Source organism: Leptothrix sp. (in: b-proteobacteria), assembly GCF_965250675.1.
Taxonomy (GTDB): Bacteria; Pseudomonadota; Gammaproteobacteria; order Burkholderiales; family Burkholderiaceae_C; genus Sphaerotilus.
Genome location: NZ_CBDFPH010000002.1, coordinates 1 through 228422, shown reverse-complemented (window position 1 = coordinate 228422; position 228422 = coordinate 1). Strand labels below are relative to the sequence as shown.

The 228422-nt window shown below is 66.2% G+C and carries 204 protein-coding genes, 1 tRNA gene, 1 other RNA gene and 2 pseudogenes (1 of these 208 running past the window's edge); 154 read left to right on the top strand and 54 right to left on the bottom strand.

Annotation, left to right across the window (positions count from 1 at the left end; all coding sequences use genetic code 11):
• The 7 genes from AC5IG3_RS05180 to pbpG all read left to right on the top strand — a co-directional run.
• On the top strand, positions 1-206 hold the 3' end of the coding sequence (locus AC5IG3_RS05180; RefSeq protein ID WP_491905236.1) for an acetolactate synthase 3 catalytic subunit. The gene continues 1576 nt to the left of window position 1, outside the view; the window shows 206 of its 1782 coding nt (coding positions 1577-1782); its start codon lies beyond the left edge, outside the window; it ends in the stop codon at positions 204-206.
• Positions 207-371: 165 nt separating this feature from the next.
• Positions 372-863 carry an acetolactate synthase small subunit gene (gene ilvN / locus AC5IG3_RS05175; RefSeq protein ID WP_491905235.1) on the top strand — a complete coding sequence of 164 codons (492 nt, stop codon included), beginning with the start codon at positions 372-374 and terminating at the stop codon, positions 861-863.
• Positions 864-876: 13 nt separating this feature from the next.
• Positions 877-1929 (top strand): ketol-acid reductoisomerase, encoded by a 1053-nt coding sequence (gene ilvC / locus AC5IG3_RS05170; RefSeq protein WP_491905289.1) that lies wholly within the window; start codon positions 877-879, stop codon positions 1927-1929.
• 150 nt (positions 1930-2079) lie between these two features.
• On the top strand, positions 2080-2949 hold the full coding sequence (gene pssA / locus AC5IG3_RS05165; RefSeq protein WP_491905234.1) for a CDP-diacylglycerol--serine O-phosphatidyltransferase: 870 nt from the start codon (positions 2080-2082) through the stop codon (positions 2947-2949).
• Positions 2950-3131: 182 nt separating this feature from the next.
• Entirely contained in the window at positions 3132-4847 is a 1716-nt protein-coding gene (gene leuA / locus AC5IG3_RS05160) for a 2-isopropylmalate synthase (RefSeq protein ID WP_491905288.1), read from the top strand.
• Between the two features lie 10 nt (positions 4848-4857).
• Entirely contained in the window at positions 4858-6399 is a 1542-nt protein-coding gene (locus AC5IG3_RS05155) for a 2-isopropylmalate synthase (protein WP_491905233.1), read from the top strand.
• Between the two features lie 149 nt (positions 6400-6548).
• On the top strand, positions 6549-7625 hold the full coding sequence (gene pbpG / locus AC5IG3_RS05150; RefSeq protein WP_491905232.1) for a D-alanyl-D-alanine endopeptidase: 1077 nt from the start codon (positions 6549-6551) through the stop codon (positions 7623-7625).
• A gap of 37 nt (positions 7626-7662) precedes the next feature.
• Here pbpG and AC5IG3_RS05145 read toward each other — a convergent pair whose 3' ends face one another.
• A complete protein-coding gene (locus AC5IG3_RS05145) occupies positions 7663-8433 on the bottom strand; it encodes an IclR family transcriptional regulator (RefSeq protein WP_491905231.1) in 771 nt (256 codons plus the stop codon).
• A 314-nt stretch (positions 8434-8747) separates the two neighbouring features.
• Here AC5IG3_RS05145 and AC5IG3_RS05140 point away from each other — a divergent pair, with 314 nt between their 5' ends.
• The 4 genes from AC5IG3_RS05140 to zapE all read left to right on the top strand — a co-directional run bounded on the left by AC5IG3_RS05140 (position 8748) and on the right by zapE (position 15662).
• A complete protein-coding gene (locus tag AC5IG3_RS05140; protein ID WP_491905230.1) occupies positions 8748-11606 on the top strand; it encodes a 2-oxoglutarate dehydrogenase E1 component in 2859 nt (952 codons plus the stop codon).
• A 114-nt stretch (positions 11607-11720) separates the two neighbouring features.
• Positions 11721-12986, top strand: a complete 1266-nt coding sequence (odhB, locus tag AC5IG3_RS05135; RefSeq protein ID WP_491905229.1) for a 2-oxoglutarate dehydrogenase complex dihydrolipoyllysine-residue succinyltransferase — start codon at positions 11721-11723, stop codon at positions 12984-12986.
• Positions 12987-13053: 67 nt separating this feature from the next.
• Positions 13054-14481, top strand: a complete 1428-nt coding sequence (gene lpdA / locus AC5IG3_RS05130) for a dihydrolipoyl dehydrogenase (RefSeq protein ID WP_491905228.1) — start codon at positions 13054-13056, stop codon at positions 14479-14481.
• Between the two features lie 80 nt (positions 14482-14561).
• On the top strand, positions 14562-15662 hold the full coding sequence (gene zapE / locus AC5IG3_RS05125; RefSeq protein ID WP_491905227.1) for a cell division protein ZapE: 1101 nt from the start codon (positions 14562-14564) through the stop codon (positions 15660-15662).
• 19 nt (positions 15663-15681) lie between these two features.
• Here zapE and AC5IG3_RS05120 read toward each other — a convergent pair whose 3' ends face one another.
• Positions 15682-16449 (bottom strand): PP2C family protein-serine/threonine phosphatase, encoded by a 768-nt coding sequence (locus AC5IG3_RS05120; RefSeq protein ID WP_491905226.1) that lies wholly within the window; start codon positions 16447-16449, stop codon positions 15682-15684.
• Between the two features lie 54 nt (positions 16450-16503).
• On the opposite strand from AC5IG3_RS05120, the gene AC5IG3_RS05115 reads away from it, so the two are divergent.
• Positions 16504-16707 (top strand): YdcH family protein, encoded by a 204-nt coding sequence (locus AC5IG3_RS05115; RefSeq protein WP_491905225.1) that lies wholly within the window; start codon positions 16504-16506, stop codon positions 16705-16707.
• The gene (yoaA, locus tag AC5IG3_RS05110) at positions 16704-18695 is read left to right on the top strand and encodes a DNA repair helicase YoaA (RefSeq protein ID WP_491905224.1); all 1992 of its coding nucleotides are present in this window, start codon (positions 16704-16706) and stop codon (positions 18693-18695) included. Before AC5IG3_RS05115 ends, yoaA begins: the two co-directional genes overlap by 4 nt.
• A 32-nt stretch (positions 18696-18727) precedes the next feature.
• On the opposite strand, the gene AC5IG3_RS05105 is transcribed toward yoaA, so the two are convergent.
• Positions 18728-19594, bottom strand: coding sequence for an outer membrane protein assembly factor BamD (locus tag AC5IG3_RS05105; RefSeq protein WP_491905223.1), 867 nt, complete (start codon positions 19592-19594; stop codon positions 18728-18730).
• Positions 19595-19660: 66 nt separating this feature from the next.
• On the opposite strand from AC5IG3_RS05105, the gene AC5IG3_RS05100 reads away from it, so the two are divergent.
• From AC5IG3_RS05100 to AC5IG3_RS05005, 20 genes are all read left to right on the top strand, one after another.
• Positions 19661-20764 carry an RluA family pseudouridine synthase gene (locus AC5IG3_RS05100; protein WP_491905222.1) on the top strand — a complete coding sequence of 368 codons (1104 nt, stop codon included), beginning with the start codon at positions 19661-19663 and terminating at the stop codon, positions 20762-20764.
• Positions 20765-21062: 298 nt separating this feature from the next.
• Positions 21063-21665 carry an SMC-Scp complex subunit ScpB gene (gene scpB, locus AC5IG3_RS05095; protein ID WP_491905221.1) on the top strand — a complete coding sequence of 201 codons (603 nt, stop codon included), beginning with the start codon at positions 21063-21065 and terminating at the stop codon, positions 21663-21665.
• Positions 21666-21675: 10 nt separating this feature from the next.
• Entirely contained in the window at positions 21676-23769 is a 2094-nt protein-coding gene (locus AC5IG3_RS05090) for a pseudouridine synthase (protein WP_491905220.1), read from the top strand.
• Positions 23770-23920: 151 nt separating this feature from the next.
• The gene (gene ndk / locus AC5IG3_RS05085; protein WP_491905219.1) at positions 23921-24346 is read left to right on the top strand and encodes a nucleoside-diphosphate kinase; all 426 of its coding nucleotides are present in this window, start codon (positions 23921-23923) and stop codon (positions 24344-24346) included.
• 73 nt (positions 24347-24419) lie between these two features.
• Positions 24420-25571, top strand: coding sequence for a dual-specificity RNA methyltransferase RlmN (gene rlmN / locus AC5IG3_RS05080; protein WP_491905218.1), 1152 nt, complete (start codon positions 24420-24422; stop codon positions 25569-25571).
• Positions 25572-25582: 11 nt separating this feature from the next.
• Positions 25583-26467, top strand: a complete 885-nt coding sequence (gene pilW, locus AC5IG3_RS05075; protein ID WP_491905217.1) for a type IV pilus biogenesis/stability protein PilW — start codon at positions 25583-25585, stop codon at positions 26465-26467.
• The gene (locus AC5IG3_RS05070; protein WP_491905216.1) at positions 26460-27383 is read left to right on the top strand and encodes a helix-turn-helix domain-containing protein; all 924 of its coding nucleotides are present in this window, start codon (positions 26460-26462) and stop codon (positions 27381-27383) included. Before pilW ends, AC5IG3_RS05070 begins: the two co-directional genes overlap by 8 nt.
• Positions 27384-27391: 8 nt before the next feature.
• Positions 27392-28681, top strand: a complete 1290-nt coding sequence (gene ispG / locus AC5IG3_RS05065) for a flavodoxin-dependent (E)-4-hydroxy-3-methylbut-2-enyl-diphosphate synthase (RefSeq protein WP_491905215.1) — start codon at positions 27392-27394, stop codon at positions 28679-28681.
• Between the two features lie 75 nt (positions 28682-28756).
• A complete protein-coding gene (gene hisS / locus AC5IG3_RS05060) occupies positions 28757-30058 on the top strand; it encodes a histidine--tRNA ligase (RefSeq protein ID WP_491905214.1) in 1302 nt (433 codons plus the stop codon).
• A 36-nt stretch (positions 30059-30094) separates the two neighbouring features.
• Positions 30095-30781 (top strand): YfgM family protein, encoded by a 687-nt coding sequence (locus AC5IG3_RS05055; protein WP_491905213.1) that lies wholly within the window; start codon positions 30095-30097, stop codon positions 30779-30781.
• A complete protein-coding gene (gene bamB / locus AC5IG3_RS05050) occupies positions 30778-31896 on the top strand; it encodes an outer membrane protein assembly factor BamB (RefSeq protein ID WP_491905212.1) in 1119 nt (372 codons plus the stop codon). The genes AC5IG3_RS05055 and bamB overlap by 4 nt, the downstream gene beginning before the upstream one ends.
• Before the next feature lie 61 nt (positions 31897-31957).
• Positions 31958-33292, top strand: coding sequence for a ribosome biogenesis GTPase Der (gene der / locus AC5IG3_RS05045; protein ID WP_491905211.1), 1335 nt, complete (start codon positions 31958-31960; stop codon positions 33290-33292).
• Between the two features lie 74 nt (positions 33293-33366).
• Positions 33367-33609: an RNA chaperone Hfq gene (hfq, locus tag AC5IG3_RS05040; RefSeq protein WP_491905210.1), complete on the top strand. Its 243-nt coding sequence runs from the start codon at positions 33367-33369 to the stop codon at positions 33607-33609.
• A 76-nt stretch (positions 33610-33685) separates the two neighbouring features.
• Positions 33686-34912 (top strand): GTPase HflX, encoded by a 1227-nt coding sequence (hflX, locus tag AC5IG3_RS05035; protein ID WP_491905209.1) that lies wholly within the window; start codon positions 33686-33688, stop codon positions 34910-34912.
• A 28-nt stretch (positions 34913-34940) separates the two neighbouring features.
• Positions 34941-36263, top strand: a complete 1323-nt coding sequence (gene hflK / locus AC5IG3_RS05030; protein ID WP_491905208.1) for an FtsH protease activity modulator HflK — start codon at positions 34941-34943, stop codon at positions 36261-36263.
• 18 nt (positions 36264-36281) lie between these two features.
• Positions 36282-37181, top strand: a complete 900-nt coding sequence (gene hflC, locus AC5IG3_RS05025; RefSeq protein ID WP_491905207.1) for a protease modulator HflC — start codon at positions 36282-36284, stop codon at positions 37179-37181.
• 27 nt (positions 37182-37208) lie between these two features.
• A complete protein-coding gene (locus tag AC5IG3_RS05020; protein WP_491905206.1) occupies positions 37209-37397 on the top strand; it encodes a DUF2065 domain-containing protein in 189 nt (62 codons plus the stop codon).
• Between the two features lie 81 nt (positions 37398-37478).
• Positions 37479-38642: an ATP phosphoribosyltransferase regulatory subunit gene (locus AC5IG3_RS05015; protein ID WP_491905205.1), complete on the top strand. Its 1164-nt coding sequence runs from the start codon at positions 37479-37481 to the stop codon at positions 38640-38642.
• A gap of 51 nt (positions 38643-38693) precedes the next feature.
• Complete coding sequence (locus AC5IG3_RS05010) at positions 38694-40031, top strand: adenylosuccinate synthase (RefSeq protein WP_491905204.1); 1338 nt, start codon at positions 38694-38696, stop codon at positions 40029-40031.
• A 22-nt stretch (positions 40032-40053) separates the two neighbouring features.
• A complete protein-coding gene (locus AC5IG3_RS05005) occupies positions 40054-40575 on the top strand; it encodes a phosphoribosyltransferase (RefSeq protein ID WP_491905203.1) in 522 nt (173 codons plus the stop codon).
• 172 nt (positions 40576-40747) lie between these two features.
• On the opposite strand, the gene AC5IG3_RS05000 is transcribed toward AC5IG3_RS05005, so the two are convergent.
• A tRNA-Leu gene (locus AC5IG3_RS05000) sits at positions 40748-40832 on the bottom strand.
• A gap of 114 nt (positions 40833-40946) precedes the next feature.
• Between AC5IG3_RS05000 and rnr the strand changes: the two genes are divergently transcribed.
• Positions 40947-43217, top strand: a complete 2271-nt coding sequence (rnr, locus tag AC5IG3_RS04995) for a ribonuclease R (protein ID WP_491905202.1) — start codon at positions 40947-40949, stop codon at positions 43215-43217.
• 22 nt (positions 43218-43239) lie between these two features.
• Here rnr and AC5IG3_RS04990 read toward each other — a convergent pair whose 3' ends face one another.
• From AC5IG3_RS04990 to AC5IG3_RS04980, 3 genes are read right to left on the bottom strand one after another with little or no spacing between them, the layout of a single operon-like run.
• Positions 43240-44820, bottom strand: a complete 1581-nt coding sequence (locus tag AC5IG3_RS04990; RefSeq protein WP_491905201.1) for an NAD(P)H-hydrate dehydratase — start codon at positions 44818-44820, stop codon at positions 43240-43242.
• Between the two features lie 9 nt (positions 44821-44829).
• Positions 44830-45285, bottom strand: coding sequence for a PIN domain-containing protein (locus tag AC5IG3_RS04985; protein WP_491905200.1), 456 nt, complete (start codon positions 45283-45285; stop codon positions 44830-44832).
• Positions 45286-45297: 12 nt separating this feature from the next.
• Entirely contained in the window at positions 45298-46638 is a 1341-nt protein-coding gene (locus tag AC5IG3_RS04980; protein WP_491905199.1) for an FAD-dependent oxidoreductase, read from the bottom strand.
• Positions 46639-46857: 219 nt separating this feature from the next.
• Here AC5IG3_RS04980 and rpsB point away from each other — a divergent pair, with 219 nt between their 5' ends.
• From rpsB to AC5IG3_RS04885, 19 genes and pseudogenes are all read left to right on the top strand, one after another.
• The gene (gene rpsB / locus AC5IG3_RS04975; protein ID WP_491905198.1) at positions 46858-47604 is read left to right on the top strand and encodes a 30S ribosomal protein S2; all 747 of its coding nucleotides are present in this window, start codon (positions 46858-46860) and stop codon (positions 47602-47604) included.
• Between the two features lie 108 nt (positions 47605-47712).
• Entirely contained in the window at positions 47713-48633 is a 921-nt protein-coding gene (gene tsf, locus AC5IG3_RS04970) for a translation elongation factor Ts (RefSeq protein WP_491905197.1), read from the top strand.
• A gap of 89 nt (positions 48634-48722) precedes the next feature.
• Positions 48723-49433 (top strand): UMP kinase, encoded by a 711-nt coding sequence (gene pyrH / locus AC5IG3_RS04965; protein ID WP_491905196.1) that lies wholly within the window; start codon positions 48723-48725, stop codon positions 49431-49433.
• A 39-nt stretch (positions 49434-49472) separates the two neighbouring features.
• Complete coding sequence (gene frr, locus AC5IG3_RS04960) at positions 49473-50033, top strand: ribosome recycling factor (RefSeq protein WP_491905195.1); 561 nt, start codon at positions 49473-49475, stop codon at positions 50031-50033.
• Positions 50034-50057: 24 nt separating this feature from the next.
• Entirely contained in the window at positions 50058-50828 is a 771-nt protein-coding gene (gene uppS / locus AC5IG3_RS04955) for a polyprenyl diphosphate synthase (protein WP_491905194.1), read from the top strand.
• Between the two features lie 6 nt (positions 50829-50834).
• Positions 50835-51671, top strand: a complete 837-nt coding sequence (locus AC5IG3_RS04950; protein ID WP_491905193.1) for a phosphatidate cytidylyltransferase — start codon at positions 50835-50837, stop codon at positions 51669-51671.
• A gap of 32 nt (positions 51672-51703) precedes the next feature.
• A complete protein-coding gene (gene ispC / locus AC5IG3_RS04945; protein WP_491905192.1) occupies positions 51704-52897 on the top strand; it encodes a 1-deoxy-D-xylulose-5-phosphate reductoisomerase in 1194 nt (397 codons plus the stop codon).
• A 23-nt stretch (positions 52898-52920) separates the two neighbouring features.
• Positions 52921-54318, top strand: coding sequence for an RIP metalloprotease RseP (gene rseP, locus AC5IG3_RS04940; protein ID WP_491905191.1), 1398 nt, complete (start codon positions 52921-52923; stop codon positions 54316-54318).
• Positions 54319-54322: 4 nt separating this feature from the next.
• The gene (gene bamA, locus AC5IG3_RS04935) at positions 54323-55438 is read left to right on the top strand and encodes an outer membrane protein assembly factor BamA (protein ID WP_491905190.1); all 1116 of its coding nucleotides are present in this window, start codon (positions 54323-54325) and stop codon (positions 55436-55438) included.
• Entirely contained in the window at positions 55398-55859 is a 462-nt protein-coding gene (locus AC5IG3_RS04930) for a POTRA domain-containing protein (protein WP_491905189.1), read from the top strand. Before bamA ends, AC5IG3_RS04930 begins: the two co-directional genes overlap by 41 nt.
• Positions 55860-56119: 260 nt before the next feature.
• A pseudogene (locus AC5IG3_RS04925) lies at positions 56120-56482 on the top strand (BamA/TamA family outer membrane protein); the annotation flags it as partial.
• Positions 56483-56541: 59 nt separating this feature from the next.
• Complete coding sequence (locus tag AC5IG3_RS04920) at positions 56542-56661, top strand: BamA/TamA family outer membrane protein (RefSeq protein ID WP_491905287.1); 120 nt, start codon at positions 56542-56544, stop codon at positions 56659-56661.
• Positions 56606-57178, top strand: a complete 573-nt coding sequence (locus AC5IG3_RS04915) for an OmpH/Skp family outer membrane protein (protein WP_491905286.1) — start codon at positions 56606-56608, stop codon at positions 57176-57178. The genes AC5IG3_RS04920 and AC5IG3_RS04915 overlap by 56 nt, the downstream gene beginning before the upstream one ends.
• Complete coding sequence (gene lpxD, locus AC5IG3_RS04910; RefSeq protein ID WP_491905188.1) at positions 57175-58230, top strand: UDP-3-O-(3-hydroxymyristoyl)glucosamine N-acyltransferase; 1056 nt, start codon at positions 57175-57177, stop codon at positions 58228-58230. The genes AC5IG3_RS04915 and lpxD overlap by 4 nt, the downstream gene beginning before the upstream one ends.
• Positions 58227-58673, top strand: coding sequence for a 3-hydroxyacyl-ACP dehydratase FabZ (gene fabZ, locus AC5IG3_RS04905; RefSeq protein ID WP_491905187.1), 447 nt, complete (start codon positions 58227-58229; stop codon positions 58671-58673). The genes lpxD and fabZ overlap by 4 nt, the downstream gene beginning before the upstream one ends.
• Before the next feature lie 11 nt (positions 58674-58684).
• Entirely contained in the window at positions 58685-59473 is a 789-nt protein-coding gene (lpxA, locus tag AC5IG3_RS04900) for an acyl-ACP--UDP-N-acetylglucosamine O-acyltransferase (RefSeq protein WP_491905186.1), read from the top strand.
• 42 nt (positions 59474-59515) lie between these two features.
• Positions 59516-60661, top strand: coding sequence for a lipid-A-disaccharide synthase (lpxB, locus tag AC5IG3_RS04895; protein ID WP_491905185.1), 1146 nt, complete (start codon positions 59516-59518; stop codon positions 60659-60661).
• Positions 60633-61328, top strand: coding sequence for a ribonuclease HII (gene rnhB / locus AC5IG3_RS04890; protein ID WP_491905184.1), 696 nt, complete (start codon positions 60633-60635; stop codon positions 61326-61328). Before lpxB ends, rnhB begins: the two co-directional genes overlap by 29 nt.
• A 13-nt stretch (positions 61329-61341) precedes the next feature.
• The gene (locus AC5IG3_RS04885; protein ID WP_491905183.1) at positions 61342-62148 is read left to right on the top strand and encodes a TrmH family RNA methyltransferase; all 807 of its coding nucleotides are present in this window, start codon (positions 61342-61344) and stop codon (positions 62146-62148) included.
• A gap of 27 nt (positions 62149-62175) precedes the next feature.
• Here AC5IG3_RS04885 and AC5IG3_RS04880 read toward each other — a convergent pair whose 3' ends face one another.
• Entirely contained in the window at positions 62176-62973 is a 798-nt protein-coding gene (locus AC5IG3_RS04880; RefSeq protein ID WP_491905182.1) for an SDR family NAD(P)-dependent oxidoreductase, read from the bottom strand.
• A gap of 101 nt (positions 62974-63074) precedes the next feature.
• Here AC5IG3_RS04880 and AC5IG3_RS04875 point away from each other — a divergent pair, with 101 nt between their 5' ends.
• On the top strand, positions 63075-63953 hold the full coding sequence (locus AC5IG3_RS04875; protein WP_491905181.1) for a LysR family transcriptional regulator: 879 nt from the start codon (positions 63075-63077) through the stop codon (positions 63951-63953).
• A 10-nt stretch (positions 63954-63963) separates the two neighbouring features.
• Here the strand turns inward: AC5IG3_RS04875 and AC5IG3_RS04870 are convergent, their stop codons facing one another.
• On the bottom strand, positions 63964-64821 hold the full coding sequence (locus AC5IG3_RS04870) for an IclR family transcriptional regulator (protein ID WP_491905180.1): 858 nt from the start codon (positions 64819-64821) through the stop codon (positions 63964-63966).
• 189 nt (positions 64822-65010) lie between these two features.
• On the opposite strand from AC5IG3_RS04870, the gene AC5IG3_RS04865 reads away from it, so the two are divergent.
• From AC5IG3_RS04865 to AC5IG3_RS04850, 4 genes are all read left to right on the top strand, one after another.
• Positions 65011-66177 carry an acetyl-CoA acetyltransferase gene (locus tag AC5IG3_RS04865; RefSeq protein WP_491905179.1) on the top strand — a complete coding sequence of 389 codons (1167 nt, stop codon included), beginning with the start codon at positions 65011-65013 and terminating at the stop codon, positions 66175-66177.
• Positions 66174-67769, top strand: coding sequence for an acyl-CoA synthetase (locus AC5IG3_RS04860; protein WP_491905178.1), 1596 nt, complete (start codon positions 66174-66176; stop codon positions 67767-67769). Before AC5IG3_RS04865 ends, AC5IG3_RS04860 begins: the two co-directional genes overlap by 4 nt.
• A gap of 100 nt (positions 67770-67869) precedes the next feature.
• Entirely contained in the window at positions 67870-68886 is a 1017-nt protein-coding gene (locus AC5IG3_RS04855; RefSeq protein ID WP_491905177.1) for a TRAP transporter substrate-binding protein, read from the top strand.
• 25 nt (positions 68887-68911) lie between these two features.
• Entirely contained in the window at positions 68912-70780 is a 1869-nt protein-coding gene (locus AC5IG3_RS04850) for a TRAP transporter large permease (RefSeq protein WP_491905176.1), read from the top strand.
• A 4-nt stretch (positions 70781-70784) separates the two neighbouring features.
• Here the strand turns inward: AC5IG3_RS04850 and AC5IG3_RS04845 are convergent, their stop codons facing one another.
• Together AC5IG3_RS04845 and ppsR are read right to left on the bottom strand one after the other, a co-directional pair.
• Positions 70785-71663 carry a PCC domain-containing protein gene (locus tag AC5IG3_RS04845; protein ID WP_491905175.1) on the bottom strand — a complete coding sequence of 293 codons (879 nt, stop codon included), beginning with the start codon at positions 71661-71663 and terminating at the stop codon, positions 70785-70787.
• Positions 71664-71700: 37 nt separating this feature from the next.
• Positions 71701-72522 (bottom strand): posphoenolpyruvate synthetase regulatory kinase/phosphorylase PpsR, encoded by an 822-nt coding sequence (gene ppsR, locus AC5IG3_RS04840; protein ID WP_491905174.1) that lies wholly within the window; start codon positions 72520-72522, stop codon positions 71701-71703.
• Positions 72523-72763: 241 nt separating this feature from the next.
• Between ppsR and ppsA the strand changes: the two genes are divergently transcribed.
• The 12 genes from ppsA to AC5IG3_RS04780 all read left to right on the top strand — a co-directional run bounded on the left by ppsA (position 72764) and on the right by AC5IG3_RS04780 (position 86563).
• Complete coding sequence (gene ppsA, locus AC5IG3_RS04835) at positions 72764-75160, top strand: phosphoenolpyruvate synthase (protein WP_491905173.1); 2397 nt, start codon at positions 72764-72766, stop codon at positions 75158-75160.
• Between the two features lie 133 nt (positions 75161-75293).
• Complete coding sequence (locus AC5IG3_RS04830) at positions 75294-75650, top strand: DUF4212 domain-containing protein (RefSeq protein ID WP_491905172.1); 357 nt, start codon at positions 75294-75296, stop codon at positions 75648-75650.
• Complete coding sequence (locus tag AC5IG3_RS04825) at positions 75643-77766, top strand: VC_2705 family sodium/solute symporter (RefSeq protein ID WP_491905171.1); 2124 nt, start codon at positions 75643-75645, stop codon at positions 77764-77766. Before AC5IG3_RS04830 ends, AC5IG3_RS04825 begins: the two co-directional genes overlap by 8 nt.
• A 105-nt stretch (positions 77767-77871) precedes the next feature.
• On the top strand, positions 77872-78237 hold the full coding sequence (gene rpsF / locus AC5IG3_RS04820) for a 30S ribosomal protein S6 (protein WP_491905170.1): 366 nt from the start codon (positions 77872-77874) through the stop codon (positions 78235-78237).
• Positions 78238-78281: 44 nt separating this feature from the next.
• The gene (gene priB / locus AC5IG3_RS04815; RefSeq protein ID WP_491905169.1) at positions 78282-78572 is read left to right on the top strand and encodes a primosomal replication protein N; all 291 of its coding nucleotides are present in this window, start codon (positions 78282-78284) and stop codon (positions 78570-78572) included.
• Between the two features lie 28 nt (positions 78573-78600).
• Positions 78601-78885, top strand: coding sequence for a 30S ribosomal protein S18 (rpsR, locus tag AC5IG3_RS04810; RefSeq protein WP_491905285.1), 285 nt, complete (start codon positions 78601-78603; stop codon positions 78883-78885).
• Between the two features lie 11 nt (positions 78886-78896).
• A complete protein-coding gene (gene rplI, locus AC5IG3_RS04805; protein WP_491905168.1) occupies positions 78897-79349 on the top strand; it encodes a 50S ribosomal protein L9 in 453 nt (150 codons plus the stop codon).
• A 115-nt stretch (positions 79350-79464) separates the two neighbouring features.
• Positions 79465-80889, top strand: a complete 1425-nt coding sequence (gene dnaB, locus AC5IG3_RS04800; protein WP_491905167.1) for a replicative DNA helicase — start codon at positions 79465-79467, stop codon at positions 80887-80889.
• A 171-nt stretch (positions 80890-81060) separates the two neighbouring features.
• A complete protein-coding gene (gene carA / locus AC5IG3_RS04795) occupies positions 81061-82245 on the top strand; it encodes a glutamine-hydrolyzing carbamoyl-phosphate synthase small subunit (RefSeq protein ID WP_491905166.1) in 1185 nt (394 codons plus the stop codon).
• Positions 82238-85516 carry a carbamoyl-phosphate synthase large subunit gene (gene carB, locus AC5IG3_RS04790; protein ID WP_491905165.1) on the top strand — a complete coding sequence of 1093 codons (3279 nt, stop codon included), beginning with the start codon at positions 82238-82240 and terminating at the stop codon, positions 85514-85516. The genes carA and carB overlap by 8 nt, the downstream gene beginning before the upstream one ends.
• 104 nt (positions 85517-85620) lie before the next feature.
• Positions 85621-86097, top strand: coding sequence for a transcription elongation factor GreA (gene greA / locus AC5IG3_RS04785; RefSeq protein WP_491905164.1), 477 nt, complete (start codon positions 85621-85623; stop codon positions 86095-86097).
• 10 nt (positions 86098-86107) lie between these two features.
• Positions 86108-86563 carry a DUF4149 domain-containing protein gene (locus AC5IG3_RS04780; RefSeq protein WP_491905163.1) on the top strand — a complete coding sequence of 152 codons (456 nt, stop codon included), beginning with the start codon at positions 86108-86110 and terminating at the stop codon, positions 86561-86563.
• A 50-nt stretch (positions 86564-86613) separates the two neighbouring features.
• Here AC5IG3_RS04780 and AC5IG3_RS04775 read toward each other — a convergent pair whose 3' ends face one another.
• The gene (locus AC5IG3_RS04775; protein ID WP_491905162.1) at positions 86614-87090 is read right to left on the bottom strand and encodes a YhbY family RNA-binding protein; all 477 of its coding nucleotides are present in this window, start codon (positions 87088-87090) and stop codon (positions 86614-86616) included.
• Positions 87091-87110: 20 nt separating this feature from the next.
• On the opposite strand from AC5IG3_RS04775, the gene AC5IG3_RS04770 reads away from it, so the two are divergent.
• From AC5IG3_RS04770 to phoR, 11 genes are all read left to right on the top strand, one after another.
• The gene (locus AC5IG3_RS04770) at positions 87111-87791 is read left to right on the top strand and encodes an RlmE family RNA methyltransferase (RefSeq protein WP_491905161.1); all 681 of its coding nucleotides are present in this window, start codon (positions 87111-87113) and stop codon (positions 87789-87791) included.
• A 180-nt stretch (positions 87792-87971) separates the two neighbouring features.
• A complete protein-coding gene (ftsH, locus tag AC5IG3_RS04765) occupies positions 87972-89879 on the top strand; it encodes an ATP-dependent zinc metalloprotease FtsH (RefSeq protein WP_491905160.1) in 1908 nt (635 codons plus the stop codon).
• A 65-nt stretch (positions 89880-89944) separates the two neighbouring features.
• Complete coding sequence (gene folP, locus AC5IG3_RS04760) at positions 89945-90778, top strand: dihydropteroate synthase (protein ID WP_491905159.1); 834 nt, start codon at positions 89945-89947, stop codon at positions 90776-90778.
• Positions 90779-90843: 65 nt separating this feature from the next.
• Complete coding sequence (gene glmM, locus AC5IG3_RS04755; RefSeq protein WP_491905158.1) at positions 90844-92178, top strand: phosphoglucosamine mutase; 1335 nt, start codon at positions 90844-90846, stop codon at positions 92176-92178.
• Positions 92179-92312: 134 nt separating this feature from the next.
• A complete protein-coding gene (pstS, locus tag AC5IG3_RS04750; RefSeq protein WP_491905157.1) occupies positions 92313-93353 on the top strand; it encodes a phosphate ABC transporter substrate-binding protein PstS in 1041 nt (346 codons plus the stop codon).
• Between the two features lie 154 nt (positions 93354-93507).
• On the top strand, positions 93508-94431 hold the full coding sequence (gene pstC / locus AC5IG3_RS04745; protein ID WP_491905284.1) for a phosphate ABC transporter permease subunit PstC: 924 nt from the start codon (positions 93508-93510) through the stop codon (positions 94429-94431).
• Positions 94431-95297, top strand: a complete 867-nt coding sequence (pstA, locus tag AC5IG3_RS04740; RefSeq protein ID WP_491905156.1) for a phosphate ABC transporter permease PstA — start codon at positions 94431-94433, stop codon at positions 95295-95297. Before pstC ends, pstA begins: the two co-directional genes overlap by 1 nt.
• A gap of 17 nt (positions 95298-95314) precedes the next feature.
• Positions 95315-96100, top strand: a complete 786-nt coding sequence (gene pstB, locus AC5IG3_RS04735; RefSeq protein ID WP_491905155.1) for a phosphate ABC transporter ATP-binding protein PstB — start codon at positions 95315-95317, stop codon at positions 96098-96100.
• 42 nt (positions 96101-96142) lie between these two features.
• On the top strand, positions 96143-96850 hold the full coding sequence (gene phoU, locus AC5IG3_RS04730; RefSeq protein ID WP_491905283.1) for a phosphate signaling complex protein PhoU: 708 nt from the start codon (positions 96143-96145) through the stop codon (positions 96848-96850).
• A complete protein-coding gene (gene phoB, locus AC5IG3_RS04725) occupies positions 96847-97554 on the top strand; it encodes a phosphate regulon transcriptional regulator PhoB (protein WP_491905154.1) in 708 nt (235 codons plus the stop codon). Before phoU ends, phoB begins: the two co-directional genes overlap by 4 nt.
• Before the next feature lie 10 nt (positions 97555-97564).
• On the top strand, positions 97565-98974 hold the full coding sequence (phoR, locus tag AC5IG3_RS04720; protein ID WP_491905153.1) for a phosphate regulon sensor histidine kinase PhoR: 1410 nt from the start codon (positions 97565-97567) through the stop codon (positions 98972-98974).
• Here the strand turns inward: phoR and AC5IG3_RS04715 are convergent.
• The 4 genes from AC5IG3_RS04715 to trxA all read right to left on the bottom strand — a co-directional run bounded on the left by AC5IG3_RS04715 (position 98883) and on the right by trxA (position 102851).
• Positions 98883-100559 (bottom strand): glycosyltransferase family protein, encoded by a 1677-nt coding sequence (locus AC5IG3_RS04715; RefSeq protein ID WP_491905152.1) that lies wholly within the window; start codon positions 100557-100559, stop codon positions 98883-98885. The two genes, phoR and AC5IG3_RS04715, sit on opposite strands and share 92 nt — an antisense overlap.
• A 74-nt stretch (positions 100560-100633) precedes the next feature.
• Entirely contained in the window at positions 100634-100900 is a 267-nt protein-coding gene (locus AC5IG3_RS04710) for a type B 50S ribosomal protein L31 (RefSeq protein WP_491905151.1), read from the bottom strand.
• 95 nt (positions 100901-100995) lie between these two features.
• Positions 100996-102258: a transcription termination factor Rho gene (gene rho, locus AC5IG3_RS04705; protein WP_491905150.1), complete on the bottom strand. Its 1263-nt coding sequence runs from the start codon at positions 102256-102258 to the stop codon at positions 100996-100998.
• A 263-nt stretch (positions 102259-102521) separates the two neighbouring features.
• Positions 102522-102851 (bottom strand): thioredoxin TrxA, encoded by a 330-nt coding sequence (gene trxA, locus AC5IG3_RS04700; protein ID WP_491905149.1) that lies wholly within the window; start codon positions 102849-102851, stop codon positions 102522-102524.
• A 170-nt stretch (positions 102852-103021) separates the two neighbouring features.
• On the opposite strand from trxA, the gene AC5IG3_RS04695 reads away from it, so the two are divergent.
• The gene (locus AC5IG3_RS04695) at positions 103022-104779 is read left to right on the top strand and encodes an HDOD domain-containing protein (RefSeq protein ID WP_491905148.1); all 1758 of its coding nucleotides are present in this window, start codon (positions 103022-103024) and stop codon (positions 104777-104779) included.
• Between the two features lie 30 nt (positions 104780-104809).
• Here the strand turns inward: AC5IG3_RS04695 and ffs are convergent.
• Positions 104810-104908, bottom strand: an RNA gene (ffs, locus tag AC5IG3_RS04690) — signal recognition particle sRNA small type.
• 184 nt (positions 104909-105092) lie between these two features.
• On the opposite strand from ffs, the gene AC5IG3_RS04685 reads away from it, so the two are divergent.
• Complete coding sequence (locus tag AC5IG3_RS04685) at positions 105093-105371, top strand: H-NS family nucleoid-associated regulatory protein (RefSeq protein ID WP_491905147.1); 279 nt, start codon at positions 105093-105095, stop codon at positions 105369-105371.
• Positions 105372-105390: 19 nt separating this feature from the next.
• Here the strand turns inward: AC5IG3_RS04685 and AC5IG3_RS04680 are convergent, their stop codons facing one another.
• Positions 105391-105714, bottom strand: a complete 324-nt coding sequence (locus AC5IG3_RS04680; protein ID WP_491905146.1) for a hypothetical protein — start codon at positions 105712-105714, stop codon at positions 105391-105393.
• Complete coding sequence (locus AC5IG3_RS04675) at positions 105674-106804, bottom strand: hypothetical protein (RefSeq protein WP_491905145.1); 1131 nt, start codon at positions 106802-106804, stop codon at positions 105674-105676. Before AC5IG3_RS04675 ends, AC5IG3_RS04680 begins: the two co-directional genes overlap by 41 nt.
• 249 nt (positions 106805-107053) lie before the next feature.
• Between AC5IG3_RS04675 and AC5IG3_RS04670 the strand changes: the two genes are divergently transcribed.
• From AC5IG3_RS04670 to recD, 4 genes are read left to right on the top strand one after another with little or no spacing between them, the layout of a single operon-like run.
• The gene (locus AC5IG3_RS04670; protein WP_491905144.1) at positions 107054-108037 is read left to right on the top strand and encodes a helix-turn-helix transcriptional regulator; all 984 of its coding nucleotides are present in this window, start codon (positions 107054-107056) and stop codon (positions 108035-108037) included.
• A 14-nt stretch (positions 108038-108051) separates the two neighbouring features.
• On the top strand, positions 108052-111699 hold the full coding sequence (recC, locus tag AC5IG3_RS04665; RefSeq protein WP_491905143.1) for an exodeoxyribonuclease V subunit gamma: 3648 nt from the start codon (positions 108052-108054) through the stop codon (positions 111697-111699).
• Positions 111696-115496: an exodeoxyribonuclease V subunit beta gene (gene recB / locus AC5IG3_RS04660; RefSeq protein WP_491905142.1), complete on the top strand. Its 3801-nt coding sequence runs from the start codon at positions 111696-111698 to the stop codon at positions 115494-115496. Before recC ends, recB begins: the two co-directional genes overlap by 4 nt.
• Positions 115493-117541, top strand: coding sequence for an exodeoxyribonuclease V subunit alpha (gene recD, locus AC5IG3_RS04655; RefSeq protein WP_491905141.1), 2049 nt, complete (start codon positions 115493-115495; stop codon positions 117539-117541). The genes recB and recD overlap by 4 nt, the downstream gene beginning before the upstream one ends.
• Positions 117542-117585: 44 nt before the next feature.
• Here the strand turns inward: recD and AC5IG3_RS04650 are convergent, their stop codons facing one another.
• Together AC5IG3_RS04650 and mnmC1 are read right to left on the bottom strand one after the other, a co-directional pair.
• Positions 117586-119829, bottom strand: coding sequence for a helicase-related protein (locus tag AC5IG3_RS04650; RefSeq protein ID WP_491905140.1), 2244 nt, complete (start codon positions 119827-119829; stop codon positions 117586-117588).
• A 46-nt stretch (positions 119830-119875) separates the two neighbouring features.
• Complete coding sequence (gene mnmC1, locus AC5IG3_RS04645) at positions 119876-121729, bottom strand: FAD-dependent 5-carboxymethylaminomethyl-2-thiouridine(34) oxidoreductase MnmC1 (RefSeq protein ID WP_491905139.1); 1854 nt, start codon at positions 121727-121729, stop codon at positions 119876-119878.
• Between the two features lie 46 nt (positions 121730-121775).
• On the opposite strand from mnmC1, the gene rimO reads away from it, so the two are divergent.
• Genes rimO through AC5IG3_RS04630 form a run of 3 tightly spaced genes read left to right on the top strand, consistent with a single transcriptional unit; the run spans position 121776 to position 125502 of the window.
• Positions 121776-123182, top strand: a complete 1407-nt coding sequence (gene rimO, locus AC5IG3_RS04640) for a 30S ribosomal protein S12 methylthiotransferase RimO (RefSeq protein ID WP_491905138.1) — start codon at positions 121776-121778, stop codon at positions 123180-123182.
• Positions 123183-123198: 16 nt separating this feature from the next.
• On the top strand, positions 123199-124395 hold the full coding sequence (locus AC5IG3_RS04635) for a PLP-dependent transferase (protein WP_491905137.1): 1197 nt from the start codon (positions 123199-123201) through the stop codon (positions 124393-124395).
• A gap of 9 nt (positions 124396-124404) precedes the next feature.
• Positions 124405-125502 (top strand): acyltransferase family protein, encoded by a 1098-nt coding sequence (locus AC5IG3_RS04630; protein ID WP_491905136.1) that lies wholly within the window; start codon positions 124405-124407, stop codon positions 125500-125502.
• A gap of 5 nt (positions 125503-125507) precedes the next feature.
• On the opposite strand, the gene smpB is transcribed toward AC5IG3_RS04630, so the two are convergent.
• A complete protein-coding gene (gene smpB / locus AC5IG3_RS04625) occupies positions 125508-125966 on the bottom strand; it encodes an SsrA-binding protein SmpB (protein ID WP_491905135.1) in 459 nt (152 codons plus the stop codon).
• Positions 125967-126021: 55 nt separating this feature from the next.
• Here smpB and AC5IG3_RS04620 point away from each other — a divergent pair, with 55 nt between their 5' ends.
• From AC5IG3_RS04620 to AC5IG3_RS04595, 6 genes are all read left to right on the top strand, one after another.
• Complete coding sequence (locus AC5IG3_RS04620) at positions 126022-126489, top strand: type II toxin-antitoxin system RatA family toxin (protein ID WP_491905134.1); 468 nt, start codon at positions 126022-126024, stop codon at positions 126487-126489.
• A complete protein-coding gene (locus AC5IG3_RS04615; protein WP_491905133.1) occupies positions 126489-126824 on the top strand; it encodes an RnfH family protein in 336 nt (111 codons plus the stop codon). Before AC5IG3_RS04620 ends, AC5IG3_RS04615 begins: the two co-directional genes overlap by 1 nt.
• A 63-nt stretch (positions 126825-126887) precedes the next feature.
• On the top strand, positions 126888-128357 hold the full coding sequence (gene guaB, locus AC5IG3_RS04610; RefSeq protein ID WP_491905132.1) for an IMP dehydrogenase: 1470 nt from the start codon (positions 126888-126890) through the stop codon (positions 128355-128357).
• Entirely contained in the window at positions 128357-129631 is a 1275-nt protein-coding gene (locus AC5IG3_RS04605) for a TCR/Tet family MFS transporter (RefSeq protein ID WP_491905131.1), read from the top strand. Before guaB ends, AC5IG3_RS04605 begins: the two co-directional genes overlap by 1 nt.
• A 1-nt stretch (position 129632) precedes the next feature.
• A complete protein-coding gene (guaA, locus tag AC5IG3_RS04600; RefSeq protein WP_491905130.1) occupies positions 129633-131231 on the top strand; it encodes a glutamine-hydrolyzing GMP synthase in 1599 nt (532 codons plus the stop codon).
• A 343-nt stretch (positions 131232-131574) separates the two neighbouring features.
• The gene (locus tag AC5IG3_RS04595) at positions 131575-132303 is read left to right on the top strand and encodes a PEP-CTERM sorting domain-containing protein (protein WP_491905129.1); all 729 of its coding nucleotides are present in this window, start codon (positions 131575-131577) and stop codon (positions 132301-132303) included.
• Between the two features lie 92 nt (positions 132304-132395).
• Here AC5IG3_RS04595 and AC5IG3_RS04590 read toward each other — a convergent pair whose 3' ends face one another.
• From AC5IG3_RS04590 to AC5IG3_RS04575, 4 genes are all read right to left on the bottom strand, one after another.
• Positions 132396-133100: a hypothetical protein gene (locus tag AC5IG3_RS04590; RefSeq protein WP_491905128.1), complete on the bottom strand. Its 705-nt coding sequence runs from the start codon at positions 133098-133100 to the stop codon at positions 132396-132398.
• A 90-nt stretch (positions 133101-133190) separates the two neighbouring features.
• Entirely contained in the window at positions 133191-134723 is a 1533-nt protein-coding gene (locus AC5IG3_RS04585) for a tyrosine-protein phosphatase (protein WP_491905127.1), read from the bottom strand.
• Between the two features lie 15 nt (positions 134724-134738).
• Complete coding sequence (locus tag AC5IG3_RS04580; RefSeq protein WP_491905126.1) at positions 134739-137042, bottom strand: GumC family protein; 2304 nt, start codon at positions 137040-137042, stop codon at positions 134739-134741.
• Between the two features lie 5 nt (positions 137043-137047).
• Entirely contained in the window at positions 137048-138529 is a 1482-nt protein-coding gene (locus tag AC5IG3_RS04575) for an O-antigen ligase family protein (protein WP_491905125.1), read from the bottom strand.
• A gap of 44 nt (positions 138530-138573) precedes the next feature.
• On the opposite strand from AC5IG3_RS04575, the gene AC5IG3_RS04570 reads away from it, so the two are divergent.
• Entirely contained in the window at positions 138574-138807 is a 234-nt protein-coding gene (locus AC5IG3_RS04570) for a hypothetical protein (RefSeq protein ID WP_491905124.1), read from the top strand.
• Positions 138808-138836: 29 nt separating this feature from the next.
• Here the strand turns inward: AC5IG3_RS04570 and AC5IG3_RS04565 are convergent, their stop codons facing one another.
• Positions 138837-140198, bottom strand: coding sequence for a glycosyltransferase WbuB (locus AC5IG3_RS04565; RefSeq protein WP_491905123.1), 1362 nt, complete (start codon positions 140196-140198; stop codon positions 138837-138839).
• A gap of 446 nt (positions 140199-140644) precedes the next feature.
• On the opposite strand from AC5IG3_RS04565, the gene AC5IG3_RS04560 reads away from it, so the two are divergent.
• The 10 genes and pseudogenes from AC5IG3_RS04560 to AC5IG3_RS04515 all read left to right on the top strand — a co-directional run bounded on the left by AC5IG3_RS04560 (position 140645) and on the right by AC5IG3_RS04515 (position 151850).
• Positions 140645-141601, top strand: a complete 957-nt coding sequence (locus AC5IG3_RS04560; protein WP_491905122.1) for a GDP-L-fucose synthase family protein — start codon at positions 140645-140647, stop codon at positions 141599-141601.
• Positions 141602-141633: 32 nt separating this feature from the next.
• Positions 141634-142755: a GDP-mannose 4,6-dehydratase gene (gene gmd / locus AC5IG3_RS04555; RefSeq protein ID WP_491905121.1), complete on the top strand. Its 1122-nt coding sequence runs from the start codon at positions 141634-141636 to the stop codon at positions 142753-142755.
• A gap of 63 nt (positions 142756-142818) precedes the next feature.
• Positions 142819-143581, top strand: a pseudogene (locus AC5IG3_RS04550) (NAD-dependent epimerase/dehydratase family protein).
• Positions 143582-143602: 21 nt separating this feature from the next.
• A complete protein-coding gene (locus tag AC5IG3_RS04545; RefSeq protein WP_491905120.1) occupies positions 143603-144481 on the top strand; it encodes a hypothetical protein in 879 nt (292 codons plus the stop codon).
• 4 nt (positions 144482-144485) lie between these two features.
• Positions 144486-145667, top strand: coding sequence for a hypothetical protein (locus AC5IG3_RS04540; protein ID WP_491905119.1), 1182 nt, complete (start codon positions 144486-144488; stop codon positions 145665-145667).
• A gap of 56 nt (positions 145668-145723) precedes the next feature.
• Positions 145724-146944, top strand: coding sequence for a hypothetical protein (locus tag AC5IG3_RS04535; RefSeq protein ID WP_491905118.1), 1221 nt, complete (start codon positions 145724-145726; stop codon positions 146942-146944).
• Complete coding sequence (locus tag AC5IG3_RS04530) at positions 146941-148059, top strand: glycosyltransferase family 4 protein (protein WP_491905117.1); 1119 nt, start codon at positions 146941-146943, stop codon at positions 148057-148059. Before AC5IG3_RS04535 ends, AC5IG3_RS04530 begins: the two co-directional genes overlap by 4 nt.
• 4 nt (positions 148060-148063) lie before the next feature.
• Entirely contained in the window at positions 148064-148729 is a 666-nt protein-coding gene (locus AC5IG3_RS04525) for an acyltransferase (RefSeq protein WP_491905116.1), read from the top strand.
• An 8-nt stretch (positions 148730-148737) separates the two neighbouring features.
• Complete coding sequence (locus tag AC5IG3_RS04520; RefSeq protein ID WP_491905115.1) at positions 148738-149901, top strand: acyltransferase family protein; 1164 nt, start codon at positions 148738-148740, stop codon at positions 149899-149901.
• Positions 149902-150392: 491 nt separating this feature from the next.
• Positions 150393-151850, top strand: a complete 1458-nt coding sequence (locus tag AC5IG3_RS04515; protein WP_491905114.1) for an undecaprenyl-phosphate glucose phosphotransferase — start codon at positions 150393-150395, stop codon at positions 151848-151850.
• 86 nt (positions 151851-151936) lie between these two features.
• Here the strand turns inward: AC5IG3_RS04515 and AC5IG3_RS04510 are convergent, their stop codons facing one another.
• Entirely contained in the window at positions 151937-152593 is a 657-nt protein-coding gene (locus AC5IG3_RS04510) for a hypothetical protein (protein WP_491905113.1), read from the bottom strand.
• A gap of 228 nt (positions 152594-152821) precedes the next feature.
• Complete coding sequence (locus AC5IG3_RS04505; RefSeq protein WP_491905112.1) at positions 152822-153061, bottom strand: DUF1653 domain-containing protein; 240 nt, start codon at positions 153059-153061, stop codon at positions 152822-152824.
• A gap of 117 nt (positions 153062-153178) precedes the next feature.
• Between AC5IG3_RS04505 and eptB the strand changes: the two genes are divergently transcribed.
• A complete protein-coding gene (gene eptB, locus AC5IG3_RS04500; RefSeq protein ID WP_491905111.1) occupies positions 153179-154879 on the top strand; it encodes a kdo(2)-lipid A phosphoethanolamine 7''-transferase in 1701 nt (566 codons plus the stop codon).
• A 63-nt stretch (positions 154880-154942) separates the two neighbouring features.
• Here eptB and acnB read toward each other — a convergent pair whose 3' ends face one another.
• The 4 genes from acnB to AC5IG3_RS04480 all read right to left on the bottom strand — a co-directional run bounded on the left by acnB (position 154943) and on the right by AC5IG3_RS04480 (position 160465).
• Positions 154943-157534, bottom strand: coding sequence for a bifunctional aconitate hydratase 2/2-methylisocitrate dehydratase (gene acnB, locus AC5IG3_RS04495; protein ID WP_491905110.1), 2592 nt, complete (start codon positions 157532-157534; stop codon positions 154943-154945).
• Between the two features lie 205 nt (positions 157535-157739).
• Positions 157740-158174 carry a hypothetical protein gene (locus AC5IG3_RS04490; RefSeq protein ID WP_491905109.1) on the bottom strand — a complete coding sequence of 145 codons (435 nt, stop codon included), beginning with the start codon at positions 158172-158174 and terminating at the stop codon, positions 157740-157742.
• Between the two features lie 199 nt (positions 158175-158373).
• Complete coding sequence (locus tag AC5IG3_RS04485; RefSeq protein ID WP_491905108.1) at positions 158374-159402, bottom strand: HpcH/HpaI aldolase/citrate lyase family protein; 1029 nt, start codon at positions 159400-159402, stop codon at positions 158374-158376.
• 76 nt (positions 159403-159478) lie between these two features.
• A complete protein-coding gene (locus AC5IG3_RS04480) occupies positions 159479-160465 on the bottom strand; it encodes a malate dehydrogenase (RefSeq protein ID WP_491905107.1) in 987 nt (328 codons plus the stop codon).
• A 210-nt stretch (positions 160466-160675) separates the two neighbouring features.
• Between AC5IG3_RS04480 and AC5IG3_RS04475 the strand changes: the two genes are divergently transcribed.
• The 7 genes from AC5IG3_RS04475 to AC5IG3_RS04445 all read left to right on the top strand — a co-directional run bounded on the left by AC5IG3_RS04475 (position 160676) and on the right by AC5IG3_RS04445 (position 166610).
• Positions 160676-161452, top strand: a complete 777-nt coding sequence (locus AC5IG3_RS04475) for a GntR family transcriptional regulator (protein ID WP_491905106.1) — start codon at positions 160676-160678, stop codon at positions 161450-161452.
• 93 nt (positions 161453-161545) lie between these two features.
• Entirely contained in the window at positions 161546-161977 is a 432-nt protein-coding gene (gene sdhC, locus AC5IG3_RS04470) for a succinate dehydrogenase, cytochrome b556 subunit (RefSeq protein ID WP_491905105.1), read from the top strand.
• Positions 161978-162032: 55 nt separating this feature from the next.
• Positions 162033-162395, top strand: coding sequence for a succinate dehydrogenase, hydrophobic membrane anchor protein (gene sdhD, locus AC5IG3_RS04465; protein WP_491905104.1), 363 nt, complete (start codon positions 162033-162035; stop codon positions 162393-162395).
• Positions 162395-164203, top strand: a complete 1809-nt coding sequence (gene sdhA, locus AC5IG3_RS04460; RefSeq protein ID WP_491905103.1) for a succinate dehydrogenase flavoprotein subunit — start codon at positions 162395-162397, stop codon at positions 164201-164203. Before sdhD ends, sdhA begins: the two co-directional genes overlap by 1 nt.
• Positions 164204-164226: 23 nt before the next feature.
• Positions 164227-164934 (top strand): succinate dehydrogenase iron-sulfur subunit, encoded by a 708-nt coding sequence (locus AC5IG3_RS04455; protein WP_491905102.1) that lies wholly within the window; start codon positions 164227-164229, stop codon positions 164932-164934.
• Positions 164935-164964: 30 nt separating this feature from the next.
• Entirely contained in the window at positions 164965-165255 is a 291-nt protein-coding gene (locus AC5IG3_RS04450; protein WP_491905101.1) for an FAD assembly factor SdhE, read from the top strand.
• A gap of 44 nt (positions 165256-165299) precedes the next feature.
• Positions 165300-166610 (top strand): citrate synthase, encoded by a 1311-nt coding sequence (locus tag AC5IG3_RS04445; RefSeq protein ID WP_491905282.1) that lies wholly within the window; start codon positions 165300-165302, stop codon positions 166608-166610.
• A gap of 90 nt (positions 166611-166700) precedes the next feature.
• Here the strand turns inward: AC5IG3_RS04445 and sucD are convergent, their stop codons facing one another.
• The 3 genes from sucD to AC5IG3_RS04430 form a co-directional block, all read right to left on the bottom strand.
• Positions 166701-167594, bottom strand: a complete 894-nt coding sequence (sucD, locus tag AC5IG3_RS04440) for a succinate--CoA ligase subunit alpha (RefSeq protein ID WP_491897036.1) — start codon at positions 167592-167594, stop codon at positions 166701-166703.
• Between the two features lie 17 nt (positions 167595-167611).
• Positions 167612-168772 carry an ADP-forming succinate--CoA ligase subunit beta gene (gene sucC / locus AC5IG3_RS04435; RefSeq protein WP_491897037.1) on the bottom strand — a complete coding sequence of 387 codons (1161 nt, stop codon included), beginning with the start codon at positions 168770-168772 and terminating at the stop codon, positions 167612-167614.
• Positions 168773-168890: 118 nt separating this feature from the next.
• Entirely contained in the window at positions 168891-169550 is a 660-nt protein-coding gene (locus tag AC5IG3_RS04430; RefSeq protein ID WP_491905100.1) for a GntR family transcriptional regulator, read from the bottom strand.
• Positions 169551-169629: 79 nt separating this feature from the next.
• On the opposite strand from AC5IG3_RS04430, the gene scpA reads away from it, so the two are divergent.
• From scpA to AC5IG3_RS04385, 9 genes are all read left to right on the top strand, one after another.
• Positions 169630-171789 carry a methylmalonyl-CoA mutase gene (scpA, locus tag AC5IG3_RS04425; protein ID WP_491905099.1) on the top strand — a complete coding sequence of 720 codons (2160 nt, stop codon included), beginning with the start codon at positions 169630-169632 and terminating at the stop codon, positions 171787-171789.
• Between the two features lie 31 nt (positions 171790-171820).
• Positions 171821-172300, top strand: a complete 480-nt coding sequence (locus AC5IG3_RS04420; protein WP_491905098.1) for a GNAT family N-acetyltransferase — start codon at positions 171821-171823, stop codon at positions 172298-172300.
• 65 nt (positions 172301-172365) lie between these two features.
• A complete protein-coding gene (gene meaB, locus AC5IG3_RS04415; RefSeq protein WP_491905281.1) occupies positions 172366-173397 on the top strand; it encodes a methylmalonyl Co-A mutase-associated GTPase MeaB in 1032 nt (343 codons plus the stop codon).
• Positions 173398-173456: 59 nt separating this feature from the next.
• The gene (locus AC5IG3_RS04410) at positions 173457-174989 is read left to right on the top strand and encodes an acyl-CoA carboxylase subunit beta (protein ID WP_491905097.1); all 1533 of its coding nucleotides are present in this window, start codon (positions 173457-173459) and stop codon (positions 174987-174989) included.
• 22 nt (positions 174990-175011) lie between these two features.
• Positions 175012-177087 (top strand): acetyl-CoA carboxylase biotin carboxylase subunit, encoded by a 2076-nt coding sequence (locus tag AC5IG3_RS04405; RefSeq protein ID WP_491905096.1) that lies wholly within the window; start codon positions 175012-175014, stop codon positions 177085-177087.
• A 10-nt stretch (positions 177088-177097) separates the two neighbouring features.
• The gene (locus AC5IG3_RS04400) at positions 177098-177562 is read left to right on the top strand and encodes a VOC family protein (protein WP_491905095.1); all 465 of its coding nucleotides are present in this window, start codon (positions 177098-177100) and stop codon (positions 177560-177562) included.
• 134 nt (positions 177563-177696) lie between these two features.
• Positions 177697-179595: a propionate--CoA ligase gene (locus AC5IG3_RS04395; RefSeq protein ID WP_491905094.1), complete on the top strand. Its 1899-nt coding sequence runs from the start codon at positions 177697-177699 to the stop codon at positions 179593-179595.
• Between the two features lie 88 nt (positions 179596-179683).
• Positions 179684-180064 carry a CidA/LrgA family protein gene (locus AC5IG3_RS04390; protein WP_491905093.1) on the top strand — a complete coding sequence of 127 codons (381 nt, stop codon included), beginning with the start codon at positions 179684-179686 and terminating at the stop codon, positions 180062-180064.
• Positions 180057-180782, top strand: a complete 726-nt coding sequence (locus AC5IG3_RS04385; protein WP_491905092.1) for an LrgB family protein — start codon at positions 180057-180059, stop codon at positions 180780-180782. The genes AC5IG3_RS04390 and AC5IG3_RS04385 overlap by 8 nt, the downstream gene beginning before the upstream one ends.
• 28 nt (positions 180783-180810) lie before the next feature.
• On the opposite strand, the gene AC5IG3_RS04380 is transcribed toward AC5IG3_RS04385, so the two are convergent.
• The 6 genes from AC5IG3_RS04380 to AC5IG3_RS04355 are packed head-to-tail and all read right to left on the bottom strand — an operon-like array spanning position 180811 to position 185882.
• Entirely contained in the window at positions 180811-181542 is a 732-nt protein-coding gene (locus tag AC5IG3_RS04380) for an ABC transporter ATP-binding protein (protein ID WP_491905091.1), read from the bottom strand.
• Positions 181539-182327, bottom strand: coding sequence for an ABC transporter ATP-binding protein (locus tag AC5IG3_RS04375; protein WP_491905090.1), 789 nt, complete (start codon positions 182325-182327; stop codon positions 181539-181541). Before AC5IG3_RS04375 ends, AC5IG3_RS04380 begins: the two co-directional genes overlap by 4 nt.
• 2 nt (positions 182328-182329) lie before the next feature.
• Complete coding sequence (locus tag AC5IG3_RS04370) at positions 182330-183202, bottom strand: branched-chain amino acid ABC transporter permease (RefSeq protein WP_491905089.1); 873 nt, start codon at positions 183200-183202, stop codon at positions 182330-182332.
• A gap of 4 nt (positions 183203-183206) precedes the next feature.
• Entirely contained in the window at positions 183207-184088 is an 882-nt protein-coding gene (locus tag AC5IG3_RS04365; protein WP_491905088.1) for a branched-chain amino acid ABC transporter permease, read from the bottom strand.
• A 15-nt stretch (positions 184089-184103) separates the two neighbouring features.
• Positions 184104-185261, bottom strand: a complete 1158-nt coding sequence (locus tag AC5IG3_RS04360; protein WP_491905087.1) for an ABC transporter substrate-binding protein — start codon at positions 185259-185261, stop codon at positions 184104-184106.
• 36 nt (positions 185262-185297) lie between these two features.
• A complete protein-coding gene (locus AC5IG3_RS04355; protein WP_491905086.1) occupies positions 185298-185882 on the bottom strand; it encodes a hypothetical protein in 585 nt (194 codons plus the stop codon).
• Between the two features lie 118 nt (positions 185883-186000).
• Here AC5IG3_RS04355 and AC5IG3_RS04350 point away from each other — a divergent pair, with 118 nt between their 5' ends.
• From AC5IG3_RS04350 to AC5IG3_RS04295, 12 genes are all read left to right on the top strand, one after another.
• The gene (locus tag AC5IG3_RS04350; protein ID WP_491905085.1) at positions 186001-186789 is read left to right on the top strand and encodes a ParB N-terminal domain-containing protein; all 789 of its coding nucleotides are present in this window, start codon (positions 186001-186003) and stop codon (positions 186787-186789) included.
• A gap of 13 nt (positions 186790-186802) precedes the next feature.
• Positions 186803-187807, top strand: coding sequence for a tRNA dihydrouridine synthase (locus tag AC5IG3_RS04345; RefSeq protein WP_491905084.1), 1005 nt, complete (start codon positions 186803-186805; stop codon positions 187805-187807).
• A gap of 39 nt (positions 187808-187846) precedes the next feature.
• A complete protein-coding gene (locus tag AC5IG3_RS04340; RefSeq protein WP_491905083.1) occupies positions 187847-188671 on the top strand; it encodes a TatD family hydrolase in 825 nt (274 codons plus the stop codon).
• On the top strand, positions 188668-189189 hold the full coding sequence (locus AC5IG3_RS04335) for a DNA-deoxyinosine glycosylase (RefSeq protein WP_491905082.1): 522 nt from the start codon (positions 188668-188670) through the stop codon (positions 189187-189189). Before AC5IG3_RS04340 ends, AC5IG3_RS04335 begins: the two co-directional genes overlap by 4 nt.
• Positions 189186-190121 (top strand): class I SAM-dependent methyltransferase, encoded by a 936-nt coding sequence (locus AC5IG3_RS04330; protein WP_491905081.1) that lies wholly within the window; start codon positions 189186-189188, stop codon positions 190119-190121. The genes AC5IG3_RS04335 and AC5IG3_RS04330 overlap by 4 nt, the downstream gene beginning before the upstream one ends.
• Positions 190122-190136: 15 nt before the next feature.
• Positions 190137-191993, top strand: coding sequence for a GspE/PulE family protein (locus AC5IG3_RS04325; protein ID WP_491905080.1), 1857 nt, complete (start codon positions 190137-190139; stop codon positions 191991-191993).
• A gap of 102 nt (positions 191994-192095) precedes the next feature.
• Positions 192096-192638: an FxDxF family PEP-CTERM protein gene (locus AC5IG3_RS04320; protein ID WP_491905079.1), complete on the top strand. Its 543-nt coding sequence runs from the start codon at positions 192096-192098 to the stop codon at positions 192636-192638.
• A gap of 92 nt (positions 192639-192730) precedes the next feature.
• The gene (locus tag AC5IG3_RS04315; RefSeq protein ID WP_491905078.1) at positions 192731-193195 is read left to right on the top strand and encodes a tripartite tricarboxylate transporter TctB family protein; all 465 of its coding nucleotides are present in this window, start codon (positions 192731-192733) and stop codon (positions 193193-193195) included.
• Between the two features lie 10 nt (positions 193196-193205).
• Complete coding sequence (locus AC5IG3_RS04310) at positions 193206-194720, top strand: tripartite tricarboxylate transporter permease (protein WP_491905077.1); 1515 nt, start codon at positions 193206-193208, stop codon at positions 194718-194720.
• Between the two features lie 138 nt (positions 194721-194858).
• Complete coding sequence (locus AC5IG3_RS04305; protein ID WP_491905076.1) at positions 194859-196460, top strand: MFS transporter; 1602 nt, start codon at positions 194859-194861, stop codon at positions 196458-196460.
• Positions 196461-196494: 34 nt separating this feature from the next.
• Positions 196495-197787, top strand: coding sequence for a DUF3422 family protein (locus AC5IG3_RS04300; RefSeq protein WP_491905075.1), 1293 nt, complete (start codon positions 196495-196497; stop codon positions 197785-197787).
• Positions 197788-197805: 18 nt separating this feature from the next.
• Positions 197806-199425 (top strand): gamma-glutamyltransferase family protein, encoded by a 1620-nt coding sequence (locus AC5IG3_RS04295; protein WP_491905074.1) that lies wholly within the window; start codon positions 197806-197808, stop codon positions 199423-199425.
• A gap of 14 nt (positions 199426-199439) precedes the next feature.
• Here the strand turns inward: AC5IG3_RS04295 and AC5IG3_RS04290 are convergent, their stop codons facing one another.
• From AC5IG3_RS04290 to pedF, 6 genes are all read right to left on the bottom strand, one after another.
• Positions 199440-199790, bottom strand: coding sequence for a protein tyrosine phosphatase family protein (locus AC5IG3_RS04290; protein WP_491905073.1), 351 nt, complete (start codon positions 199788-199790; stop codon positions 199440-199442).
• Between the two features lie 40 nt (positions 199791-199830).
• On the bottom strand, positions 199831-200277 hold the full coding sequence (locus tag AC5IG3_RS04285; RefSeq protein ID WP_491905072.1) for a GatB/YqeY domain-containing protein: 447 nt from the start codon (positions 200275-200277) through the stop codon (positions 199831-199833).
• Between the two features lie 120 nt (positions 200278-200397).
• Positions 200398-200610, bottom strand: coding sequence for a 30S ribosomal protein S21 (gene rpsU, locus AC5IG3_RS04280; RefSeq protein ID WP_007833691.1), 213 nt, complete (start codon positions 200608-200610; stop codon positions 200398-200400).
• A gap of 137 nt (positions 200611-200747) precedes the next feature.
• Complete coding sequence (locus AC5IG3_RS04275) at positions 200748-201971, bottom strand: BaiN/RdsA family NAD(P)/FAD-dependent oxidoreductase (protein WP_491905071.1); 1224 nt, start codon at positions 201969-201971, stop codon at positions 200748-200750.
• Positions 201972-202025: 54 nt separating this feature from the next.
• The gene (locus AC5IG3_RS04270; protein WP_491905070.1) at positions 202026-202958 is read right to left on the bottom strand and encodes a substrate-binding periplasmic protein; all 933 of its coding nucleotides are present in this window, start codon (positions 202956-202958) and stop codon (positions 202026-202028) included.
• 14 nt (positions 202959-202972) lie between these two features.
• On the bottom strand, positions 202973-203446 hold the full coding sequence (pedF, locus tag AC5IG3_RS04265) for a cytochrome c-550 PedF (protein ID WP_491905069.1): 474 nt from the start codon (positions 203444-203446) through the stop codon (positions 202973-202975).
• A gap of 340 nt (positions 203447-203786) precedes the next feature.
• Between pedF and AC5IG3_RS04260 the strand changes: the two genes are divergently transcribed.
• Positions 203787-205979: a sigma-54-dependent Fis family transcriptional regulator gene (locus tag AC5IG3_RS04260; protein WP_491905068.1), complete on the top strand. Its 2193-nt coding sequence runs from the start codon at positions 203787-203789 to the stop codon at positions 205977-205979.
• Between the two features lie 7 nt (positions 205980-205986).
• Here the strand turns inward: AC5IG3_RS04260 and AC5IG3_RS04255 are convergent, their stop codons facing one another.
• Positions 205987-206892 carry an MBL fold metallo-hydrolase gene (locus AC5IG3_RS04255; RefSeq protein WP_491905067.1) on the bottom strand — a complete coding sequence of 302 codons (906 nt, stop codon included), beginning with the start codon at positions 206890-206892 and terminating at the stop codon, positions 205987-205989.
• A 277-nt stretch (positions 206893-207169) separates the two neighbouring features.
• Here AC5IG3_RS04255 and AC5IG3_RS04250 point away from each other — a divergent pair, with 277 nt between their 5' ends.
• The 16 genes from AC5IG3_RS04250 to AC5IG3_RS04175 all read left to right on the top strand — a co-directional run bounded on the left by AC5IG3_RS04250 (position 207170) and on the right by AC5IG3_RS04175 (position 222509).
• Positions 207170-208012, top strand: a complete 843-nt coding sequence (locus tag AC5IG3_RS04250) for an MBL fold metallo-hydrolase (RefSeq protein ID WP_491905066.1) — start codon at positions 207170-207172, stop codon at positions 208010-208012.
• A 110-nt stretch (positions 208013-208122) separates the two neighbouring features.
• A complete protein-coding gene (locus tag AC5IG3_RS04245) occupies positions 208123-208836 on the top strand; it encodes an ATP-binding cassette domain-containing protein (protein WP_491905065.1) in 714 nt (237 codons plus the stop codon).
• 37 nt (positions 208837-208873) lie between these two features.
• On the top strand, positions 208874-209845 hold the full coding sequence (locus AC5IG3_RS04240; protein WP_491905064.1) for a PQQ-dependent catabolism-associated beta-propeller protein: 972 nt from the start codon (positions 208874-208876) through the stop codon (positions 209843-209845).
• Complete coding sequence (locus tag AC5IG3_RS04235) at positions 209845-211026, top strand: ABC transporter substrate-binding protein (protein WP_491905063.1); 1182 nt, start codon at positions 209845-209847, stop codon at positions 211024-211026. Before AC5IG3_RS04240 ends, AC5IG3_RS04235 begins: the two co-directional genes overlap by 1 nt.
• Positions 211023-211853: an ABC transporter permease gene (locus AC5IG3_RS04230; RefSeq protein WP_491905062.1), complete on the top strand. Its 831-nt coding sequence runs from the start codon at positions 211023-211025 to the stop codon at positions 211851-211853. The genes AC5IG3_RS04235 and AC5IG3_RS04230 overlap by 4 nt, the downstream gene beginning before the upstream one ends.
• Positions 211850-212572, top strand: coding sequence for a hypothetical protein (locus AC5IG3_RS04225; RefSeq protein WP_491905061.1), 723 nt, complete (start codon positions 211850-211852; stop codon positions 212570-212572). The genes AC5IG3_RS04230 and AC5IG3_RS04225 overlap by 4 nt, the downstream gene beginning before the upstream one ends.
• Before the next feature lies 1 nt (position 212573).
• On the top strand, positions 212574-213185 hold the full coding sequence (locus AC5IG3_RS04220; RefSeq protein ID WP_491905060.1) for a hypothetical protein: 612 nt from the start codon (positions 212574-212576) through the stop codon (positions 213183-213185).
• Positions 213186-213209: 24 nt separating this feature from the next.
• The gene (locus AC5IG3_RS04215) at positions 213210-213704 is read left to right on the top strand and encodes a hypothetical protein (RefSeq protein WP_491905059.1); all 495 of its coding nucleotides are present in this window, start codon (positions 213210-213212) and stop codon (positions 213702-213704) included.
• Complete coding sequence (locus tag AC5IG3_RS04210; RefSeq protein WP_491905058.1) at positions 213701-214411, top strand: cupin domain-containing protein; 711 nt, start codon at positions 213701-213703, stop codon at positions 214409-214411. Before AC5IG3_RS04215 ends, AC5IG3_RS04210 begins: the two co-directional genes overlap by 4 nt.
• Complete coding sequence (locus AC5IG3_RS04205; RefSeq protein WP_491905057.1) at positions 214402-215394, top strand: tripartite tricarboxylate transporter substrate binding protein; 993 nt, start codon at positions 214402-214404, stop codon at positions 215392-215394. Before AC5IG3_RS04210 ends, AC5IG3_RS04205 begins: the two co-directional genes overlap by 10 nt.
• 160 nt (positions 215395-215554) lie before the next feature.
• A complete protein-coding gene (locus AC5IG3_RS04200) occupies positions 215555-217819 on the top strand; it encodes an EAL domain-containing response regulator (RefSeq protein ID WP_491905056.1) in 2265 nt (754 codons plus the stop codon).
• Positions 217820-217835: 16 nt separating this feature from the next.
• Positions 217836-218519: a hypothetical protein gene (locus AC5IG3_RS04195; protein WP_491905055.1), complete on the top strand. Its 684-nt coding sequence runs from the start codon at positions 217836-217838 to the stop codon at positions 218517-218519.
• Positions 218440-219522, top strand: coding sequence for an ATP-binding protein (locus tag AC5IG3_RS04190; RefSeq protein ID WP_491905054.1), 1083 nt, complete (start codon positions 218440-218442; stop codon positions 219520-219522). The genes AC5IG3_RS04195 and AC5IG3_RS04190 overlap by 80 nt, the downstream gene beginning before the upstream one ends.
• Positions 219519-220781: a hypothetical protein gene (locus tag AC5IG3_RS04185; protein ID WP_491905053.1), complete on the top strand. Its 1263-nt coding sequence runs from the start codon at positions 219519-219521 to the stop codon at positions 220779-220781. The genes AC5IG3_RS04190 and AC5IG3_RS04185 overlap by 4 nt, the downstream gene beginning before the upstream one ends.
• A gap of 1 nt (position 220782) precedes the next feature.
• Positions 220783-221259: a hypothetical protein gene (locus AC5IG3_RS04180; RefSeq protein ID WP_491905052.1), complete on the top strand. Its 477-nt coding sequence runs from the start codon at positions 220783-220785 to the stop codon at positions 221257-221259.
• Positions 221260-221264: 5 nt separating this feature from the next.
• Positions 221265-222509, top strand: a complete 1245-nt coding sequence (locus AC5IG3_RS04175) for a hypothetical protein (RefSeq protein ID WP_491905051.1) — start codon at positions 221265-221267, stop codon at positions 222507-222509.
• Positions 222510-222539: 30 nt separating this feature from the next.
• Here the strand turns inward: AC5IG3_RS04175 and AC5IG3_RS04170 are convergent, their stop codons facing one another.
• From AC5IG3_RS04170 to AC5IG3_RS04155, 4 genes are read right to left on the bottom strand one after another with little or no spacing between them, the layout of a single operon-like run.
• Positions 222540-222854, bottom strand: coding sequence for an EthD family reductase (locus AC5IG3_RS04170; protein ID WP_491905050.1), 315 nt, complete (start codon positions 222852-222854; stop codon positions 222540-222542).
• A gap of 44 nt (positions 222855-222898) precedes the next feature.
• Complete coding sequence (locus AC5IG3_RS04165) at positions 222899-223837, bottom strand: substrate-binding periplasmic protein (protein ID WP_491905049.1); 939 nt, start codon at positions 223835-223837, stop codon at positions 222899-222901.
• A 1-nt stretch (position 223838) separates the two neighbouring features.
• Positions 223839-224207 carry a c-type cytochrome gene (locus AC5IG3_RS04160; protein WP_491905048.1) on the bottom strand — a complete coding sequence of 123 codons (369 nt, stop codon included), beginning with the start codon at positions 224205-224207 and terminating at the stop codon, positions 223839-223841.
• Positions 224208-224218: 11 nt separating this feature from the next.
• On the bottom strand, positions 224219-225886 hold the full coding sequence (locus AC5IG3_RS04155; protein ID WP_491905047.1) for a PQQ-dependent dehydrogenase, methanol/ethanol family: 1668 nt from the start codon (positions 225884-225886) through the stop codon (positions 224219-224221).
• Between the two features lie 196 nt (positions 225887-226082).
• Between AC5IG3_RS04155 and AC5IG3_RS04150 the strand changes: the two genes are divergently transcribed.
• Positions 226083-227267, top strand: coding sequence for a helix-turn-helix domain-containing protein (locus AC5IG3_RS04150; protein WP_491905046.1), 1185 nt, complete (start codon positions 226083-226085; stop codon positions 227265-227267).
• 92 nt (positions 227268-227359) lie between these two features.
• Here the strand turns inward: AC5IG3_RS04150 and AC5IG3_RS04145 are convergent.
• On the bottom strand, positions 227360-228422 hold a 1063-nt coding region (locus AC5IG3_RS04145; protein ID WP_491905045.1), incomplete at its 5' end, for an outer membrane protein assembly factor BamB family protein.

Sequence of the window (228422 nt, the reverse complement as noted above, 5' to 3'; positions counted from 1 at the left end):
TCGTGAAGCTCGCCGAGGCCTACGGCCACATCGGCATCAAGATCGAGAAGCCCTCCGAGGTCGAGCCGGCGCTCAAGGAGATGATCCGCCTGAAAGACCGCACCGTCTTCCTCGACGTGCGCACCGACCAGACCGAAAACGTCTGGCCGATGGTGCAGGCGGGCAAGGGCATCTCCGAGATGCTGCTGGGCTCCGAAGACCTGTGACGCGTCGGGCCGGCGCGGGAAGACGGGCTTACCGGCCCGTCGGACACGCCGGCAGATGCTTCACGGCAAACGGATCTGACGACTGATTTCCCGTTCACGCACGGCCTGCAGGCCCGCCCCTCCGGTTACCGCTGGAGGCCAGGAAATGCAGGTCAAGGAACCGACATGAAACACATCATTGCTCTGCTGCTCGAGAACGAGGCTGGCGCGCTGTCGCGCGTGGTGGGCCTGTTCTCGGCCCGTGGCTACAACATCGAGAGCCTGACCGTGGCGCCGACGGAAGACTCGTCGCTGTCGCGCATGACCATCGTCACGACCGGCTCGGACGACGTCATCGAGCAGATCACCAAGCACCTCAACCGCCTGATCGAGGTGGTCAAGGTGGTCGACCTGACCGAAGGCAGCTTCACCGCCCGTGAGCTGATGCTCATCAAGGTGCGCGCTGTCGGCAAGGAGCGCGAGGAAATGACACGCCTGGCGGACATCTTCCGCGGCCGCATCATCGACGTGACCGACAAGACCTACACCATCGAGCTGACGGGCGACTCGTCCAAGCTCGACGCCTTCATCGAAGCCGTGGATCGCACCGCGATCCTCGAAACCGTGCGCACCGGCACCAGCGGCATCGGCCGCGGCGAACGCATCCTGCGGGTCTGAAGACCCTTTATCCCTGGCGACCCGCCGATTTTTCCAAAGAGAGAAGACCATGAAGGTTTACTACGACAAAGACGCTGACCTGAGCCTGATCAAGGGCAAGAACGTCACCATCATCGGCTACGGCTCGCAAGGCCATGCCCACGCCCAGAACCTGAACGACTCCGGCGTCAAGGTCACGGTCGGCCTGCGCAAGGGTGGCGCTTCATGGGCCAAGGTCGAGAAGGCCGGCCTGAAGGTTGCGGAAGTCGCTGAAGCGGTCAAGAGCGCCGACGTGGTGATGATGTTGTTGCCTGACGAGCAGATCGCTGCCGTCTACAACGCCGAAGTCGCCCCCAACATGAAGGAAGGCGCTTCGCTGGCCTTCGCGCACGGCTTCAACGTCCACTACGGCCAGGTCGTGCCGCGCGAAGACGTCGACGTCTGGATGGTCGCTCCGAAGGCTCCGGGCCACACCGTGCGCGGCACCTACACCCAGGGTGGCGGCGTGCCGCACCTGATCGCCGTCCACGCCGACAAGACCGGCAAGGCGCGCGATCTGGCACTGTCCTACGCTGCAGCCAACGGCGGCGGCAAGGCCGGCATCATCGAGACCAACTTCCGCGAAGAAACCGAAACCGACCTGTTCGGCGAGCAGGCTGTTCTGTGCGGCGGTGCCGTCGAGCTGATCAAGGCGGGTTTCGAGACGCTGACCGAAGCCGGCTACGCGCCCGAGATGGCCTACTTCGAGTGCCTGCACGAACTGAAGCTGATCGTCGACCTGATCTATGAAGGCGGCATCGCCAACATGAACTACTCGATCAGCAACAACGCCGAGTACGGCGAGTACGTGACCGGCCCGAAGGTGGTGACCTCTGCCACCAAGGACGCGATGCGCCAGTGCCTGAAGGACATCCAGACCGGCGAGTACGCCAAGTCCTTCATCCTCGAGAACAAGGCCGGTGCACCGACCCTGATCTCGCGCCGTCGCCTGACGGAAGAGCACCAGATCGAAGTCGTCGGCGAAAAACTGCGCGCGATGATGCCCTGGATCAAGGCCAACAAGCTGGTCGACAAGAGCCGCAACTGATGCGGCTGACGGCGGAGCGACGCCTCGCGCTGCCGCTCACATTCTGAAAGGCCGCCGTGAGGCGGCCTTTTTTCATGGAGCGCTGCGCTATGCTCGCCCACCAAGTTCCCTCGCGGCCATGAGCCAGCGTCAACCCAACCGAATTGCGACATGACCGAGCCTGAGCGCCCGATTTCCTCTCCCGCCGTGGCCCCCGCTGCAGCCCAAGATCTCGACGACGATTTCGAGCCGCCGGCTGGCCAGCGTCCGCGCCGCAAGGGTATCTACATCCTGCCGAACCTGTTCACGCTGGCGGCGCTGTTCGGTGGTTTCTACGCCATCGTGATGGCCATGAACGGCCGCTTCGACAACGCAGCAGTGGGCATCTTCTGCGCCATGGTGCTCGACAGCCTCGATGGCCGCGTGGCGCGCATGACCAACACGCAGAGCGCGTTCGGCGAGCAGATGGACAGCCTGTCCGACATGGTGAGCTTTGGCGCCGCGCCGGCGCTGATCGTCTACGAATGGGCACTCAAGGGCATGGGCAAGGTCGGCTGGATCGCGGCCTTTGTGTACTGCGCTGCGGCGGCCCTGCGGCTGGCGCGCTTCAACACCAACATCGCCGTGGTTGACAAGCGCTTCTTCCAGGGCCTGCCCAGTCCGGCGGCGGCGGCGCTGGTGATCGGTTTCATCTGGGTCATGGATGACGCCGGCTTCAAGGACGCGCGAGGCACCGACTGGCTGACCTGGCTGACTTGCGGCCTGACGCTGTATTCCGGCCTGACCATGGTGACCAACGTGCCGTTCTACAGCTTCAAGGACGTGAGCTTCAAGCGAACCGTGCCATTCATCGTCATCGTGGCGATTGCGCTGGGGATTGCCGTCATCAACCTGCATCCGCCGATCGTGCTGTTCGGCATCTTCATGGTCTACGGGTTTTCGGGCTATGTGGTGTACGCGGTACAAAGGGCGCGCGGCAAGCCGGTGAGCGTCATTGCCACCTCGACACAAGAGCCGGATGAAGAAGGCCTGCATCGCTGATGCACAGGGCTGCGTGCTATAGTTTTCCGATGATGTTCAGCCAAGCTCTATCGCTAAGCCTGCTAGGAGTGCCCCGGGCGCGCTGACCAGTCACATCTGAATTTTTCCTGGATCGACGGCCCGCCATGCGCATCAACGCAGCGGGCCGTTTTTCTTTTGTCCCTAGGAGTCCATCCATGAGCATGCTCAAGAACCCAGCCGTCAAGTACCGTCCCGCCGCGACAGTGCGCCTGCCGGACCGTCGCTGGCCCGATGTGGTGATCAGCCGCGCGCCGATGTGGCTGAGCACCGACCTGCGGGATGGCAACCAGGCGCTGATCGAGCCGATGGATGTGCAGCGCAAGCTGCGCCTGTTCGAGACGCTGGTCCGGGTGGGACTCAAGGAGATCGAGGTCGGATTTCCGTCGGCCTCGCAGGCGGATTTCGACTTCGTGCGCACGCTCATCGACGAGCAGCTGATCCCCGATGACGTGACGATCCAGGTGCTGACGCCGGCGCGTGCGCACCTGATCGAGCGCACGTTCGAGTCGGTGCGCGGCGCGCGGCAGGTGATCGTGCACCTCTACAACGCCACCGCGCCCATCATGCGCGAGGTGGTGCTGGGCCTGGATGTTGCCGGCATCACCGAGCTGGCCACCCGCCACGCCCAGCTGCTCAATGAGCACGCGGCGCAGCAGCCTGAGACGCGCTGGACCTTCCAGTACTCACCCGAGATGTTCTCGGACACCGAGCTGGAGGTCTCGCTGCAGGTGGTCGACGCCGTCACCGCCGTCTGGCAGGCGCGCCCCGAGCAGCGCTGCATCATCAACCTGCCGTCCACCGTCGAGCACTGCACCGCCAACGTTTTTGCCGACATGGTCGAGTGGATGCACCGCCACATCGCCCGCCGTGACGGCGTGATCCTGTGCGTGCACCCGCACAACGACCGGGGCACGGGTACGGCCGCGGCCGAACTGGCGATCATGGCCGGTGCTGACCGCATCGAAGGCTGCCTGTTCGGCAACGGCGAGCGCACCGGCAATCTCGACCTGGTCAACGTCGCGCTCAACCTCTACACCCAGGGCGTGGCGCCGGGGCTGGATTTCTCGGACATCGACGCCATCCGCCGCACGGTCGAATACTGCAACCAGCTGCCGGTGCACCCGCGCCACCCGTATGTGGGCGACCTGGTCTACACCTCGTTCTCGGGCTCGCACCAGGACGCCATCAAGAAGGCTTTCGCGGCGCGCCGGGACGGTGACATCTGGGACATGCCCTATCTGCCGATCGACCCCAAGGACCTGGGCCGCAGCTACGAGGCGGTGATTCGCGTCAACAGCCAGTCGGGCAAGGGCGGCATCAGCTATCTGCTGGAGGCGGAATACGGCCTGGAGTTGCCGCGCCGGCTGCAGATCGAGTTCAGCCAGATCGTGCAGGCGGTGATGGACGACGCCGGCAAGGAGCTGGCCGCTGCCGACATCTGGGCCATCTTCGGCCGCGAATACGGCTTCGAGCTGGCCGATCGCCAACTGGTCCAGCCGCCGCAGATCGAGGAACACGCCGATGGCCGCGTGCGCTTGCAGGCGCGTTTGCAGGCGAGTCTGAACGGCGTGGCGGGCGAGGCCGGGCTGTCGCTCGACGGCAGTGGCAACGGCCCGGTCGATGCCTTCGTGCAGGCGCTGGCCACGGCCACCGGGCAGAGCATCCAGGTGCTTGACTACCATGAGCATTCGATCGGCGCAGGTGCCCAGGCGCGTGCGGCGGCCTACTTCGAGTTGCGCGTGGGCCAGGGCCCGACGCTGTTCGGGGTCGGCATTGATGCCAACATCGTCACCGCCTCGATCAAGGCCGTGCTGTCGGGCTGGCAGCGCGCCAGCCGCCAGCATCACGCCACCGAAGTCCAGCAAACAACCGCCTGAGGAGACCGCCATGACCGACAAACTCATCATTTTCGACACCACCTTGCGCGACGGCGAGCAGTCGCCCGGCGCCTCGATGACGCGCGACGAGAAGCTGCGCATCGCCCGCCAGCTGGAGCGCCTGAAGGTCGACGTGATCGAGGCCGGTTTTGCCGCCTCTTCCAACGGTGACTTCGAGGCCGTCAAGGCGATTGCCGACGCGATCAAGGACTCGACCATCTGCTCGCTGGCGCGCGCCAACGACCGCGACATCGCCCGCGCGGCCGAGGCCTTGCGCGGCGCCAACTCGGCGCGCATCCACACCTTCATCGCCACCAGTGCGCTGCACATGGAGAAGAAGCTGCGCATGTCGCCCGAGCAGGTGTTCGAGCAGGCCAAGCTGTCGGTGCGATTCGCGCGCAACCTGTGCGCGGACGTGGAGTTCTCGCCCGAGGATGGCTATCGTTCTGATCCGGACTTCCTCTGCCGCGTGCTGGAAGCCGTGATCAACGAAGGCGCCACCACGCTCAACATTCCCGACACCGTAGGCTACGCGGTGCCCGAGCTGTACGGCAACTTCATCAAGAACCTGCGCGAGCGCATCCCCAACTCCGACAAGGCGATCTGGTCGGTGCACTGCCATAACGATCTGGGCATGGCGGTAGCCAACTCGCTGGCCGGCGTCAAGATCGGCGGCGCACGGCAGGTCGAATGCACCATCAACGGCCTGGGTGAGCGCGCGGGCAACTGCTCGCTCGAAGAAGTCGTGATGGCGGTCAAGACGCGGCGCGACTACTTCGGCCTGGACATCGGCCTGGACATCAGCCAGATCGTGCCGGCCTCGCGCATGGTGGCGCAGACCACTGGCTTCGTCGTGCAGCCTAACAAGGCGGTGGTGGGCGCCAACGCGTTCGCGCATGCCTCGGGCATCCATCAGGACGGCGTGCTCAAGGCGCGCGACACCTACGAAATCATGCGTGCCGAGGACGTGGGCTGGGCCGCCAACAAGATCGTGCTCGGCAAGCTGTCGGGCCGCAACGCTTTCAAGCAGCGCCTGCAGGACCTGGGCATCGAGCTGGAATCCGAAGCCGACATCAACACCGCGTTCATGAAGTTCAAGGACCTGGCCGACCGCAAGAGCGAAATCTTCGACGAGGACATTCTGGCCTTGGTCAACGACGACGTCGTGGGCCAGGCGCAGGAGCATTACCGCCTGCTGGCCTTGTCGCAGCGCTCTGAAATGGGTGAGCGGCCGCACGCCAGCGTCGCGTTTGCTGCGGGTGATGTCGAGCATCACGCCGAGTCCGACGGCAACGGCCCGGTCGACGCCAGCCTGAAGGCGATCGAGTCCAAGCTTGCCACGGGGGCAGAGATGTTGCTGTACTCGGTCAACGCCATCACCTCGGGCAGCACCGAGTCGCAAGGCGAGGTCACCGTGCGCCTGCAACTCGGTGGCCGGGTGGTCAACGGCGTCGGCGCCGACCCGGACATCGTCGTGGCTTCGGCCAAGGCGTATCTGGCGGCGCTCAACAAGCTGCACAGCAAGTCCGAGCGTGTGGCCGCCCAGGGCTGAGCTACGCCCTGAACGGGGGTGCTGATCCGTGGAATAGCACTCCTAAACTGAAAATCTTCGGTGAATCAAGACGTTGCGTGCGATTCTTGATTCACCTAGACTGATTTCAGTCTGTATCGAGTGTGAGCCTTAGCGGCCATATTGAAACCATGTTCAAGAATTCACGCCCCGGCCTCAAACTCGTTATTGCCCTGATCAGCGTTGTGTTCTCACTGGGGCAAGCCGCGACGGTCGAAGCCGCAACGCGTGCTGACAAGAACCGCCGCGCCAAGGCGACGAAGGTCACCAAGATCGTCAAGTCACCCGTGCGTGCCAAGGTCAAGGTGGCACCGCTTCGGGCCAAGGCCAAGACGACACTGCTGCGCTCCGAGGCCGCTGAAGCTCGTCCGTCCTTCGGCAAAGCGTTCGGTTTGCATGCCACGCAGGATGATCTGGACCTCAAGTCCAGTGTGGCTCTGGTGGTGGATCAGGATACGTCCGAGGTGCTGTTCAGCAAGAACTCGCAGGCGGTGCTGCCCATCGCATCCCTCACCAAGTTGATGACCGGCCTGGTCGTGGTCGATGCCCAATTGCCGCTGGACGAGGTGCTGGAAGTGACCGCAGCCGATGTGGACACCGAAAAAGGCAGCCGCTCCCGCCTTTCGGTCGGCGCACGGCTGACACGCGGTGAAATGCTTCACCTGGCACTGATGTCGTCGGAGAACCGCGCCGCCCACGCGCTTGGCCGCCACTACCCCGGAGGACTGAATGCCTTCGTCTCCGCCATGAACCGCAAGGCTCAGGCGCTGGGCATGAGCGACACGCGCTATGTGGAGCCCACGGGTCTGTCGAGTCATAACCAGTCCTCGGCTCCCGATCTGGCGCGTCTGGTGCAAACCGCCTATGGCTATGCACTGTTGCGCGAACTGTCGACGTCGCCAGAGCACGCGGTCGATGTGGGCAACCGCACGCTTCAGTACCGCAATACCAACGGGCTGATCAGCAACCCGAGCTGGGACATCGGCCTGCAGAAAACAGGCTATATCTCCGAGGCCGGCCGTTGCCTGGTGATGCAGACCAAGCTCGCAGGCCGCAAGCTGATCATGATCTTCCTGGATTCGACGGGGAAGTACTCCCGCCTGGGTGATGCCGAGCGCGTCAGGCGCTGGCTTGAGAGCGATGCGCCTCGGGGCATTCGGCCGTCTGCACCGATCTCCGGTCGCGCGGAACCGTCCCCGCTGTCTTGACGACGTCGGATCGCGCCACCCTGGGCTCGCCGCGTGTTCAGCTGGGCCGATAGCCCAGCGACGTCGAAATCTGGTCGGCCGCCTCGCGCAGCCGCTCACTCCACGCTTCTTCGAGCCGGTCTGCAGGGGCTGAAATCGACAGGCCTGCCACCAGCCTGCCCTGATCATCGTGAATGCCGGCGGCCAGGCAGCGCACACCCAGCTCCAGTTCTTCGTTGTCACGCGCCACCTCGGTCTGACGCACGCGCGCCAGTTCGCGCTCCAGTTGCGTCAGGTCCGTGATGCTGTTGCGGGTGTGGCCGGCCAAGCCGGTGCGCGTGGCATAGGCCCGCACGCGGTGTGGCTCGTCGTGGGCCAGGAAGAGCTTGCCCACGGATGTCAGGTGCAGCGGCGCACGCCCACCGACTGCTCGCACCACCTGCATGCCGGACCGCTCGGAGTACGAGCGTTCGATGTAGACGATCTCATCCCCCTGGCGCACCGACAGGTTGACGGGCTGGTGCGTGAGCTTGTGCAGCTCGCGCATGGGCGCCAGCGCCGCATCGCGCACATCCAGCCGCGCCTTGACGAGGTTGCCCAGCTCCAGCAGGCGCATGCCGAGCCGGTAGCTGCCGGCTTCGGGGCGGTCCACGAAGCGACCTGCGGCCAGATCGTTCAGGATGCGGTGCGCGGTGGACGGGTGCAGCCCCGTCATCTCGCTGATCTGCTTGAGCGACACAGGGTCCTGGTGCTCGGCCAGCACGTCCAGCAGCTTGAACATGCGCGCGATCACCTGAATGGTCGGGGTCGACGGTTCCTTCTTGGTCATGGGAAGTCGTAATGCATGTAAAAGCGTATTTTGCATGGCGAAAATTGGTTTCGCAAAATCACGTCGATAGGCGTGGTCGCCTGTCGATCCAGGACACATTCCTGTGATGGGTTTCAGTGCATGAATGCACTCGATTTGTCAGCCGGCGTCAGGGCAGGGTGGTACATTGCGGCGCCTGATAGTTCAGTCCCTTCCCGTCCCCTTTCCTGGCAACAGTCAAGGCGGGTCGCTAGTCCGCCAACCGGTATAGCCGTGTCGCGGAAGGTTTTTCAACCCACTCAGCCCCGGATACCGGATGCAAAGGTGAGCGAAATATGATGCAGCAGTACAGATCCAATTCCTATCTCTTCGGGGGCAACGCGCCCTATGTCGAAGAGATGTACGAGGCCTACCTCGATAACCCGGGCTCGGTCCCCGACAACTGGCGCGCCTACTTCGACGCGCTGCAGCATGTCCCGGCGACCGACGGCACCGACAGCCGCGACGTGGCCCATGCGCCCGTCGTCGAGTCCTTCGCGCAGCGTGCCAAGGCCAACGCCTTCGCCCTCAAGGCCAGCGAAGCCGACCTGGCCGTTGCCCGTAAGCAGGTGCACGTGCAGTCGCTGATCGCGGCCTACCGCTTCCTGGGTTCGCGCTGGGCCGACCTCGATCCGCTCAAGCGCACCGAGCGCCCCAAGATTCCCGAACTCGAGCCGGCGTTCTACGACCTGAGCGAGTCCGACATGGACATCACGTTCAGCGCCGCGAACACGTATTTCAGCAAGGCCGAGAACCTCAGCCTGCGCGACATCCTGCAGGCGCTGCGTGAAACCTACTGCGGCACCATCGGCGCCGAGTACATGCACATCACGGACCCGACCGAGAAGCGCTGGTGGCAGGAGCGCCTGGAGTCGCGCCGCAGCAAGCCCAACTTCACGGTCGAAGAGAAGAAGCACATCCTTGAGCGCCTGACCGCCTCGGAAGGTCTGGAGCGTTTCCTCCATACCAAGTACGTCGGCCAGAAACGCTTCTCGCTCGAAGGCGGCGAGAGCTTCATCGCCTCGATGGACGAGCTGGTCCAGCGCGCTGGCCAGACCGGCGTGCAGGAAATCGTCATCGGCATGGCCCACCGCGGCCGCCTGAACGTGCTGGTCAACACCCTGGGCAAGATGCCCAAGGACCTGTTCGCCGAGTTCGACCACACCGCCCCTGAAGACCTGCCCTCCGGTGACGTCAAGTACCACCAGGGCTTCTCCAGCGACATCTCGACGCGTGGCGGCCCGGTGCACCTGAGCCTGGCGTTCAACCCGTCGCATCTGGAAATCGTCAACCCGGTGGTCGAAGGCTCCGTCAAGGCCCGCATGGACCGCCGTGGCGACAAGACCGGCGCGCAAGTGCTGCCGGTGCTGGTGCACGGCGACGCGGCCTTTGCCGGCCAGGGCGTCGTGATGGAAACGCTGGCGCTGGCGCAGACGCGCGGCTACTTCACCGGCGGCACGGTGCATCTGGTGATCAACAACCAGATCGGCTTCACCACCTCCGATCCGCGCGACAGCCGCTCGACGCTGTACTGCACCGACATCGTCAAGATGATCGAAGCCCCCGTGCTGCACGTGAATGGCGACGATCCGGAAGCGGTCGTGCTGGCCACGCAGCTGGCCATGGACTACCGCCAGGAGTTCAAGAAGGACGTCGTCGTTGACATCGTCTGCTTCCGCAAGCTGGGCCACAACGAGCAGGACACGCCGTCGCTCACCCAGCCGCTGATGTACAAGAAGATCGCGTCGCACCCTGGCACGCGTCGCCTGTACGGCGACAAGCTGGTGGCGCAGAACGTGCTGCCGGCCGATGGTCCGGACCAGATGGTCAAGGACTTCCGCGCCGCCATGGACGCCGGCAAGCACACGGTCGACCCGGTGCTGACCAACTTCAAGAGCAAGTACGCCGTCGACTGGGCACCGTACCTGGGCAAGAAGTGGACGGACGCTGCTGACACCGCGCTGCCGCTGACCGAAATCAAGCGCCTGTCGGAGAAGATCACCTCGGTGCCGGCCAACTTCAAGGTCCACCCGCTGGTCGAGAAGGTCCTGGCGGACCGCGCTGCGATGGGCCGCGGCGACATCAACGTCGACTGGGGCATGGGCGAGACCCTGGCCTACGCGTCGCTGGTGGCTTCGGGCTACGCCGTGCGCCTGTCGGGCGAGGACTGCGGTCGCGGCACCTTCGTGCACCGCCATGCCGTGCTGCACGACCAGAACCGTGAGAAGTGGGACGTCGGCACCTATGTGCCGCTCGAAAACATCGCCGAGAACCAGGCGCCGTTCGTCGTCATCGACTCGATCCTGTCGGAAGAAGCCGTGCTCGGCTTCGAATACGGCTACGCCGCCGCCGAGCCGAACACGCTGACCATCTGGGAAGGCCAGTTCGGCGACTTCGTCAACGGTGCGCAGGTCGTGATCGACCAGTTCATCGCTTCGGGCGAAGTGAAGTGGGGCCGCTCCAACGGTCTGACGCTGATGTTGCCGCACGGCTACGAAGGCCAGGGCCCGGAGCACAGCTCGGCGCGCCTGGAGCGCTTCATGCAGCTGGCAGCGGACACCAACATGCAGATCGTGCAGCCGACCACGGCCAGCCAGATCTTCCACCTGCTGCGCCGCCAGATGGTGCGCCCGTTCCGCAAGCCGCTGGTCATCATGACGCCGAAGTCGCTGCTGCGGAACAAGGACGCGACCTCGCCGCTGACCGAGTTCAGCAAGGGCGAGTTCCGCACCGTGATCGGTGAGCGCGATGCCAACATCGATGCGGCCAAGGTCAAGCGCGTGATCGCCTGCTCGGGCAAGGTCTATTACGACCTGATCAAGAAGCGTGAAGAGAAGAAGAGCACCGACACGGCCATCATCCGCGTCGAGCAGCTCTACCCCTTCCCGCACAAGGCGTTCGCCAACGAGCTGAAGAAGTACCCCAACCTGGCGGATCTGGTGTGGTGCCAGGACGAGCCGCAGAACCAGGGTTCCTGGTTCTTCGTGCAGCACTACATCCACGAGAACATGCAAGAAGGCCAGAAGCTGGGCTACGCGGGTCGCCCCGCCTCCGCCTCGCCGGCCGTGGGTTACGCCCACCTGCACCAGGAGCAGCAGAAGGCGCTGCTGGACCAGGCGTTCGGCAAGCTCAAGGGCTTCGTGCTCACCAAGTGATGTTCCGCGGTGGTGGAGGCGGGCGCCGCGCGCTGTCTCCACCGTCCGTTCACGGCCGCATCAGACGGTCTGCTGACGCGCTGCGCTCTACCTAAAGCGAACAAGAGAATCAAGATGGCTATCGTTGAAGTCAAAGTCCCCCAGTTGTCCGAGTCCGTGGCCGAAGCCACCATGCTGCAGTGGAAGAAGAAGCCCGGCGACGCCGTGGCAATCGATGAAATCCTGATCGAGATCGAGACCGACAAGGTCGTGCTCGAAGTGCCGGCGCCCGCCGCCGGCGTGCTGACCGCGCTGATCGTCGGCGACGGCGGCACCGTGGTCAGCGACCAGCTGATCGCCCAGATCGACACCGAAGCCAAGGCCGGCGCTGCCGCGCCTGCCGCTGCAGCCCCCGCGCCTGCCGCTGCCGCCGTGGCCGCCGCACCGGTGGCCGGCAACAAGGGCGATGTGGCCATGCCCGCCGCCGCCAAGCTGCTGGCCGACAACAACCTGTCGGTCAGCGCTGTCGCTGGCACCGGCAAGGATGGCCGCGTCACCAAGGGTGATGTGCTGGCGGCCGTGGCCGCCACACCTGCTGCGGTTGCTACCGTGGTCGCTGCCCCGATCAAGGTCGCTGCCGCTCCGGCGGTGGCCAAGGCGCTGCCCGCCGTGGCCGCCCCGGCTGCGCAGAACCTGGGCGACCGCCCGGAACAGCGCGTGCCGATGTCGCGCCTGCGCGCCCGCGTCGCCGAGCGTCTGCTGCAGTCGCAAGCCACCAACGCCATCCTGACCACGTTCAACGAAGTGAACATGGCGCCGGTGATGGAAATGCGCAAGAAGTTCCAGGACAAGTTCGAGAAAGAGCACGGCGTCAAGCTCGGCTTCATGAGCTTCTTCGTCAAGGCGGCGGTGGCAGCCCTGAAGAAGTACCCGGTCCTGAACGCGTCGGTCGACGGCAGCGACATCGTCTACCACGGCTATTTCGACATCGGTATCGCTGTCGGCTCGCCCCGTGGCCTGGTGGTGCCGGTGATCCGCAATGCCGACCAGATGAGCTTTGCCGACATCGAGAAGAAGATTGCTGAATTCGGCCAGAAGGCCAAGGAAGGCAAGATCTCGATGGACGACCTGACCGGCGGCACGTTCTCGATCTCCAACGGCGGCACCTTCGGCTCGATGCTGTCGACCCCGATCATCAACCCGCCGCAATCGGCCATCCTGGGCGTGCACGCGACCAAGGACCGCGCCGTGGTCGAAAACGGCCAGGTGGTGGTGCGCCCGATCAACTATCTGGCCATGTCCTACGACCACCGCATCATCGACGGCCGCGAAGCCGTGCTGGGTCTGGTGACGATGAAGGAAGCGCTGGAAGATCCGTCGCGCCTGCTGTTCGACATCTGATCGCGTCAGATCGTGTTTTTCAAGCGCCCCTTCGGGGGCGTTTTGCCAAGACCCTCAGGAATACACCATGTCCAAGCAATTTGATGTCGTCGTGATCGGCGGCGGCCCCGGCGGCTACATCGCGGCGATCCGCGCAGCGCAACTCGGTTTCAACGTCGCCTGCATCGACGAGTGGAAGAACGCCGCTGGCGGCCCCGCGCCGGGCGGCACCTGCACCAACGTCGGCTGCATCCCGTCGAAGGCGCTGCTGCAGTCGTCCGAGCACTATGAGCAGGCCGCCCACCACTTCGGCGACCACGGCATCACGCTGAGCGACCTGAAGATGGACGTGTCCAAGATGGTCGGCCGCAAGGACACCGTCGTGAAGCAGAACAACGACGGCATCCTCTACCTGTTCAAGAAGAACAAGGTCAGCTTCTTCCACGGTCGCGGCTCGTTCGCCAAGGCGGTGGACGGTGGCTACGAGATCAACGTCGCCGGCGCCACGCCCGAAGTGCTGACGGCCAAGCAGGTGGTGATCGCCACCGGCTCCAACGCCCGTGCGCTGCCCGGTGCGGCCTTCGACGAGGTCAAGGTGCTGTCCAACGACGGCGCGCTGCGCATTGGCGCCGTACCGGCCAAGCTGGGCGTGATCGGCTCGGGCGTGATCGGCCTGGAAATGGGCTCGGTCTGGCGCCGTCTGGGTGCGGAAGTCACCATCCTGGAAGCCATGCCCGGTTTCCTGGGCGCTGCCGACGAAGGCGTGGCCAAGGAAGCGCTCAAGGCCTTCAAGAAGCAGGGCCTGAAGTTCGAGTTCAGCGCCAAGATCTCCAATGTGGATACCTCGGGCGACGGCGTGGTCGTGACGTACGCCAACGCCAAGGGCGAAGAGCAGACGCTGGCGGTGGACAAGCTGATCGTGTCGATCGGCCGCGTCGCCAACACCATCGGCCTGAACCCTGAGGCCGTGGGCCTGCAACTCGACGAGCGCGGCGCCATCGTCGTCGACGGTGAATGCAAGACCAACCTGCCTGGCGTGTGGGCGGTCGGTGACGTGGTGCGTGGCCCGATGCTGGCGCACAAGGCCGAGGAAGAGGGCGTGGCGGTGGCCGAGCGCATGGCGGGCCAGCACGGTCACGTCAACTTCAACACCATCCCCTGGGTGATCTACACCAGCCCCGAAATCTCGTGGGTCGGCCGCACCGAGCAGCAGCTCAAGGCCGATGGCGTGGCCTACAAGGCGGGCCAGTTCCCGTTCGCGGCCAACGGCCGGGCGCGGGCGCTGGGTGACACCACCGGCTTCGTCAAGTTCCTGGCCGATGCCACGACCGACGAGATCCTGGGCGTGCACATCGTGGGGCCCTTTGCCAGCGAGCTGATCGCTGAAGCGGTGGTGGCGATGGAGTTCAAGGCATCGGCCGAGGACATCGCCCGCATCTGCCACGCACACCCGTCGCTGTCCGAGGCGACCAAGGAAGCCGCGCTGGCGGTCGACAAGCGCACGCTGAACTTCTGATCCTCGCCGGGTCGAAGTCAGACGGGGCGGCGCGAGTCGCCCCTTTTTCGTTCCGAACCTGAACCTGATTACTGCCCATCATGCCCACCGTCACCGAGCTTTATCACCAGACCCTGGCCGAGCGCGGCTACCAGGCCGATCCGGCTCAGCTGCGCGCGGTCGTGGCGCTGCAGCGCTGCCAGGACGAATGGGCGGCCTACAAGGCGCGGCGCGGCAATGCGCTGACCAAGGCGCTGGTGCGTCCGCCGATTCCGGTGGGCGTCTACATGTACGGCGGGGTGGGGCGGGGCAAGAGCTTCCTGATGGATGCGTTCTTCCAGGCCGTGCCGCTGCAGCGCAAGACGCGCCTGCACTTCCACGAGTTCATGCGCGAGGTGCACCGCGAGCTGCAGGACCTGAAAGGCATCCAGAACCCGCTGGAGGAGCTGGGCAAGCGCATCGCGCGGCGTTTCCGGCTGATCTGCTTCGATGAGTTCCACGTCGCCGACGTGACGGACGCGATGATCCTGCACCGGCTGCTGGATGCGCTGTTCCGCAACCGCGTCAGCATCATCACGACCTCGAACTTCCATCCCGACGGGCTGTACCCGAACGGGCTGCACCGCGACCGCATCCTGCCGGCGATTGAGCTGCTCAAGGCCAAGATGGAGATCATCAACGTCGACAACGGCACCGACTACCGGCGCCGTACGCTGGAACATGTCCAGCTGTATCACACGCCGCTGGGGCCGCAGGCCGATGAGGCGATGACGGCGGCCTTCGATGAGCTGGCCGAGGTGCGCGACGAGGAGCCGGCGCTGCACATCGAGCACCGCGAGCTGCGCGCCCGCCGCCGCGCCGGCGGCGTGGTGTGGTTCGACTTCAAGACGCTGTGCGGCGGCCCGCGCTCGCAGAACGATTACCTGGAAATCTCCACCCAGTTCCACACCGTGCTGCTGTCGGGCGTGCCGCTGATGCCGCCCAAGCTGGCGTCGGAGGCGCGGCGCTTCACCTGGCTGGTCGACGTGCTGTACGACCGGCGCGTCAAGCTGATCCTGTCGGCCGCTGTGCCGCCCGAGCAGCTCTACACCGAAGGGCCGATGTCGCACGAGTTCCCGCGCACGATCTCGCGCCTGCACGAGATGCAGTCGGCCGAATTCCTGGCGCTGGAGCACCGCGACGTCGATACCTCGCTGACCTGAGCGTGTCAGCGAGCTGCGCTCAACTCAGCGGCTCGACCTTCACCAGCGCCAGCGACAGGTTGTCGCCGCCGCCGCGCGCGCGCTGGCGCGCCTTGCTGATGAGCATCTTGCTGGCGTCGCGCGTACGCAGAGCGTTGGTGATGGTGCCCAGCTCGCGCGGCGTGTAGTAGTGCCACAGGCCGTCGCTGCACAGCAGCACCGAGTCGCCGATCTCCAGCCGGTCGGTGCGGCCCTGAGTCAGCGGCGGGTCTTCCTCGGCGCCCAGGCAGCCGATCAGCAGGTTGGAGTGCGGGTGATCGTTGGCCTGTTCCTCGGTTAGCTCACCCTGGTCGACCATGCGCTGCACCAGCGAGTGGTCGTAGGTGCGGGTGAGCATGCGCGCACCCCGGAAGACGTAGACGCGCGAGTCGCCGGCGTGGATCACGTGGCATTCGCGGTTGGGCAGGATCAGCGCGGCGGCGATGGTGCTGTGCGGCTCCTGCTCGGAGGTGATGGCCGTCAGCTTGATCATCAGGTGCGACTCCATCAGCAGCTTGCGCAGCAGTTCAGGGCCGTCGTCCTTCGAGGGCGCGAAGCGCTCGAACAGCTGCTTGGCGATCAGCAGCACCTGGTCAGCGGCCTTGCGCCCGCCGCTTTTGCCGCCCATGCCGTCGGCCAGCACGGCCAGCAGGCAGCCCGGGACGCGCGGATGGGGGAAGACCTCGACTTGATCTTGCTGATAGAGCCGGTCGCCGCGGTCGATGCCGGTGGCTGCCGAAAGTCGGTAGCCCTGGGTGCTTGTTGTCATGGGCGAAAACTATAATCGGTGCTGCTGGTGTTGAGAGGCCTAGACGGCAACAGAATGGACGACAACCTGCACTCCCCCCAGCGACGTTTGATCGAATTGCGCATTGAGCACGGAGATCTCGACGACATCATCGACCGCCTTGCGCATTCGCAACCCGTCGATGAGCTGCAACTGCGACGCCTCAAGAAGCGCCGGCTCGCCTTGCGCGACCAGATTGCCCGCCTGGATTCCACCCTGACCCCGCCCGAGCCCGCATGAGCGCATCCAGCGCGCTCGGCAACGTCAGTGCGTTGCGGCTCGAAGTCGCGGCTGCTTTTGCGCCCGATGGCCTGCTTGCACAAGCCGGCCAGCAGTTCCAGCCGCGCGCCGTGCAGACCGGCATGGCGGACGCCGTCGCCCAGGCCCTGGAGCAGCGCAGCGTGCTGGTCGCCGAAGCCGGCACCGGCGTCGGCAAGACCTACGCCTATCTGGTGCCGCTGCTGCTGTCGGGCCGGCTGGCGCTGGTCAGCACTGCGACCAAGAGCCTGCAGGATCAGCTGTTTCTGCGCGATCTGCCGCGCCTGTGCCGCACGCTGGGCCTGCCGGTGCAGGTGGCGCTGCTGAAGGGGCGCGGCTCCTACCTGTGCCAGCACCGGCTTGATCAGGCGCGCCAGGTGGCCGAGCTGCCGGACCGCTATGCCGTGCGGCTGCTGGCCCGCGTCGAGGAATGGGCGCTGACCACGCGCAGCGGCGATCTGGCCGAACTCGACGTGCTGGATGAGCGCTCGTCGCTGCTGCCCTGGATCACCTCCAGCCGCGACAACTGCCTGGGCAGCGAGTGCCCCAAGTTCCGCACCTGCCACGTCCTGCAGGCCCGGCGCGAGGCGCTGCAGGCCGATGTGGTGGTGGTCAACCACCACCTGTTCTTTGCCGATGTGGCCTTGCGCGACACCGGCATGGCCGAGTTGCTGCCGACGGTGGACGCGGTGATCTTCGACGAGGCGCACCAGCTCAACGAGGCCGGCGTGAGCTTTCTGGGTCGGCATCTGGGCAGCGGCCAGCTGCTGGATTTCAGCCGCGACCTGCTCGCCGCCGGCCTGGCCCACGCGCGCGGCCTGCAGTCCTGGCAGGAACTGGCCGGCGCCTGCGAGATGGCCGCGCGCCAGCTGCGGCTGGCCTGCGCGGCGGCCTTGCGGGGGGCGGTGAGGCTGCGTTGGGAAGAACGTGCTGATCAGCCCGAGTTTGTTCACGCGCTGGAGCAGGCCCGCAAGGCCTGCGTGGCCTGCAGCGATGCCTTGCGCGCGGTGGAGGGCGCCGCGCCTGACTTCGCCAAGCTGCAGGAGCGCATCCAGACCCTGGCTGCCGGCCTGACCGCCTTTGCCGGCCCGACCGAGCCGGGCCATGTGCGCTGGATCGACGTCAGCCTGACGCAGGCGCGGCTGGCCGAGTCACCGCTGGACGTGCGCGAGAGCTTGCGCGAGCAGATCGAATCGGGCAGCCGTGCGTGGATCTTCACCTCGGCCACGCTGGGCGACGACGAGCGCCTGAGCTGGTTCACGCGCAGCGCGGGCATCGAGGACGCGCACACGCTGCGCGCCGGCAGCCCGTTCGACTACGCCCGCAACGCGCGGCTGTACGTGCCGTCGCGCTTCCCGCGCCCCAACGACGTGGGTCATCCGGGTGCGGTCAGCCAGCTGGCGGCGCGCTGTGCGCGCACGCTGGGCGGGCGCACCTTTGTGCTCACGACCACGCTGCGGGCGCTGCAGGCCATCGGCGCCGACCTGCGCGAGCGCATCGGCCAGGGCGCGGCGGCCATCGAGGTACTGGTGCAGGGCGAAGGGCCCAAGCGCGCGCTGCTGGCACGCTTTCTGGCCAGCCCGCGCGCGGTGCTGGTGGGGTCACACAGCTTTTGGGAGGGTATCGACGTGCCCGGCGCGGCGCTGCAGTGCGTGCTGATCGACAAGCTGCCGTTCCCACCGCCGAGTGATCCACTGGCCGAGGCACGCTGCCGCAGCATCGAGGCCGAGGGTGGCCAGCCCTTCAACGACTACTTCATCCCCGAGGCGGCGGTGGCGCTCAAGCAGGGCGCGGGCCGATTGATCCGCAGCGAAACCGATCGCGGCCTGCTGGTGATTGCCGACACCCGGCTGCTGACCATGAACTACGGCCGCCGCCTGCTGGCCGCGCTGCCGCCAATGCCGTTGCTGGGCGATGAAGTCCAGGTGCAGGACTGGCTGGCCGAACTGGCACAGCCATCACCCGCCTGAGCGTTCACCAGAAGCCGTTCACCAAGGGCTGTTCACCAGAAACGCCACCAGGGCTTGTCACTGCCGGTCAGCAGGCCCTTGCGGGTCTTGCTCTCGTCCACGCCGAGCCAGGTGCTTTGCGGAAAGTTGGTCTTCAGCACGCGCAGCGCGTCATCGCGCAGTGGCGTGAGGCCCAGGCGGTCGTAGCTGCTGGCCATCAGGTAGAGCGCTTCCTCGGACGCCGGGGCGCCGCGGAAATCCTGCAGCGCGTTCTGGGCGCGGTTGGCCGCGGCGACGTAGGCGCCACGTTCGAAGTAGTAGCGCGCCACATGCACCTCGTAAGCGGCCAGTGCGTTGATGATGTAGTTCATGCGCACCTGGGCGTCGGGCGCGTACTTCGATTCCGGGAAGCGGTCGACCAGTTGCTTGAAGCTCTGGTAGGCGTCGCGCGAGGCCTGCTGGTCGCGCTCGGACAGGTCGGTGCGCATGAGGCTGCCGAACAGGCCGAGGTCGTCGTTGAAGTTGATCACGCCCTGCAGGTAGTAGGCGTAGTCTGCGGCGGGGCTGGTCGGGTGCAGTTTCAGGAAGCGTTCGATGATCGCCAGCGCCCGTGCTTTCTCCTGCTGCTTGTAGAGCAGATAGGCCTGTTCCAATTGCGCCTGCTGGCCCAGCAGGGTGCCTGCAGCCAGTCCTTCAAGGCGTTCGTAGATCTTCACGGCGCGGTCAGGCGTGCCGCTGGCGGCCTCTTCGCGGGCCTCTTCATACAATTTGGCCACGTTCTGGTTTTCGGGCAGCGCCTTGGGGTCGCTGGCGCAGCCCCCGAGCACGCCGGTCAACAGGACGGCCACCACGCAGGCAGCCACACCGGAAATCACACCCGGCCGAATGGCCGGCTGAACAGTCGCAACGAGCTTGAACATGGTTGGAAGCTTGGAATGCCCGCGCCCTGTGGCGCCGGCAGAGATCAACATCGAGACATCAATTATATGAACCGACCCCTGGTCAGCCCTTCACAAGACGCCGCGCACGGCCACACCGAAGACGACGGCGACGATGTCTGGCCCGCCGAAGCGCCTGCGGGCGACAGTGCGCCGCTGCTGGCTGCCGAAGAAATCGAGTCCCGCCACGCCACGGTCGACGTGGCCGGCCACGGCCTGCGGCTCGACAAATGGCTGGTGCAGATGGCGCCGGAGTTCTCGCGCAGCCACCTGCAGGGCCTTATCGACGCCGGCCACGTGCGCTGTGGCGAGCAGACGCTGCGCCTGCCCGCCAAGAAGCTGTCGGCCGGCCAGCGCATCACGGTCGACCTGATGCCCACAGCCCAGAGCACGGCCTTCCGCGCCGAGGCGATGGCCATCGACATCGTCTTCGAGGACGAGCACCTGATGGTCATCAACAAGCCCGCCGGGCTGGTGGTGCACCCCGCGGCGGGCCACTGGAGCGGCACGCTGCTCAACGGCCTGCTGGCGCATCACGCCGGGGCCATGCAGCTGCCGCGCGCGGGCATCGTGCACCGGCTCGACAAGGACACCTCCGGCCTGATGGTGGTGGCCAAGACGCTGCAGGCGCAGACCGCGCTGGTGCGCGCCATCGCCGCGCGTGAGGTGCGGCGCGAGTACGTCGCGCTGGTGCGCGGCGAGGTGCCGCCGACGCTGGAGTCGATCGACGCCCCGATCGGCCGCGATCCGTCCGTGCGCGTGCGCATGGCGGTGGTCAGCAGCGGCAAGCCTTCGCGCACCGACGTGCAGCGGCTGGCGGTGTGGCGTGCGGCGCCGGGCGTGGCCTCGGGGCAGGCGATCGCCTCGGCCATCACGGCAGTGCTGTGCCGGCTGCACAGCGGCCGCACGCACCAGATCCGCGTCCACCTCTCCAGCCGTGGCCATCCCTTGGTGGGCGATGTGCTGTACGGCGGCCAGCCCCAGCTGGGTGTACAGCGGCAGGCGCTGCATGCGGTGCGGCTGGCGCTGCAGCATCCGCTGGACGGCCACTGGCTGGAGTGGCGCGCGCCCTTGCCGGCCGATCTGGTCGACGCCTGGGTGCAGGTCACGGGCCGCGAAAAGATAGAGCTCGCGCCGACTGGCTACAATTGAGAAAAATACAGCTTGTTGCGACAGCGCTGTATTCGCAGTGCAGCAAGTGGATGTTGTAAATCAGTCCACTCGCCAAGGCTGGAAAATGCCGGCCTGCAGCAGAAATGCAAAACCCAAAATACAAACACAAGCGTAAACGCAGCAATGCAAGGAAAAAGCTGACCGGCTTTTTCCTTTGATGGTCAGAGATTCGTTGAAACGAAACATCGGCCGCTGCAGCACCTCGTCAGGCCTGACCGGCCTGCAACCCTAAAGACTGGTTTGCCGGGATGGCGACCGAGGCGGTTGACTGAAAGACATGAACACACGGGATGCAAAGCGCGTCCTTGAGACAGCGCTCATCTGCAGGCAGGAGCCGATGCCGCTGCGCGAGATGCGCGCCTTGTTTGAAGGCACGCTGAGCGCAGACGCCTTGCACTTGCTGCTCGAAGAGCTGGCGCTCGACTGGCAGGGCCGCGGCGTCGAACTGGTGTCGCTGGCCAGCGGCTGGCGCTTCCAGAGCCGCCCCGAGATGCGCGCCTACCTGGAGCGCCTGTCCCCCGAGAAACCGCCGCGCTATACCCGCGCCACGATGGAGACGCTGGCCATCATCGCCTACCGTCAGCCCGTCACGCGCGGCGACATCGAAAGCATCCGCGGCGTGACCGTCGGCAGCCAGATGATCCGGCAGCTCGAAGAGCGCGGCTGGATCGACGTCATCGGCCACCGCGAAGCCCCTGGCCGGCCAGCGCTCTACGCCACCACGCGCCAGTTTCTTGATGACCTGGGGCTGAAGTCGCTGGCGCAGCTGCCCCCCATCGACACCGTGACTGCGGCCCTGCCGGCGATCACGGAACCCGTTTCTGATCCCTCCTCCGCGGCCGAGGCGGCCGCCCTGATTTCGAACTCTTTCCAGGCCTGAGGCCGCAAGCATGAACAACAGCCAAGACAACCCGGGCGACGACCCGACCATCGACCCGGCCGCCGCCGCTCCTGAAACCAAGCGCCGCCGCACCCGCAAGGCCGAGCCGGACGCCGTGGCGCCCGCCGCGCCGGAAGCCGATGTGCCGGTCGCCGCTGCGCCCAAAAAGCGCCGCGCACCGGCCAAGGCCGTGGAAGCGGAGGCCGTGCAGGCCGATGCCGCGCCGGCTGAGACCGAAGTTGCAGCGGCTGAAGAGCCGGCTCCGGTTGCCCGCAAGCCGCGTGCGCGCAAGCCCGTGGCGGTTGTCGAGGCGGTGGAGGCTGCGCCTGTGGCGTCGGCTGAAGTCGAATCGGCTGCTGCACCGACCGCCGCCGAGTCCGTGACGGCCGAGCCCGTGGCCTCTGAACCCGCTGCAGATGCTGCTGTCAGCGCTGAGCGTCCCGAAGGCCAGGAGCGTGGCGAGCGCAAGCGCCGTGACCGCAAGCGCCGGGGAGATCGTGCCCCGTCGGATGACGCGGGTGCCGCATCCAGCGCCATGCCGCCTGCCGGCGTGTTCACGCTCGGGGATGCAGACGATGCCGATGAGGCCACTCAACCCCCGCGTGAAACGCCCAACGCCACCGTGCTGTTCGCCGACGTGATCTCCGGACACTACGACGAAGACGTCACTGTCGAGACGCTCACCGCCGACGCGGATGAGACCGCCGAGCCTGGCAAGCGCGTGCTGCGCCCCGAGCCCGAGGCGCCCAAGCTGCACAAGGTGCTGGCGCAGTCCGGCATCGGCTCGCGCCGTGACATGGAACAGCTCATCGAGGACGGCCAGGTCACCGTCAACGGCGAGGTTGCCCATATCGGCATGCGCATCGCCCAGGGCGACCAGATCCGCATCGCCGGCCGGCCCATCAAGGTGCGCATTGCGCCGCCGCCGCCGCGCGTGCTGGCCTATCACAAGCAGGTTGGCGAAGTGGTCACGCACCATGACCCGGAAGGCCGCCCCACCGTGTTCCGTCGCCTGCCGCGCCTGAACAACGGCAAGTGGCTGTCGGTTGGCCGGTTGGACATCAACACCGAAGGCCTGCTGCTGTTCACCAACTCGGGTGACCTGGCCAACCAGCTGATGCACCCGCGCTTCGGCGTCGAGCGCGAGTACGCCGTGCGCGTGCTGGGTGCGCTGGACATGAATGCGCGTGCGCGCCTGCTCGAAGGCGTGACGATCGAGGGCCAGAAGGCCGCGTTCAAGTCGATCGAGGACGGCGGTGGCGAAGGTGCCAACCACTGGTACCGCGTCGTCATCACCGAAGGCCGCAACCGCGAGGTGCGCAAGCTGTTCGATGCCGTGGGTCTGGCCGTCAGCCGTCTGATCCGCATCCGTTACGGCACCGTGGTGCTGCCGCGCGGCTTGAAGCGCGGCGTCTGCGTCGAGCTGGACGAGGGCGATGTCGGCACGATCCTGCGCCTGGCCAATCCGCGTGCGGCCGAGCCGCGCCAGAACGACCGTCCGAGCAATCGCCAGAACGCCCGCCAGGAAGAGCCTCGTCAGGCTGAAGGCCAGGAGGGTGGCTTCCAGGGTGGCCGTGATGGGGGGCGCGAAGGTGGCCGTGGCCCGCGTGGCCGTGGCGCACCGCAAGGCGCGCCGATGGGGCAAGGCCAGGGCGCGCAGCAAGGCGCACCGGGCCGTGGCAACCCACAGCAGCCGCGTGGCGCCAAGGGCGGCCGTCCGATGGGCGCACCGCAACAGGACCGTGGGCCGCGCCAGGGTCGCAATGACGGTCCGCGTCCTGAAGGCCGTTTCGACAACCGCAATGAGTCGCGTGTCGACGGCAATCGCGAAAGCCGCGCACCGCGTGAGGACGATGGCGATCCGTTGCACATCCCCAACCCGCTGGAGCAGACCTTTGACCGGCGCTTTGCCACCGGTTCCAAGCGCATCAGCGCCGGTTTCGGCCGACCGACCGAACTGCCTTCCGACGGCGACCGCAAGAAGGGCGCGCCGCGCGAACCCGATCCGCTGCAGACCTCGGTGGGCTACATCGGCGCCGACGCCTACTTCACCCGCCCGGGTGGCGGCAACAAGGGCCGGGGCGGCGGTGGCCGCCGTCGTTGAGGCGTCGCCAGCACCGTTGATGACACGTTGTCATCGCCACGGCATGTGGCGGTGGCTAAAATCGTGGGCTTTGCCCGAAATGCCACCCGCAATGGTGGCGTTTCATATTCCGAATTTCCCTGATTTTTCAACTGAATCCTAGGAGCACTCCATGGCCATCGAACGCACCCTCTCCATCATCAAGCCCGACGCCGTTGCCAAGAACGTCATCGGCCAGATCTACTCGCGTTTTGAAGGCGCGGGCCTGAAGATCGCCGCCGCCAAGCTGGTGCAGCTGTCGCGTGCCGACGCTGAGGCCTTCTACGGCGTGCACAAGGCACGTCCCTTCTTCAACGACCTGGTGAACTTCATGATCTCCGGCCCGGTGATGATCCAGGCGCTGGAAGGCGAGAACGCCATCCTGAAGAACCGCGAACTGATGGGCGCGACCGACCCGAAGAAGGCTGACGCCGGCACCATCCGCGCCGACTTCGCCGACAGCATCGACGCCAACGCCGTGCACGGCTCCGACGCTGCGGAAACCGCTGCCGTCGAAATCGCGTTCTTCTTCCCCGGCATGAACGTCTACAGCCGCTGAAATACTTCTTCCTTCTCGCTGCGGGTGTGGCGCCTGCGGGCGCTAAAGTCCGCGCTACACACCCGGGCCTGAAATGAACACGGTCAACCTGCTCGATTTCGACCTCGATGCGCTGGCCGCATATTGCGAACAGCTCGGCGAGAAGCGCTTCCGCGCCGTCCAGCTGTTTCGCTGGATCCACCAGCGCGGCGCGCGGGACTTCGACCAGATGAGCGATCTGGCCAAGTCGCTGCGAGCCAAGCTCGCCGGCCTGGCCGAAGTGAAGCTGCTGCCGGTGATCTCCGAGCAGCGCTCCACCGACGGCACCATCAAATGGCTGTTCGACGTCGGCGCAGGCGACGCGGTCGAAGCCGTCTACATCCCCGAAAACGATCGCGGCACGCTGTGCGTGTCGTCGCAGGCGGGCTGTGCGGTCGGCTGCCGTTTCTGCTCGACCGGGCATCAGGGCTTTTCCCGCAACCTGAGCACCGGCGAAATCCTGGCGCAACTCTGGTTTGCCGAACACACGCTGCGGCGCGAGCAGGCCGCACGTGGCGTCCAGCCGCAGGCCGGCGCCGGCCATGAGCGCGTCATCACCAACGTCGTGATGATGGGCATGGGCGAGCCGCTGCAGAACTACAGCGCGCTGGTTCCCGCGCTGCGCGTGATGCTCGACGACCACGCCTACGGCCTGTCGCGTCGCCGCGTCACGGTGTCGACCTCGGGCGTGGTGCCGATGATGGACCGCCTGCGCACCGATCTGCCGGTGGCGCTGGCCGTCTCGCTGCACGCACCCGACGATGCGCTGCGCAATGAACTCGTGCCCCTGAATCGCAAGTACCCGCTGGCCGAGCTGCTGGCGACGTGCCAGCGATACCTCGACACCGCGCCACGCGACTTCATCACCTTCGAATACTGCATGCTCGACGGTGTCAACGACACCGAAGCCCACGCCCACGCCCTGCTGGCGCTGGTCAGCCCGCGCGGCCCGGTCGGCCACGTGCCGTGCAAGATCAACCTGATTCCGTTCAACCCCTTCCCGCAATCGGGCCTCAAGCGCTCGGCCAACGAGCGCGTGCAGGCCTTCGCGCAGATCCTGCTGGCCGGAGGGCTGGTGACCACCGTGCGCAAGACGCGCGGCGACGACATCGATGCCGCCTGTGGCCAGCTCGCCGGCGAGGTGCAGGACCGCACCCGCGTCGAGCAGCGCATGACCCGCATGCCGATCCCGCTGGTGCGCTCATGAGCCTGGCGTGGATGTCATCGACGCGCGGCCTGCTGCTGGCCCTGAGCCTGCTCATCGGCGTGGCGGGTTGCACCACGACCACCACCACGCGCGTGGTCAGCGGCTCCGACAACGAACAGGCTGTGTCCAGCCCGACGCCGGCGCCTGTTGCGGCGCCCAACAGCATCAACACCGTCAACGGCAGCCGCGCCGACCTGGTCACCGCGTCCGATGAAACCGACACGGCCAAGCGCGCGCGCATCCGGCTGGAGCTGGCCTCGGCCTACTTCGGCCAGGGCCAGACCGGCACTGCGCTCGACGAGGTCAAGCGCGCGCTGGTGGCCGACCCCAACAGCGCGCAGGCCTACAACCTGCGCGGGCTGATCTACGCCAGCCTGTCCGAGCACGCGCTGGCCGAGGACAGCTTCCGCCGCGCGCTGGCCCTCAAGGCCGACGACGCCGACACCCTGCACAACTACGGCTGGTACCTGTGCCGCCAGCAGCGCTACGACGAGGCCCGCCAGCAGTTCGAGGCCGCTGCCCGCGTGCCGCAGTACCGCGAGCAGAGCAAGACCCTGCTGGCACAAGGCGTGTGCGAGGCGCGCGCCGGCAATCTGGCCGCTGCCGAGCGCCTGCTGCAGCGCAGCTTCGAGATCGACACCGGCAACCCCACCACGACCATCAATCTGGCCGAGGTGCTGCTGCGCCGGGGCGACCTGGAACGCGCTCGCTTCTACGTGCAGCGCGTCAACCAGGTCACCGAACTGACGAGCGCCGAGACGCTCTGGCTGGCGGCGCGCATCGAGCGCCGTCGCGGCAACCCGCAAGGGGCTGACGATCTGGGTCAGCAGTTGCGCAGCCGCTTCCCGTCCTCTCGCGAGGCGGCCGCTTTCGACCAAGGAAAGTTTGATGAGTGATTCCAAGTCCTCACCCGCTGTGGCCTCTGCTGCGTCGGCAACGGCTGCTGCAGACACCAGCCCGGCGCAAAAGCTCACGGCAGGCGCCATGCTGAGCGCGGCCCGTCAGCAGCAAGGCCTGGCGCTGGAGCAGCTCGCATCGCTGCTGAAGGTGCCGGTGCGCAAGCTCGAAGCGCTGGAAGCCGATCGCATCCATGAACTGCCCGGCCTGGCATTCGTGCGCGGCCTGGCGACCGCTGTGGCGCGCCAGCTCGGCCTGGACGTGCCCACCGTGCTGGAGGCCTTGCCGCAGCTGGAGCAGGCACCGCAGGCGCTGGAGAACGTCACGCGCGGGCTGGCCACGCCGTACCGCGAGCCGATGGGCCGCATCATGTCCGCCAACTGGCCGGAATGGCTGCGGCCTTCGGTGGTGGTGCCGGCCGTCCTGCTGCTGCTGGCGCTGGTGATGTGGCTGGCGCCGAGCCTGCGCGGTGTGCTGGGCGGTGGGGGCGATGTGGCGCCGCTGGCCTCCAAGGCCGCCAGCGTGGCGGGCGAGCTGCTCAAGCCGGTCACGCCGCTGGGATCGAGCACGCCGGCAGTGGTCGACGCTGATGGCGTGTCTGCCGGCAGCGCCAGCGCGGTGATCGAGACCGTGCATTCCTCTCCGGCCGATGAAGCCCCCGCCGCCAGCGGCGCCGCTGCCGGGCCGGTGGTGCTGCGCATCAACGCCGAATCGTGGATCGAGGCCCGCGACGCCACCGGCGCCGTGCTGCTGTCGCGCATGCTGCTGCCGGGCGAGGTGCTCGGTTTGGAAGGCACGCTGCCGATCAAGCTCAAGATCGGCAACGCCGACGGCACCCGCGTGAGCCTGCGTGGCGCATCGATCGATCTGACCCCCTACACGCGCGACAACGTGGCGCGCGTCGAACTCAAGTGAGCTTCAAGATGGCTGATTCTTTCTCCGCTCCGGATTGCACTCCCATTGCCGTGGGCCAGACCGGCGCACGCCGCAGCCTGCAGGCGCGCGTGTCCTGGGGCGACCATGTGGTCACCATCGGCGGCGATGCGCCGGTGCGCATTCAATCGATGACCAACACCGACACGGTCGACGTCATCGGCACGGCGATCCAGGTCAAGGAGCTGGCGATTGCCGGCTCCGAGCTGGTGCGCATCACCGTCAACACGCCCGAGGCGGCGATGGCTGTGCCTCACATCCGTGAGCAGCTCGACCGCATGGGCATCCACGTGCCGCTGGTGGGCGACTTCCACTACAACGGCCACCGCCTGTTGACCGAGTTCCCCGAGATGGCGCAAACGCTGTCCAAATACCGCATCAACCCCGGCAACGTCGGCAAGGGCGACAAGAAGGACCGTCAGTTCGCGATGATGGTCGAGGCGGCCGTCAAGTACGACAAGGCCATCCGCATCGGCGTCAACTGGGGCAGCCTGGATCAGGACCTGCTCGCGCGCCTGATGGACGAAAACCACGCCCGTGCCCAGCCCTGGGACGCGCGCCAGGTGATGTACGAGGCACTGATCCAGTCGGCGCTTGACTCGGCGGCGTATGCGGTCGAACTCGGCATGAAGCCGGCGCAGATCATCCCGAGCTGCAAGGTCAGCGGCGTGCAGGACCTGATCGCCGTCTACCAGGCGCTGCGCCAGCGCTGCGACTACCCGCTGCACCTGGGCCTGACCGAGGCCGGCATGGGCACCAAGGGCACGGTGGCGTCTGCGGCGGCGCTGGCCGTGCTGCTGCAACAGGGCATCGGCGACACCATTCGCGTCAGCCTGACGCCGCAGCCCGGCGAGGCGCGCACGCAGGAGGTGGTGGTGGCCGCCGAGATCCTGCAGTCCCTGGGCCTGCGCGCCTTCGTGCCCAGCGTCACCGCCTGCCCGGGGTGCGGGCGCACCACCAGCACGACCTTCCAGGAACTCGCCAAGCAGATCGACGACTTCCTGCGCGCGCAGATGCCGGTCTGGCGTGCCAAGTATCCGGGCGTCGAGGCGATGAAGGTGGCCGTGATGGGCTGCATCGTCAACGGCCCGGGCGAGAGCAAGCATGCCGACATCGGCATCAGCCTGCCGGGCACGGGTGAAGCACCGGCCGCGCCGGTCTTCATCGATGGCGAGAAGGCGCTGACGCTGCGTGGCGAGGGCATCGCCACCGAGTTCCAGGCGCTGGTCGAGCAGTACATCGAGCGCCGCTACGGTGCCGATTCGACCACCACCGCCTGACACGCACGTCTTCAAAGGCCCGGCCCACCTGGTGCGGTGGCCGGCCTTGTCATTTTGGGAAACAGGAAAAGTCTCATGGCTGAATCGCTGAAGGCCGTCAAAGGCATGAACGACCTGCTGCCGGGTGAATCGGCACGCTGGGAAGGGTTCGAGGACAAGGTTCGCGCGCTGATGCGCCGCTACGGCTACCAGAACATCCGCACGCCCATCGTCGAGCCGACGCCGCTGTTCGTGCGCGGCCTGGGCGAGGTGACCGACATCGTCGAGAAGGAGATGTACTCCTTCGAGGACAAGATGAACGGCGACCTGCTGACGCTGCGCCCCGAAGGCACTGCCGGCGTGGTGCGTGCGGTGGCCGAGCACAACCTGCTGTACGAGGGCGGCAAGCGCCTGTTCTACATCGGCCCGATGTTCCGCCACGAGCGGCCGCAGCGCGGGCGCTATCGCCAGTTCCATCAGGTCGGTGTAGAGGCGCTCGGTTTTGCCGGGCCGGACGTGGATGCCGAAGTCATCCTGATGGCGCGCAGCCTCTGGCGCGACCTGGGCCTGACCGACGTGCGCCTGGAGCTCAACAGCCTCGGCCAGGCCGAGGAGCGCGCTGCACACCGCGCCGCGCTGATCGCCTATTTCGAGGCTCATGCCGACCAGCTCGACGCCGAGGCCAACCGCCGCCTCTACGCCAACCCGCTGCGCATCCTCGACACCAAGAACCCGGCCATGCAGGCGCTGGTGGAAGCGGCTCCGAAGTTGATGGACTTTCTGGGCGAGGCCTCGTTGGCGCACTTGGATGCGGTCAAGGCGCAGCTGGACGCCGTGGGCCAGCCCTACCGCATCAACCCGCGCCTGGTGCGCGGCATGGACTACTACAACCTGACGGTGTTCGAGTGGGTCACCGACCGCCTCGGCTCGCAGGGCACGGTCTGCGGCGGTGGGCGCTATGACGGCCTGATCGAGCAGATCGGCGGCAAGCCGGCCCCGGCAGTGGGCTGGGGTCTGGGCATCGAGCGCGTGATCGAGCTGCTCAAGGAATCCGGCGTGGCCGCACCCAGCGTCGCGCCGCACGCCTACGCCGTGGTGCCGGATGCCGAATCGCTGCCCGTGGCAGTGGCCTGCATCGAGGCGCTGCGCGCCGCTGGCGTAGCCGTGCAACTGCACGCCGGCGGCAAGGATGGCCGCGGCAGCATGAAGGCGCAGTTCAAGAAAGCCGACGCCAGCGGCGCGGCTTACGCACTGGTGTTTGGCGGCAACGAACTCGCCGCGGGCCAGGTGGCGGTCAAGCCGCTGCGCGCGGGTGGCGGCGAGCAGGCGCTGCGCCCGCTCGCCGATGCCGCTGCCTGGGCGCCCAGCTTGCTGGCGACTCCCGCCGTCCCCGCATAATCGCGCGCTCTGCGCATCACCCGAATCGAATCAGTCATGGCCACGCATCTCGACCTCGAAGAACAAGAACAGCTCGACCAGATCAAGCACTTCTGGAAACGCTACGGCAACGCCATCACCTGGGTGCTGGTGCTGGCCCTCGGCGGCTACGCCGCCTGGAACGGCTGGAACTGGTGGCAGCGCGACCAGGCCGGCAAGGCCGGCGGCATGTATGACGAGCTGGAGCGCGTGGCCGCTGCCGGCGACGCCGATCGCACGGGCAAGATCTTTGCCGACCTGCAATCGCGCTATCCGTCGACGACCTACGCCGAGCAGGGCGGCCTGCTGGCTGCACGCACGCAGTTCGAAAAAGGTCAGATCGATGCCGCCAAAGGTACGCTGACCTGGGTGGCCGAGAACGCCAAGGAAGACGAATACAAGGCACTGGCCCGCCTGCGCCTGGCCGGCGTGCTGCTCGAAGCCAAGCAGCCCGACGAGGCGCTCAAGCAAGTCAGCGGCACCTTCCCCAAGGCGTTCGAGGCGCTGGCCGCCGATCGCCGTGGCGACATCCTGCTCTCGCAGGGCAAGAAGGACGAGGCCAAGACCGCTTACCAGGCGGCCTGGGCCGGGCTGGAGGCCGGGCTGGACTATCGCCGTCTGGTCGAAGCCAAGCTGACCGCGCTGGGCGCTGCGCCTGAAGTGGCGGCGGTGGCTGGAGCCGCCTCGGCGGGAGCTGCGAAATGAAGATCAACGCGCTGTGGCGGCTGGGTGCCGTCTGCGGCCTGCTGAGCCTGGCGGCCTGTTCGTCGCTGGACCAGCCCAAGCCGGCGCCGCTGGAGGCCGTGACGCCGCGTCTGGCGCTCAAGCAGGCCTGGTCGGCCAAGCTGGGCACGCCGCTGGCAGGCCTGTCGGTGGCGGTGCTGCCGGACCGCTTCGTGCTGGCCAACCGGGACGGCCAGGTCGTGACGCTAGACGCCGACAGCGGTGCCGAGCGCAGCCGCGTCGCCGTGGGCAGCAAGCTCAGCGCCGGCGTGGGCAGCGACGGCCGCTTCAGCGCCGTGGTGACCGAAGCCAACGAACTGGTCGTGATCGACGGCACCAAGGAGCGCTGGCGTGCACGCCTGCCGGCCCGGGTGGTGACGGCGCCGCTGGTGGCGGGCGAGCGGGTCTTCATCCAGGCGGTGGATCGCACTGTGCAGGCGTACGACGCGCTCGACGGCCGCAAGCTCTGGAGCCTGAGTCGCAGCGGCGAAGCGCTCGCGCTGGCGCAGCCCGGCGTGCTTCTGGCGGTCAAGGACATGCTGGTGGTCGGGCTGGGCTCGCGCCTGGTCGCCATCGACCCGCTGCTGGGCAATGTACGCAACGAAATGGCGCTGGCCAATCCGCGCGGCACGAATGAAGTCGAGCGGCTGGCCGATCTGGTCGGCCCGGCCGCGCGTCTGGGCGACAGTGTCTGCGCCCGCGCCTTTCAGGCGGCGGTGACGTGCGCCGATGTCGAGCGCAACCGCACCGCCTGGAGCCGCAATCTGGGCGGCTACCAGGGCGTGGCAGGCGATGCCGATCAGGTCTACGCCGCCGACGCGAGCGACCGCATCACCGCCTGGCGCCGCAACAGCGGCGACGTGGCCTGGACCTCCGAGCGCCTGCGCAACCGCACCCTGAGCACGCCGGTGGCGCTGCCGGCGGCGGTGGTGTTTGGCGACTTCGAGGGCTGGCTGCATTTCCTGTCACGCGAACGCGGCGACACCCTGCTGCGCCTGCCCACCGACGGCAGTGCCGTGGCGGCGCTGGTGCGCTCGGGCACCACGCTGCTGGCGGTCAGCCGCAATGGTGGCGTCTACGCCTACCGCCCGCAGTGACTTTCACCTTGCCGTTCGCGGCAGGTTCATAACAAGACAGACTTGAGATCGGATTCGACCCATGAAACCTGTAATTGCCCTGGTCGGCCGGCCCAACGTCGGCAAGTCCACCCTGTTCAACCGCCTGACGGGTCGCCGTGACGCGATCGTGGCCGACTATGCCGGCCTGACGCGCGACCGCCACTACGGTGACGGCAAGCTCGCCGGCCATGACTTCATCGTCATCGACACCGGCGGCTTCGAGCCGACCGCCGAGAGTGGCATCTACAAGGAGATGGCCAAGCAGACCCGCCAGGCGGTGGCCGAGGCCGACGCGGTGGTGTTCGTCGTCGACGTGCGCGCCGGCCTGTCGGCGCAGGACCATGACATCGCCAGCTATCTGCGCACCGCCAACAAGCGCGTGCTGCTGGCCGCGAACAAGGCCGAAGGCATGCAGGACGGCGTGCACCTGTCGGAGTTCTATGAGCTCGGCATGGGCGACCCGATCGCGATCTCGTCCGCGCACGGCCAGGGCATCCGCAGCCTGGTCGAGATGGCGCTGGAAGGCCTGTTCCCCGAAGAAGACGAAGAACTCGACGCCGACGCCGCCGACCGCCCGACCCGGCTCGCCATTGCCGGCCGGCCCAACGTGGGCAAGTCGACGCTGATCAATACCTGGCTGGGTGAAGAGCGGCTGGTGGCCTTCGACATGCCGGGCACCACGCGCGACGCCATCCACGTGCCCTTCGAGCGCGACGACAAGAAGTACGAGCTGATCGACACCGCCGGCCTGCGCCGCAAGGGCCGTGTGTTCGAGGCGATCGAGAAGTTCTCGGTGGTCAAGACCCTGCAGGCGATTGCCGACGCCAACGTGGTCGTGCTGTTGATCGACGCGCTCGAAGGCGTGTCCGATCAGGATGCGCACATCGCCGGCTACGCGCTTGATGCGGGCCGCGCCATCGTCGTGGCCATCAACAAGTGGGACGCGGTCGACAGTTACCAGCGCGAGCGCCTGCAGCGCTCGATCGAGCAGCGGCTGGCCTTCCTGCGCTTCGCCCAGGTCGTCAACATCTCGGCCAAGAAGCGCCAGGGCCTGGGGCCGCTGTGGAAAGCGATCGACGACGCCTGGTCGTCGGCCACGCGCAAGCTGCCCACGCCGCAGTTGACGCGCGTGCTGCAGGAGGCGGTCGCCTACCAGCAGCCCAAGCTCATGGGCGCCTACCGGCCCAAGCTGCGCTACGCCCACCAGGGCGGCCAGAACCCGCCGCTGATCGTGATCCATGGCAACGCGGTCGAACAGATCGACGAAACCTACAAGCGTTTCCTGGAGGCGCGCTTCCGCGAGCACTTCAAGCTGGTCGGCACGCCGATGCGCATTGAGTTGCGCGGCTCGCACAACCCATTCGTCGACAAGTAAACCTGCCCGGGCGCTCCTGCTGAGCGCCTGTGATAAGGTGCGTTTTCCTGAACTTTTCCAACACGGAGAATATCGTGAGCAACAAAGGGCAACTGCTACAAGACCCCTTCCTGAACCTTTTGCGCAAAGAGCATGTGCCGGTGTCGATTTACCTCGTCAACGGCATCAAGCTCCAAGGCCACATCGAATCTTTCGACCAATATGTGGTTCTGCTGCGCAACACCGTGACCCAGATGGTCTACAAGCACGCGATCTCCACCGTCGTGCCGGGCCGTCCGGTGAATTTCCACGCCGCCGAAACGCCGGACGCGGTCTGATCCCGCTTCCTGTGATCTGGCGAACAAATCCCTGCACAACTTGACTTCAACGGTGCTCAATCAACGGCCACGAGCCGTGTTGGTGGGGGTGGACTTCGGCGCCAGCTCATCCTTTGATGCTTCTCTGGACGAACTGGCGCTCCTGACCGAATCTGCTGGCGACGAGCCGGTCGTGCGTCTTGTCGCGCGTCGCAAGGCACCCGACCCGGCGCTGTTTGTCGGCTCCGGCAAGGCCGACGAGATCAAGGAATTGGTCACGCTGCATCAGGCGCATTGTGTGATCTTCGATCAGGCGCTGGGCCCCGCGCAGCAGCGCAACCTGGAACGCCATCTGGGCGTCGAGGTGCTGGACCGCGTTGGCCTGATCCTCGAAATTTTCGCGGCGCGCGCGCGCAGCCACGAGGGCAAGCTGCAGGTCGAGCTCGCCCGCCTCAAATACCTGTCGACCCGTCTGGTGCGTCGCTGGAGCCACCTGGAGCGCCAGCGCGGCGGCGTCGGCCTGCGCGGCGGCCCGGGCGAGACCCAGATCGAGCTCGACCGGCGCATGATCGATGTGCGCATCAAGGGCGTGAAAGAACGCCTTGAGAAGGTCAAGCGCCAGCGCGGCACGCAGCGCAAGTCGCGTGAACGCCAAGGCACCTTCCGCGTCTCGCTGGTGGGCTATACCAACGCGGGCAAGAGCACGCTCTTCAATGCGCTGGTCAAGGCGCAGGCCTATGCAGCCGACCAGCTTTTCGCCACGCTCGATACCACCACGCGCCAGATGTACCTGGAAGATGCTCAGCGCAGCGTGTCGCTTTCAGACACGGTGGGCTTCATCCGCGACCTGCCGCACACGCTGGTCGATGCCTTTCAGGCCACGCTGCAGGAAGCGATCGACGCCGACCTGCTGCTGCATGTGGTTGACGCAGCCAGCCCGACCTGGCTGGAACAGATCCGCGAAGTCCAACTCGTGCTGCGCGAGATCGGCGCGGATACCGTGCCGCAACTGCTGGTCTTCAACAAGTGTGATCTGCTGGAAGACAGCGCCCAGCCGCGCCTGACGCAAGACCACTACGAATTGGAACCCGGCCGTCTGGTGCCGCGCCTTTTCATCAGCGCAGCCAGCGGGCTGGGACTGGATGCCTTGCGCAGCTTCATCGCGCAGGCTTCGCTGCAGGCGCAAAGCGCTGCGCCCGCAGCCATCGATGAACGCTTCATGGATGATGATGTCGATGCACCTGAATCCTCTGCGTCGTCTGACGATGAAGATTCAGCGTCGGCAAACTTCTCAAAGATCTCACAGACGCCCGATGCGGCGTGAAATCCTCGCAAAGTTCCCCAACACGATGATGAACCCGACTGATACCTCCGTGATGATGCGGCGCCCCTGGACAGAACTGGCCTCTGCCGCGCGGGCCTTGTGTGCCGGTGCGCTGTTGCGCGCCACGCGGGATCGCCGCAATGCGCTGACCCCGGCCGGCGCCGACCTGCACGCCAGTTCGGGGCGCAATGACGGTCCCCCCGATCTTGAAGAGCTTTGGCGCGATTTCAACCAGAAGCTCGGCGGCCTGTTTTCCGGCAAGAGCGGTACGCCCAATGGTGCTGGTGGCAGCAGCGGTGGTGGCGGTCCCTCGGACCGTCGTGTGGCGGGCATCGGTGGCGGCCTGATCGCCGGCATCGTCGCGCTGCTGTGGGTGGGCAGCGGTTTCTTCATCGTGCAGGAAGGTCAGCAGGCGGTCGTGCTGACCTTTGGCAAGTTCAGCCGCACGGTGGACGCCGGCTTCCAGTTCCGCTGGCCGTTTCCGTTTCAGGCGCACGAGACCGTGAACGTGACGCAGACCCGCTCCACCGAGGTGGGCCGCAACAACGTCATCCAGGCCACCGGCCTGCGTGATTCGTCGATGCTGACGCTGGACGAAAACATCGTCGACATCCGCTTCACGGTGCAGTGGCGCCTGAAAGAGGCCAAGGACTTCCTGTTCGAGAACCGCAACGTCGAAGAAGCGGTGTCGCAGGCGGCTGAAACGGCCATCCGCGAGATCGTGGGCCGCAGCACGATGGATTCGGTGCTCTACGAGCAGCGCGATGCCATTGCGGTGGACCTGGTCAAGTCGATCCAGGCGCAGCTCGATCGGCTGCGTGCCGGCATCCTGATCACCAACGTCAACGTCCAGAGCGTGCAGGCGCCCGAGCAGGTGCAGGCGGCCTTCGACGACGCCTTCAAGGCAGGCGCCGATCGCGAGCGCCTCAAGAACGAAGGCCAGGCTTACGCCAACGACGTGGTGCCCAAGGCGCGCGGCACGGCGGCACGGCTTTTTGAAGAGGCTGACGGCTACCGCTCGCGCGTTACCGCGCAGGCTGAAGGTGATGCGCAGCGTTTCCGCTCGGTGTTGACCGAGTACCAGAAGGCGCCGGCCGTGACGCGTGACCGTCTCTACATCGACACCATGACGCAGGTCTACTCCAACGTCAGCAAGGTGATGGTGGATTCGCGTTCGGGCAGCAATCTGCTCTATCTGCCGCTCGACAAGCTGATGCAGGCTTCCGGCGGTACGCCGTCGGCGCTGCCGGCACCGGCACCCGCTGCAGCGGGTGCCGAGACATCGGGTACCAGCATTCCGGATCCCCGCTCACGCGAAGGCGTGCGTGGCCGTGACCGTGAATCTCGCTGAACGCAGGGAGAAAAAATAATGAATCGCATAGGTTTGATCGTTGTTGGCGCCGTTCTGGTGTTCATGACTTTTATGTCGACGGTGTTTGTCGTCGACCAGCGCAACTTTGCCGTGGTCTATTCGCTGGGCGAGATCAAGGAAGTGATCTCCGAGCCGGGTCTGAAGTTCAAGTTGCCGCCGCCGCTGCAGAACGTGATCTTCATTGACCGCCGCACCCAAACGCTCGACAGCCCCGAGACACGCCCGATCTTCACGGCCGAGAAGCAGAGCCTGGTGATCGACTGGCTGGTGAAATGGCGCGTGACGGAAGCCCGCCAGTTCATCCGCAACACCGGCATCGACCTGCGCAATGCCGAGGCGCGCCTGTCGCCCATCGTGCAAGCGGCATTGAACGAGGAAGTCACCAAGCGCAGCGTGCGCGCCATGATGTCGACCGAGCGTGACAGCGTCATGCAGGGCGTGCTCAAGCGCCTAAGCGATGACGCCAAGAACTTCGGCATCGAGATCGTCGACGTGCGCATCAAGCGGGTTGATTTCGCAGCGGCCATCACCGAGTCGGTCTATCGCCGCATGGAGTCCGAGCGCAAGCGCGTGGCCAATGAACTGCGTTCGCAGGGCTCGGCCGAGGGCGAGAAGATCCGCGCTGACGCCGATCGCCAGCGCGAAGTGATCCTGGCTGAAGCCTATCGTGACGCGCAGAAGGTCAAAGGCGAGGGGGACGCCACGGCTTCAGCGCTCTATGCAGAGGCTTTCGGTCGCGATCCGCAGTTTGCGCAGTTCTATCGCAGTCTGGAGGCCTACCGCTCCAGTTTCCGCAACAAGACGGACGTGATGGTGCTCGATCCTTCCAGTGACTTTTTCAAGGTCATGCGCAACGGTGCATCGGGCGGGTCCGCTCCGGCTCCGGCACGCAAGTGAGCGTGAACTCACGCACGCCAGGGTCTGATGGGTGACATCTTTCTGGCCGCGCTGGCCCTGATGCTGGTGTTTGAGGGGCTGATGCCCTTCATCAGCCCGGCACGCTGGCGCAGCACTTTCGAGCAGTTGTTGCAGTTGAGCGATGGCCAGATCCGCTTCATCGGTCTGGTCAGCATGGCGGTGGGGCTGTTGCTTATGTTGGTGTTCTCCACCTGAACGCAGCGGCCCGCGTGAGCGGATCGCCAGTCCTGTCGACCCAGCCCGCTAGAATCGCGGGTTTTGATCTTTCGTACCGATATGTCCTCAGCTTGGCTATTGCCCGAGCACATCGCTGACGTCCTGCCTCATGAGGCGCGGCGCATCGAAGAGCTGCGCCGCTTCATGCTGGACGCGGCCCGTGCCTGCGGCTACGAACTTGTCATGCCGCCCCTGCTGGAGCACCTGGAATCGCTGTTGTCCGGCACCGGGCATGAACTGGACCTGAAGACGTTCAAGCTCGTCGATCAGCTGAGCGGCCGCACCCTGGGCGTGCGTGCCGACACCACGCCGCAGGTGGCACGTATTGACGCCCACCTGCTCAACCGTGTGGGCCTGACGCGCCTGTGCTACTGCGGCCCGGTGCTGCACACGCGGCCCACGGGCTTGCATGGCAGCCGTGAGCCGCTGCAGTTTGGTGCTGAAACCTACGGTCATGCCGGCCTTGAGGCCGATCTTGAGATTCAGGAACTGGCGATCGATTGCCTGAGCCGTGCCGGTGTGCAGGGCCTGGTGGTCGATCTGTCGGATGCGCGTCTGCTGCGCGGTCTGGTCGAGTCGCTCAAGCTGTCGGCGGCGGATCTCGAGGCGCTGCAACTCAGCTTGGCGATGAAAGACCGGTCGGCGCTGGAGTCGCTCAGCCTGAACTGGCCTGACGCGGCGCGGCAGGGTCTGCTGGCGCTGCTCGATCTCTATGGCGACAGCGGCGTGCTGACCAAGGCGCGCAAGGTGCTGCCTGCGCACGCCCTCATCACGGCGGCGCTGGACGATCTGACTTGGCTGGCCCAGCATCTGGCGGCGTCGCACCCTGGCGTGCGCGTGGGCTTCGATCTGGCGGATCTGTCGGGCCACGCTTACTACAGCGGTGCGCGTTTTGCGATCTTCGGGCAAGGCTCGACCGATGTGCTGGCGCGCGGCGGGCGGTACGACGATGTGGGCGCGGTCTTCGGCCGCGCGCGCGCGGCGGTGGGCTTCAGTCTCGACTTGAAGACGGTGGCGCATCTGGTGCGCCTGGATGGTCGCCACTCGGCGATCCGTGCGCCGTGGAGTGAAAACCCCGCACTGCGCGCCGAAGTGCGCCGCCTGCGCGAAGCGGGCGATGCGGTGGTCTACGTGCTGCCGGGCCATGAGCACGACGCCGATGAATTTGACTGCGACCGCGAGTTGGTTGCCGTCGATGGCCAGTGGCTGGTGCGCCCGCGCTGAATTTCAGCCGCAAGGCTCACTGATACGTTTTTTCTGCGATCGGATATTGAGATGGAAACACGCAGTGTTGCGCCGGGGCGCAATGTGGTAGTGGTCGGCACCCAATGGGGTGACGAAGGCAAGGGCAAAGTCGTCGACTGGTTGACCGACCATGCCGCCGCCGTGGTGCGCTTTCAGGGCGGCCACAACGCCGGCCACACCCTGGTGATCAATGGCAAGAAGACGGCGCTGCAGCTGATTCCTTCGGGCGTCATGCGGCCGGAAGTGGCCTGCTTCATCGGCAATGGCGTGGTGGTGGATCCGGCCCATCTGATGCTGGAAATCGAGCGCCTGGAGGCCATGGGCCTCGAAGTGCGCTCGCGCCTGTTCATCAGCGAGTCCTGCCCGCTGATCCTGCCGTTCCACGTGGCGGTCGACAAGGCGCGCGAGTTGCTGCGCGAGTCGAGCGGCGCCGGCAAGATCGGCACCACCGGCAAGGGCATCGGTCCAGCCTACGAAGACAAGGTCGCCCGCCGCGCTCTGCGCGTGCAGGATCTGAAGCACCCGGAGCGTTTCGCCACCAAGCTGCGTGAGTTGCTGGCACTGCACAACTTCGCGCTGAGCGGCTACCTGAACGGCGAGCCGCTGGAATTTCAGCCGATCTTCGACCAGGCCATGCTGCTGGCCGAGCAGATCAAGCCGATGCTGGCAGACGTGGGTGTGCGCATCCACGCCATCAACCAGCAAGGCGGCAAGGTGCTGTTCGAAGGCGCGCAGGGCACGCTGCTCGACATCGACCACGGCACTTATCCGTATGTGACGTCCAGCAACTGCGTGGCTGGCAACGCTGCCGCCGGTTCGGGCGTCGGCCCGGACAAGCTGCACTACATCCTGGGCATCACCAAGGCCTACACCACGCGCGTGGGCAGCGGCCCGTTCCCGACCGAATTGCCGATGGAAGAGGCCGGCACCGTCGGCTACCACCTGTCGACGGTCGGTCAGGAGCGTGGCACGGTCACGGGCCGCATGCGCCGCTGCGGCTGGCTGGATGCGGGTGCGCTCAAGCGCTCAATCCTGATCAACGGCATCTCGGGTCTGTGCCTGACCAAGCTCGACGTGCTCGACGGTCTGGACGAGATCAAGATGGGCGTGGGCTACGAGTTGCGCGGTGAGCGCATCGACATCCTGCCGCTCGATGCCGATGACATCATCGCCTGCCAGCCGATCTACGAAACCTTCCCGGGCTGGACCGAGACGACGTTTGGTGTGACCGACTGGAACGCGCTGCCGCTGAATGCGCGCCGCTATCTCGAGCGCATCCAGGCCTTCATCGGCGCGCCCATCGACATGGTGTCCACCGGCCCGGACCGGGACCACACCATCCTGTTGCGTCACCCGTATCAGGCCTGACCTGCTGCCTCTAGGAACTCACATGTTGACCGATGACGGCAAACACCTCTACGTCTCCTGGGACGAGTACCACCTGCTGATCGAGCGACTGGCGATCAAGGTGCACCAGTCGGGCTGGGAGTTCGACCAGATCCTGTGTCTGGCGCGCGGCGGCATGCGACCGGGCGACGTGATCTCACGGGTGTTCGACAAGCCGCTGGCCATCATGTCGACCAGTTCGTACCGGGCGGATGCCGGCACGATCCAGGGTCGGCTCGACATGGCCAAGTACATCACCATGCCCAAGGGCGAACTCGCCGGACGCGTGCTGCTGGTTGATGACTTGGCCGATTCCGGCGTGACGTTGCAAGCGGTGGTTGAGCGCCTGCGTGGTATGCCGGCCATCAGCGAACTGCGCTCGGCGGTGCTGTGGGTCAAGGGCGTGTCCTGCTACGTGCCGGACTACTTTGTGGACATGCTACCCACCAGCCCCTGGATTCATCAGCCGTTCGAAGAGTACGACGCGTTGCGTCCTGAAGGACTGATCAACAAGCTGTCGGTCTGAGTCTTCGATAGATTCGGTGCGCAAAATAAAACGGCCACTGCATTGCTGCAGTGGCCGTTTTTCATGTCGATCCCCTTTCAGTTGCCTGGCGGACAAGGACTGAGAGAAAGACTCGAAGCAAGAATCTGCTTCGGAAAGTGAAAAAGGTCAGCATTTCTGCTGACCTTTTCGTTGGTGCCCAGAAGAGGACTCGAACCTCCACGATGTTACTCGCTAGTACCTGAAACTAGTGCGTCTACCAATTCCGCCATCTGGGCTTTAAGCTGTCATCTGATTTCTCAGATTTGTTTTGGTCCGGATTTGTTTTGCAGCTCTGAACCAAGAATTAGAGTGTAGCATTGGCTGAAACACAAATGCAAGAGGTTTTTTGATTGAATGCCACATTGACGAATGAAGTCGACGGAACGGTCCAGGGCCACCGTGATGGGCACGGCTTTGTCATCTGCGCAGATGGCTCGCCTGACATCTATCTGGCACCCCAGGAGATGCGCGCGGTACTGCATCGGGATCGTGTCAAGGTGCGCGTGGTTCGCCAGGATCGCAAGGGCCGACCAGAGGGGCGGGTGCTGGAGATCATTGAGCGCAGACGTTCTCCCATCATTGGCCGGCTGCTCAACGAGAGCGGTGTCTGGCTGGTGGCGCCTGAAGACAAGCGCTACGGCCAGGACATCCTGATTCCCAAGAACGCCACCGCCAACGCCGAGGCAGGACAAGTCGTGGCCGTGGAGTTGACCGAGCCGCCTTCGCTGCACACCCAGCCGGTGGGTCGTGTCACCGAAGTGCTGGGCGACATCGACGACCCCGGCATGGAGATCGAGATTGCGGTGCGCAAGTACGAAGTGCCGCACAGTTTCTCGCCCGAAACCCTGGCGCAGACCGGCAAGCTGTCCGAGCGCCTGCGCGCGGCCGACTGCAAGCAGCGCATCGACCTGCGCGATGTGGCGCTCGTCACCATCGACGGCGAAGACGCACGCGACTTTGACGACGCCGTCTACGCCGAGCCGGCCAAAGTGGGTCGCGGCAAGGGCTGGCGGCTGCTGGTGGCCATTGCCGATGTCAGCCATTACGTCAAACCAGGCGAGCCGCTGGACGACGATGCCTACGAGCGCGCCACCTCGGTCTATTTCCCGCGCCGCGTCATTCCGATGCTGCCGGAGAAGCTCTCCAACGGACTGTGCTCGCTCAAGCCCGATGAAGACCGCCTGTCGATGGTGTGCGACATGCTGGTCAACGCGGCTGGCGAGGTGCACGCCTACCAGTTCTATCCGGCCTTGATTCGCTCGCACGCCCGCTTCACCTATACCGAAGTGGCAGCGGTGCTGGTCAACACGCGTGGGCCGGAGGCGCAGCGCCACGCGGAACTCGTGCCGCATCTGCTGCACCTGCACGAGGTCTATCGCGCCCTGCTCAAGCAGCGTGCCGAGCGGGGCGCGGTGGATTTCGAGACCACCGAGACCCAGATCATCTGCGACGACAACGGCCGCATCGAGAAGATCGTGCCGCGCACGCGTACCGAGGCGCACCGCCTGATCGAAGAGGCCATGCTCGCGGCCAACGTCTGCGCAGCCGACTTCATTCAGGGCGGCAAGCATCCGTCGCTGTTCCGTGTTCATGAGGGGCCGACGCCCGAGAAGCGCACCACGCTGCAGAACTACCTGCGCAGCCTGGGCCTGGGCTACAGCCTGAGCGAGGAGCCGACGCCGGCCGAGATCCAGGCCATTGCGCACCACACCCGCGAGCGTCCAGATGCCGCGCAGATCCACACCATGCTGCTGCGCTCCATGCAGCAAGCCACCTACACGCCGACCAACAACGGCCATTTCGGCTTGGCGTACGCGGCCTACACCCACTTCACCAGTCCGATCCGGCGTTACCCGGACTTGCTGGTGCACCGCGTCATCAAGGCGCTGCTGGGGCGCCAGCGTTATCACCTGCAGGTGCCGGCCTTGGCGCAGCCTGCGCCGGCCGAGCGTTTCAAGCGCGGCAAGCCGGCGGCACCCGTACCCAAAGAGCTGGAGACCTGGGTGGTGGCGGGCGCGCATTGCAGCGCCAACGAGCGGCGTGCGGATGAGGCGTCGAAGGACGTCGAGGCCTGGCTCAAGTGCAAGTTCATGCGCGAGCGCCTGGGCGAGGAGTACGCCGGCACCATCAGCGCCGTCACCAGCTTCGGCCTGTTCGTGAAGCTCGACGAGCTGTATGTCGAAGGCCTGGTGCACATCACCGAGCTGGGTGGCGAGTACTACCGCCACGATGAAGCGCGCCAGGAACTGCGCGGCGAGCGCACCGGTGTGCGCTACGCCGTGGGTGGACGCCTGCGGGTGCAGGTCAGCCGGGTCGATCTGGACGGGCGCCGCATTGACTTCCGTCCGGTGCGCGAAGGTGAGCCGGCGCCGGCGGCGGCCAAAAATGGCGCAAAAGGCGGCAGGCAACGCCGTGCCACTGAGCCCCAGGCTGCGCAGCAGCAACTGGCTGCCGTGCAGGAGGCCGACCGCGAGGTGCGTCGCTCTGCCCGCAAGGCTGCCACAGGCACGGTGCGCCGGGCCAAGAAGACGTTGGCGGCCTCGTCAGAGGCGGCCTTGCCTGTCAAGAAGGCCGCCAAGACAGCCAAAGCCGCCAAGGCGCGCAAGACGCCACGGCGCTGATCAGCCTGTTTGCTGGGTGCCATCACCGTGACGGCGCGCCTTGCCACTGCTCCAGCCCGTCAGCCAGTGCGGTGGCGAGGCTGGCCGCGGGCAAGGCCTCGCCGTGCGGGTGGCGCGACTGCGCCACCCAGCCGTGCAGATAGCAGGCGGCACGTGCAGCCTGTTGAGCCTTGATCAAGTCGCTGGCTCCTGTGCGCGCCCAGAGTGCGCCGAGGCAGCCTGCCAGCACATCGCCGCTGCCCGGCGTCGCCAGCGCAGAATTGCCGCTGCTGTTGATGGACGGCGTCACGCCTGGTGCCGCGACGACGCTGCCTGAGCCCTTGAGCACCACGGCCGCCCCGTAACGGTCTGCCAACGCCTGCGCTGCGCCGAGGCGATCCGCCTGAATCGTCGCTGTGCTGCGGCCCAGCAGGCGTGCGGCTTCCAGTGGATGCGGCGTCAGCACGGTGGGTCGGCCTTGCCGGCTGCGCTCGATCAGCACGGTGGCCAACGCGGTATCCGCAGCGATGGCGTTGAGCGCATCGGCGTCCAGCACCAGTCGGCCGCTGTGGTTCAGCAGCGTGGGCAGCACGTCCGCGATGGCGTGTCCACCACCGCAGCCCGCCACGACGGTTGCCTGCGCCAGGGCTTCAGGCGCGGGCAGGGCGGTGGCCCACATCAGCTCCGGTTGCGTGACGTCGAGCCGCAGCGCCTGCAGGTCGAGCGGGCAGACATAGACGCGTCCCGCGCCGCTGTGCAGTGCGGCGCGCCCGGCCAGCAGCGCCGCGCCACCCATTCCGGCAGCACCGCCGACGACCCAGACATCGCCAAAACTGCCCTTGTGCTGCGCATGGCGGCGCGGCGCTGCGGCCTGCGCCAGCGCTGCGCCTCGCTCAAGCCAGGCATCCGGTGTCATCGTCAACGGTGAGGTGCCCAGATCGTCCCACCACACCTCGCCCGTGTGATCGCGGCCCTGCGCGGTGAACAGCCCGGGCGCCAGGCTGAGCAGCGCCAGCGTCCAGCGGGCTGACACGCAGGCAGCGCCGGCTTCCAGCGCGCCGCTGTCGGCGGGCAGGCCCGAGGGCAAGTCCACCGCCAGCACCGGCGCCCGCGCTTGCTGCATCGCCGTGATCCAGGCGGCCATCACGCCGGTGGTGGCGCTGCGCAGGCCGCGTCCCAGCAAGGCGTCGATCAACAGCGTGTCTTCGCGTTGCCAGGGCGATAGGTCCGCAGGCAACGTGTTGGTGTGTTCGATCTGCACGCCCGCTGCCACGGCGCGCAGGCGCGCGGCGGCGGCATCCGCTGGCTGACGCGCTGCATCGCCCGTCCACCACAGCCGTACCGGCTTGCCCCAGCGGTGCAGGTGCAGCCCAGCCTCGAAGCCATCGCCGCCGTTGTTGCCGGGGCCGGCAATCACCTCGATCCGGCGTGCGTGCGGGGCCACGGCCAGCGCCAGTTGTGCCACCGCGAGGCCTGCGCGCTGCATCAAGGTGTGCGGTGGCAGCGTGGCGGCGCTTTGCGCTTCCAGCTGCCGGGCTGCTGCACTGCAGTGCAGCGGTAGGTCGGCCGCCCCATGGAGCTGGGCGTGTCGGACGTCGAGACGGGTCAGGCGGAGGTCGGGCATGCCCGCATGCTAGACCTCCGTGAGTTGCCGCCAGCGCTCGGGCGTGCAGACTGTCACGCCCCAGGGCTTGGCGGGGCGCGCCAGCCGGAGCAGGGCGCGGTCACGCGTCAGCAGCCAGGGCGTGGCGGTGGCGACGGCCAAGTCGATGAAGCACTGATCGTCCGGATCGGTGCAGCGCAGTTGCCGCGCGGGCGGCAGCGGTGCCGGTGTGGGCACCGCCACGCTCCAGCGTTGGGCGGCGGTCATGGCCGCGTCGTACGCGCCGCGCCAGCGCTGCAGCGGCGGGTGGGTGTGCAGGCGGCCGAGCACGTCGACCAGTTCCTCGCGCATCTCCGGCGTGGAGATCCAGCGCCGTCGTCCGGTCATGATGTCCTCGCCGAGCGGCAGGGCCGGCGGGTGCTGGAACACCAGCCAGTCGAGCACGACGTTGGTGTCGAGGATGACGTCAGTCGATGCGGGGTTCATGCACTCGGTTCTTCAATTCTTGAGCCAGCGCTGCCCGGACAGCGGCACTGGGTCGATGGGGCAGGGGCGGTCGGCCATCTGTTCGGCCAGTTGGCGCGCGCTGCCGCAGGCCAGCGTCCAGCCGTGCGCGCCGTGGCCGAGGTTGAGCCAGACGCCCGCTTGCGGTGCCGCGCCGACGATGGGCGGCCCTTCGGGCAGCATGGGGCGGGCGCCGCGCCAGATCTGCGCGCTCTGGCGCTCGACGGCATACGGAAACCAGCGGTCGACTGCGTCGTAGAGCGGCGCCAGCGTGGCCTCGCGCTCGGTGCTGTGGGCGGTGGTGGGTAATCGGGCCTGGCCCAGTTCGAAGCCGCCCGTGACGCGCAGGCGCCGGCCCAGCCGCGTCAGCGTGACGCCGGCGCTGGCGTCCACCACGGCCGAGCGCAGCGCGGCGCCGTCCTCGCGCAGGGCGAACGTGACGGCGTGTCCCCAGACCGGCCGCAACGGCAGGCGCATGCCGGCCTGCGCGGCCAGCGTGGGTGCGGCCGCGCCGGTGCATATCACCACGGCGTTGAAAGGCTGCTCGGTGTGATCGGGCAGCAACTCGGTCGCGGCGAAGTCGTCGGGCGCCGCATGGGCGCTGCGCGATCGGCGGCCTGACGCCAGCGTGTCCAGCTCAAGGCCATCCGGGCCGGATTGCAGGCGCCGCACCGTGACGCCGAAGCGAAAGCGCACCCCATGGCGTCGCACGGCGATGTCGCGCAGCTGATGGGCGAATTCGCGGCAGTTGCCCACGCCGTCATCGGCCAGATGCAGACCGCCGACCAGCGCGGCCTGGCGGCCCAGGCCGGGCTCGATCTCCTGGCAGCGCCCGGTGCTGATTTCCTCGACCGCATGGCCCAGTTCGCGCAGCAGTTGCGCGTGCTGGTGGGCGGCCTTGAGTTCTTCGTCGCTGCGCAGCAGCACCAGCACGCCACGGCATTGCTCGTGGTTGAGCCCCAGTTCACGCACCAGCGTGGCCTGGCGCCGCTGGCTCAGTTGTGCCAGAGTCGACATGACGCGCACATCATCGGTCTGTGGCTTCTGGCTGGCGCGCCACCAGCGCCACAGCCATTCATATTGACTCCAGTCGGTCGACAGATTCCAGCGCAGAGCCGCTTCATGACGCCAGAGTCCGCGAAACAGCCAGCGGCGCAGGCCAGGTGCGGCAGCGGGTGACACCAGCCCGGCAGCGAGCAGGCCGGCGTGGGCGAAGCTGGCTTCTTCGGCGACTGATTCGCGCTGCTCGAACACCACCACGTCATGGCCGTCGCGGCCCAGCTCATAGGCGGTGGTGATGCCGGCAATGCCGGCGCCGATCACCGCGATGCGCATGGCAGCCTCAGGAGGATGCTTCGAAGGGGCTGAATCAAGGCTGGTATACTCTTTGGGTTTTTCCGCGACAGTTCCGTGGCGGAAGAATCAAGCCCGAATCCGGCTGCCTGAAGGTGTTGTGCCGCAGGGGATGTGAGTTCTTTCACGAACTTTTTATGTCTCTTGTCCGTATCTGCGAGCAATTCGAGCCGGATTCTAGAACCAACCTTTGGAGTTCAAATGTCATTCACCATGCGCGACATGCTGGAAGCCGGTGTCCACTTCGGTCACCAAACCCGCTTCTGGAATCCCAAGATGGCCCCGTACATCTTCGGCCATCGCAACAAGATTCACATCATCAACCTCGAGAAGACGGTTCCGCTCTTCAACGAGGCCACCAAGTTTGCACGCCAGCTGGCAGCCAAGCGCGGCACCATCCTGTTCGTGGGCACCAAGCGCCAGGCGCGCGACGTGGTCGCACAGGAAGCCGCACGTGCTGGCATGCCCTATGTCGACCAGCGCTGGCTGGGCGGCATGCTGACCAACTTCAAGACGGTCAAGGGTTCGCTCAAGAAGCTCAAGGAAATGCAGGCTCAGGTCGAAGCGGGCACCCAGCCTTCGATCAAGAAGGAAGCCCTGATGTTCCAGCGCGAAATCGCCAAGCTGGAAAAAGACATCGGCGGCATCCAGGACATGACCGCCCTGCCTGACGCGATGTTCGTGATCGACGTGGGTTACCACAAGATTGCCATCGCCGAAGCCAAGAAGCTGGGCATTCCCGTCATCGGCGTGGTGGACACCAACCACTCGCCCGTGGGCATCGACTACGTCATCCCCGGCAACGACGACTCGGCCAAGGCCGTGGCGCTGTACGCGCAAGCCCTGGCTGACGCCGTGGTCGAAGGCAAGGCCAACGCCCTGAACGAAGTGGTGGAAGCCGTGGCCGCAGGCAGCGACGAGTTCGTCGAGGTCAGCGACGCTTCCTGAGCCCCTTCGGCTCAGCATGAAAGGGGCTGATTCAGCCCCTTTTTTTCAGCATTTTTTACGGCCTGCTCCCGTATTGATCGAGCAGGCCGCTACTCAAGGAGCACTGAAATGGCTGCAATTACCGCCAGCATGGTCGCCGAACTGCGCGCGAAGACCGACGCCCCGATGATGGAGTGCAAGAAGGCACTCACCGAGGCCGAAGGCAATATGGACAAGGCTGAAGAGTTGCTGCGCGTCAAGCTCGGCAACAAGGCCAGCAAGGCCGCTTCGCGCGTGACCGCTGAAGGCGTGATCGTCGCGTCCGTCGCGGGCACCACCGGCGCCATGGTCGAGATCAACTGCGAAACCGACTTCGTTACCAAGAACGACGCGTTCCTGGGCTTTGCTCAAGCCTGTGCCGGCCTGACCGCACAGCACCAGCCGGCTGACGTGGCTGCGCTGTCGGCGCTGCCGCTGTCGTTCGAGGACTTCGGCCCGACGGTCGAAGACGTGCGCAAGGGCCTGATCGGCAAGATCGGCGAGAACATGTCGATCCGCCGCTTCAAGTGCTACACCGGTGGTGCCGACCTGGCGTACTACCTGCACGGCACCCGCATCGGCGTGATGGTCGAGTACAGCGGCGACGCGACGGCTGCCAAGGACGTGGCCATGCACATCGCGGCCATGAAGCCGGTGGCCCTGACCTCGGCCGACGTGTCGGCTGACCTGATCGAAAAAGAGCGCGCTGTGGCTGCGGGCAAGGCGGCTGAAGACGCCAAGGTCGCTGAAGCGGCTGGCAAGCCGGCGCAGTCGGCCGAGATCGTGGCCAAGCGCATCGAAGGCTCGGTGCAGAAGTTCCTGAAAGAGGTCTCGCTGTTCAATCAGACCTTCGTCAAGAACGACAAGCAGACCGTCGAGCAGATGCTCAAGACCGTGGGCACTACGGTCAAGGGCTTCACGATGTTCGTGGTCGGCGAAGGCATCGAGAAGAAGCAGGACGACTTCGCTGCTGAAGTGGCTGCGCAAGTCGCTGCCGCCAAGGGTCAGTAAGCACTGACAGGGCCGGCGGCGCGTCCTGCGCCGCCGGCCCATGGCCTTGACCTAAACTCTGACAAGTCACCGCAACGAAGGATTCCTGCATGCCGGCCTACAAACGCATCCTGCTCAAGCTCTCTGGTGAAGCCCTGATGGGCGACGACGCCTATGGCATCAACCGCGCCACCATCGTGCGCATGGTGCGCGAGGTTCAGGAGGTGACTGCCCTGGGTGTGGAAGTGGCGGTCGTCATTGGCGGGGGCAACATCTTCCGCGGTGTTGCAGGGGGCTCGGTCGGCATGGACCGCGCCACGGCCGACTACATGGGCATGCTCGCCACGGTGATGAACGGGCTCGCCCTGGGCGACGCGATGCGCCAGGAAGGCATGACGGCCCGCGTGATGTCGGCCATCAGCATCGATCAGGTGGTCGAGCCCTATGTGCGCCCCAAGGCGCTGCAGTATCTGGAAGAGGGCAAGGTCGTCGTCTTTGCGGGCGGCACCGGCAACCCCTTCTTCACGACCGACACCGCCGCTGCACTGCGCGGTGCGGAAATGGGCGCCGAGATCATGCTCAAGGCGACCAAGGTCGATGGTGTCTACACCGCCGACCCCAAGAAAGACCCCAGCGCCACGCGCTACCCGTCACTGACCTTCGACGAGGCCATCTCGCGCAATCTGCAGGTGCTCGACGCCACCGCCTTTGCGCTGTGCCGTGACCAGAAGCTGCCGCTCAAGGTGTTCTCGATCTTCAAGGAAGGCGCGCTCAAGCGCGTCGTGATGGGCGAGGACGAAGGCACGCTGGTGCACGTCTGAACTGATGCGTTGAACTGACTATCTCCCAGGAATTTCCCGATGAGCATTGCCGACATCAAGAAGACCGCCGAAGCCAAGATGGCCAAGTCCATCGAGTCCTTCAAGGGCGACCTGCAAAAGATCCGCACCGGCCGCGCCCACCCCGGCATCCTCGATCAGGTGCAGATCGACTACTACGGCTCGATGCTGCCCATCAGCCAGGTGGCCAATGTCTCGCTGATCGACGCGCGCACCATCACCGTCCAGCCCTGGGAAAAAGGCATGGCCGGCAAGATCGAGCGCGCCATCCGCGAGTCCGAGCTCGGCCTGAACCCGTCCACCATGGGCGACCTGATCCGCGTGCCGATGCCCGCGCTGACTGAAGAGCGCCGCCGCGAACTGGGCAAGGTCGTGCGCAACGCCGGTGAAGACGCCAAGATCGCCGTGCGCAACGTGCGCCGCGACGCCAACGAGCAGGCCAAGAAATTCCTCAAGGACAAGCTCATCACCGAAGACGACGAACGCCGCTCGATCGACGACGTGCAGAAGCTGACCGACCGGACCATCACCGAGATCGACCGGCTGATCCAAGGCAAAGAAGCCGAAATCATGGCGGTCTGACCGGCGCGCATCGTGCTGGCTCGCATGGGACTGAAATCGGTGGCTGACAACAACCAGGCCAAGGTGCCACGCCATGTGGCGGTGGTGATGGACGGCAATGGCCGCTGGGCCAACAAGCGGTTGATGCCGCGCATCGTCGGGCACAAATACGGTGTCGACACGCTGGTGCGCACCATCAACGCCTGTGCGGACCGCGGCATCGAATACCTCACCGTCTTCGCCTTCTCGTCAGAGAACTGGAAGCGTCCGCAGGACGAGGTCTCCGGCCTGATGAACCTGGTGCTGATGGCGGTGTCCAAGTACCTGGAGCGCATGGCTGCTGACGGCGTGCGCATCCGCATCATTGGCGACCGCTCGGTGGTGTCCGACAAGGTGCGCCAGGCCTGGGAGCATGCCGAGGCGATGACGCGCGACAACCAGCGCATCACCGTGTCGGTGGCGTTCAACTACGGTGGCCGCTGGGACGTGGTGCAGGCTTGCCGCCGCGCCATGACCGAAGGGCTGGCGCCCGAGCAGCTGGATGAGGCCGCGCTGTCGCGCCACATGTCGATGGCCTATGCGCCGGACCCGGACCTGTTCATTCGCACGGGTGGCGAGGTGCGCGTTTCCAACTTCCTGCTCTGGCAGTTGGCGTACTCCGAGCTGTATTTCACCGATGGCCTCTGGCCCGACTTCGACGAGCGTGCGCTCGACGCCGCGCTGGCCGAATTCAACGCCCGCGACCGCCGCTTCGGTGGCGTCAAGACCGACGTCTCGGCCAGCGGCGAAGTCATCGCGCTGCAGCCCGACGCCTGACGCGCCATGCTCAAGCAGCGCATCATCACCGCCCTGGTTCTGCTCGCGCTGCTTCTGCCGGCGCTGGCAACCTCCTCGCCCTGGCCCTTTCCGCTGCTGACGCTGATCCTGATCGGCGCCGCCGGCTGGGAATGGGCGCGGCTCAATCAACTACCCGGTGTGCCTGCGCTGGTGTTCGGTGCCGTCGTCGCTGCTGGGGCCGGCTGGGCTTGGCAAGCGGGCCTCATCGCCCAAGCGCCCAGCGTCATCTGGTGGCTGGCGATGCTGGTCTGGGTGCTGGGTGGCGCGGCCGTGCTCAAGGGCGGTGTGCCGGCCTGGCCGCATCATGCGCGGTCGCTGCGGCTGGTTGGCGGCCTGATGCTGCTCTGGCTGGCTTGGTTGGCAATTGCCGTGGCCAAGGCGCGCGGACTCAATTTTCTGCTCTCGGTGTTCTGCCTGGTCTGGGTGGCTGACATCTCGGCCTACTTCGGCGGGCGCGCCTTTGGCCGGCGCAAGCTGGCGCTGGCGATCAGCCCCGGCAAGAGCTGGGAAGGCGTCTACACCGGCATGGCCGGCGTGCTGCTGCTGGCGCTGTGCTGGATTGCGCTGGACCGCTACGCCGCCACCGGCAGTGCCAGCCTCTACACCTTGCTGCTGGCGCGCTGGGGCGCCGCCGGGCTGGTCCTGTCCTGCCTGTTTCTGGCAGCCATGAGCGTGGTGGGCGACCTGTTTGAATCGCTGGTCAAGCGCAGCGCCGGCGCCAAGGACAGCAGCGGCCTGTTGCCTGGCCATGGCGGCGTGCTGGATCGCATCGACGCGCTGCTGCCGGTGTGCCCGCTGGCGTTGGCGCTGGTGAGCGTGTGAACAGTGGCGTGAACCGCCGCATGAACGGTGACATGACGAATCAACTGACCCGCATCTGCATCCTGGGCTCGACCGGCTCGATCGGCACCAGCACGCTCGACGTGCTCGGTCGTCATCCCGAGCGCTTCGAGGTCTTCGCGCTCAGCGCCCACAGCCGCGTGACTGAACTGGCCGCGCAGTGCGTGCAGTGGCGGCCGCGCTACGCGGTGCTGCCCACGGCGGAACTGGCGCAGGACCTGGCGCGCCGCCTGCGTGACGTGGCCTGCCGCACCGAAGTGCTGGTGGGCGCGGCAGCGCTGGAAGATGTGGCTGCGCACCCCGAGGTGGACGCGGTGATGGCCGCCATCGTCGGCGCGGCCGGCCTGGCGCCTTGCCTGGCTGCCGCGCGCGCCGGCAAGCGTCTGCTGCTGGCCAACAAGGAAGCGCTGGTGGTGGGCGGCGCGCTCTTCATGCAGGCGGTCGAGCAGGGCGGCGCGACGCTGCTGCCGATCGACAGCGAGCATTCGGCCATCTTTCAGTGCCTGCCCGAGGACGCCCGCACCTGGGGCCAGCGCATCGACCACATCGTGCTGACGGCTTCGGGCGGCCCGTTCCGCCAGCGCGACCCGGCCACGCTGGCCGACGTGACGCCCGATCAGGCCTGCGCGCACCCGAACTGGGTGATGGGTCGCAAGATTTCGGTCGATTCGGCCACGATGATGAACAAGGCGCTCGAAGTCATCGAGGCCCGCTGGCTCTTCAACCTCGCGCCGCGCGACGTGCGGGTGGTGATCCACCCGCAGAGCATCATCCATTCGATGGTGGTGTGCCGCGACAACTCGGTGCTGGCGCAACTCGGTACGCCCGACATGCGCGTGCCGATCGCCTACGGCCTGTCGTGGCCGGAGCGGATCGAGTCCGGCGCCTCGCAACTCGACTTCCTGAGCCTGAACGCGCTGACCTTCGAAGACGCCGACGCGCGTCGCTTTCCCGGTCTGCACCTGTCGTGGCAGGCGCTGGAAGCCGCGCCGGGCAGCACCGCGGTGTTGAATGCGGCCAATGAGGTCGCGGTGGCTGCTTTCCTGGATGGCCGGTTGCGCTTTGACCGCATCCACGCCGTCAACGCCGCCACGCTGGAACGGCTGGTGGTGCCGGCCGATGCGGTGAACTCGGTCGAAGGCCTGCTGGCGCTGGACGCCCAGGCCCGTGCGCTGGCCGGTGACGCCGTGCGCGCCTGGCAGTCCTGAGCCGAGATGCCACGGCCGCCCCGATGAACACACTGTTGTCTTTCCTGCTGACCCTGGGCGTGCTGATCGTCGTGCACGAGTGGGGCCATTACCGCGTCGCCAAGGCGTGCGGCGTCAAGGTGCTGCGCTTCTCTATCGGCTTCGGCCGGCCGCTGCTGCGCTGGCAGCGCGGCGAGACCGAATGGGTGCTGTGCATGCTGCCGCTGGGCGGCTACGTGAAGATGCTCGACGAGCGCGAAGGCGCGGTCAACCCGGCCGAGCAGTCGCGCGCTTTCAACCGCCAGTCGCTCTGGGCGCGCTCGGCCATCGTTGCCGCCGGGCCGGTGGCCAACCTGCTGCTGGCCGTGCTGCTGTATGCGTCCATGCACTGGATCGGCACGCAGGAGCCACGCGCGCTGCTGGGCTCGCCCCTGGCGGGCAGCGTGGCCGAACGCGCCGGGCTGCGTGCCGGCGATTGGGTGCGCCAGTGGTCGCCAGCGGACAGCGAAACCTGGGAGCCGGTGGCCTCGCTCACCGACCTGCGCTGGCAGATCACGCGCTCGGCGCTTGACGGTGCCGATGTCCGCCTGGAGGTGACCGATACCGACGGCCGTGCCCGCCGCGAAGTGGCCCTGCCGCTGGCTGCACTGCAGGCCCGCGAGGCCGACGCCGCGCTGTCGCGCAGCATCGGCCTGGGTGCGCCGTTTTCCGAGCCGATCCTGGGCGAGTTGAAGGTGGGCGGTCCGGCGCAGCGCGCCGGCCTGCTGGCGGGTGACCGGGTGCTGTCGATCGACGGTCGGTCGGTGGTGGACGCCGCTGCGCTGCGGGCGTCGATTCGTGCGTCAGCGACATCAGCGACGCCGGTGGCCTCAGCGGCTTCAGGCGCCGCGCCCATCGCCACCCAGCTCTGGCAGATCGAGCGCCAAGGGCGCCGGCTCGAAGTGGACGTGACCCCGGCACGGGTACAGGACAAGGAACTGAGCATCGGCCGCATCGAAGCCGTCGTGGGTGGTGCGGTGCAGATGGACACCGTGAGCTACGGGCTGGTCGATGGCCTGAGCCGGGCGGTGGCGCGCACCTGGGAGATGGCGGCGCTGTCGTTCAAGATGTTCGGCCGCATGCTCATCGGCGAGGCCTCGCTGCGCAACATCAGCGGCCCGCTGACGATTGCCGACTACGCCGGCCAGTCCGTCAAGCTCGGCCTGGCCTACTACCTCGGCTTTCTGGCGGTGGTGAGCGTCAGTCTGGGCGTGCTCAACCTGCTGCCGCTGCCCATGCTCGACGGCGGCCACCTTTTGTACCATCTGATCGAGGGGGTGACCGGCCGGCCACTGCCCGTCATTTGGCAGGAGCGTCTGCAGCGCGGCGGGATGGCCGTCGTGTTCATGATGATGTCGCTCGCCCTCTACAACGACGTGGCCCGCCTGCTGGGCCTGCACTGACCGCATGCGTTCTCCTGCCTTTCTCTTTCAGTTCAACCCGGTCGTCTGCGCGCTGGCGCTGGGTGCGTCAGCCGCTGCCTGGCCTGCCTGGGCGGTCCAGCCCTTCGTGCTCAAGGACATCCGCATCGAAGGCCTGGCGCGCATCGAGGCCGGCACGGTCTTCGCCTCGCTGCCCTTCCGCGTCGGTGACACCTACACCGACGACAAGGGCGCCGTGGCGCTGCGTGCGCTGTTCGCCACCGGCCTGTTCAAGGACGTGCGCGTCGAGGTCGACGGCCCGGTCGTGGTGGTGGTGGTCGAAGAGCGCGCGGCGATTGCCAACGTCGACTTCACAGGCACGCGCGAGTTCGACCGCGAGACGCTGATCAAGGCGCTCAAGGACATCGGCGTCGGCGAAGGCCAGCCCTTTGACCGCAGCCTGGCCGACCGCGCCGAGCAGGAGCTCAAGCGCCAGTACCTGACGCGCAGCCTCTACGGCGCCGAGGTGGTGACCACCATCAGCCCGGTCGAGCGCAACCGCGTCAACGTCACCTTCGCGGTGACCGAGGGCGGCGTGGCCCGCATCAGCGACATCCGCATCACCGGCAACCAGGCTTTCACCGAAAGCACGCTGCTGGGCCAGCTCGACCTGAGCACCGGTGGGCTGATGACCTGGTACACCAAGAACGACCGCTACGCCCGCACCAAGCTCAATGCCGATCTGGAGACGCTGCGCGCCTACTACCTGAACCGCGGTTATCTGGAGTTCGACATCGAGTCGACCCAGGTGGCGATCTCGCCGGACAAGCAGGACATCTCGATCACCATCAACGTCAAGGAAGGCCAGCGCTACCTGGTCACCGGCGTGCGCCTGAGCGGTGAATACCTGGGCCGCGAGGACGAGTTCCGCAGCCTGGTCGACATCCAGCCCGGCGAGGCCTACCGCGCCGATGCCGTGACCAGCACCCAGCGGGCCTTCACCGACCGATTCGGCCTGTTCGGCTACGCCTTTGCGCGCGTCGAAGCGGTGCCGCAGATCGACCGCGCCACCGGCCAGGTGCAGGTGGTCACTCAACGCCGACCCGGGCCGGCGCGTCTACGTGCGGCGCATCAACGTCTCGGGCAACACGCGCACCCGTGACGAAGTCGTGCGGCGCGAGATGCGCCAGTTCGAATCAGCCTGGTACGACGGCCAGCGCATCAAGCTCTCGCGCGACCGGGTCGACCGGCTGGGCTACTTCGGCGAGGTCGACATCGACACCCAGGAGGTTCCAGGCAGCCAGGACCAGGTCGACCTGACCCCTGACGGTCAAGGAAAAGCCGACCGGCACCCTGATGGTGGGCGCCAACTTCTCCAGCGCCGACAAGCTCGCCTTCACCGCATCGGTCAAGCAGGACAACGTCTTCGGCACGGCAACTATTTCGGCATCGAGCTCAACACCAGCCGCTCCGGCCGCACGCTGGTGCTGTCGACGGTGGACCCGTACTTCACCAACGACGGCATCTCGCGCGCGCTGGACGTGTTCTACCGGACCAACAAGCCGCTCAACAGTTCAGGGTGAGGAGTACGAAGCTGGTCACGCCGGGTGCGGCGATCCGCTTCGGCATTCCGTTCTCGGACTTCGACACGGTGTTCCTGGGCATCGGGGTGCCGAAACGCACGGAGATCCGCTCGTCCTCAGACGCTTGCCAGAGAACTACTTCCGCCAGCGCTTCCGTTATGCCTATGGCGACAAGAGCACTTCCGTGCCCCTGACGCTGGGCTGGCAGCGCGACGGCCGCGACAGCGCGCTGGTGCCCAACGACGGTCTGCTATCAACGTGTGAACCTGGAGTGGGGCATCGGCGGCGACACCCGCTACCTGCGCAGCAACTACCAGATCCAGCAGTACTTCCCGCTTCACCAAGAAGTTCACGCTCGGGCTGAACGGCGAACTCGGCTGGGGCACCGGGCCTCAACGGTGGGCGTCCGTATCCGATCTTCAAGAACTTCTACGGCGGCGGTCCTTGGCACGGTGCGCGGGTTCGATCAGAGCTCCCTTGGCCCGGTGGATGTGACCAACACCTACATCGGCGGCAACAAGCGGCATGAACCTGAACGCCGAGCTCTACGTGCCGTTCCCGGGGGCCGGCAACGACCGTACGCTTGCGGCATGTTCGGTTACGCCGATGCGGGCAACGTCTGGGGTGCGGGCGAGTCGCTGGGCGATACCCCTGCGAACCCGATTCGCGTCTCGGCCGGCGCGTGGGCCTGTCCTGGGTCTCGCCGATCGGCCCGCTCAAGGTCAGCTGGGGCTACCCGCTGCGCTATGCCCGCACGGATAGAATCCAGCGATTCCAGTTCCAGATCGGTACCGCGTTTTGAAGATGAAGCACCTGCTCGTGACGCTGGCCAGCGTGGCCACCCTGGGTTTGTCGACCATGGCCGTCCAGGCCAGGAACTCCGGATCGGCTATGTCAACAGCGACCGTGTCCTGCGGGACGCCACGCCGGCCAAGGCCGCGCAAGCCAAGCTCGAAGTCGAGTTTGGCAAGCGCGAAAAAGAACTCAATGACGCCGCCGCCAAGCTCAAGGTCGCCGCTGACAAGTTTGACAAGGACGGCCCGACGCTGGCCGAGTCCGAGCGCAACCGCCGCCAGCGCGATCTGGTCGAGCAGGACCGCGAGATCCAGCGCAAGCGCCGCGAATATCAGGAAGACCTGAACCAGCGCAAGAACGAAGAACTCTCGGCCGTGGTCGAACGCGCCAACAAGGTCATCAAGCAGATCTTCGAGCAGGAAAAGTACGACCTGATCCTGCAGGACGCCGTGTTTGCCGGCCCGCGCGTGGACATCACCGACAAGGTGATCAAGGCGCTCAACGGCGCCAGCACGGCCAAGTGAGCCGGCTCCACACGCCGGTGCGCCTGGCAGCACTGCAGGCTGCGCTGGGTGGCGAGCTTCGCGGCGACGCTGATCTGCTGATCAGCCGCATCGCCCCGCTGGCAGATGTCGATGCACACGCCGACGCGCACAGCATCAGCTTCGTCTCGCACGCGCGTTACCGTAGCCAGATCAAGGACACCGCCGCCGCGTGCCTGATCGTGTCGCCCGAACTGGCTGACGAGGCGGCCGCGCGCGGCGCGGCGCTGGTCACGCCCGATCCGTACCACTACTTTGCCCGCCTGACGCAATGGTGGGCGGCCCAGGCCCGTCCGATGCCGCAGCCGGGCGTGCACGCCAGCGCGGTAGTGGCTGCTGACGCGCAGATCGCCGCCGACGCCGTGATCGGCCCGCTGGTGGTGATCGAGTCCGGCGCCGTCATCGGCGCGGGCGCGCAGATCGGTGCACACAGTTTCATCGGCGCGGGCGTGCAGGTCGGCGCCCAGACCCGCCTGGCACCACGCGTGACGCTCATGCACGGCACCCGGCTCGGCGCCCGCTGCCTGCTGCACAGCGGCGTGGTGATCGGCGCCGACGGCTTTGGCTTCGCACCGCACCAGGGGCGCTGGGACAAGATCGAGCAGCTCGGTGGCGTGGTCGTGGGTGACGACGTCGAGATCGGCGCCAACACCTGCATCGACCGCGGCGCGCTCGAGGACACCGTGATCGGCGAGGGTGTCAAGCTCGACAACCTGATCCAGATCGGCCACAACGTGCGCATCGGCGACCACAGCGCCATGGCCGGCAACGCCGGCGTGGCCGGCAGCGCCCGCATCGGCCGGGGCTGCACGGTTGGCGGCGGCGCCATCGTGCTGGGCCATCTGGAGCTGGCCGACGGCGTGCACATCTCGGCCGCCAGCGTCGTGATGCGCTCCATCAAGCAGCCCGGCCAGTACAGCGGCGTGTTCCCGATCGACGACAACACGTCCTGGGAAAAGAACGCCGCCACGCTGCGCCAATTGCACACCTTGCGCGATCGCATTCGCGCGCTAGAAAAGAAGAACGCACCATGACCACGATGGACATCCACCAGATCCTCAAGAAGCTGCCGCACCGTTATCCGATCCTGCTGGTGGATCGCGTGCTGGAGATCGAGCTCAACAAGAGCATCCGTGCGCTCAAGAACGTCACCATCAACGAACCGGTGTTCCTGGGCCACTTCCCGCACCGTCCGGTCATGCCGGGCGTGTTGATCCTGGAAGCGCTGGCGCAGGCGTCGGCGCTGCTGTCCTTCGCGTCGCTGGGCGAGGACCCGGGCGAAGACACGGTGGTGTATTTCGCCGGTATCGACGGCGCGCGCTTCAAGCGCCCGGTCGAGCCGGGTGACCAGCTCATTCTGGAGTCGACGCTGACCCGCGCCAAGGCCGGCATCTTCAAGTACGCCGCGCGCGCCACGGTCAACGGCGAACTCGCCGCCGAGGCCGAGCTGATGTGCACCATGCGCAAGATCGCCTGATCGACCGAGCCATGGCGCAGATCCACCCCACCGCCATCGTTGATCCGGCGGCCGAGTTGCACGACTCGGTCACCGTCGGCGCCTACACCACCATCGGCCCGCACGTCGTGGTGGGCGAGGGCACGACCGTCGGCGCGCACTGCGTGATCGAGGGTCGCACCACCATTGGTGCGCACAACCACATCTTCCAGTTCAACTCGATCGGTGCCGTCCCGCAGGACATGAAGTACGCCGGCGAGCCGACCGAGCTGGTCATCGGCGACCGCAACACCTTCCGCGAGTTCTGCACGCTCAACCTCGGCACGGTGCAGGACGGCGGCGTCACCCGCATCGGCTCCGACAACTGGGTGATGGCCTACGTGCACATCGCCCACGACGTGCAGCTGGGCAACCACTGTGTGCTGGCCAACAACGCCACGCTGGCCGGCCACGTGATCGTGGGCGACTGGGTCACCATTGGCGGCTTGAGCGGAGTGCACCAGTTCGTCAAGATCGGCGCCCACGCCATGATCGGCTTCCAGGGCCATGTGGCGCAGGACGTGCCGCCGTTCATGACGGTCGATGGCAACCCGCTGGCCGCTCGCGCGGTCAACGTCACGGGCTTGAGCCGCCGTGGCTACACGCCCGAGCGCATCGCCGTGATCCGCCGCATGCACAAGCTGCTGTACCGCTCCAGCCTGACGCTGGAACAGGCCATCGACGCCATCGGCGGCCTGGCTGGCCAGCAGCCTGAGGCGGACGCTGACATCACGCAGATGCAGGCCTTCCTGCAGGCCGCCAAGCGCGGCATCGTGCGCTGAAGCCTGCCTATCCCTCGCTTCTTTTCCCTCCAAGATCCATCCATGACCCGCGCCGATCCCAGACTCGCGCTGGTGGCCGGCGAGGCCTCCGGCGACCTGCTCGCCAGCCTGCTGCTGGGCGGCCTGCGCCAGCGCTGGCCGCAGCTCACTGCGCAAGGCATCGGCGGGCCGAAGATGGCGGCGCAGGGTTTCGAGGCCTGGTGGCCGCAGGACAAGCTGGCTGTGTTTGGCTACGTCGACGCGCTGCGCCACTACCGCGAGATCTCGGCCATCCGCAACGCGCTGGCCGAGCGCCTGCTGGCCGACCCGCCCGAGGCCTTCATCGGCGTCGACGCGCCCGACTTCAACCTCGGCCTCGAAGAACGTCTCAAGGCCGCTGGCGTGCCGACGGTGCACTTTGTCAGTCCGTCGATCTGGGCCTGGCGCGGCGGCCGCATTGACAAGATCCGCCGCTCGACCGACCACGTGCTGTGCCTGTTCCCGTTCGAGCCCGAGATCTACCAGCGCGCCGGCATCGCTGCCACTTACGTGGGCCATCCGCTGGCCGACCACATTCCGCTCGATGTGCCACGTGCTGCGGCGCGCCGGCAGCTCGGCTTGGGCGAGGCCGATCAGGTCGTTGCACTGCTGCCGGGCAGTCGCCGCAGCGAGATCCGCTACATCGCGCCGCGCCTGCTGGCCGCAGCGGCTGAACTGGCGCGCCAGCGCCCCGAACTGAAGTTCGTGCTGCCGGTGGCGCCGGGCCTGCGCGTGCTGCTTGATCCGGTGATTGCCGCCCACGCGCCCGGCCTGCCGCTGCAACTGCTCGACGGCCAGTCGCACACCGCGCTGGCGGCCTGCGACCTGACGCTGATCGCCAGCGGCACCGCCACGCTGGAGGCCGCGCTGTTCAAGCGCCCGATGGTGATCGTCTACCGGCTGCACCCCTTGAGCTGGCAGATCATGAAGCGCATGGCCTACCAGCCGTGGGTCGGGCTGCCCAACATCCTGCTGCGCGACTTTGCCGTGCCCGAGCTGATCCAGGATGGCGCCACGCCGGCCGCGATTGCTGCGGCCGCACGCGCCTGGCTGGACGACGCCCCGCGCTGCGAGCGCGTTGCGCGCCGTTTCACCGATCTTCATCACCTGCTGCGCCAGAACACTGCGCAGCGCGCCAGCGATGCCATCGCGCAAGTCCTCGGCCGCTAAGGGCGCGCCAGCGGTGCCTGTCGTGCCCGTGGTTCAACTGGCGCTCGGCTTCAGCCGCCCGGGCCTGGTCGCGGGCGTCGACGAGGCCGGGCGCGGCCCGCTGGCCGGGCCGGTGGTGGCCGCCGCCGTGATCCTGGACGACCTGCAGCCGATTGCCGGCCTGGCTGACTCCAAGATCCTGACCGAGCGCCGCCGCGAGTTGCTGTTCGACGAGATCCGCGCCAAGGCGCTGGCCTGCTGCATCGCCCAGGCCAGCGTCGAGGAGATCGACCGCCTCAATATCCTGCAGGCCACCCTGCTGGCCATGAAGCGCGCGGTCGAAGGCCTGCGCCTGCTGCCGGCGCATGTGCTGGTCGACGGCAACCGGGTGCCGGTGCTGCGCATTCCGGCCGAGGCCATCGTCAAGGGCGATGCCAAGGTGCAGGCCATCAGCGCGGCGTCGATCCTGGCCAAGGTCTTTCGCGACCGGCTCTGCCAGGACCTGCACGAGCGATTCCCCCAATACGGCTTCGGCGTCCACAAGGGCTACCCGACGGCGGCGCACCTGAAGGCCCTGCGCGAGCACGGCCCCTGCATCGAGCACCGCTCGACCTACGCGCCGGTGCGCGAGGCCGGCGCGATCCGGCTGTCGCCTGCGCCCGCCCGGCCCGAAGCCGGCCCGATCTGAATCAAGGACATCGATGAACTCCCTGCTGCCCCCGGCGTCGCCCAAGGTGCGCGAAGTCACTTCCCGCAATCACCCGCTGGTGAAGGACCTGCGCCGCCTGGCCGACGAGGCCGGCGCCTACCGCAAGCTCGGCCGCATCTGGCTGGAAGGCGATCACCTGGCGCGTGCGCTGCTGGCGCGCGGCGGCCAGCCGCAGCTCTGCGTGGTGGGCGCCAGCGCCTGGCTGCAACCCATGTGGCGCGAACTGGCGCTGCGTGCGCCTGAGGTGATGGTGCTGGCCGATGAGTTGCTGCCCGAGATCAGCTCGCTCGAATCGCCCGCGCCGCTGGGCTTCCTGATTAGCGCGCCGGTGGGCCGCGTGCTGCCGATCGTGGGCGCCAGCGCCGTGGTGCTCGACCGGCTGCAGGACCCCGGCAACGTCGGCACCATCCTGCGCAGCGCCGCCGCGCTGGGCGTGCGCCAGGTGCTGGCCATGAAGGGCAGCGCCGCGCTCTGGTCGCCCAAGGTCTTGCGCGCCGGCATGGGTGCGCACTTTGCGCTGCACCTGGTCGAGGGCGTGGAGGTCAATGACCTCGATTCGCTCGACGTGCCGCTGGTCGCCACCAGCTCGCACGCCCCCCAGAGCCTGCACGAGCTGCGCCTGCCGCAGCCCTGCGCCTGGGTGCTGGGCCACGAAGGCCAGGGCGTGGCCGAGCCGCTGATGCAGCGCTGCGCGCTCACCGCGCGCATTCCTCAGCCGGGTGGCGAGGAGTCGCTCAACGTGGCGGCAGCGGCGGCGATCTGCCTGTACGAATCGGCCCGGCAGGCGCTGGTCGGCTGAAGGCCACCTCCGCTTCCGCCTCCGCCTTCAGCCTGCTGCGCGCGCGTTCAGGCGCAGGGTCGGCAGGCCGACGCCTGCGGCATCGAAGCCGCCGTCCACCGCCAGCACCTGGCCGTTGACGTAACTGGCCGCCGGGCTGCACAGGAAGCCCACGACGTTGGCGATTTCCTCGGTGCTGCCGTAGCGCTCCAGCGGGATCACGTCGTGATAGTCGGCGCGAATGGCGACGCTGTGCACCAGCTTGGCCATCTCGGTTTCCACCGGTCCGGGCGCGATGGCGTTGACGCGGATGCCCACCGTGCCCAACTCCACCGCCTGCTGCTTGGTCAGGTGGATCAGCGCGCCCTTGCTGGTGCCGTAGGCCACCCGCAGCGTGCTGGCGCGCAGGCCGGAGATCGAGGCGATGTTGACCACCGCGCCGCCGCCCGTCTTCAGCATCACCGGCGCGCAGGCTTGCGTGCACAGGAAGGGGCCGTTGAGGTTGGTGGCCAGCACCGTCTGCCACTCCTCGAAACTCGTCTGGCCGATGGGCTTGAACACCGCCACGCCCGCGTTGTTGACCAGCGCGTCGATGCGGCCGAAGCGGGCCTCGACCTGCGCGGTGGCGGCGGCGACCTGATCGGCCTGCGACACATCGCAGGCGACGGCCAGCACCCGGTCCGGGTCGGCCAGCGTCTGCTCGGTCTTGGACAGCGTGTCGGCGTCGATGTCCCACAGCGCGACGCGGTGGCCGTGCGCCAGGAACCATTGCGCCACGGCCAGGCCGATGCCACGGGCGCCACCGGTCACCACGGCGACGGGGGCGGAGGAAAGCGTTGTTGTCATGTCTTGTCTCGGGTTTTTGTGGGAAGGGGCCACGAGTCTAGACAAGCCTCTACATTCGCAGAAGTTTGTATTTTGGATGGATTGATCGGGAAATCAGAACCATGGAAATGCGTCACCTGCGCTGTCTGGTCGCGGTCGCCGAGGAACTGCACTTCGGCCGTGCCGCCCAGCGCCTGAACCTGTCCCAGCCGCCAGTGAGTCAGGCCATCAAGGAGCTGGAGGCCGAACTGGGCCAGCGCCTGTTCGAGCGCAATTCACGCCGCATCAGCCTGACGCCCGCCGGCGAAGCGGCGCTGCGCGACGCGCAAGCCGTGCTGGCCCGCACCGAGGCCTTGCGCAGCCGGGCGCGCGATGCCTCGGGTGGATCGGCCGCACGGCTGGCGATCGGCTTCATCAGCCTGGCGGCCTACTCCTACCTGCCCGAGGCGCTGCGGCGCTTCACCGCCGACCACCCGCAGGTCAAGCTGCAGCTGCAGGAGTCGACCACCGACCAGATGCTGGCCGAGCTGGAGCGCGGCACGCTCGACGTGGGCTGCCTGTTCGCCTCGCCCACGCTGCCGGCGGCCTTGCGCTACCAAGCCACCCACCGTGATCCGCTGATCGTCGCGCTGCCTGAAAACCACCCGCTGGCGCGCCTCAAGCGCGTGCCGCTGGAGCGGCTGGCCGGCGAGCAGTTCCTGGCTTTCGAGCGCCACCACGGCCCGCTGATGTTCGACACCATGGTCAGCGCCTGCATGCGCCACGGCTTCAGCCCGCGCATCTTTCCGGCGCGGCAGATGCACACCATCGTCAGCCTGGTCTCGGGGGGCATCGGCGTGGCGCTGGTGCCGGCGTGCCTGGAGGTGCTGCACCGCCAGGGCGTGGTCTACCGCCCGCTGGCCGGGGCGCGGACACCGGTCGAGCATGGGGCGGCCTGGCGCGGCGAAGGGACCTCGCCCTGGGTCGAGCCGTTCGTGCGCTACCTGCCCAAGGTGCGCTGACAGCGCCGGCTCAGCGACCGGGCTCGGTGGCTGCTTGAGTCTGGGCTTGGACCTGGGCCTGCAGCGCCGTCAGCTCGCGGCTGGCCTGCATCAGCCGGTTGCCCAGCGCGGCACGGCGGGCCGGCCCGAGCCGCGACTCGATCGCCGCCAGGCTGAGCGACGCCACCAGCCGGTTGTTGGCGTCGTACACCGGCACGCCGATGGCCCAGCTGCTCTCCAGCACCAGGCCGGGGTTGAAGCAGTAGCCCTGCTCGCGGGTTTCCTGGATCAGGCGCCAGACGGCGGCGTCGGTGCAGCCAGGGAACTTCGCCAGGCGCCGGGCCGCGTTGCGGCGCAGGATCTCGCCGATGTCTTCATCCGACAGGGCCGCCAGCATGGCGCAGCTGCCGGCGCCGACCCCCAGCGGCCAGCGGTCACCGGGCTTGACCAGCTGGTTGCGGATCGGGAAGTCGCCCTCGCTGCGTGACAGGCAGATGCTCTCGATGCCGTGCAGTACGGTAAAAAAGACCGTGTCGCCCGATTCGAGCGCCAGCGCCCGCAATGCCGGCGCGGCCAGGCGCTGCAACTCGTAGCTCGGCTCGGCCGCCAGCCCGACGGCAAACGCCTCGGGACCGAGCCGGTACGCCCCGCTGGCGTGGTCGTGCAGCACGAAGCCCTCGTCCACCAGCGTGCGGGTCAGGCGGATGGCGGTGGACTTGTTGAGCCCCAGCCGGCGTCCGATCTCGCCCATGCGCAAGCCACCCGGGCCGACCCGGGTCAACAGGCGCAGCACCGCCAGGCCACGCCGCAAGGTCTGGGCGCCGGCGGTCTCGGTGGGGGTCGACAAATCCGGGCCCGCGACGAGCGTGTCACTGTGGTCGTTAGGCATAAACCCTGATCCGATGATTCATATATTGAACCTCTTTCTGGCCGACTAGGCAGCAGCCCTAGGCTGTGGCGGCAGTCTGTCCCCTTAGCATTGCTGCGAAATAGAGCTTGTCACACTAAAAGTCATTGCAACAGGTTCACATAGTAGACCTGATAAACCCCCCGAACGGCTCACCGGAGACAGATCCTCATGTCCACCCCTCATATCGTCGGCTGGGGCCACACGCCCTTCGGCAAGCTCGATGCCCTGGATGGCGAGCAGCTGTTCCGTGAGGCGGCGCTGGCCGCCATCGCCAGTGCGGGGCTGGAGCCGGCCGACATCGACGGCGTGTTCGTCGGCCACTTCAACGGCGGCTTCGTGCGGCAGGACTTCAGCGGCTCGCTGGCCGCGCTGGCGATTCCCGAGTTGCGCCACGTGCCTTCGGTGCGGCTCGAGAACGCCTGCGCCACTGGCTCGGCGGCGATCTGGGGCGCGCTGGATGCGCTGGGCAGTGGCCGCCTCCAGCGCGTGCTGGTGGTCGGGCTGGAGAAGATGAACACGCTGCCCAACGCGCAGATCGGCGAGGTGCTGCTGCGCTGCAGCTACGTCAAGGAAGAGGGCGATACGCCCGGCGGCTTTGCCGGCGTGTTCGGCCAGATTGCGGCGGGTTACTTCGAGCGTTTTGGCGATCAGAGCGACGCGCTGGCCGCCATCGCCGCCAAGAATCACGCGAACGGCGTGCACAACCCCTACGCCCACATGCGGCGCGACCTGGGCTTCGACTTCTGCAGGCAGCCGTCGGACAAGAACCCGTTCGTGGCCGGACCGCTCAAGCGCTCGGACTGCTCGCTGGTGTCCGATGGCGCTGCGGCGCTGGTGCTGAGCAACGCGCCGCTGTCCGGCGCCCAGGTGCCGGCGGTGCGCTGGCGCTCGCGCACCCAGGTCAACGAGTACCTGCCGCTGTCGCGCCGCGACCCGACCCGTTTTGAGGGTGCTGCACTCGCCTGGCAGCGCGGCCTGGCCGAAGCCGGCGCTACGCTGGCCGATCTGGGCTTCGTCGAGACGCATGACTGCTTTACCGTGGCCGAACTGCTGGAGTACGAGGCCATGGGCCTGGCGCCGCACGGGCAGGGCGCCCGCGTGATCCTGGATGGCGTCACGCGCAAGGACGGCCGGCTGCCGGTCAACCCCTCGGGCGGGCTGAAGTCGCGTGGCCACCCGATCGGCGCCACTGGCGTGTCCCAGCACGTGATGGCCGCCATGCAGCTCAGCGGCACCGCTGGCGCCATGCAGGTGCCGCAGCAGAAACTGGGCGCCGTGTTTAACATGGGCGGCGCGGCGGTTGCCAACTACCTGAGCCTGCTGGAAGCAGCATGAATCCGGCCGGCGTCTGCAACCTGGCCCGGCTGCTCAGCCACACCGCGCGGCTGTTCCCCGAGCGCACCGCGCTGATCCAGGGCGAGCAACGCTGGAGCTGGCGCGAGATCGACCAGCGCGTCGACGCGTTGGTGGCCGCGCTGACCGCGCTGGGCGTGAGGCGGGGCGACCGCCTCCTGCTGCAGTCGCGCAACAACCTGGCCCTGTTCGAGAGCGGCTGGGCCGCCTTCCGCATGGGTTGCGTCTGGGTGCCGACCAACTTCCGGCTCGCCCCGGGTGAGGTCGCTTACCTTGGCGCGTCCAGCGGCGCAGTGATGATGCTGGTCGAGCCGATGTTTGCCGAGCACGCCGCTGCCGTGCGCGCCGCATCCCCCGCGCTGCAGCAGGTGCTGTGGATCGGCGACGCGCCGGCGGGCGAGCCGTCTTACGAGGCGCTGGTGCAGCAGCACTGGGGTGCCGCGCCGGCCGAGGCCACCGTGGCCTACGACGACCCGCTGTGGTTTTTCTACACCTCGGGCACCACCGGCCAGCCCAAGGCCGGCATCCTGACGCACGGCCAGATGGGCTTCGTCGTCACCAATCACCTGGCCGACCTGATTCCGGGCACCGACGAGCGCGATTGCTCGATCGCGCTCGCGCCGCTGTCGCACGGCGCCGGCATCCACGCGCTGCTCAACGTGGCGCGCGGCGCGGCCACCGTGCTGCTGCCGACCGAGAAGATGGACGTCGAGCAGGTCTGGGCGCTGATCGAGCGCCACCGCGTCACCAACCTGTTCACCGTGCCGACCATCGTCAAGCTGCTGGTCGAGCACCCGGCGGTCGACCGCCACGACCACAGCAGCCTGCGCCACGTGATCTACGCCGGCGCGCCGATGTACCGCGCCGACCAGCGCCTGGCGCTGCAGAAACTCGGCCCGGTGCTGGTGCAGTACTTCGGCCTGGGCGAGGTGACCGGCTGCATCACCGTGTTGCCCGCCCACATGCATTCGGCCGACGATGCCGATCCGAACGCCCACATCGGCAGTTGCGGGCGGCCGCGCACCGGCATGGAAGTGGCCGTGCTCGACGCCGACCTGAAGCCCGCGGCCACCGGCGTGATCGGCGAGATCTGCGTGCGTGGCCCGGCCGTGTTTGCCGGCTACCACGCCAACCCCGAGGCCACGGCCAAGGCGTTGCGCGGCGGCTGGTTCCACACCGGCGACCTCGGCCGGCTCGACGCGCGTGGCCTGCTCTACATCACCGGCCGCGAGTCGGACATGTACATCTCGGGCGGCAGCAACGTCTACCCGCGCGAGTGCGAGGAGCGGCTGCTCACCCACCCCGGCGTGGCCGAGGTGGCGGTGCTGGGTGTGCCCGACCGCACCTGGGGCGAGGTCGGCGTGGCCGTGGTGGTGCGCCGCGACGGCGCACCGGCAGTCGACGCCGACGCGCTGCTGGCGCACCTCGACGGCCACCTGGCGCGCTACCGCTGGCCGCGCCAGTTCGTGTTCTGGGACGCGCTGCCCAAGTCCGGCTACGGCAAGATCACCAAGAAGGACGTGCGCGCGCGGCTCTACGAGCGCGGCGATGTCCTGCCGATCGACGCCGGCTGAAGCGCGCTCGCCGGCCGCAAGCACTCGCCCGATTCATCCGACAAATCGACTCGACCTCAGCCGAGCCTTTTTCTTTCCCCACCGACAGGAGACACCCACCATGCAAATCACCCGCCGCACCCTGCTGGCCGGCACCGGCGCCCTCGCGCTGCCCGGCGTCGCCACCCACGCGCTGGCGCAGAACAAGGCCGAATTCACGCTGAAATACGCCAACAACCTGCCCATCACGCACCCGATGAACGTGCGCGCCAACGAGATGGCGGCGGCGATCCTGGCCGAGTCCAAGGGCCGGGTCGACCTGAAGGTGTTCCCGAGCAGCCAGTTGGGCACCGACACCGACATGCTGTCGCAGATCCGCTCGGGCGCGATCGACTACTTCACGCTGTCGCCGCTGATCCTGGGCACGCTGGTGCCGTCGGCGCAGATCAGCGGCGTGGGCTTCGCGTTCAAGGACTACAACCAGGTCTGGGCCGCGATGGACGGTGACCTGGGTGCCCACGTGCGCAAGGAGATCGCCGCCAAGTCGACCATGTTCGCCTTCGAGAAGATCTGGGACAACGGCTACCGCCAGATGACCAGCAGCGCGCGCGCCATCACCAAGCCCGACGACCTCAAGGGCATGAAGATGCGCGTGCCGCCGAGCCCGTTCTGGGTCTCGATGTTCAAGGCCTTCGAGGCCTCGCCGGCCACCATCAACTTCGCCGAGGTCTACACCGCCCTGCAGACCAAGATCGTCGACGGCCAGGAGAACCCGCTGGCGATCATCGCCACCGCCAAGCTGCACGAGGTGCAGCAGTTCTGCTCGATCACCAACCACATGTGGGACGGCTTCTGGTTCCTGGCCAACAAGAAGTCCTTCGAGCGTCTGCCGGCCGATCTGCAGGAGATCGTGACGCGCAACGTCAACAAGGCCGGCCTGAACCAGCGCGACGACGTGCGCAAGCTCAACGACTCGCTGCTGGGCGAACTCAAGGCCAAGGGCATGGCGATCAACACCACCGACGCCGAGCTGTTCCGCGCCAAGCTGCGCTCGGCGGGCTTCTATGCCGAGTGGCACAAGAAGTTCGGCGACGAAGCCTGGGCGGTGCTGGAGAAGTACACCGGTAAGCTGGTCTGATCTTTCCGTGCCTACATCGCCCACCATGACCGCCACCGTCGAATCGAACGAATCCATTGCCCTGCCCGGCGAGGTGCAGGCCACGCTGGCCCGCTCGCGCCTGATGCTGCCGATCGAGCTGGTGGGCGCCGCGCTGATGGCGGCCATCATGCTGATGCTGCTGGCCGGCGTGGGCTCGCGCTACCTGCTGTCCGACCCGCTGGTGTGGGTGGACGAGGCGGTGTCGATCGCCTTCCTGTGGCTGGCGATGCTGGGCTCGGCGATCGCGATCCATCGCAACGAGCACCTGCGGCTCACGGTCGGGCTCAACGCCTTGCCCGTGCGCCTGCAGGGCTACGTGCAGGCCTTCGGGCTGATGGTGACGGCGGTGTTCCTGCTCGCGCTGGTGCAGCCGGCGTTCGAATACGTCGAGTCCGAGGCCTTCGTCACCACGCCGGCGCTGGAGATTCCCAACAGCTGGCGGGTGGCCGCGATCGCCTTCGGCATCGTCGCGATGCTGGTGGTGGTGCTGGCCCACGCCTGGCGCACCTGCACGCTGCCGCAACTGGCGGTGGGCGCGGGCACGGTGGCGGCGGTGGCGCTGGCCTGCTGGGGCGGCATGCCGGTGCTGGCCGACCTCGGCCACCTCAACATCGTGATCTTCCTGATCGGCTTCGTGGCGGTCTGCCTGGTCGCGGCGGTGCCGATCGCGTTCTGCTTCGGCATCGGCGCGATCAGCTTCCTGGCCTTCACGACCCACATCCCGATGGGCGTGATGATCGGCCGCATGGACGAGGGCATGTCCAGCCTGGTGCTGGTGTCGGTGCCGGTGTTCGTGCTGCTGGGCTGCGTGCTCGATGCCACCGGCATGGGCAAGGCGATCATCGATTTCCTGGCCTCGTTGGTGGGCCACGTGAAAGGCGGCATGAGCTACGTGCTGCTGGGTTCGCTGTTCATCGTCTCGGGCATCTCGGGCTCCAAGGTGTCGGACATGGCGACCGTGGCGCCGGCCCTGTTCCCCGAGATGAAGCGCCGCGGCCAGAAGCCCAAGGACATGATCGCGCTGCTGTCCACCGGCGCGGCGATGGCCGACACGGTGCCGCCCAGCATCGTGCTGATCGTGCTGGGCTCGGTGGCCGGGGTGTCGATCGCCGGGCTGTTCCAGGCCGGCGTGACGGTGGCGCTGGTGCTGCTGCTGGCGCTGGCCGTGCTGGCGCGCTGGAAGGCGCGCCACGAGGTGATGCAGCAGGTGCAGCGCGCGCCGCTGGCGCTGGTCGGCCGCACGCTGCTGATCGCCGGCCCGGCGCTGGTGCTGCCCTTCCTGATCCGCGGCGCGGTGGGTGGTGGCGTGGCCACGGCCACCGAGGTGTCGACGCTGGCTGTCGTCTACGCCATGCTGGTCGGCATGGTGATGTACGGCGGCATCGGGCCGCGCAAGATCTACGCGATGCTGGTCGAGACCGCCGCACTCAGCGGCGCGGTGCTGATGATCCTGGGCACCGCGCTGGCGATGGCCTGGGTGATCACGCAGTCGGGCGTGGCCCAGCAGCTGGCGCTGTTCATGAAGAGCCTGCCGGGCGGAGTGTTCGGTTTCATGGCCGTGACGATCGTGATCTTCCTGATCCTCGGCTGCGTGCTCGAAGGCCTGCCCGCGCTGCTGCTGATGGCGCCGCTGATGTTCCCGATCGCACGTGCGATGGGCGTCAACGACGTGCACTACGCGATGGTGGTGGTGGTGGCGATGAACATCGGCCTGATGATGCCGCCCATCGGCGTGGGCTTCTACATCGCCTGCCGCATCGGCGATGTCTCGCCCGACGAGGCGATGGGCGCGATCTGGCCCTACATCGCCGCGCTGATCGTCGGCCTGATCGTGATCGCGGCGGTGCCGGGCATCTCGACCGCCGTTCTCTGAATATTCAGTCGAAAGCCAGCACCAGCTCGAAGGTCACGAGCACGGGGTTCTCGCCCCGTGCCAGCCGGCCCTGATGCTGGCCGCCGAGGTAGTCGACCATCGTGACGTCGATCTCGGCGCGCGGCTGGCCCTCGGCATCGGCCACGATGCGGCCCTGGCGCACCAGGGTTTCGGTGACGAAGGGCTCGACGATGCGACCGTCGTCGAACACCGCCCCCACCGTGCTGCCGACGCCGCCGCGCACCGCGGCATGCCGAATGCCGTGCTCGCGGCAAAGGGTCTCCAGCGCGTGGCAGACATCGACGTTGGGCCCCAGGCGCACGGCCAGCGCCCGGCGAGCCGCAGGGGTCGGCTTGGCGTGCTGATCCGGGGTGGCGACGGGTTTGAACAAGGAAAAACGCGTTTCCTCGTCGGCCTGCACCTGGAAGCCGGCGCCCGTCATCAGCCAGGCCGAAGCCGTCACGGGCGTGCTCAGCACCGCCTCCTCAGGCAGCACATGGCCGCAGTGGCGGCGGCCTTGCGCATCGGTCCAGAGCGCATGGCAATGCAGCCAGGGCTGGCGACCGTGGGGGGTGTCGCGCTGGCCGTAGGTGACGGTGGCGAAGTCGAGTTGCACCGAACCCTCGGCGGCGAAGCGATCGCTGAAATACACCGCGTGCGCGGACGTCCTGGCCAGCGCCGGCATCACGTAGGCGAAAGGCTGCAACTGTCCGCCCTGCAAGGTCAGTACGGCGCTGCGGGCGCCCTGCAGCGTCAGGGCCTCGCTCAGCGTGGCCAGCAGGGTGCGGCCGGGTTCGAGTTGCAGCGTGCGGGGCGCGACCGTGACAGGCATGACCTCGACACGTTGCGCGGCGGCTTCGCCGGGATGTTGGATGGAGCGCAAGCGGTGGCCCTCCGGGTGGCGGTGAGGCGGGTCTCGCTCAGTAAATCAGGCAATCCGGGCGCAGGTCGCGCAGGATGGTCGTGGCGATTTCCTCGATCGACTTGTGGGTCGAGGACAGCCAGGCGATGCCTTCGCGCTTCATCATGCGTTCGGCCTCGTTGATCTCGTAGCGGCAGTTGGCCAGCGCGGCGTACTTGCTGCCCGGGCGGCGCTCGTTGCGGATCTGGCTCAGGCGGTCGGGGTCGATGGTCAGACCGAAGCACTTGCGCTTGTAGGGCGCCAAGCTGGAGGGGATGCTGTCGCGCTCGAAGTCCTCGGGAATCAGCGGGTAGTTGGCCGCCTTGATGCCGTGCTGCATCGCAAGATAGAGCGAGGTCGGCGTCTTGCCGCTGCGGCTCACGCCGACCAGGATCACGTCGGCGGCGGCCAGGTTGCGGGCGGACTGGCCGTCATCGTGCGCGAGCGAGAAGTTGATCGCCTCGATCCGGTCGTGATATTCCTGGCTCTTGGCCACGTCCGAGAAGCGGCCGACGCGGTGGTTGCTCTTGACGCCCAACTCGGCCTCCAGCGGCTCGACGAAGGTGCGGAACATGTCGAGCACCAGCGCGTTGGATTCGCTGCTGATGCGCTCGCGCACCACGTCGTTGACGAGCGTGATGAAGACGATCGGCCGATTGCCCTCGGCCGCCGTGATCGAGTTGATCTCGCTGATCACCATCGCCGCCTTTTCTGCGGTGTCGATGAAGGGCCGCCGCACATGGCGGTGTTTGGCCGAGAACTGCGCCAGGATGGAGTTGCCGAAGGTTTCGGCGGTGATGCCGGTGCCGTCGGAGACAAAGAACACGGTGCGATTGGTCATGGCGCGGAAGGGGGCGAGGAGGGTGTTGCAAGCATGCCAAGGCCGCTCAAGACCCCGGAACAAGTGAGTTACATGATAAGCGCCGACCCTTAGAATCTGTGGCAATTTGCTTCTGTACTGCCCCTGCACTCATGCGCGCCCCGTCTGATCGCCGCTACTTCAAACAGCTCCAAAAGCGCTGCGGATCGACCCTGGCTGCGCGGGCAGAAGCGCCCGGTTTTCTTACATCACGGAGTTTTTCATGTCTGCAATCAACCTGGCGACCGCCCTGGTCGTACCGTTTGAACATCTGAGAATGACCGATGTCGAGACCGTAGGCGGCAAGAACGCCTCGCTCGGCGAAATGATCAGCCAGCTCGCGGCTTCCGGCGTGCGGGTGCCGGGTGGTTTTGCCACCACGGCGCTGGCTTTCCGCGAGTTCCTGACAGCCGGCGGCTTGACCGACAAGATCAACGCCCGCCTGGCTGCGCTCGACACCGATGACGTGCGTGCGCTGGCCGAGGCTGGTGCCGAGATCCGCGGCTGGGTCGAGTCCGCGCCGTTCCCGGCCGACTTCGAGGCGGCCATCCGTGCCGAATTCGTCAAGCTGACGGCCGACCACCCCGGCGCGTCGTTCGCGGTGCGCTCGTCTGCCACGGCGGAAGACATGCCTGATGCGTCGTTCGCCGGCCAGCAGGAAACCTTCCTGAACGTGGTCGGCATCGACGACGTGCTGCACAAGATGCGCGAGGTGTTCGCCTCGCTCTACAACGACCGCGCCATCAGCTACCGCGTGCACAAGGGCTATGCCCACCACGACGTGGCCTTGTCGGCGGGCGTGCAGCGCATGGTGCGCTCGGACCTGGGTGCCGCCGGCGTGATGTTCACGATGGACACCGAGTCGGGCTTCCAGGACGTGGTCTTCATCACGTCGAGCTATGGCCTGGGCGAGACGGTGGTGCAGGGCGCCGTCAACCCCGACGAGTTCTACGTGCACAAGCCGGCGCTGAAGAACGGCAAGGTGGCGGTGATCCGCCGCAACCTCGGCTCCAAGCTGATCCGCATGGAGTTCGCTTCGCCTGAGGAAAAGGCCGCCAGCGGCAAGCTGGTCAAGATCACCGACACGCCGCCCGAGCTGCGCAACCGCTACTCGCTGTCGGATGCCGACGTGACCGAGCTGGCCCGCTACGCGCTGATCATCGAGAAGCACTACGGCCGCCCGATGGACATCGAGTGGGGCAAGGACGGCGGCGACGGCCTGCTCTACATCCTGCAGGCACGCCCTGAGACGGTGAAGAGTCAGGTTGGCAACCAGGTCGAGCACCGCTACAAGCTCAAGGGCCACAGCACCGTGCTGGCCGAAGGCCGTGCCATTGGCCAGAAGATCGGCACCGGCCCGGTGCGCCTGGTGCACAACATCAGCGAGATGGACCGCGTCCAGCCCGGTGACGTGCTGGTCACCGACATGACCGACCCCAACTGGGAGCCGGTGATGAAGCGCGCCAGCGCGATCGTCACCAACCGAGGCGGGCGCACCTGCCACGCCGCCATCATTGCCCGCGAGCTGGGCATTCCGGCGGTGGTGGGCTGCGGCGACGCGACCGAGGTGCTCAAGGACGGCCAGCTGGTGACGGTGGCCTGCTCCGAAGGCGACACCGGCTTCATCTATGACGGCATGCTGGAGACCGAGATCAGCGAGATCGAGCGCGGCGAACTGCCGTACTCGCCCGTCAAGATCATGATGAACGTGGGCAACCCGCAACTGGCCTTCAACTTCTGCCAGATGCCCAACTCGGGTGTCGGTCTGGCGCGGCTGGAGTTCATCATCAACAACAACATCGGCGTGCACCCGAAGGCGATCCTCGACTACCCGAACATCGATTCGGACCTGAAGAAGGCGGTCGAGTCTGTCGCCCGTGGCCACGCCAGCCCGCGCGCCTTCTACGTCGACAAGCTGGTCGAGGGCATTTCCACCATCGCGGCGGCCTTCTGGCCCAAGCCGGTGATCGTGCGGCTGTCGGACTTCAAGAGCAACGAGTACAAGAAGCTCATCGGTGGCTCACGTTACGAGCCGGAAGAAGAAAACCCGATGCTGGGCTTCCGCGGCGCGGCGCGCTACCTGAGCGCCGATTTTGGCGAGGCCTTCGCGATGGAATGCGAAGCGCTGCGCTACGTGCGTCGCGACATGGGCTTCAACAACGTCGAGATCATGGTGCCCTTCGTGCGCACCCTGAAGCAGGCCGAGCGCGTGGTCGGCATGCTGGCGGATCAGGGCCTCAAGCGCGGCCAGGATGGCTTGCGCGTCATCATGATGTGCGAGATCCCGAGCAACGCGATCCTGGCTGATCAGTACCTGGAGTTCTTCGACGGCATGTCGATCGGCTCCAACGACCTGACGCAACTGACGCTGGGGCTGGACCGCGATTCGGGCCTGGAGCTGCTGGCGGCGGATTTCGACGAGCGCGATCCGGCCGTCAGGGCGCTGATCAGCCGCGCCATTGCCGCTTGCCGTGCCCACGGCAAGTACATCGGCATCTGCGGCCAGGGCCCCAGCGACCACCCGGACTTTGCCGACTGGCTGGCGCAGGAGGGCATCGTGTCGATCTCGCTCAACCCCGATTCGGTGGTCGAGACCTGGAAGCGCATCGCCAAGCGTTGATGCGCTTTTGAGCGCATCTGAGCGCTTCGGATGCGCGCATCACTCAGTCGCAGCACGCGACTGAGTGAACCCCCTGTGGTGAGATGGGCCGGGCGTGAGCACAATCACGCCCGTCTCAGCCAGGGTGTCTCTCATGGATCCAAGCCAATCGAAACCGTCGCTGCCGCAGTCATCACTCACAGCGGCGGCGTTGCAGCGCCACTGGCGGCGCGTCTGCTGGTGCACGCTGGCCGGCGTGCTGGTCTGGCTGGGCGTGAGCTGGGCGGTGGTCTGGTGGGCCGACACGCTGAACCAGACGTCGATCGCCGGCATTCCGGCGGGCTTCTGGTGGGCTTCGCAGGGTGGCATCGGCGCTTTTCTGCTGATCATCCTGGTGCATGGCTGGGTCGTGAGCCGGCTGGAGCGGCGTCAGCGGCAGTTTCAACAGCAGCCGCGCCAACAGGAAAATCAACGCATGGCACCGGCGGCCGGCCCCGAATCGCATGACTGAGCGCGTGCCTTCGTCGTCGGATTCGGCCCAGACCAGCCGGACTTTTGCCCGCGTGCTGCATCGCCGCTATGGGCTCTACACGCTGGGCGTGCTGTGCTTCATCGGCCTGATGGGGTTGCTGGAACGCCTGGGCTGGCCGCGCAGCTGGATGGGCGGCACCTTCCTGATTGGCACGGTGGTGGTGTATGCCGCCATCGGGCTGATGTCGCGCACCACCGACGAGGCCGAGTACTACGTCGCCGGCCGGCGCGTGCCGGCGATCTACAACGGCATGGCGACAGCGGCCGACTGGATGTCGGCGGCGTCCTTCATCGGCACCGCCGGCGTGCTGTACCTGCAGGGATTCGCCGGGCTGGCCTACATCCTGGGCTGGACGGGCGGCTACTGCCTGGTGGCGCTGCTGCTGGCGCCGTACCTGCGGCGGCTGGGCTACTTCACGATCCCCGAGTTCCTGGGCGAGCGCTACGGTGGTGTCTGGCCGCGCCTGGTGGGCGTGGCGGCATCGGTGCTGGTGTCGTTCGTGTACGTGGTGGTGCAGATCTACGGCGTGGGGCTGATCACGTCGCACCTGACGGGCTTCAGCTTCGAGATCGGCATCTTCGTTGGCCTTGGCGGCGTGCTGGTGTGCTCGTTCCTGGGCGGCATGCGCGCCGTGACCTGGACGCAGGTGGCGCAGTACATCGTGCTGATCCTGGCCTACCTGACGCCGGTGGTGTGGCTGTCGATCAACCAGACCGGCAGCCCGTTCCCGCTCTTTGCCTACGGCCAGCAGCTCAGTCAGGTGGCGGCACGTGAGCAGGCGCTGATGACCGATCCGCACGAGTTGAGCGTGGCCCGCCACCTGCAGGTGCGTGCCGCCGACGCCCAGCGCAAGCTGGCCGACGTGCCGCAGGCCATGAAGGACGATGCCGAAACCCTGGCGGCCCAGTTGCGTGCCCTGCACGCGGCCGATGCGCCGCTGACCCGCGTCCAGCAGGCTGAGCGGCGTCTGCTGACCCGGCCTCAGAACGAGGCCGATGCGCGGGCGGCGTATCAGCGTGAATACGAGCAGGCCCGCCAGAGCGCGCAGCCGCTGGCCGGCCTGCCACCGCAAGCCCAGCCTTATGCCGTGCCGCCGGATGTGCCCGCCTCGGCAGCCGCGGGCGTGGCGGATTTGGCGCGGCGCAACTTCCTGGCACTGATGCTGTGCCTGATGCTGGGCACCGCGGCCATGCCGCACGTGCTGACGCGCTACTACACCACCACATCGGTGGGCGAGGCGCGCAAGTCGGTCGCCTGGGCGCTGTTTTTCATCGCGCTGCTGTATCTGGCGGCGCCCGCGCTGGCGGTGATGGTCAAGTACGAGGTGCTCAATCATCTGGTCGGCACGCCCTTCGACCAGCTGCCCGGCTGGATCCGGCGCTGGAGCAAGCTCGACCCGACGCTGGTCTCCGCCATCGACATCAACGGCGACGGCCTACTGCAACTGGCCGAGTTGCACCTGGGCGGCGACGTGATCGTGCTGGCCGCGCCCGAGATCGGCGGCCTGCCGCTGGTGGTCACCTATCTGGTGGCCGCAGGCGGGCTGGCGGCGGCGCTGTCGACTGCCGACGGGCTGCTGCTGACAATCTCCAACACGCTCTCGCACGACCTGTATTTCCGTCTCATCAACCCGCGTGCGCCGGCCTTGCGGCGGGTGATGCTGTCGAAGTTCCTGGTGCTGGTGGTGGCGCTGCTGGCCGCCTTCATCTCGTCGATGCGATTCGCCGACATCCTGCAGTTCGTTTCGGCGGCGTTCTCGCTGGCTGCGGCCGGCTTCTTTCCGGCGCTGGTGCTGGGCATTTTCTGGCGCCGCGCCAACCGCGTGGGCGCCGTCAGCGGCATGTTGGCGGGACTGGGCGTGTGCCTGTACTACATGGTCACCAACCACCCCTTGCTGCGCGACGGATTGGGTATTCACGCCCCGCTGGAACTCAGCCGCTGGTGGGGTATCGAGCCGGTGGCGGCCGGCGTGTTCGGCGTGCCGGCGGGCGTCATCGTGATGGTGCTGGCCAGCCTGTGCAGCCCGCCACCCGGCGCGCGCGAGCAGGCGGTGGTGGACCGTCTGCGCGACCCTGGCCGTGACGGGCCGGGTTGAGGCGGTCGCAAGGCTGCCGCCTGATATACTGTTGGGCTTCCCTTGCCGCCTCGTGTCTTGACGCCACAGGGTGGCTTCCGCAACAGGAACCCACAAGGAGTGTCCATGCGTCACTATGAAATCGTGCTTCTGGTCCACCCGGACCAGAGCGAACAAGTTCCGGCCATGCTGGAGCGTTACAAGAGCTTGGTCACCACTTCTGGTGGCACGGTGCATCGCGTTGAGGACTGGGGCCGCTTTCAGCTGGCCTACATGATCAACAAGCTGGCCAAAGCGCACTACCTGTGCATCAACATCGAGTGCAGCAAGGAAACCCTGGCTGAAATCGAGACCGGCTTCCGGTTCAACGACGCGGTGCTCCGTCACCTGACCGTCAAGCGCGACAAGGCCGAAACCGGCCCGTCCGCCATGATGAAGCGCGTTGAGAAGGAAGAAGCGCGCAAGTCGTCCCACCAGGAAGTCAACGCCTGAGTGCCTGAAGCCCGATACGCTCAAGGCGCGCGGCAGGCTCGGTCATGAACCAAGTCCTCGTTTCCGCGCAACTGATCGAGCGTGCGGTCATGCGCTACACCCCGGCAGGCTTGCCTGCCCTCGACGTGCAACTGGCTCACGCCTCGCAGGTCGAGCACGCTGGTCACCTGCGGCAGGTCTCCTTGGAGATCCACGCCACGGCCATCGGGGAGGTCGCCCTGCAACTCGCCAACACCGCTGTGGGTACCACAGCAATGTTCAAGGGTTTTCTGGGCAAACAGCGCAATGGCCGAGGGCTGATACTGCACATCAACGCGTTCGACCTGAGCCCCTAGTTTTCATATTTGATTGAAGGAGGTTGTTATGCCCCCGCCACGTGGAAAATTTTCCAAAGACCGCAAGACGAAGCGCAACACACAATCGCTGCTGTTCAAGCGCAAGCGTTTCTGCCGCTTCACCGTTACCGGCGTCAAAGAGATCGACTACAAGGATCTCGATGTGCTGCGTGACTTCGTCGGCGAAAACGGCAAGATCACCCCGGCCCGCCTGACCGGCACCCGTGCGATCTTCCAGCGCCAGCTGACCACCGCGATCAAGCGCGCTCGCTTCCTGGCGATGCTGCCTTACAGCGATCAGCACAAGGTCTGAGGAGCCAAACAATGCAAATCATCTTGCTTGAAAAAGTGGGCAACCTCGGTGGCCTGGGCGACGTCGTCAAGGTCAAGGACGGCTATGCACGCAACTTCCTGATCCCGACCGGCGCAGCCCGTCGTGCGACCACGAAGGCGATCGCCGAATTTGAAGCCCGTCGTGCCGAGCTCGAAAAGAGCCAGGCCGAGAAGCTCGCTGCGGCTCAAGCCCAAGGCGAGAAGCTGGCAGGCAAGACCGTCACCATCGCCCAGAAGGCCGGTGTGGATGGTCGTCTGTTCGGCTCGGTCACCAACGCCGACATCGCTGCCGTGCTGAAGACCCAAGGCTATGACGTGCTCAAGGCACAAGTTCGCATGCCCAACGGCCCGCTGAAGACCGTGGGCTCGTTCACGGTTTCGGTTGCGCTGCACCATGATGTGGTGTCGGACGTGACCGTGGCTGTCGTTGCTGAAACGAACTGAGCTTCACGCTCAACGCTCGACCCAGACAGGTAGCGGACGCGCTGCCCGTCGGTTGACACCCTGAACAAGGCCGGCTCATGCCGGCCTTGTTGCTTTCCGCTCCTATCATCGATTCATGGCTGCCATGTTCAACCACCCTGATGCTCCTCCTTCCAGCGGCGGCGACGACGCCGTAGCCCGTCTGCGCGTGCCGCCGCACTCGGTCGAGGCCGAGCAGAGCGTGCTGGGCGGCCTGTTGCTGGACAACTCTGCGTCTGACCGGGCCGGCGACCTGCTGACCGAGCACGACTTCTACCGCTACGAGCACAAGCTGATCTACACGGCCATGATGCAGCTCATCAGCGCCAGCAAGCCGGCCGACGTGATCACGGTCTTCGAGCAATTGCAGAGCCTGGGCAAGGCGGCCGAGGTGGGCGGCATCGCCTACCTGAACGCGCTGGCGCAGAGCGTGCCGAGCGCGGCCAACCTGCGTCGCTACGCCGAAATCGTGCGCGAGCGCTCCATCCTGCGCAAGCTGGTGAGCGCCAGCGACGAGATCGCCACCAACGCCTTCAACCCGCAGGGCCGGCCGGTGGCGCAGATCCTGGACGAGGCCGAAGGCAAGATCTTCCAGATCGGCGAGGAGGGCTCGCGCAACAAGCAGGGCTTCCATTCGATGGACTCGCTGGTGGTGCAGTTGATCGACCGCGTGCAGGAACTGGCCGAAAGCGGTGCGGGCGAAGTCACCGGTGTGCCGACGGGCTTCTTCGACATGGACCGCATGACGGCCGGCCTGCAGCCGGGCGACCTGATCATCCTGGCCGCGCGGCCGTCGATGGGCAAGACCGCATTTGCGCTCAACATCGGCGAGCATGTTGCGGTCAAGGAAGGCCTGCCGGTGGTGGTGTTCTCGATGGAAATGGGCGCCTCGCAGTTGGCGCTGCGCATGGTCGGCTCGCTCGGGCGCATCGACCAGCAGCACCTTCGCACCGGCGCGCTGCGCGACGAGGAGTGGGGCCGCCTCTCCGAGGCGGTCGACCAGTTGCGCAACGTCAGCCTGTTCATCGACGAGACCCCCGCGCTGACGTCGGCCGAACTGCGCGCCCGCGCGCGGCGCCAGGCGCGCCAGTGCGGCAAGCTGGGCCTGATCGTGATCGACTACCTGCAGCTGATGAGCGGCTCGGGCGGCAGCGCGGGCGAAAACCGCGCCACCGAGATCAGCGAGATCTCGCGCAGCCTGAAGGCGCTGGCCAAGGAGTTGCAATGCCCGGTGATTGCGCTGTCGCAGCTTAACCGCTCCGTCGAGACCCGCACCGACAAGCGGCCGATGATGAGCGATCTGCGCGAATCAGGCGCCATCGAGCAGGATGCCGACGTCATCATGTTCATCTACCGCGACGAGTACTACAACAAGGAAACCAAGGAGCCGGGCGTGGCCGAGATCATCATCGGCAAGCAGCGTAACGGCCCGGTCGGCACCGTCAAGCTCGCCTTCCTGCGCCCGCTGACCAAGTTCGAGAACCTGGCGCCGGGCAGTTTCGGCAGCGGCAGCGAGTACTGACCTTCAAACAGGGGAGCGGGAAAACCCGGGCCGCCTATAATCCCGAGGTTTGTCCGCCCACAACGCCGCCCGGCGACTTCGACTTCGTTTCCAGAACGAATCCTGCGCCTGCCGCCCACAGCAGCAGCGCATGTGCAAGTCAGCCGGGCGCGCCATAAATCCGGAGTTCCCGTGCTGCCCGTCCTGCCTATCGCTCTCCTCGCACTCGCAGACGGCACGGTCTTTCAAGGCACTTCGATCGGCGCTGCCGGTCACACAGTCGGCGAGGTGGTGTTCAACACCGCGCTCACCGGCTATCAGGAAATCCTCACTGACCCGAGCTATTGCCAGCAGATCGTGACCCTCACGTATCCGCACATCGGCAATTACGGTGTCAACGAGCAGGATGCTGAAGCCTCGAAAGTCCATGCCGCTGGTCTGATCATCAAAGATCTGCCCATCCGATCCTCCAACTTCCGTCAGACGCTGACGCTGCCCGAGTACCTCGTGCGCGAAGGCACGGTGGCGATCGCCGACATCGACACCCGCCGCCTGACCCGCCTGCTGCGCACCACCGGCGCGCAGAACGGTGCCATCGTCGCCTACGCGGCCGGTACCGAAGTGACGCAGGCCATGAAGGATGCGGCCGTGGCGCTGGCGCGTTCTGCCCCCAGCATGGCCGGCCAGGATCTGGCCAAGGTCGTCACCCGCAACGAGCCGGAAGTCTGGACCGAAGGCGAGTGGCAACTCTTCAGCGCCGACGGCCAGCCCGGCTTCAGCGCCCAGACCGCACCGCAGTTCCACGTCGTTGCCTATGACTTCGGCGTCAAGCGCAACATCTTGCGCATGCTGGCCGAGCGGGGCTGCAAGGTCACGGTGGTGCCGGCCCAGACGTCGGCAGCTGAGGTGCTCAAGCACAAGCCGGACGGCATCTTCCTGAGCAACGGCCCGGGCGACCCGGAACCGTGCGATTACGCGATTGCTGCGGCGGCCGAGTTGATCGAGACTGGCATTCCCACGTTCGGCATCTGCCTGGGTCACCAGATCATGGCGCTGGCCTCGGGCGCCAAGACCTTCAAGATGAAGTTCGGCCACCACGGCGCGAATCACCCGGTCAAGGATCTGGACGATGGCCGCGTCTCCATCACCAGCCAGAACCACGGTTTTGCGGTGGATGCGGCCACGCTGCCGGCCAACCTGCGCCCGACGCACGTCAGCCTGTTCGACGGCACGCTGCAGGGTCTGGCCCGCACCGACAAGCCGGCGTTCTGCTTCCAGGGTCACCCGGAAGCCTCGCCCGGTCCCCACGACATTGCCTACCTGTTCGACCGCTTTACCAAGCTGATGAGCGAGCAAGCGGAGAAGAAGAATGCCTAAGCGCGCAGACCTGAAATCCATCCTCATCATTGGCGCTGGCCCGATCATCATCGGCCAGGCCTGCGAGTTCGACTACTCCGGCGCGCAAGCCTGCAAGGCGCTGCGCGAAGAGGGCTACAAGGTCATCCTGGTCAACAGCAACCCGGCCACGATCATGACCGACCCGGCCACGGCCGACGTCACCTACATCGAGCCCATTACCTGGCAGGTGGTCGAGAAGATCATCGCCAAGGAGCGTCCGGACGCGGTGCTGCCCACCATGGGCGGCCAGACCGCGCTGAACTGCGCGCTCGACCTGCACCACCACGGCGTGCTGGCCAAGTACGGCGTCGAGATGATCGGCGCGAATGAACACGCGATCGAGAAGGCCGAAGACCGCCTGAAGTTCAAGGACGCGATGACCAAGATCGGCCTGGGCTCGGCCCGGTCCGGCATCGCACACTCGATGGAAGAGGCCTGGGAGGTGCAGAAGCGCATCACCGCCGAAATTTCCGGCACCGGCTTCCCGATGGTGATCCGCCCGAGCTTCACGCTCGGCGGCACCGGCGGCGGCATTGCCTACAACCCCGAAGAGTTCGAGGAAATCTGCAAGCGCGGCCTCGACCTGAGCCCGACCAAGGAATTGCTGATCGAAGAGTCCCTGATCGGCTGGAAAGAGTACGAGATGGAAGTGGTTCGCGACAAGGCGGACAACTGCATCATCGTCTGCTCGATCGAGAACCTCGATCCGATGGGCATCCACACCGGTGACTCGATCACCGTGGCGCCGGCGCAGACGCTGACCGACCGCGAGTACCAGCTGCTGCGCAACGCTTCGATCGCGATCCTGCGCGAGATCGGCGTCGACACCGGCGGCTCGAACGTGCAGTTCTCGATCAACCCGAAGGACGGCCGCATGGTCGTGATCGAGATGAACCCGCGCGTGTCGCGTTCGTCGGCGCTGGCCTCGAAGGCGACCGGCTTCCCGATCGCCAAGATCGCCGCCAAGCTGGCCGTGGGCTACACGCTTGACGAGCTGAAGAACGACATCACCGGCGGCGCGACGCCGGCCTCGTTCGAGCCGTCGATCGACTACGTCGTCACCAAGATCCCGCGCTTCGCGTTCGAGAAGTTCCCGGCCGCCGACTCGCACCTGACGACGCAGATGAAGTCGGTCGGCGAGGTGATGGCGATGGGTCGCACCTTCCAGGAGTCGTTCCAGAAGGCGCTGCGCGGCCTGGAGACCGGCATCGATGGCTTGAGCGAGCGTTCGACCGACCGTGACGAGATCATCGAGGAAATCGGCGAGGCCGGCCCCGAGCGCATCCTGTACGTGGGTGATGCCTTCCGCATCGGCCTGACGCTGGACGAGATCTTCGAGGAAACCGCGATCGATCCGTGGTTCCTGGCGCAGATCGAGCAGCTGATCCAGACCGAGCAGCAACTCAAAGGCCGCACGGTGGACAGCCTGTCGGCCGAGGAGATGCGCTTCCTCAAGAAGAAGGGTTTTTCCGACAAGCGCCTGGGCAAGCTGCTGGGCAGCAACCAGCACGACGTGCGCCGCGCCCGCCATGCGCTGGGCGTGCGCCCGGTCTACAAGCGGGTCGACACCTGCGCGGCCGAGTTCGCCACGCAGACCGCCTACCTGTACTCGTGCTACGAGAACGTTGATGGCGAGTGCGAAGCCGAGCCGACCACCAACAAGAAGATCATGGTGCTGGGCGGTGGTCCGAACCGCATCGGCCAGGGCATCGAGTTCGACTACTGCTGTGTCCACGCCGCGCTCGCCATGCGCGAAGACGGCTACGAGACCATCATGGTCAACTGCAACCCCGAGACAGTCTCGACCGACTACGACACGTCCGACCGCCTGTATTTCGAGCCGGTGACGCTCGAAGACGTGCTCGAGATCGTGGCCAAGGAAAAACCCGTGGGCGTGATCGTGCAGTACGGCGGCCAGACGCCGTTGAAGCTGGCACTCGACCTGGAAGCCAACGGCGTGCCCATCATCGGCACCACGCCCGACAGCATCGACATCGCCGAGGACCGCGAGCGCTTCCAGAAGCTGCTGCACGAGGTCGGCCTGAAGCAGCCGCCCAACCGCACGGCGCGCACCGAGGACGGCGCCATCGCGCTGGCCAACGAGATCGGCTACCCGCTGGTCGTGCGTCCGAGCTATGTGCTGGGCGGCCGCGCGATGGAAATCGTGCATGGCGACAAGGACCTGGAGCGCTATATGCGTGAAGCGGTGCGCGTCTCCGACAAGTCGCCGGTGCTGCTGGACCGCTTCCTGGATGACGCGGTCGAGGTCGACATGGACTGCATCGCCGACGCCAGCGGCGCGGTGATGATCGGCGGCATCATGGAGCACATCGAGCAAGCGGGCGTCCACTCCGGCGACTCGGCCTGCTCGCTGCCACCCTACACGCTCAGCAAGGTGCTGCAGGACGAACTGCGCCGCCAGACCGCCTTGATGGCCAAGGCGCTCAAGGTGGTCGGCCTGATGAACGTGCAGTTCGCGATCCAGGGCGACGTGACGCAAGGGCTGGATGCCTGCACCGTCTACGTGCTGGAAGTGAACCCGCGCGCCTCGCGCACCGTGCCCTTCGTGTCCAAGGCCACTGGCCAGCCGCTGGCCAAGATCGCCGCGCGCTGCATGGCCGGCCAGAAACTGGCTGACCAGCGCGGCCTGGACGGCCTGCCGCCGCACGAGGTCGTGCCGCCATATTTCAGCGTCAAGGAAGCCGTCTTCCCGTTCAACAAGTTCCCGGGCGTGGATCCGATCCTCGGCCCCGAAATGCGTTCGACCGGCGAGGTGATGGGCGTGGGCAAGACCTTTGGCGAGGCGATGCTCAAGAGCCAGCTGGGCGCGGGTTCGCGCCTGCCGACCAAGGGCACGGTCGTGATCTCGGTCAAGGCCAGCGAACACGCGCGGGCCGTACCGGTGGCGCGTGATCTGCATGCGCTGGGCTTCAACATCGTCGCGACCAAGGGCACGAGCGTGGCCATTGCCGCGGCGGGCGTGCCGGTCAAGGTGGTCAACAAGATCAAGGACGGCCGGCCGCATATCGCCGACATGATCAAGGCCGGCGAAATCCAGCTGGTCTTCACCACGGTCGATGAAACGCGCACGGCGATTGCCGATTCACGCTACATCCGCACTGCGGCGCTGGCCAACCGGGTGACTTACTACACCACGATGGCGGGCTGCGAGGCCGCCACCGAGGCGCTCAAGCACCAGGCCGGCATGACGGTCGTTTCCCTGCAAGAGTTGCACGCCGAATTGCACTGAGCAATCTGCACTAAACTGAAATCTGTCTCAACACGCCGCCGCTGGCCTCCCGTTCGGGGAGTCTGCGGCGGTTCGCTTTTTACGCATCTGAATCGACTCAAGACATGGCCACCATTCCGTTGACCAAGCGCGGCGCTGAACTGCTCAGGGCTGAGCTGCAGAACCTCAAGACCGTCGAGCGTCCCTGGGTGATCAATGCGATCGCCGAGGCGCGCGCCCAGGGCGATCTGTCCGAAAACGCCGAGTACGAGGCGGCCAAGGACAAGCAGGGCTTCATCGAGGGCCGCATCCTGGAGGTCGAGAGCAAGCTGGCGATGGCGCAGATCATCGATCCGTCCACGCTCGACGCCGATGGCCGGGTCGTCTTTGGCGCCACGGTCGATCTGGAAGAGCAGGAAAGCGGCGACACCGTGACCTACCAGATCGTGGGCGAGGACGAGGCTGACCTCAAGCAGGGCCGGGTCTCGATTTCCTCGCCGATCGCACGCGCGATGATCAGCAAGCAGTCCGGTGACGTGGCCGAGGTGCGTGCACCGGGCGGCATCAAGTGCTACGAGATCATTGAAGTCCGCTACACCTGAGGCAGTCCTGATGTTGTCCCGACTGAGTACCCTGCTGGCCGCGCTGTGGCTGGGATTGGTGGCGACGCTGGCTGCGGTGGCGGCGCCTGTGGCTTTTGCGGTGCTGGAGCGCAGCCTGGCCGGACAGGTGGTGGGTCAGTTGTTCCGCATCGAGGCCCACGTGGGCCTGGGCCTTGCGGTGGCGCTGTTCATGATCGAGCGCCGGCGTGCAGGGCTGCGGGTGGCGGCAGGCACAGGCTCGGCGCTGTCGTCCCAGTTGCTGCTGGTGCTGGGCGCGCTGTTTTGTACGGTGCTGGGCTACTTCGCGCTGCAGCCGATGATGGCGGCGGCGCGTGCAGGCCAGGGCAGCTGGAGTTTTGGTGCGCTGCACGGCGCTTCGAGCGCGCTGTTTGCGCTCAAGGGCCTGTTGTTGTTGGTGCTGACGTGGCGCAGTACCCAGGGCGCTGCGCCTTCGTCAGCCGGCTGATCGGCTGGGAGGCACGACGCGCCCCAGTGGCGCGCCGTGTATCCGTCAGATCATTCGCCTTGCGAGCGGCGCTTGACGCTGCCCAGACGCTTCTTGGCGCGCTTGACAATGCCGCCGACGGTCAGGCGCTCATTGCCCATCACCGTGATGCGCTTCACCTGGGCGCGCTGGGAGCCGCTCTTGGAGAATTTCAGGATCTTGACCACGCGGGGACCGGGTGCGCGGTCTTCCTTGGGGGCCGCCACTTTCTCGGTGGACGGGCGCCACAGCACCAGCAGCTTGCCGATGTGCTGAATCGGCGCCGCATGGAGTTGATGGGCCAGCGTGACCAGCAGGGCATCGCGCGCCTGGCGGTCATCGCTGAAGACGCGCACCTTGATCAGCTCGTGGGCTGCCAGCGCGGCTTCGATTTCTTTCACGACCGCAGGGGTCAGGCCCTCGGAGCCGATCATCACGACCGGGTCGAGGTGGTGGGCCGCAGCGCGGTGCTCTTTGCGTTGGGCCGGGGTCAGTTGTATCGCAGTCATCTCTCTATTATCGGTGCGTCATGAAGATTGATACGAAAAGCAAGAAGGTCAATAAGGCATGGCTCAATGAGCATGTCAACGACACCTACGTCAAGCTGGCGCACAAGGAGGGCTATCGCGCCCGTGCGGCCTACAAGCTCAAGGAGATCGACGAGACCTTTCAGTTGATCCGACCGGGTCAGGTGGTGGTCGATCTGGGGGCTGCGCCCGGCGCCTGGAGCCAGTATGTGCGGCGCAAGTTTGCCCCGCGTGATGCTGGCGTGGGCGGTGCAGCCGTCGGTGAGCTCAAGGGCAGCATCATCGGGCTGGATCTGATCGACTGCGAGCCGATCGAGGGCGTGACCTTCCTGAAAGGCGACTTCCGTGAGGAGTCCGTGCTGGCCGAGCTGGTTGACGTGCTGGCCGGTCGCGATGTCGATGTGGTCATCTCGGACATGGCGCCCAACCTGTCCGGTGTCGAGGTGACGGACGCCGCGCGCATTGCCCATCTGGTCGAATTGGCGATCGAGTTTGCGCAAGGTCACTTGCGTCCCCAAGGTGCGCTGGTGTGCAAAGTTTTCCATGGCAGTGGCTACAGCCAGTTGGTGACGCTGTTCCGGGAGCACTTCCGCATCGTCAAGCCGATCAAGCCCAAGGCGTCGCGCGACAAGTCCTCGGAGACGTTTCTGGTCGGCATCGGACTCAAGAAGCCGAGAACATGAAACCGAACCTGTCAATGCCGGTGCTTGCGTGACAAAGGCTATCGTCTTGAGTGGGATTGGTTCGGGTTCTTGGGGCTTGACTCGCCTAGAATCGTCTCCATATGCCGCGAAGGTGTCAGCGTCCTGCTGCACTGTTGTTGCGCTAGACAAGGTGCAGAATGAAATCGAGAAGGAGCCGCGGTGAATAATCAATGGTTCTCCAAAGTAGCTGTGTGGTTGGTGATCGCCTTGGTGCTGTTCACCGTGTTCAAGCAATTCGATCGCACGGTCACTGCGGGTAACCAAGTCGGTTATTCGGAGTTTCTTGAGGAAGTGCGCGCCAAGCGCATCCGCGAGGTCGTGCTGCAGGAAAACCCGGGTGGTGCCGAAATCGAGGCCCTGACCACAGACGACAAGAGAATTCGCACCACTGCGACCTATCTGGATCGCGGCCTGGTCGGTGACCTGATCAACAACGGCATCAAGTTCCGGGTCAAGCCGCGTGATGAGCCTTCGCTGCTCACCAGCCTGCTGATCTCGTGGGGACCGATGGTGCTGCTGATCGGTGTCTGGGTCTATTTCATGCGCCAGATGCAGGGCGGTGGCAAGGGCGGTGCCTTCAGCTTCGGCAAGAGCAAGGCCCGCATGCTCGACGAGAGCAACAACACCATCACCTTCGCCGATGTGGCTGGCTGCGATGAGGCCAAGGAAGAGGTCAAGGAACTGGTCGACTTCCTTAAGGACCCGCAGAAATTCCAGAAGCTCGGCGGGCGCATTCCACGTGGCGTGCTGATGGTCGGCCCTCCCGGAACCGGCAAGACCTTGCTGGCGAAGTCGATTGCCGGCGAAGCCAAGGTGCCTTTCTTCTCGATCTCGGGTTCCGATTTTGTCGAGATGTTCGTCGGTGTCGGTGCAGCCCGTGTGCGCGACATGTTCGAGCAGGCCAAGAAAAATTCGCCCTGCATCATCTTCATCGATGAAATCGACGCTGTCGGCCGGCACCGTGGCGCCGGCCTGGGTGGCGGCAACGACGAGCGCGAGCAGACCCTCAACCAGATGCTGGTCGAGATGGACGGCTTCGAGACCAACCTCGGCGTGATCGTGATCGCGGCGACCAACCGTCCTGACATCCTTGACCCGGCACTGCTGCGTCCGGGGCGCTTCGACCGTCAGGTCTACGTGACCCTGCCGGACGTGCGTGGCCGTGAGCAGATTCTCAACGTGCATATGCGCAAGATTCCGATGGGGCAGGACATCCGCTCCGATATTCTTGCGCGCGGCACGCCTGGGTTCTCTGGTGCCGATCTGGCCAACCTGGTCAACGAAGCAGCCTTGTTCGCTGCACGGCGCAGTGCCCGTGTGGTCGAAATGGTTGACTTCGAGAAGGCCAAAGACAAGATCATGATGGGCCCCGAGCGCAAGTCGATGATCATGCCGGAAGAGGAACGCAAGAACACCGCGTACCACGAGGCCGGTCATGCACTGGTGGCACGGCTGATGCCCAAGACCGATCCGGTGCACAAGGTCACCATCATCCCGCGTGGCCGTGCGCTGGGCGTGACGATGCAGTTGCCTGAAGGCGATCGCTACAGCATGGACAAAGAGCGCATGCTCTCGACCATCGCCGTGCTGTTCGGGGGGCGCATCGCCGAAGAAGTGTTCATGAACCAGATGACCACCGGCGCCAGCAACGACTTCGAGCGCGCTACGGCCCTGGCACGTGACATGGTCACCCGCTACGGCATGACTGATGCGTTGGGTCCGATGGTGTACGCCGAGAACGAAGGCGAAGTCTTCCTGGGCCGCTCCATCACCAAGACCACGACGGTGTCCGAGCAGACCATGCAGAAGGTCGACCTGGAAATTCGCAGCATCATCGATGCTCAATATGCCCAGGCGCGCAAGCTGATCGAAGGCAACCAGGACAAGATGCACGCGATGGCCCGCGCGCTGCTGGACTGGGAAACCATCGACGCCGAGCAGATCGAAGACATCATGTGCGGTCGTGCTCCGCGTCCACCCAAGGACTGGGTGCCGCCGGCCAGCAAGCCGCCTGGGGGTCCGACCACGCCTTCAGTCAGTTCCGGCAGTGCCACGGCAACTGCTTGAGCTAACGACTCGCTGAGTTGAAAACGGGGCTGCGGCCCCGTTTTGCTTTGTCCGGAGAAGTCACCATGAAGTGGCAAACCACGCGCTTTCAGATCGATCTGACCCGGCCCAAGGTCATGGGCATCGTCAACGTCACGCCCGATTCGTTCTCGGATGGTGGGCGCGGCGCTACACAGGCCATCGCTCATTGCGAGGAATTGCTGCGGCAAGGCGCAGACATTCTTGATATCGGTGGTGAGTCGACCCGACCCGGGGCGCCTGCGGTTCCGCTGAAGGAAGAAATTGCGCGCGTTCAACCTGTTCTGCAAGCTGCGCTGACGCTGGGCGTGCCAGTTTCTATCGACACCTGCAAGGCCGAGGTCATGCAGATGGCGCTTGAGATGGGCGTGGACATCATCAACGACGTGGCGGCGCTGCAGGCGCCAGGCGCCATGGACGTGGTGAGTGCCCATCCCGATTGCGGTATTTGCCTGATGCACATGCAGGGCGAGCCTCGCATGATGCAGGCCGCGCCGCATTACACCGATGTGGTGGGTGAGGTGCGTGACTTCCTGGCCGCGCGGGCTTGCGCACTGCGTGAACGGGGTGTGGCACCCGAGCGCATCACACTCGACCCGGGCATTGGGTTTGGCAAGACGGTCGAGCAGAACTTTGCGCTGATGGCCGGTCAGCGTGCACTGCTGGACCTAGGCTATCCGGTCCTGGCGGGTTGGTCGCGCAAATCGTCGATTGGAGTCGTGACCGGCAAGCCCGTGGCCGAGCGCATGCCCGGCAGCGTGGCGGCAGCCTTGGCGTGTGTTCACCACGGTGCGCGTGTGGTTCGTGTGCATGATGTGGCAGCGACCGTGGATGCGTTGGCGGTGTGGGCTGCTGCCGGCTTGTTGTCGACCGAGACTTGACCTAGGCTCGCAGGCTTGGCAGTTTTTGCGACTGCCGCCCATTTCACTCTTTATTCCGAGACAGCATGAGCAGAAAGTACTTCGGCACCGATGGCATCCGTGGCGCCGTGGGCGTCAGCCCGATCACGCCGGACTTTGTCCTGAGGCTGGGTCACGCTGTAGGCCGTGTGCTGCGCGGCACGCACGAGCGGCCGACCGTGCTGATCGGCAAGGACACGCGCATTTCCGGCTACATGCTGGAGTCCGCGTTGGAAGCAGGCCTGAACTCCGCGGGCGTCGATGTGATGCTGACCGGGCCGTTGCCCACGCCGGGCGTGGCCTACCTGACGCGTGCCCTGCGCCTGAGTCTGGGTGTGGTGATCAGCGCGTCGCACAACCCGTATGGCGACAATGGCATCAAGTTCTTCTCGGCGCGTGGCGAAAAATTGTCGGACGCCTGGGAGTTGGAGGTCGAAGCCGCTTTGGAGGCCGCTCCCCAGTGGGCCGACTCCCGCACGCTGGGCCGCGCGCGCCGTCTGAATGATGCGGCCGGGCGCTACATCGAGTTCTGCAAATCGACCTTCTCCAACGACCTGTCGCTCAAGGGCCTGAAGATCGTCGTCGACGCGGCCCACGGTGCTGCGTATCAGGTCGCGCCCAGCGTGTTCCATGAGTTGGGGGCCGACGTGGTCCGCATCGGCTGCGATCCGGACGGTTTCAACATCAACGACGGTGTCGGTGCTACCGAGCCTGAAGCGCTGGTCGCTGCCGTGCACGAGCATGGCGCCGACTATGGCATTGCGCTGGATGGCGATGCGGACCGCCTGCAGATCGTGGACGGGGCTGGCCGCCTCTACAACGGCGACGAACTGCTCTACGTGATGGTGGCCGACCGTCTGGCGCAGGGCGAGCCGGTGCCGGGTGCGGTCGGCACGCTCATGACCAATATGGCGGTCGAAGTGGCGTTGCAGGAGCGTGGCGTCGAGTTCGTGCGCGCCAAGGTCGGCGATCGCTATGTGCTTGAAGAACTCAGCAAGCGCGGCTGGCAGCTCGGCGGCGAAGGCTCCGGCCACCTGCTCGCGCTGGACCGGCACACCACGGGTGACGGCATCGTCAGCGCCCTGCAGGTGCTGCAGGCACAGCAGCGCAACGGGCTCAGCCTGAGCGAGATGCTGGCCGGCGTGACGCTGTTCCCGCAGACGCTCATCAACGTACGGCTGGCGCCGGGCCAGGACTGGCGTACCAACACGCTGCTGGCGGAAACCCAGGCGCGCATCACGGCCGAGTTGGGCCAGGCCGGGCGCGTGCTGATTCGGGCTTCGGGCACCGAGCCGCTCCTGCGCGTGATGGTCGAAGCCCGTGACAGCACCCAGGCGCTGGCCTGCGCCGAACGCCTGGCCGAGGCTGCGGTCAAGGGCTGATCCCCTCGAGCCAACCGGGCCACGCCATGTGACAGCGCCCACTCGCTGTCATATATGTCACTTCATTGTCACAATTCATCACTAGAGTCTGTCTTGTCGGCAAACCTGCCGTGGCAAGCATGAAAGGGCTTTAGATGAAGCTGAGCAATTGGAAGCCGGTCCTGGTGGCCGTATCGTTGACGGGTCTGACGGGCTGGGCTACTGCTGCTGACGACGTGACGGGCGCTGGTGCCACGTTCCCCGCACCGCTGTATGCCAAGTGGGCGGATGCCTACAACAAGGTCACCTCGGCACGCATCAACTACCAATCGGTGGGTTCGGGTGCCGGCATCAAGCAGATCAACTCCAAGACGGTCGACTTCGGCGCGTCCGACATGCCGCTCAAGGATGATGAGCTGGCCAAGGGTGGACTGGTCCAGTTCCCCACCGTGATCGGCGGCGTGGTGCCTGTGATCAACGTCAAGGGTCTGCAGCCGGGTCAGCTCAAGCTCACCGGCCAGGTGCTGGGCGATATCTATCTGGGCAAAGTCACCAAGTGGAATGATGCCGCGATCGCCAGCCTGAACGCAGGCGTGGCACTGCCGGACGCCGAGATCACCGTGGTGCGTCGCGCTGACGGCTCAGGCACCAGCTTCATCTTCACCAACTACCTCTCCAAGGTCAACGCCGAGTGGAAGTCGACCGTCGGCGAAGGCACGGCCGTGAAGTGGCCCACGGGTGCGGGTGGCAAGGGCAATGAAGGCGTGTCTGCCTATGTGCAGCGCCTGCCCAACTCGATCGGGTATGTCGAGTACGCCTACGCCAAGCAGAACAAGATGTCTTTCGTTCTGATGAAGAACCAGGCTGGCCAGTTCGTTGCGCCGGACGACGCCAACTTCAAGGCAGCAGCGGCCGGTGCCGACTGGAACAAGACCTTCTACCAAGTGCTGACCGAGCAGCCCGGCAAGGACGCCTGGCCGCTGACGGGTGCCACCTTCATCCTGATGCACAAACTGCAGGACAAGCCTGTCCAAGGCAGCGCGACGCTGAAGTTTTTTGAGTGGTCCTACGCCAATGGCGACAAAATGGCGTCTGACTTGGAATACGTGGCATTGCCCGATGCGGTCAAAACCCTGGTGCGCAAGCAGTGGGGCGAGCTGAAAGACGCCAGCGGCAAGGCTGTTGCCTACAAGTAAACCTCTGATCCCCCGCGATCAACCGGGCGCGCAAGCGCCCTTTTTTTGAGCAGGAGCTAATGTGGCTGCTATTTCCCCTGTCGCAGGGCAGGACGACGTCCAACGCCGCCCAGATCAGGCCACGGGCTCCGGCGGGCCGCGTGGCGTGGTGCGCATGCCCTGGGCTGACACCCTGTTTGCCTTTGCGGCGCAGGCAGCCGCTTGGCTGACGCTGGCACTGCTGGTGGGCATCATCGGTTCGCTGGTGATCGGCGCGATGCCGGCCATCCGCGAATACGGTCTGTCATTCCTTTGGCGCACGGAGTGGGATCCGGTCCAGAACAGCTACGGCGGTCTGGTGATGATCTACGGCACGTTGATGACTTCGTTCATCGCGCTGCTGATCGCGGTGCCGGTGAGTTTCGGCATTGCACTTTTCCTGACCGAACTGTCGCCCGCCTGGCTCAAGCGCCCGCTGGGCATTGCGGTGGAATTGCTCGCAGCCGTGCCGTCGATCGTCTACGGCATGTGGGGCCTGATGGTGTTCGGGCCGCTGCTGGCGGAGTACGTGCAGCAGCCGCTGCAGGCCATGTTCAAGGGCGTGCCTTTGTTCGGTGCCTTGTTTTCCGGACCACCCGTGGGTCTGGGCATCCTGCCGGCGGGCATCATTCTGGCCATCATGATCATTCCGTTCATTGCGTCGGTGATGCGCGATGTGTTCGAGGTGACGCCCGTCATGCTCAAGGAATCTGCCTACGGCCTGGGTTCCACCACCTGGGAGGTGGTTTCCAAGGTGGTGCTGCCCTACACCAAGTCGGGTGTGATCGGCGGCATCATGCTGGGCCTGGGGCGCGCGCTGGGCGAGACGATGGCGGTGACGTTCGTCATCGGCAACCAGAACCAACTGGATTCGTTGTCGGTGTTCGAGGCGGCCAACAGCATCACCTCGGCGCTGGCGAATGAATTTGCTGAAGCCTCCGAAGGCCTGCATCAGGCTTCGCTGATCTATCTCGGCCTGGTGTTGTTCTTCATCACCTTTGTGGTGCTCACCTTGTCCAAGGTGTTGCTGGCGCAACTCAAGAAAGGGGAGGGTCGTTGATGAGTGCTGCTGCAATGAATGCGACTCGTCTGGCGCGCTATCGCCAGCGCAAGCTGATCAACGCGGTGGCGCTGACGCTGGCCCTGGCCGCGATGGTGTTCGGCGTGTTCTGGCTGCTGTGGATCCTGTTCGAGACGGTTCGGCTGGGCATCGGCGGCATGAGCTTTGCGCTGTTCACCGAGATGACGCCGCCGCCGCAGGCGGAGGTCGGTGGCCTGGCCAACGCCATCCTGGGCTCGCTGATGATGGTGACGCTCGCCACCTTGCTCGGTACGCCGATCGGGGTGCTGGCTGGCGTCTACCTGGTCGAGTACGGTCACAGCAACTGGCTGGGTCGGGCGACGCGCTTCATCAATGACATCCTGCTGTCGGCGCCGTCGATCGTCATCGGCCTGTTCATCTACTCGGTCTGGGTGGTGCGCTACAAGAGCTTCTCGGGCTTTGCAGGCGTGCTGGCGCTGGCGCTGATCGTGATTCCGGTGGTCATCCGCACCACCGAGAACATGCTCAGCCTGATTCCCAACGCGCTGCGTGAAGCGGCCTACGCGCTGGGCACACCCAAGTGGAAGGTGATTTCGGCCATCACGCTCAAGTCGGCTCGGGCCGGTGTCATCACAGGGGTGCTGCTGGCGATTGCGCGCATCTCGGGCGAAACGGCGCCGCTGCTGTTCACCGCGCTGTCCAACCAGTTCTGGACCTCCGACCTGTCTGCGCCGATGGCCAGCCTGCCGGTCATCATCTTCAAGTTCGCGATGAGTCCCTACGAGAACTGGCAGAAGCTGGCCTGGGCCGGGGTTTTCCTCATCACCATGGGTGTGCTCGCGCTGAATGTGATCGCGCGGACCTTCCTGCGCAACAAGCATTGATTCAAGGAACAAGATTCATGGACGCCAAGGTTCAGTTCCCCGCCACCGAGAAGATGAAGATCTCGGTTCGCAACCTCAACTTCTACTACGGCCATTTCCATGCGCTGAAGAACATCAACCTCGACATCCCCGAGAAGAAGGTCACCGCCTTCATCGGCCCGTCGGGTTGCGGCAAGTCGACGCTGCTGCGGACCTTGAACCGCATGTTCGAGCTCTACCCCGAGCAGCGCGCCGAAGGCCAGATCCTGGTCGACGGCAGCGACATCCTGAGCAGCAAGGAAGATGTCTCGCTGCTGCGCGCCCGCGTCGGCATGGTGTTCCAGAAGCCGACGCCGTTCCCGATGTCGATCTACGACAACATCGCCTTCGGCGTGCGCCTGTTCGAGCGCCTGCCGCGCGTCGAGATGGACGAGCGCGTCGAGTGGGCGCTCAAGAAAGCCGCGCTCTGGAACGAGGTCAAGGACAAGCTCGACCAGAGCGGCTCCGGCCTCTCCGGCGGCCAGCAGCAGCGGCTGTGCATTGCACGCGGCATCGCGATCAAGCCCGAAGTGCTGCTGCTCGACGAGCCGTGCTCGGCGCTCGACCCGATCTCGACCGGCAAGGTCGAAGAGCTGATCGACGAACTCAAGAACGACTACACCGTCGTCATCGTCACCCACAACATGCAGCAGGCCGCGCGCAGCTCGGACTACACCGCCTACATGTACCTGGGTGACCTGATCGAGTTCAGCGCGACCAACGACATCTTCACCAAGCCGCAGCGCAAGGAAACCGAGGACTACATCACCGGGCGCTTCGGCTGATCTGCTCAGCCTGAACGCCTGTAAGCCTCAACGAAGGATCTGATCATGGACAAACATCTCTCCAGCCAGTTCGACTCCGAACTGAGCAGCATCTCCACCCGCGTGCTTGAAATGGGCGGCATGGTCGAAGCGCAGGTCGTCCAGGCGGTCTACGCGCTGGTGCACGCCAACAGCGAGGTGGCCGCGCAGGTGATCGCCACTGAAATCCGCGTCAACCAGCTTGAGATCGACATCGACCGCGAACTGTCGACCATCATCGCCCGGCGCCAGCCCACGGCACGTGACCTGCGCCTGCTGATCGCGGTGTCCAAGACTATCGGCAACTTGGAGCGCGTCGGCGACGAGGCTGCCCGCATCGCCCGCACCGCCGAGCGCATGATCAACGGCGGCGTGACCAGCCGCATCCGCCTGCCGATGTCGGACGTGGAGTTCGAGTCCAGCCTGGCGACCGGTTCGCTGCGCCGCGCGCTCGATGCCTTCGCCCGGCTCGACGCCGAGCAGGCGCTGCAGGTCATCAAGCACGACGACCAGATCGATGCCGAGTTCGACGGCCTGATGCGCAAGCTCATCACCTACATGATGGAAGATCCGCGCACGATTTCGGCGTCGATCGACATGGTGTTCGTGGCCAAGGCGATCGAGCGCGTGGGCGACCACGCCAAGAACCTGGCCGAGCAGGTGATCTACATCGTCAAGGGCACCGACGTGCGTCACAACCCGATGTCGACGATCGAGTCGATCGTCAAATGAGCACCCGCGTCCTGGTCGTTGAAGACGAGTTGGCGATCGCAGAGCTGATTTCCATCAACCTGCGCCACGCCGGCTTCGAGGTGACGATGGCCGCCACCGCCGAGCAGGCCCAGGCGGCGGTTGATGCCGTGTTGCCCAATCTGGTGTTGCTGGACTGGATGCTGCCGGGCTCGTCCGGCATGGCGCTGGCGCGGCAGTGGCGGGCGGCAGCGCGCACGCGCGACCTGCCCATCATCATGCTCACGGCCCGGGCCGAAGAGGCCGATAAGGTGCAGGGCCTGGACGCGGGCGCGGACGACTACCTGACCAAGCCGTTTTCCACCGGCGAGTTGCTGGCGCGTATCCGTGCCGTGCTGCGTCGGCGTGCGCCGGAGTCGCTCGACAGCGCGGTCGAGGTCGGCAGCCTGCGGCTCGATCCGGCCACGCGCCGGGTCTCGCGCGATGGTGAAGAACTGCGCGTTGGCCCGACCGAGTTCCGCCTGCTGCATTTCTTCATGACCCATCCTGAGCGCGTGCACAGCCGCGCCCAGTTGCTCGACCGGGTCTGGGGTGACCACGTCTTCATTGAAGAGCGCACCGTCGATGTCCACGTCAAGCGCCTGCGCGAGTCGCTGGCGCCGGTGCAGTGCTCGCAGATGATCGAGACCGTGCGCGGGGTGGGCTACCGCCTGACCTGTTCTGCCGTGACATCGGCTGCGGCCTGAAGCCTGTGCCATGGGTCTGATACTGGGGCGCTGGCTCCTGGCCGTGCTGCTGATGACGCTGGGTGCACTGCTGGGCTACCTTGTTGGCCAAGCCGGCGCGGCTCCCGTGCTGGGAACCTGGATCGGCGCCAGCGCAGGCGTGCTGCTGGCGCTGCTGGGCGACGCCTGGCGGGGCCTGGCGCTGATGCGCTGGCTGCGCAGCAATCAGGCCAGCGGCGCGCCGCGCCACCGTGGTTTCTGGGGTGAGATAGGCTACCGCGTCGAGCGGGCGCTGGCGTTTCGTGACCGCGCGCTGTTGATCGAGCAAGAGCGGCTGGGCGAGTTTCTGTCGGCCATCGAAGCCTCGCCCAATGGTGTGCTGCTGCTCGATGCCGACGAGCAGATCAGCTGGTGCAATTCGGTGGCTGCCGACCATTTCGGCCTCAACCGCGAGCGCGACCGCGGCCAGCGCGTGACCAACCTGGTCCGGTCGCCGGCATTCGTGTCCCTGTTTCATGGCGCGCCGACCGATGAGCCGGTCAGTGTCGTCGACCACCACACCGGGCGCACGCTGCAGGTGCTGCTGCGCGCCTACGCGGGTGACCTCAAGCTGGTGCTGACCCAGGACGTGACCGAGCGCCTGCAGGCCGAGGCGATGCGGCGTGACTTCGTGGCCAACGTGTCGCATGAAATCCGCACGCCGCTGACGGTGCTGGCAGGCTTCGTGGAAACCATGGTCAACCTGCCGCTGACGGAGTCCGAGCGCCAGCGCGTGCTCAGCCTGATGACGCAGCAGGCGCAGCGCATGCAAGGCCTGGTGTCCGATCTGCTGACACTGGCGCAACTGGAGGGCAGTCCGCGCCCGGCGGCCGATCAGTGGTTGGGTGTGGGCGCGCTGCTGCGGCAGATTGAGGTTGAAGGTCGGGGGCTGTCCCAGGAGCGCCATGTGCTGTCCTTCCCGGACGTGGCGGCCATCGAAGCGCAGGGCGCACAGATTGCCGGCAGCCAGAGCGAGTTGCTGTCCGCCCTCATCAATCTGACCAGCAACGCGGTGCGCTACACGCCAGAAGGCGGGCGCATTGAGGTGTCTTGGTCGAACCGTGCCGATGGGCAGGCGTGTTTTGAAGTGCGTGACACCGGCATCGGCATCGGGCGTGAGCACATTCCCCGTCTGACGCAGCGTTTCTACCGCGTCGATGGCAGCCGTTCACGTGAAACGGGCGGCACAGGGCTGGGGCTGTCGATCGTCAAGCACGTGGTGCAACGCCACGGCGCCGAGCTTCAGATCGAGAGCGAGCCGGGTCGCGGCTCGCTCTTCCGCATCGTCTTTCCGGCCAACCGCATGCGCATTACGGCTGACGGCGGTAGATATAAATCGTCTCGACCCGATCAGCCGGACGCTGAACCCGCGCCACAAAGCGCCACCCCTCTGGCGCACTGACCGAGGCAGGTGCTGGCTGGTTGCGCGGCTCGCGACGCTCGACCAGCAGCCAGTCGCAGCGGGGTGCGCCGGCTTGTGGGCTGGCTTCGGCAGCATCCAGCCGGACTTTCCAGCCGGTATAGACCTTGATCGCCGCCAGTTGTGCCCGGTTGAGCGTGGGCGCCTGCACGCAGGCCTTGGCAGGCACGATGCGCGCCAGCCGCGCGAACATGGGCTGGTAGCTGCGTGCGTAGTCGAGCAGCGGCAGCCACAGCGTCATCAGCAGCAGCCAACTCAGCGCCACGCCGCCGGCGGGCAGTACCAGGCTTTTCCAGAGCGCCGGGCGATGGCGCCCGGTGCGCCAGCTCACCAGCCAGATCCACGCCAGGCTGCCCGCCAGCGCCAGCAGCAAGGCGGGTGCGCTGAACTGGGCGACGAACCCCGGTGCCAGCTTGGCGACGTTGGCGGCGGGCTTGGGTGGCACGCCTGTTTGCATCGCGACGTAGATGACCCAGATTGCCAGTGCGCAGACGCTGAAGAAAAAGACCGAGAACCAGTCAATGGCTGCGCTCACGCTGCGCTGCAGCGTGGGCAGCGCAAAGGCGGCCAGCACGGCCATGGCGGGCAGGGCGAGCATCAGGGCACGGTCGGAGGCGCCCATGGCCACGCTCGACAGCAGCGCCACGCCCATCGACGCCAGCGGAATGGCCAGGTGGCGCGCACCGAGTTGGCGGCGCCACTGCCACACCGTCCAGGCCGCCAGCGGCCAGACCGGCCAGCAGAACCAGGCCATCAGCTTGGGCAGCCCCAGGCCTTGCGTGCCCGGCGCCAGTCGCCAGACCCAGGCGTCCAGCAGGGTGGCCACACCGGCTGCGATCACGCCGCTGGCGATGATCCATGGCAGGCTGGCGCGAATGCGATCGTCAGTTGACCGGAAAGCCAGCACGGTGCCCGCCAGCGCCATCAACACCGCCGTGGTGGCCGCACCACTGGCCGCCAGCATGGGCAGCGCGCACAGCGTTGCTGCGCGACTCAGCCCGACGCGATGGGGCGCTGCGGCCAAACCATAGAGATAGAGCGCCACGGCGGTGAGCTGCACCAGCTCGGGCGTGGTTTCATGGCCGAGTTGCAGCAAGCCAAGCGAAGCGATCAGGCCGAGCAGGGCGCCATCGGCAATCGCGCGGGCGTAGTCCACCGGTTGTGCCTCGCCACCAAAGGCAAAGGCCAGCGGCTGGGCAGCCTCGGTGCGCGCCAGGTGAAAGCAGCCATACCAGAGCAACGCCAAGGTGGCGATCAACAGCAGGGCAAATGGCAGGCGAGCGGCCAAGGCCGGCTCCAGCCAGCCGTCCAGCAGCCGGATGCTGAACGCGCCGATCCAGTACGGCAGCACGCTGCCGTCTCCGGGCAAGCCGGCGATGCTGGGACTCAGCCACGACGATTCGCCACGCGCCAGACCGAGCATGTAGCCGACCGCCGTGATGTCGGCGTTCTTCCAGGGCGCGCGGCCGAAGATGCCGGGCAGCACGTAGGCGGCGCAGAAAATCAGCAGCGCCAGACGCGGCAGGCGTTGCGCAGCGCGTTGCGTGACCAGGGCCGGATTGAGCATGGCTTGAGCGTGGGCGATTCAGAAAGAAAAAAAGGCAGCCGGAGCTGCCTTCTTGTCGCAAGGGCCTGGAAGGCTCACTTCTTGGTGAGGTGAGCGCCAACCTTGAACTTGTTGCGGAACTTCTCGACGCGACCGCCCAGGCTGTCCACGCTCTTTTGCGTGCCGGTGTAGAACGGGTGCGTTTCGCTGGTGGTTTCCAGCTTGAACAGCGGCAGCTCGCGGCCGTCTTCCATCGTGGTCATTTCACGTGCCGGAGCGCACGAACGCGTCACGAACTTGAAACCGTTGGACAGATCGACGAAGCAGACGTCGCGGTAGTTGGGGTGAATGCCGTCTTTCATTGGAACCTCGCTGTGATGCCTGTAGCCACGTCACACCATGTGACGCACTTTCAGACAGCGGAAAAACAAAAATTATAGCTTTTCGCCGCGCAGATTTAACCGCCGCGTCGCATCAGGTCGAAGAAATCGACGTTGCTCTTGGTGGCTTTCATCTTGTCGAGAATGAACTCCATCGCCTCGATCTCGTCCATCGGGTAGAGCAGCTTGCGAAGAATCCATGTCTTTTGCAGGATCTCGGACTTCAGCAGCAACTCCTCGCGCCGCGTGCCGCTCTTGTTGAGCAGGATCGACGGATAGACGCGCTTCTCGGCCATGCGGCGGTCCAGGTGGATCTCGCAGTTGCCGGTGCCCTTGAATTCTTCGTAGATCACCTCGTCCATGCGGCTGCCAGTGTCGACCAGCGCGGTGCCGATGATGGTGAGCGAGCCACCTTCCTCGACATTGCGCGCCGCGCCGAAGAAGCGCTTGGGACGCTGCAGCGCGCCGGCGTCCACACCGCCGGTCAGCACCTTGCCCGACGAGGGCAGCACGTTGTTGTACGCACGCGCCAGGCGGGTGATGGAGTCCAGCAAGATCACCACGTCCTTGCGCAACTCGACCAGGCGCTTGGCGCGCTCGATCACCATTTCGGCGACCTGCACGTGACGCGCTGCGGGTTCGTCGAAGGTGGAGGAGATGACCTCGCCGCGCACGGTGCGCTGCATTTCGGTCACTTCTTCAGGCCGTTCGTCGACCAGCAGCACGATCAGGTGCACGTCCGGGTGGTTGGCCACCAGCGAGTGCGCCAGGTGCTGCATCATGACCGTCTTGCCGCTCTTGGGCGGCGCCACCAGCAGGGCGCGCTGGCCTTTGCCGAGCGGCGCGATCAGGTCGATGATGCGGTTGGTGATGTTCTCTTCGCTCTTGATGTCGCGTTCGAGCTTGAACTGTTCGTTGGGGAACAGCGGCGTCAAGTTCTCGAACATGATCTTGTTCTTGCTCTCCTCCGGGGTCATGCCGTTGACGGTGTCGACCTTGACGAGCGCGAAGTAGCGTTCACCGTCTTTCGGCACCCGCACTTCACCTTCGATCATGTCGCCGGTGTGGAGGTTGAAGCGGCGGATCTGGCTTGGCGACAGGTAGATGTCGTCGGTGCTGGCCAGAAAACTGGCGTCGAGCGAGCGCAGAAAGCCGAAGCCGTCCGGCAGGACTTCAAGCACACCATCGCCAAAGATCTGCTCGCCCTGGCGGGCGCGCTTTTTCATGATCGCGAACATCAGTTCCTGCTTGCGCAGGCGACTGGCGGCCTCGATTTCGAGCGTCTCCGCCATCTGGACGAGTGCCGAGATGTGTTGAGCCTTGAGTTCGGAAAGATGCATGGAGGGCGGACCCGGGTATCAGGGCGACACGGTGCCAGCCGTGTCGCTGGGGCCGTCGGCTTCTCTCTGGTGATCGGGCAGGCAAATTCAAGAATTGCCTGCACTGGGATCAACCAGAACCAATCCCGTCAAATGGGTTGCAAGGAAGGGGGAGAGGGCCGACGCTGCGCGCGTGGGATGACCGGCTTTCAGAGTCCGGATCTATCAGTTGGCGCGCAGTGGCGTTTTCTGGAGTCGCTTTGAAACTTGCGACTCTGCAGAAATTATAGGTGCGCGTCGATGAAGGTGATCAATTGGGCTTTGGACAGCGCGCCGACCTTGGTCGCCGCCAATTGGCCACCCTTGAAAATCATCAGCGTCGGGATGCCGCGGATGCCGAACTTGGCCGGCACTTCGCGGTTCTCGTCCACGTTCATCTTGGCGATCTGCAGGCGGCCGCTGTAGTCCTTGGCCACTTCGTCGAGGATGGGGGCGATCATCTTGCAGGGGCCGCACCATTCGGCCCAATAATCCACCAGCACCGGCTGATCTGCCTGAATCACGTCGCCGTCAAAGGAGGCGTCGGAGATGTGTTTGATGAGGTCGCTGCTCATGAGTGTTCCGTGTCGAAAGGGGACTGCGGCTGATTTGCCGTAGTGGAGTCTGATAATTTTGGCATGGCTGCGACAAACTCAAGTCTTGTCTGCATGAAACGAAGCAGCAGCCCTTGGATTCACTGATCGTTTTGAATCCGCTTTTCCTCGCATTGGATCGTCACCGAGTCATGGCTGTCGCGCCGTCTTCTTCTTCCGCCACCCCAGTTCGCCCGCCTGCAGGGCTGAGCGGCCTGCGCCGTTTCGGCCGTTTCGTGCTGCGGCAGTTGCTGGGCCGCAGCACGCTCACGATGGCCTGGCAAGCGCACGATACGCGCAGTCGCCAGGAGGTGCTGCTGATGCTGCCGCGCCACGCCTCAGCCGATGCGCAAGCGCTGCAGCGTGTGCTGGACGCCATGCGCCGGGCCGCACGCGTCAGCCATCCCCGCTTGCTGCCGGTGCTGGAGCACGGCCAGCACGAGCTCTGGCCTTATCTGGTGTGCGAACGCCCACCGGGTGCGCTGACGCTGTCGGAGTGGCTTGCGGGCGGCCAGCCACACGCGCCGTTGACGGAAACTGCTGGCTGGTGCGTCGACGCCCTGCAAGGTCTGGCCTGCCTGCATGACGGAGGCTTGTCTCATGGCGACGTTGGCCTGCACAGCCTCCTCCTTGATCGAAGCGGCCATGTTCTGCTCTGGGGCTCAGGCTTGGTCGAAGCCCTGCCCGACGCGCTGTCTGCCGCACCTGAGGCCGACTCCCTGCGACAGCAGCGCGATGCCTGTGAGCGCGATTTGCGCGCCATGGGGCTGCTGCTCTATCGCCTGGTCTCGCAGTCGCCTGCGCTGGATGAGCCGGATTTGCCGACAGCCGTGGTGCGCCTCAGCCATGACATCGTGCGCCTGCCCTGGGCCTTGCCGCAGCCGGTGCCCGAAGCCCTGCGCGCCATCGTCAACCGTTCTGTCGACCGCCACGCGCATCGGCGCTATCTGGGCGCGCGCAGTCTGGAGCGTGCGTTGTCGGGCTGGCTGCAGGTGCAGTCGAGCGATCGAGGCGGGCCGTTGGCCTTGCTGGTTGATCGGCTGCGCAGCGTCGGACACCTGCCGGCCCGGCCTGGCCTGGCGCAGCGCCTGTCGCAGGTCGCCCGCATGGAAACGCAGCGGCTGGACGACCTTACCGACGTCATCCTGCAAGACCCTGCGCTGTCGTTCGAGCTGTTGCGCAGCGTCAATTCGGCCCAGTTCGGGCGAGCCAGCGACGACGGCGTCACCACGGTGCGGCGGGCGATCCAGCTCATCGGCATCAGCGGAGTTCGCAACGCGGCAGCTGCGCTGCGCAGCTGGCCCGGACCACTGAGCGAAGCGGCTGCGCCTGTGCTGGACCGCCTGATCAAGCGCGCCTGTCTGGCCGGGCACATGGCCGAGTTTCTGGCGCCTGCCGGGCTGGATGCCGAGGGCTCGCTGCTCGCCGCGCAACTCCAGCACCTGGGGCGCCTGCTGGCGGCGTACCACTTTCCGGACGAGGCCGCGCAAATCACCACGCTGATGCAGTCTGTGCCGGCAGTCGAGGCCGGCGAGCGGCCCACCCCCGGCTTGAGCGAAGACGCTGCCGCCATGGCCGTGCTGGGGGTGGATCTGTCCTCGCTGGCGCATGCCGTGGCGCGCCATTGGGGTCTGGACGAATCGGTTCAGGACATGATGCAGCCTCTGCCGCTGGAACAAACCGTGCGTGTGCCCTTGGCCGCTGGAGGCTGGATGCGCGTGGTCGCCAGTTGCGCCAATGAGGCGCTGGGTGCCTTCAGCCAGCAGCCGGCTGCTGCGCAAGCACGTTCGCTGGCGCTCGTGGCGGGGCGCTATGCCAAGGTCCTGGGCACATCACCTGAAAGCTTGAAGGAGATTCTTGCGCTGGCCCGAGCCAAACTCGAGAAGCACCTGACCTTGCGCCCCAGCTGAATCGTGGTGGCAGGCCAGAAAAGTGAGGGGGGTGACGAGCCTGAACCCCGGCACTGAAGGCAATCGGCTAGGGCTGCTTCGTTCCCGACCTGACCCGATTGACCGCGCCCCCATGCGGGGAGGCCCGTCAAAGACTATTGTAGGCCAGAAGCGCAGTGCGCCTGGAGACCACCAGATCTGCGCTGAAGGACCCCGCCCGAGACCGGGCCCCACCTTATGCGACGATTCGTGTCAATCGCGATGCATCGCAGAAATGACCTCATGCCCTTGATCCACCTGTTTGACCTGCCCATCACACGATGGCCCTGAAACCATGATCCCTGACGATTCGGCTCACGCCGACACCCCGGAAAAGCGGGCCGCCATCCGCACGATCCGGAAATTGATGGACTTCTGGCAGATCGAGCCGCAGGAGTTGCGCGGCGTGGTGATGCGCCCCCGTGCACCGGCGCCAGTGATCTCGATTCGCTACCGGCATCCCATCAGCGGTCTGACCTGGGATGGCGAGGGCTCCCAGCCCGACTGGCTGCGCGAAGCGCTGTTGCGTGAAGGCTATACCGTCGACGAGCTGCGGGCTACGCCACCGGCTTGACGCGCACTGGCCTGGGGGTTCACTCCAGCTCGATATTGCAGTCGCAGCCCACACCGGCTGCAATCCAGCGCCGCGCCCAGCGTTGCAGCATGGGTTGCATGAATTTCGGGAATCCGCCCGGAGGTTGATCCTGTGTCGCCAGCAGCCCGCAGCGGTAGCGCTGGTCCTGCGGGTTCCACACCAGCGCATCGCAGCGGCCGCGCCGCTTGCGGCTGATCAGCATGCCGACGGGGCATGGCTCGCTCAGGCAGCACACGCCGCAGCCATTGCAGGGCTCGCCCCAGGCCGGCTTGGGCGGGGCTTCAGCATGGATGGCAATGAAGCTGGGCGATTGGGAGCGCAAGGAGGGGCGAGAGCGGTCGGACGAGGCCATGTCGGCTGCCATTCTCACGGCTGGCGTGAAAGTAGCCGCGCGTCTCAAGCTGCCAGCCGTCGATGGCCTGCTCGTCGCTGTGCACCAGCACCCGTTGCGACGTCAGTCCGTCTGCAGTCGCGTTCGACAGCAGCGTCTGCACATCTGCAGCGTCCAGCTGGCGGGCGAAGCATTGCCACAACTGCAGGACCTCGGCGTCTTGCCAGGCGTCTTCCAGAGCCCAGCGGCGCTGCAATAGTCCGGCGGGCTGGCGTTCTCCCGGGGCTGATGAGCGCACCAGCAGCGCCATGAAAAACCGTTGCAGGTCCTCGGCCAGCGCTGCGTTCGGCAGCAAGGTCTGCAGCCGGTAGAGCCGGCTGCTCCAGCCGCTGTGCAGCAGCCATTGCGTCACCAGCGCCTGCAAGCCCTGGATCGGGTTGAGCAGGTGCAGCCGGTTGGGCGGCAGCACCTGCAGCGGCAGGGCGGCGGCTTGCGCATGCGGCAGCGGCGTCACGAACGACATCAACACGCCCAGGCGCTGCCAGGCCTGGGCGTCCAGCCCGTCCATGGCGTCCTCGCCGCTGGCTTGCAGCGCATGGGCGCAGACCAGCGCGTCGTCCCAGGCCAGATCCGCCTTGGCCACGTCCGTGGCCAGGCTCACGGTGGCCAGATTGCCGGCGGCGTAGGCGGCGTCATCGCAGATGCGGCTGATCACTGCATCGCTGGGCACGCCGTGCGGCGGCAGCATCTCGCCGCAGGTCAGGGCCAGGCGCGTGACCGGGCAGCAGCGGGTGGCCAGCTGGCCCAGGTAGTTGGGCGTGGTCGTCAGCAGGTCGAAGGCGCGGCCCCGCAGCCAGGCTTGCAGGCGTAACTGGAGCCACAGATGGCTGCTGGCGCTGGGCATGCGCACCCGGGTACCGAAGCTGGCGCGCCCGGCTTCCCAGCCCTGGCGCACCGGGCTGGCGGTGCTCAGGTGTTCGGGCGGGGGCGTGCAGCCATGGCGGGCGTGGTCCCAGCCCAGCTCGAAGCCGGTGTGGGTGATGTCGCTGTCTGCAGCTGAATCGATCGCGCGGATGGCCATGGTGAACTCCTGATCGCAGCGGGCATCCTGCCCAACCGGTGCCGCCAGTTTCGCGACCGGCAGGCTCGTGGCGTGAGCCATGAAACGGATGAATTCCAATGTTTTTTGAATGTGCAGTCCTCCGACAGCGCCGGCCAGACCCCGGTTGCGGGTGCATGGGAGCGTGTTTGCGGGGTCTGCCCCACATCTGCGGGGGAGGGCCGCCCGCTACCATCAAGCTCATTACCTGAGCCTTGAGGAGTGCACGCCATGGACCGTACCGAGCGTTTCTACCGGATCGAAACCCTGATCAAGTCGCGTGGCTCGGTCAGTTTTGCCACCTTGATGGCCGAGCTGGAAGTCTCGCGCGCCACCCTCAAGCGTGATCTGGAATACCTGCGCTCGCGCATGGCCGTGCCCATCGTCTACCACCGCGAAAGCAACGGCTACCGCTTCGAGCCTCAGGGCAAGCGCGGCGCCAAAGCCGACGTCAGCCACGAGCTGCCCGGCGTCTGGTTCAGCGAGTCAGAAATTCACGCGCTGCTGACCATGCACCAGCTGATCGACAGCCTGGACGCTGGCGCCACGCTGGGCCGCCACCTGCAGCCGTTGCTCGACAAGCTCCACGGCATGCTCGGCAGCACGCCGGCCGAGTCGCGCGAGTTGCTGCGCCGCGTGCGCGTCGTCAACCCGGCGCGTCGGCCGGTGCCGGGCCGCTTCTTCGAGCTGACCGCCAGCGCGCTGCTGCAGCGCCAACGCCTGCAGCTGACCTACTACAAGCGCAGCGCCCGCACCGAGTCCGAGCGCATCGTCTCGCCCCAGCGCCTGGTGCACTACCGCAACACCTGGTACCTGGACGCCTGGTGCCACCAGAGCGACGGCCTGCGCCGCTTCGCGCTCGACGCCTTCCGCAGTGCCGAGTTGCTGCCCAACCGCGCCAAGGACGTCGGCCTGAAGACGGTCGAGGCCGAACTGGACGCCGGCTACGGCATCTACGGCGGCAAGGCGCTGCGCACCGCCTCGCTGCTGTTCAGCGCCGACGCGGCCCAGTGGGTTGCGCACGAGCAATGGCACCCGCGCCAGGAAACCGAAATGCTCGCCAACGGCCGCCTGCGCATGCGCCTGCCCTACGGCGAAGACAACGAACTGCTGATGGACCTGCTGCGCCACGGCGCCGACGTCAAGGTCGAATCGCCCGCCGCCTTGCGCGACAAGCTCAAGGAGCGCCTGCGCGCGGCATTGGCCCAGTACTGAACCGGGCGCTGACCATGGCGAGCCCCACTGCGCTGCGTCCCGGCCTCGTCCTGCTGCACGGCAACCGGCTGGAGTTGCTGCAGGAGACGGTCTTCAGCTGGCTGGCGTCCCAGCCGCTCGGGCCGCTTGAAGAAGAAGTGCTGCTGGTGCAGAGCAACGGCATCGCCGAGTGGCTGAAGATGTCGCTGGCGCGCCGCACCGGCGTCTGCGCCGCCACCCGGGTCGAGCTGCCGGCGCGTTTCCTGTGGCGCGCCTACCGCCATCAGCTCGGGCGCGAGGCCGCGCCGGCCCGCTCGCCGCTCGACAAGGAACCGCTCGCCTGGCGCCTGATGCGCCTGCTGCCGCTGCTGGCGCGCCAGCCCGGCTTCGAGCCGCTGGCGCAGTTCCTGGCCGGCCCGCCCGCCGATCACGCCGCCGCCGGTGACGCGGCCCGCCGCCTGCAGCTTGCCCGCCGCCTGGCCGACCTCTACGACCAGTACCAGATCTACCGCGCCGACTGGCTGCAGGCCTGGGCCGTGGGGCGCGACGAGATGGACGCCTCGACCCCGCTGCCGCCCGACCAGCGCTGGCAGGCGCAGCTGTGGCGCGCGCTGCTGCTCGATCTGAACGGCGACGAAAACGACGCTGCCGGCCCGACCTCACGTGCCGACGTCCATACCCGCTTCGTCGCTGCGCTGCAGGCGGGCGAGGCGCCCAGGCGCCCGCTGCCGCGCCGCGTCGTGCTGGTCGGCCACAGCCACCTGCCGCTGCAGACACTGGAGGCGCTGGCCGCGCTGTCGCTGCACAGCCAGGTGCTGCTGGCCGTGCCCAACCCCTGCCAGTACCACTGGGCCGACATGATCGACGGCCGCGAACTGCTGCAGGCCGCGCGCCGCTACCAGCCTGCCCGGCCCGGCGCCGACCTGGCCGCGCTGCCGCTGGCGGACGCCCACGCCCAGGCGCACCCGCTGCTGGCCGCCTGGGGCCGGCAGGGGCGCGACTTTCTGCGCGCGCTCGACCACTTCGACGAAATGCAGACCGCCGCCGGCCAGCCCGAGGCGCTGCGCGTGCCGCTGTTCGACGAGTCCGACGGCGACACGCTGCTGACGCAGATCCAGGCCCGCATCCGCGACGCCGTGCCGCTGGCCGAGCATGCCGCGCTGCAGGGCGAGCCGCTCGATTCCAGCGACCGCTCGGTCGTCTTCCACCTCTGCCACAGCGCGCTGCGCGAGGTCGAGGTACTGCACGACCAGCTGCTCGGCCATCTGGCTGCGGGCGATCTGGCGCCGCGCGACATCGTCGTCATGGTCCCTGAGATCGACGCCTACGCGCCCTTGATCCGCGCCGTCTTCGGCCAGCACGGCCCGGCCGACGCCCGGCGCATTCCCTACGACATCACCGACCTGCGCGCCCGCGGCCGCCAGCCCATGCTGGTGGCGCTGGAGTGGCTGCTGCGCATCACCGAGCAGCGCTGCACCGCCAGCGAACTGCGCGACCTGCTCGACGTGCCCGCGCTCGCCCACCGCTTCGGCCTGGGCGATGACGACCTGGCGCTGGCCGCCCGCTGGCTGGCCGGTGCCGGCGTGCGCTGGGGGCTGGACGAGGCCCAGCGCGCCAGCCTCGGCCTGGCCGCCTGCGGCGACGCCAACACCTGGCTGTTCGGCCTGCGCCGCATGCTGCTGGGCTACGCCTGCGGCGATCTGCGCCGGGACGTGGATGCTGCAGATGCCGCCGCCGTCACGCCCTGGCACGACATCGCGCCCTACGACGAAGTCGGCGGGCTCGACGCAGCGGTGGCCGGCGCACTGGCGCTGCTGGTGGACGCGCTGCAGTCGTGGTGGCAGCTCGCCAGCACGCCTGCCCGTCCGGCGCAGTGGCAGCAGCGTGGCCACGCCTTGCTGGCGCGCTTCTTCAAACCGGTCGACGAGGACGAGCGCCTGCTGCAAGCCTCGTTGCAGGAAGCGCTCGACCGCTGGGCCGATGCCTGCGCGGGCGCGGCTCTGGACGAAGCCCTGCCGCTGGCCGTGCTGCGCGAGGCCTGGCTGGATGCGGTCGATGAGCCCGGCCTCGGCAACCGCTTCATGAGCGGCGGCGTGGTTTTCTGCACGCTGATGCCGATGCGGGCGATTCCGTTCCAGATCGTCGCGCTGCTGGGCATGAACGACGGCGACTACCCGCGCCGCGCGCCGCGCAGCGACTTCGATCTGCTCGCCTTGCCCGGCCAGCGCCGCCCCGGTGACCGCGCCCGCCGCGACGATGACCGCATGCTGATGCTCGAAGCCCTGCTCAGCGCCCGCCGCACCCTGCACATCAGCTGGGCGGCGCGCAGCGTGCGCGACAACACCGAACAGCCGCCGTCGCTGCTGGTGGCGCAACTGCGCGACTACATCGCTGCCGCCTGGGGCGCGCCGCTGCTGCAGGCACTGACCTTCGAGCACCCGCTGCAGCCTTTCAGCCGGCGTTACTTCGAGGTGTCATCCGATGAGCCATCAGGGGAGGCCCGCGCCGAGCTGCGCACCTACGCCCGCGAATGGCGCAGCGCCCACGACGCCCCGCCCAGCGGCGCCGCCATGGCCTTGCCGCCGCCCGATCTCAGCCAGCTGATGCCGCTGCAGCTGGGCCGGCTGCAGTCCTTCCTGCGCCGCCCGGTGGCCGAGCACCTGCGCCAGCGCCTGGACGTGGTGCTGCGCGAGCCCGACGCCACTGCCAGTGATGAGGAACCGCTCAGCCTCGACGCGCTGGAGGAAACCCTGCTGCTGCGCGGCGTGCTGCGCAGCCTGCCGCCGCCCCTGCCGGGCGAGGCCGATTCGCAGGACCTGGGCCGCTGGCTGCACGACGCCACCACCAGCCTGCAGCGCCAGGGCCAGTTGCCGCTGGCCGGGCCGGGGCAACGCTGGCGCGCCGGCTTTGCCCGCGCCAGCCTGCCGATGCTGGCGCAGTGGCAGCAGCAGCGCCGCGCGTTGCCCGAGCTGGTGCGCCCGCTCGCCATCGATTTCAAGACCCCCTCGCCCGATGGCCTGCAGACGCTGCACCTGCAGGACTGGATCGACGGCCTGTGCATCGGGCCGGAGATGAACGAGCCGGTCTGGCTGCAGGCCACCGCGACGCGGCTGTGCAGCCCGGCCAAGAAGAAAGACGCGAAGCCCGGCCCGGCTGATCTGCGGCCCGACAAGCTGCTCGACGCCTGGCTGGTCATGCTCACCGCCAGCGCCTGCGGCCACGCGCTGCAAGGCCTGCTGATCGGGCGCGACGTGATGCTGCGCCTCACGCCGCCGGCCCCCGACACTGCGTGCCAGGTGCTGTCCGACCTGCTGCAGGCCTGGCACCACGGCCTGGGCCAGATCCTGCCGGTGGCGTTGCGCAGTGCACTGGCCGGCCTGCGCGAGGCCGACGAGCCGGATGCCTGGTCGACCGACGCGCTGGACGCCGCCCAGAAAACCTACGACGGCCAGGAAGGGGGCTATGGCGGCTGGCCCGAGCGCGACGAGCCCGCGCTGGCGCGTCTCTACCCCGACTGGGCGGCGATCAGCGCCGAGCCGGACGCCTTCGCCACCTGGGCCGAAGCCCTCTACCGCCCGTTGCTGGACTGGACGCAGCGGCACATCCGCGTCGAGCCACTGCCGCAGGCCGTGCCCTTCGACCCGAACGATCCTGACGAGGCCGACGACGCCGACGCGCCATGACCCAGACGCTCCAACCCCTGACGCTGCCGCTGCGGGGCAGCCGGCTGATCGAAGCCAGCGCCGGCACCGGCAAGACCTGGACGATTGCCGCGCTCTACCTGCGCCTGGTCCTGGGCCATGGCACGCCGGATGAGGCCGGCGACGGCACCGCCAGCACCGCGCCACCGCGCGCGCTGCTGCCCAGCGAAATCCTGGTCATGACCTTCACCCGCGCCGCCACGCGCGAGCTGTCCGACCGCATCCGCCAACGGCTCAACGAGGCCGCGCGCTGCTTTCGCGACGAGATCGCGCTGAGCGAGGTCGATGATTTCCTGCGCGCGCTGCACGCCGACTACCCCGACGCCGCCCCGCGCCGCGAAGCCGCCTACCGGCTGGCGCTGGCCGCCGAGGCGATGGACGACGCGGCGGTGCACACCATCGACGCCTGGTGCCAGCGCATGCTGCGCGAGCACGCCTTCGACAGCGCCAACCTGTTCGACGAAGAGCTCGAAGCCGACGAGGCCGAGCGCCGCGAGCAGGCTGTGCACGACTACTGGCGCAGCGAGGTCTACCCGCTGCAGGGCGCCGCGCTCGACGCCGTGCTGCAGGCCTGGCGCCAGGTCGAGGTGCTGCACAAACAGGTCGCGCCACTGCTGACGCGGCTCGATCTGCTGCCCGCCCAGCCCGGCCGGCTCAGCCTGAACGCGTGGTGGGAGCAGGTTCAGGCGCAGCGGGCGGCGGAGTTGGCGGCGCTCAAGGTCGGTTGGGTCGACAAGGCCGATGCCATCGAGCAGGGGCTGAACGCCGCGCTCCATCGCCACAAGAAGTCCATCGATGGCCGCAAGCTGCAGGAGCGCTACTACAAGCCGTGGCTGGCCATGGTGCGCGACTGGGCCAGCCAACCCGAGGCCGAAGCCTTCGCGCTGTCCGACAGCGCCCGCAAGCGCCTGGCGCCGGCCGGACTGGATGAGTGCGTCAAGGACGGTGCTTTCGTCGATTGGCCGGACGGCATCGCCGAACTGCTGGCGCTGCAAGCCACGCTCGATGCCCGACCGCCGCTGTCGCAACGGCTGCTCAGCCACGCCGCCGCCGGCATCGCCGCGCGGCTGGACCAGCTCAAGCGCCGCGCCGGCCGTTTCGGTTTTGCCGACCTGCAGGAGCGCCTCGACGCCGCGCTGGCCACGGACCACGGCGAGCAGCTGCGCGAACGCATCCGCGCCCAGTTCCCGGTCGTGCTGGTCGACGAATTCCAGGACACCTCGCCGCTGCAATACCGCCTGTTCGACCGCCTCTACCGCGTGGCTGACAACGACTCTGGCACGGCGCTGTTCCTGATCGGCGACCCCAAGCAGGCGATCTACAGCTTTCGCGGCGCCGACATCTACAGCTACCTGGCCGCGCGTGACGCCACCACCGGGCGCCACTACGTGCTGGGCACTAACTTCCGCTCGACCAAGCCGCTGGTGGCCGCCGTCAACACGGTGTTCAAGCAGGCCGAAGACCGCGATCCTGCTTTGACGCCCAACGCCACCGCCGCCACCACCGGCGCGTTTGCGCTCGGGCTGGATGGCAAGCTGGCGCTGCCCTTCGAGCCGGTCGAGGCCAAGGGCCGGCCGGAGCAGTTTCAATCTTCGGCCGGCGTCGTGCCCGCGCTGACGCTGCAGTACCTGCCCGAGGCCCAGAAAGCCGGCCTGCTGCAACGCCAGCAGGCCCAGCACGCCGCTGCCGCCATCACCGCCTTGCTCAACGACCGCGCCTGCGGCTTTGCCGAGGCCGACCAGCCCTTCAAGCGCCTGCAGCCCAGCGACGTGGCGGTGCTGGTGCGCGACCGCTTCGAGGCCGCCGCCGTGCGCCGCGCGCTGCGCCAGCGCGGCGTGGCGTCGGTCTACCTGTCGGACCAGGACAGCGTCTTCGCCGGCACCGAGGCTGCCGACCTGCTGCGCTGGCTGCAGGCCGTGGCCTCGCCGCGCGATGCCCACCTGGCTCGTGCCGCCTACGCCAGCGCCACGCTGGGCTTGAGCCTGGAAGAACTGGCGGCCCACGTGCACGATGAGGCCGCGTGGGAAGCGCGCCTGGCGCAACTGCAGCGCCTGCGCAGCCTGTGGCAGCGCCAGGGCGTGCTCAGCATGATCCGCGCCTCGCTGCATGAACTGCACCTGCCGGCGCGCTGGCTGATGGTGCCGGCAGACGATGACGTGGCGCTGGAGGCGGCAGATTCCAGTGACTCCGGTGAGCGCCGCCTCACCAACATGCTGCACCTGGGCGAACTGCTGCAGGCCGCCAGCGCGCAGGTGGCGGGCGAGCAGGGCCTGATCCGCTGGCTGGCCGAGCAGATTGCCGCCGGCGCGCCCGGCGACGAGCGCATCGTGCGGCTGGAGAGCGACGCCCGGCTGGTGCAGGTCGTCACGGTGCACAAGTCCAAGGGGCTGGAATATCCGCTGGTGTTTCTGCCGTTTGCGCAGAACGTGCGCGAGGTGTCGCGGCGTGGCCGCCAGTTCGTCGAATGGGCCGATGCCGACGGCAGCCGCGCGCTCGATTTCGGCCTGCAACCAGCCAGCCTCGACGCCGCCAACCGCGAACGCCTGCGTGAGGACCTGCGCCTGTTCTATGTGGCGCTCACCCGCGCCCGCCATGCGCTGTGGCTGGGCGTCGGCCTGCACAAGGAGCCCAAGTCGGACGACGCCCGCAAGCTCGCTGCCAGCGCGCTCGGCCACCTGCTCAACGGCGGCGTCAAGGTGCTGTGCAGCGCGGTCGAGCCGCTGCTGCAGGCGTGGTGCGACGCCGCACCGGGCCAGATCGTGCTGCAGCGCCTGGACGCATCTGCGCCGCTCAGCCGCTGGGAGCGGCCGGGCGCGGCGGCAGCGCTGGTCGATGCGCCGGTTTATGCCGCCGAGTTCGAGCGCCGCTGGGGCATCGCCAGCTTCTCGGGGCTGGTACGCGACCTGGGCGAGGCCGAGGTACTGCAGGTCGAGCTGTCCTCCGCCTGGGCCGACGGACTGCGTCAAGGGCAGATGCGCGAGGAACTGCGTGAATCGCAAGGCAGCGTGGCGATGACTGCGGTCGATGACGCCCAGATCCATCACCGCTTCCCGCGCGGCGCGCTACCAGGCAACTTCCTGCACGAGCAGTTGCAGTGGCTGGCCGAAGAAGGCTGGGGCCGGATTGAGGAGCCCGGCGGCATCGCCGCACTGACGCGCCGCTGCGAACGCGCCGGCCACGGCGAGCGCGCCGAGGGCGTCGTGACCTGGCTGCAGCAGCTGCTGGCCACGCCGCTGCCACCGTTGGGCGGATCAGGCGTGACCTTGGCCGACGTCAGCCACCTGCTGCCCGAGATGGAGTTCTGGATGCCCGCCGCCCTGCTGCGCAGCGCCGCGCTGGACGCGCTGTGCCGCCAGCACCTCTGGCCCGGCGTGGCGCGCCCGGTGCTGGCGCCACGAGAGTTGCGCGGCCTGCTGATGGGTTTTGCCGATCTGGTGTTCGAGCACGACGGCCGCTACTGGGTGATGGACTACAAGTCCAACCACCTGGGTGATGGCGACGCCGCCTATCACCCCGCCGCGTTGCAGGCGGCCATGCTCACGCACCGCTACGAGCTGCAGGCGGCGATCTACCAGCTGGCTCTGCACCGCCTGCTGCGCGCCCGGCTGGGCGAGGCCTACGACCCCGCCACGCAGTTGGGCGGCGCGATCTATTACTTCCTGCGTGGCCACCACGGGCCGGCAGCGGGCTGCGTGCATCTGCCGGTCGATCTGGCGCTGCTGGATGCGCTGGACGGTGTGCTCGACGATGCCGTGGCCGATGTGGAGGAGGGCGCATGACCGCCGCTGAACTGCTGCTGGAACTGGAGCGCTGGTGCGACGCCGGCTGGCTGCGTGCGCTGGACTTGGCGCTGGCGCGTTTGCTGGCGCAGGAGTTGCCCGACGCCGCGCCGGAGCTGCTCCTTGCCACCGCCTTGCTCGCCCAACGCGAGGGCCACGGCCATACCTGCCTGGAATTGGCCGACCTGCTGGCGCTGCGTCCGGCCGCCGGCACGCAAGACGACCTGTTCGCCGCTGCACCGCCGCCGTTGCAAGGCCCCGCCGATGAACTCTGGCTTGACGGCCCCGCTGCCGCGCAGCAGGCGCTGGTCGCGGTGCTGGCCCGTTTGCCGGCGGACGCTGCGGATTGGCACGCCGCCTTGCTCGCCAGTGGTGCCGTGGCCGAAGCGGGTGCGGGCGTCACACCGTTGGTGCTTGACGGCGACGCCGCCCGCCCGCGCCTCTACCTGCGCCGCTACTGGCGCGACGAGCAGGCTGTGGCGCGTGCCGTGCTGGCGCGCGTCGCCCCGGCCGCTGACGACACGCCGCCCGATCCGGCCCAGGTGCGCCGCTGGCTCGGCAAGCTGTTCACCCCCCGCGCGCCTGACACCTTCGATTGGCAGCGCCTGGCCTGCGCCGTGGCGCTGCGCAGCCGGCTGGCGCTCATCACCGGCGGGCCGGGCACCGGCAAGACCTACACCGTGGCGCGGCTGCTGGCGCTGCTGTTCGCCGTCCACCCCGACCCCGGCAGCCTGCGCATCGCGCTGGCGGCGCCCACCGGCAAGGCGGCGGCGCGGTTGAAGCAGTCGATCGACAAGGCGCTGGATGAATTGAAGCAGGCCCTGCCCGGTGAGCTGGACTGGCCGCTGCTGGCCCAGCGCCTGTCGCAGTCGCTCACGCTGCACAAGCTGCTGGGCGCCCGGCCCGACACGCGCCACCTCGCCCGCCACGCCGGCCAGCCGCTCGATGTGGATGTGCTGGTGGTCGACGAGGCCTCGATGGTCCATCTGGAAATGATGGCCGCGCTGCTCGACGCCCTTCCGCCCCGCGCCCGCCTGCTGCTGCTGGGCGACAAGGACCAGCTCGCGTCAGTCGAAGCTGGCGCGGTGCTGGGCGACCTGTGCGCGCACGCGGCCCGCGGTCATTACGACGCCAGCACCGCCGCCTGGGCACAGGCCTGCACTGGCGAGGCACTGCCCGAGCGCTATCTGCAGGCGAGCGGTCACGCTCCGCCCTTGGCCCAGCAGACCGTGATGCTGCGCGAAAGCCGGCGTTTTCAGGGCGCGATTGGCGAGCTGGCCGTGGCCGTCAACGCGGGCCACGCGGAAGGCGCGATGGCCGTGCTGCGCGGTGACGTTGATAAAGGCAGCGACGGCAGTCTGCGCTGGCTGCAGCCGCAGCAGCCCGCTGCGGTGGTCGAGCTGGCCTTGAAGGGCCGCAGCGGCCACGCATCAGCCAGGCGCGGCTACCTGGAATATCTGGCCGTGCTGCATCAGCGCCCACCGGACGACGGCACCGCGCCGCTCGACTGGGTGCGCGCGGTGCTGCGCGCCTACGAAAGCTCGCGCCTGCTCTGCGCCGTGCGCGAGGGCGAGTGGGGCGTGGCCGGCCTGAACCAGGCCATCGAGGTGCGGCTGCGCCAGCTCGGCCACATTGCCAGGAGCGGCGAGTGGTACGAAGGCCGGCCGGTGATGGTCACGCGCAACGACGCCGCTTTGGGTGTCTTCAACGGCGACGTGGGCGTGACGCTCAAGTTCGGCGCCGCACCGCCGCGCGTCTGGTTCCTGGACGGTGAGACGCCGCGCTCGGTGCTCGCCAGCCGGCTGGCGGCGGTGGAGACCGCCTATGCGATGACAGTGCACAAATCGCAGGGCTCGGAGTTCGAACACACCGTGCTGGTGCTGCCGCCCCGCGCCAACCCGGTGCTGACGCGCGAGCTGGTCTACACCGGCATCACCCGTGCCCGCCAGGCCTTCACGCTGGTGGCCGCCGATGCGGCGGTACTGGCGGGTGCGGTGCAGCGGCGCACGCGGCGGGCGAGCGGGTTGCCGGGGTTGCTGGGGTAATTCCTTCCCCCTTTGACAAAGGGGGACCGAGGGGGATTTGGGCTTTACCCCCGTTTCCCACCCCGCGCCTGCCACAGCGGCCGCTTGCCCTTGAGCTGGCGCTCAATCCCGTCGTTGAGTTCGGCGCGCAGCGTCACCACCTCGTCCATCTGGCCGTAGACGCCGGGGAAGCGCAGGTCCAGCCACAGCCACAGGGTGCAGGCGCGCAGGCCCTGCTCCATGCGGTCGAGGCGGCTGCGGCTGTCCACATCTTGCAGGAACCACGCGTTGCCGGCGTTGCCGTGGCGGGCGTGGTGCTCGGCCCAGCCGAGGTACTGGTCGATCAGCCCGGCGCTGCGCATGTCCACCGGCGCCTGGGCGTAGATGAAGCGCTCGCGCAGGGTCAGCTTGCCGGCGCGCTCATCCAGCGCAGCGGCCAACTCCAGCATCTGTTCCAGTTCGGCGACCTGAAAGTGCGCGTTGTCGAGCGTGAGCTGCTCCATGAAGATGCCCAGCACCTCGCGCAGCGACGACTTGTCCATGCGGTGCGCGATGGTGTCGATGTGCCACCAGTTGGGCGCCACCGACGCCTTGAAGTGGCGCGGCGCGCGCGGTGTCTTGGGCAGCAGCTCCTTGAGCGTTCGGCCTGCGGTCGGCTCGGCTTCCTTGAGCACGCCGGTGTAGCCCTCTTCGTGCAGGCCGTAGCGGCCGGCGCGGCCGGCGATCTGGTGGACTTCGGTCACTTCCAGCAGCCGGTCGGCCACGCCATCGAACTTGGTCAGCGTCGAGAACAGCACGCGCTTGATCGGCAGGTTCAGGCCCATGCCGATCGCGTCGGTGGCGATCAGGATCTGGGTTTCACCGGTGGCGAAGCGCTCGGCCTCGCGGCGGCGCACCTCGGGCGGCAGTGCGCCGTAGATGACCGACACGCTCTTGCCCTGGTCGGCCACCTGGTCGCGCAGCATCAGCACCTCGCGGCGGCTGAAGGCGACGATGGCGTCGCCCTTGTGCAGCGCGTTCAGCGGCACCGGCGCGGGCAGCAGCTGCACGTGCTGCTTGCGCTCGAAGCGCTGCACCACACAGCGCTCGCCGCACAGGCCGAGCAGGTTCTCGATCGCCGCCACGGCGTAGTCGGAGCAGATGATCAGCAGTTCTTCGGCCGGCACCGCCACGATCGCCTGGGTCCAGGCCCAGCCGCGCGATGGGTCGAAGATCATCTGCGCTTCGTCGATCACCGCCACCTCGATGGTGTCGCGGGTGTTGATCATCTCGATGGTGCTGGAGATGACGCGCGCGCCCTCGGCCGGCACGTTTTCCTCACCGGTGCGCAGCGAGCACGCCACGCCGCGCCCGACCAGCCGGTCGCGGCCTTCCAGCGCCAGCAGGCGCAGGGGAGCCAGGTAGGCACCGCTCTCGGCCTGTGCCAGGCGCTCGAAGGCCTGGTAGGTCTTGCCGCTGTTGGGCGGGCCGACGAACAGCGTCACCTTGCGCTGCAGCTTGCGCGCCGGGGCGAAGCTGTCGGGGTAGCCCTGGAAGCCGAGTTCATCGCTCAGGTCGTCGAGCGTTTCCAACTCGTTGACACGGTTGGCCCAGCGGTCGAGCGCACGGGTGCAGGCGACCTTGAGCGTCTCCAGCGGCTGCGCCAGCGCGCATTCGGTCTGCAGGCCGGGCAGCAGCGAGGCCATGCGCGACGGGTTGATCGCGTCGGCCTGCATCAGCAGCGTCGACAGGTGCGCGAGCAACTCTGGCGCGTGCACGTAAAGGCCGGGCGCCTGCAGCGCGCGCAGCAGGCGCGGCTTGTCGCCGTCGCGGTAGAAGGTCCAGACTTCTTCTGCCTCCAGCGGCAGCAGGTGGTTGACCGGCAGGCGCCAGTCGCGGTCGTCCTCGGCGGCGTCCGGGTCGGCGTCGTGCAGTACCAGCACCTGGGTGGCCAGGCGCATCCAGCCGTCACCTTCGCGCTGGATGCCCAGTGATTCGAGCGTGGTGCTGCGCTCGTTCATCACGGCCAGCACGCCGCGCCCGCTGCCCACGGCGTCCAGATGGCGCAGCGCGGCGTCGATCAGCGTGGGCGAGATCCAGCGGCTCGGGCGGGAGCCCGGCACCAGGCGCTGCAGCTGGATCAGGCCGAGCGTGTCGAGGTGTTCTTCGAGGCCCGGGCTGTTGTCGGGCAGGTAGTCGCTCGGTTTGACGACTTGCGGCAGCGTGTAGGCGGCCTGGCGCACGCGCTCCATGGCCTCGACGCTGATGTGGGCCGGCAGGCGCTGGGCGTGGGCGGGCTGGGGAAGTCGGAGTGTCGTTGTGATGGTCATTGGCGGTGGATTCTAGTTTTGCCACTGCCGGTGCGATCGATGCAGATCAAACGCAAAACCGGGCCACATCGAGCGCATCGCGCAGATCCTGCGCCACGGGGCAGGGCGCGCCGCTGATCCAGCCCGCCAGCAACTCGCCCGCCAGCGCTGCGCTGGTGATGCCGCGCGAGCCCAGGCCGCTCATCACGTACAGCCCGTGCGCGGCGCCCTGCAGCCGCGGCAGGTGGCGCGCGGCATCAAGCCGCTGGCGCCGGCCGGTCTCAGTGCGCAGGGCCTGCAATGCTGCAGCATCGACCAGCGGCCCGACCACCGGCAGCCGGTCCGGCGTGATGGCACGCCAGCCAACGCGGCCATCGAGCTGATCGAGTGGGCCGCTGGCGGCCCAGGCCTCGACGCGTTCCATGTCCAGCAAGCCCAGCGCGGCGGCGCGCCGCAGGTTGTGCAGATGATCGGCGGCGCGCAGGCCGGGTTCGGAGTCGTCATGCTGGCTGGTCGCGCCCAGCATCAGGCGGCCGTCGGGCAGGGCGAGCGCATAGCCCTGGCCGGCGAGTGGCACGCCCGGTGGCGTGGTGGCGCCGAGCGCGCGGGCTTGATCGGGCGTGAGCACGGTGGTCTGGCCACGCACCGCCGACATCGGCCAGCGCTGCGCCGCCTCGGGGCACAGCGCCAGGCTGCCCAGGCCGCCGGCCAGCACCAGCACGGGCGCTTGGGCGATGACGTTGCCGTGGGCGTCCAGCGCCTGCAAGTCGCCGCTCGTGTCTTGGGTCACGCGGCTGACGGCCACGCTGCCGCGCCAATCGGCCAAGCCTGCCTGCTGCGCCTCCGCCAGCATCGCCGCGGCCCACTGCGCCGGTGCCAGCCAGCCACCGCTGGCAAACCACCAGCCGCCGCTCGGCAAAGGCCAGCCGGCTGCGGTGCTGGCGGCGGTTTGATCGCGCCATTGCAGCCAGTCGGTGGGTAGGCTGCTGCTGAGCAGCCGGGCTGAGGCGGCGTTTGTGTCGAGCTTGTTTTCCAGCCGCAGAAAGCCGTCGAGCCGGCCTTGCACCCGGCCGCTCGCCACCGCGGCTTGCGCCAGTTGCGTCGTGCGCAGCGCAGCGGCGCGAAACCAGCGGCTGTGCAGGCTGTCGGGCTGGTTGAAGATGCCGTGCATCAGCCCGCCGGCGTTGCCACTGGTCTCCATCGCCGGGCTGGGCTGGCGATCCAGCACCGTGCTGTGCCAGCCCTGCCGGGCCAGCGCCCGGGCTGCGGCGCAGCCGGCCAGGCCGCCGCCGATGATCAGCGCGTGGCGCTGGTCGGCCTTCAAACCCTGCGGGCCATCGCGCAACGCCAGCGCAGGCGGGGCGCGAAAGCGCGGGCGGTAGGTGGCGTGCAGGGCCGCATCGATCTCGAAACCCTGCGCCGCCAGACCTGCGCGCAGCGCGTCGTCCGTGTCTTGCAGGTTCAGCGTCGCCCCCGGCGCGGCCAGGCGGGCGAGTTGTTTGCTGAGGGATTCGATCTCGCGTTTTTCGGTCGGTGCGTGCTCGCCCAGATCGAAAAAATTTACCTCGGCTTGCAGCGCCGGCAGCCACGCGCCAGCCTCGCCCACGGCCAGCCGCAACTGCACACGCCCGGCGTCGAAGTCCAGCAGATGCAGGTCCGGTGTCGCAGGCGGCCAGGCGGCGATCAGCGGCGCGGCCAACTCAGGCTGATCGCTTGGGGCCAGCGCGGCGATCAGTGCCGCACGCGTCAGCGGCTGTGGCTCTATGGTGATCACCACCAGCCGCTCACTGCGCTGCGGGTCGGCACGCCACGCCGCCCAGGTCGCCAGAAAGCGCTGGCCGTGGCCGAAACCCATGCTCAGCGTGACGAATTGCGCACGGCGCGCGGGGCGGGTGTGATCGGGGTCGGGAGCCAGTTTCATGCGGCCGCGAGCATAGCGCCGGGTCGACTCTGGGACAATTGCGCCCATGAGCGACACCGCATCCCCCATTTCCACCCCTGTTTCAGTTGCCCCGCGCATTGGCTTCGTGAGCCTTGGCTGCCCGAAGGCCTTGACGGACTCCGAGCTGATCCTGACGCAACTCAGCGCCGAGGGCTACGCCACCAGCAAGACCTTCGAGGGCGCTGATCTGGTGATCGTCAACACGTGCGGCTTCATCGACGACGCGGTGCGCGAGAGCCTGGACACCATCGGCGAGGCGCTGGCCGCCAATGGCAAAGTGATCGTTACCGGCTGTCTGGGCGCCAAGGCGGGCGACACGGGTGGCAACCTCGTCAAGCAGATGCACCCGAGCGTGCTCGCCGTCACCGGCCCGCATGCGACCCAGGAGGTGATGGATGCAGTGCACCTGCACGTGCCCAAGCCGCATGACCCTTTCCTCGACCTCGTTCCCGAAGCCCGAGGCATTGCGGGCATCAAGCTCACGCCGCGCCACTACGCCTACCTGAAGATCAGCGAGGGCTGCAACCACCGCTGCAGCTTCTGCATCATCCCGAGCATGCGCGGCGACCTGGTGTCGCGCCCGGTGGGTGACGTGCTGAGCGAGGCGCGCGCGCTGTTCGAGAGCGGCGTGAAGGAGCTGCTGGTCATCAGCCAGGACACCTCCGCCTACGGCGTGGACGTCAAGTACCGCACCGGCTTCTGGGACGGCACGCCGGTCAAGACGCGCATGCTCGACCTGGTCGCCAAGCTCGGCGAGCTGGCCCGTGCGCACGGTGCCTGGGTGCGGCTGCACTACGTCTACCCCTATCCCCACGTCGACGAGGTCCTGCCGCTGATGGCCGAGGGCCTGGTGCTGCCCTACCTGGACGTGCCCTTCCAGCATGCCCACCCCGACGTGCTCAAGCGCATGAAGCGCCCGGCCAGCGGCGAGAAGAACATCGAGCGGCTGCTGAAGTGGCGCGAGGCCTGCCCCGAGATCGTCGTGCGCTCGACCTTCATCGCCGGCTTCCCGGGCGAGACCGAGGCCGAGTTCGACTACCTGCTCGACTTCCTGAAGGAAGCGCAGATCGACCGCGCCGGCTGCTTCGCCTACTCGCCGATCGAAGGCGCGCCGGCCAACCTGCTGGACGGCGCCTTGCCCGATGAAGTGCGCGAAGAACGCCGCGCCCGCTTCATGGCGGTGGCCGAGGCCGTGTCGACCGCCAAACTGCAGCGCCGCATCGGCTCGACCATGCAGGTGCTGGTCGACCACGCGCCGGCCATGGGCCGCAAGGGCGGCGTGGCGCGCACCTACGCCGACGCGCCCGAGATCGACGGCACCGTCAAGATCCTGCCGCCCACCAAGGCGTCCAAAACCATGAAGGTGGGCGACTTCGCCCGCGTGCGTATCGTCGGCACGCAGGGCCACGATCTGGTTGGCGAGCTGCTGTAAGGCGGGCGGAGCAAGCATGAGCGAGCCGAAGCTGTCGACCACGCTGATCCACCACCCCTACACGGCCCCGGCCGACTGGGACGCGATCCCCGTGGGCGTGTACAAGGCGTCGACGGTGTTCTTCCCGAACGTCGCGGCGATGCGCGAGCGGCAGTGGATCGACAAGAGCGGCTACACCTATGGCCTGAAGGGCACGCCGACGACGTTCACGCTCGAAGCGCGGCTGGCGACGCTCGAAGGCGCGGCGCATCTGCTGCTGACGCCGAGCGGCCTGTCGGCGATCTCCCTGATCGACATGGTGGTGCTCAAGAGCGGCGACGAGGTGCTGCTGCCCGACAACGCCTACGGCCCGAACCTGAGCCTGACGCAGCACGAGTTGCGCGGCTGGGGCATCACGCACCGGGTCTATGACGCGATGGACGTGGCCAGCCTGTCGGCCGCGCTGACACCGGCCACCAGGCTGGTCTGGCTGGAAGCGGCCGGCTCGGTGACGATGGAGTTTCCGGACCTGCGCAACCTGATCCGCTGCGTGCGCCGCGAGGCGCCGCAGGCGCTGATTGCCATCGACCACACCTGGGGCGCGGGGCTGGCGTTCAAGCCGTTCGCGCTGGGCGAGGGCGATGAGGATCTGGCGGTCGATTTCACGGCCCACGCGCTGACCAAGTACCCGTCGGGTGGCGGCGATGTGCTGCTGGGCTCGGTCGGTTGCCGGGATCGGGCGCTGCACGACCAGCTGGCGTGGTGCCATGCGCGGCTGGGTTTTGGCATCGGTGTGGATGACGCGGCGGCCGTGCTGCGCGGCCTGCCGAGCATGGCGTTGCGCTATGCAGCGCAGGATCAGGCCGCGCGCCGCATCGCCCGCTGGGCGCAGGGCCGGCCGGAGGTGGCGCGGGTGCTGCATCCGGCGCTGGCCGGCTCGCCCGGGCATGAGCACTGGGCGGCGCTGTGCGAGCAGGCCGCCGGCATCTTCACGCTGGAGATGGACGCCCGCTACCCGCAGGTGCAGGTGGATGCCTTCATCGACGCGCTCCAGCTGTTCCGCATCGGCTGGTCATGGGCCGGGCCTGTGAGTCTGGTCGTGCCCTACGAGGCCGCCCGGCTGCGCCGTCTGCCCACGCCGTACAAGGGCGTGCTGGTGCGACTGTGCATCGGGCTGGAAGACGTCGATGACCTCATCGCCGACCTGGAGCAGGCGCTGCGCGCGCTGGCCTGATTCACCCGCATGGCCAAGACGACTCCAGACCGCCAACTGCACATCGATGCACTGAAGGCGGTGGCTTCCCAGTTGATTGTTTTGCATCACCTGGCCTTCTACGGGCCGATGTCCGACCACGCCGACGCGCTGGCACCAGCGCTGTTCGCCTGGCTGGGGGACAACGCCCGCATGGCGGTGCAGGTGTTCCTGGTGCTGAGCGGCTACCTGTGCGTGCAGCGGCTGGCGCCGCAGGGGCACTGGCGTGCCGGGCTGTCGCTGCCCGGGCAGGTGGGGCAGCGCTACTTGCGGCTGGTGCTGCCGTATGCGGTGATGCTGGGGCTGACGATTGCCGCCTCGGCGCTGGCGCGGCGCTGGATGGCGCATGAATCGGTGTCCGATCCGGCCACCGCTGGCCAGGTGCTGGCGCATCTGCTGCTGTTGCATGACGTGCTGGACATCGAGGCCCTGTCAGCTGGCGTCTGGTACGTGGCCATCGACCTGCAGTTGTTTGCCTTGCTGGCGCTGCTGCTGGCGGGCAGCGCGGTGCTGGAGCGGCGCCTGGCGCTGGGCTGGCCGCTGGCGCCGTGGCTGGTGCTGGCCGGGGTGGCGGTGTCCCTGCTGGGCTTCAACCTGGAGCCGGCCTGGGATGAGGCGGCGCCCTATTTCTTCGGCGCCTATGGCCTGGGCGTGCTGGCGGCGTGGTGGCGCGGCGGCACCTTGCGCCCGGCGGCGTTCTGGTCGGTCGGGTTGATGCTGTTGGTGGCGCTGGCGCTGCTGATCGAGTGGCGCGCGCGCATCGCCCTGGCGGGCGCCACGGCGCTGGTGCTGGCGGGCTGGCGCTGGCCGCTCCGGCGCATCGGTGCCACCAAGGGCGCCGCGCTGATGGCCAGGGCCGGCCAGATCAGCTACGCGATCTTTCTGGTGCACTTTCCGGTGTGCCTGCTCGTCAATGCGCTGTTCACGCACTTTCTGCCGCTGGATGCCGGCGTGCAACTGGTGGGCGTGCTGACGGCCTGGCTGGGCAGCATCGCCGCAGGTGCGGCATTCCACCATCTGGTGGAGCAGCCTGCCATGCGCTGGGTGTCGTCGCTGCGCTGGCTGGGTGTGACTCGCGCGGCCAGCTGAGTTGCTCAGTCCTTGCTGGAAACCTTGTGCCGCATGATGCGGCCTTGCTCGCGCTGCCAGTCGCGGTCCTTGATGGTGTTGCGCTTGTCGTGCTCGTCCTTGCCCTTGGCCAGCGCCACATCGACCTTCACGCGGCCGCCCTTGTAGTGCAGGTTGATGGGCACCAGCGTGTAGCCGCGCTGCTCGACCTTGCCGGTCAGGCGCTTGATCTCCGCCTTGTGCATCAGCAGCTTGCGGGTGCGGTCGGCAATCGGGCTGACGTGGGTGGACGCGCTGCGCAGCGGGTTGATGCGCAGGCCGAGCATGAACAGCTCGCCGTCCTTGATGACCACGTAGCCGTCGGTGAGCTGGACCTGGCCGTCACGGATGGCCTTGATCTCCCAGCCTTCCAGCACGATGCCCGCCTCGAAGCGCTCTTCGAGGTGATAGTTGAAAAACGCTTTTTTGTTCTCGGCAATGCTCATGGGAATCCGGGGCTCGGTGGTGAGGCGTCAAGCCTCCCTAGAATCGCGCCATTGTATGAAGCACGTCAAAAAATCCGTCCTGCTCTGGTACTCGCCCCGCGAGATCTATGACCTCGTGGTCGATGTTTCGGCCTATCCGCAGTTCCTGCCGTGGTGCCAGCGCTCCGAAGTGCTGGCCGATGACGGCCAGAGCATGACCGCGCGCCTGCACCTGTCCTACGCCGGCGTGCGCCAGTCCTTCACCACCCGCAACACGCATGTCACCGGCCAGTCGGTCACCATGCAGTTGGTGGACGGGCCGTTCTCCCGGCTCGAAGGCGTGTGGCGCTTCACGCCCATCGGCACGCCGGCTGCGTCCACGCCGGGCGGCGGCGCGCAGGCCTGCCGGGTCGAGTTCGAGCTGAGCTATGCGTTCTCCAGCCGCCCGCTGGAGCTGGTCGTCAGCCCTGTGTTCGACCGCATCGCCAACACCTTTGTCGACGCGTTCGTGGCCCGCGCCGAGCAGGTCCACGGCAAGCGTTGATGCCGCACGTGTTGCACGTCCAGCTGGCCTACAGCCCGGCGCCGCGTCAGGTCGAGCTGATGACGCTGGAGTTGCCCGCCGGCAGCACGGTGGCGCAGGCGCTGCACGCCAGCGGTCTGCTGCAGCGGCATCCACCATTGCAGCAGGAAGATAGCTTTGGCCTGGCCGTGTGGGGCCGCAGGGTGGATGCCAGCGTGGCGCTGTGCGACGGCGACCGCATCGAGGTCTGTCGCGGTCTGCAGGTCGATCCCAAGGAGTCACGCCGGCTGCGCTACCGCGCCCAGGGCGAGGGTGGTCGTGTGCGCGCCCGCAGCAAGACCAGCGCAGCCCGCTGAGGGCGCCACCGGAGGCGCGGCCAGCGCTCCCTATAATCGCGCTTTGCGTTTGGAGCCCTTCCCATGCGCCTTTTAGGCAAAGCGCTGACCTTCGACGATGTGTTGCTGGTCCCCGCGTACTCTCAAGTGTTGCCCCGCGACACCTCGCTTGCGACCCCGCTGTCGCGCAATATCCAACTGAATCTGCCGCTGGTGTCCGCCGCGATGGACACCGTGACCGAGGCGCGTCTGGCGATTGCCATTGCGCAAGAGGGCGGCATCGGCATCGTCCACAAGAACCTCAGTCCCAGGCAGCAGGCTGCTGAAGTGGCGCGTGTCAAGCGCTACGAGTCCGGCTTGCTCAAGGACCCGATCACCATCGGCTCGAACGCCCGCGTGAGCGAGGTCATCGCCTTGTCGCGCGCCCACGGCATCTCGGGCTTCCCGGTGGTCGACGACGGTCGCGTGGTCGGCATCATCACCGGCCGCGACCTGCGCTTCGAGACCCGTCTGGACGCGCCCGTGCGCGAGATCATGACGCCGCGCGAGCGCCTCATCACCGTCAAGGAAGGCGCAACGCTGGCCGAAGCCAAGGCGCTGATGCACCAGCACAAGCTGGAGCGTGTGCTGGTCCTGAACGACCAATCCGAACTGCGCGGCCTGTTCACGGTGAAAGACATCACCAAGCAGACCAGCTTCCCCAACGCCGCGCGTGACGCGCAAGGCAAGCTGCGCTGCGGCGCGGCGGTCGGCGTGGGCGAGGGCACCGAAGAGCGCGTCGAACTGCTGGTCAAGGCCGGCGTCGACGTGATCGTGGTCGACACCGCCCACGGCCACAGCCACGGCGTGATCGAGCGCGTGCGCTGGGTCAAGCAGAACTACCCGCAGGTCGACGTCATCGGCGGCAACATCGCCACCGGCGCAGCCGCGCTGGCGCTGGTCGAGGCGGGTGCTGACGGCGTCAAGGTCGGCATCGGCCCTGGCAGCATCTGCACCACCCGCATCGTCGCGGGCGTGGGCGTGCCGCAGATCACCGCCATCGACAACGTCGCCACCGCCTTGCGCGGCACCGGCGTGCCCTTGATCGCCGACGGCGGCATCCGCTACTCCGGCGACATCGCCAAGGCGATTGCCGCGGGCGCGAGCACCGTGATGATGGGCGGCATGTTCGCCGGCACCGAAGAGGCGCCAGGCGAGATCGTGCTGTTCCAGGGCCGCAGCTACAAGAGCTATCGCGGCATGGGCAGCATCGGCGCCATGCAGCAAGGCAGCGCCGACCGCTACTTCCAGGACAACACCGGCGCCAACCCGAATGCGGACAAGCTGGTGCCGGAAGGCATTGAAGGCCGCGTGCCCTACAAGGGCTCGGTGCTGGCCATCCTGTACCAGATGGCCGGCGGCCTGCGTGCCTCGATGGGTTACTGCGGCTGTGCGACCACCGACGATATGCGCGACCGCGCCGAGTTCGTCGAGATCACCTCGGCCGGTATCCGTGAGAGCCACGTCCACGACGTGACGATCACCAAGGAAGCGCCCAACTACCGCATGGAGTGATGAGGCCAGTGGATACCACGGCCTCTGCGGCGCCAGCAGCACCGACCGCGCCCAAAGGCCGCCAGGCGGCCATGCCCTTCATCATGATCACGGTGCTGATCGACATGGTGTCGATCGGCCTGATCATTCCGGTGCTCGCACCGTTGATCGGCACGTTCACCGGTTCGCAGGCCGACCACGCCTTCTGGTATGGCGTGGTCAGCTTCGCGTTCGGCATCGCCAACTTCTTCGGCTCGCCGATCCTGGGCGCGCTGTCGGACCACTACGGCCGCCGTCCGGTGCTGCTGCTGGGCTTCACCGGCCTGGCACTGAGCTTCTTCGTCACCGGGCTGGCCACCGCGCTGTGGATGCTGGTGGCGATCCGGCTGGTCAGCGGCGCGCTGCAGGCCAATGCGGCGGTGGCGCAAGCCTACGTGGCCGACATTAGCCAGCCGGAAGACCGTGCCAAGCGCTTCGGCATGCTGGGCGCCATGTTCGGCATGGGCTTCGTGCTCGGGCCGGTGATGGGCGGCCTGCTGGGCGGCATCGACCTGCACCTGCCGTTCTTCGTGGCCGGCACGCTGGCGATCCTCAATTCGCTCTACGGCATCTTCGTGCTGCCGGAATCGCTGCCGGTGGACCGCCGCACGCCGATCGACTGGAAGAAGGCCAACCCGGTGTCTTCGCTGAAGCGCCTGCGGGACCTGCACGGCGTGGGCCTGCTGGTGGTGGTGATCGGGCTGTCGGGTCTGGCGCAGTTCATCCTGCACACGACCTGGGTGCTCTACACCACCTTCAAGTTCGGCTGGGGGCCGACGCAGAACGGCTGGTCGCTGTTTGCGGTCGGCGTGATGTCGGTGCTGGTGCAGGGCGGCCTGATCCGCGTGGCGCTCAAGCGCAGCACGCCGCAGCGCATCGCGGTGGTCGGGCTGATTTCCTCGTCGATCTGCTACGCGCTCTGGGGTGCTGCGACCGAGGGCTGGATGATGTACGCCGTCATCGGCCTGAACGTCTTTGGCTTCATGGCCAACACGGCCATCCAGACGCTGGTCTCCAACGCCGCCGACCCGCACGCCCAGGGCAGCACGCTCGGCGCGCTGGCCGGGCTCAACAGCCTGACTGCCGTGGCCGCGCCGGTGATCGGTGCCGCGCTGCTGGGCGTGGTGTCGCACCTGCCGCGCGGCGACTGGCGCATCGGCGCGCCGTTCTTCCTGTGCGCCCTGCTGCAGCTGACCGCCACCGTGCTGGCGCTGCGCCACTTCCGCACCCATTCGACATCGAACACGAGTCACTGACATGAACCACGACAAGATCCTCATCCTCGACTTCGGCTCGCAAGTCACCCAGCTGATTGCCCGACGCGTGCGCGAGGCGCACGTGTATTGCGAGATCCACCCGAACGACGTCACCGACGACTTCATCAAGTCGTTCGCACCCAAGGGCATCATCCTCAGCGGCAGCCACGCCAGCACGTATGAGGACCACCAGCTGCGCGCCCCGCAGGCCGTGTGGGACGCCGGCGTGCCGGTGCTCGGCATCTGCTACGGCATGCAGACCATGGCGGTGCAATTGGGTGGCAAGGTCGAGTGGAGTGATCACCGCGAATTCGGCTACGCCGAAGTGCGCGCGCGCGGCCACACGAAGCTGCTCGACGGCATCGCCGACTTCACCACTGCCGAAGGTCACGGCATGCTCAAGGTCTGGATGAGCCACGGCGACAAGGTCACCGAGCTGCCGCCCGGCTTCAAGCTGATGGCCAGCACGCCGAGCTGCCCGATCGCCGGCATGGCCAACGAGGACAAGGGCTACTACGCGCTGCAGTTCCACCCCGAAGTCACCCACACGCTGCAGGGCGCCGCGATGCTGACGCGCTTCGTGCGCGACATCGCCGGCTGTCGCGGCGACTGGATCATGGGCGACTACATCGCCGAAGCCGTGGCGCACATCCGCGCCCAGGTCGGTGATGAAGAGGTCATCCTCGGCCTGTCCGGCGGTGTCGATTCGAGCGTGGCTGCCGCGCTGATCCACCGCGCCATTGGTGATCAGCTCACCTGCGTCTTCGTCGACCACGGCCTGCTGCGCCTCAACGAAGGCCAGATGGTGATGGACATGTTCGCCGGCCGCCTGCACGCCAAGGTCGTACACGTGCAGGCCGAAGCGCAGTTCATGGGCCACCTCAAGGGCGTGACCGATCCCGAGCAGAAGCGCAAGATCATCGGCCGCGAGTTCGTCGAGGTCTTCCAGGCCGAGGCCAACAAGCTCAAGGGCGACGGCAACCAGGGCGCCAAGTGGCTGGCCCAGGGCACGATCTATCCGGACGTGGTCGAGAGCGGCGGCACCGCCAGCAAGAAGGCCACCATCAAAAGCCACCACAACGTCGGCGGTCTGCCCGCCACGCTGGGCCTGAAGCTGCTGGAGCCGCTGCGCGAGCTGTTCAAGGACGAGGTGCGCGAACTCGGCGTGGCGCTCGGCCTACCGCACGACATGGTCTACCGCCACCCGTTCCCTGGCCCCGGCCTGGGCGTCCGCATCCTGGGCGAAGTGCGCCAGGATTTCGCCGACCTGCTGCGCCGCGCCGATCACATTTTCATCGAAGAACTGCGCAAGACTGTCGACGAAGCCACCGGCAAGACCTGGTACGACCTCACCAGCCAGGCCTTCACCGTCTTCCTGCCGGTCAAGAGCGTGGGCGTGATGGGCGATGGCCGCACCTACGACTACGTGGTGGCGCTGCGTGCGGTGCAGACCAGCGATTTCATGACCGCCGACTGGGCTGAACTGCCCTACAGCCTGCTGAAAAGGGTATCGGGCCGCATCATCAATGAGGTGCGCGGTATCAATCGCGTGACTTATGACGTGTCGAGCAAGCCGCCAGCGACGATCGAGTGGGAATGAAGCGGTCAGACCTTTTTGAATGGTTTTCGGCAACTGAAAAGAATTTTGTCAAGGTCTCGCGATGGCAGTGAAGTGATGCTTTGCACGATTGGATGTGCTTTTGCTGGATTGGGTCGTACCGCCGCACTCACGCAACAGCCCCTGCCTGGGTGACTTGTTTCCTGTGGGCATTCATCGGCCAAAAGCTTTGAACTGATGTACTCCACGCAGTGTCGCAATTACCCCCAGCCCCCCGGAACGGGGGGGCCGTACAACCACACAATGAACCTGTGAGTTGATATATTTCTTACGCAGGCTCAGATGTTTCTGAGTCATTGTTCGAAATCTCAAATCAGGAGTATTCATGTTCATGAAACTAATCGCCGCAGCAGCGGCAACGGTGGTTCTGAGCGGTACGGCGCTCGCGCAGTCCAATTCTGGCTTCGAGGGCGGTTCCACCACTGGCTGGGCTCCCACGCCTTCAGTTTTTGTTGACGCCTACTTTGGCACGTTGTCCAGCCAAGCGTACGGCAGCCAAGTTAACGTGGTTGAGGACCTGACGTTCGACGTGAACGGTGTTCCCACCAGTTCTGCGACATACCAGTTTACGGTCAATTCGGCTGGCGCAGGCTTCGGCTCCAACTTTGGCCTGCTGAGCACTGGTTCCAGCTCCAACGTGGGCTATCGCGTCAACTTGCTGGATGCCCCATCGGCCGCGGGTGATGTTTTCGCGCTTCAGTTGTTCAGCTACGACTATGACACTGCAGGTGGCTTTATTGACTCGGCCAACGTCAAGTTCTACACGGGTAGCACCGAGCGTGGCACTGCGACTTGGACAACGCAGAGCACGATTGATGCAGGCTCCCCCATTGGTGCCTCTGGCTGGCAGTCTTACTTTGTGCCTACCGGCACCACCACGATCGAGGTGAGTTTGGCTAACGGCCCCACGGATGACATCGGTAACCAGCCGTTGCTGGCGCTGGACTACGCTCCTGCTGCTCCGGTGCCGGAACCTGAATCGATGGCCATGATGCTGGCGGGCCTGGGCGCACTGGGCTTCGTGGCTCGCCGCCGCAAGACTCAGTCGGTGTAACTGCACCCCTCAGTCAGGGCTTGTCCTGACTTGAGAAAAAGCCGCAGCAGTCGCTGCGGCTTTTTTATGGTCGGAGTGACCAAAGCCAGCAGTCAGTAGCCGGCGGCTTTGGCTCGGGCTGCCGCCGCACTGATCGCCGCCCGGCGCACTGCGGCAGCGACTGATGCTGCTTCTGCTGCGGCAATCGCCTCCGTGGCTTCCAACTGCTGCTGCTGTCGCACCTTTTCCTCACGGACAAGTCGTGCGCTGACACCCGGCTCACGCTGTTCCATCCATGCAATCGCGTCGACTGGAGCGTCGCTCCAGTGCCGTAAAACCAGTGCCTGCAGCGTGGTTCTTACTTCTGGCTCCAGCGGTCCCAACTGGTTGGCACGGCGCCAGGTCGCGAAGACTTTGTCAAGCGGCAGGCCTGCTGCACTCTGCGACACCGCCAGATTGGCCCAGGCAATGGCGTTCAAGGGTCGAAGGTCAATCGAACGCTGCTGAACCTCTGCGGCGCGCACATACCAGCCCACTTCGGGCGAGCCGGCTTCACCACCTGTCCATTCCTTGCGCCCCCGGATGGAGTAGAGCTGTGTCAACTGGTCCAGCACCACGGTGTCCTGCGGCGTCAATTGGATCGCCTGGGTCAGCGTTTGCTCTGCGGCATTCCAGTCTTCCTGAGTCCAGGCCTGGCGCTCCTGTGCCCAGTCGTTCAGCCGCTCACGCAAGAGGGCTGTCGTCCAGCCAGCAGCAAATACGGTGCTGGACTCATGCACGACTGCCGCCGTGGCCACCGTGCAAATCAGTGCTGCCATGACGGCCTTGGCGCAATCCAGACGACTCGGACCGCTGCCGCGTCGCTTCAGTTTGTCAGTGCGAGCCGTTGAATCTTGTCTGAGCATGGGTCAGCGTTGGCGCGGCGCCAGGGGCTCGAAGTCGCCAAGTCCAAAACCACGTGGCTTGGCCGACACGCCGGGTGTCGCACTGGCGGGCGTTGAACGCATTGGGTGTGCTGATGGCGTAGCAGGTGAATCGAATGAGGGCTCTTGCCGTACCTCTGCCTGCACGGGCGTTGCGTCCAGCACCACCTTCACCTCAGGCGCTTGAACTGCCGACGTCAATTTTTGATTGAGCACCGGAACGTCCATGCGAGGTGCCACCGGCGCTGGCTGTACTTTTAGCGCGGCATTGTTGGCGCCTAAGGCAGCCAGCGCTGCCGACAAGGCGGCTTGATCGGCGGCGGGTGCCTGCGGCGCAGGTGCTGCAGGCGCAGGAACAGGCGCGTGCACGACCGGTCTGACGGTCGCCACTGGCGGTGGGGGTTGTGGTGGTGGCGCTTGGCGTGACAGCGCCGCAGGCTGGGTATCGATGAAGTCTGCAATGCCCACCAGATCAGCCACTGACCATATGGGATCACTTTTTTGCTCTGATCGAACGCAGTGGGGAGCCGGTGGAGCGAGTGGGGCAGCTGTGACGGGCTTGTCAAACACCGGAACTGTCCGGGGTGTTTCTTTGGGCACTCCTTGAGGTGCCGGGCTCAAACTCCAGCCCTCCGTGAAGTCCAGTGAGGCGGATTTCTGCGCAAGATTTGCGGTCAGGCCGTTGACAGGAAAATCGCTTAATTCAAAGGTGCGTGCCTGCTGTGATTTGCCCGGCGCTGTTTCTGCGGGCAGATCGCGCAGTACCGTGCCATCGGTGCTCTCGAACACCACTTGACCGATGCCCACCAGCCGCGCTGGTCCGGTCTCCGTGAGTTGCAGCGCAAGAGCCTCGCCGTAGTGTTCTGCCAGCCATGCCCGCGCTGCAGTCATGCGTGGACGGCGGCCTCGCAAATTATGCGAATCGCTGGCTACTGCAGCCACACCATGACCACGGTCCAGCAATTGTCTGGCCGTGAGTTGCGCTTTGCTTCCAAACTCGCCCAGCAACGAACCCGCTGTCAACTGCACGACAGCTCCGGCTTCCAGCAGCGGGTCCAGGTAGCTCAGGCTCTCCATCACCGCGCGATTGCGCTCCGGGTGTGCGATCAGGGGTTGCAGGCCCTTGGCCACCAGTCGTGCCACCAGTCGATCCGTTCCGACGGGAACCTGCCCGTCAGGCATCTCGACCAGCACCGTGCGTACACCATCGGTGCCACGCCCCAGGCAGGTGAGCTGGTCCTGGCTCAGCCAGTCCAGCATTTCCGAGCACAGGCGCACCTCGGCGCCCCAGCTCAGCATGATCGTCAAGCCCTGTGCTTCGGCTTGATCGCGCATCTCGGCAAACACCTCGGCAATGCGCGCAGGGGTGTTGTCGTAGATGCCGGGGTAAATGTGCGGCGTGGCCACCACGTGCTGCACGCCATCGTCCTGAAGCGCGCGCAATAAAGCCAGCGATTCCGCCATCGTGCGCGGCCCGTCATCAATGCCGGGCAGCACATGCGCGTGAAGATCGAGCATGGGTTTCGCTGCTCCTCAGGTCGCAGCCGCTGCGGGCTGAGCCAGCTTCTCGCCCGCTTTTTCCCCATAGCTCACGCCATAGCCCGCACCGTAGGTGCCGCCATAGGTGCTGTGCGTGCTGTGATCAAAGTCGTTGCCGTAGTAACGCTGGGCTTTCTCGAAATCCATGCCATTCACCACCACGCCTTGAATGTGCGCGCCACCGCGCTGCAGTCGGTTGAGGGACTTGCGCGCCATCGTGTGCGTGCTCTGGTTGGCCTTGACCACGAACACCGTCTCGCTGGCCACAGGCGCAATCGCTAGCGCGTCGCTCACCAGTTCCACCGGCGGCGAGTCGATCACGATGAAGTCCAGCTGCGATTTCAAGTGCGCAATCACATCCTTGAAGCGCTGCGATAGCAGCAATTCCAGTGGGTTGGGCGGCACGTCGCCAGACGGAATCACCATCAGCGAGCTGCCTTCCACTGCATGCACGCATTCCTTCAGCGTGGACGTGCCCGCCACCAGGTTCGACAAGCCCTTCGCGTCTGCCGGCAGGCCCAGGCGAACGCCAATCTGCGGCTTGCGCATGTCGCAGTCGATCAGCAGCGTGCGCTTGGTCTGCGCCAATGCCAATGCCAGATTGGTTGAGGTCGAGGTCTTGCCCTCGCCAGGCAGGCTTGACGTCAACAGCAGCACCCGATGGCGCTCGTCAATGTTTGACAGCAGCAGACCCGTTCGCGCCGTGCGCATCGCCTCGGAGTGGTGCGAACTGGGCGCCTCCAGAAAGAGTCGGCCCACTTTGGGCGAGTCTTCTTCCTTGACTGCAGGCAGCACCGTCAGCACCGGCTGATGCAGCTTGGCCTCCGCCGACTCCCCCCCCTTGATGGTGTTGTCCAGCCGCTCCACCAGCAGTGCGCCCATGCACCCGACCAGCAGGCCCAGCACAAACGCCACCACCACGATCTGCTGCTTGTTGGGCCGCACGGGAATGTTCACCACCACTGCCGGGTCCACCACCCGCGCCACAGCCGATTGCAGATCGCTGCCCGAACTCAGCTCCTTGGTGCGGATCACGAACATGTCGTAGAGCTGCTTGTTCGACGCCACTTCGCGCTCAAGCACTGCCAGCTTGAACTCCTTGCGGTTCACGTCCTGAACGCGCCCGCTGGCGGTGTTCAATTCGCCGTCCAGCGCCGCTTCCGAGCGGCGAGCGTTGGTGTACTCCTCCAGCACGCTCTTGACCACGGCCTGGATCTGGGCGCGCTTGTAGGTGCGGGCTTCATCGAGTGCGCTCTGCGCCACCAGCACGTTCGGGTGGCTGCTGCCCAGGTTCTCGGTCAACTGCACCAGATTGCGGCTGGCTTCAGCCTCGCGCTGCAGTGCGCCTTGGACGGCCGAACTGCTCACCACGGCGGGAATGTTGCTGTAGTCGCCATTCTTGATGGCCGTGATGCCTTGATACGCGCTCTCCAGCTGCAGTCGGCGACCCCGGGCCTCCGCCAGCCGGGTCGACACTTCCGTGATCTTGCGGCCTGCCAGGGTCTGTGCCGAACCTTCCAGGTTCAGCAGGCCCTGTTCTTCACGGTACTGCTGCAACAGGGTTTCCGACTCGGTCAGCTTGCTGCGCAACTCGGTGGCGCGCGTCTCCAGCCAGCCGTTCAGGCCTTGGGCCTGCTTGAATCGTGCCTCACGGTCAGCGTCGATATAGCGTGCCGCCAGTTCATTGGCCGTGCGTGCGGCCAGATCCTTGTCTGCTGACTCGAAGCTCACCTTCACCAGCTGGCTCAGGCGCACCGGCTCCACCGTGGTTTGCGCCATCACGGCCCGCACGGTCGAATTGGCCAGCTTTTCGTCAGTCCACTCTTGCGGCGCGTCGGTGATGCCCACCATCGCCAGCGCCTTTTTGGCCAGGCCGTCACTGTTCTTGCGCGGATCGAACTCCGGCAGGGTCCACAGCTTCATCGAGGTTGCAGTCTTGAGCGCCACGTCACGCGACTTCAGGATCTCCACCTGCGTCTGGTAATGCTCCTTGCCCTGCATCTGGCTGTTGAACATGTCGTCGAACGACAGCACCTTGGCCTTGCCCTGCTCGACCAGCACCGTGGCGGTTGAGCGGTAGATCGGCGTCATCGAAAACGCCACGGCGCCGGCCAGCAGCGCGAACATCAGCGCCAAGCCCAGGATGGGCCATTTGCGCGCCCGGATGCTGCGCCAGTACTCCAGCAAAGCCAGCTTGCTCTCGTCCGACAAGCCCAGCTGCACAGGTGCGAACGGTGGCATCGGCTGCCCAGGCTGGCCCAGCGGCAGAGGCTGATTCGCGACTTGGATCTGATTCATGGATTTCACTTTGATTTCATTTCGGGGCGTGCAGGAACCGGCACACTCCAGGCCACTGCCAATAGTACGGTCAGCATCAACGCGTTCGTGGTGACCTGCAAATTGAAGTCCACCCCCGCGTGCAAGAGGGCGCAGAACAGCCCCATTCCAATCCCCGCCGCCAAGCCACGGTCGAGTGCGGGCGTGTGGTCGCTCATCAAGCGCAGCAAGCGCCAAGCCGTCAGCAACACCGCCAGCCCCAGCAGCGCCAGCCCCGTCAGGCCCGTGTCGGCGGCAATTTCCACGTAGTCGTTGTGCACATGGTCATAGCGCAGCGCCAGCGAATCTTTCTTGACCTGCGGAAACACGGTGTAGAACGTACCGCCACCCCAGCCTGTCCAAGGCCGTTGCTGCACCAGCACCAGGGCATCCTTGGCTGCGCGCATGCGCTCTTCCAGCGTTTCTTCGCGGTAGACCACACGTGCCGGTGTGGCAGGGCCGGAGGCAGCCGTCTCAGCTTGTTGGGCAATTTCAGTGGCCTGCAGGCGCTGCACCACCTTCTCCAGCCCGACCCACTGGCCGATCACGATCAAGTCCACCACCAGCAGGCTCACCACCAGCAGGCCTGCGGGCATGCGCAAGCGCGGGGACGTCACCATCACCCAGCCCGCCAGCAGAAACAGCGCCAGGAAAAACGCACCATTGCCCGCGCGCGAACGCGTCAGCACCAGTGTCAGCACCAGCAGCACCAGCAGCAGGCGTACCAGCATCTTGGGCGACATCACGAAGCGCATCAGGGCCAGCGCGCGCTCACGCGCATTGCGCGGTTTGGCCTGCGCGCTACCCAACTGCGACAGCATGATGCCCAGGCCCGCCGCCAGGCTCAGCACCATGAATTGGGCCAAATGATCCGGGTTGGCAAAGGTGCCGCTGGCACGCAGGTTGCCTGCCGGATGACCAAAAATCTCGTACTGCGAACCTGCAGAAAACAGCACCACGGCGACCAGGGCCTGCAGCACGCCCGATGTCAGAACGCCGTACATCAGGAAGAGTCGTCGCCTGGGCGTGTTCACCAGGCGCAGCACCACCATGAAAGCGCCGACATAAGTGGCGCTGCGCAATACGTACTGCCGCGTGCTGAACGCATCCGCCGTGTAGCCGTAGCCCAGCAGCGGCAGGGCGCACCACAGGCCAAATGAGGCCAGCAACGCTGCCATCAACCAGGCGCCGCGTGTGCTGCCGGGTGGATTGGCATCCACCAAATCCACGATGTCGTGCCGGCCGCGCCGGCTGTCGGCCCGTTGCTCCAGCAGGCTGTTCCGGTATTGGCGGCAGGTGATCCATGCCTGCACTGCCAGCGTGGCAGCCAACAGCAGCCACACCCATGCGGCCAGGATGGCCACACCCCAGTCCCGGTTGCTGGCCAGCGGAATCGGTGCCCAGATCAGCGCGAGCACAAAAAAGCCCAGCAGGCCGAGTTCAGCCTGCCGGGCGTAGTTCCAGCGCATCACGTACGTGTTGACCAGAACCTGCTCCTGCTTAGCAAGGGCTGATGGTGTTGGGCGTGCACTTGGGTGCCACCACAACGGCCGGCGGCGGCGTCGTGCCGGTGGTGTTCTTCACCACGCCTGCAGGCAGAGGTGCCGGCGGCGCTGCGCCACGACGGGCCGATGCTGCAACTGCTGCAGTCATCGGCAGGATCACTGCCAATGCCAATGCGGCAGTGCGGATTGCTTTGAATTTCGTCATTCAATTACTCCAGTTGAAAAATACGTTGTCCCGATGAACAACGCAGATTTGAAAAAACATCAAACACTACGAATTGTGTTGGTGTTCTCCGGGCAACTCAACCCCCGAGGTTGAGTGGTTAGCACACGCCAGCAGACACACCTCCAACCGGTTCAGCACCGCAGTCAATGACAGGTGCTGTTCCGCCAAGCGGCGCGCCGCCGTCCCTAACTCTTGACGCAGCGCTGCGTTGTCGGCCAGTTCCCGCAGGGCCTCCGCAAACGCACTGGCGTCGCCGGGCGTCACCACGCGGCCGCAGCCACTGACCAGCCGTTCAAGTTCCGTGCCTTCGTGTGTGGTGGTCACGATCGGCCGACCACTGGCCAGCATGCCCGACAGCTTCGACGGCATCACCAGATCCGCTGCGCCCGGGTGCTGCGGCAGCAGATGAATGTCCGCCATGCCCAGCAAATCGTTCATGCGCTCCGCCGGTTGCAGCGGCAGCATGCGCACGTTGTTCAGGCCTTCGCATTGCGCTTCCAGCTCAGGCTTGACCATGCCGTTGCCACACAACACCATCATCACCTTGGGATGCGTCTGGGCCAGTTGCCGTGCCACCAGCGGCAGCAGCTCCAGCCCCTGCTTGCCACCCATCGTGCCCGAGAACAGCGCCACCACCGTGTCGTCACTCAGGCCCAGTTCGTCGCGATAGGTGCTGCGCTGCGTCAGCGGCGAAATCGCCTGCGTGTCGACCCAGTTGGGCAGAAAAACCAGCTTCTCTTCGGCCACGCCCTTGTCGCGGGCACGGTCCAGCATGCGGTGCGAAATGGTCGACACCCGATCAAAGCTGCGCAGCAAAAAGCGCTCAAGGCCCGTGATCACACGCCGCCGCAGTCCACCGCTATTGAGCAGGCCCAGCTGATACGCTGCATCCACCTCAAAGTCCTGCACGTGCAGCCAAGCCCGTGCGCCGCAAAGCCGCGCCGTCATGCCGGCCCACGGAGCGCACACCACGGCAGGCGCCACCGCCATCACCACGTCGGGGCGCCAGAAAGCCTGCAGCAGCAGTGGCGGCAGTGCCAGGATCGAAAAGCTCAGCAGATGCGCCACCCGCTTCAGTCCCGTCGGCTTGGCCGGCACCCACAGTGGCGCGCGCCACACATCCACGCCACGCCATGTGGTGCGGCTGTAGCGGTTGCTCCAGCCGTCATTGATCTTCCAGCCCGGGTAGTAGGGCGGTGCCGTCACGACCCGCACCTCATGGCCCATGGCCGCCAGGCGCTCACACATCTCGCCGGTGTACTTGCCAATTCCTGTGGGTTCAGGGTGGAAGTTGATGCCATGCACCAATATTTTCATGAACCTCCCTTGATGTTGTGCATTTGAATGGCCGCGATTAGAGCCGCAATCCGCCTGTCTTCCGCCGAACGCATGGGCCGCAGCACCCATTCGAGGGGTGCGGGCGTGTACGAATTCCCACGGGCCAGTCGATGGCTTTTTTTCTGGATCGGGCACTTTGTAACCAATGCTTAATTTCAGTCTAAGGGTTGTTGCCGGGTGTCGTGAATCGAAATCGTGCATTAGTTCTCGAAAAACCGGACTCGGCCCCTGCTGCGTTGCGCGCTTCACACGCCACAGCCAACGCGTTTGAGGTCAGGCCCCCTTATTCGCGGGGGGTATATCGGCTTCGGTTTCATCTGACCTGTGACTTTCAACTTGCTTTGCAGGCCAGTTCATTTCCTCGCTGATTGCGCTGATTTTGATCCTGCAAATAAGTGGCAAAAATACCTCGTATTTGCGCTTTTTCGTGCTTCGCACCCTAAAGGTGGTCTGGACACCGGCCGAGCGTTTCGTTCTACTCCGCTCCGAATTAACCGATCGTTAAAGGACCCCGCGTGCCGCACGCTGCCATCCCGAGCAAGACTTCCAAGATCTACATCACCGGCCACCGCGGCATGGTGGGCTCGGCCCTCGTGCGCCGCCTGCAGGCGCTGGGCTATGACAACCTCATCACCCGCACCCACGCCGAGCTGGACCTGATCGACCAGCGCGCCGTGCACGCCTTCTTGAGCGCAGAGAAGCCCGACTACATCTTCATCGCCGCCGCCAAGGTCGGCGGCATCCAGGCCAACAACCTCTACCGCGCCGACTTCCTCTATCAGAACCTGCTCATCGAGAGCAACCTGATCCACGGCGCCCACCTGGCCGGCGTACAACGCCTGATGTTCCTGGGTTCGAGCTGCATCTACCCGCGCGACTGTCCCCAGCCCATCAAGGAAGACTACCTGCTGACCGGCCCGCTCGAGCCCACCAACGAGCCTTACGCGATCGCCAAGATTGCCGGCATCAAGCTGGCCGAGAGCTACAACCGCCAGTACGGCCGGCAGTACATCAGTGCGATGCCGACCAACCTCTACGGCCCCAACGACAACTACGACCTCGCCAACAGCCACGTGCTGCCCGCGCTGCTGCGCAAGGCCCATGAAGCCAAGCTGCGCGGCGACGCCGAGTACACCGTCTGGGGCACCGGCACTCCCAAGCGCGAATTCCTCTACGTCGACGACCTGGCCGACGCCTGCGTCCACCTGATGGAGTCCGGCTACGACGGCCCGCTGGTCAACATCGGCACCGGCGAAGACGTCACCATCCGCGAACTGGCCGAGACCGTGATGGATATCGTCGGCTTTGAGGGCCGCATCGTGTTTGATGCCACCAAGCCCGACGGCACGCCGCGCAAGCTGCTCGACGTCAGCCGCCTCAAGGGCCTGGGCTGGACGGCCAAGACCAGCCTGCGTGATGGCATCAAGCGCGCCTACGAGGCTGCGCCGTTCCACACCCAGCATTCCGCTTGACCCCTACAAAACCCATTCAGGAAGATAAAACCATGACCGCCCAAAAAGTAGCCCTCATCACCGGCGTCACCGGCCAGGACGGGGCCTACCTCGCAGAATTCCTGCTCAAGAAGGGCTACCAGGTCCACGGCATCAAGCGCCGCAGCAGCCTGTTCAACACCGACCGCATCGACCACCTGTACCAGGACCCGCACGTCGAGCAGCGCAACTTCACGCTCCACTACGGTGACTTGACCGACTCCACCAGCCTGGTGCGCATCGTCCAGCTGGTCAAGCCCGACGAGATCTACAACCTGGCCGCGCAGAGCCACGTTGCCGTCAGCTTCGAAGAGCCCGAATACACCGCCAACTGCGACGGCATCGGCGCGCTGCGCCTGCTCGAAGCCATCCGCATCTGCGGCTTGGAGAAGAAGACCCGCTTCTATCAAGCCAGTACCTCCGAGCTCTACGGCCTGGTGCAGGAAATCCCCCAGAAGGAAACTACCCCCTTCTACCCGCGCAGCCCGTATGCGGTGGCCAAGATGTACGCCTACTGGATCACGGTGAACTACCGCGAGGCCTACGGCATCTACGCCTGCAACGGCATCCTCTTCAACCACGAGAGCCCGATCCGCGGCGAGACCTTCGTCACCCGCAAGATCACCCGTGCCGTGGCCCGCATCGCGCTCGGCCTGCAGGAAACGCTCTACCTCGGCAACATGAGCGCCCTCAGAGACTGGGGCCACGCGCGCGACTACGTCGAAATGCAGTGGCTGATGCTGCAGCAGGACCAGGCCGAAGACTTCGTCATCGCCACCGGCGTGCAGTTCAGCGTGCGCCAGTTCGTCGAGAAGGCGGCCGCCGAACTCGGCATCACCATCACCTTCGAGGGCGAAGGCGAGAAGGAATTCGGCTACGTCTCAGCCGTGACAGGCGACAAGGCCAAGTGCAAGGTCGGCGACGTGATCGTCAAGGTCGACCCGCGCTACTACCGCCCCACCGAAGTCGAAACCCTGCTGGGCGACCCGACCAAGGCCAAGGTCAAGCTCGGCTGGACGCCGCGCACCACCTTCGACGAACTGGTCAAGGAAATGATCGAGAGCGATTACACGGCGGCGCGCAAGGACAGCCTCGTGAAGATGGCGGGGTTTACGGCGTTTGATCATCACGAGTAAGTTGGCTGGGCGGGCGTTGTGAGGGCAGAGCCGCAATCTCGAACAGCTAACGAGGTGCCGTTCATGTGCGGCAGCACTCCGGCCATTTCGGTGGCCACCGCAAAATCGGCCAAGCAGCGATGTCCTAAGGGAATCCTGCCTACACCGGTTGTCGCCTTCTTCGCCGGCCCCGACCTGGGCGGCGTGCAGCTGCTGATGTTTCTGGGCTCGAGTTGCATCTACCTGTGCGACTGCCCGAAGCTCATCCAAGAAGAGTATTTGCTCTCCGACCCGCTGGAACCGACCAACGAGCCTTATGCCATCGCCAAGATCGCCGGTATCAAACCCTACGAAACCTACAACGCGCAGTACGGCCGCCAGTACATCAGCCATCAACCTCTCTGGGCCAAATGATAACCACGACCTGAACAACAGCCAGGTGCTGTCTGCCCTAATTCGCAAGGCCGACGAGGCCAAACCGTGCGGCGAAAGCGAATACGTCGTACGGGGCAGTAGCACGCCGATGCGCGAGTTCATGTACGTGGACGATCTAGCCGACGCCTGCATGCACTTGATAGAGGTTGGCTACACCGGGCCCTTGGTAAATATCGGCACAGGCGAAGACGTGCCGATTCGCGAGTTGGCTGAGACGGTCGTAAAGGTGGTCGGCTTCACGGGCAAGATCGTGTTTGATGCGATCAAACTGGATGAGACACCGTGGAATTCACTTGAAATTAAAAATGCATACACTCTCGGCTGGAACGACAGTACAAGACTGACGAACGGTATTTGCCAAGCAGATGCGGCCTACCAGTGCAATGTGTCTTTACAAAATAACTGCCTCTAAACAAAATAATACAGAAAATTCATGCCTAAAAACCAGCTAACTTTTGTGGTAGTTGAAAATCGAGAAAACGAGACAATTCGGAATTGCGCGAAATCATGTGAGGAGGCCGGCCTAACGTTGCAAATAATAAAAGAAACAAATGCTGGTGATTCGTATCTCCAATTCAGCCGGCAATATCACCATCTATCAACTAATAGCCCAGCATTCGAGCTCATATGTTTCAGGAGATATTTTCTTCTGGGCAATTGGCTGGAAAAAAATAATGTGGAGCGCTTTGTCTTAATCGACTCTGACACATTGTTGTTTCCTGGTATCGATATCCACCTGAACAAGATTTGTAGCGGAAAAAACTTTGCCGGTTCGCGAGTTCAAGGAGAAAGCGAAGTCGCGAAAATGCTCTCACCACACATCAGTTACTGGACTCGCACTGCGCTTCAGGATTTTCTTGGATATCTTCGCAATGCCTACACGGACGATAAGATCCTAAAAGAACTAAAGAATATAGAACAACACTTTAAATCACAGAATATCCCTGGTGGGGTCACAGACATGTCGCTACTTTATTTGTGGTCCACAAACATTGGCGAAACAACAAGCACCAATGCTGTATACAACGGCGCTGCAATCGACCATAATATCACTGTTTCAGACAATGAATGCAAAAACCAGTATCAGACGCAATTTGGATTCAAGAAGTTGACTTTTGAAGGAGGCAAGGTATACGCAACCACTACTGACGGAATATATATAAATATGCTGGCACTACATTTTCAGGGTAAAGCCAAACTGGGAATGCAAGCGGTGCTAAAACGCCAGAAGGGCGGGTATCTACGAACGGCTGCTATTGTGACCTACTCAAGGGTCGCAAAATATATATACTATAAGTTAATTCGAAATTAATGAAATGACAGCATTGCTGCTGAGATTGCTTCTATACCCAATAGGATTCGGCGTAAGCTTGCTGTTGAGTAAATCCATGTCGGATGTGGATTTCGGGGTATATTCAGCTATGACCTCATTGCTTGAACTAGCACTGATAGCTGCAATCTGCGGCGCGTCTTTCAGCCTCACACAATGGAGCGCAACAACGAAAGGACGTCCAACAGGAAGGCAATTGGTAAAAATTTTAGCCATTGGGATGCCAATAGCAACAACCGCAATTGCGACTGCAAACTATATTGTCCACCAATTCAGCACTTGGGCAATTCTACTTTTATTATTAAATCTCATAGTCCAATCTTTGTCGCTACTTCAATTGGCTGTGCTAAGAGGGCTGGGCAACGTTAACTCACAAGTAATAGAGCCGCTCACTCGATACATAATATGCCTTCCGTTCGTTACACTAGCATACCTAACCGGCAGTATGCTGACTCCCGCGTCACCACTGCTCATACTATTGCTCGCCAATACCGTAGCGCTCATATACACAACGTTGACAGCTCAACAGTACCCTAGCGCACCGAGTGATAAAACACCACTTTCCACACTCATCAATGCGTGGAGCGCAGCATTTAGCGCGTTGCAGTTTTGTTTGAGGAAAAGCGATGTTTTGCTCGTACTTTGGATGACTGGGCCAAGCATGGCTGGCTCAATGAAACTGGCATTTCCGATACTCGAAATTCCAGTTCAGTTCTACCTGCTATCCGTTAGCAAGCGTGCGAGTGGAATCGTCGAACAGGGGACGGAAAATGGGTTTAGGTCTGCCTTTATACGAGAAGCCACTTCGGCGCTCCCGTATTCGCTACTGGTCGTCGCAGCCATCCCAGCTATCAGGGCTGGCCAAGAATTAAGTTTTTGGAGTGCGCAAGTCTTTGCATGCGCTATCGCAATAGCGCCTCTAATGATCGTAAGACTATTAACCTCCAGCTTTGAACAAACTCTAACGTTATTAGGAAAATATAGAGTCGCAAATGCAGTTGCAATAATTGAAATCTTGACGAAAGGATTGGTTGTAGTTGGATTCACAACCCTTGCCAACAAGAACATTCAAGCTATATATATTTGCCTTGCCGCATGTGAAGCAGTTGTCTATTTAGTCGCGGCAATTTGGGCCAGTAAAAATATTTCGAAGGGAATGAAATGCTAGAAGGAACATGGCCGTTGGTGCTGCCACTGGGAGCGATCGCCATAATGATTCGAATTATGAATCACGAACACCGTCCACTTGCGGCATTTTTCCTTTTAAGTTCAACCTACTACGCTTATCTAGGACCAGGTTATTGGATAAATGTTAGGAGCTCAAGTTTTATTGGGGTGTATTGGGGTTCCGATGAAATAATTTCAGCTGCACTACTATTGAGTTGGTCTTCATTCTCGGTCTTGGTAATTGTCCAATTGGCAGATTGGATAGCCCCAAGAAAATTAATTATTATGGCACCGAATTTGAAAAACTATAGCGCAAACCAAACTCCCCTATTTGTTTTTGCGATAATTGGGGCTTTGGGACTTGTATATACCAGCCTAAGCGTATTATCAGCAGGGGGATTCAATGAAGGTGATCGATTCCTGCTGATCGCCTACCAGTTTTCCGACCTGTTAATCCCGGTTGCGCTATATTTAGTGGGGACAAAAATAAGCAAAACAGCAAAGATCGGTATATTGTCGATCTTCTTATGCTACGCACTATTCTTGGGGTTTCGTTATAAAGCCATATTATTAATGGCACCGATACTATCTGCGAGTTTCATGGCTCCAGACTTAATCGGAGCTCCCTCGAAGATACTGCGGCGACGATCATTAATTATAGTCGCGGGTTTATTGCTGATAATTGGCTTCTCGCTGCTGACACTTGCGCGAACAAAATTCGAAGGGGTGGATATTAATGCGGTCAAAAGTCAAAACACCGAGGACATGATCTACGGAGCACTTGCTGAATCTAATATTATATTCGGCGAGTTAAGCATTATTAACGACTTTGTAAATCAAGATCGAAGTCTAGGACTCCGCCCGCTTGCTCTCGCCGCCGAAGAGTGGTTGCCTCGTTTTCTCTTCCCAAACAAGGGCGCCAACTCGTACATGGAAGCTGTGCTCGCTGGTCTTATATCGGATGAGGCGCTCAAGAGCGCCACAGCGTATCCATATATCGGAGAGTATCTGATCATTGGTGGTTATACGGCGCTGCCGTTTGCACTACTAATACTTGGCTTATTCTGTCGCTGGTACATAGGCGCTGTATACGCGGGCGCGGGTTGCACTTTCCACCGAGAAATTGGCGGAGGATTACTCGCGGTTTTTGTCGGCTATTATTACTACTCGCGCGGCTTCTTGCCGCAGGCATTGAAGGGGGTGGTATTCGTCCTGCTCCCGTATATATATCTAGTGACGAAGTCAGCAGGCACCTATCAGACTACTAAAAAAATATGACTAGCAAAAATCATGTGATTGCTATTGGTGCATATCCGCCGCCAGTGCACGGATTCTCAGATATTACAGAGAAGATGTCGAAGGCAATTGGGAGCGAACCGGACACCATCGTACACACGGTTACGCGAACGCCACCATTTTTCATGGGTCGCCGTTTTCTTTTGACCGACTTAATCAAAGCCTTCTGGGGAATTGGGCGGCACGCTATTTTGGCGCCACATTCCAAGACGACATATATTGGACTCTCGGGCGGCGGCGGGTTGTATGTCGATCTGCTCCACATAGCGCTTGCTAGAGTGCGCAAACACACTTTGTGGCTTCATCATCACAATTACACATACATCACAAAGTCTCACCCAGCAATGGTCTGGGCGAATCGGCTCGCAAGTAATGCAAACCATATATTTCTATGTCAGTGTATGGAGCAGGATTTCAAGAATACTTACAAAATAGATTTAATGCGTTCCGCAAAGCTGTCTAACGTCTCATTTCGCCCGTCACAGCAAGGCTCCCACAGAAAAATACGGACTACTACGAACGCGCTTAGAGTCGGCTTTCTGTCTAATATAACCTCTGAAAAAGGTATATTTTTGTACTTCCGTATAATGGAATCTCTTAAGAAAATTCACCCGGATATTAAAGGCCTGATCGCAGGCCCGGTTGATAAAACCATCTCTCACGAATTCAAACAACATTTGCAACGCAGTTCACACTATATCGACCATATGGGCCCGGTATATGGTGCAGCAAAAAAATCATTTTTTGATTCCATAGATATCCTCCTGTTCCCGTCGATATACGCAAATGAAGCAGAGCCAGTTACTATTGCTGAATCACTCTCGCACTCAGTTCCAGTGGTTGCCACAAACAGAGGTTGCATTTCCGAAATAGATGCCGGGACAGGATTGGTTATAGTGCCCGCAGCAAGAGGGGGTGACGAATTTGAGGCTTGCGCAATTGAAATAATTTCCGGGCTTGCTACCGATCCAAGTCAATTGGCAATGCAGACATCGAAAGTGGCAGAGCAATTCCCCGCTATACAAAAAGCTGCCGCCACCAGATTGCAAATTATTACTGAAGCAATTTCACAGGGCCGTTGCTTGCCTACGATATAAAAATATGAAAAACCGAATCAGATTTGGTCTGCAATTGTTGGGGTTAATTTTGCCTTTTGCCGCTCGACGCGTGATCTTAAACCTCTGTGGGCATAGCATACATCGTGAATCTCGATTGGGCTTAAGCCTCATTCTTGTTGACCGATTAGAACTAGACAAGCACGCTAGGATCGGACACCTTAATTTCATATCAGGCCTGAAGCTTCTTAAGCTTGATGAAAATGCGTTAGTAGGGAATCTCAATTGGATCAGTGGCCGTATGGCCAGCGCTGATCAAAACGCACAGCGATCACTCTTTCTCCATGACGGTGCCGCTATCACGAACAGACATTACATCGACTGCAACGGCGTCATCACTTTGCATCGATTCTGCACTTTCGCAGGTGTGCGCTCCCAAATGTTTACCCACTCGATAAATATGCGAGAGGGAATCCAAACAATTCGCAACATCGATATTGGCGAATACTCTTTTGTCGGCACAGGGGTGATAATACTTCCCGGAGCAATCGTGCCGAATCAGTCGGTAATATCGGCGGGCTCAGTTGTGCGGCCAGGCCTTTCGTTTGAAACAGCCGGCATATATGCTGGGAATCCGGCCATCATAGAGAGAGCAATAGACACGAGCGAATTTAAATACATGACCAGACAAGAATCAAAGGTGGTTCTGTGATTAGAAAGATGGAGTACGACTGGGTTCGAATATTTGCCTTGGTGGTAGTTGTTGTGTTCCATTCAATGCTACCATTCACCGATCAACGCTGGGTGATTAATTACTCCGTTACAAATCCAATCCCTTCTGAGTCTATGACTTGGACTGCTTGGCGGACGGCGCTATTCTTCTTCATTTCCGGTATTGTCGGTGGACTGGGCGCCAACAGCAATCATGACATCCGCTCCGTGATAAAACGTCTGAAGCGGATACTAACACCACTGGCCTTTGGCATAGCAATCATAGTCCCGCCACAGATTTATATTGAGTTAATACAGAAAGTTAATTATCAAAATAATTTTTTTGTGTTCTTGATTTTTGATTGCTTTCGGCCAAGAGATATATGCGCTGACGACGTCTGCGTGAGCCTGCTCGCATGGAAGCATCTATGGTATCTCGGCTATTTGGCTTTTTTTACATTGCTAGTACTCACAATATTTGCCATGCCTATCTGTCGGGCTCAAGAATACGTTATTTCTGGCCGTCATGCGTGGCGCTTCGCCACTTTACTGGGCATTGGTCTTTGTGCCGCACTAGCCATTCGAACGCTTGTATGGCTTAAATATCAACCGCAAGATTTCCGCTTCTCGCCAATATCCTCAATTGCTGCTGTTTCCCTTATATTTTTCCTCCTTGGACGTATTTTTGCTAAAGCGGAGGTGGGTTGGCAGGCGGTCAGTAGAAAATCTGTCGCCTTGACTTCACTTTGTGTATTGGCCTATATATCATTGAAGGCTAGTGAGGCAAAATTTGGTATATCGCCCTATAACTATATCGGATTCGGTATATTCCAGTTTTTTTCGGTAATTGCAATCGTCGGATTATTCAAGAAGTATTTGAATAAGGATTCCGAATTGAGGAGGTATTCATCACAATACGTAATTGTCTACTTCCTTTGGCATCAAACAGTAATAGTAATTATGGATTTTTTCTGGAATAAGATATCTGCCCCAGCAGCGTTAGCTTTCGTAGCTACACTCGCATCGATAATAATCTTCGGCTGGATAGTAAGTCGGTTGTGCGAACGCTTTCCATTAGTTGCATATGTTCATGGTGTCATACAAAAAAATGATTGCGGCAGAGGGCACTTGGCGGATTCAAAAGTGAAGTGCCCCTCACCGCCGCGATCCTGATCCGGCACCATCGCCCAGATGATCACGCCACACATCAAGCCCTTGGGTTTCTTCTTGGGGGAAGAGGCGGTAGACGATCTGGTACGTATTCAGCCCCCCCCCCACCTTGACAGCGCAGCAGCAGCCACCTCGCAAGCGCGTCTTGCCGAGATCCGTAGTGGTGATGAGGCGCCTGCGGCGCCTAGATCAGAGCACCGGTAGCAGCGAGGGCACGGGGCCTGCGCCCAGCCAGGCGCGCAGCGCCTGCTCCATCCAGCCGCACAGGTCGCGGCCCTGGCGGCAGGGTGCGCTGGTGCGCGTTGTGTATTGGCCTGCAGTATCTACACAGCGTCACAAGCTGGATTTGGCAATTTCTCACGGTGAGCGGTCTGGGCATAGAAGAGGTGTGGCGTCTATGTTGATGGACTAGGTGTGCAACAGCCCTGCGTTCAGTACGCTGGCGGTGTGCTGGTCACCAAGGCGGTCTGGGTCGCACCAGTGGGAGAACAAAAATGTCAATCAAATCAAACGTGCGTCAGCCCCTGGGGCTGGCAAGCCCGCTGTTTCAGCCGATGGGCGGCGGTGTGCGGGGCGATCAGGTGGGATTTACGCCACCGCCCCCGTCGCAGCGTGTGGCGGTGGCAGCTTTGCAGGAGCCGCTGTTGGCCGTCGCGGTGCTGCTGGCCATGCAGCATGCGCTGGGTGAGCCGATGAACCGGGCAGTGGCGCTGCTGGGCAGCATGACGGTGCTGTTGCTGTTTCCGGGCACCAGCCGGTTTCATGAGTCATTCCTGAACGCCGCCACCGACACGCTGGCTGCCTGGGTGGCGGCGCTGAGCGTGCTGATGCTGTGCGGGTTTGCCACCGACAGTTTCAAGTTCTTCAACCCGCAGGTGCTGGTGGGCTGGGCGGTGTTGACGCCGGTGGCGCAGCTGGCGGCGACGCGGCTGGGCCGCAGGCTGATTCAGGCCCGGCTGGCCAACCCCGAGTTGCGCCGCACGGCGCTGGTGATTGGCGCCGGTGCCGTGGGCGCCCGCACCGCGCAGGTGTTGCTCAACCGGGTGGGGCAGGGGGTGGACTTTGCCGGCTACCTGGAAGACCGCGATCAGGACCGCTGTGCCGAGGGCACCCGCCCGCACATCGTGGGCCGGCTGGATGACCTGGCGGCGATGGTGCGGCAGCGCAATGTGAAGGACGTCTACATCACGTTGCCGCTGAGCGTGCAGCCGCGCATCACGCGCTTGTTGAGTGAGTTGCACGACACGGCGGTATCGATCTTCTACGTGCCCGACCTGGCCGGCATCAATGCGGTGCAGGGCCGCATGCGCACGATGGACGGCATGCCGGTGGTGAGCCTGCTGGAGAGCCCGTTCGTGGGCATCAATGGTTTGGTCAAGCGCGCATCCGACGTGGTGCTGGGCAGCGTGATCACGGTGCTGATCCTGCCGCTGCTGGCGGCGGTGGCCATCGGCGTGAAGCTGAGTTCACCTGGGCCGGTGGTGTTCAAGCAGCGGCGCAATGGGCTGGATGGCAAGGAGATCACGGTGTACAAGTTCCGCTCGATGCGGACGATGGACAACGGCGTGGTGGTCAAGCAGGCCACGCGGGGTGACCCGCGCATCACGCCGTTCGGGGCGTTCATCCGGCGGACGTCGCTGGATGAGTTGCCTCAGTTCATCAACGTGCTGCAGGGGCGCATGAGCATCGTGGGGCCCCGCCCGCATGCGGTGGCGCACAACGAGCAATACCGCAGGATCGTGGATGCCTACATGGTGCGGCACAAGGTGAAACCGGGCATCACGGGCTGGGCGCAGGTCAACGGACACCGGGGCGAGACCGACGTGATCGAGAAGATGCAGGCCCGCGTGGAGCACGACATCGATTACCTGCGCAACTGGTCGCTGACGCTGGACCTGCGCATCGTGGCGCGCACGCTCAAGCTGGTGCTGTTTGACCGGCAGGCGTACTGAGGCGGTGGAGCGCTAGGGGGCCGTCGATGACTCGGCTCTGTGCCGCCGTAGTGGCTGAGCCTGCCGGAGTGCAAGGACGGCGAGTACTACTTGATCGCGCAGACGAGTCGGGCCTTGGCTTGAAAGTAGTCGATGGCGTGGTCGTGGATGCCATCGAGTAGCACGTAGTTGTAGATGCCTGCCACCACCGGCCCGACCAAAGGCACGAAACCCACCACGGCCTTGGTGCCCGCCTTCAGGCCGATCTTGGTAGCGACCTTGGACACCATTTTTTGCTGCACTTTGGAGCGCATGTGCTGGTGCGCGGCCACCGTCAATTGCCGCTGAAACTGGGCGCCGTTTTCACGGTTGTCGTGTTTGCCTTGCAGGAACAGGACGAAGCTGTCGGTGACTTCGCGCTGGTGACCGTCTTCCCAGGCCCAGAAAAGGGCTTCGTCTTCAGCCTGCACCAAGCCTGGACAGGCGCGGGCACCCGCGACCAGCGCGCCGTTACCCAGGATGACTTCGGGGATGGACTGGTAGACATTGAGGCTGTCAAAGAGCAGGCCGGCGAGGTGAAACCCTGGTATGGCGTTGAGCAGCACGCCCACGAAGCTGGGCTGAATGACATGCAAGGTGTGCCAGCTGCCGGCGGTGTGGTCGGCCACGGCGGTGGCGTATTTCTCAGTCACCGACTTTTGATTGAGGACCACCACCAGGGTGACCATTGCCGCAACGGCGGCAAAGGCGTAGCGTTTTTTCATTCAAAGACGGTGAAGAGTGATGGTTTTGCCAGTTTAGTGGCGCACTCACCGTTGCCTTCGAAGTCTGTAGAGCGACCGCAGCCCGCGCCACGGCAAAAAAAACCAAATCCCCCGGTCTTCTTTTTCAAAGGGGGAGAGGGCAGCCGCCGGGCAAAGACTCGACCGCAAAGCCGATGATGTTGCGACTGTCGCGGTTGAACTTGACGCCTACAAACTGGATAAAGCGGTTCAGCTTTCGGTCGAAATACGCTGAAACCGCTGCACCCGTGCGCCTTCCACCACCAATTCCCCAAAAAACATCGCATGCGGCCGCACCCACAGTCCGCTGGCGTTGTAGAGCGGGCGGTAGACGACCAGGGGTTCCAGCGTTTCGCTGTGGCGGGCGGCGCCGATGACTTCGTATTCGCCGCCTTTGTAGTGGCGGTAGTGGCCGGTGGGCGTGTCGGGCAAATCGGGTAGGTCGTTCATGGTGTAGCCAGGATGGAAGTGGCGCGGATCATGCCGCAACGCATCTAGGGCATTCCAGCTTTTACGAAAGTGTCGGGTCGATGAAAATCCGGGGCTTGAATCGATTCAAAGGCTGAAATGTTGTTTCGTGTGTCGCGGCGGTGGGGCAACAGCCCGCTGTTCGCTCCGATCTCCCTGGTGTTGTGGCTGGGATTGCTGTTCAACCTGCCGGTGATGTGGCGGCGCCTGGGCGGTGTTTATGACCATGTCGCGCCGCATGTGGCGGCTTGGGGGTTGTTGAGTGAAGGCCTGCTGGTGGCGGGCTTGTGCGCGCTGCTGTTGGGGATGTCGCACCTGCTGGGGCGCTGGACGGTGCGGTTGCTGGGCTGCCTGCTGATCCTGGCCAGCGCGGCCTGCGCCTACTACATGGCGATGTTCAACGTGGTGATCGGCTTCGGCGTGGTGCAGGCGCTGTTCACCACCGACCACGATCTGTCGCATGAGGTGATGGGCGCGGGCTTCTTCGCCTGGTGGCTGCTGCTGGGCTGGTTGCCCGCACTGTGGTGGTGGCGCCGGGGCGTTGCGTTGAGTTGGTGGCGGCATGAGCGCGCCGGCGTCGCCCTGCTGCGCGTGCTGGGGGGCTGTGCGGTGGCGCTGGCCATGCTGGTGCTGGCGCAGAAGTCACTGGGCGGCTTGAGCCGTCACATGCAGGGCGAGGGTCAGGGGCCGGGCATGGACCTGGCTGGCGTGGCGGCCCACACCTATGTGCCGAGCAACTGGCTGGCCGGCGTTGGCATGGTCGCCAACCGGGCCTGGCAGGCGCGGCAGGATGAGCAGCACCTGATCGATCCGGCACAGCAGTTCAGCTACGCACCAGCAACCCCGCTTGATGAACTGGTGGTGGTGTTCGTGCTGGGTGAAACCGCCCGCTACGACCGCTTTGGCGTGCTGGGCCACGATCGTGACACCACGCCGCAGATGGCGCGGGAATCCAACCTGGTGGCGCTGGCGGCGCAGTCGTGCGACACATCGACCAAGCTGTCGCTGGCATGCATGTTCGTGCGGCCTGAAGGCATCACACCGGGCGAGCAACTGGCGCCCGACTCGGTGCAGGAGCGCGACGTGTTCTCGGTCTACCGCAAGCTGGGCTTCCGCATCGACCTGTTCGGCCTGCAGAGCGAGGTGGGTTTCTACAGCCGCACGGGCGCCGATTTCTACAAGCTGCGCGAGGTGATCGTGGCCCAGCCCGAAAACCAGGGTCGGCCGGCGCACGACATGCTGCTGGTGCCCGAACTGGCACGCGCTGTGGCGCAGCACGAGCAACGGGGGGCCACCCCGCAACTGGTGATCCTGCACACCAAGGGCTCGCATTACCTGTATTCGCAGCGCTACCCGCGCGAATTCGCGCGCTGGGCGCCGGAGTGCACCAGCACCAACGCCGCCTGCAGCCGTGACGAGTTTCTCAATGCCTTCGACAACAGCATCGCCTACACCGACCACGTGCTGCAGGCCGTGCGCGACACCGTGCGCCAGCGCCGCGCGCTGGTGGTCTATTCGTCCGACCATGGCGAATCGATCGACGATCAAGCCCACTTCCACGCCACGCCCAAGCGTATCGCCCCGCCCGAGCAGCGCCAGGTGCCGCTGGTGTTCTGGGCCAGTGACCGCTTTCTGGCCGACCCGGTCCTGGCCGCAGGCTTCGAGCGCCTGAAGGCCCGCAGCGCCGGGTTGAAACCCGGTCAGGCCGGGCACCACAACCTGTTCGCCTCCATGCTGGGTTGCATCGGCGTGCAGTCGGGTGACGGCGGCATCACGCCGGAACTCAATTTGTGCCAATGAAAAAGGCCCGCCGGGTCACCCCGGCGGGCCTTGGACCTTCAGCCTCGATCAGGCAGATTCAGCTCAGGCCGTCACGCCCTTGGCCGTGTCGGCGTACTCCGAGATCTGGTCGAAGTTCAGGTACTGATAGATCTTGCTGCCGTCCTTGTTGATCACGCCCATGTCGGCTTGATATTCCGCCACGGTCGGGATGCGGCCGATCTTGGAGGCAATCGCGGCCAGCTCAGCCGAGGCCAGGTACACGTTGGTGTTCTTGCCCAGGCGGTTCGGGAAGTTGCGGGTGCTGGTGGAGACCACGGTCGCGCCTTCGCGCACTTGCGCCTGGTTGCCCATGCACAGGCTGCAGCCCGGCATTTCGGTGCGCGCACCAGCCGTGCCGAAGACGCCGTAGTGGCCTTCCTTGGTGAGTTCGGCGGCGTCCATCTTGGTGGGCGGTGCGATCCACAGCTTGACGGGAATGTCGCGCTTGCCTTCGAGCAGCTTCGACGCAGCCCGGAAGTGACCGATGTTGGTCATGCACGAACCGATGAAGACCTCGTCGATCTTGGCGCCAGCCACTTCCGACAGCAGCTTGGCGTCGTCCGGATCGTTCGGGCAGCACAGCACCGGCTCGGTCAGGTCGGCCAGGTCGATTTCGATCACGGCGGCGTATTCGGCGTCCTTGTCGGCTTCGAGCAGGTTCGGGTTGGCGAGCCAGGCCTCGACCTTCTCGATGCGGCGGGCCAGCGTGCGTGCGTCGGCGTAACCGTCGGCGATCATGTTCTTCATCAGCACGACGTTGCTGGTGAGGTATTCCTTGATCGGAGCCGGGTTGAGCTTGACGGTGCAGCCAGCAGCCGAGCGCTCGGCGGATGCATCCGACAGTTCGAACGCTTGCTCGACCTTCAGGTCAGGCAGGCCTTCGATTTCAAGGATGCGGCCCGAGAACACGTTCTTCTTGCCGGCCTTGGCCACGGTCAGCAGACCGGCGCGGATGGCGTACAGCGGAATCGCGTGCACCAGATCGCGCAGCGTGATGCCAGGCTGCATCTCGCCCTTGAAGCGCACCAGCACCGATTCGGGCATGTCCAGCGGCATCACGCCGGTGGCTGCGCCGAAGGCGACCAGGCCGGAGCCGGCCGGGAAGCTGATGCCGATCGGGAAGCGCGTGTGGCTGTCGCCGCCGGTGCCGACGGTGTCAGGCAGCAGCAGGCGGTTGAGCCAGCTGTGGATCACGCCGTCGCCCGGGCGCAGGCTGACGCCGCCGCGGTTGCTGATGAAGGCCGGCAGATCGCGGTGGGTCTTGACGTCCACCGGCTTGGGGTAGGCGGCGGTGTGGCAGAACGACTGCATCACCAGGTCGGCCGAGAAGCCCAGGCAGGCCAGGTCCTTCAGCTCGTCGCGGGTCATCGGGCCGGTGGTGTCCTGGCTGCCGACCGTCGTCATCTTCGGTTCGCAGTAGGTGCCCGGGCGCACGCCCTGGCCTTCCGGCAGGCCGACGGCGCGGCCGACCATCTTCTGCGCCAGCGTGAAGCCGGCGTTGGTGGCCACCGGGGCCGACGGCAGGCGGAACAGCGTGCTGGCGGGCAGGCCCAGGAACTCGCGTGCCTTGGCGGTCAGCGAGCGGCCGATGATCAGGTTGATGCGGCCACCGGCGCGCACTTCGTCGAACAGCACATCGCTCTTGAGCTTGAACTCGGCAGCGACCGCGCCGTTCTTCATGATCTTGCCGTCGTAGGGCAGGATGTCGATGACATCGCCCATCTCGAAGGCACCGACGTCGACCTCGATCGGCAGCGAGCCCGAGTCTTCCTGGGTGTTGAAGAAGATCGGCGCGATCTTGCCGCCCAGCGTGACGCCGCCGAAGCGCTTGTTCGGCACGAAGGGGATGTCCTGGCCGGTGGCCCAGATCACCGAGTTGGTGGCCGACTTGCGGCTCGAACCGGTGCCGACGACGTCGCCGACGTAGGCGACCAGGTGGCCCTTCTTCTTCAGGTCCTCGATGAACTGCATCGGGCCGCGCTTGCCGTCTTCCTCGGGCTTGAAGGCCGCGCCGTCGCGGGTGTTCTTCAGCATCGCCAGGTAGTGCAGCGGAATGTCCGGGCGGCTCCAGGCATCGGGCGCGGGCGACAGGTCGTCGGTGTTGGTCTCGCCGGGCACCTTGAAGACGGTGACGGTGATCTTCTTCTCGACTTCGGGGCGGGTGGTGAACCACTCCGCGTCAGCCCAGCTCTGCATCACGTCCTTGGCAAAGGCGTTGCCGGCCTTGGCTTTTTCAGCGACGTCGTTGAAGAAGTCGAACATCAGCAGCGTCTTCTTCAGCGCGGCGGCGGCCACGCCAGCCACGTCGGCGTCATCCAGCAACTCGATCAGCGGGTGGACGTTGTAGCCGCCCACCATGGTGCCGAGCAGTTCGGTGGCCTTGGCCTTGGAGATCAGCGCCACGCTCAGCTCGCCATGGGCGACGGCAGCCAGGAAGCTGGCCTTGACCTTGGCGGCGTCATCCACGCCCGGGGGCACGCGGTGCGTCAGCAGGTCGAGCAGGAAGGCGTCTTCGCCAGCGGGCGGGTTCTTGATCAGCTCGATCAGTTCCGAGGTTTGCGTGGCGTCCAGCGCGAGCGGCGGGATACCGAGCGCAGCGCGCTCAGCAACGTGTTGGCGATAGGCTTGCAGCATGAAAGGGCTCCGTGCGGTGTGGCAAAGGCCTCGGAAACTGGGCGACGCCTTTGTCTCCGGGTTAGCACTAGATTTTATGTCTTATATAAGACTTGCCAAGTCCCAAAGTGACGGCAGCCCGCTGGCTTGCTGCAAAAAAGACAAAGCCGCCCCGAAGGGCGGCCCGTGAACCGATCTTGGCGCTGGATTCAGCGCGTTGTCAGACTCAGATTTTCTGGCTGGGGTGAATGCACTCGTCGACCATGCGCTGGCCGATCTTGGCGTTCATGAGCATCGACTTGTTGGCAATCTGCAACCACACGATGCCGGCCTTCTTGTCTTCGAGGCGGACGGCGCCGGTGGTGGTGGCCTCCGGTGCCAGCGTGTAGTTCTTGCCCTTGAAGGCGACCTTGAAGTAGCCGGGCTTGTCGCCGGGGTTGATCTCGACCTTCTGGTTGAACTCGCATTCCTGCAGGCCGGTGAGCACGCGCTCGCTGGTGGCGATCTGCTCTTCGTTCAGGTCGGGCAGGGGCGCAGGGGCCTTGGCTGCGGCTTTTTTCTTGGCGGGCGCGTCAACGGCGAGCGCATTGCCGGCGCTCAGCAGGGCGGTGGTGGCAGCAACGCCGAGCAGCAGGCTGCGCATGAAAGAGGAGGTAGACATCGAGGGGTGACTCCGGGTGAACTGCAAGATGGGCGCATTGTTGGCGCGACATCGGTCACGAACGTTGCAAGTTGCTTCCATCTGCTGCTGCTGGGTGGCCGAATGGCTGCGATTGCTCACAAGTTGCCAGATTCCCGGCGCTGTTCATGGGTTCATGGCGTGGTAAGTGTTGTCGTATGACAACGTTTCCGGCGGTGGTTCAGTCCGCGAAAAACGCGCTACGTACTTCAGCGGGCAGTTGCGGTGCGTGCGCCAGCGAGGTGCGATGGGCGCGTTCCAGCACCTGCCAGAAGTAGCGGAAGCTGGCCCGGTCGTGCAGCGTGTCCTGGCCGCCGTGGCGGTAGCGGATCGGCCCCCATTGGGCGGCTTGCGCGGCCAGGATGATCTCCACCGCCAGATCGATCTCTGCCGTGGTGGGCGCAAACGCATCGACGATAGGCTGGATCTGGTCGGGGTGGATGCTCCACATGCGCGTGTAGCCCAGTTGCCGCGATGCCTGCGTGGCGGCCTCCTGCAGCGCGGCCTTGTGCTTGAACTCGGTGACGACACAGTGCGACGGCGTCTTGCCGGCGGCGTGGCAGGCGGCCGAGATTTCCAGCTTGGCGCGCAGCACCAGCGGGTGCTCGAACTGGCCCTTGACGCTCATGGCGCTGTGCGGAATCGCGCCCCGGTGTGCCGAGACGAAGTCCATCAGCCCGAACGACAGCGACTCGATGCGCGGCAGCGCCGCCATGGCAAACACGTCGCGCAGCGCGCCGTGGGTTTCGACCAGCGCGTGGACGGGAATGGCGTGGTGGATGCCATGGCGGGCGCTGGCGGCGTCGATGGCGGTGATCGCCTGTTGCAGATCGGCAACATCGCGCGGCTTGGGCACCATGATGTATGCCGTTCGCTGGCCGGCTTGCTGCACCAGCAGATCCACCATCGCCTCGAATTTCGGGTGGCCCACCGCCTGCACGCGCGCGCCGACACGGCCATGCCGGTTCTGCGGCGAGTTGATCAACTCGCTGATCAGCGCGATGTGCTCCAACTCGCCGCCTACCGGGGCGCCGTCTTCGGCATCGAGCGTGACGTCGAACACCGGGCCGAGTTCGGCCTGCAGTTCCAGGCTCTTGCGCATGCGCGCCTCGACCCCGCAGTAGTGGTCGCAGACCGGCAGGCTGGTGGCGATCTCGTCAGCATCAAACAGTGCGAGGCGGGGGTGAACCTTGGTGGCAGCGAGGGGCATGGCAATGGCATTCATGGCGTCGAATGAAAAAAGCCGACCTGAGCGGTCGGCTTTGATTGTGAACCCGCTGACGCGATCAGAGCAGGTGCTTGACGCCGTCTTGCTCGCCGGTCAACTCGGCCAGGGTCTTGTCGATGCATTCCTGGCTGAAGGCGTCGATTTCGAGGCCTTCGACGATCTTGTACTCGCCACCTTCGCAGGTGACGGGGTAGCCGAACATGACTTCCTTGGGGATGCCGTATTCGCCGTTGGACGGCACGCCCATCGTGACCCACTTGCCATTGGTGCCCAGGGCCCAGTCGCGCATGTGGTCGATGGCCGCGTTGGCAGCCGAAGCGGCCGACGACACGCCGCGCGCAGCGATGATCGCGGCGCCGCGCTTGCCGACGGTCGGCAGGAACACGTCCTTGTTCCAGACGCTGTCGTTGATCATGTCCTTGACCGAGGCGCCGTCGATGGTGGCGTAGCGGTAGTCGGCGTACATGGTCGGCGAGTGGTTGCCCCACACGGCCAGCTTCTCGATCGCAGCCACCGGCTTGCCGGTCTTGGCGGCGATCTGGCTCAGCGCGCGGTTGTGGTCCAGGCGCAGCATGGCGGTGAAGTTCTTGGCTGGCAGATCCGGCGCTGCCTTCATTGCGATGTAGGCGTTGGTGTTGGCGGGGTTGCCGACGACCAGCACCTTGACGTTGCGCGATGCGACCGCGTTCAGGGCCTTGCCCTGGGCGGTGAAGATGGCGCCGTTGATCGACAGCAGTTCGGCGCGCTCCATGCCGGGGCCGCGCGGACGCGAGCCGACCAGCAGGGCGTAGTCGGTGTCCTTGAAGGCTTCCAGCGGGTCGCTGTGCGCTTCGATGCCGGCCAGCAGCGGGAAGGCGCAGTCTTCGAGCTCCATGATCACGCCCTTGAGCGCTTCCTGGGCCTTCTCCATCGGCACTTCCAGCAATTGCAGGATGACGGGCTGGTCTTTGCCCAGCATTTCGCCGGAGGCAATGCGGAACAGCAGGGCGTAACCGATCTGGCCAGCAGCGCCGGTAACGGCAACACGGACGGGACTCTTGCTCATGGGAGAACTCCTGGGAAGCGAGTGAAAACGAGGTGGGTGGAACCAGAGACCGGTCGCGGCAGCGTCTGCCGTCGGCCGTACGGCGTGGGAGCCGAAGTGTCGCGCAGTCTAGGGGTTCACCCTCAAATCTGTCAATAATCTTATGTCTTATATAAGACATCTATTGAAGAGTGTTGCCCGCAGCGGCCGGCTTGTGCTGGAATGCCGGCCATGCCGCAAACCGCGCCTCCACCTGCATCGACTGCTGCCGACCCGGCCGGCGAGTCGGGGCCTGCCTTCAGCCCGCTCTACCGCCAGATCAAGAGCCTGATCATGCGCGGCCTGCAGGCGGGCGAGTGGAAGCCCGGCGAGGCGATTCCGAGCGAGCTGGAACTGGCCGGCCGTTTTCGCGTCAGCCAAGGCACGGTTCGTAAGGCTATTGACGAACTTGCGGCTGAAAATCTGCTGGTGAGGCGTCAAGGCAAGGGCACGTTCGTCGCGACGCACAACGAAGAAAAGATTCAATACCGTTTCCTGCGCCTGCAGTCCGAAGGGGCTGAGGGTCCGCAGCCGATGCAGCGCGATTTCCTCGACTGCCGTCGCATGCGGGCACCGGCTGATGTGGCGCGGGCGCTGGAATTGCGCGCTGGTGATGTGGCGGTGCAGATCCGGCGCACCCTGGCGCAGGGCGGGCGGCCGCTGGTGCTCGATGACATCTGGCTGCCCGGCCATTTGTTCAAGGGGCTGACGGCCGAGCGCCTGAGTGAGTACCGTGGGCCGCTTTACAGCCTGTTCGAGTCGGAGTTTGGCGTGCGCATGATTCGCGCTGAAGAAAAAATTCGTGCCGTGGCCGCCGATGCGACTGTGGCACCTGTGTTGCAAGTACCGGTGGGCGCGCCGCTGTTGAGCGTGGAGCGGCTGGCGCTGACCTACGGCGACAAGCCGGTGGAATTGCGCCGCGGTCTCTACAACACCGAAACGCATCACTACCGCAACGAATTGAGTTGAACGATCGGCTGATTCAAACAGCCTGCAAGACGAGGTCTTGTTGCATTGCAATAAAATCATGAATGGTTTCGCGTTGATTACATAAGGCACGACATGGCAGATATCACCCCTACACCCAGACCGGTTTATCGCAACATCCATGTGACCGATATCGTCAGTTATCGGTTGCCCCCGGCAGGCATCGTGTCGATCCTGCATCGCATCAGTGGCGTACTGCTGTTCGTGCTGCTGCCGTTCATCATCTGGATGTTCGACACCAGCCTGACCTCCGAGATCAGCTACGAGACCTTCACGGCCGTGTTCGCCGCCGGTGCAGGTCCGCTGCCGGGCTGGTTCATCAAGCTGATCGCGCTGGCGCTGATCTGGGGCTATCTGCACCACTTCATCGCCGGTGTGCGCCACCTCTGGATGGATGCCACCCACAGCGTGAGCAAGCAGCAGGGCCACAGTTCGGCCGTCATCACGCTGGTCTCCAGCGTGGTGCTGACCGTAGCGCTGGGCGCCAAGCTGTTCGGTTTGTACTGAGCCGATCCTCCCGGCTTCGGCTATCTCCAACAAGATCCAACAAGACAAGACCCCTATGTCCAAGAATTACGGATCCAAGCGCGTGGTCGCTGGCGCGCACTACGGTTTGCGCGACTGGCTGGCCCAATCCGCAACAGCCACGCTGATGGCGCTCTTCACCATCGCCCTGCTGGCGCAGGTGCTGCTGGGCGGGCCGCTCGGCTATGACCGCTGGGCGGGCATCTTCTCGCAGCAGTGGATGAAGACGCTGACCTTTGTGCTGATCATCTCGTTGGCGTGGCACGCCTGGATTGGCGTGCGCAACATCTGGATGGATTACGTCAAGCCGGTGGCCGTGCGCCTGACGCTGCACGTGTTGACCATCGTCTGGCTCGTCGGCTGCGCCGGCTGGGCAGTGCAAGTTCTCTGGAGGCTCTGATGTCTGTTGCTAGCTCTTTGCCGCGTCGCAAGTTCGACGTGGTCATCGTCGGTGCCGGTGGTTCCGGCATGCGCGCTTCGTTGCAGTTGTCGCGCGCCGGCCTGAACGTGGCCGTGCTGTCCAAGGTCTTCCCGACCCGCTCGCACACCGTGGCCGCCCAGGGTGGCATCGGTGCCTCGCTGGGCAACATGTCGGAAGACAACTGGCACTATCACTTCTACGACACCATCAAGGGCTCCGATTGGCTGGGCGACCAGGACGCGATCGAGTTCATGTGCCGCGAAGCGCCCAAGGTCGTCTACGAGCTTGAGCACTTCGGCATGCCGTTCGACCGCAACGCCGACGGCACCATCTACCAGCGTCCGTTCGGCGGCCACACCGCCAACTACGGCGAGAAGCCGGTGCAGCGCGCCTGCGCTGCCGCTGACCGTACCGGTCACGCGATGCTGCACACGCTCTACCAGCAGAACGTCAAGTCGCGCACCAACTTCTTCGTTGAATGGATGGCGCTCGACATCATCCGTGACGCCGAAGGCGACGTGGTCGGCGTGACCGCGCTCGAGATGGAGACCGGCGAGGTCCACATCCTCGAAGCCAAGAGCGTGCTGCTGGCCACCGGCGGCGCTGGTCGCATCTACGCGGCCAGCACCAACGCCTTCATCAACACCGGCGACGGCCTGGGCATGGCGGCGCGCGCCGGCATCCCGTTGCAGGACATGGAGTTCTGGCAGTTCCACCCGACCGGCGTGGCCGGCGCGGGCGTGCTGCTGACCGAAGGTTGCCGTGGCGAAGGCGCCATCCTGCGCAACAGCAACGGCGAGCGCTTCATGGAGCGCTACGCGCCCACGCTCAAGGACCTGGCACCGCGCGACTTCGTCTCGCGCTGCATGGACCAGGAGATCAAGGAAGGTCGCGGCTGCGGTCCCAACAAGGACCACGTCGTGCTCGACATGACCCACCTGGGCGGCGACACCATCCTGAAGCGCCTGCCGTCGGTGTTCGAGATTGGCCACAATTTCGCCAACGTCGACATCACCAAGGAGCCGATCCCCGTGGTGCCGACCATCCACTACCAGATGGGTGGCATCCCGACCAACATCAACGGCCAGGTCGTCACGCCCAAGGGCGACGACTACAAGAGCATCGTCAACGGCCTCTACGCCGTGGGCGAATGCTCCTGCGTGTCGGTGCACGGCGCCAACCGCCTGGGCACCAACTCGCTGCTGGACCTGCTGGTGTTCGGCCGCGCGGCCGGCAACCACATCGTCGACGCGCTCAAGAGCTCGCCCAAGTCGCACAAGGCCTTGCCCAAGGATGCGGCCGAGAACTCGCTGGCCCGCCTGGCGCGTCTGGACAGCTCCAACAGCGGCGAATACGCGCAGAACGTCGCCAACGACATCCGCAGCGCCATGCAGCTGCACGCCGGCGTGTTCCGCACCCAGGCGTCGATGGACGAAGGCGTGGTCAAGATCAATGCGCTGCGCGCACGGGTCGAGGCCATCACGCTCAAGGACAAGTCCAAGGTCTTCAACACCGCCCGCATCGAGGCGCTGGAAGTCGAGAACCTGATCGAAGCCGCCCAGGCGACGATGACCTCGGCCGCTGCGCGCAAGGAATGCCGTGGCGCCCACACCGTCAACGACTACGAGCGCGCCGCCGACGACGCCCAGTTCCCGCTCGGCCGCAATGACGCCGAGTGGATGAAGCACACCCTGTGGGACAGCGCGACCAACAGCCTGTCCTACAAGCCGGTCAACCTCAAGCCGCTGACGGTCGCGTCCGTCCCGCCCAAGGTTCGTACCTTCTAAGCGCGTTGCAGGAGTAAAACCACATGGCCCAGAAGCGCACTTTCCAGATCTACCGCTACGACCCTGATAAGGACGCGAAGCCGTACATGCAGACCATCGAGGTCGAGCTTGACGGCAGCGAGCGCATGCTGCTCGACGCGCTCATCAAGCTCAAGGAGGTCGATCCGGCCCTGAGCTACCGCCGTTCATGCCGCGAAGGCGTGTGCGGTTCGGACGCGATGAACATCAACGGCAAGAACGGTCTGGCCTGCCTGACCAATATGCGCGACCTGCCGGGCGTGATCGTGCTCAAGCCGCTGCCGGGGCTGCCGGTCATCCGCGATCTGATCGTGGACATGACCCAGTTCTTCAAGCAGTACAACTCGATCAAGCCCTACCTCGTCAACGAAGAAATTCCGCCCGAGACCGAGCGCCTGCAGAGCCCCGAAGAGCGCGACGAGCTCAACGGCCTCTACGAGTGCATCCTGTGCGCGAGCTGCTCGACCAGCTGCCCGAGCTTCTGGTGGAACCCGGACAAGTTCGTCGGCCCGGCTGGCCTGCTGCAGGCTTATCGATTCATTGCCGACAGCCGCGACCAGGACACGGCCGCGCGTCTGGACAACCTTGAAGACCCGTACCGCCTGTTCCGCTGCCACACCATCATGAATTGCGTCGATGTTTGCCCGAAGGGTCTGAACCCGACCAAGGCCATCGGCAAGATCAAGGAAATGATGGTGCGCCGCGCTGTCTGAGCGCTGTGCAACTTCGACTTAGGCAACGCCATGGATCAAACCCCGCTCGGTGAACGTGCCCTCAGCAAGCTTCGGTGGCGGTGCCGCCGCGGCCTGCTGGAAAACGATCTTTTCATCGAGCGCTTTTTCCAGCGTTACGAAGACAGCATGACCGTCGGCCAAGCCAACGGCATGACTGTCCTGATGGATTTGGCTGATAACGATTTGCTGGATCTCCTGCTCGCACGCCGCGAGCCCGAGGGCGACGATTTGACTCGCCCCGAGGTGCAGGAAGTTCTGGCGCAGCTGCGCGACGTCAGCATGACATCCGCGCAGCGCTGATGCCCCGCCGCTCCGATTTGTTGACTTGAGAGGAAACCGCCATGATGACCCCGTCTGACGTGAAGGCCACGTTATCGTTCTCGGACGGCAGCCCCAGCATGGAGCTGCCGCTTTACAAGGGCACCATCGGCCCGGATGTCATCGACATCCGCAAGCTGTACGCCCAGACCGGCAAGTTCACCTACGACCCGGGCTTCCTGAGCACCGCATCGTGCAACTCCGCCATCACCTACATCGATGGTGACAAGGGCGAGCTGCTCTATCGCGGCTACCCGATCGAGCAGTTGGCAGTCAATTGCGACTTCCTGGAAACCTGCCACCTGTTGCTCTACGGAGAGCTGCCCAACGAGACGCAGAAGACCGAATTCACCGCGCGCGTGACCAATCACACGATGGTCAACGAGCAGATGCAGTTCTTCCTGCGCGGCTTCCGCCGTGACGCGCACCCGATGGCGGTCATGACCGGCCTGGTCGGCGCGTTGTCGGCCTTCTATCACGACAGCACCGACATCAACAATCCGGAGCACCGCGACATCGCCGCGATCCGCCTGATTGCCAAGATGCCCACGCTGGTCGCGATGGCGTACAAGTACTCGGCTGGCCAGCCGTACATGTACCCGAAGAACAACCTGAGCTACTCGGCGAACTTCATGCACATGATGTTCGCAACGCCGTGCGAAGACTACGTCCCCAACGACGTGGTGGTTCGCGCGCTCGACCGCATCTTCATCCTGCACGCCGACCACGAGCAGAACGCATCGACCTCCACGGTTCGCCTGTGCGGCTCGTCGGGCACCAACCCGTTTGCGGCCATCGCCGCCGGCGTGGCCTGCCTGTGGGGCCCTGCCCACGGTGGCGCCAACGAGGCTTGCCTGAACATGCTGGGCGACATCCAGAAGATGGGTGGCGTCGAGAAGATCGGTGACTTCATCAGCAAGGTCAAGGACAAGAACTCCGGCGTCAAGCTGATGGGCTTCGGCCACCGCGTCTACAAGAACTACGATCCGCGCGCCAAGCTGATGCGCGAAACCTGCCACGAGGTGCTCGGCGCCCTGGGCCTGGAAAACGATCCGATGTTCAAGCTGGCGATGTCGCTGGAGAAGATCGCGCTGGAAGACGAATACTTCGTCGCCCGCAAGCTCTACCCGAACGTCGACTTCTACTCGGGCATCGTGCAGCGCGCCATCGGCATCCCGGTGAGCCTGTTCACCGCGATCTTCGCGCTGGCCCGCACCGTCGGCTGGATTGCGCAGCTCAACGAAATGATCGGCGACCCCGAGTACAAGATCGGCCGTCCGCGTCAGCTGTTCGCCGGCTCGGCTTCACGTGACGTCAAGCCGCTCAGCCAGCGCTGATCTGCACGTCGCCCAACAAAAAGCCGCTCACTGAGCGGCTTTTTTGTCTTTTGCAGGAGCAGCAAAAGCCACCCCTGCATCCGATTCCCCTTACAGCATCGCCTTCAACAGCCGAGCCATCTCGGAGGGGTTGCGCGTGATGGTGAAGCCACACTCCTCCATGATCGCGAGCTTGGCGTCCGCTGTGTCCGCGCCACCCGAGATCAGCGCACCGGCGTGGCCCATGCGCTTGCCGGCCGGGGCCGTCACACCGGCGATGAAGCCCACGATCGGCTTCTTCATGTTGGCCTTGCACCAGAGTGCGGCTTCAGCCTCATCCGGGCCGCCGATCTCGCCGATCATGATGACCGCGTCGGTGTCCGGATCGTCGTTGAAGGCGCGCATCACGTCGATGTGCTTCAGGCCGTTGATCGGGTCACCGCCGATGCCGACGGCGCTCGATTGACCCAGGCCGATCTCGGTCAACTGCGCCACCGCTTCATACGTCAGCGTGCCCGAACGGGAGACCACGCCGATGCGCCCCTTGCGGTGGATGTGGCCGGGCATGATGCCGATCTTGATTTCCTCGGGCGTGATCAGGCCCGGGCAGTTCGGGCCGAGCAGTAGCGTCTTCTTGCCGCCGGCCGCTTCCTTGGCCTTCATCTTGTTGCGCACCATCAGCATGTCCCGAACCGGGATGCCTTCGGTGATGCAGATCGCCAGGTCCAGGTCGGCTTCGACCGCCTCCCAGATCGCAGCCGCCGCGCCCGCGGGCGGCACGTAGATCACGCTGACGGTCGCGCCTTGCGCCTGCGCGGCTTCCTTGACGGTCGCGTAGATCGGGATGTCCGAGAACTTCTCGCCCGCCTTCTTCGGGTTCACACCCGCCACAAAAGCGTTCTTGCCGTTGGCATACGCCTGGCAGCCCAGCGTGTGGAACTGGCCGGTCTTGCCGGTGATGCCCTGGGTGATGACCCGCGTGTCTTTGTTGATGAGAATCGACATGTTCTTGTTCCTTCGGCTTACTTCACGGCGGCGACGATCGCCGTCGCGGCTTCGGCCATGGTGTTGGCAGCGATGATGGGCAGGCCCGAACGGCTGAGCATCTCCTTGCCCAGGTCCTCGTTGGTGCCCTTCATGCGCACCACCAGCGGCACGCTGAGGTTCACGGCCTTGCACGCCACGATCACGCCTTCGGCGATGGTGTCGCACTTCATGATGCCGCCGAAGATGTTGACCAGGATGCCCTTGACGTCCGGGTTCTTCAGCATGATCTTGAACGCCTCGGTCACCTTCTCGGCCGTGGCGCCACCGCCCACGTCGAGGAAGTTGGCCGGCTCGCCGCCGAACAGCTTGATGGTGTCCATCGTCGCCATCGCCAGGCCCGCGCCGTTGACCAGGCAGCCGATGTTGCCGTCGAGGCTGATGTAGGCCAGATCGAACTTCGACGCTTCGACTTCAGCCGGATCTTCCTCGTCCAGATCGCGATAGGCCACGATCTCGGGGTGGCGGAAGAGGGCGTTGGGGTCGAAGTTGAACTTCGCGTCCAGCGCGATCAGGTTGCCCTTGGAGTCACGGTTGAGCGGGTTGATCTCGACCAGCGAGGCGTCCGTCTCCATGTAGCAGCGGTAGAGGTTCTGGAACAGCGTGACGGCTTGCGCGGTCGAGTCGGCCGGCAGGCCGATGGCGTCAGCAATCTTCCTGGCCTGCTCGGCGCCCAGGCCGGTGAGCGGGTCGATCACTTCGGTGACGATCTTCTCGGGCGTCGAGTGGGCGACCTCCTCGATGTCCATGCCACCCTCGGAGGACGCGATGAAGGCGACCTTCTGCGAGGCGCGGTCGGTCACGAGCGAGACGTAGTATTCCTTCTGGATGTCGGCGCCGTCTTCGATGTAGAGGCGGCGCACCTTCTGGCCTTCGGGGCCGGTCTGATGGGTGACCAACTGCATGCCGAGAATGTCCTCGGCGAGCTTGCGCACATCGTCCATCGAGCGTGCGAGCTTGACGCCGCCGCCCTTGCCGCGCCCACCAGCGTGGATCTGCGCCTTGACGACCCACACGGGTCCGCCCAGCTTCTGCGCGGCTTCCACCGCCTCCTGCACCGTGAACGCAGCATGGCCGCGCGGCACCGGCACATCAAACTGGCGCAGGATTTCCTTGCCTTGGTATTCGTGGATTTTCATGGGGGTTTTGCTCCTCGGATGCGAAAGAAATGAGGGGTGGAAATCAAATTGCCGCGACTTTGCGGCCGGAAGCTGACCTCAAACTGAGGTTGGCGTTCGACAGGCGTTCGACAGGCGTTCAACTGGCGGCAGCAGCCAGGCCGTTGTCGAAGTGAGCGCGCATGAGTTGCGCAGCCAAGTCGGCCTGGCGCGCTTCGAGCGCAGTCATCAAGGCGCGGTGTTCGGCCAGCGATTCGGCCATGCGGCCTTGCTTGAACAGCGAGTGGTGGCGGTTGAGCTTCATCATCTTGCGCAGATCGGCCACGATCTGGATGCGCCAGCGGTTGCCGGCAGCGGCCAGCAACTGCATGTGAAACGCCTCGTTGGTGGCGAAGAAGAATTCGCGCTGCTGCACCTCGCGCTCCAGTTGATCGTGCAGCGTGCGCAGGCGGGCAATGTCGGCAGTGCTGGCGTTGCGGGCCACTTCGCCGGCGGCGTCGCTTTCCAGCAAGGCCAGCAGGTGGTAGACCTGGCGCACATCGTCGGCTGACATTTCGGTGACGTAGGCGCCGCGCCGCACCTTCATGGTCACCAGGCCTTCGACGGCCAGCACCTTGAGCGCCTCGCGCAGCGGCGTGCGGCTGATGCCGTATTCGGCCGTCAGCTTCTGCTCATCGATCCAGCTGCCGGGCTCCAGCTCGCGGTTGAAGATCTGCTCACGCAGGCGCTCGGCCACCTCTTGATACAGCGCGCGGGGCGCCAGGGTGGTGTCGGAGGCGGGATGAAAAGCAGAGGCCACGGGAGAGGAGTCAGCTGTGCGTCATTATTGAATTCATAATTATGCATCATGTATCATGATGGCGAATAGGAGTTACCGCATGTCTTCCGCACCCGAGTTCAAGCCGTCCACCCTCGACCTTTGGCACAAGGCTGCTGCCAAATCCGCACCGGGCGGCGACGTTTCCGCGTTGAACTGGGTCACGCCGGAAGGCATCACGGTCAAGCCGCTTTACACCGCTGCCGACACGGCCGATCTGCCCTACGCCGACACGCTGCCGGGCTTCGAGCCCTTCATTCGCGGCCCGCAGGCAACGATGTATGCGGTGCGGCCCTGGACCATCCGCCAGTACGCCGGCTTCTCGACCGCCGAAGAATCCAATGCCTTCTACCGCCGCGCGCTCGCTGCGGGCGGTCAGGGTGTGTCGGTGGCGTTTGACCTGGCCACGCACCGTGGCTATGACAGCGATCACCCGCGCGTGACCGGCGACGTCGGCAAGGCCGGCGTGGCGATTGATTCGGTCGAGGACATGAAGATCCTGTTCGACAGCATTCCGCTCGACAAGGTCAGCGTCTCGATGACCATGAACGGCGCGGTGCTGCCGGTGCTGGCGGGTTATGTCGTCGCGGCGGAAGAGCAGGGCGTATCGCAGGACCAGCTCAGCGGCACCATCCAGAACGACATCCTCAAGGAGTTCATGGTCCGCAACACCTACATCTACCCGCCCGAGCCGTCGATGAAGATCATCGGCGACATCATTGAGTACACCGCGGCGCACATGCCCAAGTTCAACTCGATCTCGATCAGCGGCTACCACATGCAGGAAGCGGGCGCGAACCAGGCGCTGGAGTTGGCTTTCACGCTGGCCGACGGCAAGGAATACGTCAAGACCGCCATTGCCAAGGGCATGGACGTTGATGCGTTTGCCGGCCGCCTGAGTTTCTTCTGGGCCATCGGTATGAACTTCTATCTGGAGATTGCCAAGATGCGCGCCGCGCGCCTGCTGTGGTGCCGGATCATGAAGGGCTTCGACGCCAGGAACCCCAAGAGCCTGATGCTGCGCACGCACTGCCAGACCTCGGGCTGGTCGCTGACCGAGCAGGACCCGTACAACAACGTCGTGCGCACCACGGTCGAGGCCATGGCCGCCGTCTTCGGCGGCACGCAGAGCCTGCACACCAACGCCTTCGACGAGGCGATCGCACTGCCGACCGAGACCAGCGCCCGCATCGCCCGCAACACGCAGCTGATCATCCAGGAAGAGACCCACATCACCAGCGTGGTCGACCCCTGGGCCGGCAGCTTCATGATGGAGAAGCTCACGCAGGACATGGCCGACAAGGCCTGGGCCATCATCGAAGAGGTCGAGGCCATGGGTGGCATGACCAAGGCCGTCGACTCCGGCTGGGCCAAGCTCAAGATCGAGGCCAGCGCGGCCGAGAAGCAGGCCTGCATCGACTCGGGCAAGGACGTGATCGTCGGCGTCAACAAGTACAAGCTGGCCAAGGAAGACCCGGTCGAGATCCGCGAGGTCGACAACGTCGCCGTGCGTGAATCGCAGATCGCCCGGCTGCAGGCCATCAAGGCCCGTCGCGACAGCGCCACCGTCGCCGCCGCGCTGCAGGCGCTGACCGACGCAGCCGAATCCGGCACGGGCAACCTGCTGGCCTTGTCGATCGACGCGATCCGCCTGCGTGCTACGGTGGGTGAGGTGTCGGATGCACTGGAGAAAATCTTCGGCCGCCACCGTGCCGACATCCAGAAGGTCACCGGCGTCTACGCCGCCGCCTACGACTCGGCCGAGGGCTGGGAGAAGCTGCAGGGTGAGATCGCGGCCTTCGCTGAAGATCAGGGCCGCCGCCCGCGCGTGATGATCGCCAAGCTCGGCCAGGACGGCCATGACCGGGGCGCCAAGGTGGTGGCCACCGCGTTCGCCGATCTGGGCTTCGACGTCGACATGGGCCCGCTGTTCCAGACGCCCGAGGAATGCGCCCGCCAGGCGATCGAGAACGACGTGCACGCCGTGGGCGTCAGCACGCTCGCCGCCGGCCACAAGACGCTGGTGCCGGCCATCATCGCGGCGCTCAAGGCGCAGGGCGCGGACGACATCATCGTCTTCGTGGGTGGCGTGATTCCGGCGCAGGACTACGGCTACCTGTTCGATGCGGGCGTCAAGGGCATTTTCGGCCCCGGCACGCCGATCCCGGCCTCGGCCAAGACGGTGCTGGAGCAGATCCGCGCCAGCCTCACACCGGCTTGAAACCTGTCTGTTGCAGGAGTGCTCGTCGCCTATGAATTCACCCACGTCTGCCGTCCCGTCATCGCCCCGGCTGGAGCTGGCTCCTGCGGGTGAGGGCGATTTCGAATCGCTGCTCGCCCTGCGCATGGCCGCCATGCGCGAGAGCCTGGAGCGCTTCGGCCACTTCGACCCGCAGCGCGTGCGCGAGCGCCTGAGCCGGGGCTACAACCCGGCGCATGCCCGCCACATCCTGCGTGACGGCGAACTGGTGGGCTTCGTGGTGGTGATTCCGCGCGAGCACGACTGGCTGCTGGACCACCTCTACATCCACCCGAGCGCGCAGGGCGAAGGCATCGGTGGCTGGGTGATGCGGCAGGTGCTGGCCGAGGCCGACGCGCAGGCGCGCCCGGTGCACGTCACCGCGCTACGCCACAGCGACGCCACGCGCTTCTACCAGCGCCACGGTTTCATCCTGGAAGCCGAAGGCGAGTGGGATCTGTACTTCCGCCGGCCGGCCCAAGCCGCCACTTGAGCCTTCCGACCATGACTGAAGCCGCTGCCGCGCTGGATTTCAGCGACCTGGCCGAGCCGGAACGCATGCTGGCGCTCGGCATCACGGGTGATGTCTCGGGCCAAACGCAGGCCGTGCAGCGCCGCGCCATGGCCAAGGCCATCACGCTGCTGGAGTCGACCCGGCCCGAGCACCGCCTGCGCGCCGATGCGCTGCTCAACGCGCTGCTGCCGCACACCGGACGCAGCTTCCGGCTCGGCATTTCGGGCGTGCCGGGCGTGGGTAAGTCGACCTTCATCGAGGTGCTGGGCCTGCACCTGATCGGCCTGGGCCACCGCGTGGCGGTGCTGGCGGTCGACCCGTCGAGCAGCGTCTCGGGCGGCTCGATCCTGGGCGACAAGACGCGCATGGAGCACTTGAGCGTGCACGAGCGCGCCTACATCCGCCCCAGCCCGAGCAGCGGCACGCTCGGCGGCGTGGCCGAAAAAACCCGTGAAGCCATGCTGGTGGCCGAGGCCGCCGGCTACGACATCGTCATCGTCGAGACCGTGGGCGTCGGCCAGAGCGAGACGGCAGTGGCCGCCATGACCGACATGTTCGTGCTGCTGCAACTGCCCAACGCCGGCGACGACCTGCAGGCGATCAAGAAGGGCGTGATGGAGTTGGCCGACCTGGTCGTCATCAACAAGGCCGACCTTGACGTGCACGCTGCCACCCGTGCCCAGGCGCAGATTGCCAGTGCGCTGCGCCTGCTCGGTCTGCACGACCAGCACGGCCGCCACGCGCCGGCGCATGGCGACACCGCCGCACATCAGGGCGCCACGCTGTGGACGCCGCAGGTGATGCAGTTGAGCGCGCTCAAAGGCGCCGGCCTGGGCGACTTCTGGACCGCCGTGAGCCGCTTCCGCGAACTGCAGGCCGCCAGCGGCCGGCTGGCCGAGCGGCGCCAGCAGCAGAGCCTGGCCTGGATGTGGGAGCGCATCGAGGCCGGCCTGCAGCAGCGCTTCAAGGCCCATGCCGACGTACGCACTGCCTTGCCGGCCCTGACCGACGCGGTGCGCGCCGGACGCGTGGCGGCCTCGGTGGCCGCGCGCCAACTGCTCGACCTGTTTCACTGAACACTTTCCGAATTTCCTGAATCCCCCGAATCAAGATCGCGAACGAGGAGCACTCCACCATGCATGACATCCAGCAAATGCTCGAAGAAAAGCGCGCCAAGGCCCGCTTGGGCGGCGGCGAGAAGCGCATTGCCGCGCAGCACGCCAAGGGCAAACTGACGGCGCGCGAGCGCATCGAGTTGCTGCTCGACGAAGGCACCTTCGAAGAGTGGGACATGTTCGTCGAGCACCGCTGCGTCGACTTCGGCATGGCCGACAACAAGATCCCCGGCGACGGCGTCGTCACCGGCTACGGCATGATCAACGGCCGCCTGGTGTTCGTCTACAGCCAGGACTTCACCGTCTTCGGCGGCGCCTTGAGCGAATCGCACGCCGAGAAGATCTGCAAGGTGATGGACCAGGCCATGAAGGTCGGCGCGCCGGTGATCGGCATCAACGACTCGGGCGGTGCGCGCATCCAGGAGGGCGTGGCATCGCTGGGCGGTTACGCCGAGGTGTTCCAGCGCAACGTCATGGCCAGCGGCGTGGTGCCGCAGATCAGCATGATCATGGGCCCGAGCGCCGGCGGCGCGGTCTACTCGCCCGCCATGACCGACTTCATCTTCATGGTGAAGGACTCCAGCTACATGTTCGTCACCGGCCCCGAGGTGGTGAAGACCGTGACGCACGAGGAAGTCACCGCCGAAGAACTCGGCGGCGCCACCACCCACACCACCAAGAGCGGTGTGGCCGATCTGGCGTTCGAGAACGACGTCGAAGCGCTGCTGATGCTGCGCCGCTTCTTCAACTACCTGCCGCTCAACAACCGCCAGAAGGCCCCCGTGCGCCCGAGCGGCGACGCGGCCAACCGGCTCGACTACTCGCTCGACACGCTGGTGCCCGACAACGCCAACAAGCCCTACGACATCAAGGAGCTGATCCACAAGGTCGTGGACGACGGCGATTTCTTCGAGTTGCAGCCCGACTACGCCGCCAACATCGTCATCGGCTTCGCCCGCATGGAAGGGCAGTCAGTGGGCATCGTCGCCAACAACCCGCTGGTGCTGGCGGGTTGCCTGGATATCAAGTCGTCGATCAAGGCGGCGCGCTTCGTGCGCTTCTGCGATGCCTTCAGCATCCCGGTGATCACCTTCGTCGACGTGCCCGGCTTCATGCCCGGCACTTCTCAAGAGTACGGCGGCATCATCAAGCACGGCGCCAAGCTGCTCTACGCCTACGCCGAGTGCACGGTGCCCAAGGTCACCGTCATCACCCGCAAGGCCTATGGCGGCGCGTATGACGTGATGAGTTCCAAGCACCTGCGCGGCGACGTCAACTTCTCCTGGCCCAACGCCGAGATCGCCGTGATGGGCGCCAAGGGCGCGGTGGAGATCATCTTCCGTGAAGACAAGGGCGATCCGGCCAAGCTCGCGGCCAAGGAAGCCGAATACAAGGCCCGCTTCGCCAATCCGTTCGTGGCCGGGGCCCGTGGCTTCATCGACGACGTGATTCAGCCGCACGAGACCCGCAAGCGCATCTGCCGTTCGCTGGCGATGCTGAAGGACAAGAAGCTGGAAAACCCGTGGCGCAAGCACGGCAACATCCCCCTGTAATCCGGCCGCGGAGTTTCAACACATGTTCACCAAGATCCTCATTGCCAACCGCGGCGAAATCGCCTGCCGCGTCATCAAGACCGCCCAGAAGATGGGCATCAAGACCGTTGCGGTCTACTCCGAAGCCGACAAGGACGCGCGCCACGTCGAGCTGGCCGACGAAGCCGTGCTGCTCGGCCCCGCGCCCAGCCGCGAGTCGTATCTGGTCGCCGACAAGATCATTGCGGCGGCCAAGGCCACTGGCGCGCAGGCGATTCACCCTGGCTATGGCTTCCTGTCCGAGAACGAGGCGTTTGCCAAGCGCTGCGAGGACGAGGGCATTGCCTTCATCGGCCCGCGCCACTTCAGCATCGCGGCCATGGGCGACAAGATCGCCTCCAAGAAGCTGGCCAAGGAAGCCAACGTCAGCACCATCCCCGGCTACAACGAAGCCATCGACACGCCCGAGCAGGCGGTCGAGATCGCCAAGGGCATCGGCTACCCGGTGATGATCAAGGCTTCGGCCGGCGGCGGCGGCAAGGGCCTGCGCGTGGCCTTCAACGACAAGGAGGCCTTCGAGGGCTTCTCGTCCTGCCGCAACGAAGCGCGCAACAGCTTTGGCGACGACCGCGTGTTCATCGAGAAGTACGTGCTCGAGCCGCGCCACATCGAGATCCAGGTGCTCGGCGACAGCCACGGCAATGTGCTGTACCTGAACGAGCGCGAATGCTCGATCCAGCGCCGCCACCAGAAGGTGATCGAAGAGGCGCCGTCGCCCTTCATCAGTGACGCCACCCGCAAGGCGATGGGCGAGCAGGCCGTGGCATTGGCCAAGGCCGTCAAGTACCAGAGCGCCGGCACGGTCGAGTTCGTGGTCGGCAAGGACCAGGACTTCTACTTCCTCGAGATGAACACCCGCCTGCAGGTGGAGCACCCGGTCACCGAGTGCATCACCGGGCTGGACCTGGTCGAGCAGATGATCCGCGTCGCCGCCGGCGAGGCGCTGGCGTTCAAGCAGGAAGACGTCAAGCGCGACGGCTGGGCGATCGAGTGCCGCATCAACGCCGAAGACCCGTTCCGCAACTTCCTGCCCAGCACCGGTCGTCTGGTGCGCTACCAGCCGCCCGAGCAGCAGCTGGAGCAGGGCACCGAGACGCTGGTGGGCGCGGCCTATGAGGGTGCGGCTTACGGTGGCGTGCGCGTGGATACCGGCGTCTACGAAGGCGGCGAGATCCCGATGTTCTACGACTCGATGATCGCCAAGCTCATCGTGCACGGCCGCGATCGCAACGAGGCGATTGCCAAGATGCGCGAGGCGCTCAACGGCTTCGTCATCCGCGGCATCAGCAGCAACATTCCCTTCCAGGCCGCGCTGCTGGCGCACCCGAAGTTCGTCGCGGGCGACTTCAACACCGGCTTCATTGCCGAGCACTACAGCCAGGGCTTCAAGGCCGAGGACGTGCCGCACGACGACCCGCTGTTCCTGGTGGCGCTGGCCGCCTTCGTGCGCCGCAAGGCCCGCCAGCGGGCGTCGGGCATCAGCGGCCAGCTGCCGGGTCACGGCGTGACGATTGCGCCGGACTTTGTGGTGGCGGTGCTGGGCGAGCAGGGCCAGCATGTCTATCACTCGGTCGCGGTCGACTCCTATGACACGAGCACCGCCAGTGCCATCGTGCGGGTGGGCGAGCGCGGCTATTCGATCGCCAGCCCGTCCAAGCTCGGCGACGCGCTGATGCAGGGCGTCGTCAACGGCCGGCCGTTCACGGCGCAGGTCGGGCAGGCCACGGCCCGCCGCCCGCTGGCGCTGCGCGTGGCACACAACGGCACGCAGATCGACGCGCTGGTGCTGGCGCCGCGCGCAGCCGAGCTGATGAAGCTGATGCCCTACAAGGCGCCGCCCGACACCAGCAAGATGCTGCTCTCGCCCATGCCCGGCCTGCTGGCCGACGTGGTGGTGCAGGTCGGCCAGAAGGTGCTGGCCGGCGAGCGCCTGGCGGTGATCGAGGCCATGAAGATGGAAAACATCCTCACGGCGGTGCAGGACGGCGTGGTCAAGGCGGTGCTCGCCACCAAGGGCGAAAGCCTGAGCGTCGACCAGCCCATCCTGTCGTTCGAGTGAAGGCGCTGACATGACGACCAAGCCCTTCAAGATCCTCGGCATCCAGCAGATCGCCATCGGCGGCACGAGCAAGGACAAGCTCAAGAGCCTGTGGGTCGACATGCTCGGCCTGACGGTCAAGAGCACCTTCGTCAGCGAGCGCGAGAACGTCGACGAGGACATCTGCCAGCTCGGCAGCGGCCCGACCGCCGTCGAGGTCGACCTGATGCAGCCGCTCGATGTCGACAAGAAGCCGGCGGTGCACACCACGCCGCTCAACCACGTCGGCCTGTGGGTTGACGATCTGCCGAAAGCGGTCGAGTGGATGACGGCTCAAGGCGTGCGCTTTGCGCCGGGCGGCATCCGCAAGGGCGCGGCGGGCTACGACATCACCTTCATCCACCCCAAGGGCAACGAGGCGTTTCCGCTGGGCGGCGAGGGCGTGCTGATCGAGCTGGTGCAGGCGCCCGCCGAGGTGATCGCGGCGTTGTCCTGAGCGGACGTCCGCGCTGCATTTGCGTTTGCGCAAGGGCTGACGACAGTTCGCGACAGGACTGCGTCAGTCGCTGCCGGTGAAATCAAGAACTACACTCGCCGCGCTGGTCGGCGGGCGCCAGAGGAGACAATCTCATGACGAATTACGCCGACTTTCATCGCCGCTCCATCGACGACCGTGACGGTTTCTGGGGCGAGCAGGCCCAGCTGATCGAATGGCACAAGCCCTTCGACCAGGTCTGCGACTACAGCAACCCGCCGTTCGCCAAGTGGTTCGTGGGCGGCGAGACCAACCTCTGTCACAACGCCGTCGACCGGCACCTGAAAGACCGCGCCGACCAGAACGCGCTGGTGTTCGTCTCGACCGAGACGAACCAGGAAATCATCTACAGCTTCCGCGACCTGCACGCCGAAGTGCAGCGCATGGCCGCCATCCTGCAGGCGCAGGGTGTCGTCCAGGGCGACCGCGTGCTGATCTACATGCCGATGATTCCCGAGGCCGCGTTCGCGATGCTGGCCTGCGTGCGCATCGGTGCCATCCACTCGGTGGTGTTCGGCGGTTTTGCCAGCCACTCGCTGGCCAGCCGCATCGACGACGCTGCGCCCAAGGTCATCGTCAGTGCCGACGCCGGCATGCGCGGCGGCAAGGTCGTGCCCTACAAGCACCTGCTGGACGAAGCCATCACGCTGGCCGCCAGCAAGCCTGCCAAGGTCGTGATGGTCAACCGCGGCCTGGCCGAGATGAGCCGCATCGAAGGCCGCGACCTCGACTACGCCACGCTGCGCGCCGAGCATCTCGACACCGTCGTGCCCTGCACCTGGGTCGAATCGACCCACCCGGCCTACACGCTCTACACCAGCGGCACCACCGGCAAGCCCAAGGGCGTGCAGCGCGACACCGCCGGCTACACCGTCGCGCTGGCCGCGTCGATGAAGCACATCTACCAGGGCGAGCCGGGCGAGACCTATTTCTGCACCAGCGACATCGGCTGGGTGGTGGGCCACAGCTACATCATCTACGGGCCCTTGATCGGCGGCATGGCCACCATCATGTACGAGGGCCTGCCGATCCGCCCCGACGCCGGCATCTGGTGGAGCCTGGTCGAGAAGTACAAGGTCAGCGTGATGTTCTCGGCCCCGACCGCCGTGCGCGTGCTCAAGAAACAGGACCCTGCGTATCTCAGCAAGTACGACCTCTCCAGCCTCAAGGCACTCTTCCTGGCCGGTGAGCCGCTGGACGAGCCGACCGCCAAGTGGATCGCCGAGGCGCTCGGCCGCCCCATCATCGACAACTACTGGCAGACCGAGACTGGCTGGCCGATCATGGCCATCTGCAACGGCGTCGAGAAAGCCGCCACCAAGTTCGGCTCGCCCGGCAAGGCGGTCTACGGCTACGACATCAAGTTGATCGACGACAGCACCGGCGAGGAAATCACCGAGCCCAACAAGAAAGGCGTGGTCGCCGTGGCCGGCCCGCTGCCGCCGGGCTGCCTGCAGACCATCTGGGGCGACGACAAGCGCTTCGTCAGCACCTACTGGACCACCATTCCTGGCAAGCTGCTCTACAGCACCTTCGACTGGGGCGTGCGTGATGCCGACGGCTACTACTTCATCCTCGGCCGCACCGACGACGTCATCAACGTCGCCGGCCACCGTCTGGGCACGCGCGAGATCGAGGAAAGCATCTCCAGCCACGCGGCGATTGCCGAGGTGGCGGTGGTCGGCGTCGCCGATCAGCTCAAGGGCCAGGTCGCGATGGCGTTTGCGGTGGTCAAGGACGCCAGCCGCATCGCCACGCCCGAGGACATGCGCAAGCTCGAAGCCGAAGTGCTCAAGGTGGTCGACGACCAGCTCGGCGCCGTGGCTCGCCCGGCGCGCGTGCGCTTCGTCACCGTGCTGCCCAAGACCCGCTCGGGCAAGGTGCTGCGCCGTGCCATCCAGGCGGTCTGCGAAGGCCGCGATGCCGGCGACCTGACCACCATGGAAGACCCGGCCGCGCTGGCGCAGATCAAGGACCTGGTCACGCCCGCCTGACGCGCCCCAGGTGTCCGGCCTGCCGTGGCATGCGGTGTGGCCGGGCACTCTTAACATCGCGTTCTTCCCCAACCCTGGAGTGACGCCGATGCCCGCCCTGCGTGGTTTTGCCCTGCTGCTGGTGCTGCAGACCCTGGGCGAGGTGCTGGTCCACGCGCTGGGCTGGCTGGTGCCCGGGCCGGTGATGGGCTTGCTGCTGCTGTTCGCGGCCCTCGGCTGGCCGCCCTTGCGCGCGCCGGTCGAGGCCGCCGCGCAGGTGCTGCTCACGCACCTGTCGCTGCTGTTCGTGCCGGTGGGCGCCGGCATCATCCTGCACGTCGACCTGCTGGCGCGCTACGGGGTGGAGTTGGTCGCCACGCTGGTGCTGTCGACCGCCATCGGCATCGCCGTCACTGCGGGGGTGCTGCAGACGCTGATGCGGCGCTGGCCTGAAACAACTGACCCCAGCGAGGGCCCGCGCGATGCATGAGGCCGTGCAACTCTGGGTCTACCTGGCCTCCAGCCCGCTGTTCGGCCTGAGCGCCACGCTGGTCGCCTACGTGCTGGCGCAGGCGCTGTTCGTGCGGCTGGGCTCGCCGCCGTGGGCGAATCCGGTGCTGGTGGCGGTGCTGATCCTGACCAGCGTGCTGTGGGCGACCGGCACTGCCTACGGCGTCTACTTTGCCGGCGCGCAGTTCGTGCACGTGCTGCTGGGGCCTGCCGTGGTGGTGATGGCGTGGCCGCTCTGGCAGCGCCGGCTGGAGTTGCAGCGGCGTGGGCTGCATCTGGTGCTGGCGGCGGTGGCGGGCGGGGCGGCATCGGCGCTCAGCGCCGTTGCCATCGGCGCCGCACTGGGGCTGGATGGCAAGGTGCTGCGCTCCCTGGCGCCCAAGTCCGTTACCGCGCCGGTGGCGATGGGCATTGCCGAACGCATCGGCGGCGTGCCTGCATTGGCGGCGGCCTTCGTGCTGATGACCGGCGTATTCGGCGCGTTGATGGGCAAGTACGTGCTCGATGCGATGAACATCCGCGACTGGAGCGTGCGCGGCTTCGCCCTTGGTAACGCCGCCCACGGCATCGGCGCAGCGCGGGCCATGCAAGTCCACCCGGACGCCGGCGCCTACGCCGGCCTGGCGCTGTGCCTGCAGGCGCTGCTGGCGTCGGTGCTGATGCCCTTGCTGGCGCCGTGGGTGGCGCGGTGGTTCTGAAGCCGGCGCAATGTCTCACGCCTTACGTTCAAGCCCCCAGATACGCTTCCCGCACCCGCGGCTCGTTCAGCAACTCCGCGCCGCTGCCCTGCAGCACGATGCGGCCGTTTTCCAGCACATAGGCGCGGTCGGCGATCTTGAGCGCCTGGCGCACGTTCTGCTCGACCAGGAAGATCGTCAGACCCTGGCGGTTGATGTCGCGCAGTGTGCGGAAGATGCCCTGCACGATGATCGGTGCCAGGCCCATCGATGGCTCATCCAGCAGCAGCACGCGTGGCTTGGCCATCAGCGCGCGGCCGATGGCGAGCATCTGCTGTTCGCCGCCTGACAAGTTGCCCGCCAGGCCGGCCTCGCGCTCTTTCAGGCGCGGAAACAGCGTGAAGATCTCTTCCAGATCACGCGCTCGCGCGGCCGCACCGTCTTTGCGGGTGTAGGCGCCGAGTTCGAGGTTTTCACGCACGGTCAGCGAGGTCAGCGTCGCGCGGCCCTCGGCCACCTGCACCACGCCCGAGGCGACGATGCGGTGCGCAGCCTCGGCCGCGATGTCGCGGCCGTCGAACAGCACCTGGCCCGCCGCCTTCTTGACCAGCCCTGAGAGCGCCAGCAGCGTGGTCGACTTGCCCGCGCCGTTGGCGCCCACCAGCGTGGTGATCTGGCCAGCGTGCAGGTCGAGGTCGATGCCGCGCACGGCCTCGATGTGGCCGTAGTTGACAGTCAGGTCGCGTACCGAAAGCAGCGGTTTCACGGTGGATGCGCTCATGCCGTCACCTCATCGCCGGCCGTGGCTTCGTCGTCCTCACGGCCCAGATAGGCCTCGATCACCTGCGGGTCACGGCTGATCTGCTCAGGCGGGCCTTCGGCAATGATGCGGCCGAAGTTGAGTACCGCGATGCGGTCGCACAGGCCCATCACGAAGCGCATGTCGTGCTCGATCATGAAGAGGGTGTAGCCGCGCGCCTTGATGGCTTCGATCACCCGCATCAGCTCGGTCTTCTCGGTGGTGTTCATGCCGGCCACGGGCTCATCGAGCAGCAGCAGTTGCGGCTCGGTGGCCAGCGCGCGGGCGAGTTCGAGCTTGCGCTGCTCGCCATAGGACAGGTTGTCGGCGGTGTCATGCGCCTTGTGGTCGAGCTTGACCCAGCTGAGCAGTTCCATCGCGCGGTCGCGGGCACGCTTTTCCGCCGCGCGGTAGCCGGGCAGGGCGGCCAGCAGGCCGAGCACGCCGTAGTCCAGGTGGCGGTGCTGGCCGACCACCACGTTCTCCAGCAGCGTCATCTCCTTGAAGATGCGGATGTTCTGGAAGGTGCGCGCCAGCCCGCGCCGCGTGATCTCGTGCGGCGCGTGGCCCAGCAGGCTGTCGCCCTGGAAGTGGATGTCGCCCGACGTGGGCGGCAGCAGTCCGGTGATCAGGTTGACCACCGTGGTCTTGCCGGCGCCGTTGGGGCCGATCAGGCCGAAGATGCTGCCCTGCGGGACGGTGAAGCTCACGTCCTGCAGCACCTTGAGGCCGCCGAAGTGGCGGGAGACGGATTGCAGTGCCAGCATGTTCAGGCCTCCGTTTTGGCTGCGGGCTGGCGACCGATCCAGCGCTTGAAGCGCACCGGGTCCCACAGCCCCTTGGGCAGGAACAGCACGATCAGCACCAGGATCAGGCCGTTGACGACCAGGCGGAAGTCCTTGAAGACGCGCAGCGCCTCGGGCAGCAGCGTCAGGATCAGCGCGCCCAGCACCGGGCCGTTCAGGCCGCCGATGCCGCCCAGGATCGTCATGGTCAGGATCTCGACGCCACGGTCGAAGCCGTACTCGTTCGGGCCGATGAAGAAGGTCAGGTGCGCGTTGAGCGTGCCGGCCAGCCCGGCAATCGCCCCACCCAGCACGAAGGCCAGCATCTTGTGCGCGTTGACGTCGATGCCCATCAGGCCGGCGGCAGTCTCGTCTTCCTTGATGGCCTCGAACGCCCGGCCGACCTTGCTGCGCCGCAGCCGCGCCAGCGCGAACAGCACCACCGCGACGGCACCCAGCACGTGCCACCACTGGGTCGATTGCGGAATGCCGTTCAAGCCGAGTGCGCCGCCGCTCCAGTCCTCGGTGTTGAGGATGACGACGCGCACCACCTCGCCAAAGGCGAGCGTGGCCATCGCCAGGTAGACGCCCGAGAGCCGCAGCGTCGGCTTGCCGATCACGAAGGCCACCACCGCCGGCGCGGCCATGCCGGCGGCCAGCGCCACCGGGAAGCTCACGCCGTAGTTCATCGTCAGCAGCGCCGAGGTGTAGGCGCCTATGCCCATGAACGCGCCGTTGGCCATGGCCAGCATGCCGCACGACAGCGTCAGGTAGATCGAGATGGCCAGCAGCGCGTTGGTGCCCAGCGTGAGCACCAGGTTGCTGTAGATGGCCCAGAAGTTGTCGAAGGAATCCATCGGCTTAGACTTTTCTTTCCTGCAAGGTGCCGAACAAGCCCTTGGGTCGCACCAGCAGCACCAGGAACAGCAGGCCGAAGCCGACCGCGTCGCGCATGTTGGAGCCGATGTAGGCCACCGACAGCACCTCGGCAAAGCCCAGGAACAGCCCCGCCAGCATTGCGCCGCGGATGTCGCCCATGCCGCCGAGGATGATCACCGCAATGCCCTTGTGCAGCATCGGCTGGCCCATCAGCGGGAACAGCGCGTTGGAGTACAGCCCGATCAGCACGCCGGCGACGCCGCCCAGGCCCGCCGCCACGAAGCTGGTCAGCATGAACAGCCCCTCGACGTTGATGCCCACCAGCGCGGCAGCCTTGGGGCTCTCGGCAATGGCCCGCAGCGCGCGGCCGAGCTGGGTGCGCTTGAGCGTGAGCATCAGCGCCGTCATCAGTGCAAACGACAGGCCGATGATGCCCAGCTCCAGCACCGTGATGTGCAGGCCGGCCAGGTTGAGCGTGTCCTGCGGCAGCACCTCGACCGGGAAGCGCAGGTTGCCGGCGCCGAACACGCCCTGCACGCCGTTGTTGAGCACGATGGCCACGCCGATGGTGGCGATCATCGGAATCAAGTGCGGCGCGTTGCGCGCCCGCAGGCGCTTGAGCACCAGCGCGTCGATCAGCAGCCCCAGCGCGCCCGAGACGACAAACGCCACGCCCAGGGCCACGGCCAGCGGCGCCTGCAGCAGCGTCACCGCCTGCAGGGCCGCGTAGGCGCCGAGCATGAACACGGCGCCATGCGACAGGTTGACCACGCCCAGCACGCCGAAGATCAGCGTGAAACCGAGCGCAAACAAGGCGTAGACGCAGCCCAGCGAGAGCGCGTTGAAAAGCTGCTGTTCAAGCACGATGCGGCGTCCTGCTTACTTCTCGATCTGGTAGCTCGTGCCCTTGGTGACGCTCACGATGGCGTCCTGCTGGGCGTCGTAGCCGGCTGGCTTGCCGGCACGGTCGGTGGCACGGCGGAAGCTGAAGGCACCGGTGGCGCCCGTCCACTTCACGGCCGGCAGCGCGGCTTGCAGCGCGCTGCGGTCGGCGGCCAGATCGCCGCTCAACTTGACCTTCTTGAGCGCCTGGCTGGCGATGTTCATCGCGTCATAGGCCTGTGCGGCGAACTGGTCCGGCGTGGCCTTGAACTTCTGCGTGTAGGCGACGATGAAGGCGCCGTTTTCCTTGGACTGGTTGATGATCGACCACGGGCTGCCGACCCACAGGTTGTCGCTGGCGCCCTTGGCCAGGTCGAATACCTTGACCGAGTTCATGCCGTTGCCGCCGATGAACGGCAGGTTCAGGCCCAGCTGGCGCGCCTGCACCATGATGGGCGCGCCTTCGGCGATCAGCGCCGACAGCACGATGGCGTCGGGGTTGCCGGCCTTGATCTTGGTGAGTTGCGCCTTGAAGTCGACGTCGCCCTTGGCGAAGGTCTCGGTGGTGGTCACCGCGATGTTCTGCACTTCCAGCGCCTTCTTGAAGTTGTCGTAGCCGCTCTTGGTGAAGACGTCGTCGTTGCCGTAGATCACCGCGACCTTCTTGATGCCGGCCTTCTTGGCGGCGGTGCGGATGGTCACCGGCAGCACGTCGGCCTCGGTCACCGAGTTGCGGAAGACGTGGTCACCAATCGACGTGATGCCGTCGGCGGTGTTGCTGGTGCCGAACACCACGGTCTTGGCGGCCTGCGCGATCGGATCGGCCGCCTGGGCGGAGTTCGACAGCGTCGGGCCGAACAGCATCAGCACACGGTCCTGGAAGATCAGTTTCTTGAAGGCGTTGATCGCTTCTTCCTTCTTGCCCTGCTCGTCCTCGATCACCAGCACCAGCTTGTTGCCGTTGACACCACCGGCGGCGTTGATCTGGTCGGCAGCCAGCTGGAAGCCGTTGCGGATGCTGTTGCCGTACTGTGCGGCCGGGCCGGACAGGGCTTCGGCAACGCCGATCTTGATGTCAGCGGCCTGGGCGGCAGCGCCCAGCGTGGCGGCTGCAGCGACGGCGATCAGGCGCAAAGAAAACGAGAAGTTGGACATGGCGGGCTCCTTGGCGAAACCCGTGATGCTAGCGGTTCATTCGATCGTCAGCTTCTCGATCCAGCGCGCGCCGGGCGCGATGTCGTCGCGGTAGGCCGGTTTGTAAGGCGGCACGGAAGGGTTGTCCGGCGGGGCGCTGATGCGGTTGAGGTCGATGGCCTGCGGGCTGCCGACCAGGCCCTGGTCGGTGAGCGCCATCTTGTAGTAAAGCCCGTTCCAGAGCTTGGCGCTGAACTCGGTCGGCAGCTTGTAGATGAACAGCAGCGAGTGTTCCAGCCAGGCAAAGTCCGCCTTGCCCGCCGTGACGCTGACCGTGCCCTGCTGCGGGTAGGGGTAGGGCACGTGGCAGACCACCTCGACCTGGCCGTCCAGGCACTTGAACTCCTTCATCGACAGGAAGTAGTCGGTGAAGCGGGCGCTGTCGGGCTTGAGCGTGAACGCGATCAGGCCTGCGCCGCGCGGCTCGAAGCTCACCGTGCCCAGCGTCAGGCGCTGCTGGTCGCGGGTGTGGGCGATCAGCGTCTTGTCGCCGGCCAGTTCCCAGGCGGGGGCCAATGCTGGTGCCGCCAACAGCAGTGCTGTGAGCAGGATTCTTGCGGTGCTGAAGATGCTGTGGGTCATGGCGGATCTCGGGTGGCGGGCAGCCGCCGAGCCTACGGGGCCTGGCCGGGTGTGACCAGAGGGGAACCTAGAATCCGCCCCCTTCTTTCCGTCTTGAAGCCTTGCAGGCTCTCCGCCCATGAACATCGTCGTCAACGCAGAACTCCAGGCCTACATCGACCCGTTGACCGCCGAGGAGCACGAGGCGCTGGAGCGCAGTCTGCTGGCCGAAGGCTGCCGCGATGCACTGGTGCTGTGGGGCGAGGTGCTGGTCGACGGCCACAACCGCTACGGCCTGTGCATGAAGCACGGCCTGCCGTTCCAGACGGTGCAGAACCCGCGCTTCAAGTCGATCGACGACGTGCACCTGTGGATGATCGACCAGCACCTGGGCCGCCGCAGCGTCTCGGACTTCCAGCGCGGCGTGCTGGCGCTGCGCCAGCGCGAAATCGTCGCGGCGCAGCGGGCGCAGGTGCTGGCCGCGGCGGGCCGGGATACGGGCGCGGCCGACGCCGAAACGCCGGCAGCCGTGCCCACGCAAGCGCCCCTGACCCGCCGTGAGGCGCTGGCCCGCGCCGCGCGCCTGAGCAGCAATCAGGTCGTGATGATCGAGAAGATCCAGAAGCAGGCCGCGCCCGAGGTGGTGGCCGCCGTGCGCGCGGGCGACATCTCCATCAACGCCGCAGCCGCCGTGGCCAGCCTGCCGGCCGAGGAGCAGGTCGCCGCCGCCCAGGCCGGCAAGGACGAGCTCAAGCAGGCCGCCAAGCGGGTGCGCGAAGCCAGGCGCAAGCCGCGTGACGAAGCGGCCGCGGCACAAGAATCGGCTGAGCCGGACCCGCTGCAGGCCTTGCAACAGCGCGTGGCCGAGCTGACCGCCGAGAACGACGCCCTGCGCCGCCAGGTGGCCGAGCTGCTGGCTGCCCACTGACCGGCCCGCCGCCATGGCCCTGTTGCTGGCGCCCATGGAAGGGCTGCTGGACTTCATGTTGCGCGATGTGCTGACGCGCGTGGGCGGCATTGACCGCTGCGTGTCGGAGTTCATCCGCATCACCGACACGTTGTTGCCTGAGCGCGCTTTCAAGCGCGTCGCGCCCGAGTTGAACCACGCCAGCTTCACGCCGGCCGGCGTGCCGGTGCGCGTGCAGCTGCTGGGCTCCGACCCCGGCTGTCTGGCCGAAAACGCCGCCAAGCTCGCCACGCTCGGGCCGGCGGGCATCGACCTGAACTTCGGCTGCCCGGCCAAGGTGGTCAACCGCCACGGCGGCGGTGCGGCGCTGTTGCAGGAGCCGGAGCTGCTGCACCGCATCGTGGCCGCGGTGCGCCGGGCGGTGCCGGCCGAGATGGTGGTGTCGGCCAAGATGCGGCTGGGCTTCAACGACGACCAGCGCGCCGAAGCGTGCGCCCAGGCGATTGCCGACGGCGGCGCCAGCGAACTGGTCATCCACGCCCGCACCAAGGCCCACGGCTACCGCCCACCCGCCTACTGGGACCGCATTGCCGACGTGCGGCAGGTGGTGCGCATTCCAGTGGTGGCCAACGGCGAGATCTGGTCGGTGGAAGACGCCCGGCGCTGCCAGGCCGCGTCGGGCTGCACCGATCTGATGCTGGGGCGCGGCATCGTGTCCGACCCCGGTCTGGCGCTGGCGATCCTGGCCGATCAGGGCTTGAACCCCGGCAAGGCGCCGCCCGAATGGGTCGATCTCCAGCCGCTGCTGGCGTACTTCTGGCAGCTCAACCTGACGCACCAGGAGCCGCGCGCCCGCGCCGGCCGCATGAAGCAGTGGCTCAACTACCTGCGCCGCCGCTACCCCGAGGCGCAGGACGCTTATTTGGCGCTGCGCACCATCAGCGACACCCAGGTCATGAGCGCGTGGTTGCAACAGCACCTGGCCGCGCCGCCCAAGGTGGACGCGCCGGTGGCTGAGGCCGGCCTCACCGCCGCCTGATCGGCACCTGAGGCGCGCCGCGCAGGCATCATCTCGGCCATGCAAGCGCCCCTCTGGATCGACACCCACTGCCACCTCGACGCGGCCGAATTCGACGTCGACCGCACGGCAGTGCGCGAGCGCGCCCGCGCCGCCGGCATCGGCCGGCTGGTGCTGCCGGCGGTGTGCTCGGCGAATCTGGATCGCGTGCGTGCCCTGGCGCACCAGCACGGCGACGCCTACGCGCTGGGCCTGCACCCGCTCTATGTGGGCGCCGAGCCGGCCGATGCGCTGACGCGGCTGCGCACGGCGCTGCAGGCGGCCATCACTGACCCGCGTCTGGTGGCGGTGGGCGAGATCGGGCTGGACGGCTTCGTGCCCGGCCTGGACTGGGCCACGCAGGAGCGCCACTACATCGCCCAGCTGGCGCTGGCGCGCGAGTTCGGCCTGCCGGTGATCCTGCATGTGCGTCGCTCGGCGGATGCGCTGCTCAAGCAGCTGCGCCGCATGCCGGTGGCGGGTGGCATTGCGCATGCTTTCAACGGCAGCGAGCAGCAGGCGCACGCCTTCATCGACCTGGGTTTCAGGCTCGGCTTTGGTGGTGCGCTGACGTTCGAGCGCGCCCTGCAGATCCGCCGTCTGGCCGCGAGCCTGCCGGCCGACGCGATCGTGCTGGAAACCGACGCGCCCGACATTCCGCCGCACTGGCTCTACCGCACCGCCGAGGAGCGCGCCACCGGCCTGACCAGCCGCAACGAGCCGGCCGAGCTGCCGCGCATGGCGGCGGTGCTGGCAGGGTTGCGCGGGCTGAGCCTGGAAGCGCTGGCGCAGTTGACGACGGCGAACGCCCACGCGGCGCTGCCGAGGCTGGCGGTGCTGGAATGACTGACGCCGCGCTCCCGCCCGATCTCCCGGTCCTCACCGGCCTGCCGCCCGTCATCGGCCCCCACACCCGCCTGATCGTGCTGGGCAGCTTTCCCGGCGTGGCCTCGCTGGTGGCGCAGCAGTATTACGGCCATCCGCGCAACCAGTTCTGGCCGATCCTGTCGGCGCTGTGGGGCGTGGATCTGGTCGGCCTGCCGTATGCGCAGCGGCTGGAGGTGGTGACGGCGCGCGGGCTGGGCATCTGGGACGTGTACGCCAGCTGCCGCCGGCCCGGCAGTCTGGATGCCGACATCCGCGAGCCGGTGCTGAATGACTTGCCCGGTCTGCGGCTGCGCGCGCCGCCATTGCAGGCGCTGGCGCACAACGGCGGCGAGTCGGCACGCGCCATGCGCGTGACGGCTGGGCTGGGTTTGCCGCTGCATCGGCTGCCGTCGACCAGCCCGGCCAACGCCAGTTGGCGCTTTGATCGCAAGCTCGCGGCGTGGCGCGAGGTGTTTGCGCTTTACGATTTGGCATGAGCCAAACCGAACCCACCGATCCCATCGATCCCGTCAATCCCCTGCCGGCCCGCAAACCCGTCCGGCGCGTGCCGATGGCGACCCTCTCCGAGTTCGACGGCGTGCGCTACCTGCACCTGGGCAACACGCCCTGGGTGCAGGGCGCGATGCGGCTGCGCAAGCCGCGCAAGCTCGAACTCGACTACGTGCAACGCATGATGGCGTGGCTGCTGCTGCGCGATCCCGCCGACTGGCCGGATGTGCCCGACACCGCCCCCGCATCGGCCTGGCCCGCCTTGCACGCCGTGCAACTGGGCTTGGGTGCCGCGACGCTGACGCGCTATTGCCATGACGAGTTGCGCCTGCGCACCACCGCCGTCGAACTCAACCCGCAGGTGATCGCGGCCTGCCGGCAGTGGTTCCGGCTCGGCCCCAACACCGATCGCCTGCAGGTGATCTACGCCGACGCGGGCGACTGGGTAGCCGACCCGGCGCGGGCAGGCACGGCCGATGTGCTGTGCGTCGATCTCTACGACCACCAGGCCGCTGCGCCGGTGCTCGATGGCGAGGATTTCTACGCCCACTGCCACGCGCTGCTGGCGCCCGGCGGCGTGATGGCGGTCAACCTGTTCGGCCGCAGCGCCAGTTTCAATCGCAGCGCGCGGCGCATCCAGGCCGCGTTTGCGGGTGATGGAACCGCCGATGGCACAGGCGAGGGCGGCCAGACCCGTTTTCTGGTGCCGACCGAGGAAGGCAACACCATCGTGCTGGCGATCAAGGGCCGCGCCTGGCCGGACGCGCACACTCTGGCTTCGCGCGCCGCCCATATCGCGGCCCGCACCGGCATGAAAGCCGACGAGTGGGTGAATTTGATACGCCCGGTGCCTGCAGCCCGGGCGCGTCGGGCGCCCGATGCGGTGCGTCCTGCGCATACTGAAATCCCTGACGCCTGATTCACCACCGCCGCCATGACGCTCTCCGCCCACCGACCTTCCCCCAGCCTGCAACGGCACCAGGGCCCGCTGAGCTGGAAGGCCTTGCTGCTCTGGCTGCATGAGGACGGCTGCATCAACGCCGGCGACGTCACGCTGCTGACCCAGCGCCTGGCCGCTGGCGGCAGCGCCCAGCATCCGCTGCTGCGCCTGGCGGGCGCGGGCCTGCACCATGCGCGCACCGGCGAGTTGCTGGACCTGGAGACGCTGACGCGCTGGCTGTCGCAGCGCGTCAGCCTGCCTTACCTGCGCATCGACCCGCTCAAGGTCGATGTGGCGCGGGTGACGGAGGTCATGTCGGCCGCCTACGCCGAGAAGCGCCAGATCCTGCCGGTGCTGGTCGGCACGGCCGAGGTCACGGTCGCCACCAGCGAGCCGTATGTGCTGGACTGGGTGACCGAAATCGCCGCCCACACCCGCAAGACGGTGCGGCTGGTGCTGGCCAATCCGCAGGACATTGCCCGCTACACGACCGAGTTCTACAACCTGGCGCGCTCGGTGCGGGCGGCGCAGAAGACCAGCGAGGTCAGCAGCACCGTCAACTTCGAGCAGTTGGTGGAACTGGGCCGCCACAAGCAGCTCGACGCCAACGATCAGGGTGTCGTGCAGGTGGTCGACTGGCTGTGGAGCTACGCCTTCGAGCAGCGCGCCAGCGACATCCACCTCGAACCCCGCCGCGAGCAGTGCGCCATCCGGCTGCGCATCGACGGTGTGCTGCACACCGTCTACCAGTTGCCGCAGACGGTGATGGCGGCGGTGACGGCGCGCATCAAGCTGCTGGGCCGCATGGACGTGGTCGAGAAGCGCCGCGCCCAGGATGGCCGCATCAAGACCCGCAGCCCCAAGGGCGACGAGATCGAGATGCGGCTGTCGACGTTGCCGACCGCCTTTGGCGAGAAGCTGGTGATGCGCATCTTCGACCCCGAGACCGCCGTGCAGCCCGTGGAGGCGCTGGGATTCGGCCCGCACGAGGCAGAGCGATGGCAGCAACTGCTCGGCCACGCGCACGGCATCATCCTCGTCACCGGCCCCACGGGCAGCGGCAAGACCACCACGCTCTACGCCACGCTCAAGCGGCTGGCGACCGACGCGGTCAACGTCTGTACCATCGAAGACCCGATCGAGATGATCGAGCCGGCCTTCAACCAGACCCAGGTGCAGCCGGCGCTCGACCTCGATTTCGCCTCCGGCGTGCGCACGCTGATGCGCCAGGACCCGGACATCATCATGGTCGGCGAGATCCGCGATGTCGAGACCGCCAACATGGCCGTGCAGGCGGCGCTCACCGGCCACCTGGTCTTCAGCACGCTGCACACCAACGACGCCGTCAGCGCCGTGATCCGGCTGATGGACCTGGGCGTGCCGCCGTATCTGCTCAATGCCACGCTGATCGGTGTGCTGGCGCAGCGGCTGGTGCGCCAGCTGTGTCCAAGCTGCAAGACGCCCGACCCCTTGCTGACGCTGGAGCAACTCACCGCTGCCATGCCGGGCTTCACGCCCGTGGACTTGCAGCCTGATGCCAGCCCGCCTTTCAGCCCGCATCAGCCGGTGGGCTGTTCGGCCTGTCGCATGAGCGGCTACCGCGGCCGGCGCGGGCTGTTCGAGCTGCTGCTGCTGAGCGAAACCGTTCGCGGCGCCGTGCGCGCCCAGCCGGACCTCAACCGCATGCGTGCCCTGGCCCGCCATGAAGGCCTGCAGCCACTGCGCCTGGCCGGCCTGCGCGAGGTGGCTGCAGGTCGCACCACGCTGGAGGAGGTGCTGCGCGCCACGCCAGCGTGGGAAGACGATCGCCCGGCAGGCCGGATCGACCCCATCGCGCAATCAATAGCCTGATTTGAAAAAATAAATACGAATCGACCCTCGATTTGAGGGATTGGTGTTTGTACTGAGAAGGTAAAAATCGGAAACAAATAATGGCGGCTTGGCAGAATCCCGATGTGGGTATTTGTTGCTGCCATTGAGGGAGTTACCGTGATTTTTATCAAATTAGCCGCTGTGACGGCCGTGTTGGCAGCAGTATCAATGGGTGCGCAGGCGGAAAGCGTGCCGTATCGGGGTGGTTTTGCTGAGCCCGGTGAGTTTGTTTTTGGTGGTGAGGCGTTCGACTTGCTGACAGCGTCCTCGCTCTCCGGCGATCTGACCTTCTCCGGTTATGGCGGCATGCAGGGCCCTGACAGCCTGGACATGTTGATTTACCTGACTGAAGGTGCTGGTTCGCTCTCGTCATCTGCCAAGGTCGCGTCGGTGGCTGGACATGAAATGCCGGGTGCGCTGGTATGGGATTTCTCGTTCAACAACGTGGCGAGCGGTACCTACAAGCTCTGGTACAGCGGCTTCACCAATGACACTGCGATTGCGTCGCTCGGTGGCACCTTCAACGTCACCGCTGTGCCCGAGCCCGAGTCCTACGCCATGCTGATGGCGGGTCTGGGGGTGCTGGGGTTCATGGCACGGCGCAAGAAAGCGCTTCAAGCCTGAGGCCCAAGGGTTCCACGCTAAGTGGAATCCACACCTGTGCGCCGGGAGGCGCTTCCTAGAATCGCGTCACTCACAAAAACGAGGAGACGCGAGTGCAGATCAAAAGTCAGAAGGATTTCTGGTCGGGGCTGATGTTCATGGCCATGGGCGCAGGTTTCGCCTGGGGCGCCGTGAGCTACAGCTTCGGCAGCTCGGCCCGGCCGGGCCCTGGTTATTTCCCCCTGGGACTGGGCTTGTTGCTGGCGCTGCTGGGGACCGTGGTGCTGTTCAAGTCGCTCACGGTGGAAACCGACGATGGCGAACCGATCGGTGCCTGGTCATGGCGGCCGCTGCTGGTGATCGTGGGCTCGCTGGTGCTGTTCGGCCTGGGCCTGCCGCGCCTGGGGCTGCTGATCACACTGCCGCTGCTGGTGATTCTGGTGTCGACGGCGAGCGACGAATTCAGCTGGAAGGATGCCCTGCTCAATGCGGCCGTTCTGACCGCGCTCTCCTGGGCCGTGTTCGTCAAGGGCCTGAGCCTGACGTTGCCCGTCTGGCCCACCTTCCTGGCTGCTTGAGGACATCTCCATGGATCTGATACATAACCTCGGCATCGGCTTTCAGACGGCCTTCACCGTCGCCAACCTGCTGTATGCCTTTGGCGGCGCGGTGCTCGGCACCCTGATCGGCGTGCTGCCGGGCCTGGGGCCGGTGGCCACCATCGCGATGCTGCTGCCCAGCATCTATTCGCTCGACGCCACGCCCGCGCTGATCATGCTGGCAGGCATCTATTACGGCGCGCAATACGGTGGCTCGACCACCGCCATCCTGATCAACGTGCCGGGCGAGGCCTCGTCGGTGGTGACGGCGCTGGACGGCTACCAGATGGCGCGCAAGGGCCGCGCCGGCCCGGCGCTCGCTGCAGCGGGCCTGGGCTCGTTCTTTGCCGGCTGCGTCGGTACGGTGATCATTGCTGCGTTCGCGCCGCCGCTGACCGAGCTGGCCTTCAAGTTCGGCCCGGCCGAGTACTTCAGCCTGATGGTGCTGGGCCTGATCGGCGCGGTGGTGCTGGCGTCGGGCTCGCTGGTCAAGGCGATCTCGATGATCCTGATCGGCCTGCTGCTGGGCCAGATCAACACCGACGTGATGTCGGGCGTGCCGCGCTACAGCTTCGATATCCCTGAGCTCACCGACGGCATCGGCTTCGTGACGATCGCCATGGGCGTGTTCGGCTTCGGCGAGATCATTGCCAACCTGGGCCGTCCTGCCGAGCATCGCGAGGTGTTTACCAAGGACGTCAAGGGCCTGTGGCCGACCCGCCAGGACTTCAAGGATGCCGCGCCCGCCGTGCTGCGCGGTACGGCACTCGGTTCGATCCTGGGTGTGCTGCCGGGCGGCGGTGCGCTGCTGGCGTCGTTTGCGGCCTACACGATCGAGAAGAAGACCCGAGGCCGTGCCGGCGAGGTGCCGTTCGGCCAGGGCAACATCCGCGGCGTGGCCGGCCCCGAGGCCGCCAACAACGCCGGCGCGCAGACCAGTTTCATCCCGATGCTGACGCTGGGCATCCCGCCCAACGCCGTGATGGCGCTGATGGTGGGCGCCATGACGATCAAGGGCATCCAGCCCGGCCCGCAGGTGATGACGGCCAACCCCGAGCTGTTCTGGGGCCTGATCGCCTCGATGTGGGTCGGCAACCTGATGCTGGTGATCCTGAACCTGCCGCTGATCGGTATCTGGATCAAGCTGCTGACGGTGCCCTACCGTTTCCTGTTCCCGGCCATCGTGGTGTTCTGCTCCATCGGCCTGTACACGCTCAACAACAACAACTTCGACGTCTACATGGGCGCGCTGTTTGCGGTGGTGGGGTATGTGTTCTACAAGCTCGGCTGCGAGCCGGCGCCGCTGCTGCTGGGCTTCATCCTCGGGCCGATGATGGAGGAGAACCTGCGCCGCGCCCTGCTGCTGTCGCGCGGTGAATGGAGTACCTTCATGACGCGGCCGCTGTCGGCCGGCCTGCTGATTGCCTCCGTGCTGATGATCGTGGTGGTGATGCTGCCGTCGATCCGCAACAAGCGCGAAGAGGCCTTCCAGGAAGAGGCCTGATGCCTTGATGCCCGGCACCAAGAGGCTCAGTGAATGAGCCCCTTGGACGAATCCGCTGCCAGTTGCTCGCCCCACTTCGGTGGGGCGAGTCGTTTGTGGACGCCTCCAGCACGAAGCTCTGCCTAGAATGCACCGCACATGAGTTCAAAGCCGCTGGTCGATCGCCTTCCACCCACCCTGCAGGCGCTGACGCTGCCGGTCTTCCGCATGCTGTGGCTGGCCTGGCTGGCCGCCAACCTGACGATGTGGATGAACGACGTCGCAGCTGCCTGGCTGATGACGCAGTTGACCGACAGCGCGGTGATGGTGGCGCTGGTGTCGGCCGCCTCAACCCTGCCGGTGTTCCTGCTCGGTCTGCCCAGCGGGGCACTGGCCGACATCGTCGACCGGCGGCGCTGGTTTGCCTCCACCCAGCTGTGGGTGGCCAGTGTGGCGGTGCTGCTGGCAGTGCTGAGCCTGACCGATGGCCTGAGTGCACCGCTGCTGCTGGCGCTGACCTTCGCCAACGGCATCGGCCTGGCGATGCGCTGGCCGGTGTTTGCCGCCATCGTGCCCGACATCGTGCCGCGCGAGCGCCTCTCGGGCGCGCTGGCGCTGCAGGCGCTGGCGATGAACCTCTCGCGCGTCATCGGGCCGATCTTTGCCGGCGCGCTGCTGGCCGCCGCTGGCAGCGCGGCAGTGTTCGTGCTGAACGCGCTGCTGTCGCTGGTGGCCTTCGTGCAGGTGCTGCGCTGGAAGAGCGAGCCCAAGGTCAGCGCCTTGCCCGGCGAGCGTTTCCTGGGCGCCATGCGCGTGGGCGTGCAGCACGTGATGCAAAGCCCGCGCATGAAGGCGGTGCTGGTGCGCGTCTTCCTGTTCTTTCTGCAGAGCACCGCGCTGACGGCGCTGCTGCCGCTGGTGGCGAAGCGCTTCGGTGGTGGCGCGGGCAGCTTCACGCTGCTGGTGTCGTCGATGGGGGTGGGCGCGGTGGCGGCGGCGCTGACAGTGCCGCAGCTGCGCGAGCGCATCAGCCGCGACCAGATCGCCGTGTGGGGCACGCTGATCGTGGCGGCCATGACGCTGGCGGTGGCGTTTGCGCCGGCGCTGTGGCTGGCCGCGCTGGCGATGGTGGTCGCCGGCATGGCCTGGATCAGCGTGGCCAACACCATGACCATGTCGGCGCAACTGGCGCTGCCCAACTGGGTGCGGGCGCGTGGCATGTCCACGTATCAGATGGCGCTGATGGGTGGCTCGGCCGCTGGCGCCGCACTGTGGGGTCAGGTGGCCGACCGCAGCGACATTCCGACCGCGCTGATCTGCGCGGCGGCGCTCGGGCCGCTGCTGCTCATCGTCACCCACCGCCTGCGCCTGGGCGGCGAGGGCGACGAAGACCTTCGCCCGGTGCCGGCCACGCCCGTACCCGCTCCGGCGATCCAGTTCGAGCCCGAACACGGCCCGGTGATGGTGACGGTCGAATACCTCATCAACCCGGATCAGTCGGCCGACTTCCATGCCGTGATGCAGGAAACCCGCCGCGCCCGGCTGCGCCAGGGCGCGCTGTCGTGGGGGCTGTTCCGCGACACGGCAGTGCCGGGGCGCTACATCGAATACTTCGTCGACGAGAGCTGGATCGAGCACCAGCGCCGTCTCGAGCGCTTCACCGCCGCCGACATCGGCCTGCGCGAGCGCCGGCTGGCCTTCCATCGCGATGGTGACGTGCCGCGCGTGACCCGCTATCTGGCCGAGCCGCTGGCCGGCTGAAGCCCGACAAGCCCAATACCTGGAAAGAAACCGGATGCACACCATGCACCCGTGGCGCGAGACGCTGCACAACGAAGTTCACGCCCGCCCGCAAGAGCGCCTGGAGGCACCGCTGGCCATCACCCACATCGGCTGGGTGGGCCAGGAGGTGAGCCAGGCGCGCGAGCACCTGAACGAGCTGCTGCGCCGCCGCCACCTGCCGCAGGCCGGCACGGACGCCAACCACCTGAGCGTCGATCTGGGCTCGCTGCGCCTGCGCTGGGAACGCCACACCGAGTTCCACACCGCCACCTTCGTCAAGCCGCTGACCGAGTTGCCGCACGGCTTCGACAAGGTCGCGCTGGCCGACGTGCCGCACGACTGGCTGCACGCGCTGCCCGGCCAATGGCTGATCGGCATGCACCTGCTGGTGGTGCCGCGCGATCAGCTGGCGCTGCACGACGACGGCGTGCCCGCGCTGGTGCGCAGCCACCTGGCCGACGACAGCCTGGTCGCCAGCCGCGTGATGGACGGTCAGGCCGAGATCTACACCGACTTCCGCCTGCACGCCGACGGCTTTGCGCGCTGGCTGGTCGTCGTCGACGACATGAGCGAGCGACGGCTGGGCCGCGCGGTGCAGCGCGCCATCGAGATCGAAACCTACCGCATGATGGCCTTGCTCGGCCTGCCGGCGGCGCGCGAAGTGGGCGCCACGCTGGCCAGCGCCGAGCGTGACCTGGCCGAGGTGGCCGAGTCGATCCGCACCGCGCAGCAGGCCGAGGAGCCCGAGCTGCTGCGCCGCCTGAGCGAGCAGGCCGCGCGGGTCGAAGGCCTCTACGCCCGCACCCACTCGCGCTTTGCCGCCACCACCGCTTACTGGGAGCTGGTGCAGCGCCGCATTGCCGAACTGCGCGAGCAGCGCCTGCTTGGCCTGCAGAGCCTGGGCGAGTTCATGGAGCGCCGGCTGCTGCCGGGCATGCAGACCTGCTCGGCGGCGGCACGGCGGCTGCAGGCGCTGTCCGAGCGCATCTCGCGCGCCAGCAACCTGCTGCGCACCCGGGTCGAAGTCGCCCAGCAGCTCAGCAGCCAGGCGCTGCTCGACGCCATGAACCGCCGCCAGGAGGCGCAACTGCTGCTGCAGAGCGCGGTGGAAGGCCTGTCGGTGGCGGCCATCACCTACTACGGCGCCGGGCTGGTCGGTTATCTGGCCAAGGGTTTGAAGGCCGCCGGCGCGCCGGTGTCGCCCGACGTGATGGTGGCCTTGGCCGTGCCGGTGATTGCCGTGGCGGTGTGGTGGGGCGTGCGCAAGCTGCACGCCACGGTGCTGGCTTCCGTGCATTCTCATTAAGGTCAATAAGGATGTCCCATGCGCTTTGACTACGCCGCCCCTTACGCCAGCGCCCGCCTGCCGGTGTTTGCGCGCAATGTCGTTACCACCTCGCACCCGCTGGCCGCGCAAGCCGGCTTGCGCGCCTTGCAGCAGGGCGGCAATGCGGTCGACGCGGCCATCACGGCGGCAGCGGTCATGACGGTGGTCGAGCCGTGCAGCAACGGCCTCGGTTCGGACGCCTTCTGCATCCTGTGGGACGGCCAGCAGCTGCATGGCCTGAATGCTTCCGGGCGGGCGCCGGCGGCGTGGGACACGGCCTATTTCCGGCGCAAGTACGGCGACGGCACACAGAACCCGCCAGCGCGCGGCTGGGACAGCGTCACCGTGCCGGGTGCGGTGGCGGCGTGGGTGGCTTTGTCCGAGCGCTTCGGCCGCCTGCCGTTTGCCGACCTGATGGCGCCTGCGGCCGAGATCGCCGAGCGCGGCTACGCCGTGCCGGTGGTGGTGCAGCAGAAGTGGGCTGCTGCCGCGCAGGTGCCCGACCTGATCGCCCAGCCGGGCTTTGCCGATGTGTTTCTGCCGCGGGGCCGCGCGCCTCATGTGGGTGAGCGCTTCACGATGCCCGGCGCCGCACACGCCCTTCGCGCCATCGGCGCCACGCGCGGCGCTGCGTTCTACGAAGGCGAGATCGCGTTGGCGCTGGAGCGGGCTGCTGCCGCGCAGGGCGGCTCAATGAAGGCCGCCGACCTGGCGCGCTACCGCCCGGAGTGGGTCACGCCCATCGGCCAGGACTACCGCGGCCACACGCTGCACGAGATTCCGCCCAACGGCCAGGGCATCGCCGCGCTGATCGCGCTCGGCCTGCTGCAGCACTTTGATCTGGCGTCCTTGCCCGTCGACAGCGCCGAGAGCCAGCACCTGCAGATCGAGGCCATGAAGCTCGCCTTTGCCGACGTCTACCGCTACGTGGCCGAGCCCGGCGCGATGGAGGTGACGGCCGAACGGCTGCTCGACCCGGCCTACCTGGCCGAGCGCGCCAGGCTGATCGACCCACATCGGGCGCAGGATTTCGGCGCCGGCAACCCGGTCAAGGGCGGCACGATCTACCTGACGGCGGCGGATGAGCGCGGCATGATGGTCAGCTTCATCCAGAGCAACTACATGGGCTTCGGCTCGGGCGTGGTGCTGCCGGAATACGGCCTGAGCCTGCAGAACCGCGGCCACGCCTTCAGCCTGAACCCCAACAGCATCAACGCCGTGGCGCCGGACAAGCGGCCGTTCCACACCATCATTCCAGCGTTTCTGACCCGCGACGGTCAACCGGTGATGAGCTTTGGCGTCATGGGCGCCAACATGCAGCCGCAAGGCCATGTGCAGACCCTGGTGCGCATGCTCGATCACCACCAGAACCCGCAAGCTGCGTGCGACGCGCCGCGCTGGCGCTACAACGCCGGACTGGAGTTGAATGTCGAAGCCGCCATGGCCCCGGCCACCGTGCAAGGCCTGGTGCAGCGCGGCCACCGGCTGGAGGTGATCGCCGACAGCTACCAGGACTTTGGCGCCGGCCAGTTCATCTGGCGGCTGGGGGACCCCGCCACCGAAGGCTATGTGGCGGCCAGCGATCCGCGTCGGGATGGGCTGGCCGCTGGCTGGTAGATGGACCTGACCGATCAGCCCGGCGAGCAGGCGCTCACGAACAGCCGGGTCGAGCGCGCGCCACTGCGGCAGAACGCCAGCACCGGCGCGGGCAGGTCTTTCAGCAGTTGGCCGAACGCGGCGATTTCCTCGGGGCTTTGGTAGCCGCCGGCCACCGGCAGATGGACATAGCTCAGGCCGGCGGCGATGGCAGCCGCTTCCACAGCGGCGCTGGTGGGCTGGTCGGGACCACCTTCGAAGTCGGGCCGGTTGTTGATCACGCTGCGAAAACCCGCAGCGGCCACTTGCGCCATCGCGGCGGGATCGAGTTGCGGCGCCACGCTGAGTTCAGGCGTGAGGGCGCGCAAGGGCAGGGTGCTTTCCATGGCCGACTCCGAAAGTGAGGTCAGAAACTGAGGTTGAACCTTAGGGCTGCAGCGCGCGCTTGACGGCGGCAGACACCAGCGACATGTCGGCGTTGCCAGCCAGGCGTTGCTTGGCGGCACCCATCACCTTGCCCATATCGCCGGGGCCTTTGGCACCCAGTTCGGCCACGATGCCGGCGATGGCGGCGTTGACTTCGGCCTCGCTCAGGCGCGCGGGCAGGTAGGTTTCCAGCACCAGCAACTCGGCGGTTTCCTTGGCCACGAGGTCGTCACGGCCGGCCTTGCCGAACTGGTCGATCGAGTCCTTGCGCTGCTTGATGAGCTTGTCGACGATGGCCACGACCATGGCGTCATCAAGCACGATGCGCTCATCGACCTCACGTTGCTTGATCGCTGCCAGCAGCAGGCGGATGGTGCCCAGGCGCTCGGTGTCCTTGGCGCGCATGGCGGCCTTCATTTCTTCGGTGATCTGGTCTTTCAGGCTCATGATGAATTCCTTGTCGTGCGAATCTGGATTTCTGAACGGAAAAAGCCCGCAGCGGCGTCCCGCGCGGGCTTTGTGCACTTGAACTTCACACCGGGGTGTGAGTGGGGTTTGATGCCCGGTTCAGTACAGCTTCTTGGGCAGCTGCATCGAACGCACGCGCTTGTAGTGACGCTTGACGGCCGCAGCCTTCTTGCGCTTGCGCTCAGCGGTGGGCTTCTCGTAGAACTCGCGTGCGCGCAAGTCGGTCAGCAGGCCCAGCTTTTCGATGGTGCGCTTGAAGCGGCGCAGTGCAACGTCAAACGGCTCGTTTTCTTTGACACGGATGGTCGTCATGAACTGAAGGATCCTTCGGTTATGCCCTCGATGGCCGGTGTGGGGAATCCGGTACCCCTGACAAGAGAAACGTATTTATTTCCTTGTCAATCCACCAACTCGATCAGGCGTCTTTGCTAGCAGAGCCAAAGATTATATCAGGCTGAAACAGCATTTTCAGGCATTTGCTCCAGCGCCTGTGCACAGGCGTGGCCGCTGGCCCAGGCCCACTGGAAGTTGTAGCCGCCCAGCCAGCCGGTCACGTCCACCACCTCGCCGATGAAGTAGAGGCCGCGCACCTTGCGGCTCTCCATGGTCTGGGAGCTGAGGTCGCGGGTGTCGACGCCGCCGGCCATGACTTCGGCCTTGTTCCAGCCCTCGGTGCCGCTGGGCGTGAGTTGCCATTGCGCCAGGCTGTCGGCTAGCTGCTGCAGGTCGCGGTCGCGCTGGTCGGGCATGGGGCGCTGGGCTGGCGCGGTGCAGCGTTCCAGCCAGGTTTCTGCCAGACGGCTGGGCAGCAGCTGCGCGAGCTCATTGCTCAACTGGCGGCGGCTGCTCTGTTTGAGCACCAGCAGGCGCTCGGCCAAGTCGACGCCATTGCCCAGATCAATCTGCAGCGGCGTGCCGGCCTGCCAGAAGCTCGAAATCTGCAGCACCGCCGGCCCGCTCAGGCCCCGGTGCGTGAACAGCAGGTCTTCGGCAAACAGCGTGCGCTGCTTGCCTTTGCCGGTGCTGATCTGCACCGGCAGCGCCAGCCCTGCCAGCGCCACGAAGGATGCCCAGCTGGCCGCGTCGAAGGTCAATGGCACCAGCGCAGGCTTGGTGTCGACGATGCGGTGACCGCTGTTGCGTGCCAGTCGCAGGCCCCAATCGGTGGCACCGATCTTGGGCACCGGCAGGCCGCCGGTGGCGATCACCAGTTGCGCGGTGCGCACCGGGCCGGCGTCGGTGTCGAGTTCATGGCCCGCGTCGGTGTGGCGCACCTCGTGCACCTTGCACGGCTGGCGGTGCGTCACGCCGCCGGCGGCGCACTCGGCCAGCAGCATCTTGATGATGTCTTCTGCGCTGTGGTCGCAGAACAGCTGGCCCTTGTGCTTTTCGTGGAAGGCGATGCCGTGGCGCTTGACCAGGTCGATGAAATCGCCCGCGCCGTAGCGCGCCAGTGCCGAGCGGCAGTAGTGCGGGTTGGCCGACAGGAACTGCGCCGGCGTGGCCTCGCGGTTGGTGAAGTTGCAGCGCCCGCCGCCCGAGATGCGGATTTTCTCGGCCACCTTGGGCGCGTGGTCGAGCAGCAGCACCTTCAGGCCGCGCTGACCCGCCACACCCGCACAAAAAAGGCCGGCTGCTCCCGCACCGACCACGACAACGTCATAACTTTCCATGCGGGTGATTATCGGCGGCGCCACGAGCGCGCCGCCGACAAACCCCCGGCCGGGCTATACCCGCTGCCAGTCCAGCGACGCCGTGGCAAACATGCGCCTGAACTCGCCGCGCTCGGCCAGGTCGTTGACGGCGGCCTGCAGCGCATGGGCCAGCTCGGTCGATTCTTTCTTGACCGCCATGCCCACGGCCCAGCCATCGCGCGGGGCGCGTGGAATCGGCAGCGGCGTGACGGCGTAGCGCGGGTCGCCCTTGAGGGTCGACAGCAACTCCGATCGCATGCCGCAGGCTGCAGCCACCTCGCCGCGCATCAGCATCTGCGCGGCCTGCACGCCACCGTCGATCTTGGTGACGAGTTGCTCCTTGAGCGCGCCGCCTTCGGCGCCGATCATCAGCCAGCCCGCCAGCGTCATGCCGGGTGCGGCGATTTTCTGGCCGCGCAGCGAGTCCAGCCCGTCCAGCGTGGGCACGCGGCTCAGGTCGCGCGCCATCATGACCGTTTCTCGCCAGTAGGGCCCGAAGATCTGCACGCGTGGATTGGCGTCCATCAGCGGTCGGTCGACCGGCACGTGCAGCATCACGTCGGCCGGACCCCAGCCCAGGTAGTGGCCGCGCCAAACCATGTTGCGCAGGTCGTCGTTCATGTTCTCGCCCGCCGCGAACGGCAGGATCGACGCCTGCACGCCCAGCGCCTGGGCCAGCGCCTTGGCCACTTCCACCTCGATGCCTCGGCCGTCGACGTGAAACGGCGGCAGATCGTTGTAGAGCCCGACCGTCAGGCGGCCCCGCGCGCGGATGCGCTCCATCACGCTGGGTTCGCTGTCGTCCTTGGCCGATGATTTCTGCGCCTGCAGCAACGGGGCAAAGCTGCCCAGTCCGCCCACCAGGCCTACCGTGCCGGCCTGGCGCAGGAAGCGCCGGCGTGCGGTCAGGGGGGCGGGCTGCTGCGGCAATGAAGCCAGGGTGTCATGGGGGGTGTCATGGGACATGGCGTGCTCCGGGGTCAGAGCGGCTTTTCGCGCCGCGTTTCCAGATAGGACTTGATGGCCCAGACGGCTTCCTGCGACAGCGTGCCCTCGAACGGCGGCATGTAGACCGCGCCGTTGCGCACCTTGCCGCGCCGCACGCTGCTGGCGTAGTAGTCGTCGACTTCCTTGACGCAGGCGGCCTTCTTGGCCGCGATCTTGACGTTGCTGCAGTCGTTGTCGAGCTTGCGCAGGTCGGGCGCAATGCCGCCCGAGATCGCTTCCAGGCCGTGGCAGCGGGCACAGTTCTGGTTGTAGGCCGAGCCACCGATCAGGATGGCCTTGTCGTTGGCGCGGAAGGGGTTTTCTGCCCGCCATTCCTCGCCCAGCTGGGGCAGTTCACGCGTGTCCACCGCCTGCGGGGTGACATCGCCATGGGCCGCAGCCCAGTTGCCAAGGGTTGCGCAGGCCAGGGCCAGCACGGCAGAACGCCAAAGGTCGCCACGTGTCATGAGTCTTGTCTCCGTCAATCAGAATGTTGAGTCATCGCAATAAACAACCGTGTCCCTGCAACGTGCGTGCCATGTCCTGAACACGGTCGGAAACGCAGGTTTTCGCCGGTTTCGGGGCAAAAAGCCGGGCCGCTCTTGCGGGTCTGTCCGGGGCTGAATGGCCAGGAACTGTCTCTTGCGCGGGCCTTCCGGTGCGCCAACTGTTCAAAAATGAGACAACCAAGGGCAGTTCCCGACTGGTGCAACGCTGCTTGGAGGCACATGCTCCGCACTCACTTACAAGCCCGATCCACAAGATCGACAAGATCAGGTCGCTCGACGGCCTGGCTGGAGACCCCACATGCCCTCGTCCACCTACACCTCGTCGCCGTTCGCATCGCCCGCTGCCAGCCGGTCACGCAACCCGCAGGACGAAGGCCGCCGCCCGATTGCCGCGGCCTTGCCGCTGGGGGGCGCGCACGTCGAGAAGATCGACCAGTCGCATGAGCGCTGCCAGGCGCTGGGCCTGTCGCGCATCGAGCGGCCGGACTTCTCGCCGCTGGGCCGCTCCGACCTGTCGGTGGTGCGCGACCGCAACCAGCGTCTCTACGCCCACGCCGCGCCGGTGATGGAGATGCTGTTCGAGCAGATCGTCAACAGCGGCAACATGGTGGTGCTGACCGACGCCATCGGCACCATCCTGCATTCGATCGGCGACGATGACTTCCTGGGCCGCGCCGCCAAGGTCGCGCTCGCGCCCGGCGCCAACTGGTCCGAGCAGAGCAAGGGCACCAATGCGGTGGGCACCGCGCTGATCGAGGAAGTGCCCACGCTCGTCCATGCCGACGAGCACTACATGCACGCCAACCACTTCCTGACGTGCTCGGCCGCGCCCATCCTCGACCCGCGCGGCAACATCCTCGGCGTGCTCGATGTCTCGGCCGACCAGCGCAGCTACCACCAGCACACCATGGGGCTGGTGAAGATGTCGGCCCGCATGATCGAGAACCACTGGCTCACCGACGACTACCGCAACGTCATGCGCCTGCATTTCCACAGCCGGGTAGAGTTCATCGGCACGCTGATGGAGGGCATCCTGGCCGTCAGCCAGGACGGCAAGCTGGTGGGCGCCAACCGTGGCGCGCTGGAGCAGCTCGGCATGAGCGGCGCGGCGCTGCGCATGCACAGCATCACCTCGCTGTTCGGCACCACCGTGCCGGCGCTGGTCGACCGCTTCCGCTCGCCGCTGGCCGCGCCGCTGCCGGTGGAGATGGGCAACGGCCGCCAGTTCCACGTCTACGCCCGTTTCAACTGGCCGGTCTGGCATGGAATGAACGGCGGCCTGGCGCTTGATCCGGCCACCGCAGCGGCAGAGGCGGCAGAAGCCGCCAGCAACAAGGCCGCCGGGGTGGAGACACGACCGGAGATCGCGTCGAATGCCCCCGCGCCCACCTTGGCCGCCGCGCCGCCTGCCGCCAAGACCGGCCTCGCCAGCCTCACCACCGGGGACGCGCAGGTGGGCGCGGTGGTCGACAAGATCCGCCGCGTGCTCGACCGCGACATTCCGATCCTGGTGCTGGGCGAAACCGGCACCGGCAAGGAGTTGCTGGCGCGCGCCATCCACCAGGATTCGCAGCGCGCCCGCCAGCCCTTCGTGGCGGTCAACTGCGCGTCCATCCCCGAGACGCTGATCGAGGCCGAACTGTTCGGCTACGAGGAGGGCGCCTTCACTGGCGCACGCCGCAAGGGCGCGGTCGGCAAGATCGTGCAGGCCAATGGCGGCACGCTGTTTCTGGATGAGATCGGCGACATGCCGCTCGCCCTGCAGGCCCACCTGCTGCGCGTGCTGCAGGAGCGTCAGGTCACGCCGCTGGGCAGCGCCAAGGCGGTGGCGGTCGACGTGACGCTGGTCTGCGCCACCCACCGCAACCTGCGCGAGATGATCGAGCAGAAGACCTTCCGCGAAGACCTCTACTACCGCCTCAACGGCCTGGCCGTGCGCCTGCCGCCGCTGCGTGAGCGCACCGACCTGATGGCGCTGGTGCAGCGCATCCTGGAGCGCGAATGCGCCACCGCGCCCGGCCAGCAGCCGCAACTCAGCAGCGAGGTGGTGAGCCTGCTGCAGGCCTACCAGTGGCCAGGCAATGTGCGCCAGCTCTTCAACGTGCTGCGCACCGCCTGCGTGATGGCCGCGCGCGAGCGTGTCATCACCCGCGACCACCTGTCGGATGACTTCCTGGAAGATGCCCGCCACGCCATGACTGCCGCGCGACAGGGGCCTGTGGACGCCGCACCGCTGGCGCGTGAACTGCCGGTGAGCGCCGGTGCCACAGTGGTCTCCTTGCCCGTGGCCATGCCGGTTTCCATGCCGGCGGTGCCTGAAGCCGGGCCCGCCGCGCCCAGCGGCATGGAGGGCTCGCTCGAGGACATCGAACTGCAGAGCATCCAGCGCGCGGTGGATGCCGCCGGCGGCAACATCTCGGTCGCGGCCAAGCGCCTGGGCATCAGCCGCAACACCATCTACCGCAAGCTGCGCTGGAAGGCCGTGGGCTGAGGCCGGATCAGCGCGGCGGCTGATCGAACCATTCCTGCTCCAGCTCGCGCCACAGGCGCTGCCAGTTCAGCGCGTGGCGCACGCCGCTTTGCTGCGCGGCCGGAACGCCTGGCAGCGGCAGCGGCGCATCCGTCTCCGCGCGGCCTTCGTTCTGCGCCCGGCGTACTGCGGCCACCAGCGCCTGGCCGTAGGCCAGTTGCAGCGCGGGTGCGTCGGCGGACAGCAGCGGGCCTTGCTCGGGCAGCCAGCGCAGCGGGGCAGGGTGATGGAGTTGCGCGCTGATCTGCGCCAGCTGCTCGGTGGCCGACTGCAGATCGGCCCAGCGCGTGTCGCGCAGGTCGGGCGCCTGATCGCCCCACAGCAGGCCGTGGGCGCTGAAGAGGCCGCTGGCCGCGTGCCACCAGACCGTCACGGGCGTGGCCAAGGTCGCCGAGGCGCCGCTGGCATCCGTCGCCCGCCACAGCCGCCACCAGCGCCAGGGGCCGAGCTGGCCGCTGTCGCCTTGCAGGAGTTGCTGCGGCAGGCGGATGGGTTGCGGGCCCAGATCGGCCGCCGCGTCGCCCAGCCGCTGCGACAGGCGCTCGACGCAGCGCGGGCAGCGCTGACTCATGGTTTGCGCCACATCGGCATGGGCCCACAGCCGTGCACCGTCCAGCCCGGCCTGGCCCAGCACCAGCTCCGGGTGCGGCCAGGGGGCGATCACATCGGTGACGGCCTGGCCGAGTTGCCGCTGCACCTGCTCACCCAGTTCACGTCCCGCCCGGGCGGTCGGGCCGCTGCCCAGCAACCAGATTTTTGTGCCGTCACGCACCACCAGCACGTTGGAGACCTGGCCACGGTTTGCCGCGTCGGCCTCGCCACTGGCGTTGACGATGCCGGGCAACCACCAGACGTCAGGGTGAATTTGTTGCAACGGGGCTGAAAAAACCGGTGTCACGGTCAGCAGGCTGAGGATTGCTCCAGCCTGGAGCAGTGTTCGCACCCGACAGAGTGCGCGCCACCGCAACGACCCGAGGGTGTGCCCTCGGTTTTGAGGCTTCATCGGCGCCGGGCTGTCATGAATGGAGCGGTTGTGAGTCACGGCACAGCTCTTGCAAAAAACATGCGGACATCAAATACACCGCGTACCCAGCGCCAGGAGGAAGCATCTTGTTCATCCCATCATCACGGCTGACGCCCGGGGGCCGCGCATGAAGCTGGTCGTGCTCAAGGGCGGCGACGAGGCCGTACCGCTGCCGCAGAGCGTGCGCGCCGCCCATGGGCCGAGCCGCACGGCGGGCGCCGCAGCGCTTTCGGGCGACGGGCATCACTGGACGCTGCTCAATATTTCGCCTGCCGTGGCCGATCAGATCACCAGTGATGCACGCCTGCTGCGTCACCCGGCGCTGGTGGATGCACCCGTGCGCGTGGTGGTGCTGACCGATGCGCAGATGGACCACGTCACCGGCCTGCTGAGCCTGCGCGATGGTGCGCCGATCCACCTCTACGCCACGCCAGCGGTCTTCGAGGAACTGACCCACACGCTGCCCGTGCTGCCCGTGCTGCAGAACTACTGCGGCGTGCACTGGCATGTGATTCCGGTGGCGGGCGAGTGCCGCACGGCGGTGTTCCGGGTCGAAGGTCAGCCCGGGCTGGAGTTCACCGCCGTGGCCACCGACGGGCCGCGTCCGCTGCACGCGGTGCATGCCGCGCATGCCGAACCCGTCACGGGCGAGACCATCGCGCTGGCGGTGCGCGACCTGAGCACGGGCCAGCGCCTGTACTTTGCCGGTGGCATGGCGGGCGCTGGCGCCGAGGCGCTGGAGTGGATGGATGAGGCCGATTGCGTGCTGGTGGGCTGCGACCTGGACGCCGGGCCCGGCACCCGGGCCGGCGAGGCGCCGGCCGTATGGGATCTGCTGCAGGCGATCCCCGCCCGGCGCCGCCTGCTGCTGTGCCACCCCGATCGCCCCGGCCAGCAGTGCCCGACGCCCCAGGCCTTCGAAGCCTGGGGCATCGAGTTGCCCGCCGACCGCAGCGAGATCGAGGTCTGATCGCGTGCCTTGACAAGGTACACCGTGAAAAGCGTCTGAGTGGAAACACGGGGCAGCGTGATCGGTGTCTGCAGGTTACAAACCGCTCCCATGCAATCTTGTTCCTTGACATGCTCAGCCTCCAGGCCCTGACCAAACGCTACGGCGAACGCACTGCCCTCGACAGCCTGAGCCTGGAGTTGCCCGCCGGCCAGACGGTGGCGCTGCTCGGCCCCAACGGCGCTGGCAAGTCCACGCTGTTCCAGGTGCTGACCGGCTTGTTCGTGGCCGACGCCGGTGAGGTCAGCGTGGCCGGCCATTCACTGCGCCATGACGCGGTGGCCGCGCTGGCCTGCATCGGCGTGGTGTTCCAGCAGATGTCGCTCGATCTGGACCTGTCGGTCGAGCGCAACCTGCGTTTTCACGCCGACCTGCACGGCATGAAGCGCGCCACCGCCACCGAGCGCATCCACACCGGCTGCGCCGCGCTGGGCCTCGGCGCCGACCTGGCCCGGCCGGTGCGCGAGTTGTCGGGTGGCAACCGCCGCAAGGTCGAACTGGTGCGGGCCCTGCTGCACCAGCCGGCGGTGGTGCTGATGGACGAGCCGACCGTCGGCCTCGACCCCAAATCCCGCCGCGACCTGCTGGCCGCCATCCAGGCCGACGTGGCGCAGCGCCGCAGCACCGTGCTGTGGGCCACGCACCTGGTCGAAGAGGCTGAGGCCGCAGACCGCGTGCTGGTGCTGCACAAGGGACGGCTGCTGGCCGACGGCACGCCGGCGCAGGTGGTCGAGCAACTCGGCGGCCGCCACCTCGAAGACGCTTTCATCCGCGCGACGGCCTGAATTCCCCAGCCCCCCGAAAAACGAAGGAGACACTCCCATGAAGACATTCGCCCCTGCCTTGATCGCTGCCGCTGCATTGATGGCGCTGGGCGCCGCCGCCCAGGCCCAGACCGCCTTCATCTCCAGCGAAAAAGACAACACGCTGACGCTGCTGGACCTGAAGACGCAGGCCGTGACCGGCACCGTCGCCACCTGCAAGCGCCCGCGCCACATGCAGGTCACGCCGGACGGCAAGCAGCTGATGGTGGCCTGCGGCGACTCGGGCCAGGCCGACGTGATCGACCTGGCCACGCGCAAGTCGGTCGGCAAGATCGGCCTGGGCGAAGACCCGGAGATCTTCGACCTCTCGCCCGACGGCAAGACGCTCTACGTCAGCAACGAGGAAGACGGCGAGCTGGGCGTGGTCGACATCGCCACCAACAAGCGCACCAAGGCCATCGAGGTGGGCAAGGAGCCCGAGGGCGTCAAGGTCAGCCCGGACGGCAAGACGGTCTACGTGACCTCCGAGGTGGCCAGCCTGGTGCACGTCATCGATATCGCCAGCGGCAAGACAGTCAAGAACATCAAGGTCGGCAAGCGCCCGCGCCGATTCGCCATCACGCCCGACGGCACGCAGCTGTGGGTGACCAACGAACTCGCGGCCAGCGTGTCGGTGATCTCCACCAAGGACCACACGGTGCTCGACACCATCAAGTTCACCGTCAAGGGCGCGCGTGCGGCGGACATCACGCCGGTGGGCATCACCATGACGGCCGACGGCAAGCGCGCCTTCGTCGGCCTGGGCAAGGCCAACCATGTGGCGTTTGTCGACGTCGCCACCCGCAAGACCACCGACCTGGTGCTGGCCGGCAAGCGGGCCTGGGGCCTGGGCCTGAACAAGGCGCAGGACCGCCTGCTGGTGGTCAACGGCCTGTCCGACGACGTGACGCTGATCGACGTGGCGGCGGCCAAGGCCGTCAAGACGGTGGGCGTGGGCCGCGTGCCGCACAGCGTGGTGGTGGTCGAGTGATGACCCGCCCGCGTCGACACGGGATGGCGCTGGCCCTGGCCGCGGTGGCCGGGCTGGGTGCTTTCGGCGGCCCGGTGGCGCATGCCGCCGCCTTCAAGGCCGTGCTGCTGGCGCTGGAAGACGACCCTCGCCTGGACCGCACCCGCGTCGAGCGGGCCTACCTGGGCCACCCGACCGGCCCGGCCGCCGATGCGGTGCAGTCGGCGCTCAAGGAAGCGCGGCTGGAGCTGGAGGCCTCGGGCGCCAGCCTGACGCTGGAAGTGGTCAACGTCGCCAATGCCGAGGCGGTGAAATCCGCTGCGCAAAAAGCCGAGAAGGGTGGTGCCGCCTTCGTGCTGACCGACCTGCCCGCCGACCTGACGCTGGCGGCGGCCGACGCCGTCAAGCTGCCGGTGCTCAACCTGGGCGACGCCAGCGACCGCCTGCGCGAGCGCGACTGCCGGCCGCGCCTGCTGCACCTGATCCCCAGCGAGCGCATGCGCGCCGACGCACTGGCGCAGGCGCTGGTGGCGCGTAAGTGGAGCCAGGTGCTGGTGCTGACCGGGCCGACGCCGGCCGACGCCGCCCGCGCCGCCACCGCGCAGGCAGCGCTCAAGCGCTACGGGCTCAAGGTGGTGGGCACCAAGCCCTTCAAGCTCTCGGGCGACCCGCGCGAGCGCGACCTGGCCAACCCGCTGCTGCTCACCCAGGGCAGCTACGACGTGGTCTGGGTGGTCGACAGCGACGGCGAACTCGCCCGCACGCTGCCCTACCGCACCGTGTGGCCGCGCCCGGTGGTGGGCGATGGTGGCCTGACCGCGCTGGCCTGGCAGCCGCAGTACGAGCGCTACGGCGCGCCGCAGGTGTCGCGCCGCTTCACCAAGTCGGCCCAGCGGCCGATGAGCGCGCACGACTGGTCGGCCTGGATGGGCGGCAAGGCGATTGCGGGCGCGGTGATCGAGGCGCCCAAAGGCCCGCTGGCCGCCGTGCACAAGGCTTTGCTGGAAGGCGAGGTGGACGGCTCCAAGGGCGTGCCGATGGCCTTCCGGCCCTGGGACGGCCAGTTGCGCCAGCCGCTGCTGCTGACCGACGGCGTGGGTGTCATCGGCGGCGCAGCCCCGGCCGAGGGCGTGCTGCACCCCAGGAACAACCTCGATACGCTCGGCGCCGACGCGCCCGAGAAACTCTGCAAATCACGATGAGCGCCGGTCACTATCTGCAGGCCATGCGCGCCATCGTCGGGCGCGAGCTGGCCAAGTTCATGCGCCAGACCGGCCGGCTGGTGTCGGCCCTCGTCCGCCCGCTGCTGTGGCTGGCGGTGTTCGCGGCCGGTTTCCGCAACGTCTTCGGCGTGGCGATCGCCGAGCCCTACGACACCTACATCCCCTACGACGTCTACATCGCGCCCGGCCTGATCGGCATGGTGCTGCTGTTCAACGGCATGCAGAGCAGCCTGGCGATGGTCTACGACCGCGAGATGGGCCTGATGCGCCTGCTGCTGACCGCGCCGCTGCCGCGGCCGTGGATCCTGCTGAGCAAGCTGGTGGCCACCGCCGTGCTGTCGCTCGGCCAGGCGCTGGCCTTTGTGGTGATCGCCTGGGCGCTGGGCACCGAGCTGCCGCTGTGGGGCGCCACGCCCTGGCACCTGCCGCACGTGCTGCTGGCGGCGGTCAGCGCGGCGCTGATGCTGGGCGCGTTGGGCCTGCTGCTGTCGGTGCATATCAAGCAACTGGAGAACTTTGCCGGCACCATGAATTTCGTGATCTTCCCGATGTACTTCATGTCCACCGCGCTCTACCCGTTGTGGAAGCTGGAGGAGTCGGGCGCCGCCTGGGTCTACCAGATCGCCCGCTTCAACCCCTTCACGCACGCGGTCGAGTGGCTGCGTTTTTCGCTCTACGACAAGGACCCGGGCATGGCCCCGTATGTGGTGCTGGCCACGCTGGCGCTGTGCTTCACGCTGGCGAGCTGGGGCTATGACCCGCAGCGTGGTTTTGGTGCGCTGACCAAGCGTGGGGGGCCGGCATGAAGGCGCTGTTGACGAGCTTGCGGCGCATCGGCCAGCCGGCGGCAGGCGAGGGTGGCGAGACAGGCCGGGCCGCCTTGCCCGAGCCAATCTGGCTGGAATGGCTCACCCTCGGCGGCCTGCTGGTGTTTGCGACCTGGCTGCTGGGCGTGCGCGGCGTGTGGGCCTTGCTGCTGAGTTCCGACCCGACCGGGCTGACGCTGGTGATCATGGTGATCTTTGCCGGGGCCACGCTCTGGTGCGGCAACCGCTCGCGCCAGTTGCAGCAGCAACGCCGCTGGATGGAGCAGGGCCGGCGCGCCGGTCCGGGCAGCGTGGCGGCCCAAGGCTGGGCGGCGGATTACTGGCGTGCCACGGCCGCCCAGCCGGCCGATACCGGCGCGCCGCTCGACCTGCTGCTCGAAGCCGCCACCGCGCCGCACCAGACCGCCTGGTGGGTCAACGGCATCCAGCTCAAGCTCGGGCTGCTGGGCAAGGTGATCGGCTTCTCGATGCTGGCCATCCAGATCGGCCAGCTGCAGAGCTTCGACGCCACGCAGTCGCAGGACCTGCTGCGCAGCCTGACCTCGGGGCTGGGCGTGGCGCTGCTGACGACCATGGTCGGGCTGGTCGGCAACATCCTGCTGGGGCTGCAGCTGACGCGGCTGGACCGCTACGCCGACGCGTTGGTGGCCGACTGCCAGCGCCACGGCCTGACGCTGAACCCGCGCCGAATCGACTGACATGGCCCGTTCCCGCAGAAGGCGCGGCCCCGAGGCCGAGGTCGATCCGTTCTACGACATGTTGTTCAACATGCTGATCGCCTTCGTCTTCTGTTTCATCATCGCGCTGCTGGCGATGAACCCGAAGGCGCTCAAGACGGGCGACATTCCGGCCAAGGCCGAGTTCATCATCACGCTGTCGTGGCCGGACATGAATCCCAACGACGTCGACACCTGGGTGCAGGACCCGGGCGGCAACCTGATCTGGTTCCGCGCCCGCGAGGCCGGCCTGATGCACCTCGACCGCGACGACCGCGGCCTGGCCAACGACACCCTGATCGTCAACGGCCGCCAGCTGGTGAACCCGCTCAACCAGGAGGTGGTGACGCTGCGCGGCATCGCGCCGGGCGAGTACACCGTCAACGCGCACTACTACGACAGTAAGGACGGCCAGCCGGTCGAGGTCACGGTGTCGGTCGTCAAGGTCAACCCGCGTGCTGAGGTCTCCTACTACGGCACCGCCACCCTGGCGCGCAAGGGCGACGAGGCCACCGCCGTGCGCTTCACCGTGCTGCCCGACGGCAGCGTCGGCCAGATCAACACGCTGCCCAAGACGCTGGTGCAGCGGCTCTGAACTTCATCCGGAAAGAAAAGAACCATGACCTTGGCGATCGTGATCAGTTTTGTGGTGCTGGCGGCGTTGGCCGTGCTGGCGCTGTTGTGGTCGCACTGGCCGGCGTGGCTCAAGACGCTGCTGGTGCTGGGCGTGGCGGTGTTCTATTTCTGGGCCGACGAGGCGGTGCACCAGATGTGGGGCTGGCCGAGCACCGACGCGCTGCCCGAGAAGTTCGTGCTGCTGGCCGCCGTGATCGAGGAGCCGACCACCAAGACCTCGGGCGCGCTCTACGTCTGGCTGCAGGTGCTCGAAGACGGCAAGCCCGGCCGCGCCCCGCGCGCCTACAAGCTGCCGTATGCCAAGGACCTGCACGCGCTGCTCAACGAAGGCATCAAGAAGGCCCGCCAGGGCGTGACGCAGATGGGCACCGCCGAGCCCAAGGCCGGCCGCAAGGGCCTGAACTGGCTGCGGCCGGGCAACGACGAGCAGGTCGTCAAGATCCGTGACCTGCCCACGCCGCAGCTGCCTGAAAAATGAGCCGCATCACGCTCACCCTGCTGCTGTCCGGCGCGGCCCTGCTGGCCGGTTGCGGCGATCGCTCGCCAGCGGCGTCCTACTTTCCGCTCGACGCCGGCCACCGCTGGACCTATCAGCTCACCAGCGAGTGGAGCGACAACACCCGCGAGCGGGAGACGCTGGTGCTCAGCGCCCTGGGCGAAGACAGCTTGGCCGACGGCCAGAAAGCCTGGCGGCGGCGCAGCGAAACCGGCATCGACTACTGGCTGCGCAGCGACGCCAGCGGCATCTACCGCGTCGCCACCAAGACCGACGTGCAAGAGGCGCCCAAGCCCGACGCCGCGCCGCGCTTCGTGCTCAAGCTGCCCTTGGTGGCGGGCACCACCTGGCAGGCCGGCACCACCGCCTATCTGCTGCGGCGGCGGGCCGAATTCCCGCCCGAGATTCGCCACAGCCACCCGGACATTCCGATGAATTACGTGATCGAGGCCGTCGGGCAGGCGGTCGAAACCCCGGCCGGCAAGTTCGCCGACTGCCTGCGCGTCAAGGGCAGCGCGACCGTTCGCCTGTTCGCCGACCCGGTGCAGGGCTGGCGCGACATGCCGCTGACCACGCGCGAGTGGTATTGCGCCGGCGTTGGCCTGGTGCGGCTGGAGCGCGACGAGCCGGCCAACTCCGCCTTTCTGATGGGCGGCATGATCAAGATGGAACTCACCTCATGGCAATGATGAATCGACGGCATGCGCTGACCGCGCTGGCCGCTGCACTGCTGCCGGCGACGGGCTGGGCACAACCCGGCCCATCTGGCGATGTGGGCGGATTTCCGCAGCGCCCGATCACGCTCTGGGTGCCGTGGCCGGCCGGTGGCGCCACCGACCTGACGCTGCGCCTGCTGGCCGAACTGGCCGGGCGGCAACTGGGCCAGCGCATCAACATCGAGAACCGTGCCGGCGCGGGCGGCACGCTGGCCATGCCGGTGCTGCAGCAGGCGTCGCCCGATGGCTACACCCTGGCCCAGCTGCCGCAGCCGGCGCTGCGTGCGCCGCATCTGCAGCGGGTGCTGTGGGACCCGATCCGTGACACCACGCCCATCCTCCAGCTCACCGGTGTGACCTTCGGCGTGCTGGTGCCGGCGTCCAGCCCGTGGCGCAGCCTGGACGACCTGTTCGCCTACGCCCGCGCTCACCCGGGCGAGTTGACCGTGGCCACCAACGGCGTGGGCACCACGCCCCACGTGGTGATGGACGAGCTGATGGCCCGGCGCGGCCTGAGCTATGTGCACGTGCCCTACAAGGGCACGGCCGACCAGATGCTGGCGGTGTCGTCCGGCCAGGTGATGGTGGGCGTCAACTCCAATGGGTTTGCGCCTTTTGTCGACAACGGCCGGCTGCGCCTGCTGGTCACCTTCGGCGAGCAGCGCACCCGCCGCTGGCCGCAGGTGCCGACGCTCAAGGAACTGGGCTTCGGCATCGTCGCGACCTCGCCTTACGGTCTGGTCGGCCCGCGCGGCATGAACCCGGCGGTGGTGCGCGTGCTGCATGACGCCTTCAAGCACGCCATGAACGACCCGGCGCATGTGGCCGAGCTGCAGAAATACGACCAAGAGCTGGACTACCTCGGGCCTGATGACTACGGCCGCGCGCTGCGCGAGGCCTATGCGGCCGAGAAACGCACCGTCGAGCGGCTCGGGCTGGCCAAGGGTGGCACCTAAGCGCGGGGCTTCAGCCCCCACGAGTTCAGGTTCGTCAAGGCTGGAGGGCAAGGGCGCGTGCTAAATTCTTTACATCTTAAAAAAACACCAGGTCCTTCCGTACGCGTGTCACCCTGACCGCCCGCACGGAGCCGGGTAGCCCGACTTCCGTTGCCCCAGCATGAATTCCAGTGACAACGACGACCTGATCCTGATCCACGACGACGACGACGCGCTGCCGGCCCAGCCGGTGTGGCATGTGCTGATCGTGGACGATGACCCCGAAGTGCATTCAGCCACCCGCTTCGTGCTGCGTGGCCAGCAGCTGCTGGGGCGCGCCATCGAGTTGCACAGCGCCTACAGCGCGGCCCAGGCGCGCGAGATGCTGATGGGATCGGTCGACTACGCCGTGATCCTGCTCGACGTGGTGATGGAGCAGCCCGACGCCGGCCTGCACCTGGTGCAGGTCATCCGCCAGGACCTGAACCTGCAGGGCGTGCGCATCATCCTGCGCACCGGCCAGCCGGGCTATGCGCCCGAGCTGGACGTGATCTCGCGCTACGACATCAACGACTACCGCACCAAGAGCGAGCTGACGCAGACGCGACTGGTGACGTCGCTGATCAGCGCGCTGCGCGGCTTCGAGCAGATCCGCCGCATCGAAGCCAGTCGGCGCGGCCTGACGCAGATCATCCACGCCACGCGCGACCTGCTCAGCAGCGACGGCCTGCAGCGCTTTGCCGGCGGCGTGCTGACCCAGCTCGGCAGCTTTCTGGGCCTGACGCCCGAGCGCGGGCTGGTGGTCATCAGCCACTCGGCCATGGGACGTTCCCACACCGTGCTGCACGGGCCGATGCTGCAGGTGGTGGCCGCGACCGGGCCCTATGCCGAGCTGCTCAACCAGTCGGCCGACACCATCCAGCCGGGCATGGTGCGCCAGCAGATCAGCATCGCGCTGTCCGAGCGGCGCAACCTCTACAGCGCCTTCGGCTGCGCGCTCTACTGCAACAGCCAGCGCCATCAGATGGCGGTGTTCATCGATACGCCCGGCGAGGTCGACCCGGCCCTGCGCGAGCTGCTGGAGATCTTCACCGAGAACATCGCGCTGTGCTCCGACAACCTGAGCCTGCTGGAGCAGCTGCAGCGCGCGGCCTATGTCGACAGCCTCACCGACCTGCCCAGCCGCCTGCGCCTGCTGCAGCGCCTGAGCGCGGCGGCGCTGGAGCAATCTGCTGATGCGTCAGCACTGCTGATGATCGACGTCGACGACTTCAACACCCACGTCGAGACCCTGGGCCCCGCCGGCAGCGACGCGCTGCTGCGCGACCTGGCGCAGCGCCTGTCGGCGCTGGTGGTTGACCTGCCGGTGCTGCCGGTGCGCATCGGCGCCGATGTGTTTGCGCTGCACGGGCCGCGCCGCTACTTGGGCGCCGATCTGCTCGCGCAGTTGTGCGCAGCGGAGTTCAATGCCGACGGCCTGCCGATCCGCCTGACCGTGAGCGCCGGCCTGGCGCTGGCCAGCGACGCGCCCGGCCCGGCCGCCAACCTGATTGCCGCGGCCTACACCGCGCTCAAATGTGCCAAGCGCGAGCAGCGCCAGGGCTACACGGTCTACGAGCCCGACATGGGCAGCCACGCAATGCGCCGCGCCGCCATGCTGCGCGCGCTGTATTCGGCGCTGCAGGGCAGCGAGTTCGAGCTGGCGCTGCAGCCGCAGCTGCGCATGACCGATGGCGCGGTGCTGGGCGTGGAGGCGCTGCTGCGCTGGCCGTCGACCGGCGGCGCGCCGGTCGGGCCGGACGAGTTCATTCCGATTGCCGAAAGCTCCGGCCTGATCCTGCCGCTGGGCGCCTGGGTGATGGACGAGGCCTGCCGCCAGCTGGCCGAAATCCAGCGCCGCACCGGCCAGCGCCTGCGCATGGCCATCAACGTGTCGCCGGCGCAGTGGCGCGACGGCACGCTGCTGACCCAGCTGCTGCACGCGGCCGAGCGCCACGGCGTGGCGCCGCAGCAGCTGGAGATCGAGCTGACCGAATCGCTCGCCATGCAGGAGATCGACACCCTGCTGCCGCGCCTGCGCGAGGTGCGCGCCCTCGGCATGCGCGTGGCGCTGGATGATTTCGGCACCGGCTTCTCGTCGCTGGCCTACCTGCAGCACATGCCGATCGACCAGCTCAAGATCGACCGCAGCTTCGTGCACGAGATCGGCCGCAGCCGGCGCGGCGAGGACATCGCCCGCACCATCGTCAGCCTGGGCGCCATGCTGGGGCTGGAGGTGCTGGCCGAGGGCGTCGAGACGCCCGACCAGGAAGCCTTCCTGCAGAGCCTGGGCTGCAACGCCGCCCAGGGCTACCTGCACGCCCGGCCCATGGCGCTGGACGCGCTGTGCGACTGGCTGATCGCCCACGAAGCGGCTCGCGGCGCCTCGCCCCGCCTGCCGGGCTGAAGCCAGGACGCCGCGCATGCCGCATCGCCTGCGTGAGCCTGCGCTCTGGCACACCCTGCGCTTTCGCATCGGCGCGGGCGCGCTGCTGCTGGTGAGCGCCATCTTTGCGCTCGTCACGCTCAACACCCAGCGTGTGCTGGAGCAGGCCACGCTGGAGAGCAGCCGCGCCAACGCGCGCCAGATCGCCCAGACCCTCAACCTGGCCATGGCGCCGCACACCGCCACGCCCGAGGCGCTGGCCAACATCCGCCCCTACCTGCAGGAGCTGATCTCGCCCGAGAGCGAGGGCCTGATCTACCTGGTGCTGCTCGACGAGCAGGGCCGTGAACTGGCCCGCACCGACGCCGTGCCCGAGCCGCTGCCACCCGTTGACGCCGACCTGAACGCCGGCCACGCCTGGCAGCGCGGCGTGCTGCATCTGCAGCAGGGCATCTTGCTGGGCGACCAGCATGTGGGGCGGCTGCGCTACGGCCTGTCGTCGAGCCTGCTGCGCGAGGCCGCCGAGCGCCTCTTCAAGCAGAACCTGCTGGCCTACGCCAGCGTGCTGGCGGTGCTGACGCTGCTGCTGGGCTGGTTGCTCGGCCGGCTGGGCGGCCGCCTGCGGGCGCTGACCGACGCGGGTGTGCGGCCTCTCGCGCGGCGCTTACGACAGCCGCGCGCCCACCACTGGTCGCGACGAGCTGACGCTGCTCGGCCATGAGCTCAACACCATGGCCGACGCCGTGCGCAGCCGCATCCTGGCGCTGGAGCAAAGCCAGGCCAGCGTGCGCCAGCTCAACGAGGAACTGGAGGCCCGTGTCGTGCAGCGCACCACCGAGCTGAGCGAGGCCAACCGCCACCTGGAGCAGACCCTGGTCGATCTGCGCCGGCTGCAGGACGGCTTGGTGCAGTCGGAAAAGCTGGCCAGCCTGGGCGCGCTGGTGGCCGCAGTCGCGCACGAGCTGAACACGCCCATCGGCAACGCGCTGACGGTGGCCACCGGCTACAGCCACAAGGCGCGCGAGTTCGAGGCCCAGGCGCGCATCCGGCTGCAGCGCCAGACGCTCGAGCAGTTCCTGGCCGACAGCGCCGAGGCGGCCGAGCTGCTCAAGCGCAACCTGCTCAAGGCCAGCGAGCTGATCACCAGCTTCAAGCACGTCGCCATCGACCAGACCAGCTCGCAGCGGCGGCACTTCGATCTGGCGCAGACCATCAACGACGTGCTGGCCACGCTCTCGCCCGGCATCAAGCACCGGCCGCTGTGCGTCGAGACCGATCTGGCGCCCGGCGTGCGCCTGCACAGCTATCCCGGCCCGCTCGGCCAGGTGCTGACCAATCTCTACACCAACGCTGCGCTGCACGCCTTTGCGCCCGACCAGCCCGGCACCATGCGCATCAGCAGCCGCCTGCACGACGCCGAGACCGCGTGCATCGAGTTCAGCGACAACGGCTGCGGCATGAGCGCGGCCACGCTCAAGCGCGTGTTCGACCCCTTCTTCACCACCCGACTGGGCCAGGGCGGCAGCGGTCTGGGCATGCACATCGTGCACAACATCGTGATGGGCCTGCTGCACGGCCGCATCGAGATCCGCAGCGAGCCGGGGCAGGGCACGCTCGTGCGGCTGCTGCTGCCGCTGGAGGCCCCTGCCGCAGACATCGCGCAGCCCGGCGCGGCGGCCTTGCTCCTGCCGACGGATCTTTCACCGGATACCCCCGTTTCATGACCTTTGCAAACCGCCTGCTGCTGGGCGTGGCCGCCTGGTTGTTCAGCACCCTCAGCCTGGCCCAGTCGGACGAACCGTTCGATGGCGCGGCCTCCACCTGGGTCCGCGAGCACGTGCAGCTCAACACCTTCGGCACGCTGGGCGTGGCCCGGCTCAACCTGTCGGGCGTGCAGGTACGCGGTGACGCCACGGCCACCAGCGGCATCGGCTCCGAATGGACCGGCGCCTACGACAGCCGCGGCGGCCTGCAGGCCGCCGCCCGCATCAACCCGGAGCTGGACCTGACCTGGCAGGTCATGCTGCGGCGCAACGGCGACGGTGACTTCGGTCTCGACACCAACTGGGCCTATGCCGACTGGCGGCCCACGCCGGAGTGGGAGGTCAAGCTCGGGCGCTACATGTCGCCGCTCTATCTGGTGTCGGACCAGCGCCTGGTCGGGCTGGCGCAGCCGTGGGTGCGGGCGCCGCTGGAGGTCTATGGCCTGCTGGGCAACGTCGACTCGCTCGACGGCCTCTGGCTGCGCCGCCGCGTGCCGCTGGGCGAGGACACGCTGATGGTCGACTTCTACAGCGCCCGCCACGACGACAAGCGCGACACCTTCTCGGTCAACCACCGCCAGCTCACCGGCCTGAGCCTGAGCCTGCGCGACGCCCACTGGACCTGGCACGGCATGGCGGCCCGCTCGCGCACGCACCTCCGCTTCGATGCGGTCGAGCCGCTGCTGGCGGTCATCGCCAACCCGGCGCTGGGCGGTGACCCGGCCGCGGCCACCGCCTACGACCTGCGCAACCTGGACCCGATCCACTTTCTGTCGTTCGGCCTGCGCTACGAGTCCGACCCGTGGCTGGTGATGGCCGAGCTGGCCCATGGCCGCTCCGACACCAAGGCCGTGCCCGGCAGCACCGGCGCCTACCTGACCGTGGGCCGCAACTGGGGGCCGTGGCTGGGTTACGTGACGGTGGCACACCTGCGCGGGCGCAGTCCGGGCAGTGAGACGCGCCTGACGCCGGGTTCACCCGCCGCCGCCGTGGCCGAGCTGTTCCTGCAACCGGCACGCGAAGCCGGTCAGACCACGCTCAGCACCGGCCTGCGCTGGGACATGGCCACCGGGCTGGCGCTCAAGGCGCAGGTCGATCACATCCTGCCTCGTGTGGAGGGCCGTGGCGGCTTGTTCCTCGACCCGCTCGGGCAATACAAGCTCCCCAACGGCAACCGCGCCGCCTGGCTCTACAGCCTGGTGCTCGATTGGGCTTACTGACATGCAGGTTCTTCACACCTTGTTGCGCCTGACCGCCTGGCCGCTGCTGGCCAGCCTGCTGCTGGGCGGCGGGCTCGCCCAGGCACAGACGCCCTCATCGGCCACCGTCCCCCGGTCGATCCAGGTGGTGGTGCACCCCGATTTCCGCAATGCCTTCATGACGCGTGGCGAACTCGCCGCCCTGTTCATGCGCACCCGCACCACGCTGGCCGACGGCAGCGCCGTGCAGGTGATCGACTCGGCGGACGCGGTCCTGCGCGAGCAGTTCTACCAGACGCTGGTCGGCCGCAGCGCGGTGCAGATGCACGCCTACTGGTCGCGCATGGTCTTCAGCGGCGCGGGCCGGCCGCCACCGCAGATGGACAGCGCCGCCGTGATCAATCAATTGCGCAGCGACACCAACACCATCGCCTATGTCTCGGCCGTCGGGCAGGAACTGCGCGGCGTCAAGGTGCTGATGGTGCTGGATGTCCGATGAACACCATGAACACACACACACGCCAATGGCTGGGTGCCGCTGCCTGCGTTTTCAGCCTGACGGGCCAGGCGCAGGAGGTTGAGGCCCCCGCGTCGTGGTGGGACGGCCGCGTGCAGGTCAACACCTTCGGCACCCTCGGTGTTTCGCGTCTGAGCATTGCGGGCGCCCATCTGCGCTCGGAGGCCACGTCGACCTCCGGCATCGGCCCGGAGTGGACGGGTGCCTACGACAGCCGCCTCGGCCTGCAGGTGGCCGCCCAGATCAGCCCGGACCTGGGCCTGACCTGGCAAGGCCTGCTGCGGCGCCAGAACAAGGGCGGGTTCGGCGTCGACACGCAATGGGCCTACGCCAACTGGCAGATCACGCCTCAGTGGGAGGTCAAGCTCGGGCGCTACATGTCGCCGCTGTACTTGGTGTCCGATCAGCGCATGGTCGGCCTGTCGCAGCCGTGGGTGCGGGCGCCGCACGAGGTCTACGGCCTGCTGGGCAACGTCGATTCGCTCGACGGCCTGTGGCTGCGCCGCCGCCTGCCGCTGGGTGATGAAACCCTGATGGTCGACCTGTACCACGCCCGCCACCGCGAGGACCGTGGCAGTTTCTCGGTCAACCACGAGCCGCTCACCGGCCTCAGCCTGCGCCTGAGCGACACGCGCTGGACCTGGCACGCCATGGTGGCACGCGCCCGTACGCGCATCGAACTGGACCCTGCGTCTGGCGTGGCCCAGGCGCTCGCGCTGCTGTCCGAGCCGGCGCTGGGCGGCAACCCGGTGGCGGCGCAGGACTACGACTTCCGCCGCATCGACCCGCTGCATTTCTACTCGGCTGGCGTGCGCTACGAAGCTGCCCCCTGGCTGGTGATGGCCGAAGTCGCCCAGCTGCGCTCCTCCAACCGCGCCTTGCCCGGCAGCACCGGCGCCTACCTGACCGTGGGCCACAGCTGGGGCCCCTGGCTGGGCTACGTCACGCTGGCGCAACTGCGCGGCCTGAACCCCGGCACCGAAACCCGTTTCTCGGGGGCGGTGGACGCCAGCGTCGTGCAGCCGTTCCTGCAGGCGCTGCGCGAATCAGGCCAGACCACGCTGGGCGTCGGCACGCGCTGGGACATGGCGCGCGGCCTGGCGCTCAAGGCCCAGGTCGATCACGTCACACCGCGCACCGATGGCCGCGGCGGCCTGTTCCTGGAAAGCCCCCTGCCCAACGGCCATCGCAGCGCTTGGCTCTATAGCGTGGTGCTGGACTGGGCGTACTGATCCGGTGTGATCTGCCGGACCGATCTGGCGTCAGCCCACCACCACTTCGCTGATCTGGATCACTGGCGCCAGATCGGTGTAGTTGGGAATATCGCCCATGATCTCCTTGGCGTGCGGCCCGAAGCTGGCCTGGAACGACTCGACCGAGTCACAGAAGATGTGGCACATGCCCACGTAGGTGGCCGAGGTGCCGGGCGCGCCGCCCGCCAGGCCCCGGTCGATGGTGTACGACAGGCAGTGCTCGCCCATGCGGGCCTTGAGCAGCGGCAGGTGCGTGTCGCGGTAGTAGTCGTGGTCGAACCGGGCGCCGGGGGTGTTGGGGTACATCACGCTGACCTTGATCATGTCGTCTCCAAAGGATGAAAAGCAGGGCCGAAGGCTGAAGCAGGTCAATCGACCAGCAGGTCATTGAACACCAGCCCGCCGGACACCGCCGGTTCGCGCGGGACTTGCCAGGTCACGCCTTCCTCGGTGGCCCAGCGGGCCAGCTGGCCGTCGTTGCGGCTGCGCTCGATCACGCGGTTGACGGTGACGCGCAGCGCCTCGTCATCGGCCCGCATCACCCAGCCCAGATTGACGCCGAGCGGGCGACGCACCGCCGCCAGCGTCAGCGCGGTGTCCGGGTGGCTCAGGCGCCAGGCGTCGAACTGCGTCAGCGGCAGCAGCAGGGCGTCGATGCGGCCGGTGGCGAGTGCGCCGAGCGCATCCTCCCGCTGGCCCAGCGACACCACGCCCGACCGCAGCAGGCCCTGGCGGTAGCCCAGCGTCACCGCACCGGCCATGGTGCCGGCTACCGCGCCGACGCGCCGCGTCTGCAGGTCGGCCAAGGTCTCGACCAGCGCGCTGCCCGGGCGCAGCGCCACGCCCAGCGCGGCTGCCTGGTAGGGCACGCTGGCGGCCAGCGGGGTGAGCGTCACGTAAGGCCGGTCGCGTTTGCGCCTGGCGCCGGGGTAGTCGGGCGTGCGTGAACTGGCGCGGCTGGGCGGCCCCAGGTCGCCCGCCAGCAGCGGGAAGCCGCTGACCAGATCGCACACCTGCGCGGACAGCAGCGCGTTGACCTCATGGGCCAGCGTGCTTTCCTTCTCGTACTCGGACTCGAAGGGCAGCAGCGCCAGCGCGCGGCCCAGCTCGGCGGCCACGGCCTGCGCCACGCGCACGTCCAGGCCGCGCAGCTGCCGCTGGCCACTCGCGCGCACCAGGTAGGACAGCGGCGCGTTGTCCTCGGCCATGCAGACCGTGAGGGCGCGGGTGGGTGGTTCGGCCTGTGCGGCGGCCCCATTCGCTGCGCCGATCAGCGCGACAGCCAGCACGATGTGACGCAGCGCCACCTCAATACTCCTTGCCACCGCGCGTGGCGATGTAGGACCACAGCAGGTCGATCTGCTCTGACGTGATCGCCTCCTTGAACGACGGCATATTGCCCTTGCCCTGCATGACCGACTGCCAGAAGCGCTCGGGCTGATCGACCGGAAAGCGCCTCAGGTCATAGACCGTGGTGCCGGAATTGACCATGTTGCGGCCGTGGCACTGGGCGCAGGTGCGGTGGTACTGCTCGCGGCCCTGCTCGACGCGCTCGGGCGTCGGCGTGGCAAAGACGGGCGGCACGGCTACGGTGGGCTGCGCCTGGGCGCCGCACAGTGCTGCGGCGCCGGCCAGACCTGCCGCAGCCAGCCCGGCCCGCGCCGCCCTCATGAGCATGCGGCCCCGGCTCATTTGATCCCGAAGGTCCAGACCGAGCCGCCCGCCGGTACCTGCGACATGCGCTCGTCGCCCAACAGCGCCCACACGCCGCCGGCGCCCGACAGCACCGTGACGTACTGCTTGCCCTGGTGTTCCCAGGCCACCGGCAGGCCGATGATCCCGGAGCCGGTCTGGAACTCCCACAGCTTCTTGCCGTTGCGGGCGTCCACGGCCATGAATTCGCCGGTGGCCGCGCCCGTGAACACCAGCCCGCTGGCGGTCGAGAGCGTGCCGGCCATGCTGGGCTGGCCGGGCCAGGGCAGCTGCCACTGGCTCTTGCCGGTCATCGGGTCGATGGCGCTCAGGTGGCCGTGCGGCTGGTCCTTGGGGAAGTCGACGCCGCGGAAGTTCACGCCCAGATACCACTCGCCCTTCTTGTACTCGGGCTTGGCCAGCTGGTAGGGCCAGCTGACGTTGAGGGTGTTGGCGTAGGCCAGGCCGGTGGCAGGGTTCCAGGACATCGGCGACCAGTTCTTGCCGCCCACCACCGAGGGCCAGACCATCACGTCCTCGCCCGCGCGGGCGCGGCGGGACACGTCGCTCTCCACCGGGCGGCCGGTGGCCATGTCGATCTTGTCGGCCCAGTTGACCTTGACGTAGGGGTTGGCCGCCAGCAGCTTGCCGCTGGCGCGGTCCAGCACGTAGAAGAAGCCGTTGCGGTTGGCCTGCGCCAGCACCTTGCGGTTCTGGCCGTCCACCTTCAGGTCGACCAGCATGCCGACCTCGGTGGCGTCGTAGTCGTACAGGTCATTGGGGCTGAACTGGTAGTGCCAGACCAGCTCGCCGGTCCTGGGCCGGAAGGCCAGCACGGTGTTGATGTAGAGGTTGTCGCCCTTGCGTGCCTCGGCGTTCCACGGGCCGCCGTTGCCGGTGCCCCAGTAGACCAGGTCGAGTTCGGGGTCGTAGGCGCCGGTCAGCCAGGTGGGCGCGCCGCCCTTCATCGCGGTGTCGCCCGGCCAGGTGTCGCCGCCCTTTTCACCCGGGGCGGCGGTGGTGTACATGCGCCAGAGCTGCTTGCCGGTCTGCGGGTCCCAGCCGTCGATGAAGCCGCGCGTGCCGTATTCGCCGCCGGCAATGCCGGTCATGACCACGCCGTTGGCGATCAGCGGCGCGGCAGTCATGGCCTGGCCGTTCTGGTAGTCGGCAGCCTTGACACGCCAGAGCTGCTTGCCGGTCTTGAGGTCCAGCGCGATCACATGCGCATCCAGCGTGCTGCGGTAGAGCTTGCCGTCAAACACCGCCGCGCCGCGGTTGAGGATGCCGCAGCAGGCCATCTTGAAGACGTCCTGCGGCAGCTCGATCTCCTGCTTCCACAGCTGCCTGCCGGTCAGCGGGTTGAGCGCCACCGTGGTGTTGTGCGTGGTCACATACATCACGCCCTCATGCACGATCGGCTGTGACTCCTGGCCCTGCGGGTTGTTCAGGCTGTAGCTCCACAGCGGCTGGATCTTGTCGGCGTTGCCGGCATGGATCTGCTTGAGCGGGCTGTAGCGCTGGTTGTTGTAGCCCATGCCGTAGGTGAGCACGTCGCCGGGCGTGGCCGCGTCGTTCCTGAGCGCGTCCAGGCTCTGGGCCTGCAGGGCGCCTGCGCCCAGGGCCAGGGCGGCGCATGCGGCGATCAGATGAAGCTTCGGCATGGGGTGTCTCCTTCTTTGAATGGGGGTGGAATGGGGGAGTGGGCAGCCTGCATCGTGAGTCACGCCTGCGCCCGCTGGCAATGGGTCTGGTGTATTCCCTAGGCGCCAGGGCGCTCCCGCCTGCCTAAAGTGCGTCGCCGGCCTGCGCTGCGGGGCGGCGTTGTTGCACCCGTGAACACCTGCCCCGAGACTGCCCATGTTTTTGCCCGAGTTCCAGAACCGCCTGCAGACCGTGCGCAGCCATTACCGCGTCACGCCGTGGATCCCTCCACAGGACGACGAGACTCCGCTGGTGCGCTCCTGGCAGCGCTGCCAGGATGCCGGCCTCAACGAGGCCGACCGTGTGCACTTCGAGCCCATCGCCCGCTCGCAACTGGCCGAGCTGGGCGACCGCTACGGCGCGCTGGTGCGCAGCGCCCGGCCCGAGACCGAGCGTCTGGCCGCCTCGCTGCGCGGCACCGGCGGCGCGGTGCTGCTGTGCAACCCGCGCGGCAGCGTCATCGACCGCCTGTGCGACGAAACCCAGGCGCCCGGCGCCTTGCTCACCTCCACCCGCATCGGCATCAACCTGGCCGAGCGCTGCGTGGGCACCACCGCACCGTCGATCGCGCTGACCGAAGGCGTGCCCTATCTGGTCGGCCGCGCGGCACACTTCTGCGCCAACCTGCGGCCGTTCTTCTGCATTGCCGCACCCATTGACAGCCCGGTGGGCGAGCGGCTGGCCGCGCTCGACGTCACCTTCTACGACAACGTGCCGGGCTTCGACATCTACTCGCTCACGGTGGACGCCGCGCTCGCCATCGAAAACAGCCTGTTCGTGGCCCGGCCCGACCAGATGCTGGTGCGCTTCCATCCCCGGCCCGAGCTGGTCGGCACCGCGCTGGAAGCCCTCCTCAGCATCACGCCCGACGGGCTGGTGACGGGCGCCAACCGCGCCGCTGCCCGCTGGCTCAGCACGCCGCGCCTGCAACTCATCGGCCAGTGTTTCCGCGACCTGTTCGACCGCGACCCGAGCCGCCTCTTCAGCCGCCAGACCCGCACCGGGCTGGCCGAAATGCAGACGCCCGGCGGCCTGCCGGTGGCGGTGCGGTTTGATGGCGTCATGGCCCCCGAGCCGGTCGACATGGCGGGCTGGCAAGCCGCCAGGCCGGAGTCGCAGGGCGAGGAGGTCGTCGCGGCAGAACCCGCCGCGCCCTCAGCGGTGACGCAAGCCGATCCGGCGGCGCCCGAACAGCCTCTCGCCTCCATGCGCGACATGGAGCGCCGCACCATTCAGGCCGCGCTGGCCGCGCATCAGGGCAACATCTCCGCCGCCGCGCGCCAACTCGGCATCAGCCGCAACACCATCTACCGGCGCTGCCGGGAGCTGGCGGCGGAGTGACCAGGGTTTGACGCTGGCCGCCACGAAAAAGGGCTCCCCGTGGGGAGCCCTTCGACTTTGCGCCTCCGTCGAGACTGAAGCGCGCGACCGGCTTACTTCGCCAGCTTGAAGACCCAGACCGAGCCGCCCTGCTCAAGGTAGTTGACCTTCTTGGCCACGTCACCACCCCACAGCGGCACGGCGCCGCCCCAGCCGGAGACGACCGAGACGTACTGCTCGCCGTCCTGCTGCCAGGTCACCGGCGGTGCCACGACGCCCGAGCCGGTCTGGAACTTCCAGACGATCTTGCCGGTCTTGGCGTCCGCGGCCTGCAGATAGCCCTCCGGCGTGCCCCAGAACACCAGGTTGCCGCCGGTGGTCAGCACGCCACCCCACAGCGGCGCGTTGTTGGGCGCTTCCCAGACGATCTTGCCGGTCTTCGGGTCGATCGCGCGCATGGCGCCGATGGGGCCGTCGTTGAGTGTCTTGATCGTGAAGCCTGCACCCAGGTAGGCGCCGCCCTTCTTGTAGGTGATCGGCTCGTTCCAGATCTCCATGCCCCATTCGTTGGCGGGCACGTAGAACAGCTTGGTGTCGGGGCTGTAGGCCATCGGCATCTGGTTCTTGCCGCCCAGGAAGCTGGGCGCCGAGAAGACCGAGCTGCCCTTCTTGCCGTCTGCACCGGTGCTCGGGTCGCCCGGGCGGTTCTCGGGCACGAAGTTCGGACGGCCGGTCTTCAGGTCGATGCCCGTGGCCCAGGTGATCTTCTTGACGAAGGGGAAGGCGTTGACCAGCTTGCCGGTCTTGGCGTCGTTGACGTAGAAGAAGCCGTTGCGGTCGGCCTTGCCGCCGAGCACCTTGCCGCCTTCGTCGTAGGTGACGAACTCGTTGGCACCGTCAAAGTCCCAGGCGTCGTTCGGGGTGTTCTGGTAGTTCCAGACGATCTTGCCGGTCTTGATGTCGATGGCGACCGTCGAGCAGCTGAACAGGTTGTCGCCCTTGCGCAGGTGGCTGTTCCACGGTGCGGGGTTGCCGGTGCCGAAGTAGGCCAGGCCCGTGCGGGAGTCGTAGGTGCCGCCCAGCCAGGTGGTGGCGCCGCCGGTCTTCCACAGGTCACCCGGCCAGGTCGCGCCCTGGGTGCCGGAGATGCCGTTTTCCTTCTTGTTGCCGTCCTTG

Excerpts from the sequence above, each read along its gene's own strand:
- ilvN (WP_491905235.1), top strand. The coding sequence starts at position 372 with ATGAAACACATCATTGCTCTGCTGCTCGAGAACGAGGCTGGCGCGCTG.
- pssA (WP_491905234.1), top strand. The coding sequence starts at position 2,080 with ATGACCGAGCCTGAGCGCCCGATTTCCTCTCCCGCCGTGGCCCCCGCT.
- leuA (WP_491905288.1), top strand. The coding sequence starts at position 3,132 with ATGCTCAAGAACCCAGCCGTCAAGTACCGTCCCGCCGCGACAGTGCGC.
- AC5IG3_RS05155 (WP_491905233.1), top strand. The coding sequence starts at position 4,858 with ATGACCGACAAACTCATCATTTTCGACACCACCTTGCGCGACGGCGAG.
- pbpG (WP_491905232.1), top strand. The coding sequence starts at position 6,549 with ATGTTCAAGAATTCACGCCCCGGCCTCAAACTCGTTATTGCCCTGATC.
- AC5IG3_RS05145 (WP_491905231.1), bottom strand. The coding sequence starts at position 8,433 with ATGACCAAGAAGGAACCGTCGACCCCGACCATTCAGGTGATCGCGCGC.
- AC5IG3_RS05140 (WP_491905230.1), top strand. The coding sequence starts at position 8,748 with ATGATGCAGCAGTACAGATCCAATTCCTATCTCTTCGGGGGCAACGCG.
- odhB (WP_491905229.1), top strand. The coding sequence starts at position 11,721 with ATGGCTATCGTTGAAGTCAAAGTCCCCCAGTTGTCCGAGTCCGTGGCC.
- lpdA (WP_491905228.1), top strand. The coding sequence starts at position 13,054 with ATGTCCAAGCAATTTGATGTCGTCGTGATCGGCGGCGGCCCCGGCGGC.
- zapE (WP_491905227.1), top strand. The coding sequence starts at position 14,562 with ATGCCCACCGTCACCGAGCTTTATCACCAGACCCTGGCCGAGCGCGGC.
- AC5IG3_RS05120 (WP_491905226.1), bottom strand. The coding sequence starts at position 16,449 with ATGACAACAAGCACCCAGGGCTACCGACTTTCGGCAGCCACCGGCATC.
- AC5IG3_RS05115 (WP_491905225.1), top strand. The coding sequence starts at position 16,504 with ATGGACGACAACCTGCACTCCCCCCAGCGACGTTTGATCGAATTGCGC.
- yoaA (WP_491905224.1), top strand. The coding sequence starts at position 16,704 with ATGAGCGCATCCAGCGCGCTCGGCAACGTCAGTGCGTTGCGGCTCGAA.
- AC5IG3_RS05105 (WP_491905223.1), bottom strand. The coding sequence starts at position 19,594 with ATGTTCAAGCTCGTTGCGACTGTTCAGCCGGCCATTCGGCCGGGTGTG.
- AC5IG3_RS05100 (WP_491905222.1), top strand. The coding sequence starts at position 19,661 with ATGAACCGACCCCTGGTCAGCCCTTCACAAGACGCCGCGCACGGCCAC.
- scpB (WP_491905221.1), top strand. The coding sequence starts at position 21,063 with ATGAACACACGGGATGCAAAGCGCGTCCTTGAGACAGCGCTCATCTGC.
- AC5IG3_RS05090 (WP_491905220.1), top strand. The coding sequence starts at position 21,676 with ATGAACAACAGCCAAGACAACCCGGGCGACGACCCGACCATCGACCCG.
- ndk (WP_491905219.1), top strand. The coding sequence starts at position 23,921 with ATGGCCATCGAACGCACCCTCTCCATCATCAAGCCCGACGCCGTTGCC.
- rlmN (WP_491905218.1), top strand. The coding sequence starts at position 24,420 with ATGAACACGGTCAACCTGCTCGATTTCGACCTCGATGCGCTGGCCGCA.
- pilW (WP_491905217.1), top strand. The coding sequence starts at position 25,583 with ATGTCATCGACGCGCGGCCTGCTGCTGGCCCTGAGCCTGCTCATCGGC.
- AC5IG3_RS05070 (WP_491905216.1), top strand. The coding sequence starts at position 26,460 with ATGAGTGATTCCAAGTCCTCACCCGCTGTGGCCTCTGCTGCGTCGGCA.
- ispG (WP_491905215.1), top strand. The coding sequence starts at position 27,392 with ATGGCTGATTCTTTCTCCGCTCCGGATTGCACTCCCATTGCCGTGGGC.
- hisS (WP_491905214.1), top strand. The coding sequence starts at position 28,757 with ATGGCTGAATCGCTGAAGGCCGTCAAAGGCATGAACGACCTGCTGCCG.
- AC5IG3_RS05055 (WP_491905213.1), top strand. The coding sequence starts at position 30,095 with ATGGCCACGCATCTCGACCTCGAAGAACAAGAACAGCTCGACCAGATC.
- bamB (WP_491905212.1), top strand. The coding sequence starts at position 30,778 with ATGAAGATCAACGCGCTGTGGCGGCTGGGTGCCGTCTGCGGCCTGCTG.
- der (WP_491905211.1), top strand. The coding sequence starts at position 31,958 with ATGAAACCTGTAATTGCCCTGGTCGGCCGGCCCAACGTCGGCAAGTCC.
- hflK (WP_491905208.1), top strand. The coding sequence starts at position 34,941 with ATGAACCCGACTGATACCTCCGTGATGATGCGGCGCCCCTGGACAGAA.
- hflC (WP_491905207.1), top strand. The coding sequence starts at position 36,282 with ATGAATCGCATAGGTTTGATCGTTGTTGGCGCCGTTCTGGTGTTCATG.
- AC5IG3_RS05020 (WP_491905206.1), top strand. The coding sequence starts at position 37,209 with ATGGGTGACATCTTTCTGGCCGCGCTGGCCCTGATGCTGGTGTTTGAG.
- AC5IG3_RS05015 (WP_491905205.1), top strand. The coding sequence starts at position 37,479 with ATGTCCTCAGCTTGGCTATTGCCCGAGCACATCGCTGACGTCCTGCCT.
- AC5IG3_RS05010 (WP_491905204.1), top strand. The coding sequence starts at position 38,694 with ATGGAAACACGCAGTGTTGCGCCGGGGCGCAATGTGGTAGTGGTCGGC.
- AC5IG3_RS05005 (WP_491905203.1), top strand. The coding sequence starts at position 40,054 with ATGTTGACCGATGACGGCAAACACCTCTACGTCTCCTGGGACGAGTAC.
- AC5IG3_RS04990 (WP_491905201.1), bottom strand. The coding sequence starts at position 44,820 with ATGCCCGACCTCCGCCTGACCCGTCTCGACGTCCGACACGCCCAGCTC.
- AC5IG3_RS04985 (WP_491905200.1), bottom strand. The coding sequence starts at position 45,285 with ATGAACCCCGCATCGACTGACGTCATCCTCGACACCAACGTCGTGCTC.
- AC5IG3_RS04980 (WP_491905199.1), bottom strand. The coding sequence starts at position 46,638 with ATGCGCATCGCGGTGATCGGCGCCGGCATTGCCGGCATCACCACCGCC.
- rpsB (WP_491905198.1), top strand. The coding sequence starts at position 46,858 with ATGTCATTCACCATGCGCGACATGCTGGAAGCCGGTGTCCACTTCGGT.
- tsf (WP_491905197.1), top strand. The coding sequence starts at position 47,713 with ATGGCTGCAATTACCGCCAGCATGGTCGCCGAACTGCGCGCGAAGACC.
- pyrH (WP_491905196.1), top strand. The coding sequence starts at position 48,723 with ATGCCGGCCTACAAACGCATCCTGCTCAAGCTCTCTGGTGAAGCCCTG.
- frr (WP_491905195.1), top strand. The coding sequence starts at position 49,473 with ATGAGCATTGCCGACATCAAGAAGACCGCCGAAGCCAAGATGGCCAAG.
- uppS (WP_491905194.1), top strand. The coding sequence starts at position 50,058 with ATGGGACTGAAATCGGTGGCTGACAACAACCAGGCCAAGGTGCCACGC.
- AC5IG3_RS04950 (WP_491905193.1), top strand. The coding sequence starts at position 50,835 with ATGCTCAAGCAGCGCATCATCACCGCCCTGGTTCTGCTCGCGCTGCTT.
- ispC (WP_491905192.1), top strand. The coding sequence starts at position 51,704 with ATGACGAATCAACTGACCCGCATCTGCATCCTGGGCTCGACCGGCTCG.
- rseP (WP_491905191.1), top strand. The coding sequence starts at position 52,921 with ATGAACACACTGTTGTCTTTCCTGCTGACCCTGGGCGTGCTGATCGTC.
- bamA (WP_491905190.1), top strand. The coding sequence starts at position 54,323 with ATGCGTTCTCCTGCCTTTCTCTTTCAGTTCAACCCGGTCGTCTGCGCG.
- AC5IG3_RS04915 (WP_491905286.1), top strand. The coding sequence starts at position 56,606 with ATGCCCGCACGGATAGAATCCAGCGATTCCAGTTCCAGATCGGTACCG.
- fabZ (WP_491905187.1), top strand. The coding sequence starts at position 58,227 with ATGACCACGATGGACATCCACCAGATCCTCAAGAAGCTGCCGCACCGT.
- lpxA (WP_491905186.1), top strand. The coding sequence starts at position 58,685 with ATGGCGCAGATCCACCCCACCGCCATCGTTGATCCGGCGGCCGAGTTG.
- lpxB (WP_491905185.1), top strand. The coding sequence starts at position 59,516 with ATGACCCGCGCCGATCCCAGACTCGCGCTGGTGGCCGGCGAGGCCTCC.
- rnhB (WP_491905184.1), top strand. The coding sequence starts at position 60,633 with ATGCCATCGCGCAAGTCCTCGGCCGCTAAGGGCGCGCCAGCGGTGCCT.
- AC5IG3_RS04885 (WP_491905183.1), top strand. The coding sequence starts at position 61,342 with ATGAACTCCCTGCTGCCCCCGGCGTCGCCCAAGGTGCGCGAAGTCACT.
- AC5IG3_RS04880 (WP_491905182.1), bottom strand. The coding sequence starts at position 62,973 with ATGACAACAACGCTTTCCTCCGCCCCCGTCGCCGTGGTGACCGGTGGC.
- AC5IG3_RS04875 (WP_491905181.1), top strand. The coding sequence starts at position 63,075 with ATGGAAATGCGTCACCTGCGCTGTCTGGTCGCGGTCGCCGAGGAACTG.
- AC5IG3_RS04870 (WP_491905180.1), bottom strand. The coding sequence starts at position 64,821 with ATGCCTAACGACCACAGTGACACGCTCGTCGCGGGCCCGGATTTGTCG.
- AC5IG3_RS04865 (WP_491905179.1), top strand. The coding sequence starts at position 65,011 with ATGTCCACCCCTCATATCGTCGGCTGGGGCCACACGCCCTTCGGCAAG.
- AC5IG3_RS04860 (WP_491905178.1), top strand. The coding sequence starts at position 66,174 with ATGAATCCGGCCGGCGTCTGCAACCTGGCCCGGCTGCTCAGCCACACC.
- AC5IG3_RS04855 (WP_491905177.1), top strand. The coding sequence starts at position 67,870 with ATGCAAATCACCCGCCGCACCCTGCTGGCCGGCACCGGCGCCCTCGCG.
- AC5IG3_RS04850 (WP_491905176.1), top strand. The coding sequence starts at position 68,912 with ATGACCGCCACCGTCGAATCGAACGAATCCATTGCCCTGCCCGGCGAG.
- ppsR (WP_491905174.1), bottom strand. The coding sequence starts at position 72,522 with ATGACCAATCGCACCGTGTTCTTTGTCTCCGACGGCACCGGCATCACC.
- ppsA (WP_491905173.1), top strand. The coding sequence starts at position 72,764 with ATGTCTGCAATCAACCTGGCGACCGCCCTGGTCGTACCGTTTGAACAT.
- AC5IG3_RS04830 (WP_491905172.1), top strand. The coding sequence starts at position 75,294 with ATGGATCCAAGCCAATCGAAACCGTCGCTGCCGCAGTCATCACTCACA.
- AC5IG3_RS04825 (WP_491905171.1), top strand. The coding sequence starts at position 75,643 with ATGACTGAGCGCGTGCCTTCGTCGTCGGATTCGGCCCAGACCAGCCGG.
- rpsF (WP_491905170.1), top strand. The coding sequence starts at position 77,872 with ATGCGTCACTATGAAATCGTGCTTCTGGTCCACCCGGACCAGAGCGAA.
- priB (WP_491905169.1), top strand. The coding sequence starts at position 78,282 with ATGAACCAAGTCCTCGTTTCCGCGCAACTGATCGAGCGTGCGGTCATG.
- rpsR (WP_491905285.1), top strand. The coding sequence starts at position 78,601 with ATGCCCCCGCCACGTGGAAAATTTTCCAAAGACCGCAAGACGAAGCGC.
- rplI (WP_491905168.1), top strand. The coding sequence starts at position 78,897 with ATGCAAATCATCTTGCTTGAAAAAGTGGGCAACCTCGGTGGCCTGGGC.
- dnaB (WP_491905167.1), top strand. The coding sequence starts at position 79,465 with ATGGCTGCCATGTTCAACCACCCTGATGCTCCTCCTTCCAGCGGCGGC.
- carB (WP_491905165.1), top strand. The coding sequence starts at position 82,238 with ATGCCTAAGCGCGCAGACCTGAAATCCATCCTCATCATTGGCGCTGGC.
- greA (WP_491905164.1), top strand. The coding sequence starts at position 85,621 with ATGGCCACCATTCCGTTGACCAAGCGCGGCGCTGAACTGCTCAGGGCT.
- AC5IG3_RS04780 (WP_491905163.1), top strand. The coding sequence starts at position 86,108 with ATGTTGTCCCGACTGAGTACCCTGCTGGCCGCGCTGTGGCTGGGATTG.
- AC5IG3_RS04775 (WP_491905162.1), bottom strand. The coding sequence starts at position 87,090 with ATGACTGCGATACAACTGACCCCGGCCCAACGCAAAGAGCACCGCGCT.
- AC5IG3_RS04770 (WP_491905161.1), top strand. The coding sequence starts at position 87,111 with ATGAAGATTGATACGAAAAGCAAGAAGGTCAATAAGGCATGGCTCAAT.
- folP (WP_491905159.1), top strand. The coding sequence starts at position 89,945 with ATGAAGTGGCAAACCACGCGCTTTCAGATCGATCTGACCCGGCCCAAG.
- glmM (WP_491905158.1), top strand. The coding sequence starts at position 90,844 with ATGAGCAGAAAGTACTTCGGCACCGATGGCATCCGTGGCGCCGTGGGC.
- pstS (WP_491905157.1), top strand. The coding sequence starts at position 92,313 with ATGAAGCTGAGCAATTGGAAGCCGGTCCTGGTGGCCGTATCGTTGACG.
- pstC (WP_491905284.1), top strand. The coding sequence starts at position 93,508 with ATGCCCTGGGCTGACACCCTGTTTGCCTTTGCGGCGCAGGCAGCCGCT.
- pstA (WP_491905156.1), top strand. The coding sequence starts at position 94,431 with ATGAGTGCTGCTGCAATGAATGCGACTCGTCTGGCGCGCTATCGCCAG.
- pstB (WP_491905155.1), top strand. The coding sequence starts at position 95,315 with ATGGACGCCAAGGTTCAGTTCCCCGCCACCGAGAAGATGAAGATCTCG.
- phoB (WP_491905154.1), top strand. The coding sequence starts at position 96,847 with ATGAGCACCCGCGTCCTGGTCGTTGAAGACGAGTTGGCGATCGCAGAG.
- phoR (WP_491905153.1), top strand. The coding sequence starts at position 97,565 with ATGGGTCTGATACTGGGGCGCTGGCTCCTGGCCGTGCTGCTGATGACG.
- AC5IG3_RS04715 (WP_491905152.1), bottom strand. The coding sequence starts at position 100,559 with ATGCTCAATCCGGCCCTGGTCACGCAACGCGCTGCGCAACGCCTGCCG.
- AC5IG3_RS04710 (WP_491905151.1), bottom strand. The coding sequence starts at position 100,900 with ATGAAAGACGGCATTCACCCCAACTACCGCGACGTCTGCTTCGTCGAT.
- rho (WP_491905150.1), bottom strand. The coding sequence starts at position 102,258 with ATGCATCTTTCCGAACTCAAGGCTCAACACATCTCGGCACTCGTCCAG.
- trxA (WP_491905149.1), bottom strand. The coding sequence starts at position 102,851 with ATGAGCAGCGACCTCATCAAACACATCTCCGACGCCTCCTTTGACGGC.
- AC5IG3_RS04695 (WP_491905148.1), top strand. The coding sequence starts at position 103,022 with ATGGCTGTCGCGCCGTCTTCTTCTTCCGCCACCCCAGTTCGCCCGCCT.
- AC5IG3_RS04685 (WP_491905147.1), top strand. The coding sequence starts at position 105,093 with ATGATCCCTGACGATTCGGCTCACGCCGACACCCCGGAAAAGCGGGCC.
- AC5IG3_RS04675 (WP_491905145.1), bottom strand. The coding sequence starts at position 106,804 with ATGGCCATCCGCGCGATCGATTCAGCTGCAGACAGCGACATCACCCAC.
- AC5IG3_RS04670 (WP_491905144.1), top strand. The coding sequence starts at position 107,054 with ATGGACCGTACCGAGCGTTTCTACCGGATCGAAACCCTGATCAAGTCG.
- recC (WP_491905143.1), top strand. The coding sequence starts at position 108,052 with ATGGCGAGCCCCACTGCGCTGCGTCCCGGCCTCGTCCTGCTGCACGGC.
- recB (WP_491905142.1), top strand. The coding sequence starts at position 111,696 with ATGACCCAGACGCTCCAACCCCTGACGCTGCCGCTGCGGGGCAGCCGG.
- recD (WP_491905141.1), top strand. The coding sequence starts at position 115,493 with ATGACCGCCGCTGAACTGCTGCTGGAACTGGAGCGCTGGTGCGACGCC.
- AC5IG3_RS04650 (WP_491905140.1), bottom strand. The coding sequence starts at position 119,829 with ATGACCATCACAACGACACTCCGACTTCCCCAGCCCGCCCACGCCCAG.
- mnmC1 (WP_491905139.1), bottom strand. The coding sequence starts at position 121,729 with ATGAAACTGGCTCCCGACCCCGATCACACCCGCCCCGCGCGCCGTGCG.
- rimO (WP_491905138.1), top strand. The coding sequence starts at position 121,776 with ATGAGCGACACCGCATCCCCCATTTCCACCCCTGTTTCAGTTGCCCCG.
- AC5IG3_RS04635 (WP_491905137.1), top strand. The coding sequence starts at position 123,199 with ATGAGCGAGCCGAAGCTGTCGACCACGCTGATCCACCACCCCTACACG.
- AC5IG3_RS04630 (WP_491905136.1), top strand. The coding sequence starts at position 124,405 with ATGGCCAAGACGACTCCAGACCGCCAACTGCACATCGATGCACTGAAG.
- smpB (WP_491905135.1), bottom strand. The coding sequence starts at position 125,966 with ATGAGCATTGCCGAGAACAAAAAAGCGTTTTTCAACTATCACCTCGAA.
- AC5IG3_RS04620 (WP_491905134.1), top strand. The coding sequence starts at position 126,022 with ATGAAGCACGTCAAAAAATCCGTCCTGCTCTGGTACTCGCCCCGCGAG.
- AC5IG3_RS04615 (WP_491905133.1), top strand. The coding sequence starts at position 126,489 with ATGCCGCACGTGTTGCACGTCCAGCTGGCCTACAGCCCGGCGCCGCGT.
- guaB (WP_491905132.1), top strand. The coding sequence starts at position 126,888 with ATGCGCCTTTTAGGCAAAGCGCTGACCTTCGACGATGTGTTGCTGGTC.
- AC5IG3_RS04605 (WP_491905131.1), top strand. The coding sequence starts at position 128,357 with ATGAGGCCAGTGGATACCACGGCCTCTGCGGCGCCAGCAGCACCGACC.
- guaA (WP_491905130.1), top strand. The coding sequence starts at position 129,633 with ATGAACCACGACAAGATCCTCATCCTCGACTTCGGCTCGCAAGTCACC.
- AC5IG3_RS04595 (WP_491905129.1), top strand. The coding sequence starts at position 131,575 with ATGTTCATGAAACTAATCGCCGCAGCAGCGGCAACGGTGGTTCTGAGC.
- AC5IG3_RS04590 (WP_491905128.1), bottom strand. The coding sequence starts at position 133,100 with ATGGCAGCACTGATTTGCACGGTGGCCACGGCGGCAGTCGTGCATGAG.
- AC5IG3_RS04585 (WP_491905127.1), bottom strand. The coding sequence starts at position 134,723 with ATGCTCGATCTTCACGCGCATGTGCTGCCCGGCATTGATGACGGGCCG.
- AC5IG3_RS04580 (WP_491905126.1), bottom strand. The coding sequence starts at position 137,042 with ATGAATCAGATCCAAGTCGCGAATCAGCCTCTGCCGCTGGGCCAGCCT.
- AC5IG3_RS04575 (WP_491905125.1), bottom strand. The coding sequence starts at position 138,529 with ATGCGCTGGAACTACGCCCGGCAGGCTGAACTCGGCCTGCTGGGCTTT.
- AC5IG3_RS04570 (WP_491905124.1), top strand. The coding sequence starts at position 138,574 with ATGGTGTTGGGCGTGCACTTGGGTGCCACCACAACGGCCGGCGGCGGC.
- AC5IG3_RS04565 (WP_491905123.1), bottom strand. The coding sequence starts at position 140,198 with ATGGGTGCTGCGGCCCATGCGTTCGGCGGAAGACAGGCGGATTGCGGC.
- gmd (WP_491905121.1), top strand. The coding sequence starts at position 141,634 with ATGACCGCCCAAAAAGTAGCCCTCATCACCGGCGTCACCGGCCAGGAC.
- AC5IG3_RS04545 (WP_491905120.1), top strand. The coding sequence starts at position 143,603 with ATGCCTAAAAACCAGCTAACTTTTGTGGTAGTTGAAAATCGAGAAAAC.
- AC5IG3_RS04540 (WP_491905119.1), top strand. The coding sequence starts at position 144,486 with ATGACAGCATTGCTGCTGAGATTGCTTCTATACCCAATAGGATTCGGC.
- AC5IG3_RS04535 (WP_491905118.1), top strand. The coding sequence starts at position 145,724 with ATGAATCACGAACACCGTCCACTTGCGGCATTTTTCCTTTTAAGTTCA.
- AC5IG3_RS04530 (WP_491905117.1), top strand. The coding sequence starts at position 146,941 with ATGACTAGCAAAAATCATGTGATTGCTATTGGTGCATATCCGCCGCCA.
- AC5IG3_RS04525 (WP_491905116.1), top strand. The coding sequence starts at position 148,064 with ATGAAAAACCGAATCAGATTTGGTCTGCAATTGTTGGGGTTAATTTTG.
- AC5IG3_RS04520 (WP_491905115.1), top strand. The coding sequence starts at position 148,738 with ATGGAGTACGACTGGGTTCGAATATTTGCCTTGGTGGTAGTTGTTGTG.
- AC5IG3_RS04515 (WP_491905114.1), top strand. The coding sequence starts at position 150,393 with ATGTCAATCAAATCAAACGTGCGTCAGCCCCTGGGGCTGGCAAGCCCG.
- AC5IG3_RS04510 (WP_491905113.1), bottom strand. The coding sequence starts at position 152,593 with ATGAAAAAACGCTACGCCTTTGCCGCCGTTGCGGCAATGGTCACCCTG.
- AC5IG3_RS04505 (WP_491905112.1), bottom strand. The coding sequence starts at position 153,061 with ATGAACGACCTACCCGATTTGCCCGACACGCCCACCGGCCACTACCGC.
- eptB (WP_491905111.1), top strand. The coding sequence starts at position 153,179 with ATGTTGTTTCGTGTGTCGCGGCGGTGGGGCAACAGCCCGCTGTTCGCT.
- acnB (WP_491905110.1), bottom strand. The coding sequence starts at position 157,534 with ATGCTGCAAGCCTATCGCCAACACGTTGCTGAGCGCGCTGCGCTCGGT.
- AC5IG3_RS04490 (WP_491905109.1), bottom strand. The coding sequence starts at position 158,174 with ATGTCTACCTCCTCTTTCATGCGCAGCCTGCTGCTCGGCGTTGCTGCC.
- AC5IG3_RS04485 (WP_491905108.1), bottom strand. The coding sequence starts at position 159,402 with ATGCCCCTCGCTGCCACCAAGGTTCACCCCCGCCTCGCACTGTTTGAT.
- AC5IG3_RS04480 (WP_491905107.1), bottom strand. The coding sequence starts at position 160,465 with ATGAGCAAGAGTCCCGTCCGTGTTGCCGTTACCGGCGCTGCTGGCCAG.
- AC5IG3_RS04475 (WP_491905106.1), top strand. The coding sequence starts at position 160,676 with ATGCCGCAAACCGCGCCTCCACCTGCATCGACTGCTGCCGACCCGGCC.
- sdhC (WP_491905105.1), top strand. The coding sequence starts at position 161,546 with ATGGCAGATATCACCCCTACACCCAGACCGGTTTATCGCAACATCCAT.
- sdhD (WP_491905104.1), top strand. The coding sequence starts at position 162,033 with ATGTCCAAGAATTACGGATCCAAGCGCGTGGTCGCTGGCGCGCACTAC.
- sdhA (WP_491905103.1), top strand. The coding sequence starts at position 162,395 with ATGTCTGTTGCTAGCTCTTTGCCGCGTCGCAAGTTCGACGTGGTCATC.
- AC5IG3_RS04455 (WP_491905102.1), top strand. The coding sequence starts at position 164,227 with ATGGCCCAGAAGCGCACTTTCCAGATCTACCGCTACGACCCTGATAAG.
- AC5IG3_RS04450 (WP_491905101.1), top strand. The coding sequence starts at position 164,965 with ATGGATCAAACCCCGCTCGGTGAACGTGCCCTCAGCAAGCTTCGGTGG.
- AC5IG3_RS04445 (WP_491905282.1), top strand. The coding sequence starts at position 165,300 with ATGACCCCGTCTGACGTGAAGGCCACGTTATCGTTCTCGGACGGCAGC.
- sucD (WP_491897036.1), bottom strand. The coding sequence starts at position 167,594 with ATGTCGATTCTCATCAACAAAGACACGCGGGTCATCACCCAGGGCATC.
- sucC (WP_491897037.1), bottom strand. The coding sequence starts at position 168,772 with ATGAAAATCCACGAATACCAAGGCAAGGAAATCCTGCGCCAGTTTGAT.
- scpA (WP_491905099.1), top strand. The coding sequence starts at position 169,630 with ATGTCTTCCGCACCCGAGTTCAAGCCGTCCACCCTCGACCTTTGGCAC.
- AC5IG3_RS04420 (WP_491905098.1), top strand. The coding sequence starts at position 171,821 with ATGAATTCACCCACGTCTGCCGTCCCGTCATCGCCCCGGCTGGAGCTG.
- meaB (WP_491905281.1), top strand. The coding sequence starts at position 172,366 with ATGCTGGCGCTCGGCATCACGGGTGATGTCTCGGGCCAAACGCAGGCC.
- AC5IG3_RS04410 (WP_491905097.1), top strand. The coding sequence starts at position 173,457 with ATGCATGACATCCAGCAAATGCTCGAAGAAAAGCGCGCCAAGGCCCGC.
- AC5IG3_RS04405 (WP_491905096.1), top strand. The coding sequence starts at position 175,012 with ATGTTCACCAAGATCCTCATTGCCAACCGCGGCGAAATCGCCTGCCGC.
- AC5IG3_RS04400 (WP_491905095.1), top strand. The coding sequence starts at position 177,098 with ATGACGACCAAGCCCTTCAAGATCCTCGGCATCCAGCAGATCGCCATC.
- AC5IG3_RS04395 (WP_491905094.1), top strand. The coding sequence starts at position 177,697 with ATGACGAATTACGCCGACTTTCATCGCCGCTCCATCGACGACCGTGAC.
- AC5IG3_RS04390 (WP_491905093.1), top strand. The coding sequence starts at position 179,684 with ATGCCCGCCCTGCGTGGTTTTGCCCTGCTGCTGGTGCTGCAGACCCTG.
- AC5IG3_RS04385 (WP_491905092.1), top strand. The coding sequence starts at position 180,057 with ATGCATGAGGCCGTGCAACTCTGGGTCTACCTGGCCTCCAGCCCGCTG.
- AC5IG3_RS04380 (WP_491905091.1), bottom strand. The coding sequence starts at position 181,542 with ATGAGCGCATCCACCGTGAAACCGCTGCTTTCGGTACGCGACCTGACT.
- AC5IG3_RS04375 (WP_491905090.1), bottom strand. The coding sequence starts at position 182,327 with ATGCTGGCACTGCAATCCGTCTCCCGCCACTTCGGCGGCCTCAAGGTG.
- AC5IG3_RS04370 (WP_491905089.1), bottom strand. The coding sequence starts at position 183,202 with ATGGATTCCTTCGACAACTTCTGGGCCATCTACAGCAACCTGGTGCTC.
- AC5IG3_RS04360 (WP_491905087.1), bottom strand. The coding sequence starts at position 185,261 with ATGTCCAACTTCTCGTTTTCTTTGCGCCTGATCGCCGTCGCTGCAGCC.
- AC5IG3_RS04355 (WP_491905086.1), bottom strand. The coding sequence starts at position 185,882 with ATGACCCACAGCATCTTCAGCACCGCAAGAATCCTGCTCACAGCACTG.
- AC5IG3_RS04350 (WP_491905085.1), top strand. The coding sequence starts at position 186,001 with ATGAACATCGTCGTCAACGCAGAACTCCAGGCCTACATCGACCCGTTG.
- AC5IG3_RS04345 (WP_491905084.1), top strand. The coding sequence starts at position 186,803 with ATGGCCCTGTTGCTGGCGCCCATGGAAGGGCTGCTGGACTTCATGTTG.
- AC5IG3_RS04340 (WP_491905083.1), top strand. The coding sequence starts at position 187,847 with ATGCAAGCGCCCCTCTGGATCGACACCCACTGCCACCTCGACGCGGCC.
- AC5IG3_RS04335 (WP_491905082.1), top strand. The coding sequence starts at position 188,668 with ATGACTGACGCCGCGCTCCCGCCCGATCTCCCGGTCCTCACCGGCCTG.
- AC5IG3_RS04330 (WP_491905081.1), top strand. The coding sequence starts at position 189,186 with ATGAGCCAAACCGAACCCACCGATCCCATCGATCCCGTCAATCCCCTG.
- AC5IG3_RS04325 (WP_491905080.1), top strand. The coding sequence starts at position 190,137 with ATGACGCTCTCCGCCCACCGACCTTCCCCCAGCCTGCAACGGCACCAG.
- AC5IG3_RS04320 (WP_491905079.1), top strand. The coding sequence starts at position 192,096 with ATGTGGGTATTTGTTGCTGCCATTGAGGGAGTTACCGTGATTTTTATC.
- AC5IG3_RS04310 (WP_491905077.1), top strand. The coding sequence starts at position 193,206 with ATGGATCTGATACATAACCTCGGCATCGGCTTTCAGACGGCCTTCACC.
- AC5IG3_RS04305 (WP_491905076.1), top strand. The coding sequence starts at position 194,859 with ATGAGTTCAAAGCCGCTGGTCGATCGCCTTCCACCCACCCTGCAGGCG.
- AC5IG3_RS04300 (WP_491905075.1), top strand. The coding sequence starts at position 196,495 with ATGCACACCATGCACCCGTGGCGCGAGACGCTGCACAACGAAGTTCAC.
- AC5IG3_RS04295 (WP_491905074.1), top strand. The coding sequence starts at position 197,806 with ATGCGCTTTGACTACGCCGCCCCTTACGCCAGCGCCCGCCTGCCGGTG.
- AC5IG3_RS04290 (WP_491905073.1), bottom strand. The coding sequence starts at position 199,790 with ATGGAAAGCACCCTGCCCTTGCGCGCCCTCACGCCTGAACTCAGCGTG.
- AC5IG3_RS04285 (WP_491905072.1), bottom strand. The coding sequence starts at position 200,277 with ATGAGCCTGAAAGACCAGATCACCGAAGAAATGAAGGCCGCCATGCGC.
- rpsU (WP_007833691.1), bottom strand. The coding sequence starts at position 200,610 with ATGACGACCATCCGTGTCAAAGAAAACGAGCCGTTTGACGTTGCACTG.
- AC5IG3_RS04275 (WP_491905071.1), bottom strand. The coding sequence starts at position 201,971 with ATGGAAAGTTATGACGTTGTCGTGGTCGGTGCGGGAGCAGCCGGCCTT.
- AC5IG3_RS04270 (WP_491905070.1), bottom strand. The coding sequence starts at position 202,958 with ATGTCCCATGACACCCCCCATGACACCCTGGCTTCATTGCCGCAGCAG.
- pedF (WP_491905069.1), bottom strand. The coding sequence starts at position 203,446 with ATGACACGTGGCGACCTTTGGCGTTCTGCCGTGCTGGCCCTGGCCTGC.
- AC5IG3_RS04260 (WP_491905068.1), top strand. The coding sequence starts at position 203,787 with ATGCCCTCGTCCACCTACACCTCGTCGCCGTTCGCATCGCCCGCTGCC.
- AC5IG3_RS04250 (WP_491905066.1), top strand. The coding sequence starts at position 207,170 with ATGAAGCTGGTCGTGCTCAAGGGCGGCGACGAGGCCGTACCGCTGCCG.
- AC5IG3_RS04245 (WP_491905065.1), top strand. The coding sequence starts at position 208,123 with ATGCTCAGCCTCCAGGCCCTGACCAAACGCTACGGCGAACGCACTGCC.
- AC5IG3_RS04240 (WP_491905064.1), top strand. The coding sequence starts at position 208,874 with ATGAAGACATTCGCCCCTGCCTTGATCGCTGCCGCTGCATTGATGGCG.
- AC5IG3_RS04235 (WP_491905063.1), top strand. The coding sequence starts at position 209,845 with ATGACCCGCCCGCGTCGACACGGGATGGCGCTGGCCCTGGCCGCGGTG.
- AC5IG3_RS04230 (WP_491905062.1), top strand. The coding sequence starts at position 211,023 with ATGAGCGCCGGTCACTATCTGCAGGCCATGCGCGCCATCGTCGGGCGC.
- AC5IG3_RS04225 (WP_491905061.1), top strand. The coding sequence starts at position 211,850 with ATGAAGGCGCTGTTGACGAGCTTGCGGCGCATCGGCCAGCCGGCGGCA.
- AC5IG3_RS04220 (WP_491905060.1), top strand. The coding sequence starts at position 212,574 with ATGGCCCGTTCCCGCAGAAGGCGCGGCCCCGAGGCCGAGGTCGATCCG.
- AC5IG3_RS04215 (WP_491905059.1), top strand. The coding sequence starts at position 213,210 with ATGACCTTGGCGATCGTGATCAGTTTTGTGGTGCTGGCGGCGTTGGCC.
- AC5IG3_RS04210 (WP_491905058.1), top strand. The coding sequence starts at position 213,701 with ATGAGCCGCATCACGCTCACCCTGCTGCTGTCCGGCGCGGCCCTGCTG.
- AC5IG3_RS04205 (WP_491905057.1), top strand. The coding sequence starts at position 214,402 with ATGGCAATGATGAATCGACGGCATGCGCTGACCGCGCTGGCCGCTGCA.
- AC5IG3_RS04200 (WP_491905056.1), top strand. The coding sequence starts at position 215,555 with ATGAATTCCAGTGACAACGACGACCTGATCCTGATCCACGACGACGAC.
- AC5IG3_RS04195 (WP_491905055.1), top strand. The coding sequence starts at position 217,836 with ATGCCGCATCGCCTGCGTGAGCCTGCGCTCTGGCACACCCTGCGCTTT.
- AC5IG3_RS04185 (WP_491905053.1), top strand. The coding sequence starts at position 219,519 with ATGACCTTTGCAAACCGCCTGCTGCTGGGCGTGGCCGCCTGGTTGTTC.
- AC5IG3_RS04180 (WP_491905052.1), top strand. The coding sequence starts at position 220,783 with ATGCAGGTTCTTCACACCTTGTTGCGCCTGACCGCCTGGCCGCTGCTG.
- AC5IG3_RS04175 (WP_491905051.1), top strand. The coding sequence starts at position 221,265 with ATGAACACACACACACGCCAATGGCTGGGTGCCGCTGCCTGCGTTTTC.
- AC5IG3_RS04170 (WP_491905050.1), bottom strand. The coding sequence starts at position 222,854 with ATGATCAAGGTCAGCGTGATGTACCCCAACACCCCCGGCGCCCGGTTC.
- AC5IG3_RS04160 (WP_491905048.1), bottom strand. The coding sequence starts at position 224,207 with ATGCTCATGAGGGCGGCGCGGGCCGGGCTGGCTGCGGCAGGTCTGGCC.
- AC5IG3_RS04155 (WP_491905047.1), bottom strand. The coding sequence starts at position 225,886 with ATGCCGAAGCTTCATCTGATCGCCGCATGCGCCGCCCTGGCCCTGGGC.
- AC5IG3_RS04150 (WP_491905046.1), top strand. The coding sequence starts at position 226,083 with ATGTTTTTGCCCGAGTTCCAGAACCGCCTGCAGACCGTGCGCAGCCAT.